Annotated in this window: 199 protein-coding genes, 3 tRNA genes, 1 pseudogene and 1 riboswitch (1 of these 204 running past the window's edge); of the genes and pseudogenes, 109 read left to right on the forward strand and 94 right to left on the reverse strand. The window is 70.6% G+C overall.

Annotated elements, in window-relative coordinates; genetic code table 11:
* Positions 1-294 precede the first annotated feature (294 nt).
* The 4 genes from ACFY1U_RS41025 to ACFY1U_RS41040 all read right to left on the reverse strand — a co-directional run bounded on the left by ACFY1U_RS41025 (position 295) and on the right by ACFY1U_RS41040 (position 4,935).
* Positions 295-1,017 carry a hypothetical protein gene (locus ACFY1U_RS41025; RefSeq protein WP_390699138.1) on the reverse strand — a complete coding sequence of 241 codons (723 nt, stop codon included), beginning with the start codon at positions 1,015-1,017 and terminating at the stop codon, positions 295-297.
* Between the two features lie 12 nt (positions 1,018-1,029).
* A complete protein-coding gene (locus tag ACFY1U_RS41030; protein WP_390699139.1) occupies positions 1,030-1,488 on the reverse strand; it encodes a hypothetical protein in 459 nt (152 codons plus the stop codon).
* Between the two features lie 351 nt (positions 1,489-1,839).
* A complete protein-coding gene (locus ACFY1U_RS41035; RefSeq protein ID WP_390699140.1) occupies positions 1,840-3,579 on the reverse strand; it encodes an IclR family transcriptional regulator C-terminal domain-containing protein in 1,740 nt (579 codons plus the stop codon).
* A gap of 69 nt (positions 3,580-3,648) precedes the next feature.
* Positions 3,649-4,935: a M6 family metalloprotease domain-containing protein gene (locus ACFY1U_RS41040; protein ID WP_390699141.1), complete on the reverse strand. Its 1,287-nt coding sequence runs from the start codon at positions 4,933-4,935 to the stop codon at positions 3,649-3,651.
* 274 nt (positions 4,936-5,209) lie between these two features.
* Between ACFY1U_RS41040 and ACFY1U_RS41045 the strand changes: the two genes are divergently transcribed.
* Entirely contained in the window at positions 5,210-5,869 is a 660-nt protein-coding gene (locus ACFY1U_RS41045; RefSeq protein ID WP_390699142.1) for a TetR/AcrR family transcriptional regulator, read from the forward strand.
* 174 nt (positions 5,870-6,043) lie between these two features.
* The gene (locus ACFY1U_RS41050) at positions 6,044-7,585 is read left to right on the forward strand and encodes an MFS transporter (protein WP_390699143.1); all 1,542 of its coding nucleotides are present in this window, start codon (positions 6,044-6,046) and stop codon (positions 7,583-7,585) included.
* A 113-nt stretch (positions 7,586-7,698) separates the two neighbouring features.
* On the opposite strand, the gene ACFY1U_RS41055 is transcribed toward ACFY1U_RS41050, so the two are convergent.
* Positions 7,699-8,238: a MarR family winged helix-turn-helix transcriptional regulator gene (locus ACFY1U_RS41055; protein WP_390699144.1), complete on the reverse strand. Its 540-nt coding sequence runs from the start codon at positions 8,236-8,238 to the stop codon at positions 7,699-7,701.
* A 97-nt stretch (positions 8,239-8,335) separates the two neighbouring features.
* On the opposite strand from ACFY1U_RS41055, the gene ACFY1U_RS41060 reads away from it, so the two are divergent.
* Positions 8,336-9,127 (forward strand): dioxygenase, encoded by a 792-nt coding sequence (locus ACFY1U_RS41060; protein ID WP_390699145.1) that lies wholly within the window; start codon positions 8,336-8,338, stop codon positions 9,125-9,127.
* Between the two features lie 19 nt (positions 9,128-9,146).
* On the opposite strand, the gene ACFY1U_RS41065 is transcribed toward ACFY1U_RS41060, so the two are convergent.
* A complete protein-coding gene (locus ACFY1U_RS41065) occupies positions 9,147-9,665 on the reverse strand; it encodes a GNAT family N-acetyltransferase (RefSeq protein WP_390699146.1) in 519 nt (172 codons plus the stop codon).
* Between the two features lie 195 nt (positions 9,666-9,860).
* Between ACFY1U_RS41065 and ACFY1U_RS41070 the strand changes: the two genes are divergently transcribed.
* Positions 9,861-10,859 carry an RNA polymerase sigma factor RpoD/SigA gene (locus ACFY1U_RS41070; RefSeq protein WP_390699147.1) on the forward strand — a complete coding sequence of 333 codons (999 nt, stop codon included), beginning with the start codon at positions 9,861-9,863 and terminating at the stop codon, positions 10,857-10,859.
* 497 nt (positions 10,860-11,356) lie between these two features.
* On the opposite strand, the gene ACFY1U_RS41075 is transcribed toward ACFY1U_RS41070, so the two are convergent.
* Positions 11,357-12,322: a helix-turn-helix transcriptional regulator gene (locus ACFY1U_RS41075; protein WP_390699148.1), complete on the reverse strand. Its 966-nt coding sequence runs from the start codon at positions 12,320-12,322 to the stop codon at positions 11,357-11,359.
* A gap of 61 nt (positions 12,323-12,383) precedes the next feature.
* On the opposite strand from ACFY1U_RS41075, the gene ACFY1U_RS41080 reads away from it, so the two are divergent.
* The 5 genes from ACFY1U_RS41080 (at position 12,384) to ACFY1U_RS41100 (ending at position 18,737) form a co-directional block, all read left to right on the forward strand.
* Positions 12,384-13,928 carry an MFS transporter gene (locus ACFY1U_RS41080; RefSeq protein ID WP_390699149.1) on the forward strand — a complete coding sequence of 515 codons (1,545 nt, stop codon included), beginning with the start codon at positions 12,384-12,386 and terminating at the stop codon, positions 13,926-13,928.
* Between the two features lie 317 nt (positions 13,929-14,245).
* On the forward strand, positions 14,246-15,007 hold the full coding sequence (locus tag ACFY1U_RS41085; RefSeq protein ID WP_390699150.1) for a DeoR/GlpR family DNA-binding transcription regulator: 762 nt from the start codon (positions 14,246-14,248) through the stop codon (positions 15,005-15,007).
* A gap of 46 nt (positions 15,008-15,053) precedes the next feature.
* Positions 15,054-16,001 (forward strand): 1-phosphofructokinase, encoded by a 948-nt coding sequence (gene pfkB, locus ACFY1U_RS41090; RefSeq protein ID WP_390699151.1) that lies wholly within the window; start codon positions 15,054-15,056, stop codon positions 15,999-16,001.
* Positions 16,002-16,227: 226 nt separating this feature from the next.
* Positions 16,228-18,315, forward strand: a complete 2,088-nt coding sequence (locus tag ACFY1U_RS41095) for a fructose-specific PTS transporter subunit EIIC (RefSeq protein WP_390699152.1) — start codon at positions 16,228-16,230, stop codon at positions 18,313-18,315.
* A gap of 137 nt (positions 18,316-18,452) precedes the next feature.
* The gene (locus ACFY1U_RS41100; RefSeq protein ID WP_390699153.1) at positions 18,453-18,737 is read left to right on the forward strand and encodes a hypothetical protein; all 285 of its coding nucleotides are present in this window, start codon (positions 18,453-18,455) and stop codon (positions 18,735-18,737) included.
* Between the two features lie 15 nt (positions 18,738-18,752).
* On the opposite strand, the gene ACFY1U_RS41105 is transcribed toward ACFY1U_RS41100, so the two are convergent.
* The 4 genes from ACFY1U_RS41105 to ACFY1U_RS41120 all read right to left on the reverse strand — a co-directional run bounded on the left by ACFY1U_RS41105 (position 18,753) and on the right by ACFY1U_RS41120 (position 23,392).
* Positions 18,753-19,499 carry a DUF6227 family protein gene (locus tag ACFY1U_RS41105; RefSeq protein ID WP_390699154.1) on the reverse strand — a complete coding sequence of 249 codons (747 nt, stop codon included), beginning with the start codon at positions 19,497-19,499 and terminating at the stop codon, positions 18,753-18,755.
* Between the two features lie 168 nt (positions 19,500-19,667).
* Positions 19,668-20,921 carry an Ig-like domain-containing protein gene (locus tag ACFY1U_RS41110; protein ID WP_390699155.1) on the reverse strand — a complete coding sequence of 418 codons (1,254 nt, stop codon included), beginning with the start codon at positions 20,919-20,921 and terminating at the stop codon, positions 19,668-19,670.
* Positions 20,922-21,068: 147 nt separating this feature from the next.
* Positions 21,069-22,097 (reverse strand): P1 family peptidase, encoded by a 1,029-nt coding sequence (locus tag ACFY1U_RS41115; protein WP_390699156.1) that lies wholly within the window; start codon positions 22,095-22,097, stop codon positions 21,069-21,071.
* 38 nt (positions 22,098-22,135) lie between these two features.
* Positions 22,136-23,392: a low temperature requirement protein A gene (locus tag ACFY1U_RS41120; protein ID WP_390699157.1), complete on the reverse strand. Its 1,257-nt coding sequence runs from the start codon at positions 23,390-23,392 to the stop codon at positions 22,136-22,138.
* Between the two features lie 140 nt (positions 23,393-23,532).
* Here ACFY1U_RS41120 and ACFY1U_RS41125 point away from each other — a divergent pair, with 140 nt between their 5' ends.
* The gene (locus ACFY1U_RS41125; protein WP_390699158.1) at positions 23,533-23,715 is read left to right on the forward strand and encodes a hypothetical protein; all 183 of its coding nucleotides are present in this window, start codon (positions 23,533-23,535) and stop codon (positions 23,713-23,715) included.
* A 28-nt stretch (positions 23,716-23,743) separates the two neighbouring features.
* On the opposite strand, the gene mscL is transcribed toward ACFY1U_RS41125, so the two are convergent.
* The 6 genes from mscL to ACFY1U_RS41155 form a co-directional block, all read right to left on the reverse strand.
* Entirely contained in the window at positions 23,744-24,202 is a 459-nt protein-coding gene (gene mscL, locus ACFY1U_RS41130; RefSeq protein ID WP_390699159.1) for a large conductance mechanosensitive channel protein MscL, read from the reverse strand.
* Between the two features lie 141 nt (positions 24,203-24,343).
* The gene (locus ACFY1U_RS41135; RefSeq protein ID WP_390699160.1) at positions 24,344-24,889 is read right to left on the reverse strand and encodes a hypothetical protein; all 546 of its coding nucleotides are present in this window, start codon (positions 24,887-24,889) and stop codon (positions 24,344-24,346) included.
* Between the two features lie 181 nt (positions 24,890-25,070).
* A complete protein-coding gene (locus tag ACFY1U_RS41140) occupies positions 25,071-25,904 on the reverse strand; it encodes an S-methyl-5'-thioadenosine phosphorylase (RefSeq protein WP_099929450.1) in 834 nt (277 codons plus the stop codon).
* Between the two features lie 99 nt (positions 25,905-26,003).
* Positions 26,004-26,312, reverse strand: a complete 309-nt coding sequence (locus ACFY1U_RS41145; RefSeq protein ID WP_390699161.1) for an FmdB family zinc ribbon protein — start codon at positions 26,310-26,312, stop codon at positions 26,004-26,006.
* A gap of 67 nt (positions 26,313-26,379) precedes the next feature.
* Positions 26,380-27,642 (reverse strand): MFS transporter, encoded by a 1,263-nt coding sequence (locus ACFY1U_RS41150; RefSeq protein WP_390699162.1) that lies wholly within the window; start codon positions 27,640-27,642, stop codon positions 26,380-26,382.
* A gap of 277 nt (positions 27,643-27,919) precedes the next feature.
* Positions 27,920-29,461 carry a potassium/proton antiporter gene (locus ACFY1U_RS41155; protein WP_390699353.1) on the reverse strand — a complete coding sequence of 514 codons (1,542 nt, stop codon included), beginning with the start codon at positions 29,459-29,461 and terminating at the stop codon, positions 27,920-27,922.
* Between the two features lie 240 nt (positions 29,462-29,701).
* On the opposite strand from ACFY1U_RS41155, the gene ACFY1U_RS41160 reads away from it, so the two are divergent.
* Positions 29,702-32,488 carry a penicillin acylase family protein gene (locus ACFY1U_RS41160; protein WP_390699163.1) on the forward strand — a complete coding sequence of 929 codons (2,787 nt, stop codon included), beginning with the start codon at positions 29,702-29,704 and terminating at the stop codon, positions 32,486-32,488.
* 75 nt (positions 32,489-32,563) lie between these two features.
* On the opposite strand, the gene ACFY1U_RS41165 is transcribed toward ACFY1U_RS41160, so the two are convergent.
* Positions 32,564-33,178, reverse strand: a complete 615-nt coding sequence (locus ACFY1U_RS41165; protein WP_390699164.1) for a 5-formyltetrahydrofolate cyclo-ligase — start codon at positions 33,176-33,178, stop codon at positions 32,564-32,566.
* A gap of 94 nt (positions 33,179-33,272) precedes the next feature.
* Here ACFY1U_RS41165 and galU point away from each other — a divergent pair, with 94 nt between their 5' ends.
* The 7 genes from galU to ACFY1U_RS41200 all read left to right on the forward strand — a co-directional run bounded on the left by galU (position 33,273) and on the right by ACFY1U_RS41200 (position 38,762).
* On the forward strand, positions 33,273-34,175 hold the full coding sequence (galU, locus tag ACFY1U_RS41170; RefSeq protein ID WP_390699165.1) for a UTP--glucose-1-phosphate uridylyltransferase GalU: 903 nt from the start codon (positions 33,273-33,275) through the stop codon (positions 34,173-34,175).
* Between the two features lie 5 nt (positions 34,176-34,180).
* Positions 34,181-35,503, forward strand: coding sequence for a gephyrin-like molybdotransferase Glp (gene glp, locus ACFY1U_RS41175; protein WP_390699166.1), 1,323 nt, complete (start codon positions 34,181-34,183; stop codon positions 35,501-35,503).
* A gap of 87 nt (positions 35,504-35,590) precedes the next feature.
* On the forward strand, positions 35,591-36,070 hold the full coding sequence (moaC, locus tag ACFY1U_RS41180; RefSeq protein WP_390699167.1) for a cyclic pyranopterin monophosphate synthase MoaC: 480 nt from the start codon (positions 35,591-35,593) through the stop codon (positions 36,068-36,070).
* Positions 36,067-36,573, forward strand: a complete 507-nt coding sequence (locus tag ACFY1U_RS41185) for a molybdenum cofactor biosynthesis protein B (protein WP_390699168.1) — start codon at positions 36,067-36,069, stop codon at positions 36,571-36,573. Before moaC ends, ACFY1U_RS41185 begins: the two co-directional genes overlap by 4 nt.
* Before the next feature lie 20 nt (positions 36,574-36,593).
* Positions 36,594-37,196 (forward strand): GNAT family N-acetyltransferase, encoded by a 603-nt coding sequence (locus tag ACFY1U_RS41190; protein ID WP_390699169.1) that lies wholly within the window; start codon positions 36,594-36,596, stop codon positions 37,194-37,196.
* Positions 37,197-37,405: 209 nt separating this feature from the next.
* Positions 37,406-38,599: a gephyrin-like molybdotransferase receptor GlpR gene (glpR, locus tag ACFY1U_RS41195; protein WP_390699170.1), complete on the forward strand. Its 1,194-nt coding sequence runs from the start codon at positions 37,406-37,408 to the stop codon at positions 38,597-38,599.
* Between the two features lie 89 nt (positions 38,600-38,688).
* Positions 38,689-38,762, forward strand: a tRNA-Ala gene (locus tag ACFY1U_RS41200).
* A 105-nt stretch (positions 38,763-38,867) separates the two neighbouring features.
* Here ACFY1U_RS41200 and ACFY1U_RS41205 read toward each other — a convergent pair.
* Positions 38,868-39,344 carry a GNAT family N-acetyltransferase gene (locus ACFY1U_RS41205; protein WP_390699171.1) on the reverse strand — a complete coding sequence of 159 codons (477 nt, stop codon included), beginning with the start codon at positions 39,342-39,344 and terminating at the stop codon, positions 38,868-38,870.
* 47 nt (positions 39,345-39,391) lie between these two features.
* On the opposite strand from ACFY1U_RS41205, the gene ACFY1U_RS41210 reads away from it, so the two are divergent.
* Positions 39,392-40,216 (forward strand): exodeoxyribonuclease III, encoded by an 825-nt coding sequence (locus tag ACFY1U_RS41210; protein ID WP_390699172.1) that lies wholly within the window; start codon positions 39,392-39,394, stop codon positions 40,214-40,216.
* Between the two features lie 13 nt (positions 40,217-40,229).
* Here ACFY1U_RS41210 and ACFY1U_RS41215 read toward each other — a convergent pair whose 3' ends face one another.
* Positions 40,230-40,865, reverse strand: a complete 636-nt coding sequence (locus ACFY1U_RS41215; protein ID WP_390699173.1) for a DUF6518 family protein — start codon at positions 40,863-40,865, stop codon at positions 40,230-40,232.
* 77 nt (positions 40,866-40,942) lie between these two features.
* Positions 40,943-41,584 (reverse strand): MerR family transcriptional regulator, encoded by a 642-nt coding sequence (locus tag ACFY1U_RS41220; protein ID WP_390699174.1) that lies wholly within the window; start codon positions 41,582-41,584, stop codon positions 40,943-40,945.
* Between the two features lie 128 nt (positions 41,585-41,712).
* On the opposite strand from ACFY1U_RS41220, the gene ACFY1U_RS41225 reads away from it, so the two are divergent.
* The 4 genes from ACFY1U_RS41225 to ACFY1U_RS41240 all read left to right on the forward strand — a co-directional run bounded on the left by ACFY1U_RS41225 (position 41,713) and on the right by ACFY1U_RS41240 (position 45,298).
* The gene (locus tag ACFY1U_RS41225) at positions 41,713-43,212 is read left to right on the forward strand and encodes a flavin-containing monooxygenase (RefSeq protein WP_390699175.1); all 1,500 of its coding nucleotides are present in this window, start codon (positions 41,713-41,715) and stop codon (positions 43,210-43,212) included.
* Positions 43,209-44,126 carry an alpha/beta fold hydrolase gene (locus tag ACFY1U_RS41230; protein WP_390699176.1) on the forward strand — a complete coding sequence of 306 codons (918 nt, stop codon included), beginning with the start codon at positions 43,209-43,211 and terminating at the stop codon, positions 44,124-44,126. Before ACFY1U_RS41225 ends, ACFY1U_RS41230 begins: the two co-directional genes overlap by 4 nt.
* Positions 44,123-45,007 (forward strand): SDR family oxidoreductase, encoded by an 885-nt coding sequence (locus ACFY1U_RS41235; protein ID WP_351473763.1) that lies wholly within the window; start codon positions 44,123-44,125, stop codon positions 45,005-45,007. Before ACFY1U_RS41230 ends, ACFY1U_RS41235 begins: the two co-directional genes overlap by 4 nt.
* An 87-nt stretch (positions 45,008-45,094) precedes the next feature.
* Positions 45,095-45,298, forward strand: a complete 204-nt coding sequence (locus tag ACFY1U_RS41240; protein ID WP_390699177.1) for a hypothetical protein — start codon at positions 45,095-45,097, stop codon at positions 45,296-45,298.
* A 57-nt stretch (positions 45,299-45,355) separates the two neighbouring features.
* Here ACFY1U_RS41240 and ACFY1U_RS41245 read toward each other — a convergent pair whose 3' ends face one another.
* Positions 45,356-48,610: a S41 family peptidase gene (locus tag ACFY1U_RS41245; protein ID WP_390699178.1), complete on the reverse strand. Its 3,255-nt coding sequence runs from the start codon at positions 48,608-48,610 to the stop codon at positions 45,356-45,358.
* Positions 48,611-48,785: 175 nt separating this feature from the next.
* Between ACFY1U_RS41245 and ACFY1U_RS41250 the strand changes: the two genes are divergently transcribed.
* From ACFY1U_RS41250 to ACFY1U_RS41260, 3 genes are all read left to right on the forward strand, one after another.
* Positions 48,786-49,382, forward strand: a complete 597-nt coding sequence (locus tag ACFY1U_RS41250) for a TetR/AcrR family transcriptional regulator (RefSeq protein ID WP_390699179.1) — start codon at positions 48,786-48,788, stop codon at positions 49,380-49,382.
* Positions 49,383-49,509: 127 nt separating this feature from the next.
* Positions 49,510-51,726, forward strand: coding sequence for an MMPL family transporter (locus ACFY1U_RS41255; RefSeq protein ID WP_390699180.1), 2,217 nt, complete (start codon positions 49,510-49,512; stop codon positions 51,724-51,726).
* Positions 51,727-51,790: 64 nt separating this feature from the next.
* Complete coding sequence (locus ACFY1U_RS41260; RefSeq protein ID WP_390699181.1) at positions 51,791-52,345, forward strand: cysteine hydrolase family protein; 555 nt, start codon at positions 51,791-51,793, stop codon at positions 52,343-52,345.
* Positions 52,346-52,396: 51 nt separating this feature from the next.
* Here the strand turns inward: ACFY1U_RS41260 and ACFY1U_RS41265 are convergent, their stop codons facing one another.
* The gene (locus ACFY1U_RS41265) at positions 52,397-53,962 is read right to left on the reverse strand and encodes a N,N-dimethylformamidase beta subunit family domain-containing protein (RefSeq protein ID WP_390699182.1); all 1,566 of its coding nucleotides are present in this window, start codon (positions 53,960-53,962) and stop codon (positions 52,397-52,399) included.
* 227 nt (positions 53,963-54,189) lie between these two features.
* Here ACFY1U_RS41265 and ACFY1U_RS41270 point away from each other — a divergent pair, with 227 nt between their 5' ends.
* The gene (locus tag ACFY1U_RS41270) at positions 54,190-56,385 is read left to right on the forward strand and encodes a CDP-glycerol glycerophosphotransferase family protein (RefSeq protein ID WP_390699183.1); all 2,196 of its coding nucleotides are present in this window, start codon (positions 54,190-54,192) and stop codon (positions 56,383-56,385) included.
* Between the two features lie 185 nt (positions 56,386-56,570).
* On the opposite strand, the gene ACFY1U_RS41275 is transcribed toward ACFY1U_RS41270, so the two are convergent.
* Complete coding sequence (locus ACFY1U_RS41275; protein ID WP_390699184.1) at positions 56,571-58,562, reverse strand: hypothetical protein; 1,992 nt, start codon at positions 58,560-58,562, stop codon at positions 56,571-56,573.
* A 335-nt stretch (positions 58,563-58,897) separates the two neighbouring features.
* Between ACFY1U_RS41275 and ACFY1U_RS41280 the strand changes: the two genes are divergently transcribed.
* The 6 genes from ACFY1U_RS41280 to ACFY1U_RS41305 all read left to right on the forward strand — a co-directional run bounded on the left by ACFY1U_RS41280 (position 58,898) and on the right by ACFY1U_RS41305 (position 66,147).
* Positions 58,898-59,407, forward strand: coding sequence for a YbaK/EbsC family protein (locus ACFY1U_RS41280; RefSeq protein WP_390699185.1), 510 nt, complete (start codon positions 58,898-58,900; stop codon positions 59,405-59,407).
* Entirely contained in the window at positions 59,404-60,249 is an 846-nt protein-coding gene (locus tag ACFY1U_RS41285; protein ID WP_390699186.1) for an EamA family transporter, read from the forward strand. Before ACFY1U_RS41280 ends, ACFY1U_RS41285 begins: the two co-directional genes overlap by 4 nt.
* Before the next feature lie 421 nt (positions 60,250-60,670).
* Complete coding sequence (locus tag ACFY1U_RS41290) at positions 60,671-61,615, forward strand: ABC transporter ATP-binding protein (protein ID WP_390699187.1); 945 nt, start codon at positions 60,671-60,673, stop codon at positions 61,613-61,615.
* Positions 61,612-62,964, forward strand: coding sequence for an ABC transporter permease (locus tag ACFY1U_RS41295; protein WP_390699188.1), 1,353 nt, complete (start codon positions 61,612-61,614; stop codon positions 62,962-62,964). The genes ACFY1U_RS41290 and ACFY1U_RS41295 overlap by 4 nt, the downstream gene beginning before the upstream one ends.
* 37 nt (positions 62,965-63,001) lie before the next feature.
* Positions 63,002-65,758, forward strand: coding sequence for a phosphoesterase (locus ACFY1U_RS41300; protein WP_390699189.1), 2,757 nt, complete (start codon positions 63,002-63,004; stop codon positions 65,756-65,758).
* 113 nt (positions 65,759-65,871) lie between these two features.
* Positions 65,872-66,147 carry a DUF1876 domain-containing protein gene (locus ACFY1U_RS41305; protein WP_099934194.1) on the forward strand — a complete coding sequence of 92 codons (276 nt, stop codon included), beginning with the start codon at positions 65,872-65,874 and terminating at the stop codon, positions 66,145-66,147.
* Positions 66,148-66,162: 15 nt separating this feature from the next.
* Here the strand turns inward: ACFY1U_RS41305 and ACFY1U_RS41310 are convergent, their stop codons facing one another.
* The 6 genes from ACFY1U_RS41310 to ACFY1U_RS41335 form a co-directional block, all read right to left on the reverse strand.
* Positions 66,163-67,323, reverse strand: coding sequence for a serine hydrolase domain-containing protein (locus ACFY1U_RS41310; RefSeq protein ID WP_390699190.1), 1,161 nt, complete (start codon positions 67,321-67,323; stop codon positions 66,163-66,165).
* Positions 67,324-67,357: 34 nt separating this feature from the next.
* Positions 67,358-67,813 (reverse strand): organic hydroperoxide resistance protein, encoded by a 456-nt coding sequence (locus tag ACFY1U_RS41315; protein ID WP_390699191.1) that lies wholly within the window; start codon positions 67,811-67,813, stop codon positions 67,358-67,360.
* A gap of 113 nt (positions 67,814-67,926) precedes the next feature.
* On the reverse strand, positions 67,927-68,403 hold the full coding sequence (locus tag ACFY1U_RS41320; protein WP_390699192.1) for a MarR family winged helix-turn-helix transcriptional regulator: 477 nt from the start codon (positions 68,401-68,403) through the stop codon (positions 67,927-67,929).
* Positions 68,400-69,170, reverse strand: a complete 771-nt coding sequence (locus ACFY1U_RS41325) for an energy-coupling factor ABC transporter ATP-binding protein (RefSeq protein ID WP_390699193.1) — start codon at positions 69,168-69,170, stop codon at positions 68,400-68,402. Before ACFY1U_RS41325 ends, ACFY1U_RS41320 begins: the two co-directional genes overlap by 4 nt.
* Positions 69,158-69,919, reverse strand: coding sequence for a cobalt ECF transporter T component CbiQ (gene cbiQ / locus ACFY1U_RS41330; protein ID WP_390699194.1), 762 nt, complete (start codon positions 69,917-69,919; stop codon positions 69,158-69,160). Before cbiQ ends, ACFY1U_RS41325 begins: the two co-directional genes overlap by 13 nt.
* Before the next feature lies 1 nt (position 69,920).
* Entirely contained in the window at positions 69,921-70,967 is a 1,047-nt protein-coding gene (locus ACFY1U_RS41335) for an energy-coupling factor ABC transporter permease (protein WP_390699195.1), read from the reverse strand.
* A gap of 161 nt (positions 70,968-71,128) precedes the next feature.
* Here ACFY1U_RS41335 and ACFY1U_RS41340 point away from each other — a divergent pair, with 161 nt between their 5' ends.
* Entirely contained in the window at positions 71,129-71,476 is a 348-nt protein-coding gene (locus tag ACFY1U_RS41340) for an SsgA family sporulation/cell division regulator (protein WP_390699196.1), read from the forward strand.
* Between the two features lie 115 nt (positions 71,477-71,591).
* Here the strand turns inward: ACFY1U_RS41340 and ACFY1U_RS41345 are convergent, their stop codons facing one another.
* The 3 genes from ACFY1U_RS41345 to ACFY1U_RS41355 all read right to left on the reverse strand — a co-directional run bounded on the left by ACFY1U_RS41345 (position 71,592) and on the right by ACFY1U_RS41355 (position 76,839).
* The gene (locus tag ACFY1U_RS41345; protein WP_390699197.1) at positions 71,592-73,265 is read right to left on the reverse strand and encodes a penicillin-binding transpeptidase domain-containing protein; all 1,674 of its coding nucleotides are present in this window, start codon (positions 73,263-73,265) and stop codon (positions 71,592-71,594) included.
* 97 nt (positions 73,266-73,362) lie between these two features.
* Entirely contained in the window at positions 73,363-74,991 is a 1,629-nt protein-coding gene (locus ACFY1U_RS41350; protein WP_390699198.1) for a penicillin-binding transpeptidase domain-containing protein, read from the reverse strand.
* A 108-nt stretch (positions 74,992-75,099) separates the two neighbouring features.
* On the reverse strand, positions 75,100-76,839 hold the full coding sequence (locus tag ACFY1U_RS41355) for a dolichyl-phosphate-mannose--protein mannosyltransferase (RefSeq protein WP_390699199.1): 1,740 nt from the start codon (positions 76,837-76,839) through the stop codon (positions 75,100-75,102).
* Positions 76,840-76,934: 95 nt separating this feature from the next.
* Here ACFY1U_RS41355 and rsmI point away from each other — a divergent pair, with 95 nt between their 5' ends.
* The 6 genes from rsmI to ACFY1U_RS41385 all read left to right on the forward strand — a co-directional run bounded on the left by rsmI (position 76,935) and on the right by ACFY1U_RS41385 (position 82,991).
* The gene (gene rsmI, locus ACFY1U_RS41360; RefSeq protein WP_390699200.1) at positions 76,935-77,795 is read left to right on the forward strand and encodes a 16S rRNA (cytidine(1402)-2'-O)-methyltransferase; all 861 of its coding nucleotides are present in this window, start codon (positions 76,935-76,937) and stop codon (positions 77,793-77,795) included.
* 246 nt (positions 77,796-78,041) lie between these two features.
* The gene (locus ACFY1U_RS41365; RefSeq protein WP_390699201.1) at positions 78,042-78,458 is read left to right on the forward strand and encodes a hypothetical protein; all 417 of its coding nucleotides are present in this window, start codon (positions 78,042-78,044) and stop codon (positions 78,456-78,458) included.
* Between the two features lie 46 nt (positions 78,459-78,504).
* On the forward strand, positions 78,505-79,398 hold the full coding sequence (locus ACFY1U_RS41370) for a TatD family hydrolase (RefSeq protein ID WP_390699202.1): 894 nt from the start codon (positions 78,505-78,507) through the stop codon (positions 79,396-79,398).
* A 164-nt stretch (positions 79,399-79,562) separates the two neighbouring features.
* Entirely contained in the window at positions 79,563-80,957 is a 1,395-nt protein-coding gene (locus ACFY1U_RS41375; protein ID WP_390699203.1) for a ubiquitin-like domain-containing protein, read from the forward strand.
* Positions 80,958-81,207: 250 nt separating this feature from the next.
* Positions 81,208-82,101 carry a 16S rRNA (adenine(1518)-N(6)/adenine(1519)-N(6))-dimethyltransferase RsmA gene (rsmA, locus tag ACFY1U_RS41380; RefSeq protein ID WP_390699204.1) on the forward strand — a complete coding sequence of 298 codons (894 nt, stop codon included), beginning with the start codon at positions 81,208-81,210 and terminating at the stop codon, positions 82,099-82,101.
* Positions 82,098-82,991 carry a 4-(cytidine 5'-diphospho)-2-C-methyl-D-erythritol kinase gene (locus tag ACFY1U_RS41385; protein ID WP_390699205.1) on the forward strand — a complete coding sequence of 298 codons (894 nt, stop codon included), beginning with the start codon at positions 82,098-82,100 and terminating at the stop codon, positions 82,989-82,991. The genes rsmA and ACFY1U_RS41385 overlap by 4 nt, the downstream gene beginning before the upstream one ends.
* Positions 82,992-83,004: 13 nt before the next feature.
* Here the strand turns inward: ACFY1U_RS41385 and ACFY1U_RS41390 are convergent, their stop codons facing one another.
* Positions 83,005-83,613 (reverse strand): Uma2 family endonuclease, encoded by a 609-nt coding sequence (locus ACFY1U_RS41390; RefSeq protein WP_390699206.1) that lies wholly within the window; start codon positions 83,611-83,613, stop codon positions 83,005-83,007.
* A gap of 342 nt (positions 83,614-83,955) precedes the next feature.
* Here ACFY1U_RS41390 and ACFY1U_RS41395 point away from each other — a divergent pair, with 342 nt between their 5' ends.
* From ACFY1U_RS41395 to ACFY1U_RS41415, 5 genes are all read left to right on the forward strand, one after another.
* Positions 83,956-85,005: a peptidoglycan recognition family protein gene (locus ACFY1U_RS41395; protein WP_390699207.1), complete on the forward strand. Its 1,050-nt coding sequence runs from the start codon at positions 83,956-83,958 to the stop codon at positions 85,003-85,005.
* 109 nt (positions 85,006-85,114) lie between these two features.
* The gene (locus ACFY1U_RS41400; protein ID WP_390699208.1) at positions 85,115-86,917 is read left to right on the forward strand and encodes an ABC-F family ATP-binding cassette domain-containing protein; all 1,803 of its coding nucleotides are present in this window, start codon (positions 85,115-85,117) and stop codon (positions 86,915-86,917) included.
* 143 nt (positions 86,918-87,060) lie between these two features.
* Entirely contained in the window at positions 87,061-88,713 is a 1,653-nt protein-coding gene (locus tag ACFY1U_RS41405) for a PQQ-binding-like beta-propeller repeat protein (RefSeq protein WP_390699209.1), read from the forward strand.
* Between the two features lie 54 nt (positions 88,714-88,767).
* Positions 88,768-90,489, forward strand: coding sequence for a PQQ-binding-like beta-propeller repeat protein (locus ACFY1U_RS41410; RefSeq protein ID WP_390699210.1), 1,722 nt, complete (start codon positions 88,768-88,770; stop codon positions 90,487-90,489).
* A gap of 269 nt (positions 90,490-90,758) precedes the next feature.
* Positions 90,759-91,454 (forward strand): LuxR C-terminal-related transcriptional regulator, encoded by a 696-nt coding sequence (locus tag ACFY1U_RS41415; protein ID WP_390699211.1) that lies wholly within the window; start codon positions 90,759-90,761, stop codon positions 91,452-91,454.
* Between the two features lie 75 nt (positions 91,455-91,529).
* Here ACFY1U_RS41415 and ACFY1U_RS41420 read toward each other — a convergent pair whose 3' ends face one another.
* Together ACFY1U_RS41420 and ACFY1U_RS41425 are read right to left on the reverse strand one after the other, a co-directional pair.
* A complete protein-coding gene (locus ACFY1U_RS41420) occupies positions 91,530-91,838 on the reverse strand; it encodes a hypothetical protein (RefSeq protein ID WP_390699212.1) in 309 nt (102 codons plus the stop codon).
* Positions 91,839-91,859: 21 nt separating this feature from the next.
* The gene (locus ACFY1U_RS41425; protein ID WP_390699213.1) at positions 91,860-93,551 is read right to left on the reverse strand and encodes a sodium:solute symporter family protein; all 1,692 of its coding nucleotides are present in this window, start codon (positions 93,549-93,551) and stop codon (positions 91,860-91,862) included.
* A 179-nt stretch (positions 93,552-93,730) separates the two neighbouring features.
* Here ACFY1U_RS41425 and galT point away from each other — a divergent pair, with 179 nt between their 5' ends.
* Genes galT through galK form a run of 3 tightly spaced genes read left to right on the forward strand, consistent with a single transcriptional unit; the run spans position 93,731 to position 96,926 of the window.
* Positions 93,731-94,789, forward strand: coding sequence for a galactose-1-phosphate uridylyltransferase (gene galT / locus ACFY1U_RS41430; protein ID WP_390699214.1), 1,059 nt, complete (start codon positions 93,731-93,733; stop codon positions 94,787-94,789).
* The gene (gene galE / locus ACFY1U_RS41435) at positions 94,789-95,763 is read left to right on the forward strand and encodes a UDP-glucose 4-epimerase GalE (RefSeq protein WP_390699215.1); all 975 of its coding nucleotides are present in this window, start codon (positions 94,789-94,791) and stop codon (positions 95,761-95,763) included. Before galT ends, galE begins: the two co-directional genes overlap by 1 nt.
* Positions 95,763-96,926, forward strand: a complete 1,164-nt coding sequence (gene galK / locus ACFY1U_RS41440) for a galactokinase (protein WP_390699216.1) — start codon at positions 95,763-95,765, stop codon at positions 96,924-96,926. The genes galE and galK overlap by 1 nt, the downstream gene beginning before the upstream one ends.
* Here the strand turns inward: galK and ACFY1U_RS41445 are convergent.
* Positions 96,919-97,362: a GNAT family N-acetyltransferase gene (locus ACFY1U_RS41445; protein WP_390699217.1), complete on the reverse strand. Its 444-nt coding sequence runs from the start codon at positions 97,360-97,362 to the stop codon at positions 96,919-96,921. The genes galK and ACFY1U_RS41445 overlap by 8 nt on opposite strands.
* A gap of 300 nt (positions 97,363-97,662) precedes the next feature.
* Here ACFY1U_RS41445 and ACFY1U_RS41450 point away from each other — a divergent pair, with 300 nt between their 5' ends.
* Complete coding sequence (locus tag ACFY1U_RS41450; RefSeq protein WP_344402194.1) at positions 97,663-98,430, forward strand: response regulator transcription factor; 768 nt, start codon at positions 97,663-97,665, stop codon at positions 98,428-98,430.
* A gap of 148 nt (positions 98,431-98,578) precedes the next feature.
* On the opposite strand, the gene tamR is transcribed toward ACFY1U_RS41450, so the two are convergent.
* Positions 98,579-99,076 carry a MarR family transcriptional regulator TamR gene (gene tamR, locus ACFY1U_RS41455; RefSeq protein WP_030941878.1) on the reverse strand — a complete coding sequence of 166 codons (498 nt, stop codon included), beginning with the start codon at positions 99,074-99,076 and terminating at the stop codon, positions 98,579-98,581.
* An 89-nt stretch (positions 99,077-99,165) separates the two neighbouring features.
* Between tamR and ACFY1U_RS41460 the strand changes: the two genes are divergently transcribed.
* The 3 genes from ACFY1U_RS41460 (at position 99,166) to ACFY1U_RS41470 (ending at position 100,612) form a co-directional block, all read left to right on the forward strand.
* On the forward strand, positions 99,166-99,978 hold the full coding sequence (locus ACFY1U_RS41460) for a trans-aconitate 2-methyltransferase (RefSeq protein WP_390699218.1): 813 nt from the start codon (positions 99,166-99,168) through the stop codon (positions 99,976-99,978).
* A gap of 3 nt (positions 99,979-99,981) precedes the next feature.
* Complete coding sequence (locus ACFY1U_RS41465; RefSeq protein ID WP_390699219.1) at positions 99,982-100,374, forward strand: VOC family protein; 393 nt, start codon at positions 99,982-99,984, stop codon at positions 100,372-100,374.
* 64 nt (positions 100,375-100,438) lie between these two features.
* Positions 100,439-100,612 carry a CsbD family protein gene (locus ACFY1U_RS41470; RefSeq protein WP_115913476.1) on the forward strand — a complete coding sequence of 58 codons (174 nt, stop codon included), beginning with the start codon at positions 100,439-100,441 and terminating at the stop codon, positions 100,610-100,612.
* 26 nt (positions 100,613-100,638) lie between these two features.
* Here the strand turns inward: ACFY1U_RS41470 and ACFY1U_RS41475 are convergent, their stop codons facing one another.
* Positions 100,639-101,316, reverse strand: a complete 678-nt coding sequence (locus tag ACFY1U_RS41475) for a TetR/AcrR family transcriptional regulator (RefSeq protein ID WP_365843936.1) — start codon at positions 101,314-101,316, stop codon at positions 100,639-100,641.
* Positions 101,313-102,320, reverse strand: coding sequence for an acyl-CoA desaturase (locus tag ACFY1U_RS41480; protein WP_390699220.1), 1,008 nt, complete (start codon positions 102,318-102,320; stop codon positions 101,313-101,315). The genes ACFY1U_RS41475 and ACFY1U_RS41480 overlap by 4 nt, the downstream gene beginning before the upstream one ends.
* Before the next feature lie 312 nt (positions 102,321-102,632).
* On the opposite strand from ACFY1U_RS41480, the gene ppc reads away from it, so the two are divergent.
* Entirely contained in the window at positions 102,633-105,365 is a 2,733-nt protein-coding gene (gene ppc / locus ACFY1U_RS41485) for a phosphoenolpyruvate carboxylase (protein WP_390699221.1), read from the forward strand.
* A 65-nt stretch (positions 105,366-105,430) separates the two neighbouring features.
* Here ppc and ACFY1U_RS41490 read toward each other — a convergent pair whose 3' ends face one another.
* From ACFY1U_RS41490 to ACFY1U_RS41525, 8 genes are all read right to left on the reverse strand, one after another.
* Positions 105,431-106,117: an LPXTG cell wall anchor domain-containing protein gene (locus tag ACFY1U_RS41490; RefSeq protein ID WP_390699222.1), complete on the reverse strand. Its 687-nt coding sequence runs from the start codon at positions 106,115-106,117 to the stop codon at positions 105,431-105,433.
* Between the two features lie 135 nt (positions 106,118-106,252).
* Positions 106,253-106,768: a hypothetical protein gene (locus tag ACFY1U_RS41495; protein ID WP_390699223.1), complete on the reverse strand. Its 516-nt coding sequence runs from the start codon at positions 106,766-106,768 to the stop codon at positions 106,253-106,255.
* A 42-nt stretch (positions 106,769-106,810) separates the two neighbouring features.
* A complete protein-coding gene (pth, locus tag ACFY1U_RS41500; RefSeq protein WP_390699224.1) occupies positions 106,811-107,413 on the reverse strand; it encodes an aminoacyl-tRNA hydrolase in 603 nt (200 codons plus the stop codon).
* 141 nt (positions 107,414-107,554) lie between these two features.
* Positions 107,555-108,151 (reverse strand): 50S ribosomal protein L25/general stress protein Ctc, encoded by a 597-nt coding sequence (locus tag ACFY1U_RS41505; RefSeq protein ID WP_390699225.1) that lies wholly within the window; start codon positions 108,149-108,151, stop codon positions 107,555-107,557.
* Between the two features lie 211 nt (positions 108,152-108,362).
* Positions 108,363-109,343 (reverse strand): ribose-phosphate diphosphokinase, encoded by a 981-nt coding sequence (locus ACFY1U_RS41510; protein ID WP_351473629.1) that lies wholly within the window; start codon positions 109,341-109,343, stop codon positions 108,363-108,365.
* Between the two features lie 75 nt (positions 109,344-109,418).
* Positions 109,419-110,867, reverse strand: a complete 1,449-nt coding sequence (gene glmU / locus ACFY1U_RS41515) for a bifunctional UDP-N-acetylglucosamine diphosphorylase/glucosamine-1-phosphate N-acetyltransferase GlmU (protein WP_390699226.1) — start codon at positions 110,865-110,867, stop codon at positions 109,419-109,421.
* A gap of 114 nt (positions 110,868-110,981) precedes the next feature.
* A tRNA-Gln gene (locus tag ACFY1U_RS41520) sits at positions 110,982-111,052 on the reverse strand.
* An 11-nt stretch (positions 111,053-111,063) separates the two neighbouring features.
* Entirely contained in the window at positions 111,064-111,936 is an 873-nt protein-coding gene (locus ACFY1U_RS41525) for a hypothetical protein (RefSeq protein ID WP_390699355.1), read from the reverse strand.
* 167 nt (positions 111,937-112,103) lie between these two features.
* Between ACFY1U_RS41525 and ACFY1U_RS41530 the strand changes: the two genes are divergently transcribed.
* Positions 112,104-113,408 carry a sensor histidine kinase gene (locus ACFY1U_RS41530; RefSeq protein WP_390699227.1) on the forward strand — a complete coding sequence of 435 codons (1,305 nt, stop codon included), beginning with the start codon at positions 112,104-112,106 and terminating at the stop codon, positions 113,406-113,408.
* Between the two features lie 67 nt (positions 113,409-113,475).
* On the opposite strand, the gene ACFY1U_RS41535 is transcribed toward ACFY1U_RS41530, so the two are convergent.
* On the reverse strand, positions 113,476-113,970 hold the full coding sequence (locus ACFY1U_RS41535; protein ID WP_390699356.1) for an SUKH-3 domain-containing protein: 495 nt from the start codon (positions 113,968-113,970) through the stop codon (positions 113,476-113,478).
* 76 nt (positions 113,971-114,046) lie between these two features.
* Positions 114,047-114,574 carry a YwqJ-related putative deaminase gene (locus tag ACFY1U_RS41540; protein WP_390699228.1) on the reverse strand — a complete coding sequence of 176 codons (528 nt, stop codon included), beginning with the start codon at positions 114,572-114,574 and terminating at the stop codon, positions 114,047-114,049.
* Positions 114,575-114,878: 304 nt separating this feature from the next.
* Here ACFY1U_RS41540 and ACFY1U_RS41545 point away from each other — a divergent pair, with 304 nt between their 5' ends.
* The 3 genes from ACFY1U_RS41545 (at position 114,879) to ACFY1U_RS41555 (ending at position 120,045) form a co-directional block, all read left to right on the forward strand.
* On the forward strand, positions 114,879-115,877 hold the full coding sequence (locus tag ACFY1U_RS41545; protein ID WP_390699229.1) for an SMI1/KNR4 family protein: 999 nt from the start codon (positions 114,879-114,881) through the stop codon (positions 115,875-115,877).
* Between the two features lie 8 nt (positions 115,878-115,885).
* On the forward strand, positions 115,886-118,951 hold the full coding sequence (locus tag ACFY1U_RS41550; RefSeq protein ID WP_390699357.1) for an SUKH-4 family immunity protein: 3,066 nt from the start codon (positions 115,886-115,888) through the stop codon (positions 118,949-118,951).
* A 206-nt stretch (positions 118,952-119,157) separates the two neighbouring features.
* Complete coding sequence (locus ACFY1U_RS41555) at positions 119,158-120,045, forward strand: cellulose-binding protein (protein WP_390699230.1); 888 nt, start codon at positions 119,158-119,160, stop codon at positions 120,043-120,045.
* A gap of 82 nt (positions 120,046-120,127) precedes the next feature.
* Here ACFY1U_RS41555 and ACFY1U_RS41560 read toward each other — a convergent pair whose 3' ends face one another.
* The 3 genes from ACFY1U_RS41560 to ACFY1U_RS41570 form a co-directional block, all read right to left on the reverse strand.
* Positions 120,128-121,741, reverse strand: a complete 1,614-nt coding sequence (locus tag ACFY1U_RS41560; RefSeq protein ID WP_390699231.1) for a cation acetate symporter — start codon at positions 121,739-121,741, stop codon at positions 120,128-120,130.
* Complete coding sequence (locus tag ACFY1U_RS41565) at positions 121,738-122,184, reverse strand: DUF485 domain-containing protein (protein WP_390699232.1); 447 nt, start codon at positions 122,182-122,184, stop codon at positions 121,738-121,740. The genes ACFY1U_RS41560 and ACFY1U_RS41565 overlap by 4 nt, the downstream gene beginning before the upstream one ends.
* 216 nt (positions 122,185-122,400) lie before the next feature.
* A complete protein-coding gene (locus tag ACFY1U_RS41570) occupies positions 122,401-123,900 on the reverse strand; it encodes an MFS transporter (RefSeq protein ID WP_390699233.1) in 1,500 nt (499 codons plus the stop codon).
* A gap of 436 nt (positions 123,901-124,336) precedes the next feature.
* Between ACFY1U_RS41570 and ACFY1U_RS41575 the strand changes: the two genes are divergently transcribed.
* From ACFY1U_RS41575 to mfd, 3 genes are all read left to right on the forward strand, one after another.
* Entirely contained in the window at positions 124,337-125,125 is a 789-nt protein-coding gene (locus ACFY1U_RS41575; protein ID WP_390666293.1) for an ABC transporter ATP-binding protein, read from the forward strand.
* Positions 125,122-127,701, forward strand: a complete 2,580-nt coding sequence (locus ACFY1U_RS41580) for an ABC transporter permease (protein WP_390699234.1) — start codon at positions 125,122-125,124, stop codon at positions 127,699-127,701. The genes ACFY1U_RS41575 and ACFY1U_RS41580 overlap by 4 nt, the downstream gene beginning before the upstream one ends.
* A 206-nt stretch (positions 127,702-127,907) precedes the next feature.
* Positions 127,908-131,462 carry a transcription-repair coupling factor gene (mfd, locus tag ACFY1U_RS41585; RefSeq protein ID WP_390699235.1) on the forward strand — a complete coding sequence of 1,185 codons (3,555 nt, stop codon included), beginning with the start codon at positions 127,908-127,910 and terminating at the stop codon, positions 131,460-131,462.
* A 69-nt stretch (positions 131,463-131,531) separates the two neighbouring features.
* Here mfd and ACFY1U_RS41590 read toward each other — a convergent pair whose 3' ends face one another.
* Positions 131,532-131,717 carry an antitoxin gene (locus tag ACFY1U_RS41590; RefSeq protein ID WP_390699236.1) on the reverse strand — a complete coding sequence of 62 codons (186 nt, stop codon included), beginning with the start codon at positions 131,715-131,717 and terminating at the stop codon, positions 131,532-131,534.
* A 202-nt stretch (positions 131,718-131,919) separates the two neighbouring features.
* Here ACFY1U_RS41590 and ACFY1U_RS41595 point away from each other — a divergent pair, with 202 nt between their 5' ends.
* Entirely contained in the window at positions 131,920-132,630 is a 711-nt protein-coding gene (locus ACFY1U_RS41595) for an HNH endonuclease family protein (RefSeq protein WP_390699237.1), read from the forward strand.
* A gap of 22 nt (positions 132,631-132,652) precedes the next feature.
* On the opposite strand, the gene ACFY1U_RS41600 is transcribed toward ACFY1U_RS41595, so the two are convergent.
* Complete coding sequence (locus tag ACFY1U_RS41600; RefSeq protein WP_390699238.1) at positions 132,653-133,378, reverse strand: hypothetical protein; 726 nt, start codon at positions 133,376-133,378, stop codon at positions 132,653-132,655.
* 240 nt (positions 133,379-133,618) lie between these two features.
* Positions 133,619-134,293: a hypothetical protein gene (locus ACFY1U_RS41605; RefSeq protein ID WP_390699239.1), complete on the reverse strand. Its 675-nt coding sequence runs from the start codon at positions 134,291-134,293 to the stop codon at positions 133,619-133,621.
* A 209-nt stretch (positions 134,294-134,502) separates the two neighbouring features.
* Between ACFY1U_RS41605 and ACFY1U_RS41610 the strand changes: the two genes are divergently transcribed.
* The 6 genes from ACFY1U_RS41610 to ACFY1U_RS41635 all read left to right on the forward strand — a co-directional run bounded on the left by ACFY1U_RS41610 (position 134,503) and on the right by ACFY1U_RS41635 (position 141,835).
* Positions 134,503-136,653 (forward strand): N-6 DNA methylase, encoded by a 2,151-nt coding sequence (locus ACFY1U_RS41610; RefSeq protein WP_390699240.1) that lies wholly within the window; start codon positions 134,503-134,505, stop codon positions 136,651-136,653.
* 141 nt (positions 136,654-136,794) lie between these two features.
* Positions 136,795-137,418: a hypothetical protein gene (locus ACFY1U_RS41615; protein ID WP_390699241.1), complete on the forward strand. Its 624-nt coding sequence runs from the start codon at positions 136,795-136,797 to the stop codon at positions 137,416-137,418.
* Between the two features lie 38 nt (positions 137,419-137,456).
* Entirely contained in the window at positions 137,457-138,950 is a 1,494-nt protein-coding gene (locus ACFY1U_RS41620) for a protein kinase (protein ID WP_390699359.1), read from the forward strand.
* A gap of 142 nt (positions 138,951-139,092) precedes the next feature.
* The gene (locus ACFY1U_RS41625; RefSeq protein ID WP_390699242.1) at positions 139,093-139,920 is read left to right on the forward strand and encodes a glycoside hydrolase domain-containing protein; all 828 of its coding nucleotides are present in this window, start codon (positions 139,093-139,095) and stop codon (positions 139,918-139,920) included.
* Positions 139,921-140,077: 157 nt separating this feature from the next.
* On the forward strand, positions 140,078-140,722 hold the full coding sequence (locus ACFY1U_RS41630) for a SurA N-terminal domain-containing protein (protein WP_390699243.1): 645 nt from the start codon (positions 140,078-140,080) through the stop codon (positions 140,720-140,722).
* 102 nt (positions 140,723-140,824) lie between these two features.
* Positions 140,825-141,835 (forward strand): nucleoside triphosphate pyrophosphohydrolase, encoded by a 1,011-nt coding sequence (locus ACFY1U_RS41635; RefSeq protein ID WP_390699244.1) that lies wholly within the window; start codon positions 140,825-140,827, stop codon positions 141,833-141,835.
* Here the strand turns inward: ACFY1U_RS41635 and ACFY1U_RS41640 are convergent.
* The gene (locus tag ACFY1U_RS41640) at positions 141,800-143,038 is read right to left on the reverse strand and encodes a cytochrome P450 (protein WP_390699245.1); all 1,239 of its coding nucleotides are present in this window, start codon (positions 143,036-143,038) and stop codon (positions 141,800-141,802) included. The two genes, ACFY1U_RS41635 and ACFY1U_RS41640, sit on opposite strands and share 36 nt — an antisense overlap.
* 218 nt (positions 143,039-143,256) lie before the next feature.
* Here ACFY1U_RS41640 and ACFY1U_RS41645 point away from each other — a divergent pair, with 218 nt between their 5' ends.
* From ACFY1U_RS41645 to ACFY1U_RS41670, 6 genes and pseudogenes are all read left to right on the forward strand, one after another.
* Positions 143,257-144,249, forward strand: a complete 993-nt coding sequence (locus ACFY1U_RS41645) for a transglycosylase family protein (RefSeq protein WP_390699246.1) — start codon at positions 143,257-143,259, stop codon at positions 144,247-144,249.
* A gap of 195 nt (positions 144,250-144,444) precedes the next feature.
* Positions 144,445-144,613: riboswitch (cyclic di-AMP (ydaO/yuaA leader) on the forward strand.
* A gap of 4 nt (positions 144,614-144,617) precedes the next feature.
* Positions 144,618-145,298: a transglycosylase family protein gene (locus ACFY1U_RS41650; RefSeq protein WP_390699247.1), complete on the forward strand. Its 681-nt coding sequence runs from the start codon at positions 144,618-144,620 to the stop codon at positions 145,296-145,298.
* Between the two features lie 213 nt (positions 145,299-145,511).
* Complete coding sequence (gene eno / locus ACFY1U_RS41655) at positions 145,512-146,798, forward strand: phosphopyruvate hydratase (RefSeq protein ID WP_115907739.1); 1,287 nt, start codon at positions 145,512-145,514, stop codon at positions 146,796-146,798.
* A gap of 147 nt (positions 146,799-146,945) precedes the next feature.
* A complete protein-coding gene (locus tag ACFY1U_RS41660; RefSeq protein WP_390699248.1) occupies positions 146,946-147,422 on the forward strand; it encodes a septum formation initiator family protein in 477 nt (158 codons plus the stop codon).
* 25 nt (positions 147,423-147,447) lie between these two features.
* Positions 147,448-147,849 (forward strand): annotated as a pseudogene (locus tag ACFY1U_RS41665) (DUF501 domain-containing protein); the annotation flags it as partial.
* A gap of 258 nt (positions 147,850-148,107) precedes the next feature.
* Positions 148,108-149,019: an exopolyphosphatase gene (locus tag ACFY1U_RS41670; RefSeq protein ID WP_390699360.1), complete on the forward strand. Its 912-nt coding sequence runs from the start codon at positions 148,108-148,110 to the stop codon at positions 149,017-149,019.
* A 15-nt stretch (positions 149,020-149,034) separates the two neighbouring features.
* Here the strand turns inward: ACFY1U_RS41670 and ACFY1U_RS41675 are convergent, their stop codons facing one another.
* Entirely contained in the window at positions 149,035-149,304 is a 270-nt protein-coding gene (locus ACFY1U_RS41675; protein WP_390699249.1) for a DUF3761 domain-containing protein, read from the reverse strand.
* A 566-nt stretch (positions 149,305-149,870) separates the two neighbouring features.
* On the opposite strand from ACFY1U_RS41675, the gene ACFY1U_RS41680 reads away from it, so the two are divergent.
* Positions 149,871-151,253 (forward strand): NAD(P)/FAD-dependent oxidoreductase, encoded by a 1,383-nt coding sequence (locus ACFY1U_RS41680; RefSeq protein WP_390699250.1) that lies wholly within the window; start codon positions 149,871-149,873, stop codon positions 151,251-151,253.
* A gap of 173 nt (positions 151,254-151,426) precedes the next feature.
* Positions 151,427-152,722 (forward strand): class I SAM-dependent methyltransferase, encoded by a 1,296-nt coding sequence (locus ACFY1U_RS41685; protein ID WP_390699251.1) that lies wholly within the window; start codon positions 151,427-151,429, stop codon positions 152,720-152,722.
* Positions 152,723-152,782: 60 nt separating this feature from the next.
* On the opposite strand, the gene ACFY1U_RS41690 is transcribed toward ACFY1U_RS41685, so the two are convergent.
* Positions 152,783-155,311: an ABC transporter permease gene (locus tag ACFY1U_RS41690; RefSeq protein WP_390699252.1), complete on the reverse strand. Its 2,529-nt coding sequence runs from the start codon at positions 155,309-155,311 to the stop codon at positions 152,783-152,785.
* On the reverse strand, positions 155,311-156,114 hold the full coding sequence (locus ACFY1U_RS41695; protein WP_390699253.1) for an ABC transporter ATP-binding protein: 804 nt from the start codon (positions 156,112-156,114) through the stop codon (positions 155,311-155,313). Before ACFY1U_RS41695 ends, ACFY1U_RS41690 begins: the two co-directional genes overlap by 1 nt.
* 413 nt (positions 156,115-156,527) lie before the next feature.
* On the opposite strand from ACFY1U_RS41695, the gene ACFY1U_RS41700 reads away from it, so the two are divergent.
* The 3 genes from ACFY1U_RS41700 to ACFY1U_RS41710 all read left to right on the forward strand — a co-directional run bounded on the left by ACFY1U_RS41700 (position 156,528) and on the right by ACFY1U_RS41710 (position 159,078).
* A tRNA-Leu gene (locus tag ACFY1U_RS41700) sits at positions 156,528-156,614 on the forward strand.
* A 164-nt stretch (positions 156,615-156,778) separates the two neighbouring features.
* Positions 156,779-157,954 (forward strand): 4-hydroxybenzoate 3-monooxygenase, encoded by a 1,176-nt coding sequence (locus ACFY1U_RS41705; protein WP_390699254.1) that lies wholly within the window; start codon positions 156,779-156,781, stop codon positions 157,952-157,954.
* Between the two features lie 230 nt (positions 157,955-158,184).
* Positions 158,185-159,078 carry a Bax inhibitor-1/YccA family protein gene (locus ACFY1U_RS41710; protein WP_390699255.1) on the forward strand — a complete coding sequence of 298 codons (894 nt, stop codon included), beginning with the start codon at positions 158,185-158,187 and terminating at the stop codon, positions 159,076-159,078.
* Between the two features lie 72 nt (positions 159,079-159,150).
* Here ACFY1U_RS41710 and ACFY1U_RS41715 read toward each other — a convergent pair whose 3' ends face one another.
* Entirely contained in the window at positions 159,151-159,381 is a 231-nt protein-coding gene (locus tag ACFY1U_RS41715; protein WP_115907750.1) for a DUF4287 domain-containing protein, read from the reverse strand.
* A gap of 105 nt (positions 159,382-159,486) precedes the next feature.
* Here ACFY1U_RS41715 and ACFY1U_RS41720 point away from each other — a divergent pair, with 105 nt between their 5' ends.
* Positions 159,487-159,798 carry a hypothetical protein gene (locus tag ACFY1U_RS41720; protein WP_390699256.1) on the forward strand — a complete coding sequence of 104 codons (312 nt, stop codon included), beginning with the start codon at positions 159,487-159,489 and terminating at the stop codon, positions 159,796-159,798.
* Between the two features lie 3 nt (positions 159,799-159,801).
* Here ACFY1U_RS41720 and ACFY1U_RS41725 read toward each other — a convergent pair whose 3' ends face one another.
* The 3 genes from ACFY1U_RS41725 to ACFY1U_RS41735 form a co-directional block, all read right to left on the reverse strand.
* Positions 159,802-160,578, reverse strand: a complete 777-nt coding sequence (locus tag ACFY1U_RS41725) for a hypothetical protein (protein WP_390699257.1) — start codon at positions 160,576-160,578, stop codon at positions 159,802-159,804.
* Positions 160,579-160,861: 283 nt separating this feature from the next.
* Positions 160,862-162,079, reverse strand: a complete 1,218-nt coding sequence (locus tag ACFY1U_RS41730) for an acetyl-CoA C-acetyltransferase (protein ID WP_115907752.1) — start codon at positions 162,077-162,079, stop codon at positions 160,862-160,864.
* A gap of 194 nt (positions 162,080-162,273) precedes the next feature.
* The gene (locus tag ACFY1U_RS41735; protein ID WP_390699258.1) at positions 162,274-163,302 is read right to left on the reverse strand and encodes an SGNH/GDSL hydrolase family protein; all 1,029 of its coding nucleotides are present in this window, start codon (positions 163,300-163,302) and stop codon (positions 162,274-162,276) included.
* Positions 163,303-163,451: 149 nt separating this feature from the next.
* On the opposite strand from ACFY1U_RS41735, the gene ACFY1U_RS41740 reads away from it, so the two are divergent.
* The gene (locus ACFY1U_RS41740) at positions 163,452-164,840 is read left to right on the forward strand and encodes a cystathionine beta-synthase (protein WP_390699259.1); all 1,389 of its coding nucleotides are present in this window, start codon (positions 163,452-163,454) and stop codon (positions 164,838-164,840) included.
* A gap of 338 nt (positions 164,841-165,178) precedes the next feature.
* On the opposite strand, the gene ACFY1U_RS41745 is transcribed toward ACFY1U_RS41740, so the two are convergent.
* Positions 165,179-166,006, reverse strand: a complete 828-nt coding sequence (locus ACFY1U_RS41745; protein ID WP_390699260.1) for a helix-turn-helix transcriptional regulator — start codon at positions 166,004-166,006, stop codon at positions 165,179-165,181.
* Positions 166,007-166,153: 147 nt separating this feature from the next.
* On the opposite strand from ACFY1U_RS41745, the gene ACFY1U_RS41750 reads away from it, so the two are divergent.
* The gene (locus ACFY1U_RS41750; protein ID WP_390699261.1) at positions 166,154-166,915 is read left to right on the forward strand and encodes an SDR family oxidoreductase; all 762 of its coding nucleotides are present in this window, start codon (positions 166,154-166,156) and stop codon (positions 166,913-166,915) included.
* A gap of 2 nt (positions 166,916-166,917) precedes the next feature.
* On the opposite strand, the gene ACFY1U_RS41755 is transcribed toward ACFY1U_RS41750, so the two are convergent.
* The 7 genes from ACFY1U_RS41755 to ACFY1U_RS41785 form a co-directional block, all read right to left on the reverse strand.
* Entirely contained in the window at positions 166,918-167,349 is a 432-nt protein-coding gene (locus ACFY1U_RS41755; protein WP_390699361.1) for a hypothetical protein, read from the reverse strand.
* A 32-nt stretch (positions 167,350-167,381) separates the two neighbouring features.
* Positions 167,382-168,983 (reverse strand): SulP family inorganic anion transporter, encoded by a 1,602-nt coding sequence (locus tag ACFY1U_RS41760; protein WP_390699262.1) that lies wholly within the window; start codon positions 168,981-168,983, stop codon positions 167,382-167,384.
* A gap of 35 nt (positions 168,984-169,018) precedes the next feature.
* Positions 169,019-169,693, reverse strand: a complete 675-nt coding sequence (locus ACFY1U_RS41765; RefSeq protein WP_390699263.1) for a carbonic anhydrase — start codon at positions 169,691-169,693, stop codon at positions 169,019-169,021.
* Between the two features lie 147 nt (positions 169,694-169,840).
* Positions 169,841-170,770 (reverse strand): ABC transporter substrate-binding protein, encoded by a 930-nt coding sequence (locus ACFY1U_RS41770; protein ID WP_390699264.1) that lies wholly within the window; start codon positions 170,768-170,770, stop codon positions 169,841-169,843.
* 10 nt (positions 170,771-170,780) lie between these two features.
* Positions 170,781-171,443: an ABC transporter permease gene (locus ACFY1U_RS41775; protein ID WP_030941765.1), complete on the reverse strand. Its 663-nt coding sequence runs from the start codon at positions 171,441-171,443 to the stop codon at positions 170,781-170,783.
* A 1-nt stretch (position 171,444) separates the two neighbouring features.
* Positions 171,445-172,086: an ABC transporter permease gene (locus ACFY1U_RS41780; RefSeq protein ID WP_030941763.1), complete on the reverse strand. Its 642-nt coding sequence runs from the start codon at positions 172,084-172,086 to the stop codon at positions 171,445-171,447.
* Positions 172,083-173,117 carry an ABC transporter ATP-binding protein gene (locus tag ACFY1U_RS41785; protein ID WP_390699265.1) on the reverse strand — a complete coding sequence of 345 codons (1,035 nt, stop codon included), beginning with the start codon at positions 173,115-173,117 and terminating at the stop codon, positions 172,083-172,085. Before ACFY1U_RS41785 ends, ACFY1U_RS41780 begins: the two co-directional genes overlap by 4 nt.
* 142 nt (positions 173,118-173,259) lie before the next feature.
* Between ACFY1U_RS41785 and ACFY1U_RS41790 the strand changes: the two genes are divergently transcribed.
* The 3 genes from ACFY1U_RS41790 to ACFY1U_RS41800 all read left to right on the forward strand — a co-directional run bounded on the left by ACFY1U_RS41790 (position 173,260) and on the right by ACFY1U_RS41800 (position 176,311).
* A complete protein-coding gene (locus tag ACFY1U_RS41790) occupies positions 173,260-174,777 on the forward strand; it encodes an aromatic amino acid ammonia-lyase (RefSeq protein WP_390699267.1) in 1,518 nt (505 codons plus the stop codon).
* Positions 174,774-175,634 carry a MurR/RpiR family transcriptional regulator gene (locus ACFY1U_RS41795; protein WP_390699268.1) on the forward strand — a complete coding sequence of 287 codons (861 nt, stop codon included), beginning with the start codon at positions 174,774-174,776 and terminating at the stop codon, positions 175,632-175,634. The genes ACFY1U_RS41790 and ACFY1U_RS41795 overlap by 4 nt, the downstream gene beginning before the upstream one ends.
* 65 nt (positions 175,635-175,699) lie before the next feature.
* On the forward strand, positions 175,700-176,311 hold the full coding sequence (locus ACFY1U_RS41800; RefSeq protein WP_390699269.1) for a hypothetical protein: 612 nt from the start codon (positions 175,700-175,702) through the stop codon (positions 176,309-176,311).
* A 12-nt stretch (positions 176,312-176,323) separates the two neighbouring features.
* On the opposite strand, the gene ACFY1U_RS41805 is transcribed toward ACFY1U_RS41800, so the two are convergent.
* From ACFY1U_RS41805 to ACFY1U_RS41825, 5 genes are all read right to left on the reverse strand, one after another.
* Positions 176,324-176,698, reverse strand: coding sequence for a hypothetical protein (locus tag ACFY1U_RS41805; RefSeq protein ID WP_390699271.1), 375 nt, complete (start codon positions 176,696-176,698; stop codon positions 176,324-176,326).
* 21 nt (positions 176,699-176,719) lie between these two features.
* The gene (locus tag ACFY1U_RS41810) at positions 176,720-177,235 is read right to left on the reverse strand and encodes a roadblock/LC7 domain-containing protein (RefSeq protein ID WP_390699273.1); all 516 of its coding nucleotides are present in this window, start codon (positions 177,233-177,235) and stop codon (positions 176,720-176,722) included.
* A gap of 22 nt (positions 177,236-177,257) precedes the next feature.
* On the reverse strand, positions 177,258-178,115 hold the full coding sequence (locus tag ACFY1U_RS41815; protein WP_390699275.1) for a transcriptional regulator: 858 nt from the start codon (positions 178,113-178,115) through the stop codon (positions 177,258-177,260).
* The gene (locus ACFY1U_RS41820; RefSeq protein WP_390699276.1) at positions 178,112-178,519 is read right to left on the reverse strand and encodes a hypothetical protein; all 408 of its coding nucleotides are present in this window, start codon (positions 178,517-178,519) and stop codon (positions 178,112-178,114) included. The genes ACFY1U_RS41815 and ACFY1U_RS41820 overlap by 4 nt, the downstream gene beginning before the upstream one ends.
* Positions 178,520-178,688: 169 nt before the next feature.
* Positions 178,689-180,068, reverse strand: coding sequence for a diaminopimelate decarboxylase (locus ACFY1U_RS41825; protein WP_390699277.1), 1,380 nt, complete (start codon positions 180,066-180,068; stop codon positions 178,689-178,691).
* A 147-nt stretch (positions 180,069-180,215) separates the two neighbouring features.
* Between ACFY1U_RS41825 and hutU the strand changes: the two genes are divergently transcribed.
* The 4 genes from hutU (at position 180,216) to hutI (ending at position 185,852) form a co-directional block, all read left to right on the forward strand.
* Positions 180,216-181,880 (forward strand): urocanate hydratase, encoded by a 1,665-nt coding sequence (hutU, locus tag ACFY1U_RS41830; protein ID WP_390699278.1) that lies wholly within the window; start codon positions 180,216-180,218, stop codon positions 181,878-181,880.
* A gap of 200 nt (positions 181,881-182,080) precedes the next feature.
* Positions 182,081-183,283, forward strand: coding sequence for an allantoate amidohydrolase (locus ACFY1U_RS41835; RefSeq protein WP_390699280.1), 1,203 nt, complete (start codon positions 182,081-182,083; stop codon positions 183,281-183,283).
* Positions 183,280-184,641: a formimidoylglutamate deiminase gene (locus ACFY1U_RS41840; RefSeq protein ID WP_390699281.1), complete on the forward strand. Its 1,362-nt coding sequence runs from the start codon at positions 183,280-183,282 to the stop codon at positions 184,639-184,641. Before ACFY1U_RS41835 ends, ACFY1U_RS41840 begins: the two co-directional genes overlap by 4 nt.
* A gap of 38 nt (positions 184,642-184,679) precedes the next feature.
* Complete coding sequence (gene hutI / locus ACFY1U_RS41845) at positions 184,680-185,852, forward strand: imidazolonepropionase (RefSeq protein WP_390699283.1); 1,173 nt, start codon at positions 184,680-184,682, stop codon at positions 185,850-185,852.
* Positions 185,853-185,865: 13 nt separating this feature from the next.
* On the opposite strand, the gene ACFY1U_RS41850 is transcribed toward hutI, so the two are convergent.
* Together ACFY1U_RS41850 and ACFY1U_RS41855 are read right to left on the reverse strand one after the other, a co-directional pair.
* Entirely contained in the window at positions 185,866-187,458 is a 1,593-nt protein-coding gene (locus tag ACFY1U_RS41850; RefSeq protein ID WP_390699284.1) for a ricin-type beta-trefoil lectin domain protein, read from the reverse strand.
* A gap of 186 nt (positions 187,459-187,644) precedes the next feature.
* Positions 187,645-188,574: an RNA polymerase sigma factor SigF gene (locus tag ACFY1U_RS41855; protein ID WP_390699285.1), complete on the reverse strand. Its 930-nt coding sequence runs from the start codon at positions 188,572-188,574 to the stop codon at positions 187,645-187,647.
* 237 nt (positions 188,575-188,811) lie between these two features.
* On the opposite strand from ACFY1U_RS41855, the gene ACFY1U_RS41860 reads away from it, so the two are divergent.
* The 8 genes from ACFY1U_RS41860 (at position 188,812) to ACFY1U_RS41895 (ending at position 196,158) form a co-directional block, all read left to right on the forward strand.
* Complete coding sequence (locus ACFY1U_RS41860; RefSeq protein WP_390699363.1) at positions 188,812-189,189, forward strand: STAS domain-containing protein; 378 nt, start codon at positions 188,812-188,814, stop codon at positions 189,187-189,189.
* Between the two features lie 259 nt (positions 189,190-189,448).
* Positions 189,449-189,976 carry an ATP-binding protein gene (locus tag ACFY1U_RS41865; RefSeq protein WP_390699287.1) on the forward strand — a complete coding sequence of 176 codons (528 nt, stop codon included), beginning with the start codon at positions 189,449-189,451 and terminating at the stop codon, positions 189,974-189,976.
* Between the two features lie 332 nt (positions 189,977-190,308).
* Positions 190,309-191,571: a serine--tRNA ligase gene (gene serS, locus ACFY1U_RS41870; protein ID WP_390699288.1), complete on the forward strand. Its 1,263-nt coding sequence runs from the start codon at positions 190,309-190,311 to the stop codon at positions 191,569-191,571.
* Between the two features lie 184 nt (positions 191,572-191,755).
* On the forward strand, positions 191,756-192,436 hold the full coding sequence (locus ACFY1U_RS41875) for an LPXTG cell wall anchor domain-containing protein (protein WP_390699290.1): 681 nt from the start codon (positions 191,756-191,758) through the stop codon (positions 192,434-192,436).
* A 158-nt stretch (positions 192,437-192,594) separates the two neighbouring features.
* On the forward strand, positions 192,595-193,431 hold the full coding sequence (locus ACFY1U_RS41880) for a hypothetical protein (protein ID WP_390699291.1): 837 nt from the start codon (positions 192,595-192,597) through the stop codon (positions 193,429-193,431).
* Positions 193,428-194,507: a hypothetical protein gene (locus ACFY1U_RS41885; protein ID WP_390699292.1), complete on the forward strand. Its 1,080-nt coding sequence runs from the start codon at positions 193,428-193,430 to the stop codon at positions 194,505-194,507. The genes ACFY1U_RS41880 and ACFY1U_RS41885 overlap by 4 nt, the downstream gene beginning before the upstream one ends.
* Positions 194,504-195,784 carry a hypothetical protein gene (locus tag ACFY1U_RS41890; RefSeq protein WP_390699293.1) on the forward strand — a complete coding sequence of 427 codons (1,281 nt, stop codon included), beginning with the start codon at positions 194,504-194,506 and terminating at the stop codon, positions 195,782-195,784. The genes ACFY1U_RS41885 and ACFY1U_RS41890 overlap by 4 nt, the downstream gene beginning before the upstream one ends.
* A gap of 11 nt (positions 195,785-195,795) precedes the next feature.
* A complete protein-coding gene (locus ACFY1U_RS41895; RefSeq protein ID WP_390699294.1) occupies positions 195,796-196,158 on the forward strand; it encodes a hypothetical protein in 363 nt (120 codons plus the stop codon).
* A gap of 72 nt (positions 196,159-196,230) precedes the next feature.
* Here ACFY1U_RS41895 and ACFY1U_RS41900 read toward each other — a convergent pair whose 3' ends face one another.
* A complete protein-coding gene (locus ACFY1U_RS41900) occupies positions 196,231-197,769 on the reverse strand; it encodes a peptide MFS transporter (protein ID WP_390699296.1) in 1,539 nt (512 codons plus the stop codon).
* A 301-nt stretch (positions 197,770-198,070) separates the two neighbouring features.
* Here ACFY1U_RS41900 and ACFY1U_RS41905 point away from each other — a divergent pair, with 301 nt between their 5' ends.
* Both ACFY1U_RS41905 and ACFY1U_RS41910 read left to right on the forward strand, forming a co-directional pair.
* Positions 198,071-198,748 (forward strand): response regulator transcription factor, encoded by a 678-nt coding sequence (locus ACFY1U_RS41905; RefSeq protein ID WP_030941720.1) that lies wholly within the window; start codon positions 198,071-198,073, stop codon positions 198,746-198,748.
* Between the two features lie 71 nt (positions 198,749-198,819).
* Complete coding sequence (locus ACFY1U_RS41910; RefSeq protein WP_390699298.1) at positions 198,820-200,094, forward strand: ATP-binding protein; 1,275 nt, start codon at positions 198,820-198,822, stop codon at positions 200,092-200,094.
* Between the two features lie 127 nt (positions 200,095-200,221).
* Here ACFY1U_RS41910 and ACFY1U_RS41915 read toward each other — a convergent pair whose 3' ends face one another.
* Positions 200,222-200,737 carry a GtrA family protein gene (locus tag ACFY1U_RS41915; protein WP_390699299.1) on the reverse strand — a complete coding sequence of 172 codons (516 nt, stop codon included), beginning with the start codon at positions 200,735-200,737 and terminating at the stop codon, positions 200,222-200,224.
* 196 nt (positions 200,738-200,933) lie between these two features.
* Between ACFY1U_RS41915 and ACFY1U_RS41920 the strand changes: the two genes are divergently transcribed.
* The 4 genes from ACFY1U_RS41920 to ACFY1U_RS41935 all read left to right on the forward strand — a co-directional run bounded on the left by ACFY1U_RS41920 (position 200,934) and on the right by ACFY1U_RS41935 (position 205,134).
* Positions 200,934-202,073, forward strand: a complete 1,140-nt coding sequence (locus ACFY1U_RS41920) for a 5-(carboxyamino)imidazole ribonucleotide synthase (protein WP_390699300.1) — start codon at positions 200,934-200,936, stop codon at positions 202,071-202,073.
* Positions 202,070-202,597 carry a 5-(carboxyamino)imidazole ribonucleotide mutase gene (gene purE / locus ACFY1U_RS41925; RefSeq protein ID WP_390699302.1) on the forward strand — a complete coding sequence of 176 codons (528 nt, stop codon included), beginning with the start codon at positions 202,070-202,072 and terminating at the stop codon, positions 202,595-202,597. Before ACFY1U_RS41920 ends, purE begins: the two co-directional genes overlap by 4 nt.
* 5 nt (positions 202,598-202,602) lie before the next feature.
* Complete coding sequence (locus ACFY1U_RS41930) at positions 202,603-203,787, forward strand: dipeptidase (protein ID WP_390699304.1); 1,185 nt, start codon at positions 202,603-202,605, stop codon at positions 203,785-203,787.
* Positions 203,788-204,006: 219 nt separating this feature from the next.
* Positions 204,007-205,134, forward strand: a complete 1,128-nt coding sequence (locus tag ACFY1U_RS41935; protein ID WP_390699305.1) for a dipeptidase — start codon at positions 204,007-204,009, stop codon at positions 205,132-205,134.
* On the opposite strand, the gene ACFY1U_RS41940 is transcribed toward ACFY1U_RS41935, so the two are convergent.
* Complete coding sequence (locus tag ACFY1U_RS41940; protein ID WP_390699306.1) at positions 205,121-205,510, reverse strand: VOC family protein; 390 nt, start codon at positions 205,508-205,510, stop codon at positions 205,121-205,123. The genes ACFY1U_RS41935 and ACFY1U_RS41940 overlap by 14 nt on opposite strands.
* Before the next feature lie 14 nt (positions 205,511-205,524).
* Positions 205,525-205,884 carry a VOC family protein gene (locus tag ACFY1U_RS41945; protein ID WP_390699308.1) on the reverse strand — a complete coding sequence of 120 codons (360 nt, stop codon included), beginning with the start codon at positions 205,882-205,884 and terminating at the stop codon, positions 205,525-205,527.
* A gap of 82 nt (positions 205,885-205,966) precedes the next feature.
* Here ACFY1U_RS41945 and ACFY1U_RS41950 point away from each other — a divergent pair, with 82 nt between their 5' ends.
* The gene (locus tag ACFY1U_RS41950) at positions 205,967-206,467 is read left to right on the forward strand and encodes a CGNR zinc finger domain-containing protein (protein ID WP_390699310.1); all 501 of its coding nucleotides are present in this window, start codon (positions 205,967-205,969) and stop codon (positions 206,465-206,467) included.
* Positions 206,468-206,579: 112 nt separating this feature from the next.
* On the opposite strand, the gene ACFY1U_RS41955 is transcribed toward ACFY1U_RS41950, so the two are convergent.
* Positions 206,580-207,923 carry a UDP-glucose dehydrogenase family protein gene (locus ACFY1U_RS41955; RefSeq protein ID WP_390699312.1) on the reverse strand — a complete coding sequence of 448 codons (1,344 nt, stop codon included), beginning with the start codon at positions 207,921-207,923 and terminating at the stop codon, positions 206,580-206,582.
* A 189-nt stretch (positions 207,924-208,112) separates the two neighbouring features.
* Here ACFY1U_RS41955 and ACFY1U_RS41960 point away from each other — a divergent pair, with 189 nt between their 5' ends.
* Positions 208,113-209,270, forward strand: a complete 1,158-nt coding sequence (locus ACFY1U_RS41960; protein WP_390699313.1) for an acyl-CoA dehydrogenase — start codon at positions 208,113-208,115, stop codon at positions 209,268-209,270.
* A 45-nt stretch (positions 209,271-209,315) separates the two neighbouring features.
* Here ACFY1U_RS41960 and ACFY1U_RS41965 read toward each other — a convergent pair whose 3' ends face one another.
* Positions 209,316-209,882, reverse strand: coding sequence for an acyl-CoA thioesterase (locus ACFY1U_RS41965; protein ID WP_351482748.1), 567 nt, complete (start codon positions 209,880-209,882; stop codon positions 209,316-209,318).
* A gap of 119 nt (positions 209,883-210,001) precedes the next feature.
* On the opposite strand from ACFY1U_RS41965, the gene ACFY1U_RS41970 reads away from it, so the two are divergent.
* Together ACFY1U_RS41970 and ACFY1U_RS41975 are read left to right on the forward strand one after the other, a co-directional pair.
* A complete protein-coding gene (locus ACFY1U_RS41970; protein ID WP_390699314.1) occupies positions 210,002-211,297 on the forward strand; it encodes an LCP family protein in 1,296 nt (431 codons plus the stop codon).
* A complete protein-coding gene (locus ACFY1U_RS41975; protein ID WP_390699316.1) occupies positions 211,290-211,922 on the forward strand; it encodes an HAD family hydrolase in 633 nt (210 codons plus the stop codon). The genes ACFY1U_RS41970 and ACFY1U_RS41975 overlap by 8 nt, the downstream gene beginning before the upstream one ends.
* A 216-nt stretch (positions 211,923-212,138) precedes the next feature.
* On the opposite strand, the gene ACFY1U_RS41980 is transcribed toward ACFY1U_RS41975, so the two are convergent.
* Both ACFY1U_RS41980 and ACFY1U_RS41985 read right to left on the reverse strand, forming a co-directional pair.
* Positions 212,139-212,501, reverse strand: a complete 363-nt coding sequence (locus ACFY1U_RS41980; RefSeq protein WP_390699318.1) for a four-helix bundle copper-binding protein — start codon at positions 212,499-212,501, stop codon at positions 212,139-212,141.
* Positions 212,502-212,669: 168 nt separating this feature from the next.
* Positions 212,670-214,031, reverse strand: coding sequence for an LCP family protein (locus ACFY1U_RS41985; RefSeq protein ID WP_390699319.1), 1,362 nt, complete (start codon positions 214,029-214,031; stop codon positions 212,670-212,672).
* 247 nt (positions 214,032-214,278) lie between these two features.
* On the opposite strand from ACFY1U_RS41985, the gene ACFY1U_RS41990 reads away from it, so the two are divergent.
* On the forward strand, positions 214,279-215,307 hold the full coding sequence (locus tag ACFY1U_RS41990; protein ID WP_390699320.1) for a glycosyltransferase family 2 protein: 1,029 nt from the start codon (positions 214,279-214,281) through the stop codon (positions 215,305-215,307).
* Positions 215,308-215,337: 30 nt separating this feature from the next.
* On the opposite strand, the gene ACFY1U_RS41995 is transcribed toward ACFY1U_RS41990, so the two are convergent.
* The 5 genes from ACFY1U_RS41995 to ACFY1U_RS42015 all read right to left on the reverse strand — a co-directional run bounded on the left by ACFY1U_RS41995 (position 215,338) and on the right by ACFY1U_RS42015 (position 223,068).
* Positions 215,338-216,921 carry an LCP family protein gene (locus tag ACFY1U_RS41995; protein ID WP_390699321.1) on the reverse strand — a complete coding sequence of 528 codons (1,584 nt, stop codon included), beginning with the start codon at positions 216,919-216,921 and terminating at the stop codon, positions 215,338-215,340.
* Between the two features lie 208 nt (positions 216,922-217,129).
* Positions 217,130-218,770 carry an LCP family protein gene (locus ACFY1U_RS42000; protein WP_390699323.1) on the reverse strand — a complete coding sequence of 547 codons (1,641 nt, stop codon included), beginning with the start codon at positions 218,768-218,770 and terminating at the stop codon, positions 217,130-217,132.
* 80 nt (positions 218,771-218,850) lie between these two features.
* A complete protein-coding gene (locus ACFY1U_RS42005; protein WP_390699325.1) occupies positions 218,851-220,581 on the reverse strand; it encodes an LCP family protein in 1,731 nt (576 codons plus the stop codon).
* 241 nt (positions 220,582-220,822) lie between these two features.
* Positions 220,823-222,061, reverse strand: coding sequence for an LCP family protein (locus tag ACFY1U_RS42010; RefSeq protein ID WP_390699326.1), 1,239 nt, complete (start codon positions 222,059-222,061; stop codon positions 220,823-220,825).
* Positions 222,062-222,312: 251 nt separating this feature from the next.
* The gene (locus ACFY1U_RS42015) at positions 222,313-223,068 is read right to left on the reverse strand and encodes a TIGR03089 family protein (protein WP_390699328.1); all 756 of its coding nucleotides are present in this window, start codon (positions 223,066-223,068) and stop codon (positions 222,313-222,315) included.
* A gap of 129 nt (positions 223,069-223,197) precedes the next feature.
* Between ACFY1U_RS42015 and ACFY1U_RS42020 the strand changes: the two genes are divergently transcribed.
* Together ACFY1U_RS42020 and ACFY1U_RS42025 are read left to right on the forward strand one after the other, a co-directional pair.
* Positions 223,198-224,670 carry a peptidoglycan recognition protein gene (locus ACFY1U_RS42020; protein ID WP_390699329.1) on the forward strand — a complete coding sequence of 491 codons (1,473 nt, stop codon included), beginning with the start codon at positions 223,198-223,200 and terminating at the stop codon, positions 224,668-224,670.
* Between the two features lie 179 nt (positions 224,671-224,849).
* The gene (locus ACFY1U_RS42025) at positions 224,850-225,932 is read left to right on the forward strand and encodes a sugar phosphate nucleotidyltransferase (protein ID WP_390699331.1); all 1,083 of its coding nucleotides are present in this window, start codon (positions 224,850-224,852) and stop codon (positions 225,930-225,932) included.
* A 516-nt stretch (positions 225,933-226,448) separates the two neighbouring features.
* On the opposite strand, the gene ACFY1U_RS42030 is transcribed toward ACFY1U_RS42025, so the two are convergent.
* A complete protein-coding gene (locus tag ACFY1U_RS42030) occupies positions 226,449-227,453 on the reverse strand; it encodes a DNA-3-methyladenine glycosylase family protein (protein ID WP_390699332.1) in 1,005 nt (334 codons plus the stop codon).
* A gap of 146 nt (positions 227,454-227,599) precedes the next feature.
* Positions 227,600-228,911: the 3' portion of a coenzyme F420-0:L-glutamate ligase gene (locus ACFY1U_RS42035; RefSeq protein WP_390699334.1), read on the reverse strand. The gene runs 35 nt beyond the window's last position; only the last 1,312 of its 1,347 coding nucleotides appear in the window; its start codon lies off the right edge, out of view — the gene reads right to left on this strand; the stop codon is at positions 227,600-227,602.

Raw genomic sequence — 228,911 nt, forward strand, 5'->3', positions numbered from 1 at the left:
CGGATCTTCCGCAAAGCCCGGTGCAGCCCGAACCGACTGTCGTCAATCGCAGCCGCCATCCTCACCCTGGAGAGGCACCGCTGAAAAAGCTCAGTGAAACCGTTCGGATCTCCCTATTCGGTCTCGTTGGCATCGTTGTCAACTGAAACAGTGATCGAGGGCGCCACGTCCGGTGCCGATCGCACGGTGCACCCTGGTCCATACGATGAGCCGTTCACCGTGATGGGGCCGCCAGACGGCCCAACAGCGCGGCGACAGTGCTACTGCCGGTCGCCGCGCACCAGGACGCGGGACTCAGCCAGTTTCATGATGCTCCCCCAACTTCCCAGTCCCGTCGTTGGCTGGCCTCTCCTGGATCGCTTCGTCGTGCGGCATGACGGATGAGGAGTTGGCCTTCCGTTGTTCACATTCCGCAATCGCGAGCGTGTCTTCGAGTTCCCTCAACTCTCGCTCGCTGATCAGTGAGGCGATGGGCCCGGTGATGTCGGTGAAGACAATGAGTGTGCCGGCCCTGGAGGTCCTTCGGACCAGCTCACCGAGTGATGCTGGCAGCCTTGAAACTGGGATGCGGTTCGTGTCGCTCAGTGGTGAATCCAGCCAAGAGCAGGTATGGAGCAGGAAATTCAGTGCACATTCCTGACGAGCCGTCTCCGTGGAACGATCACGGGCCAACGCGTCTTTGATCGCTTGGCTCAAGAACTCCTCCGTGCTCTTCCCTGACGCCTTGGCCCATGCGTGGAGTCGCCTCTTTACCCCTGGCGCGAAGGGAATGCTCATCTGCAGCAACCCGTCCGGCCCGGGGAAGAGAGTGCACAGTACGTCAATGGGAAGCGATTCCTGAAGGCGTCTCCAAACCTTTCTGATGGCAAGCTTCTCGTCGGGTGCCGACACGAGAACGGCGATGCTTTTGCCGTCGTGCGACGATGCCATGGGCATACGGCTGATCCGTCGCGCGGCTTTGAGTTCGACTCCGCTGACGGTCCGAGTCAGGATGATTTCAATGGCGTGCAGAGACATGTAGCCTCCAGGTCAATAGAGCGAGATAGGACCGTCGGGAAGCCAGCCTTCCAGGTATCCGGCGATCAGAAGGACCACGCCTTCAGGTGAGATGTCTCGATGCCGACTTCTGAGTTCGCTGATTTCCCACCGGGCGTGTGACAAAGACATCTCCTGAAACGAGTCCGACTCTTTCACGCTGATCCTCACGATGAAAACATGGGAAACAGTTCGCTGGTCATGTTCCCAGCAGTCGGACCCCAGTGTTTCGTGAACACCGTAAACGGATCCGAAGCGAGGATTCGTGATGTGAAATCGCTCGGCGAGATATTGAGCGGCACCATCTTTGAAATCAGCGCCGGCGCCGAGCAGCGCCTGCGGGACCGTCCAGCCGCCGCAGCAGCCGCCGCACAGCATCAGGCGATCCTGGTCGTCCAGGAGCAGTAGGAGGACGCGGCGGTCGGGGACCGAGGGGGCGTGGGAGGTTGCCATGCGGTCAGGCTGCCGTCTCGCTACTTAAGTAGCAACAGGGTGGGACTTTATGGCTGACAGGTTCACTCGGGCAGCGTCAGATGTGTGCCGTGTGTCGTGGCTGCCTGCCCCCGCCGCTGTGCACAGGTTGCACCGAATACGGGCGCTGCATTGCACACTGCACGCACGCCATGAGCTGCGAAAACGCTGAAACGGCGTTTGGGATTCGGGGCTGCCGCGTTTTGAGGCCTCGCACACCACCAGGCCTGACCTGCGGCGATGGAATTTCCCACACATCCCACGAAGGCGGGGTCGTGACCGTGAAGGCCACAGGCGTCAGCGTACCGGATCTGCTCGGTGGGGGTGTGGGGGTCAGGACGTCGGCACCCGGGTGAAGCGGCCTGCCATGTGGAGGTCCTGCTCGATGCGGGTCGCCGTGGCGCGGAGGTGGGGCAGGATGTCCCGTTCGCACTCCTCGGGCGTGTGGCGGGCCGCGTGCATGGCCACGTTCAGGGCGGCGACCGCTCGGCCCGTGCGGTCGCGGACCGGGACCGCGATCGAGCGGAGGCCCTCCTCGAGTTCCTCGTCCACCAGGGCGTGGCCCTGGGACCGGACCTCGGCGAGGACGCGGGTGAGGGTCTCCGGGTCGGTCAGGGTGCGGGGGGTGAGCGGGCGGAGAGGGGAGGGGAGGGGGCGGTCGGACGGGGGGAGGTCCGACAGCAGTACGCGGCCCATCGAGGTCGCGTAGGCCGGCAGTCGGGTGCCCACCGTGATGTTCACGCTCATGATGCGGCTCGTGGCGACGCGGGCCGTGTACTGGATCTCGTTGCCCGAGAGCACGGCCAGGGACGTCGACTCGTGGACCCTCTGGGCCAGTTCGGCCATGTGGGGGGCCGCGATCTCGGGGAGGGACGTGCGGGAGAGGGGCGGGAAGCCGAGGGAAAGGACTCGGGGGGTGAGGGCGAAGGTGCGGTCCTGTGCCCGGACCAGCCCCAGGTGTTCGTAGGTGATCAGGGCTCGGCGGGCCGTCGCGCGGGCCAGGCCCGTTGCCTTTGCCACCTCCGTCAGGGTCAGGGCGGCGCGGCCCTCGCCGAAGGCCGTCAGGACCGTCAGGCCGCGGGCCAGGGACTCGACGAACTCCCGGCCCAGTTCCTGCTTCGACGCACCGGTCCAGGTCGCGAGGCCGGAGGGCGCGGCGGACGGCTGGGGCGGCGGTACCTCGCGCAGGTCGTCCTCCATCACCCGTACCGCCGCCCGCAGCCGGGGGAGCAGGGTGTCGCGCAGGTCCGCGGCGGTGTGCCGGCTGGTGTGGCTCACCACGTTCGCCGCGCAGGCGATACGGCCGGTGCGCGGGTCCCGTACGGGGACGGACACCGCGACCAGGCCCGGTTCGATCAGCTGGTCGTCCAAGGCCCAGCCGCTCGTGGCGGATTCGGTCACCCGTCGCTCGAAGTCCTCGTCGGGGGAGGGATGTTGGGGGTGGGGTACGGCCGGGAAGAGTGTGCCCTCCGGGTCCGCAGCTCTGCGCTGTCGCCAATCCCGCCAGTCGTTCTGCGTCCACTCCGTTGCGAACAGGGCGCCCGGCGCGGTGCGTTCGGCCGGCAGCAGGTCGCCGATGCGGAAGCTCAGGGACATCGCGCGGCGGCGGGTGGCCTGGTGGATGAAGCGGATGCCGTCGCGGTCGGCGACCGCAAGGGACACGGATTCGTCCAGTTCGTCGGCGAGGGCGTCGGCGCGTGCGTCCAGCAGGGCGGGCAGCCGCAGGGCGGAGAGGTAGGCGTTGCCCAGTTCCATCAGGCGGGGGGTCAGGATCACGTCCCGGCCGTCGAGGCGGACGTATCCCATACGCGCGAGGGTGGCGGTGATCCGGTCGACCGTGGAACGGGCGAGGCCCGTGGCCCGCTCCAGGGCGCTCGGGCTCAGCGTCCCGCCGGCCTCGGTCAGTCGTCGCAGCACGGCGACCCCGCGGATGAGCGGCGCGACCGCCTCGGCCGGTACGTCAAAAGAGCCGTCGGCCGGTACGTCAAAAGAGCCGTCGGCCGGTACGGCGGACGGCGCGGCCCGTACGTCGGGAGAAGCGGCGTCGGCGTCCATCGTGGGCTTCGCGGGCATCGGGTCTCCGGTACGGCGGTCGGGGCATGCCTACCGTAATGCGGAGAACCCCGGTGCATCGCGGGCCGCTCACCGCCGGGTCACCAGCACCCGGTAGCTGCGGGAGCTTCCGGAGCCGTCCGTCCCCGCCACCGTGATGCGGATCCCGTGCTTCGGGTCCTTGAAGACCTCGCCGGGGATGAAGGGGGCGTCCGAGAGTTCCGCCTGGACGTTGGGGCTGCGGGTGCAGCCGCCGCTGTCGCGCCGGGAGTCGTAGACCTTCACCGGTCCCATCCCGGTGTCCACGCCTGCGTCCACCTTGTAGATCAGTACGCCCGGGCGGCACACGGCCTCGTCGTTGCCCGCGTGGGTGCGTACCTCCATGGCGTACCCGGTGTGGCTGCTGAGCGGTACGAAGACCAGCTTCGGGCCGCCCGCGCGCTCCAGCGGCGTCAGCGTGTGCTCCGTGGTGCCGTGCCGCGAGGCACAGCTGACCTGGGACGGGTCCAGCCAGCCGAGCTTCCACTTGTGCCAGCCGAGCAGGTCGTTGTTGGCCCCCCAGTCCTCGCTCATGATGTCCCAGTGGCCGACGGCGCCGCCGCCCGCCTGGGTGTACAGGTCGGGCAGGCCGAAGACATGGCCGTTCTCGTGCGGCAGCACCCGGTAGCCGGTCCTGCCGTAGGAGCCGGAGCCGTCGTCCTGGCGGGAGTAGACGAACGAGGCGTTGGTGACGGGGACGCCGTCGGCGACCGGTGCCTCCGTGTTGCCGGCGAAGGTCACCGACAGGACCGTGTCCAGGGCGGACGGGCCGGCGTTCGGGGTCACCAGCACGTTCAGGAAGTCGTACTCCTGGAAGTTCACCTCGGGGTCGGCGGCGCTCACGATGTCCTGGACGAGCTCGCGGTAGCCGGAGTCGAAGGGGGCGCCGCGTTCTATGCCGTACGCCTTGAACGGCTTCGGCATGCGCAGCCAGTGCGGGACGGGGGTCTCGGGGCGGTAGTCCAGACGGCCGTAGGAGGCGGTGCGGAACCACTGGCGGGTCTTCGGGAAGAACTCGTGGAAGCGGTCGAGGGCGTTGCCGTGGCCGGGTGCGTCGGAGAAGTCGACCATCAGGGTCAGGGCGTGGACGGTGCCCGTGGAGCGGGAGTAGCCGGCGCCGGTCGGGACGCCCTCCGACAGCTGGACGGCGTGACCGCCTTTGATCATGCAGGGGCTCAGTGCGGCGCTGCGAGCCGACGCGATCGGGCCCGCACCGGCCGCCGTGGAGGGCGCCGTCAGATGTCCGGTGCCGGCCGAGGTGCTGACCGCGAACGTCAGGACGGTCACGGACGCGAGGGCGGCCGCGCGGCGTGGACGTATCCCACGGCAGAGCTGCATGCACGCGTCCTTCGTCCATGGCAGCCGGCGGCATCGGACTGCGCCCTTTCGATCACCCTGATCGGGGGGCTGCGCGGGCGCGCGCTGGAGGAGCCCGAACGTGGGGTTCAGGAGCCAGAGTGGTGTGACTCAGGTCACATCGAATCTTTCCGTCAACCTGAAATAAGCGGGGAGCGTCTCCCCGTTTAGTCAGGTGTCCGAATGAAACGGGGAGTGACTCCCCGGATCGCAGCACCACCGACTGCTCGCAGCAACTCTCACCGAGGAGCACACCGTGACCGCCACGACGACCGTGAAGGCCCCGCAGCGCAAGGTGGCCCGGCCGCGCGCCGACGCCCTGCGCAACCGGGAGCGGATCGTCGCCGCCGCCCGGGAGATGTTCACCGAGTTCGGCCCCGAGGTGCCGCTCGACGAGATCGCCCGCCGGGCCGGCGTGGGCAACGCCACGGTGTACCGCAACTTCCCCGACCGCGACGCGCTCGTCCGCGAGGTCGTCTGCTCCGTCATGGACCGGACGTCGGAGGCGGCCGAGCTCGCGCTCGCCGAGGCCGGGGACGCCTTCGAGGCGCTCGAGCGCTTTGTGCACACCGCCGCCGACGAGCGGATCAGCGCGCTGTGCCCGATGGTCCAGAGCACCTTCGACAAGAACCATCCCGATCTCGAAGCGGCCCGTGAGCGGGTCGAGCAGACCGTCAACGAGCTGATGGACCGCGCCAAGGAGGCCGGGCAGCTCCGCCCCGACGTCGCCGTCGGGGACCTCATGATCGTCGTGGCGCAGCTCAGCCGGCCCCCGGCCGGCACCGACTGCCTGGTCAGCGACCGCTTCGTACACCGCCATCTGCAGCTGTTCCTGGACGGACTGCGGGCCCCGGCCCGCTCGGTCCTGCCGGGCACACCCGTGACCGTGGAGGATCTGCGCCGGCCCTGCGATTAGTTCCGCACCCCAAGCCAGTCACTACACCGCATCACCGACTTACCGAATCACCGACTTACCGAATCTCACCGACGCACCACATCACCGACTCACCGGCCGTCGCCGGAAGCCCGTAGACGAGCCGTCCCCGTAAGACGCCTTTTTCCGTCACGAAGTCCCGAAGTGGGTACCCCCATGTCTGCAACAGCCTCAAAGGCTTCAGGCGCCGTCGAGAACACCGGCGACGCCAATCGCTGGAAAGCGCTCGTCTTCATAGCGCTCGCCCAGCTGATGGTCGTGCTCGACGCGACCATCGTGAACATCGCCCTGCCGTCCGCCCAGACCGACCTGGGCATCTCGGACGGCAACCGGCAGTGGGTCGTCACGGCCTACGCCCTCGCCTTCGGCGGCCTGCTCCTGTTCGGCGGCCGGATCGCCGACCTGTGGGGCCGCAAGCGCGCCTTCGTCGTGGGTCTGGTCGGCTTCGCCGCCGCCTCCGCGCTCGGCGGTGCGGCGACCACCGGCGCCATGATGTTCGGCGCCCGTGCCCTCCAGGGTGCCTTCGGCGCGCTGCTCGCGCCCGCCGCGCTGTCCCTGCTCGCCGTGATGTTCACGGACGCCAAGGAGCGCGCCAAGGCGTTCGGCATCTACGGTGCGATCGCCGGTGGCGGTGGCGCCGTCGGCTTCATCCTCGGTGGCGTGCTCACCGAGTACATGGACTGGCGCTGGACGTTCTTCGTCAACATCCCGTTCGCCATCGTGGCCGCGCTGGGCGCGTACTTCGTCATCCGTGAGCCGGAGGGCGGCCGCAACCGCAACCCGCTCGACATCCCGGGCGTCCTGCTCTCCACCCTCGGCCTGGTCTCGCTGGTCTACGGCTTCACCCGCGCCGAGTCGGACGGCTGGGGCGACACCACGACCGTCTCCCTGTTCGTCGCGTCGGCCGTCCTGCTGATCGCCTTCGTCGTCACCGAGGCCAGGGTCAAGGCCCCGCTGCTGCCCCTGCGGGTGGTCACCGACCGCAACCGCGGCGGCATATACCTTTCCCTCGGCATCGCCATCATCGCGATGTTCGGCACGTTCCTCTTCCTGACCTACTACCTGCAGGTCATCAAGGGCTTCTCGCCCATCAAGACCGGTTTCGCCTTCCTGCCGATGATCGCGGGCATGATGGTCGGCTCCACCCAGATCGGCGCCCGGCTGATGACCCGGGTCCCGGCCCGGACGCTGATGGGCCCCGGCTTCCTGGTCGCCGCGGGCGGCATGTTCTTCCTGACCCAGCTTGAGATCGGCTCGTCGTACGCCTCGCTGATCCTGCCGTCGATGCTGCTGCTCGGTCTCGGCATGGGTACGGCGTTCATGCCCGCCATGTCCCTGGCCACCCTGGGCGTCGAGCCCCGTGACGCCGGTGTCGCCTCCGCGATGGTCAACACCTCGCAGCAGGTGGGCGGCGCGATCGGTACGGCCCTGCTGAACACGATCGCCGCCTCCGCGACGACCTCGTACATCAAGGACCACATTGCGACCGCGACCTCCAAGTCGCAGGCGCAGCTGGTCCAGATGCAGGGTGCGGTGCACGGCTACACCAACGCGATCTGGTTCGCCGTCGGCATGCTGGTGCTCGCTGCCGTGATCGTCGGGACCCTCGTCAACGCCGGCAGCCCCGGCTCGACCACGGTGACTGGCTCCGAGGACGGCGTCGAGGACGAGCTGGCCGTCCCGGTGGTCGCCCACTGACGGCGGCCGTCCGGCCGTACCCCTTCGGAATTCGGAACCATCCGTACGCAGGAGGAAGGGGACGCCTCCCGCGTACGGCCCCAGGAACTGCCCTGGCTCCCTGAGTGAGCGGCTCAGCGGAGCCAGGGCAGGTCCGCGCCCGCATCGGCGGGCTGGAGGCCCTCGGCGACGATCTCCATGATCTCGCCGAGGGTCTCCTGTTGCTGTGGGGTGAGCCGCTCGAACACCGCCTGCCGTACGGCCGTCACATGGCCCGGCGCGGTCCGCGCCAGCACCTCGGCGCCCGCGTCCGTCAGCACCGCGAACTGGCCCCGCTTGTCGGAGGGGCAGTCCTCGCGCCGCACCCAGCCGTTCTTCTCCAGCCGCGCGATCGCGTGCGAGAGACGGGACCGGGTGATCTTCGACTTCATCGCCAGCTCGGTCATCCGCAGCCGCCGCTGCGGGGCCTCGGCGAGACCGACCAGCAGCCCGTAGTAGATGTGAGGCATGCCCGCGTCCCGCTGCAACTGGCGGTCGAGATGGTCCTCGAGAAGCATGGTGGCGTGCAGGTAGGAGCGCCAGATGCGCTGCTCGTCGTCGGTGAGCCAGCGGGTCTGCTCGGCGGGTTTCGCCGCTGCGGATGCTTCTTCAGCGGATGTGGGTGCCGTATTCATGTATCCATCGTACGAGAGCTCTCCTTGAAAATTAAACAATTTGGGCGTATGCTCTGAATCAGGGAGTTTGAGAGTTCAAGCATTGGGAGTCGCTGTCATGTCCGCCGTCACTCAGGAGCGCATGCCCGCCCTCTATCTCAGCCACGGTGCGCCGCCGCTCGCGGACGACCCGATCTGGCCCGGGGAACTCGCCGCCTGGTCCGCCGGCCTGCCGCGCCCCAAGGCGATCCTCATGGTCTCCGCCCACTGGGAGGAGGCCCCGCTCGCGCTGGGCGCGGTGGAGACGATCCCGCTCGTCTACGACTTCTGGGGTTTCCCCGAGCACTACTACCAGGTGAAGTACGAGGCCCCGGGCGCCCCCGAACTCGCCGAGTCCGTACGGAAGTTGCTGCGCGCTCCGGGCATACCCGTGCAGGACATCCCCGACCGCGGCCTCGACCACGGCGCCTATGTCCCGCTCGTGGAGATGTTCCCGGCCGCCGACATCCCGGTCCTGCAGATCTCGATGCCGACCCTCGACCCGGTGAAGCTGATGGAGATCGGCCGCAAGCTCGCGCCGCTGCGCGACGAGGGCGTGCTGATCGTCGGCTCCGGCTTCTTCACGCACAACCTGGCCGCGCTGCGGCACACGGGCGGGGGAGTGCCGAGCTGGTCCTCGGAGTTCGACGACTGGGGCCGCAGGGCGCTGGAGGCCCGGGACTGGGACGGCCTGCTGGACTTCCTCCACAAGGCCCCGGCCGGCCGCTACGCCCACCCCCGCACCGAGCACTTCGCCCCGCTGTTCGTGACCATGGGCGCGGCGGACGTCACCGGTGAGCTGGACGCGCAGAAGTCCGTGATCGACGGCTTCTGGATGGGCATGGCGAAGCGGTCGGTGCAGTTCGGCTGAGGCTGCGAGGCCCTGGGGGCTACAGCTCCTTCTCGTACCAGGCGACGTCCCAGTACCTGCCGAACTTCCGGCCCACCTCCCGGTAGGTGCCGACGTGGCGGAACCCGAAGCGTTCATGCAGCCGCGTGGACGCTTCGTTGGGCTGTGCGATGCCCGCGTAGGCGCGGTGCAGGTCCTCCTCCGCCAGGGCCTCGAAGAGCGCCTTGTACAGCAGCGTGCCGATGCCCCGGCGGCCCGCGTGCGGGGCCACGTACACCGTGACCTCGACCGACGTCCCGTAGGCCGGTTTCGCGCGGTAAGGGCTGGATGTGGCGTAGCCCAGAATTTCCTGTGTGTCCGTATCCGTGGCAACCATCAGCCGGTGCGGCCCGTCTACAGGGTGGGAGAGCAGCCAAGGACGACGCTCTTCCGGAGTGAAGACGGCGGTATCGAATGTGATGGGCGTCTCACGTACGTAGTGGTTGTAGATGTCGGTGAGAGCGTCGAGGTCCTCCTCGGCTCCCGGTCTGACCTGCACCTCTGTACGCTCCGACACCATCGGGCCTCCCTCTGTGGCCGGACAGGGTACTGCATGATCAGAAAAATTGGGGGGCGGGTTGGGAATTCTGTCCGGATTCCAGTCGTTGTTTCCATCGGATGCAGGGCACCCGACCAAAGTGCTCAGCGGCACTCGAAGGCGAGTGTCCGGCGTCTGAGAGACCACCCGCCAGCCCACCATCGCAAGGGAGCACGCATGGCAACCCGTGCCGTCGCCCGTCGTAAGTCCGCCACCGGCGAGACGGCCGACGCGGCAAGCAGTGTTCGCGCCCACGCCGGCGAGATCGCCGACCGTGACCTGGTCGGCATGTACCTCGACGAGATCGCGCGCACACCGCTGCTCGACGCCGCCAAGGAGGTCGAGCTGTCCCAGATCATCGAGGCGGGTGTGTTCGCGCGACAGGTTCTCGACGGGTACGAGGAGTCCAAGGCCGAGGCCACCCGCGAGGAGCTCGAAGCCCTCGTGGCCGACGCCGAGCGCGCCAAGGACATCTTCATCCGCTCCAACCTCCGCCTGGTCGTGGCCGTGGCGCGCCGTTACCCCCGTAGCGGTCTGCCCCTGCTCGACCTGATCCAGGAGGGCAACGCCGGTCTGGTGCGCGCGGTCGAGAAGTTCGACTACCGCAAGGGCTTCAAGTTCTCTACGTACGCGACCTGGTGGATCCGTCAGGCGATCACCCGCTCGATAGCGGACCAGTCGCGCACCATCCGCCTGCCCGTCCACCTGGTGGAGGAGCTGGGCCGGATCCGCCGTGTGCAGCGGGAGTTCAACCGCGAGCACGGCCGCGACCCGGAGCCCACGGAGATCGCCGCCGAGCTCGGCTCGAACGCGGACCGTGTGATCGACGTCCTGGACTGGGCCCGCGACCCGGTCTCGCTGAACATGGCGGTGGACGACGAGGGCGAGACCCAGTTCGGCGACCTGCTCGAGGACACCTCCGCGGTCTCCCCCGAGCAGTCCGTCCTCACGCTGCTCCGCAGCGAGGAACTCGACCACCTCATCGGTCGCCTCGACCCGCGCACGGCGTCCATCATCAAGATGCGCTACGGCATCGACGACGGCCGCGAGCGCACCCTGACGGAGGTCGGCAAGGAGCACGGCCTGACCCGCGAGCGGATCCGGCAGATCGAGAAGCACGCCCTGCTGGAGCTGAAGAAGCTGGCACGCGACACGGGCTTCGAGGCGGCGGCCTGACGAGCGGTCACGGGGGCGCGTACGGCACACGGTGAGAGCCGGGTGGCGTACGCGCCGCCGGCCGCGCACGCCGGGTGGCGAAAGACCGCGCAAACATGGCGGTTCAACGCCGCTTCAACCGCCAGAACCAGGGAACAAGACTTCAGGGCACACGAGTTCGGCGGCATCATCCCGCCCCCTGAACGACCGGACCACTGCCACCACCGGACCAAGTCCCGACGCACATCCCCCCCCGGCGGCGGGACTTTCCTGAGCCGGGCTTCGGCGCCCCTCCCCCCGGGCGCCGGGGCCCGGTTCTCTTTCGTGGGCGTGCTGGGATCCCGCCGGGACGGACACAGATGACGGCGGGCCACCCCAGACCTGAACACTGGGGTGGCCCGCCGTCATGTGTGTCCCGCGGCGTGACACTCTGCCATACAGTCGTCACGTTTCGCTAACCCGCCCTATGGGAGCCGGTCCCTCCTCCACCGATACGGCCCCGCGCCCCTTCGGAGCGCTCACCCGCCCCCGGCCCGTACGAGCCGTCCCCCCAGCTCTCGTACGCTCTCCACCAGTTGAGGTGGTTCCCGTACCGTGAACTCGTGGCCCAGGAGCGCCAGCCGGACCGCCAGCCAGTCCGCCGCGTCGCTCGTCCGGCCCCGTAGGCGGCAGGTGTGGTCGTCGATCGGTTCCGGGGTGCCCAGCCAGGACGGGATGCGGGTCGCGACGGTTTCCGCGGGGGCGGCGAAGGTGACCTCGAAGTCGTACGACTCCTGGTGTCGTTGCATCGAGCGGCGCAGGAACTCCGCCGCGTTTCCGGTCGGCAGCTCCCGCGGGGCGAACCGGGCGCCGGTTGCGAAGGGGTCGCTCACACGGTCGACGCGGAACGTGCGCCAGTCGGCGCGGTCGAGGTCGTAGGCGACGAGGTACCAGCGGCGGCCGGTCGAGACGAGGCGGTACGGCTCCGTCAGGCGCCGTGACTCGGTGCCGTCGCCGGCGCGGTAGGCGAAGCGCAGACGCTCGTGCCCGGCCACCGTGGACGCCATGACGGTCAGCGTCTCGGGCGCGATGCTCGCCCCGTCCCCGCTGGTCAGCGGTGTGGTCGCGGCCTGGAGCGTGGAGACGCGGTGGCGCAGGCGGGAGGGCAGCACCTGTTCCAGCTTGGCCAGGGCCCGTACGGACGCCTCGTCCACGCCCTCCAGGGCGTGCCCGGCACCCGCCCTGAGCCCGACCGCGATCGCCACGGCCTCCTCGTCGTCCAGTACGAGCGGAGGCATCGCCTTCCCCGCCACCAGCCGGTAGCCGCCCTCGGCGCCCAGGGTCGCCTGCACCGGATACCCGAGCTCGCGCAGCCGGTCGATGTCCCGCCGCACCGTGCGCCGCGACACGCCCAGCCGTTCGGCGAGCTCACCGCCCGGCCATTCGCGGGGAGTCTGGAGGAGGGAGAGGAGTTGGAGGAGTCGGGCCGGGGTGTCCGTCGTCATGGTGAGAGCATGCCGCAGAACTAGGACACGATCTGACCTACTAGAGGTCTAGCTTCGGGGTATGACCTCCACCGAGATCCCATCCGTTCCCGCCTCCGGCGACCGCAGGCGCTGGTTCGCCCTCGCCATCGTGATGACCGCGGCCTTCATGGACCTCGTCGACGTCACGATCGTCAACATCGCGATCCCGTCGATCCAGCGGGACGCCGGCGCTTCCGTCGGCCAGATCCAGTGGATCACCGCCGGCTACGCGCTCGCCTTCGCCGCGGGGCTGATCACCGGCGGACGCCTCGGCGACATCCATGGCCGCAAACGGCTGTTCCTCGTCGGCATCGGCGGGTTCACCCTCGCCTCCGCGCTGTGCGGCTTCGCCGCGAACCCGGAGATGCTGGTCGCCTCCCGGATCCTGCAGGGCGGTATGGCCGCGATGATGGTGCCGCAGGTTCTGTCGATCGTGCACGCCACCTTCCCGGCGCACGAGCGGGGCAAGGTGTTCGGCCTGTTCGGCGCGATCGTGGGGCTCGGGGCGGTCTCGGGCCCGCTGCTCGGCGCGCTGCTGACGGAGTGGAACCTGTGGGGTCTGGAATGGCGGCCGATCTTCCTCATCAATCTCCCGGTCGGCATCGCGGGCCTGGTCCTCGGCAGCCGCTTCATCACCGAGTCGAAGGCACCTCGGGCGCTGAAGCTGGACCTGGTCGGGGTAGCCCTGGTCACCCTCGGTCTGACCATGCTGCTCTACCCGCTGACCCGCGGCCGTGAGCTGGGCTGGCCGCTGTGGGGGTACGTCTCGATGGCCGGTGCGCTCGTCGTCTTCGCGGTGCTGGTGGCGTACGAGAGGCGCAAGGCCGTACGGGACGGGTCTCCGCTGGTGGAGCTCTCGCTGTTCCGGGTGAAGAGCTTCGCGGCCGGTATCGCGGTGCAGACGGTCTTCGGGATCGCGCTCGGGGTGTTCTTCCTGGTGTGGACGATGTACATGCAGACCGGGCTGGGCTGGAGCCCGCTGCGGGCGGGGCTGACCGGGGTGCCGTTCTCGATCTCCGTCTCCACGGCGGCAGGGCTGTCCGTGCAGAAGCTGGTGCCGCGCTTCGGCCGCAAGGTGCTCCAGGCGGGTGCGCTGCTCATGGCCGCGGGCGTCCTGCTCTACATCTGGGAGTCCGGCCGCTACGGCCTGGCCATCGCCTCCTGGCAGATGGCGCTGCCCCTGGTCGTGATGGGCGTCGGCATGGGCCTGATCGTGGCCCCGCTGACGGACGCGGTGCTGTCGGACGTGCCGCGCGAGCACGCCGGCTCGGCATCGGGGCTCATCAACACCGTGCAGCAGATGGGCAACGCGCTGGGGCTCGGGCTGGTGTCGGTGGTGTTCTTCGGGGAGATCGGCGACCGGCTGACGCGGTCCGAGGTGGGCCCGGCGTTCGTGAACGCCTTCCAGCACGCGCTGGGGTGGGTCGCCGCGGTGATGGGGATCATCTTCGTCTTGATGTTCGCTCTGCCGAAACGGGCCGGAGAGGTGGGGGAGCAGACAAAGGAGGCCGATGCGGCCGAGCTGCGCGCCGGGGGCACGCAGGACGCCCCCGCACGCCAGGGGGATCTCGCTTCGGTCCGCTAGCGCCCTGACACCCTGCCCCGACTCTGTGCGAGGGCAGGGTGTTGGGTGATCCCCGCCCCCGAGGCCGTTCGCACCGTACTGCTCGATCCGCAGGTCGGCCTGTGGGCGGCCGCCCTGTTCCGCCGGCGTCCGCCCGGGCACGCGGGTTGGTGGCGCGGTCCTCAGCAGATCTCGTGTATCTGCCATAGATCTCGTGCATCTGCCATCGATGCCCGTTTGTGTCCGAGTGGCGCCCGAACCTGTTTACTTTCCGGAAATCCGGGCGTAGCCTCCGAGTGAAACCACAAGTTCGGGCATGAGGTCGGAGGTGAACGGACATGTACGCACCGGAGCGGCAGCAGGAGATCCTCCGGCTCGCCCGTGACGGCGGGCGGGTGGACGTGGTGTCGCTGGCCGAGGAGTTCCAGGTGACGGCGGAGACGATCCGCCGGGACCTGAAGGCCCTCGACCGTGCGGGGCTCGTCCGGCGGGTGCACGGCGGTGCCATACCGGCCGGGCGGCTCGACTTCGAGCCCGACCTCGCCGAGCGCGAGAGCACCTCTACCGACGAGAAGGACCGCATCGCCAAGGCGGCCCTGAGCGAGCTGCCGAGCGAGGGCACGGTGATCCTCGACGCGGGTACGACGGTGGCGAGGCTCGCCGCCGCGCTCCCCCTGGAGGCATCCCTCACCGTCGTCACGCACAGCCTGCCGATCGCGGCCCGCCTCGCGGACCACCCCGGCATCCAGCTCCACCTCGTCGGGGGACGCGTACGGCACCGTACACGCGCCGCCGTGGACGCCTGGGCGCTGCGGGCCTACAGCGAGATCCGGGCGGACGTGCTGTTCGTGGCAGCCAACGGCTTCTCCGCCGACCACGGCCTGACCACCCCCGACCTCGCCGAAGCCGCGGTCAAGCGTGCGGCGGTGGCCGCGGCCCGCCGCGTGGTGCTGCTCGCCGACTCCTCCAAGCACGGCCAGGAGCACTTCGCCCGCTTCGGCGACCTGAGTGACGTGGACCTGCTGATCACCGACAGCGGACTGAGCCCGGAAGACTCCACCGCCATCGAGCGCGGCGGCACAGAAGTGCTGTGTGTGTAGAGCGGCACGGAAGTGCTGTGTGTTGTATCCGTAGAAACGAGTGCGCATGATCCTCACCGTCACCCCGAACCCGTCCCTGGACCGCACCTACGAGGTCCCCGCCTTCCACCGTGGCGAGGTCATCCGCGCCACCGGAGAACGCATGGACCCGGGCGGCAAGGGCGTGAACGTCTCGCGTGCGGTCGCGGCCGCCGGGCGGCGCACGGTCGCGGTGCTGCCCCTGGGCGGCGCGCCCGGCGCGCTCGTCGCCGAGCTGCTCGACGCGCAGGGCATCGAGGTCGCGCCGGTCCCGGTCGCCGGGGCCACCCGCTCGAACATCGCGCTCGCGGAGGCGGACGGGGTGCTCACGAAGATCAACGCGCCCGGTCCCGAGCTGTCGGCCCAGGAGCAGGAGCTGCTGCTGAACACCGTGCACCGGCAGTCGCCCGACGCGGACTGGATCGCCTGCTGCGGGAGCCTGCCCCGGGGTCTCGCGCCGGCCTGGTACGCCGATGTCGTCGCCCGGGTGCACGCCGGGGGCGCGCGGATCGCCCTGGACACCTCCGGGCCCGCCCTGATCGAGGCGCTGCGCGAGCAGCCCGACGTGGTGAAGCCGAACGCCGAGGAACTCGCTGAGGCCGTCGGGCGCCCCCTGTTCACGGTGGGCGACGCCGTGAAGGCGGCCGAGGAACTGCGTGAGATGGGCGCGCGCGCCGTCCTCGCGAGCCTGGGCGCCGACGGGCAGCTGCTCGTGGACGCCTCGGGCGTCTGGTTCGGCAGCGCGCGCGTGGACGTCGTCCGCAGCAATGTGGGTGCCGGTGACTCCTCGCTGGCCGGATTCCTGATCGCCGGCGGCAGCGGCCCCGAGGCCCTCGCCTCGGCGGTCGCACACGGCGCGGCGGCCGTCCAGCTGCCGGGCAGCGTGATGCCGACGCCGCGGGACCTGGATCCCGCGGCGGTGACGGTGACGGCCGACGTGCCGGTGGATCGTGTACTTGAGGAGCCGGTGTCATGACGTACAGGCGAAAGACGGCGCATCGCGACCCCGCGGCGGAGCCGCACATCGGCGCAGGCAGTGGAGCGCGAAGGCGGCGAGGCTCCCCGTTACTCCTCGCGGCCGACCGGAGGCGGGGTTTCCCCGGCCCCGCCTCCACCCCCACTGATCCCACCCCCCGCAGCACCCCCGTCCCCACCCCCGCCCACCTCACCCCCCGGGCGATACGCGTGCGAAGGAGCCCGCGATGAGCGACATGATCACCGCGGACCTGGTCGACCTCGACCTGTCCGCCGATACGAAGGAAGCGGCGGCGCGTGCCCTCGCCGAGCGCATGGTGGCCCTGGGCCGGGTGACCGACCTGGACGGCTTCCTCGCCGACGTGGCCGCCCGCGAGGCACAGATGCCCACCGGCCTCGACGGCGGCATCGGCATCCCGCACTGCCGCAGCGAGCACGTCACCGAGCCGACGCTCGCCTTCGGGCGCAGCGCCGCCGGCATCGACTTCGGCGCGGCGGACGGCCCCGCCGACCTGATCTTCCTGATCGCGGCCCCCGCCGGCGCCGACGACGCCCACCTCACGATCCTGTCGTCGCTGGCCCGGCAGCTGATGAACGCCGAGTTCACCGACGCGTTGCGGTCGGCGGGCGACGCGGCGGCCGCGGCCGCACTGATCCGCGGGGACGAGCCGGCCGCGGCCGGCTCCGAAGACTCCGCTGCGGCGTCGGGGGCGGCCTCCGCCGACGCTGCAGCGGGCAGTACGGCCCCGGCGCCGGGAGCGAGCGTCGAGGACGCGTCCGCCCCGGCGTCGGGCGCCCCCGCCGCGGACGAGCGCCCCTTCCGTATCGTCGCCGTCACATCCTGTCCGACCGGCATCGCGCACACATACATGGCGGCCGAATCACTGGAGAACGCGGGCCGCGAGGCGGGCGTCGAGGTCACCGTCGAGACGCAGGGCTCGGCCGGCTTCACCCGGCTCGACCCGGCCGTCATCGCCGCGGCGGACGCCGTGATCTTCGCGCACGACGTGCCCGTGCGGGAGAAGGAACGCTTCGCCGGCAAGCCGACCGTCGACGTCGGCGTGAAGGCGGGCATCAACCGCCCCGGCGAACTGATCACCGAGGTGCGCGGCAAGGCCGAGCGCGGTGAGGTGACCGCGGGGACCGCGCCCGGCACCCCGGTCGAGCGCGCCGGTGAGTCCGGCGAGGGCTACGGCACCAAGCTGCGCAAGTGGCTGATGTCCGGTGTGAGCTACATGGTCCCGTTCGTCGCGGCCGGCGGTCTGCTGATCGCCCTCGGGTTCGCGATCGGCGGCTACAAGATCAAGTCGGCGCCGTCGGTCATGGACCACTTCGTGTGGACGCAGACGGACAGCTGGGCCGCCCTGATGTTCCAGATCGGCGCCGTGGCCTTCGGCTTCCTGGTCCCGGTCCTGGCGGGCTACATCGCCTACGGCATGGCGGACCGGCCGGGCCTGGTCCCCGGCTTCGTCGGCGGCATGATCGCCTCCACCATCAACGCGGGCTTCCTCGGCGGCCTCGTCGCCGGTCTGCTCGCCGGTGGTGTGGTGATGGCGATCCAGAAGATCAACATCCCGGCGGTGCTGCGCGGCATCATGCCGGTGGTGGTGATCCCGCTGATCTCCTCGGCGATCGTCGGGTTCCTGATGTTCGTCGTGGTCGGCAAGCCCATCGCCTCCGCCCAGAAGGGCATGACCGACTGGCTGAACGGCCTCTCCGGCTCCAACGCCATCCTGCTCGGCCTGCTGCTCGGCCTGATGATGTGCTTCGACCTCGGCGGCCCCGTCAACAAGGTCGCGTACACCTTCGCCACGGCCGGTATCGCGGTCTCCAACCCGAGCGACTCCGCGATGAAGATCATGGCCGCGGTGATGGCCGCCGGCATGGTCCCGCCGCTCGCGATGGCGCTGGCCACCACGGTCCGCGGCAAGCTCTTCACCGAGACCGAGCGTGAGAACGGCAAGGCCGCCTGGGTGCTGGGTGCCTCCTTCATCTCCGAGGGCGCGATCCCCTTCGCCGCGGCCGACCCGCTGCGCGTCATCCCCTCCTCGATGGTGGGCGGCGCGATCACCGGAGCCCTGTCGATGACCTTCGGCGCCACCCTGCGCGCCCCGCACGGCGGCATCTTCGTGGTCCCGCTGATCGGCAACGCCTTCCTCTATCTGATCGCCATCGCGGTCGGCGTGTGCGTCACCGCCACGCTGGTGGTCTTCCTGAAGGGCATGCGCAAGACGGCGCCCGGGGCCGTGAACTCCGGCACGACGGGCGACACCTCGACGGCGACGGCCCAGGCGAAGCAGCCGGTGGCCGCCTGACTCCGAGGCCCGCATGCCCCTTTGGTGCACTGTGAGTGGATCAGTGCAGCTGAGGGGCATGTGCCGTACCTGCGAAGACTGCGAGATACATCACGGTCCGGGGCCAAAGTCCCGGACCGTGGTGTCTACTGGTGGGCATGCCCGATGAGCACGTCTCGATCCTCCAGTCGCTGGGCCTGGCCGTCCTCGCCTTCGCGGCCGTCGTCTGGACGCTCGGCCTGGTCGGCCGGATGCGTCGCGGCCGATCCGGTGCCGGCAGCCTGCGGCTCACCCTCCGCACCCTCTGGTACACCGGCCGCACCCCCCTGCGGGCCCTTCCGCACCAGCGGCAGTTCCCTCCCCATCTGGAGTACGTCGAACTGACGCCGACGGAGCAGGACGCCTTCGCGGGCCTGGTACGACAGCTCAGCGACCGCCGCTGACGGACCGGCCGGCGGTCAGGAGACCTGCGCCGCCCGCCGCTCCATCGCGTCCCGGGCCGCGTCCTCGCTGACGTACACCTCGCACATGTGCCGCCCGTCGGGCGTCGCCGTGTGCTCGACCTCCCACAGGGAGACCTCCACGCCGTCACGCAGCAGGAACGCGTGCTCGTAGAGCGAGAAGCACAGCCCGGCCCGCCCCGCCCGGCACGGGCGCCCGAAAGCCTGCGTGATCTGGTGCGCGAACGCCGTCGCGAGCAGCGCGGCCGTCTCCGCGCCCGGCCGGTCCGGGTTCTCCGCGCGGCGCAGCAGCCGGCGCGCGTGATCCGCGGAGTCGTCCGGCACATACGCGTGCCGCGGCGCCGGGACCGGCGACAGCTGCACCGTCACCGGAAGCTCGAAGTCCGGGGCGTCCGGAGACAGCGGCAGCCGCGAGGTGGCCGCACGCAGCTCCTCCTCGTCGACGTACACCTCGTGCTGCGCGAGGCTGCCCGGCGCGGTGTTGTGCACCAGCTCCCACAGCGTGAGCGCCGAGCCGTCGACCAGCAGCCAGGTGTGCCGGTACGTCTCGCGGTGCAGCCCGGCGCTGTGGTGCGCGGAGTGCAGCGAACTGTCGTACGCCAGCGCGCAGTCCAGCTGCCGTATCGTCTCGTCCGGCAGCTCGAAGGAGTTCAGGGCACGGCCGAGGAGTCGCTCGAGATGCTCCTCCGGAGACTCGGGCGACTCGGCTGGTTCGTACGCTGCCGTCTCGTACGGAACGCTCAAGGTTTCTCCCGGCGTTGCTGCATGTCACCTTGTGGGTGCATACCGTAGCCCCTCGGTCGGACATCATGTCCGGGAACCGAGAAAACGTACGCACGGAAAACGCGCGGGCCGTGTGAGAAGTTCCCACACGGCCCGACGATCTGTCAGAAGTCGCTGCTCAGACGGCGATTACGCGGCGCTTCCCGCCGTCCACTCGCTCCACGGCATGTTCCAGCCGTTCAGCCCGTTGTCGGGGGCGACCGTCTTGTCCGGGGAGTTCTTGACGATCACGACGTCCCCGATGAGTGAGTTGTCGTAGAACCACTTGGCGTTCGTGGCGCCCTGGGCGCCCTGCACGTCCGCGAGCCCGACGCAGCCGTGGCTGGTGCCCTGGCGACCGAAGGGCGGATTGCCCTTGTCGTACCAGTAGTTGCCGTGGATGAACGTGCCGGTGTTCGTCAGGCGCATCGCGTGCGGTACGTCCGGGATGTTGTACTCGCCGCCCAGGTTGACCGTCCGGCTGTCCATCCGGGTCTGCTGGAACTTCTCGGAGATCACCATCTGCCCGTTGTACGTCGTGTGCTCCGGGCTGCCGGAAGAGATCGGCACCGACTTGAGGGTCTGGCCGTCCCGCACGACCGTCATGGTCTGCGTCTTCACATCCACCGTGGAGACCTGCGAGCGCCCGATGGTGAAGGCGACGGTCTTCTTCTGCACCCCGTAGACGCCGTTCGCGCCCTCGACGCCGTCCAGGTCGATCTTCATCGTGACCTTGGAGCCGGCCTTCCAGTACTCCTCGGGCCGGAAGTCGAGCCGCTGCGCCCCGAACCAGTGCCCGACCACCTTCTGCCCGCTGCTGGAGGTGACCGTGATGTGCGACTGCACGGCCTTCTTGTCGCTGATCACCTTGTCGAAGTCGAACGACACCGGCATCCCCACACCGACCGTCGTCCCGTTGTCCGGCGTGTACGTCCCGATGAAGCTGTTGGCCGAAGTGACGGTGGTGAAGATCGAGTTCGCGGCCGCCGTACGGCCGCTGCCGTCCTTCGCGGTTGCGGAGATCTGGTACTTCGTCCCGCGCTCCAGCTGCTCCTCGGGCTTCCACACCCCGCCGTCCGCGGATATCGAACCCGGAACCGCCTGACCCGACCCGGCCACCGTCATCTTCACGTCGGTCAGCCTGCCGTCGCTGACCTTCACGCCGGTCGAGTTGATCGACGCGTTGGTCGAGCGGTCCTTCGCCGAGATGACGATCTTCGCCGTCGACGTCTTGGACGAGCTCTCGCCCTTGCTGTCGCTCGCGGAGCCCGCGGAGCCCGAGGAGCCCGACGAGTTGGCGTTGGCGTTGCCGCCGCAGGCGGTCAGGGTGAGGGCGCCGACCATCAGGGCGGCACAGGCTCCCAGTACGCGTACGCGCCGCGCTGCAATGTCCGGCGTTGTCACGGGCTGCTCCAGGTTCGTGTGATGTGCGTTGTCCGTTCCAGTGCGTGTGAAAGGAGGGATTCGGCGGCCCTTGGGGTTCCCTCCGTCCGCGATGAACGCGATCACGTGACAGAACCGGGACAATCACGTGCGAACGCAGCCCTGTTGTTACCGACTCCCGTACAACTCCTCGTACGAGGGCCACATCCCGCCGGGCCCGTGCACCGGGTCGGCGGCGCGCACGGCCCGTACGATCGCCCGCGTCACCAGGTCCGCGCCCGCCGCGAGGATCTCGTTCAGCGCGAGGGGGTGCCCGGCGTCGAGCGGGCGCGCTCCGGTCGCCAGGGCGAACACCGTGTCGCCGTCGTTGAGCAGGTGCACCGGCCGTACGGCGCGCGCGATGCCGTCGTGTGCCGTTCCGGCGAGCTTCTGCGCCTGCGCCTTGGAGAGGTCCGCGTCGGTGGCGACCACGGCGAGCGTGGTGTTCAGCGGGGGGAGCACGTTCTTCGCGGCGGTCTCGGCGAGACGGCCGCGCGCGGCCTCGTGGACGTGTGGCTCGGGGTAGTTCACCCGCCCCTGGAACAACTCCCCGTACAGAACCCCCGTTTCCGGATCCATCGCCGATCCGGCCGCGTTGGCCACGACCAGGGCGGCCACCGTGACCCCCGAGCCGAGCACCGTGCTCGCGGTGCCGACCCCGCCCTTCATCGGCCCCACGGCGGCCCCGGTGCCGGCGCCCACGCACCCTTCCTGCACCCGTGCCCCGGCCTCGCTCGCCGCGGCCGCCTCGACCGCCGTCCGGCCGGTGGCGGCATCGGGTCTGGCCCGGAAGTCGCCGCCCCGCCCGAGATCGAAGACGCAGGCGGCGGGCACCACCGGGACCACATGCCGCGGATCCACCCCGACGCGCGCCCCGCGCCCCTGCTCCTCCAGCCAGGCCATCACCCCCGAGGCCGCGTCGAGCCCGTACGCGCTGCCGCCGGTCAGTACGATCGCCTCGACCTTCTGCACGAGGTTGCGCGGGTCGAGCGCGTCGGTCTCCTTGGTGCCGGGACCGCCGCCGCGCACGTCCACGGCGGCGACGGCGCCGCCTTCCGGGGCGAGGACGACCGTGGTGCCGGTGAGCCAGCCGCCGCCGGTGCGCGTCGCGTGGCCCACCCGCACTCCGGTGACGTCCGTCAATGCGTCAACTGTCATGGGGTCAGTCTCGCCCGGCCCGGCACGACAGCGCCCCGTCAGCCGACCGGACTCGTCGCGCGCTGCCCGCTCGATCCGCTCGCCCCACGTTCCCCGGCGCCTCTGCGCGCCGCCAGCGCCACCCCGGACGCCACCGCCAGCGCCGACACCAGGCCCGCCGCGAACACCGCCCAGTGGCCCAGGAAGGTGCAGAGGATCACGAGCAACGCCGTGGTCGGCAGTACCAGTTGCTGGGCGATGCCCACCTTGTAGTAGCGGGAGTGCAGCGCCCACACGGTGAGCAGATACAGCGCCGTCGGGAGGGTCACCGCCGCCGACGCCTCCAGGGTGGAGATGTGCGCCTTGCCGACCGCCTCCTCCACCGCCACCTCCAATCCGGCCCCGACGGCGGCCGCCGAGGCGAAGATCAGGTAGTGGCCGTAACCCCACAGGAAGGCCTGCCCATTGGTGCGCAGATGGCCGTGGATCGGCACCGCGAAGTAGATCCACCAGGCGGCGAAGATGATCAGCAGCCCGCCCGCCGCGATGGGCAGCAGATCGCCCAGGGCGTCGTTCTCGTCGATGCCCGACTTCACCGCGACGGTGGCCGCCGCGATGGTCTCGCCGAGCACGATGATCGTGAACAGCCCGTATCGCTCGGAGATGTGGTGCGGATGCCAGGACGTGGGGTGGTCCTTCTCCGCGTACAGCGGCACGCACATCTCCAGGACCGCCATCACCACGAAGACCCACCCCCGGGCGCCCACCGGCAGCACCACCAGCCCGAGCCAGCCGATCATGCACAGTGAGACACCCGCGGCATAGCGCAGCGCCATGGTCCGCTCGGCGCCCTCGGCCGACCGTGCCGCACGCAGCCACTGCGCCGTCATGGCGACCCGCATGATCACATAGCCCAGCCAGACCACCAGGAACTCGTGCTTCTCGAACGCCCGGGAGATCCCGGCCGCCAGCACCAGCACCCCGGCGATCTGGACCAGGGTCACGATCCGGTAGAGCACGTCGTCGTTGTCGTACGCCGAGGCGAACCAGGTGAAGTTCATCCACGCCCACCAGATGGCGAAGAACACCATCCCGTAGTTGAGGATCCCCTCGCCCGCGTGCCCCTCGGCGATGGCGTGCACCAGCTCCACGCCCGCCTGGGCGACGGCCACGACGAAGCACAGGTCGAAGAAGAGCTCGAGCGGCGAGGCGACGCGGTGCGCCTCCTCGCGGCCCCGGGCCGCGAGCCTGCGCAGTGGTCGGCGGCCCGCCGGCGGGCCGGAGGACGCGGGCGGGGGAGTCGAGCTGGTCGTCATGGGACCAAGCACAGCAGATAACCGGCGGGAATTCCTTGGCAGCGGCCACCGGCCCGCCCGCACGCCGCACGGCCCGCAGGCCGGGCGGGCCACCGGCGCGACCCGGTCGCCGCGCACCCCCGGGGCCGTACCCTGGAGGCATGACTTCCGCCCCCGCCCCCGAGCCGCGCGCCGCGAAGCCCGCGCTGATCTTCGACGACCCGCTGGACCAGCAGTCCTCGGACGACACCGACCGCGGCTGGGGCGAGCGACCGGGCTCCGAGGGCGACTCCGCGGCCGACCTGAAGCGCTTCCTCGACGAGAAGCCGCCCCACCACCTCTGAACGGCGCGGGCCGCGACCAGAACAGGCCCTACCGCCCGTTGCGCCCTCCCTCGCGCTGTGCGACCAGCTCGTCGCGGATCTGCTGCAGTACTTCCAGCTCGGTTACCTCGATCACCTCGTGGGTGCCCTCCCGCGCCTTGCGGCGGGCCTCCACGCGGGCGAGGTACTTCGCCATGGGCAGCACCATCAGGAAGTAGACGACGGCCGCGGTGATCACGAAGCTGAGGGTGGCGCCGAGGACCGAGCCCCACAGGAGCTGGACCCCCTGGTTGCCCGGGCACGACGCGCTCAGGCACGACTTGTAGTTGTCGAGGTTCGTGGTGCCGATCGCCCCGACCAGCGGGTTGATGAGCCCCTTCACCACCGAGTTCACGATGTTGGTGAACGCGGCGCCGATCACGACCGCCACCGCCAGATCGACGACGTTCCCGCGCATCAGGAAGGCCTTGAAGCCCTGCCAGATGTTCGGTTCCTTCTTCTTGCTCACCTCGGGTCCTCTTCTTCTCGCACGCACAGGTTGGGGAACAAACAGTTCCGCAACCTACGGCACGGCGCGACCGCCCTGTCCGATCGGGTGACTCGGCAGGCGGACTCGACAGGAATCCGCGCAGGATGCACACATCGTGGATCAGCACACCGTCACCGCCAGCCGCGCCGTCGCGCTCGCGCCGGCGAGGTGTGCCGCGGTGCTACGAGGAACCGAGAGCACGACCAGCGCCCCGCTGTCGGCCCCGCTGTCCAGAGGCTCCGGCACCTTGGTCACCCGTGCCCCGCGCGCGACCACACGGGCGTCGCCGCCCGTCGCCGTGTCCTGGGCGGCGACGACATCCACCCGGTCGCCGGGCCTGAGCAGCCGGACCGTGGCCCCGTCGGCGATCCGCACCGGCGCGGCCACCATCTCGACGGCGCGGTGCTTCCGTACGGGATCCGCCACCGGATGTCCACGCGCCGGTCCTGTGGCCCGTGGCCCCGCGGCCACCAGCGCGGCCGCGGTCACCGCGAGGCCCGCGGCCACGGCCCGCCTGCGGTGCCGTACGAGCCGCTGTAGTTGATACCGCCCGCCGCGCACCCGCACGGGAGCGAAGTGCGGGACCTCGCAGGTGGCGGGGGCGTCGGTGCCGGGTGGGCGCGGGGTGGAAGGGGAGGGGAAGAAGGACGGGGGAGGGAGGGACATGCGGATCACCGCCTGCGTCGAGGAATCGGCTTGCAGGCCCACGATGAGGCCTCGCGGCGATCTCCGCCGACGCCGGTGGACTACCGACGGGTTGTGGACAACTCCCTCACCGGAACGGGGAGTTCCGCAGTCCACGAGTCCTGGAGCCCCAACCCTCTTGAGGCTTCTCCCCGGCACCTCGTCACGGCAGCTCGAAACCCGGATCCATCCCGCCCAGCGCCTTCGTGCACAGGCAGTCCCGGTCCTCGTTCGCCGGCAGGGCGGCCACCGCGTCGAACAGCACGCCCCGCAGCCGGTCCACATTCGCCGCGAACACCCGCAGCACCTCGTCGTGCGAGACGCCCTCGCCGGTCTCGGCGCCCGCGTCGAGGTCGGTGACCAGCGTCATCGTCGAGTAGCACAGCTCCAGTTCACGGGCGAGCGCCGCCTCGGGATGGCCGGTCATGCCGACCACCGACCAGCCCTGCGCCTGATGCCACAACGATTCTGCGCGGGTCGAGAAGCGCGGCCCCTCGACCACGACCAGGGTGCCGCCGTCCACCGGCTCCCAGTCCCGGCCGCGCGCGGCCTTCAGAGCGGCCGTGCGTCCCACGGGGCAGTAGGGGTCGGCCAGGGACACGTGCACCACGTTCGGGATGTCGCCGCCGGGCAGCGGCAGCCCGTCGAAGTACGTCCCCACCCGGGACTTCGTACGGTCGACCAGCTGGTCCGGCACGAGCAGCGTCCCCGGGCCGTACTCGGGGCGCAGCCCGCCCACCGCGCACGGGCCGAGCACCTGACGCACGCCGAGCGACCGCAGTGCCCACAGGTTGGCCCGGTAGTTGATCCGGTGCGGCGGCAGATGGTGGCCGCGGCCGTGGCGGGGCAGGAAGGCGACCCGCCGCCCGGCGATCTCACCGAGGAAGAGGGAGTCGCTGGGCGGCCCGTAGGGGGTGTCCACCTGGACCTCGGTCACGTCGTCGAGGAAGGAGTAGAAGCCCGAGCCGCCGATTACACCGATCTCTGCGTTCGCCATGGCCGCACAGTATCGGGCCCCCGGAGGCGCGCGGAGAGGGGGATCCGGAGACGACCGGAACCCTGCCGTCGAACGACGACAGGGTCCCGTGAGCGGGTCCTAGGCGGCGGAGCTGCTGCTGGAGGCGGTGCCGGTGCTCGACGGCTTCGAGTCCGAGGACGACGAGGACGGGGCCGACGACGAGGTGGACGTCGACGACTTCGAGGACGCCGGCGAGCTGCTCGAAGAGGAGCCGCGGCTGTCGTTCCGGTAGAAGCCGGAGCCCTTGAAGACAATGCCGACCGCGGAGAACACCTTCTTCAGGCGGCCACCGCAGTTGGGGCACTCGGTCAGAGCGTCGTCGGTGAACTTCTGCACCGCCTCGAGGCCCTCGCCGCACTCGGTGCACTGGTACTGGTAGGTGGGCACTGTCTTCCTCCTGGCACTCTCACTCAATGAGTGCTAACGAGCGTCTATAGTGACGCATTCCCGAGGATCAGTCCACCGTCACCGGCACTCGGTGACCGACGCCACGTGCGACGGTCAGACTGCGGGGCCGTGCCACGAGCCGCGACCGAAGGGCCACGAGGGTCGTCAGCGCCAGTACGGTACCGGCCATCGGCACCAGGAATCCGGCCCCGCCCCAGAAGCGGTCCTCCAGCTGTCCGGCGACCGTGACGGCCGCGGCCTGGCCGAGTGCCACCGCGCCGGTCAGCCAGGTGAAGGCCTCGGTGCGGGCGCCGGCCGGGACCAGGCCCTCGACCAGCGTGTAGCCGGTGATCAGCGCGGGCGCGATGCACATGCCCACGAGCAGGCCGAGACCGGCCAGGACGAGCACCGAGTGTGCGGCCCACAGGCCGGAGGCCGCCAGGGCGAGGGCGCCGTACCCGAGGACGAGCCGCCGCTGCGGTGCCACCTTCCAGGCGACGGCGCCGCAGACGATGCCGGAGAGCATGTTGCCCGCCGCGAAGACGCCGTACAGGACGCCGTTCAGGCCGGGCTCGCCGATCGACTCGGTGAACGCGGCCAGCGAGACCTGCATGCCGCCGAAGACGGAGCCGATGCCCAGGAAGGCGACGACCAGAACGCGCACACCAGGGACGCGCAGTGCGGAGGCGTGCTCCACGCGCGCGTGCCCCGTGGGGGTGACCGCGGGCTGTGTGCTCTTCTGCGCCGCGAACAGCAGGCCGCCGACGAGCGTCAGCGCGGCCTCGGTCACCAGGCCCGCGGCCGGGGTGACGGCGGTGCACAGGGCGGTGGCGAGCAGCGGGCCGAAGACGAAGGTCAGCTCGTCCGTGACGGACTCGAAGGCGGCCGCGGTGGTCATCAGGGGCGAGCCCTGGAGCTTCACGCCCCAGCGGGCGCGCACCATGGGGCCGACCTGCGGCACCGAGGCGCCGGTCGGCACGGCCGCCGCGAACAGGGCCCACAGGGGCGCGTGGGCCAGCGCGAGCGCGGTGAGGGTCAGGCCCGACAGCGAGTGCAGCAGCACGCCGGGGATCAGCACGGCGCGCTGCCCGTAGCGGTCGGCGAGGCGGCCGCTGTAGGGCGCGAACAGGGCCATGGAGACGCCGGTGACGGCCGCGGCGGCGCCCGCCGCGCCGTAGGAGCCGGTGGTGTGCTGCACCAGCAGCACGATGGAGATGGTGAGCATCGCGAACGGCTGGCGTGCCGCGAAGCCGGGGAGCAGGAACGTCCAGGCGCCGCGGGTGCGCAGCAGCTGTCCGTAGCCCGGGCGGGAGGTGACCGTGGATGCCACGGCCCGTGCCTTTCTGCCGCCTGGTAGCGCGCCCCTTTGTGCGGGCGGCGCCGAGAGCTGTCCTCTTGCGCGGAACTGCGGTAGATACCGGCGGTCCACTGCGGAGGGACGTTCCGGCCGCCATACGGTCGCGCCAGCACTGCGTCAGGCAGAGTTGGTTCGATCTGGGTGCGCCTTCATCGTACAGGGATCAGCGGGGGATATGCCTGTGAATACGAGCACCCTGCGGGGCGTTCACCTGCGATTACCTAGGGTGTGAACCGTACGAAACACACCATTAACGCCCGGCTCCCGCTCCCGTCCCGTTCGTCCCGAGCCATCCCGCCAGCTTGCCGCCGTGGCCGACCGAGCGCAGTCGCCGCTCGGCCGCGTCCCGCACCGGATCCGTGGCGACGACGAGCAGTTCGTCGCCGCGCCGCAGCACCGTGGTCGGCAGGGGGACAAACGATTTTCCTTCGCGGACGACCAAGGTGACGGCGGCCCCGGCCGGCAGGCGCAGCTCGGCCACCTCGACGCCGTGCATCTTCGAGCCCTCGGGGATCGCGACGGACAGCAGATGCCCGCGCAGCCGCTCCAGCGGGGCCGACTCGATGCCGAGGTCGGCGGCCTCGGCGTCCTCGCCCAGGCGCAGCTTGCGGGCGAGCCAGGGCAGCGTCGGCCCCTGCACCAGGGTGTAGACGACGACCAGCACGAAGACGATGTTGAAGATGCGGTGGCTCGCGTCCACGCCCTGCACCATCGGGATCGTCGCCAGGATGATGGGGACCGCGCCGCGCAGCCCCGCCCAGGACATCAGGGTCTGCTCCTGCCACGGCACCCGGAACGGCGTCAGGCACAGCACCACGCTCAGCGGGCGCGCCACCATGGTCAGCGCCAGGCCGATGACGAGCGCGGGCACCACGTCGTCGCCGAGTTCGTGCGGGGTGACCAGCAGGCCGAGCAGGACGAACATGCCGATCTGTGCGATCCAGCCCAGGCCGTCGGCGAAGCCGCGGGTGGCGGGCCAGTGGGGCAGTTTCGCGTTGCCCATCACCATCGAGGCGAGATAGACGCCCAGGAAGCCGCTGCCGTGCGCGAGCGCGCCGCCCGCGTACGCGGTGACGGCGATCGCCATCACGGCGATCGGATACAGGCCCGAGGCGGGCAGCGCCACGTGCCGAAGGCCCCAGGAGCCGAGCCAGCCCACCGCGAGGCCGATGGCCGCGCCGATGGCGAGCTCCAGGGCTATCTCGCCCAGCAGCACGTACCAGTGGGAGACCGGGCCGGCCGTGGAGAAGGCGACCACCAGGATGACCACGGGGGCGTCGTTGAAGCCGGACTCGGCCTCCAGGGTGCCCGTCACGCGCGCGGGCAGCGGGATCTTCCGCAGCACCGAGAAGACCGCCGCCGCGTCCGTGGAGGAGACCACCGCCCCGACGATCAGCGCCTGCCGCCACTCCAGCCCGACCAGGAAGTGCGCGGCCGATGCCGTGACCCCGACGCTCACCGCGACCCCGCCCAGTGCCAGCGCGGAGGCGGCCGGCAGGGCCGGCTCGATCTCCTTCCACTTCGTGCCCAGACCGCCCTCGGCCAGGATCACGACGAGGGCCGCGTATCCGATGACCTGGGTCAGTTCGGCATTGCTGAAGTGGATGTTGCCGATGCCGTCCTGGCCCATGAGGACCCCGATCCCCAGGTACACGAGCAGGCTGGGGAGCCCGCTGCGCGAGGAGATCCGGACCGCGGCCACGGCGACGAGCAGGACGAGCGAGCAGACGAGCAGAAGCTGGTTGAGGTGGTGGACAGTCAGCGGCCGTTCCCTTCCCTGGCTCACACGCATCCCGCGCGGGAGCTCACGTACATAGGACACGAAGCCGAGAAACTCCGCACCCAAGTACTTCGTTACCTTACCTAACTCTTGACGATTTCTTGACGCTCGGGAAGGCAAGATCGAACACCCGCCCGCTCTTGTTCCCGACTCCGCGTCAAGGCCCCCAGGGCCCTGCGCCTATGGTTGCTCCAGCGCTCATTCAAAGTCACAGCCCCGCCTGCCGCTCGCGTTAGGACAGCAAGGACAGCGATGCCCCCCAACATCACCGCCACAACGGGTGACAAGCCCGGCAAGTCCGGCAGGAAGAAGGGGCGCAAAGCCCGATTGGTCGTGCTGGTACTGGTTCTGGCCATCATCGGAGGCATCGCCTACGGGGCGTACTGGTCCATCAGCACCGTCCGCGCGTCGTTCCCGCAGACCAAGGGATCGATCACGCTCGACGGCCTGTCAGGACCCGTCGACGTGAAGCGCGACGGCAACGGCATCCCGCAGATCTACGCCTCCACCGACGAGGACCTGTTCATGGCGCAGGGCTACGTCCAGGCGCAGGACCGGTTCTACGAGATGGACGTGCGCCGCCACATGACCTCCGGCCGGCTGTCGGAGATGTTCGGCAAGGACCAGGTCAAGGACGACGAATTCCTGCGCACCCTGGGCTGGGACCGGGTGGCGAAGAAGGAGTACGACACCAAGCTGTCGGCCTCCACCAAGAAGTACCTCCAGGCGTACGCCAAGGGAGTCAACGCCTATCTGCAGGGCAAGGACGGCAAGGACATCTCCCTGGAGTACGCGGCGCTGGGCTTCGTCAACGACTACAAGCCGGCGCAGTGGACCCCGGTGGACTCGATCTCCTGGCTGAAGGCGATGGCCTGGGACCTGCGCGGCAACATGCAGGACGAGATCGACCGCGCCCTGATGACCAGCCGTCTCGGCCCCAAGCAGATCGCCGACCTGTACCCGGACTACCCGTACAGCCGCAACAAGGCGATCGTCCAGGAGGGCCAGTACAACACGCTCACCAAGACGTTCGAGCAGAACGGCAGCTCGTCCACGAGCGGCACGTCCGGTACGGCGACGAGCGGTGCGACCGGCGCGTCCTCGTCGGCGGCCGGATCGGCCCTGACGAGCCAGCTGTCGGGTCTCTACAAGGTCCTGGACAACGTGCCCACGGCCGTCGGCGTGAACGGCCAGGGCATCGGCTCCAACTCCTGGGTCGTCGCCGGGGAGCACACCATCACCGGCAAGCCGCTGCTGGCCAACGACCCGCACCTGTCGGCCTCGCTGCCGTCCGTCTGGTACCAGATGGGCCTGCACTGCCGCACCGTCTCCAGCAAGTGCCAGTACGACGTGACCGGTTACACCTTCGCGGGCATGCCCGGCGTGGTCATCGGCCACAACCAGGACATCGCCTGGGGCATGACCAACTCGGGTGTCGACGTCACCGACCTGTACCTGGAGAAGGTCTCCGGCGACGGCTACCTCTACGACGGCACGGTGCGGCCGTTCAAGACCCGCGAGGAGACCATCAAGGTCGCCGGCGGCACGTCCAAGACGATCGTCGTGCGCCAGACCGCCGACGGGATGCCCCTGCTCTCCGACCGCGACGACGAGCTCGTGACGGTCGGCAAGAAGGCCACCGTCAACACCGCAGCGCCCGACCGCGGCGACGGCTACGGCATCGCGCTGCGCTGGACCGCGCTCGACCCGGGCACCTCCATGGACGCCGTCTTCGCCCTGGACAGGGCGTCGAACTGGAGCGACTTCCGCTCCGCGGCCGCCCTGTTCGACGTGCCCTCGCAGAACCTCGTCTACGCCGACAAGAACAACATCGGCTACACGCTGCCCGGAAAGATCCCCACGCGCGCCAAGAAGGACGACGGCTCCATCCCGGCGCCGGGCTGGGACTCCGGCTACAAGTGGACCGGGTACATCCCCAAGGACGCGCTGCCGTACGAGTTCAACCCCAAGCGCGGCTACATCGTCACCGCCAACCAGGCGGTGATCGACAAGAACAAGTACCCCTACACGCTCACCACCGACTGGGGCTACGGCACCCGCAGCCAGCGCATCACCGACCTGATCGAGTCGAAGATCAGGGGCGGCGGCAAGATCTCCACCGACGACATGCGCCAGATGCAGCTGGACAACAGCAGCGAGATCGCCAAGCTGCTCGTGCCCAAGCTGCTGAAGATCGACATCACGGACAAGGACGTCCGCGGGGCGAAGGCCGTCCGTGAGGCCCAGGACCTGCTGGAGGGCTGGGACTACACCCAGGACGCCGACTCGGCGGCCGCCGCCTACTTCAACGCGGTCTGGCGCAACATCCTCAAGCTCGCCTTCGGCAACAAGCTGCCCAAGGAGCTGCGGGTCGAGGGCCAGTGCCTGTGGGTCGACCCGGTCAACAGCACCGGGCCCGCGGACGAGACGAACAAGGTGCGCGAGTGCGGCGAGCGCGCCGCCGACCAGGCGCAGCCGGACGGCGGCGACCGCTGGTTCGAGGTCGTCCGCACCCTCATGGACGACCAGAAGAGCGACTGGTGGTCCACGCCCAAGTCGCTCACCCGGCCCGGGGCGAGCGACAACCGCGACGATCTCTTCAAGCGCGCCATGATCGACGCCCGTTGGGAGCTGACGGCCAAGCTCGGCAAGGACATCGACACCTGGAGCTGGGGCCGGCTGCACCGTCTGTTCCTGAAGAACCAGACCCTCGGCACCGACGGCCCCGCCTTCGTGAAGTACATCCTCAACCGCGGCCCCTGGAAGCTCAGCGGCGGCGAGGCGACGGTCGACGCCACCGGCTGGAACGCCGCCGGCGGCTACGGCGTTGTCTGGGTGCCGTCGATGCGCATGGTGGTCAACCTCGACGACCTCGACAAGTCGAAGTGGATCAACCTCACCGGCGCCTCGGGGCACGCCTACAGCGCCCACTACACCGACCAGACGAGCAAGTGGGTCAAGGGCGAACTGCTCGACTGGAACTTCTCGGACAAGGCCGTCGACAAGAACACGAGCGACACCCTGGTCCTGAAGCCATGAGCCACCGGCTCTAGCTCACGGGTCACGGTCACGGGTCACGGAAAGTGCCCTCCACGCGCGCGTGGAGGGCACTTCTCATGTGAACCGCCGTACTCCCGACGGCGTCACCACCGCATGCACCGGCCGGTCGTGCGCCTCCTCCGGGACATGCCCGACGACCTCCGAGTCGTACAGCAGCACCACCAGCGCGGGGTGGGCGTCCGCGCGCTGCAGACGCGTGAGGACGCGGTCGTACGACCCTCCGCCGCGCCCCAGCCGCATCCCCCGGGCGTCGACGGCGAGACCGGGCAGCAGCACGACGTCGGCGCCGGTCACGGCGTCCGGTCCGAGGCGTTCGCCGGTGGGCTCGAAGAGGGCCATTTTTCCGCCGTGTTGGACGCGCGCGAGGGAGCCCTCCCCGGCGTAGGCGCCCCAGTCGAGATCGTTGTCCGGGAGAAGGGCGGGAAGCAGGACGCGCACGCCCCGCTCGCGCAGCGCGTCCAGCAGCGCGAGCGTGCCCGGCTCGCTCCCCACGGAGACGTACGCCGCCACCGTGCGCGCATGCGCCAGCTCCGGCAGCCCGAGGGCGCGGGCGGCCAGCGCGTCCGCGGATTCCCGCACGTCATCGGCCGTCAATCTGTTTCTCACCGCGAGGAGCTCTCGCCGCAACATTCGCTTGTCAGTCTCGGTCGCACGTCCGATGTGACTCATAGGTGGCACCCGTACCCTTCCATATGCGCTCATATGAGAGCCAATTAACCGGAGCCTCAGATTCCCAGCCAAGGCACCGGATATGGTTGCCGCCATGACCCAGTCGCACCCCAGGATCAGCAAGGCTGTCATCCCTGCAGCGGGCCTCGGCACCCGGTTCCTGCCGGCCACCAAGGCCACTCCCAAGGAGATGCTGCCGGTCGTCGACAAGCCGGCGATCCAATACGTGGTCGAAGAGGCCGTGTCGGCGGGCCTCGACGACGTCCTCATGATCACGGGCCGCAACAAGCGTCCCCTGGAGGACCACTTCGACCGCAACTACGAGCTCGAGTCCGCCCTCCAGAAGAAGGGCGACGCGGGCAGGCTCGCCAAGGTCCAGGAGTCCAGCGACCTCGCGACCATGCACTACGTGCGTCAGGGCGACCCCAGGGGCCTCGGCCACGCGGTGCTGTGCGCCGCCCCGCACGTCGGCCGCGAGCCCTTCGCCGTCCTCCTCGGCGACGACCTGATCGACCCGCGCGACCCGCTCCTCGCGCGCATGGTCGAGGTCCAGGAGCAGCGCGGCGGCAGCGTCATCGCGCTCATGGAGGTCGCACCCGAGCAGATCCACCTCTACGGCTGCGCGGCCGTCGACCCCACCGGGGACGCCGACGTGGTCAAGGTCCACGACCTCGTCGAGAAGCCGGCCGCCGCCGACGCCCCGTCCAACTACGCGATCATCGGCCGCTACGTCCTCGACCCGCACATCTTCGACATACTGCGCAAGACCGAGCCGGGCCGCGGCGGCGAGATCCAGCTCACCGACGCCCTGCAGCAGCTCGCCGCCGACGAGAAGGTGGGCGGTCCCGTACACGGCGTCGTCTTCAAGGGCCGCCGCTATGACACCGGTGACCGCGGCGACTACCTGCGTGCCATTGTCAGACTCGCATGCGAACGTGAAGACCTGGGCCCGGACTTCCGGACCTGGCTTCGCAGTTACGTAGCCGAGGAGATGTAGCAACGTTGAGCAGCGCCGCGCCCCGCACCACCGGCCAGGACCACCTCTGGTCGGTGGACGAACACCTGGAGGACATCCTCACGACCGTCCGCCCCCTGGAACCCATCGAGCTGCAACTCCTCGACGCCCAGGGCTGCGTCCTGGTCGAGGACGTCACGGTGCCGGTCTCCCTGCCGCCGTTCGACAACAGCTCCATGGACGGGTACGCGGTGCGGGTCTCGGATGTCGCGGGCGCGAGCGCGGAGTTCCCCGCCGTCCTGGCCGTCGTCGGGGATGTCGCGGCGGGCCAGGCCGGCCTGCTCCATGTGGGCCCCGGCCAGGCCGCCCGCATCATGACCGGCGCTCCGCTGCCGTCCGGCGCGGAGACCGTCGTCCCCGTCGAGTGGACCGACGGCGGCCTCGGCGAAGGGCCGGCGACCGGTATGCGCGCCCGGTCCCTGGCCCCCGAGGGGGCGGAGGGACACGTGCACGTGTACCGCCCGGCTGAGGCACGCGCGCACGTACGCGCGAAGGGCAGCGACGTGAAGTCCGGCGACCGCGCCCTCGAGGCCGGCACGGTCCTCGGACCGCCGCAGATCGCCCTGCTCGCCGCAATCGGCCGCGGCACGGTACGCGTGCGCCCGCGCCCGCGCGTGGTCGTCATGTCCACCGGCAGCGAACTCGTCCAGCCCGACGAGAAACTGGGCAGCGGCCAGATCTACGACTCCAACAGCTTCGCCCTCACCGCCGCCGCCCGCGACGCCGGCGCCATCGCCTACCGGGTGGGTGCCGTCGCCGACGACGCGGAGACCCTCCGCTCCACCATCGAGGACCAGCTGGTGCGCGCCGACCTCCTGGTCACCACGGGCGGCGTGAGCGTCGGGGCGTACGACGTGGTCAAGGAGGCCCTGTCGTACGTCGGCGACGAGGACGTGCCGGGCAGCGGCATCGACTTCCGCAAGCTCGCCATGCAGCCGGGCAAGCCCCAGGGCTTCGGCTCCATCGGCCCCGACCACACCCCTCTGCTGGCCCTGCCCGGCAACCCGGTGTCGTCGTATGTCTCCTTCGAGCTCTTCGTCCGCCCCGCCATCCGCACCCTCATGGGGCTCGACGACCTGCACCGGCCGCGCACCCGCGCGACCCTCACCGCCCGTAAGGCGCTGACCTCGCCGAAGGGCCGTAGACAGTTCCTGCGCGGGACGTACGCCGACGGCTCCGTGACCCCGGTCGGCGGCGCCGGATCGCACCTGGTCGCGGCCCTCGCGCACGCCGACGCGCTGATCGTCGTCCCCGAGGACGTGGAGTCCGTCGAGCCCGGCTCCGAGGTGGAGGTCGTCCTGCTCGGCTGAGTGCTCCCGGCCCGCGATACCGTGTCGCGCACAACAGGCCCGCACGCCGCACCGCGAGGGGCCCGGACCGGGAGCGCCACACAGCCAATGAGTACGGACGATCGACTGACCCACATCGACGACGCGGGCGCCGCCCGCATGGTCGACGTGTCCGGCAAGGACGTGACCGCGCGCACCGCCCGCGCCAGCGGACGCGTCCTCGTCTCGCCCCGAGTGGTCGAGCTGCTGCGCGGCGAGGGGGTCCCCAAGGGCGACGCCCTCGCCACCGCGCGCATCGCGGGCATCATGGGCGCCAAGCGCACCCCGGACCTGATCCCGCTCTGTCACCCGTTGTCGGTGTCCGGTGTGAAACTGGACCTGTCGGTCGCGGACGACGCCGTCGAGATCCTGGCCACCGTCAGGACCACGGACCGCACGGGCGTCGAGATGGAGGCCCTCACCGCCGTCTCCGTCGCCGCACTCACGGTGATCGACATGGTCAAGGCGGTCGACAAGGGAGCGGTCATCACAGACGTACGGGTGGAGGAGAAGACGGGCGGCAAGTCGGGCGACTGGAGCCGGACATGACGTATCGCGCTCTGGTCGTCACTGCCTCGAACAGGGCGGCCGCCGGTGTCTACGAGGACAAGGGCGGCCCGCTGATCGCCGACGGCCTGAAGGGCTTCGGCTTCGCCGTGGACGGACCGCAGGTCGTGCCCGACGGGGACCCGGTCCAGGCCGCCCTGCGCGCCGCCGTCGACGCCGGCTACGACGTGATCGTGACCACCGGCGGCACCGGCCTTTCGCCCACCGACCGCACGCCCGAGGCGACGCGCGCGGTGATCGACCACGAGGTGCCGGGCATCGCCGAGGCCATCAGGGCGTTCGGACGGGACAAGGTGCCCACCGCCGCGCTCTCCCGGGGTCTGGCCGGAGTGGCGGGAAGCACGCTGATCGTCAATCTGCCGGGCTCCACCGGCGGGGTGAAGGACGGCCTGGCCGTCCTGGAACCCGTCCTGGTCCACGCCGTCGACCAGATCCGCGGCGGCGACCACCCCAGACCCGGCTCCACCACTGGGGGTGCGAGCTGAACAGCCCATCCTGGCCCGTCGTGCTGACGGACGGCGACATCGTCCTGAGGCCGATAAAGCTGCGCGACCAGCGGGCCTGGCGCGAGGTCAACCGCCGCAACCGGGACTGGCTGCGCCCCTGGGAGGCGACCATTCCGCCGCCCACTCCGAGCGGGCCGATCGCGCACCGGCCGACCTACCGTCAGATGGTCCGGCACCTGCGGTCCGAAGCGAACTCCGGCCGGATGCTGCCGTTCGTCATCGAGTACCAGGGGCGTCTGGTCGGGCAGTTGACGGTCGCCGGAATCACCTGGGGCTCCATGTGCTCGGGCCACATCGGCTACTGGGTGGACGAGTCGGTGGCCGGACGCGGAGTGATGCCGACCGCGGTGGCGCTTGTCGTGGACCACTGTTTCCGCACCGTCGGACTGCACCGCATCGAGGTCTGCATTCGCCCCGAGAACGGGCCGAGCCGCCGGGTCGTGGAGAAACTCGGATTCCGCGAGGAGGGCCTCAGACCGCGTTATCTCCACATCGACGGAGCTTGGCGCGACCACCTCGTCTTCGCGCTCACCGCGGAAGAGGTACCCGACGGGTTGCTGAGCCGCTGGCAGCGGGCACGTACTCGGGGGAATCCCGCATAACCCGGGAAGCCGGAAGCACGGGAAGCCCGGGAATTGAATACATGTTCGAAATTGATCGAGCGGCGACCGTCTCAAGGCGCTAAATTCACGCCCCCGGTGGGGTGCTGATCGCATCGGTCACAAAAAAAGTTCGAAATATCAGCCAGATCGTGCGACACACCGGCTCAATTGGCAGATGGCCTCACGCAAACCCCTCTACCGTGTGAGGCGTGAGCAGCAGCGGCCTCATCTACGCAGTCATTGTCGGGGCCTGGGCCGCCTACTTGGTGCCGATGTGGCTCCGTAGGCAGGACGAGCTGAACGAGGCCCGTCCGACGGAACGCTTCAGCACCGCCATCCGGCTGCTGTCCGGACGGGCGGGAATGGAGCGCCGGTACGCCAAGGACCTGCAGGCGCGCTCCACCGAAGAGGGGGAGTCCAGCGCCGGTCGTCCGGACGTCGTCACCGACTCGGTGGACGTCCGGGCCTTCGCCATGCCTCCGAACCGTCCCCAGGCGCGTGCGGACGTACCCGTACAGGCACAGGCGCCAGGGCGCGCGCAACCCGCGCGGGAACAGGCGGAAGCCCCGGCGCCCGCACCGGCCCCCGTCCCGGCGCGGAAGCGGGTGCCCGCGGCCCGGCGTTCCCCCTCGGAGGAAGCCGCCCTGGCGCGCGCCCGGCGAATGAAGGCGCTCGCGCGGCGCCGGCGCACCACCGTGATGCTCTTCATCGCGTTCACGCTCGGCGCGATCGTCGCCGCGGTCGGGGGGCTCGCGTTCCTGTGGGCGCCCGGCGTGCCCGCCGTGCTGCTCAGCGCGTACATCGCGTACCTGCGCTCCCAGGAGCGCCGCCGGTTCGCCTACCAGATGGACCGGCGCCGCGCCGAGGACGCCGCCGAGCGGCTCCGCGAGCGCGCCCGCCAGCCGCGCCGCCGCACGGCCGCCGCCGAAGCGGACGCCGGTGAATCGGACGAGGGACCTGCGCAGGACACCGACCCTGGCCTGTCCGCGCTCGCCGCCGACCGGCGTGCCCTCGTCGAGCAGACCGACCACGCCGAGTGGGTGGACCAGCAGCGCGAGCGGCAGCGGCGGCCCGGGCACGGGGACAGCTGGGACCCGGTGCCTGTGCCGCTGCCGACCTATGTGACCGCGCCGGTCGCTCCGCGGGCCACCGCGGACGTCGATCTCGGGGCGCCGGACACCTGGAGCTCGGCGCGGTCGGGCTCCGTGGCCCGGGGTCAGGAGACGCCGGCCGCCGAGACCGCGGAACCGGGCACGGCCGCCCCCGCGGAGGACAAGGGGGACGACGACGGGCGCAGTGACGCCCGCCGGGCGGCTTCCGCGCGGCGGGCCCGGGAGCGGGGGCGTACACCGCTGTTCGACCAGTACGAGGACGGCGAGCGGCCCCGCGCCGCCAACGAGTAGCCCCCCGACCTGTGCCGCTGCCCCGGCGGCAGGCCAGGAACGGATTTCCGAGCACCCGGATCGGGGTGCTAGAGTTTCACTCGTTGCAAGGGCCTGTGGCGCAGTCCGGTAGCGCACCTCGTTCGCATCGAGGGGGCCAGGGGTTCAAATCCCCTCAGGTCCACCGCAACAACTGGTCAGGGAAACCTGAGGCAGTTGATGAGATCCCGTCCGATCGGAAGATCGGGCGGGATCTTTGTTGTGCCTGACGTTCTGTCAGGCAGGCCCCTCACAGGTCCTTCGCGAAGCACCGGCTGCTGTCGTAGTGCCGGTAGTAGCCGAACTTCGCACAGGGCTCGTAGCCGCTGGATGTGTACAGGGCGATGGCCTCCGGCTGCTTCGTTCCCGTCTCCAGGACCATCCGCAGCCGGCCGGCCGCGCGGGCGTCCTCCTCCAGGGCGGCCAGGATGCGCCGGGCGAGCCCGCGGCCGCGCGCCGACTCCACCACGTACATCCGCTTGACCTCGGCGTCGCCGTCGAGGTTGCCCTCGCCGTTGGTGTCCTGGGCGCGCCAGCCGCCCGTGGCCACGGGGGAGTCGTTCTCGTCGTAGGCGATGAAGTACACGCCGTTCGGCGGCTCGAAGTCCGTCGGGTCCAGGGATGTGGCGTCCCCGCCGTCGCCGTAGCGCACGTGGTACTCCGCCTGGACCTCGTCGTTCAGCTTGACGGCGTCCGGATGGTCGAAGGAGACACGACGTATATTCATGTGATGTATCGTACACCTATGCGTGGAGGGGGTCCGGTCGCGATCCAGTGTGCCGGTATCGTTCCGGCGTGCTCACTGTGACCTCCGTCAATGTCAATGGACTGCGCGCCGCCGCGAAGAAGGGCTTCGTGGAGTGGCTCGCCGGCACCTCCGCCGATGTGCTCTGCCTGCAGGAGGTGCGTGCCGAGCCGCAGCAGCTGCCCGAGCACGTGCGCACGCCCGACGGCTGGCATGTCGTGCATGCGCCGGCCGCCGCCAAGGGCCGCGCCGGTGTCTCCCTCTACACCCGCCGCGAGCCCGACCGCATCCAGGTCGGCTTCGGCGCCGCGGAGTTCGAGACCAGCGGACGCTATGTCGAGGTCGACCTGCCGGGTGTCACGGTCGCCTCCCTCTACCTCCCCTCCGGCGAGGTCGGCACCGAGCGCCAGGACGAGAAGATCCGCTTCATGGGCGAGTTCCTCGTCTATCTGAAGGCCTTGCGGGAGCGCGCCGCCGCCGGTGGACGCGAAGTCGTCGTCTGCGGCGACTGGAACATCGCCCACCAGCCGGCCGATCTCAAGAACTGGCGCGGGAACCAGAAGAACTCCGGGTTCCTGCCGGAGGAGCGGGCGTGGCTCACCCAGGTCTTCGACCCCGAGGACGGAGGCTACGTCGACGTCGTGCGCGCCCTGCATCCTGATGTGGAAGGGCCGTACACCTGGTGGTCGTACCGGGGGCGGGCCTTCGACAACGATTCGGGTTGGAGGATCGACCTCGCCGTCGCGACCCCTGGGCTGGCCGCCCGGACCGTCAAGGCGGTCGTGGAGCGGGCGGCCACGCATGCGGAGCGGTGGTCGGACCACGCCCCGGTGACGGTGACCTTCGAGATGTGAGGCCCCGGCGGCCTCACGCCGGCATGTGCTGCAGTGGCAGCTCGATGACGGCGTAGGCGATCGCGGAGAAGGCCAGCGCGGTGAGCAGCGTCAGAGCCCGTTCCCTGTGCTGACGTGCCATCAGCAGCGGGATCGCGACCAGGAGTGCCGCACAGGTCCAGGCCTGCGGGGCGTAGTGGAGGACCCACGCGTACTGGATGGACTCCATGCCGAACACGCCCGAAAGCGCGGCCAGTGCGACGACACGGCGGCCTGTGGTGCGTCCGTGCCGCCACCACGCCCCCGCGGCACCGAACAGCGGGCCGCTGATCAGCGCCATCGCCAGCCACACCAGCGGCCAGAACGGACTGCCCATGCCGCTGCGGCCGAATTCGGCGTAGCCGTAGTAGCCGACGACCAGACCGATCGTCGTGCACAGGCCGGCGAGCACCGGCTTGCGCAGCGCCGGGTGCCCGCCGGCCACCAGCGCGCCGGCGGCGAACGCCGGGACGCACCACACCGCGCCGGAGTTGGCGATCTGGTTCGAGGCGCCTGGCAACACGCCCTGGGCGAGGTTGGTGAGAATGCCGAGGCCGACTCCTGCCAGTGGCGCGGATATCCACCACCGGTCCGGCCCGAGGATCGGGCGGATGGCTGTGCTGAGCGTCATGGACGCGACTATACACGGCGTCTATACGCAGTGTGTATAGCTGGCCGTCGCGCGTCGGAGGGGGATCCCGAGGGGTGCTATCCCCGCTTGCGCAGCCGCCGGTCCAGCGCCAGTGAAAGTTCCGCCTCCACCACGCTCCGGGCCAGGGGGCGCAGGCGCTGGAGGTCGTTCTCGCCGGCGTAGCGCAGGACCAGCTCCGCGAACATCTCCGCCAGGTCGTCCACGTGCTCGCGGACGCGGGCACCCGCCTTCAGGACCTCCGCGAGCGGGATGCCCTCGCCGACCAGGGCCGAGGAGACGTCCAGGAGGCGGCGGCTGATGTGGACGATCTCGTCGCCGTCGGTGCCGAGGTAGCCGAGGTCCAGGGCGGCGGCGAGGTTCTCGGGGGTGACCTGGCCCTCGAAGCGGGCGGCGAGTTCCTCGGGGGTGAGGCGGACCGGTTCCTCCTCGGTCGGCTCGATGCCCAGGAGGTCGGCGACGTCCCGGCCGTGGTCGAGGGCCTCCGCCAGTTCCGCGATGCCGGTGAGGGTGTGGCCGCGTTCCAGCAGCGCCGCGATCGTGTGCAGCCGGGCCAGGTGATGGTCGTCGTACCAGGCGATACGGCCCTCGCGGCGGGGCGGCGGGATCAGTTTGCGTTCTCGGTAGAAGCGCAGGGTGCGTACGGTGATGCCGGCCAGGCGGGCCAGTTCCTCCATGCGGTATTCGCGCTTCTCGGTCACGAAGGCAGCCTATGTTGTACCGCCAGTAACATTCCTGCGCTCCCACCCCTACCCATCGGTACGGAGCTGCTCTACAGTCCCATTGCGCCAGTGTTCACTGGCGGAGTCGCGGGAGGAAGGGCGTCGGCATGGCTGAGCGGGAGCATGTGCGGGTGGCGGTGATCGGGTCCGGGTTCGGCGGGCTCGGGGCCGCCGTGCGGCTGCGGCGCGAGGGCGTCACCGACTTCGTCGTCCTGGAGCGGGCCGGCAGCGTGGGCGGCACCTGGCGCGACAACAGCTACCCGGGGTGCGCCTGCGACGTGCCCTCCCATCTCTACTCCTTCTCCTTCGCGCCCCATCCCGACTGGCCGCGCACCTTCTCCGGGCAGGAGCACATCCGCGCCTACCTGGAGCATGTGACGGACGTCTTCCACCTGCGGCCCCACATCCGCTTCGACTCCGAAGTGAAGTTGATGACCTGGGACGGCGAGAAGCTGCGGTGGGACATCGAGACCAGCAGCGGGTCGCTGTCCGCCGATGTCATCGTCTCCGCGACCGGCCCCCTCTCCGACCCGAAGATCCCCGAGATCCCCGGGCTCGACACCTTCCCCGGCAAGGTCTTCCACTCCGCGCGCTGGGACCACGAATACGACCTGCGCGGCAAGCGCGTCGCCATGGTGGGGACGGGCGCCTCCGCCATCCAGATCGTGCCCGCCATCCAGCCCGAGGTCGGCCGGCTGACCCTCTTCCAGCGCACCCCGCCCTGGGTCATGCCGCGTGTCGACCGCGCCATCAGCGGCGCCGAGCGGGCCCTGCACCGCGCGCTGCCCTTCACCGCGCAGGCCCGCCGCGGACTGCTGTGGGGGATCCGGGAGCTGCAGGTCCAGGCGTTCACCAAGCATCCCAATGAGCTCGGGTTCGTCGAGCAGTTGGCCAAGCGGAACATGGCGCGGGCCATCAAGGACCCGGCCCTGCGCGCCAAGCTCACCCCCGACTACCGCATCGGCTGCAAGAGGATCCTGCTGAGCAGCACCTACTACCCGGCGCTCGCCCGGCCCAATGTGGACGTCGTGGCCAGTGGGCTGAGTGAGATCCGCGGGTCGACCGTCGTCGCCGCCGACGGGAGCGAGGCCGAGGTCGACGCGATCATCTTCGGTACGGGGTTCCATGTCACCGACATGCCGATCGCCGAGCGGGTGGTCGGTGCGGAGGGCAAGACCCTCGCCGAGGCCTGGAAGGGCGGGATGGAGTCCCTGCGAGGCGCGTCCGCCGCCGGGTTCCCCAACTGGATGACCATCATCGGGCCCAACACCGGCCTCGGGAACTCGTCGATGATCCTGATGATCGAGTCCCAGCTCAACTACATGGCCGACTTCCTGCGGCAGTTGGACGTTCTCGGCGGCCGTGCCGCCCTGGATGCCCGGCCGAGCGCCGTCGCCGCCTGGAACCACCGGGTGCAGGAGCGCATGAAGCGAACGGTGTGGAACACCGGCGGCTGCACCAGCTGGTACCTCGACCCGAGCGGTCGCAACACCACCATCTGGCCGGGTACGACGACCGAGTTCCGGCGGGCCACGCGACAGGTGGATCTCGCCGAGTACGAACTGCTCCGGGCGCCCGCCGAGCAGAAGGCGGAGGTGGACGCGTGAGCCGCCTCATGCACGTCAAGTCCGGGCCGTACGCCCCGCCCACGCCCGTCCGCGAACTCGTCGCCGTCTCCGCCGACGGCGCCCGGCTGCACGTGGAGGTGCACGGACCCGAGAACGCGCCCGCCGTCGTCCTCGCCCACGGCTGGACCTGCTCCACCGCCTTCTGGGCCGCGCAGATACGGGACCTCGCCGCCGACCACCGCGTCATCGCCTACGACCAGCGCGGCCACGGACGCAGTCCGGCGAGCCCGGCGTGCAGCCCGGAAGCCCTCGCCGACGACCTCGAAGCCGTACTGGAGGCGACCCTCGCGCCGGGCGAGAAGGCCGTGATCGCCGGGCACTCCATGGGCGGTATGACGGTGATGGCGGCAGCGACGAGAAAGAGCTTCCGGGAGCATGCGGCGGCCGTACTGCTGTGCAGCACGGGCTCCTCGCGGCTGGTGGCCGAGTCGACCGTCGTACCCCTCGGGCCCGGGCGGCTGCGGACCTGGCTCACCCAGCACATCCTGGGGGCGCGGGCGCCGCTCGGACCGGTCACGCCCCTCGCACGCCGGATCCTCAAGTACGGGACGATGGGGCCGGCTTCGGCGCCGCACATGGTGGAGGCGTGCGCGCGGATCGTGCACGCCTGTCCGCGCAAGGTGCGCCACGCCTGGTCGCAGGTGCTCGCTCTGCTCGATCTCGACCACGGCGTACGGGAGTTGAGGGTGCCGACGGTCGTCGTCGTCGGGACGGCGGACCGGCTCACCCCGCCCGTGCAGGCGCGGGCGCTGGTGGCCGCGCTGCCCAACTGCGTGGGCAGCACCGAGCTGCCGGGCCTCGGCCATATGACCCCGGTGGAGGCGCCGGAGCTGGTCAGCGGCCGTATCCGGGAGCTTGTGACGACGTACGCAACGATCAAGGAGGGCGCATGAGCAAGGTCAGCCTCGAAGGACAGGTCGCCGTCGTCACGGGCGCCGCGCGCGGTGTCGGCGAGCTGCTGGCGCGGAAGCTGTCGGCGCGGGGGGCCAAGGTGGCGCTGGTCGGGCTGGAGCCGGACGCCCTCAAGCAGGTCTCCGAGCGGCTGCACAGCGACAGCGACCACTGGTACGCCGATGTGACGGACCATGAGGCGATGGCGCGGGTGGCGCGGGAGGTCAAGGAGCGGTTCGGGAAGGTCGACATCGTCGTGGCGAACGCCGGTGTCGCGACCGGCGGTCCCTTCGTCGACTCGGACCCCGAGGCCTGGCGGCGGGTGATCGAGGTGAATCTCATCGGGTCCGCGGTGACTGCCCGTGCCTTCCTGCCGGTTCTGATGGAGAGCCGCGGCTATCTCCTGCAGATCGCGTCCCTCGCGGCGATCACTCCCGCGCCGATGATGACCGCGTACTGCGCCTCCAAGTCCGGTGTGGAGGCGTACGCGCACAGTCTGCGCGCCGAGGTCGGCTACAAGGGCGTACGGGTCGGGGTCGGGTATCTGTCGTGGACCGACACCGACATGGTGCGGGGCGCCGACCAGGACGAGGTGATGCGGGAGCTGCGGCAGCGGCTGCCGTGGCCGTCCAACAAGACGTATCCGCTGGGGCCGGCCGTCGACCGGATCGTCGCCGGGATCGAGCGGCGTTCGAGCCATGTGTACGGGCAGTGGTGGCTGCGCGGGATGCAGGGCGTGCGGGGGTATCTGCCGGGGCTCATCGGGACGGTGGGGCAGCGGGAGATGCGGCGGTTCGGGTCACGGTTGGAGGGCATGCGCTCGGGTCTCGTCGGTGCAGGTGGGGCGGCCGACGAGGAAGCCCGCGCTACGCACCGTAGTTGATCGAAATGCGCTCCGTGGTGGGCCGTGTGAATCTGGTCGAGGCCCGGTCAAGGGCCTTCCCCCGACCCACTACGGGAGTGAACCCACATGGGTATGAAGGACAAGTTCCAGGACCAGTCGCAGCAGTGGCAGGAGCAGGCCAAGCAGAAGGCCCAGCAGTCCCGCGAGCACGGTCAGCAGCGCGGCCAGCAGCCGCAGCGCGGCAAGCCGGGCGAGCGCATGCGCGACGAGGAGACGGAGCGGTTGCAGCGCGAGGAGCAGGACCGCTTCGACCAGGACTATGACGTCTGACGTCGACGTCCTGAAGAACTGACGGGAAAGGGTGCCCCTGACGAGGGGCACCCTTTCTCACTTCGTCCTGGGCGGGAGCTTCGGGCGTGAGCGGTCCGGGACGTTGCTGTGGTCCGGAGGGGTTGCCGGAGGGTTGGTCTCCAGCAACTGCACCGCCAGCTGGACCGCGTCGTCCAGTTGGGCGTGGCGGCCCTCCGCCCAGTCCAGGGGGGTGCGGAGGATTTCCAGGTCCGGGGTGACGCCCTTGTTCTCCACGGTCCAGCCGTAGGCGTCGAACCAGGCCGCGTTCATCGGGACGGTGATGACCGTGCCGTCGCCGAGGCGGTGGCGGCCGGTCATGCCGACCACTCCGCCCCAGGTGCGCTGGCCGATGACGGGGCCGAGCTTGAGGAGCTTGATGGCGGCCGTGATCATGTCGCCGTCGGAGGAGGTCGCCTCGTCGGCCAGGGCCACCACCGGGCCGCGGGGCGCGTTGGAGGCGTACGAGACCGGCTGGGCGTCGCGGGTGAGGTCCCAGCCCAGGATCGTGCGGGACAGTTTCTCGACGACGAGTTCGCTGATGTGGCCGCCCGCGTTGCCGCGTACGTCGACGATCAGGGCGGGCCTCGACACCTCCATCCGCAGGTCCCTGTTGAACTGGGCCCAGCCCGAGCCGCCCATGTCCGGGATGTGCAGATAGCCGCAGCGGCCGCCGCTCAACTCCCGTACGACGGCGCGGCGCTTGGCCACCCAGTCCTGGTAGCGCAGGGGGCGTTCGTCGGTCAGGGGGACCACGGCCACGCGGCGCGAGCGGCCCGCCTCGCCCTCGGCGGCGGTGAAGGTCAGCTCGACCGTCGTGCCGCCGGCGCCCGCCAGCAGCGGGTACGGTCCGGTCAGCGGGTCCACCGGGCGGCCGTCGACGTGGGTCAGTACGGCGCCCTCCCTGATGCCCGTGCCCGCCAGCGGTGAGCGGGCCTTGGAGTCCGAGGACTCGCCCGGGAGGATCCGTTTCACCACCCAGCCCTCCTGTCTGCGGACGAAGTTGGCGCCGAGCAGGCCCTGGAGGCGCTGGTAGTGGGGCGGGCCCTCGTTGCGGCGGGCGGCGGTGACGTAGGCGTGCGAGGTGCCCAGTTCGCCGAGCACTTCGCGCAGGAGGTCCGCGAACTCGTCCGGGGACGCGACCCGTTCGACCAGCGGGCGGTACTGGTCCAGCACCGCCTCCCAGTCGATGCCGCACATCCCGGGGTCCCAGAAGTACGCGCGGATGAGACGGCCGGCCTCCTCGTACGACTGGCGCCACTCGGCGGCCGGGTCGACCTCGTGCAGGATGCGGCGCAGGTCGATCCAGACCGTCGTGTCGCCGTCGCCGGACTCGGAGGAGGGGACGGCCCGCAGGTCGCCCTCGTCGACCACGACCAGTCGGGTGCCGTCGCCGCTGAGCGCGAACCAGTCGAGATGCTCCAGGAGTTCGGACTTCTTCGCCTTGCTGATGTTGAAGTGTTCGAGGGTCGGGCGGCCGGTGGTGTCGTCCGGGTTGGCGAACGTCTCGCCGAGCGCCCCCGAGATCGGCCAGCGCAGCCAGACCAGGCCGCCGCCCGCCACGGGGTACAGCGCCGAGTACTTGGAGGCGGTGACCGGGAAGGGGGTGACCCGGTTCTCCAGCCCTTCGATCTCGACGGTGACCGCGGCGCCGTCGCCGCCCTCCTCCTCGTCCTCCACGGGGTCGAGGCCCCCGGCGGCCGGCCGGCCCTCCGGGGTCAGGGCGAAGGGGGAGGGGGTCGCGGAGGACAGGGGGACCAGGTACGGGCGGCAGCCGAGCGGGAAGGACAGGTCCCCGGTATGGACGTCGTACACCGGGTCGAAGCCGCGCCAGGACAGGAAGGCGAGATAGCGGCCGTCCCTGGTGAACACCGGGTTCTCGTCCTCGAAGCGCCCGTTGGTCACGTCGACGATGAAATGGTCCTTTATGCGCGCCATCTTGATCTGCCGCAGGGAGCGGCCGATCCCCGGGTGGGACCAGGTCAGCCAGGCGCCGTCCGGTGAGAAGGCGAGGTCGCGCACCGGCCCGTTGACCGAGTGGATCAGCTCGGTCACCTCGCCGTTCGAGTCCTCCGTGGCATCGAGGAGCAGGAGCCGGCCGTCGTGCGAGGCGAGGGCGAGGCGCTCGCCCTGCGGGTCGGCCACCATCTCGAGGACGCGTCCGAGGGAGCCGGAGGCCAGTCGGCGCGGCTCGCGGTCGCCGGTCGCCCGCGGCAGGTAGGCGATCTCGACGGCGTCCTCGCCCTCCGCGTCCGTCACATAGGCGACCTGGCCGGTCGAGCCGAGCATCTCCGGGAGACGGACCCGTACGCCCGGGGTGTCGGTGATCGTGCGCGCCGGGCCGTCCCGGTGGGTCAGCCAGTACAGGCTGCCGCGTACGACGACGGCGCTCGCGCGGCCCGTCTCGTCGACCGAGATGCCGTCGACGTGCTGGGCGGCCGGGACCTGGTACGTGCGCCGGCCCGCGCGCGGACCGCTCAGCCGTACGTCCAGGCGGCGCGGTCCGGAGTCGGCGGCCAGGTCGTCGACGATCCACAGATCGCCGGCGCACTGGTACACCACCCGGGTGCCGTCGCTCGACGCATGGCGGGCGTAGAAGGCGTCGTGGTCGGTGTGGCGGCGCAGGTCGGAGCCGTCGTAGGCGCAGGAGTAGAGGTTGCCGATGCCTTCGTGGTCGGAGAGGAAGGCGATCCGGCCGCCGACGAACATCGGGGAGTGCAGATGGCCCTCCAGGTCGGCAAGGAGGCGCTCGCCGTGCAGCCAGAGGCGGCCCATGGCGCCCCCGCGGTAGCGCTTCCAGGCGGCGGGTTCGTGGGGCGGGGTGCCGGTCAGGAGGAGGGTCTTGCGCTCACCCTCGATGTCGGCGACCTGGATGTCGGAGACCGGGCCCCAGGGGAGCTTGCGGCCGGGGTCGCCGTCGGGGGAGACCTTGTAGGCCCAGGTGAAGTACGAGAAGGGCTCGCCGTGGGAGGCGACGGCGAGGATGGTGCCCCCGCTGTCCCCTTGGGAGGGTGTCCAGCCGCAGACCTGGGTGTCCGCGGAACCCCAGTAGGTGAGCTGCCGGCCCGGCCCGCCGTCCACCGGGACGGTGTGGATCTCGGGGACCAGGCTGCGCCAGCTCGTGTACGCGATGGTGCTCCCGTCCGGGGAGAAACGGGGGTGGCCGAGCTTCGTACGGTCGACGGTGAGGCGCCAGGCGCGGCCCGGGCCGTCCAGGGGCGAGAGCCAGAGGTCGTCCTCGGCCACGAAGCACAACAGGTCACCGCTGAGATGGGGCAGGCGCAGATAGCTCACCTCCCCATGCTTTTCCGCCGGATGTGGCCGGGCAACTCGTGGGAACTCACGGATCCTTCACCTACGTGAGCCACCGCACGTACGAAACTGTTTCGTTTCGCATGTGTACAGGGTATCTTCATGAACGTACGAAGCAGCGCCAAGGCGGCGCGTCCCGAGCGGGAAGGTGAGTGGCATGACTGAGGTCGCAACGGCGCGTCGCAGTCGGATCACGCCCGAGCGTGAGGCCGAGTTGTACGAGGCCGTGCTCGACCTGCTCCGGGAGGTGGGCTACGACGCCGTCACCATGGACGCCGTCGCGGCCCGCACCAAGTCCAGCAAGGCCACGCTCTACCGCCAGTGGGGCGGCAAGGCCGAGCTGGTCGCGAAGGCGGTGCGGCACCGCAAGCCGGGCGGTCTGGCTCTCGGCGAGCTCGACACCGGGTCCCTCCGGGGCGATCTGCACGCCCTCACGATGCGGTCGGACGACTGCGAGATGGAGCAGAACTCCGCGTTGATGCGGGGTCTGGCCATGGCGATCCACAGCAATCCGGACCTCCTGAAGGCGTTCAAGGAGCATCTGATCGAGCCGGAGATGGCGGAGTTCCGCCGTGTCGTGCAGCGTGCGATCGACCGGGGCGAGGTCCGCGCGGACAACCCCGCGGTCGACTACATGATCCACATGATGATCGGCGGGTTCGCCGCCCGCACGATGATCGACGAGCAGCCGCCGACGCAGGACTACCTCCTTTCGTACATCGACGCAGTCGTCCTCCCCGCCCTCTGCGCCTGACACCTCCCCGCACTTCCTCGCCCGCCTGACGTCACCGCTCAAGTCGTCGGGACGATCACCCCTGCCTCCCCGCCGGGTGGTCACCCCTGCCCTGAAACACCCACGACCTGACCGGGAGTACGCCTCCGTGGCCACGTTCCTCTACAAACTCGGCCGATTCGCCTTCAGGCGACGGCACTTCGTCGCCCTGTTCTGGGTGGCGCTGCTGACCCTCGCGGGAGTCGGCGCCGCCCATGCGCCCGCCGCGGGCTCCACCTCCTTCTCGATACCCGGCACCGAGGCGCAGAAGGCCTTCGACCTGCTGGAACAGCGCTTCCCCGGGATGAGCGCCGACGGCGCGACCGGACGGGTCGTCTTCAAGGCGCCCGCGGGCGAGAAGATGACCGACGCCGCCAACAGGGCGACCGTCGAGAAGACGGTGAAGGAGCTGGCCGACGGCTCCGAGGTGGTCTCCGTCGCCGACCCCTACCAGGCGCACGCCGTCAGCAAGAACGGCACGGTCGCCTATGCGTCCGTGAAGTACAAGGTCTCCGGCATGGAGCTCAAGCAGGCCTCCCGGGACGCCCTGAAGGAGGCCGCGCAGGATGCGCGCCACGCCGGGCTGACCGTCGAGATCGGCGGTGACGCGCTGCAGGCCGGGGCCGAGCCGGGAGCCGCCGGTGAGGTCGTGGGCCTCGCCATCGCCGCGGTCGTCCTCGTCATCACCCTGGGCTCACTGGTCGCGGCCGGACTGCCGCTGCTGACAGCCATCATCGGTGTCGGTATCGGCGTCTCGACCATCACCGTCCTGGCCAAGGCGCTCGACCTGGGCGACACCACGTCCACCCTCGCCCTGATGATCGGTCTCGCGGTCGGCATCGACTACGCGCTGTTCATCGTCTCCCGCTACCGCAGCGAACTGGCCGAGGGCCGTGACCGCGAGGAGGCCGTCGGACGGGCCGCCGGGACCGCGGGCTCGGCGGTGGTCTTCGCGGGCCTCACGGTCGTGATCGCACTCGCGGGGCTCTCGGTCGTCAACGTGCCGATGCTGACGAAGATGGGCCTCGCGGCGGCGGGCACGGTCGTCGTGGCCGTCCTCATCGCGCTGACCATGATCCCGGCGCTGCTCGGATACGCGGGCAGGAAGGTCAAGGCGGCCGGTGAGAAGCGCCGGGGGAGCGCGGCCGGCACCCCCGTCAAGCCCGGTCTGGGCGCCCGCTGGGCGAGCTTCGTCATCCGCCGTCCGGCCGCCGTGCTGCTGCTCGGCGTGGTCGGCCTCGGCACGATCGCGGTCCCGGCCACCCAGCTGGAGCTCGGCCTGCCCGACGACGGCTCGCAGCCGACGTCCACGACGCAGCGCCGCGCCTACGACCTCCTCTCGGAGGGCTTCGGGCCCGGCTTCAACGGCCCCCTGATGATCGTCGTGGACGCCAAGGACAGCGACTCCCCCAAGGCGGCGGCCGACAAGGTGACCGACGGGATCAAGGGCCTGGGGGACGTGGCCACGGTGACCCCGGCGGTGTTCAACAAGGCCGGCGACACGGCGACGATCACCGTCGTCCCCGGCTCGAAGCCGTCCTCCGTGCAGACCGAGGACCTGGTGCACGCCATCCGTGACCAGGGCGGCGAGATCAAGGCCGACACGGGTGCGAAGGTGCTGGTCACCGGCGCCACCGCGATGAACATCGACTTCTCGCAGAAGCTCAACGACGCCCTGATCCCGTATCTGGGCCTGGTGGTGGGCCTCGCCTTCCTGCTGCTGATCGCGGTCTTCCGCTCCGTCCTGGTCCCGCTGAAGGCGGCCCTCGGCTTCCTGCTGAGCGTGCTCGCCGCGCTCGGTGCCGTGGTCGCGGTCTTCCAGTGGGGGTGGCTCGGCGGCCTGCTGGGCGTCGAGCAGACCGGCCCGATCATGTCGATGATGCCGATCTTCATGGTGGGCGTGGTCTTCGGACTCGCCATGGACTACGAGGTGTTCCTCGTGACCCGGATGCGCGAGGCGTACGTCCACGGTGAGACGCCGGGCCAGGCCGTGGTGACGGGCTTCCGGCACAGCGCGCGGGTCGTGGCGGCCGCCGCGGCCATCATGATCGCGGTTTTCGGAGGCTTCATCACCTCCAGCGAATCCATGATCAAGATGATCGGTTTCGGCCTCGCGATCGCCGTCTTCTTCGACGCGTTCGTCGTGCGGATGGCGATCGTCCCGGCGGTCCTCGGCCTGCTCGGCAAGAAGGCCTGGTGGCTGCCGAAGTGGCTGGACCGGGCGGTGCCGAACGTGGACGTCGAGGGCGAGGGCCTCAAGGCCCTCGGCGGCGGCGACGCGAGGGACAGCGACCCCGACGAGGACCGGGAGCTGGTACGGGCCTGACGCTCCGGCCACCGGGCGCCGCAGGCGCCGGGCGATTGTCAGTGGCGCCGCCTAACGTGGCGGCATGACCACTCTTCAGGAACGCCCCCACACCGCCCTGCTGGTGATCGACGTCCAGCGGGGCGTCGTGGAGTCCGCGCACGAGCGGGACGCCGTCGTCGCCACCATCGCCGCCCTGGTCGACAAGGCCCGCGCCGCGGACGTGCCGGTCGTCTGGGTCCAGCACTCCGACGAGGGACTCGAGAAGGGCAGCGAGGACTGGCAGTACGTCCCCGAACTGCCACGCCGCGACGCGGAACCGCTGGTGCACAAGAACTACGGCGACTCCTTCGAGGGCACGGACCTGGAGCAGGTCCTCGCCGCGGCCGGAGTCGGCCATCTCGTCGTGACGGGCGCGGAGACGGACGCCTGCATACGCTCCACGATCCACGGCGCGTTCGTACGGGGCTACGACGTCACGCTGGTCGCCGACGCGCACACCACGAACGACAACAGCAAGTGGGGAGCCCCGCCGCCGGACCAGGTCATCGCCCACACGAACCTGTACTGGCGGTACCACTCGGCACCGGGACGCACGGCGGCGGTGACGGAGGCGAAGCAGGTGACGTTCGGGGGCTGACGGGGGGCTTCCTCCACCGCCCTGCGGCCCGTCGCCTGCCCCCACCGGTTGCTACACCTGCGTCATGTTCGGGCGTGGCGCCGGACGGTGGTGGGCGGCGGGGCCCTCCGCGAAGGCGTGCAGGAGGTTCTCCGTGGTGCGGGTGACGAAGGCGCGGGTGCGGGCGTCCATACCGTGGTCCCGGCCCCCGTCGGGGGTTTCGGCCATCAGCGCCTCCACCCACCGCATGGTGCCGGTCGCGAAGACTCCGGCGCCGCTGTGCGCGGTGTAGTACGCCGAGTCGCTGCTGCTGCGAACGCCGTTGCACACCACAGGGGAATGGGCCGTTATCTCCAGGGGTTCGGGGACGGGCGCACCCGGGGTGACCCGGTCGTACTCCACACCGACCAGATGGTCGAAGCCGTCACCGGGGCGTACGCCCGTCCCCTCGTACAGCCAGTGGTCCGCCGCGTGGACGACATAGGGGGCGTCCACCGGGTAACCCTCGTAGAGCACGCCCGTCAGCGAGGACTCCGGGTCGGCCCCCGGGGCCTGGCGGAAGTCCGTGGTCACCTGGGAGGGATCGGTGGCGTAACGGGGATCGGCCCGGAAGGCGGACTTGTAGCAGACCATCGTGCGCTCGGGACCCGTTCCGTCCCCCTCCAGGCGGATCCGGCGAAAGCAGGTGTTGGCCCCCAGGAAGGCCAGGTTGGTGCCCGCGTCACGGGCCTGGGTGATGTGCCGGCGCTGCTCGGGCGTCCAGTACTCGTCGTGGCCGAGGCAGATGACAGCGGTCGCGCCGTGCAGCACCTGCGGGTCGCGGTGGACGTCCATCCCGGTGGTGTACGCGAGGGGGATTCCGAGCCGTTCGGCGAGGACCACCGCCGCCCGCTCGTACACCATGAACTTCTCCGCGCCGTCGGAGTCGTAGGGCCGGTCGAAGCTCACGGCGAGGGACCGAGTGGCGTACTCCCCGGACAGGCCCTCGTAGAGGCTGTAACCGCCCCATCGGTTGTACGCCTGCCAGGTGGTCGGCGCGTGCATCAGCACCGTCCGGCCCGTGCTCTGCACGGAGCGCACGATCAGCGGGACGTAACGCTGGTGGCCGTCCTCCGTGTCGAGGCGCAGCAGGTACGCGCCCTCCGGCCAGTGCGCCGTCCCGAAACTCAGGCTGCGCTGCCAGTCCGCGCGGACCGTGCGGGTCCCGGACAGCAGATACGGCTCCGGCTGGACGCTGCCCGGTATCCGCCCGGACGACCAGACGAGCCGTGCCTCGGCCCCGCCGTACCAGCCGACGCGGAAGGCCGAGACACGGAAGGACGGGGCGGTCGTGGAGACATACAGACCGCACTCCTCACCCGGTGTCACGCTCACGCGGTCGGCATACCCCACGACGGCCGCCGCCGGACCCAGCGAGCGGATACGCCAGTCGGGTGTCCCCGGGCGGTCCCGTTCCGCCTCCGGCCGGTGCGCGGCCGCCGCCGCCCGGGTGCCGTGGACGGCATGCGAACGGTCGCAGGCACCGGCCGCCGCCGAGACGAGCCCGGCGCACGCACACGCCTCCAGGAAGGTCCTACGGCGCAGCGCCGAGCCGTCCTCCGTCCCGTGCCGCGGTGTTTCCCGTCTCTCGGGGCCCACATCGCCTCCCGTGTGTGCGCGCTCGCGGAGAGTCCGACCTGGAAACAGCCTGCAACGGCGCGGTCATGGGCGCCATGAAAGGGTGAGGCTCGAGAAGGCGACGTTACTCTGTGGAACAACTGTGCCCGTGGGGTGTGAGATGCCAGGCCGGCGCCACACCTCCTACGGGTCGTAGTAGCTTCGTTCCGCAGTAGAGCTAGCCGCCCGTAGTCGGCCGGAGGTCATGCGTGGAGCCGTCCCAGGTGCTGATCAGCCTCGTTCTCCCGGTGTACGGGGTGGAGGAGTATCTGCGTCCCTGTCTGGATTCGATGCTGGGGCAGTCGTTCTCCTCCTTCGAGGTGATCGCCGTGGACGATGCCTCGCCCGACGGGTGCGGGGCGATCCTCGACGAGTACGCGAGCAGGGATCCGCGGGTCCGGGTCGTGCATCTGGAACGCAACGGCGGGCTCGGCGAAGCCCGTAACGCGGGGCTGGAACATGCCCGCGGGGACTATGTCTGGTTCGTCGACAGCGATGACCTGATCGCCGACGAATCGCTGTCCGCGATAGCCGGCAGACTGACCGCGGCCCGACCTGACGTGCTCTTCTTCGACTACGCGCGATTGTTCCCCGAAGGCGGGGTCGGGCCCGCTCCCCGCGCGCACCTGCTGCGTGAGCCGCCGCCGCCCGAGGCGTTCGAGCTGCGGAGCCGGCCCAGTGTGCTCGAGCTGATGATGACCGCGTGGAACAAGGCGATCCGCCGTGACTTCCTGACCGGTCTGGGCGTGCGCTTCGGGCAGGGGCTGTACGAGGACCTGCCGGTCACCTACCCGATCCTGGTGGCCGCCGAGCGAATATCGCTCCTTGACCGGGTCTGCTACCTCTACCGCGAGCGGCGTGCGGGCGCGATCACCACCACCGTCAGCGACCGCCACTTCGATGTGTTCGGCCAGTACGAGAAGGTCTTCGCCTTCCTCGACGAGCGGGGTGCGGCGGCCGAGGAGTTCCGCGCCCAGTTGTTCGACCGGGCGATCTGGCACTACACGACCATCATCGACGAACCCGGCCGGGTCCCGGCGGCCCGGCAGCGCGAGTTCTTCGCCCGGATGGCCGAGCACTTCGCCCGCTTCCGGCCCGCGGGCCACGTCTATCCGCCCGGAGCCCGAGGCGTGAAGTTCCGCCTGGTCGAGCGGGGCGACTACCGGCTGTTCGCCGCGCTGCGCCCGGTCAACCAGCTGCGCCTGAAGGCGCGCCGGGGCGTGCGCGGAGCGGTCGGCGCGGCACGGACGGCGACGCGGCGGGCCCGTGCCCTGCCGGCCCTCCTCTACTACGAGGCGTACAAGCGCCTGCCCGCCGACGACGGGCTCGCCGTCTACGCCGCCTACTGGTACCGCAGCTACTCGTGCAACCCGCGCGCCATCTACGAGGCGGCCCGCGAACTGGCCCCGGACATCCACGGAGTGTGGGTGGTACGGAAGGACGCGGTCGCCTCGCTGCCCGCGGGGGTGGACCATGCCGTGGAAGGTTCCCTGCGCTCCCTGCGCGTCCTGGCGCGGGCGAAATACCTGGTCAACAACGTCAACTTCCCGCACACGGTGTCCAAGCGCCGCGGCTCGGTGCATGTCCAGACGCTGCACGGGACCCCGCTGAAGGCCATGGGCCTGGACCAGCGGCACTACCCGGTCGGCGCCCGGGGGATGAACTTCACGCGGCTGCGCGAGCACTCCGCCCGCTGGGACTTCCTCCTGTCGGCCAACCCGCATTCCTCCGAGGTGTGGCCGCGCGTCTACCCCGGCAGCTACGAGCTGCTGGAGACCGGCTATCCCCGCAACGACCGCTACTTCCGCACCGGCCCGGAGGAGATCGCCGCCATCCGCGCCCGCCTGGGCATCGAGCCCGGCCAGACCGCCGTGCTGTACGCCCCGACGTTCCGGGAGTACGGAGGCGCGGGTCCGCTGCCGGATCCGTCCCGCCTGGCGGCCGCCCTCGGACCGGATCACGTGCTGATGCTGCGCTCCCACTACTACGACGCCGAAGGCGCACAGACGGGCGCCGAGAGGCGGGCCGAGGGCGCCGCGCGGGTCGTCGACCTCTCCTCGTACCCGGTCGTCGAGGACCTGTGCCTGGCGGCCGATGTGCTGGTGACCGACTACTCGTCGATCATGTTCGACTACGCCTGCCTCGACCGGCCGATCGTCATCTACGCCCCGGACTGGGAGACGTACCGGGCCACCCGGGGCGTCACCTTCGACCTGCTGGCCGAGCCGCCGGGCGCTGTCGCGGAGAGCGAGGAGCAGCTGATCGAGGTGTTCCGCTCCGGGGCGGTCGCCTCCGACGCGGCGGGTGAGGCGCGGGCTGCGTTCCGCCGGCGGTTCTGCGCGTTCGACGACGGGCATGCCGCGGAGCGGGTGGTTCGGCGGGTGTTTCTCGGCGAGAAGCCCTGACGGGTGGTCTGTGCCGGGGCAAGTGGTCGTCTGCGGGTCCGTTGTGGCTGGTCGCTCCCCCGCTCTCGGCTTCTCCCCCACTCTCGGCTTCGCTCGAGCGGGGGGACCCCCATGAGCGGGGGGACCCCCATGAGCGGGGGGACCCCCATCGCGGCGGAGCCGCATATCGACACAGCCCCGCGCCCCTATAGGGCGCGTTTGGCGCGAACCAGGAGGTTGTCCAAGGCCCGTTCGAACGGGGCCAGTGGGTCGGGTGTTGCCGGGCCCAACAGGTACGCGCGCAAGCGCTGTCGCTCCTTGGCCAAGGGGTCGGTCTTGCCGTCCAGGAGGTCGTCGAGACCTGCCAGGTCGGGGCCGATGAGGTGGGCGGCCCGGGCGGCCGGGTAGCGGTCGCGGAAGGTGTCGGGGGCGAGGCCCGCGGGGTTGGCTACGGCGTACGGCTTGCCGGTGGCCAGGTAGTCGGTGACGACGCCGGACACGTCGGCGATGAGCAGGTCGGCGTGGTCGAAGCAGTCGTACAGGCCCGGTCGGGAGCCGCCCGTGACGCGGTGGCGCCACCAGCCCTCGGCCGCCCAGTACGCCGCGTTCCACTCCGCCAGTGCCGACTCCCAGGCGGCCGAGGGCGGCTCTTCGGACCCTCCGGCGTCCCGCGCGGCCTGCGCCTCGTCCCCGCGCGCGGGCCGGCGCAGCTCGTCGAGGCGGCGGGCGAGCTCCGGGAGCCGGGCCGCCTGCGCGGCCTGTTCCCGCGTGTCCTCCCGCCGGAACTCCTCGCGGGCGTCCCGGGCGGTGTTCGCCTCGTCGATCATGGCGAGGATCTCGGTGTGCGCCGCACGCGCCCGGGGGTCCAGGGTGCCGGTCAGCGGATGCGGCCGGTAGAGCAGGCGGACCGCCGGCTCCCGCTCCAGCAGGGCCTTCACGATCCGCGGTCCCATGCCGGTCAGTGACGTCGCCGCGCCCGGGTCGCCGTGGAAGCCCTCCCAGGTGGGCGCGTAGAGCACGGTCGGTATCGGCGACGCGGAGGTGCCGCCGGCGGCGTTCAGCCGCCCCAGCGACGGGCGGCCGACCTCGACCACGTCCGCGTCGGCCACGCCGGACCCCGAGCGCGCGTAACGTGCGCGCCCGGCGGGCCCCGCCACCCACACCTCGTCGTACACCTTGGTGAACGGATTGGAGCTGGTCGGCTTGTCGCTGTCCCCGTGGCCCAGGTAGACGCTCCGGAACTCCGGCAGCCGCAGCAGGTGGGTGTTGTTGGCGGCGTTGGCCACGAACAGCGCCACATGCGCCTCGGGCAGCCGGAAGGCGGTCAGATCCTTGCCCAGCGGCAGGCACACCACGGGCCGGGACGTCGGATCGAGCCGGGTGAGCATCTCGCGCTCGCGCAGCACGACGACGACCCGGCGTCGCAGCCGGTCGAGGACCGGCAGCCAGCCGTTGAGCTGGTACGCCGATTCCAGGGCGCCGGAGAAGTACACGACGACCTCGGGACGGTACGCCTCCACCTGCTCGTTCACCGCGTGCAGCAGCTTGCCCTTCGCGGCCAGATGCCGTCCCCGCCAGGCGTGCAGGGCCAGCCACCCGGCCGTGGTCAGCGCGGCGAGCACCGCGGTCCCCGCTCCGATCGCCGCCCACTTCGGCCCGGCCGCCGCCGCGACGGCCACGCCGACGACCAGGGGCAGGTCCACGAGCGCGAGCGGCCCCCGGTGGAGGTCCATCAGCGGCCGCGGCGGCGCGTCGGGGATCCGCAGCGCGGACAGATCCACGTTCCGGGTCACCACCGGCAGGCGCCTGCACCACCAGACGAACAGCAGCAGTCCCGCGTAACCGCCGCGCAGCGCCTGCAGCGCCAGGAAGCCGAGGGCGGTCAGGACGAACGCGCCACACTGGGCGTCCCCCAGCCGTGCCAGCAGCACCAGCGCCGCCGCGCCCCGCAGCAGCGACCCCGCCGTGACGCTCAGACACACCTGGCCGAGGGGCTGCATGGAGCGTGCGATCCGGCGCAGTGCCCTGGGCTCGGCGAGGTAGTCCGCGGCCGCGAACACGGCGAACGCCCAGCCGCTGGGCACCACCGCGGCAACGAACAGCCCGAGCAGCGCCACCGGCAGCCCCGCGACCGCCGCAACCGTCGTCACCGGCACCCGGCCCAGCAGTTTCCTCGGGTTTATCGTGCTCACCGCCATTCGACACTTGTATCAGAGCGGTAGACGCAGCTCCGCCCCGACCTTTTTCCGTGGATATGGCATCGGAGCGACGCCCCACCGGTCCGCGAGGGCGTCCGCCACTCGCATGCGGGGCCCGTCGGCGCGGGGCGCGGCGTTGGCCGCCGGCTCGGCGACGATCTGCGTCGCGTTCTCCAACGGGAGCCCCCATGCGTGGAGTTGTCTTTCGGTGAGGAGGCGGGCGAGGCCACGTGTCCGCACACCGACCCCGCGGAGCTTCTGGCACGTCAGGCCCGGGTGCCGCGGCCGGACAACTCGGTCGCGTGTCGTATGCACGCAGCGCTAGCGTGCCGTGCATGACGACCGCCGATGCCACCGACAGCTCCGGAGCCAGCCCCCGTTTCGCCGCCGCCCTGGGCGAACTGGGGCTCGACGACCTGCACAGCCGTATCCGCCGCTTCCCGGACGCGACCCGCACCGCCGCCGAGGCGGCCGCCGCGATCGGATGCGAGCTGAGCGAGATCTGCAAGTCGCTGATCTTCGCGGCGGACGGGGTTCCGGTGCTGGTGCTGATGGACGGGGCGTCGCGGGTGGACGTCGAGCGGGTGCGTGAGGAACTCGGCGCCGAGAAGGTGACGCGGGCCAAGGCGGACGTCGTACGGGAGACCACCGGGTACGCGATCGGCGGTGTGCCGCCCTTCGGGCACCGTACGAAGACCCGGGTGCTGGCCGACCGTTCGCTGCTGGAGCACGACGTCGTGTGGGCCGCCGCCGGTCATCCGCACGCCGTGTTTCCCATGGAGCCCAAGGAGCTCGTGACCCGCGCCGGAGCCACGCTGGTGGACGTGCGCGAGCGCAGCTCGTGACGCCGCTGGTCGCCACGGCCGTCCTGTGCGCCGCGGTCACCCACGCCGGCTGGAACGCGATCGCCCACCGCATCACGGACAAGCTGGTCGGGTTCACGCTGATCGCGGGCGGCGGGATGCTGATCGGGCTCGCGATGGTGCCCTTCGTCCCGCTCCCGGCGTCCGGGGCGTGGCCTTACCTCGCCGCCTCCGCCTTCATCCACCTCGCCTACTACGTCCTGCTCATGCGGTCCTTCCGGCTCGGGGACTTCGGGCAGGCGTACCCGATCGCCCGCGGCACCGCGCCGCTGGTCGTCACGGTGCTCGCCGCCGTGTTCGCGCACGAGGTGCCGAACGGGTGGGCGGCCGCCGGTATCGCCCTGTCCTGCGCGGGCCTGACCGGTGTCGCCCTGTGGGGGCTGCGCGGCAGCCGGCCCAACTGGGCGGCGATCGGCGCGGCCCTGGCCACCGGGCTGACCATCGCCGCGTACACGGTCGTCGACGGGCTGGGGGTACGGGCGTCCGGCTCCTCCCTCGGGTACATCGCCTGGCTGATGGCGGTGGAGGGGTTCGCGATCCCGGTGTACGCGCTGACCCGCTGGCGGGGTGAGTTCCTGGCCGTTCTCCGCCCGTTCGCGGGCGTGGGCCTCCTCGGCGGCGCCATGTCCGTCGCCGCGTACGGCCTGGTCCTGTGGGCACAGACCAAGGCCGAACTCGCGCCGATCGCGGCCCTGCGCGAGTCGTCGATCATCGTGGGGGCGGCCATCGGCGCGGTGTTCTTCAAGGAACGGTTCGGGGCACCCCGGATCGCGGCGGCGGTGTTGTTGGTGGCGGGGATCGGGCTGATGCTGCGGGCGGGCTGAGCGCCCGGGCTCGGCCGTTGATCGTGCGCGGCGCCGCTGTGGCTTGTCGCGCAGTTCCCCGCGCCCCTTTTGGGTTGGTGTCGCGCCGTACTTGGCTGCGGCTGCGTCGTGGCTTGTCGCGCAGTTCCCCGCGCCCCTATGGGGCGCTGTGCACGTGGCGTGGTTGTCTGCGGCCGCGCGGCGGAGCCGCATATTGACACAGCCCCGCGCCCCTTCAGGGCGCTGCCGCACCGCAGGGTAATTCGCGGACCGCAGGGCGAATCCCACACCCCGCACCGCCCCTGTCCGATTCACGTCGGTGTACGCGCCCGCGATTTGCCTACGCCTTGACGATCCGTTCCGCCGGAGTTCAACTCGGCGTTTGTGCCTGGGTTGTGTGTTGTCCCTATGGTCCCAGCGGACATCGGGAGAAGGGGGATCCATGGGGACACTCCACGCAGTTGTGGCTCGGGGGATCACCAAGTGCTTCGGCGACGTCGTCGCACTCGACGGTGTCGACCTGGATGTGACGCAGGGGCAGATCCACGGCCTGGTCGGTCCGAACGGTGCCGGCAAGACGACGCTGCTCGGTCTGCTGCTGGGGCTGGCCGTCGCCGACAGCGGGCGGCTCGACATCCTCGGCACGCCGGTGGGGCGGGCGTTCGACGCCCCCGAGGGTGTCGCCGGTTTCGTGGACGGGCCCGGCCTGTACCCCTCCCTCACCGCCCGGCAGAACCTCGCCGCACTGGCCCGGCTCCGCGGGCTCGACGCGGGTTCCGCCGGCATCGACGAGGTGCTCGACCAGGTCGGGCTCACCGCCGTCGCCGACGACAAGGCCCGCGGCTTCTCGCTCGGTATGCGGCAGCGGCTCGGGCTCGCCGCCGCCCTGCTCACCAAGCCCCGGCTGCTGGTGCTCGACGAACCCTCCAACGGCCTCGACCCGGCAGGGAAACGGCACGTGCACCGCGTCCTCAACCGGCTCGCCGCGGACGGCACCAGCGTGGTGCTGTCGAGCCACCGTATGGACGACCTGGAGGCGCTGTGCTCCGAGGTCACCATCCTCGCCACCGGACGGGTCGTGTTCTCCGGCCCGCTCGGCAAGCTGGCCGCCGAGAACCGTGAACTCGACTACCGGATACGGACCTCCGACCCGCAGGCCGCGCGACGGCTGGCCGACACCTCGGACGGGATCCGGATCGTCGACGACGCCGGGATACGGCAGGACGACGAACTGCTCGTCGTGCGCGCCCTGGTGCCCGCCCTCGACGAACTGGTGGCGGGCCTCGTGCGCGCGGGCGTCGCGGTGCGCGAGCTCGCGCCCGTCGTGTCGCCGCTGGAGGCCGCCTTCCTCGCCCTCACCGAACAGCAGGAAGAGGCCGGCCGATGACCGCGACCGTCACCGCTGACAAGGTTGTCAGGGCCCCCCGGGTCCCCGTCTCGCGCGGCTACCGCTTCGAACTGGTCAAGCTGGTCACGCAGTGGCGCATCCGGCTGCTGGTGCTTGCCTGCTGGATCGCTCCGGCCCTCTTCGTCGCGGGTGTGAGCCAGCAGAGCACGCTGCCCTCCGACACGCTCTTCGGGCGCTGGATGCACGCCACGGGGTGGGCCGGACCGCTGGTCATGCTCGGGTTCGCGGGCACCTATGCGCTGCCGCTGCTGGCCTCGGTGGTCGCCGGTGACGTGTTCGCCGCCGAGGACCGGCTCGGCACCTGGCGGCATCTGCTGGTCGCCGTACGGTCGCCGCGGCGGATCTTCGTGGCGAAGTCGCTCGCCAGCCTCACCGTCATCCTGCTGCTGGTCGCGGGACTGGCCCTGTCCAGCGCGGCCGGCGGGCTGGTGTCGGTCGGCAACCAGCCGCTGGTCGGCCTCGACGGCCACCTCCTGGCACCGGGGGATGCCGCCCTGCGGGTCCTGCTCGCCTGGACCGCGGCCCTCGCACCGACCCTGGCCCTCGCCGCGATCGGACTGCTCGGGTCGGTCGCGCTGGGGCGGTCCCCCATGGGGCTGCTGCTGCCCCCGCTCCTCGCGCTCGCGATGTCGGTCGCCCAGATGCTGCCGCTGCCCGTCGCCGTACGCCTCGCCCTGCCCGGCTACGCCTTCATCTCCTGGAACGGCCTGTTCACCAGCCCCGCCCAGCTCGGCCCGCTCCTGATCGGCGTCGCGGTCGGCCTGGTGTGGGCCGTGCTCGCGACCGCGCTGGCATATGTCCTGTTCCTGCGGCGCGACTTCACCAATCTCGCCTACGACGGTTCCGGGCGCCGGGCGCTCACCGTCGGCGCGCTGCCACTGGCCGGGCTGACCGCTCTCACCGTGGGCGTGGTCGCCGTGGCGACCCCCTCCCTGGGCTCCGGCATCGAGCAGGACAAGGTGCAGCGGTCGGTGGCCACGGCGTTCGCCCACCTCTACCGCATGCAGACGCAGGAGCTGCACCGTCCCGCCGTCACCGAGGCGCAGCTTCGGGCCTCGGCGGCCTGCACCAAGAGCGACGGCCAGTCGGCCCAGGAGGGCGCGGGCAACGACTGGCGGTGCGTCGTGACCTGGCATCTGCCCGGGGTCCCGGTCCCGGGGACGGCGATCTATCAGCTCGACATCACCTCAGACGGGCGGTTCGTGGCCGACGGCGACGGTCCCAAGGAAGTCAACGGCTACTTCCTGCTGCGGACTTCGACCGGAGACGCCCCGAATCCGCTGTGGCAGTTCGACGGCAACGTCGAGCTGCTCACCACCCCCCACTGAAGGTTCCACTGAAGGGTTCACTGAAGGGAACACCTCCGTGCAGGTAACACGCCAGCGCCGGATCAACGAGAAGAATCAGGTCAACCTCTTCGGCAGACGCGTCGGCCGCCGCGCCCTGCTGGTCACGGCGGGCATCGCGGTCGCCCTCGGCGTCACCGGCACCGCGGTCGCGTCGACGTGGCAGTTCGGCACCCAGCAGGTCGCCGACGAGACCGCGAACGGCCAGGTCATCTCCAGCGACCAGTACATCAAGCCGTACGGCACCCGCTCCGTCATCAACGACGGCAAGATCATGTCGTCCACGGTCAGCCCGGACGGCAGCCGGCTCGCGGCCTCGGTCGCCGACGGTGACGCCTCGCTGGTCGTCCTGGACCTCGCGAGCGGTCAGGTGATCCAGAAGGTCGGCACCAACGCGGCGGACGGCCTGCGCATCAAGAGCGGCTCCGTCGGCCAGGAGGGCCCGACGTACTCGCCGGACGGCACGCAGCTGTGGCTGGGCCAGACCGACGGCTACACCAAGTTCACCGTCGGCGCCGACGGCACCCTCTCCAACCCCGTGACCGTCCCGATCCCGGCCGACGGCACCAAGCACGCCCTCGTGGCTGCCGCGGTCTTCTCGGCCGACGGCTCCACCGTGTACTCCGCGGTCAACGGCCAGAACCGGGTCGTAGCCATCGACGCGGCCACCGGAACCGTCAAGCAGAGCTGGGCCGTCGGCAACGCCCCCCGGGGCATCGCCCTCGTCGACGGCAAGCTCTACGTCAGCAACGAGGGTGGCCGTCCGGCCAAGGACGGCGACACCACGATCAACTCCTACGGCACCCAGGTGCCCGCCGACCCGGACACCGGCGCCGCCACCACCGGCACCGTCAGCGTCATCGACACGGCGGACCCGTCCGCCGCCGTCGGCAGCATCGACGTAGGACTGCACCCGACCGCGGTGTACGCGAACAAGGGCGCGGTGTTCGTCACCAACACCGCCGACAACAGCGTCTCGGTCATCAGCACGGCCAAGGACAAGGTCGTACAGACCATCGCCACCCAGCCCTGGCCGGAGGCGAAGGTCGGCTACGAGCCGAACGCGGTGACCCTCACCGACGACGGCCGTCTGCTGGTGACGCTCGGCCGCGCCAACGCGGTCGCCGTCTACCGCTACAAGTCCCCGCAGGAGCCCGCCCGTTACGTCGGCCTGCTCCCGACCGACTACTTCCCCTCCGGGATCGCCACCGTAGGCAAGAACGTCGTCGTCTCCAACACCCGCGGCATCGACGCCCGCCGCCCCACCGCCGCCTCCGGCCACGGCACCCACGACACGACGTCGAGCCTGACGCAGTTCACGCTGCCGGACGACAAGACCGTCAAGGCCCAGACCGCCAAGGTCTTCAAGCAGAACGGCTGGACGCCCGGCTCGGTCCTGACGGCCGGCGGCAAGACCTCCGGGAGGGCGCTGCCGGTCCCGCTGCGGCTCGGTGACCCCTCGACGATCAAGCACGTCTTCCTGCTGGTCAAGGAGAACCGGACGTACGACCAGGTCTACGGCGACCTGCCGCAGGGCAACGGAGACCCCTCGCTCACCACGTTCGGCGAGAACGTCACGCCCAACCAGCACGCCCTGGCCGAGCAGTTCGGCCTCTACGACAACTTCTACGACGTCGGCACGAACTCCGCCGAGGGCCACAACTGGCTGATGCAGTCGGACAACCCGGAGTACACCGAGTCCTCCGCGGGCGAGTACCAGCGCAGCTACGACACCGAGGACGACGTCCTCGGCCACCAGAAGACCGGCTTCATCTGGAGCGGCGCGCAGGCGGCCGGCAGGTCGGTCAAGGACTTCGGCGAGTTCCAGTCGCTGGAGACCAAGCCGGCCGGGGCGACCTGGCAGAACCTGTACTGCGACAGCAAGAACATGGAAGCGACCGGGGCGCAGACCCAGTACCCGATCCAGACGGGTTCGGCGATCCCCTCGCTCAACAAGGTGTCCGTGCAGGGCTTCCCGCTGTTCGACCTCGGTGTCCCGGACATCTACAAGGAACAGATCTGGAAGCAGGACTTCGAGAAGAACGGCCCGGCGAACCTGAACATGTTCTGGTTCTCCAACGACCACACCGGCGGCCCGGCCAACGCGGCGGCCGAGGTCGCCGACAACGACCTCGCGGTCGGCCGGATGGTCGACGAGATCTCGCACAGCAAGTACTGGAAGGACTCGGCGATCTTCGTCGTCGAGGACGACTCCCAGAACGGCCTCGACCACGTCGACGGCCACCGCGCCCCGGTCCAGATCATCAGCCCCTGGGCCAAGCATGACACCGTCGACAGCCACTACTACTCGCAGATCACGATGGTCCGCACCATCGAGCAGATCCTCGGGATCCACCCGATGAACCAGCTCGACAGCGCGGCCACCCCGATGTACGGGGCGTTCAGCCTGAAGCCGGACGACACCCCGTTCACGGCCGAGCCCAACCGGACCTCGCTGACCCTCGGCGTGAGCCCCCAGCCTTCCTGCGGCTCGGACACCCCGGCCCCGCAGGACCGCAAGGCGGCACTCGCGCCGACCTCCGCAGCGGTGCCGCAGGCCCAGCAGAACCTCGCCGCCGAGTGGAAGACCTGGGCGTCCCACCAGCGGCTGACCGGCCCGCACGCCGTGCCCGACTACGCCAACAACGAGCAGATGAACCGCTACACCTGGTACCAGACCCACAACTGGACCAAGCCGTACCCCGGCGACAAGAAGGTGTACGCGCCCGCCGACGTGCCGGGCGCCTACCTGCCGTCGGCGGAGAACGACGGCTGACACGCGCCCAGCGCGCAGCGGACCCCGGGCCGACGTCACACCGGCCCGGGGTCTGCGTGCATCCGCGGGCGCGTAGGAGCACCCTGGAAGCAGGTCTTCCGGAGGTGATCGTCATGATGCACACCGCAGTGGGATGGCACGTCGAGCTGGAGTTCCAGGAGGACGAGACGCACACGCGGGCGGTCGCGCTGGTACGTCTGTCCGACGGGACGGAGGTCAAGGCCCATGGGCATGCGAGCCGGCACCACACCGACGCGAATCAGCCGCGTGTGGGGGAGGAGATCGCCGGGGCGCGGGCGCTGAATGAGCTCGCCATGCAGCTGCTGACGAAGGCGCATGGGGAGATCGACTCGGCGTCGGGGCGGACCTCGCACTCCATCAACGTATGAGCCGCAGGGGTCCCGTCACGTGAGAGAGACGCGGACCGCCCGTACCAGCGCCTGAGCCCGCGGATCCGCCGTCACGCTCTTGCGGAAGCCGTTGGTGACATAGCCGAAGGCGATGCCCGAGTCCGGGTCGGCGAAGCCCAGGGCGCCGCCGCGGCCCGGGTGGCCGAAGGAGGTGGGGGACAGGAGCGGGGATGCCGCTCCGTGGAGCATGTAGCCGAGGCCGAACCGTGTGCCCACCACCAGCACGCGGTCCGGTCCCGCGCTGCGTTCGGTGCGGGCCAGCTCCACGGTCTCCGGGGTGAACAGCCTTGTGCCGCCGTCTACTTCGCCGATCAGGGAGGCGTAGAAACGCGCGAGGCCCTCCGCCGTGGCGATGCCGTTGGTGGCGGGCAGGGCAGCCGCGCGGTAGGCGGGGTCGTTCTGGTCCGGGAAGGGGCTGATCGCGGCGAAGGCGCGACGGGTGAGGGAGTCCGGGTCCTCGTAGGCCTCGGTGACCGAGCGCTTCGGGCGCGAGCGCAGACCGCCGACGGGCTCGGGCCCCTCCACGCGCCCGGCGCGGCCCACCCGGCCCGCCTCCGACTCCGGCAGGCCCAGCCACAGGTCGAGCCCCAGCGGCCCGGTGACCTCCGCCGCGAGCCACTCCCCGGCCCACCGGCCCGTGACGCGCCGTACCAGTTCGTCGAGCATCCAGCCGTACGTCAGCGCGTGATAGCCGTGATCGGTGCCCGGCTCCCACGCGGGCGCCTGCGCGGCGACCGCCTCGGGGCCGCGGTGCGGGTCCAGCGCGTCGGACGGCGTGAGCGGACGGTCGAGCACGGGCAGCCCGGCCCGGTGGCTCAGCACGTGCTGCACCAGCAGCCGCTCCTTGCCGTGCGCCTTGAACTCCGGCCAGTACTCGCCCACCGGCGCGTCCAGGTCCAGTTCCCCGCGCTGCTGCAGCAGCAGGAGTACGGCGGCGGCGACCCCCTTGGTCGCCGAGCGCACGACCTGGGCAGTGCCCTGCTGCCACGGTTCGGTGCCGTCGACGTCCTTCGTGCCGCCCCACAGGTCGACGACCTTGCGCCCGTCCCGGTACACGGCGACGGCCGCGCCCCGGTCCCCGAGCGCCTCGAAGTTCCGTACGAACGCTTCCCTGACCGGCTCGAAGCCCTCGGCCACCGCACCGTGCACGTCCACGCCCGTGCGCCTCCCGCCTGTGTGTGCTTCCTACTCACCCAAGCAGAATCGTCACGTCGATGTTCCCGCGGGTCGCGTTCGAGTACGGGCAGACCTCGTGCGCCGCGTCCACCAGCTGCGCCGCGACCTCCTGGTCAAGGACCGGCAGTGAGACGCTGAGGGCGACCGCGAGGCCGTAACCGCGCTGCTTGTTGGGGCCGATGCCGACCTTCGCGGCGACCGTGGAACCAGTGAGGTCGAAGCCGGAACGCCGGCCGACCAGCACCAGCGCGTTGTGGAAGCACGAGCTGTAGCCGGCCGCGAACAGCTGCTCCGGGTTGGTGCCGTTGCCGTCCCCGCCCAGCTCCGGCGGCATCGCGACCTTGACCTCGATCTGCCCGTCCTGGCTGGTCACATAGCCGTCCCGGCCGCCGTGCGCCGTCGCCTCGGCGACGTACATGATTTTCGTCGGTCGGGTGTCGGTGTCGGTGTCGGTGAGATGGTCACTCATGGCGCTCATGGTTGGCCCCCCAAAACGAGTGCGCGCAAGTACATCGTGCACAAGATACTGGCTGGTAGGTCAGCAGCCGGTCCCAGGGGGTGGGAACCGTGAGTAACCCGAGATCAGCGCTCTGCGGCCGCTTCGGCCCTCGCCGCCAGTCGCCGGAGGTCTTCGCGGAGGCGTGCGACCTCGGGCGCTTCGAGCCCCGTCGCCGCGAGCAGCGCGCCCGGTACGCACGCCGCGCGCTCCCTTAGCTCCTCCCCGCGCCCCGTGCACGCGACCAGCACCGAGCGCTCGTCATGCGCCGCGCGCTCCCGCCGCACCAGGCCCGCCGCCTCCAGCCGCTTCAGCAGGGGCGAGACAGTGCCGTAGTCGAGCCGCAGCGCCGTCGCCAGTTCCTTGACCGGGATCTCGCCGCGCTCCCACAGGACGAGCAGGACGAGGTACTGCGGGTAGGTGAGGCCCAGTTCGTCGAGGAGCGGGCGGTAGGAGGACGTCACCGCGCGCTGCGCCGCGTACAGCGCGAAGCAGAGCTGGTCGTCGAGCAGCAGTGAGCCCTCAGAGCCGGTCCCGGCCGCCGTGTCGTCCGCGTTCGTCACGCGCCCATTGTCACGGACCGCGGGTCGAAACCGAAGGGCAGCTCCAGGCGGTGGGCGCGCATCAGGTCCTCGTCGGAGAGGAGCTCGGCCGTCTTGCCGTCCGCCGCGATCACGCCCTCGCTGAGGACCAGGGAGCGCGGGCACAGCTCCAGGGCGTACGGCAGGTCGTGCGTGACCATGAGGACGGTGACGTCCAACGACCGCAGGATGTCGGCCAGTTCGCGTCGGGAGGCCGGGTCGAGGTTGGAGGACGGCTCGTCCAGGACGAGGATCTCCGGTTCCATCGCGAGGACGGTCGCCACGGCCACCCGGCGCCGCTGCCCGAAGGAGAGGTGGTGCGGGGGGCGGTCCTTGAACTCCGCCATGCCGACCCGCGCGAGCGCCCGGTCGACCCGCTCCTGCAGCTCCGGCCCCTTCAGCCCGGCCGCCGCTGGACCGAACGCCACGTCCTCGCGGACCGTCGGCATGAACAGCTGGTCGTCGGGGTCCTGGAAGACGATGCCGACCCGGCGGCGGATCTCCGCCATGTGCTGTTTGCCGACGGGCAGCCCGGCGACCGTGACCGTGCCCGCGCCGCCGGTCAGGATGCCGTTGAGGTGCAGTACGAGGGTCGTCTTGCCGGCACCGTTCGGCCCGAGCAGCGCGACCCGCTCGCCGCGCCCGATCGTGAAGTCGACGCCGAACAGGGCCTGGTGGCCGTCGGGGTAGGCGAAGGCGAGGCCGGAGACCTCGAGAGAGGCAGGGGAAGCAGTACTCACAGGGTCCATCCCAGCAGGCAGACGACGAGGGCGGCGAAGGGGAGCGTGAGGGCGTACGACCACTGCGCCCGGGAGGCGGTCACCTCGTCGATCACGGGCATCGAGCCCGCGTAGCCGCGGCTGACCATGGCCAGGTGGACGCGCTCCCCGCGCTCGTAGGAGCGGATGAAGAGGGCGCCGGCCGACTTGGCGAGCACGCCCCAGTGCCGCACGGCCCGCGCCTCGAAGCCCCGGGACTCGCGCGCGATCCGCATCCGCCGCATCTCGTCCGTGATGACGTCGCCGTAGCGGATCATGAAGGACGCGATCTGCACGAGCAGCGGCGGGAGCTTCAACCGCTGGAGGCCGAGGAGGAGTTCGCGCAGCTCGGTGGTGGAGGCCAGGAGGACGGAGGCGGCGACACCCAGCGTGCCCTTGGCGAGCACGTTCCAGGCGCCCCACAGGCCGTTCACGCTCAGGGACAGCCCCAGGACGTCCACCCGCTCGCCCTCCGCCACGAACGGCATCAGCACCGCGAACGCCACGAACGGCACCTCGATCAGCAGCCGCTTGAGCAGGAACCCGGCGGGCACGCGCGCGAGATGCGCGACGAGAGCGAGCAGCACGGCGTACAGGCCGAACGCCCACACCGCCTCTCGCGGGGTCGACACCACGACCACCACGAACGCGAACGCCGCGGCGAGCTTGGTGTGCGGCGGCAGGGCGTGCACGGGGGAGTGCCCGTGCCGGTAGAGCCGGTGCGCGTGTCCCGCTCCCATGTCACAGCCCCGTGTTCGCAGGGGAGACGTCCGCGCCGCGCCGTCTGCGCACCGCCCAGAACACCGTGCTGCCCGCGACGACCGTGACACCGACGCCGATCAGGCCCGCCACGCCCTTGGAGACGCGGCCGTCGGTGATGTCCTTGACGCCGTAGCCGGCGAGCGGGGAGCCGGCGGAGGCGTGCTTCTGGGTCTTCTTGTCGATGCCCTGGTCCTGGGCGACCTTCATCAGGCCGTCGGGGTTCGCGTTGGCGTAGAAGCTGACGAAGCCCGCGAGGACGAGGGAGGTGACCAGGCCGGTGACCCACAGGGTGCGCCGGGAGGCGCGCGCCGCGACGGGTGCCGGGCGGGACGAGGGAGCGTCCACGAGTTCGCCGTTCACCCGCAGCTTGAGCTTCTGCTCCAGGCCGCGCGCGCCGTACACGAGATCCGGGCGTACGGCGATCACCGCGCCCACGGTCAGTCCCGTGATCGCCGCCTCGCCGATCCCGATCAGCACGTGCACGCCGATCATCGCGGTGGCGACCTTGCCGATGGAGACGTCCGTGGTGCCGCCGACGGCGTAGATCAGCGTGAAGGCGACCGCCGCGGCCGGGACCGAGAGGAGCGCGGCGACGAAGGAGGCCGCGGTCACCGAGCGGCGCCCCCGTGGGAGGAGTTTCACCAGGCCGCGGAAGACGGCGTATCCGACGACCGTCGTGACGATCGCCATGTCCGTGATGTTCACGCCGAGCGCGGTCAGGCCGCCGTCCGCGAAGAGGATGCCCTGCATCAGCAGGACGACGGACACGCACAGGACGCCGGTGAAGGGGCCGACGAGGATCGCGGCGAGCGCACCGCCGAGCAGATGGCCGCTGGTTCCCGCCGCGACGGGGAAGTTCAGCATCTGCACCGCGAAGATGAAGGCCGCGACCAGCCCGGCCAGCGGCGCCGTCCGCTCGTCCAGCTCACGGCGGGCGCCGCGCAGGCTCACCGCGACGGCGCCCGCGGCGAGGACTCCGGTCGCGGCGGAAACGGGGGCGTTGATGAATCCGTCAGGCACATGCACCGTTCGATGATAGTGCCTTGTTGCGAACTACTTGCAAGAGCGAGGGGCTTGTGGCGGGAGTTGTCCCACGCCAAGGGGCGCGCTCGGGAAAATATGGGACATTAGGAGGGGGTGGACGCACAGCTTCCACACAGGACACGCAGCGTGAGAGGGCCGTCACGATGTCTGTAGTCGAGCAGTACGCACGAGCCCACCTGGTCACGGATGCGGCGGTACCGGAGGACGAGACGGTACCCGTGGTCCTGCGGTACGACCCCGAGGTCGACCCGCGTGAGGTGCGGGTCGGCTTGCCCGGGGCGGACGAATGGAGCTTTTCCCGTTCCCTGCTGGAACAGGGGCTGCGGGCGCCTGCCGGCAACGATGAGGTGCGGGTGTGGCCCTGCGGGCGGGTTCAGGCCGTCGTCGAGTTCCACTCGGCGGAGGGTGTCTCGGTTGTGCAGTTCGAGTCGAAGACTCTGCTGCGGTTTCTGCGCCGCACCTATATGGCTGCGGCGCCTGTTGGTCGGTGATCGTCTGCGGCGCCGTTGTGGCTGGTCGCGCCCACGCGGCGGAGCCGCAAATAGACACAGCCCCGCGCCCCCCGGGGCGCCCCCCGGGGCGCCGCCCCCGGGACGCCCCGTCAACTCAGCCGCCCAGCTTCAGCAGCGCCGCCACGATCGGCCCCGCCGTGTCGCCTCCGTGGCCGCCTGCCTGGACCACGCCTGAGGCGGCGAGGTCGCCGCAGTAGGCGGTGAACCAGCCGTTCGGCTTCTTCTGGCCGTCGACCTCGGCCGAGCCCGTCTTGGCGCCGCAGCCGGACATGCCTGCCATCGCCTTGGCCGCCGTGCCGTAGGAGGCCGTGTAGGACATGACCTCCTTCAGTTCGGCCTGGGTTTTCGAGGACATCGTGCGGGAGGCCTTGGCCAGGGTGCGGTGGTCCACCGACGGGGCGACCAGGTACGGCTGGTGGAAGGTGCCGGTCGCCACCGTCGACGACACCGACGCCATGTTCAGCGGGTTCATCCGCACCCCGCCCTGCCCGATCAGCGAGGCGCCCATCTGCGCGCCGCTCATCACCGGGACCGAGCCGTCGAAGGTCGGGACGCCGATGGACCAGTTGTTCAGGCCAAGGCCGTAGACCTGCTGGGCCTCCTGCGTCAGATCGCTGTTGGACAGCTTCGGCGCGAAGTTGATGAAGGCGTTGTTGCAGGAGGCCCCGAAGGCCAGCTTGAACGTCCCCTTCTTGATCTCGGAGTCGCCGTCGTTGTGGAACGTCCAGCCCGCGAGCTTGTACGTCTTGGGGCAGGGGTGCGACTGGTCGGGGTGGACGAGGTCCTTCTCGAACAGCATCGTCGACGTCACGATCTTCATCGTGGAGCCGGGGGCCAGGGAGCCCTGGAACGCCACGTTGAAGCTGGGGCTGTGGTTCGCCACGGCCAGGATCTCGCCGGTGGACGGACGCATGACGACGACCGAGGACCTGTCCTTCGCGGCGACCTGCTTCTCGGCGGCGGCCTGGAAGACCGGGCTCAGCGTCGTGTTCACCCTGCCCGGCGTGCCCTTGGTCAGCGTCAGCAGCGTCTTGTCGGACAGCTTGGCCTTCTGCGACGCCTTGCCGCGCACCACGTCCAGCTCGACGCCCGCCTTGCCGCCCGCGGTCTTGCCGTACTTCTCCCGCAGACCGTCCAGGACCGGGCCGAGCGAGGGGTACTTCGCGGTCGTCAGCTCGCCGCCGTGGCGGTCGTACGCCTTGACCGGCGGCGTCCCGGCCTCGCCGGTGACCAGGGTGTCGCCGTCCCTCAGGTCGGGGTGGACGACGGAGGAGTGCCAGTCGACGTACGGCTTGCCGTCCTCCTTCTTGCGCACGACCGTCAGCGCGCTCTGGTACGAGAGCGGCAGCTTGGTGCCCTTGTAGGAGACCGTGCCCTTGACGGAGAAGGGGACCTTGTCGCCGGTGCGGGTGCCCTCGGTGACGGTGGCGCCCGTGATGTGGGCGTCCTTGGTGAAGCCGGTGAGCAGGGCGGTGGCCGCCGCAGGGTCGTTCGTGGCGGCGGCGGCCTGGGTCACCTTGCCCTGCTGCCAGCCCGTGAGGAACCGCTCGGCGGTCGTCTGGACCTCGGTCGCGGACAGCGGACCGGTCTTGACGGCCTTGTGGTCGGAGGCCGCGGACGTCGAGGCCGACCGGTCGTCGGCCGATGCCCCGCCGCCGTACAGCGCGTAGGCGCCGAAGCCGGCGCCGCCGATCACCACGGCGATCATCCCGCCGACCACGGCGGGTTTGGTCTTCGGTCGCTCGGCGACGCGCCTTCTGTTGCCCACTGTTCCGTTCCTCCGAGAGATCCCCTGGGTCCCCGTTGCCACATCCATTCCAACCAACGACGGCAACAGCCTAGAGTCCCTTCCTCAACGGGTGACTTCAGGAGCCCGTCCGTAGCACAGCTGCGACAATCGGCCCGGCCGCCGTGCCGCCGTGGCCGCCCTCCTCGGTCATGGCCGCCGCCGCGAGGTCACCCCTGAAACCCGTGAACCAGCTGTTGGACACGGCCTGTCCGTCGACCTCCGCGGAACCGGTCTTCGCGCCGAAGTCCCCGCTCAGCCCGGCCATCGCCTGCGCCGCGGTGCCCTGGGTCGCGGTGAGCCGCATCATCTGCTTCAGCTGCGCGGCGGTGCTCGCGGGCAGGCCCTTCGCGGCGGCCAGCTGACGGTCGTCGAGCTTCGGCGAGATCAGATACGGCTGCCGGAAGGTGCCGGTGATGGCGGTCGCCGTGACCGACGCCATGTTCAGCGGGCTCATCTGGACCTGGCCCTGGCCGATGGCGTTCGCCGCCCGGTCCGGGCCGCTGACCGTGGGGACCTTGCCGTCGAAGGAGACGATGCCGGTCTTCCAGTTGTCCTGGCCGAGCCCGAACCGGTCCTGGGCCTCCGTGGTCAGCGATGAGTCCGAGAGCGGCTTCTCGTCGATGAGCTTGATGAAGGCCGTGTTGCAGGAGCGCAGGAAGCTGTTGGCGAGCGTGGCCTTCTCGTTGGGCTGCATGCCCTTGAGGTTCTTGAAGGTCTGGCCCTGCCACACGGCGTCCTCAGGACAGGGCGCCGGGCCGTTCATCGAGGTCACGCCGTTGTCGATGAGCATCGCGGCGGTGATGATCTTCATGGTGGAGCCGGGTGCCACCTCGCCCTGGAAGGCCGCGTTGAACTGGTCCCTGCGGTTGTTCGCGACCGCGAGGACCTCACCGGTGCTGGGCTTGACGGCCACCACCGACGACTGCGCGAACTTCTTCACCGCTGTCTCGGCCGCCGCCTGCGCGCTCGCGCTGATCGTGGTCCGCAGCCTGCCCGCCCTGCCCTTGGTGAGGGTGAGCAGCGAGGTGTCGCCCGCGTCCGGGGACTCGTGCTTGATCGCCAGCTCGATGCCGGGAGTGCCGCCCGCCTTGTCGCCGTACCGCTCGCGCAGGGTGTCCAGGATCGGGCCGAGCGAGGGGTACTTCTCCTTCGTCAGTACGGCCCCGTTCCGGTCCACGGCCTCGATCGGCGGGTTCGCCGCCTCGCCGGTGAACAGGGTGTCGCCCTTCTGCAGCTGCGGATGGACCACGGACGGCCGCCAGTCGACCAGCGCCCGCCCGGTGCTCTTCCCGCGCACGACGGTCAGCTCGCTCCGGTAGGTCAGGGGCTTGGACCTGCCGCCGTAGGACACCGTCGCCCTGACCGTGTAAGGAACGCTCGCGCCGTTCGCCGTGCCCGGTGTGATCCTCACTCCGGTGATGTGCGCGGCATCGCTGTAGGAGGTCAGCAGCGGTTCGGCCGCGGCGTCGTTGTTCGTGTACGTCGCCGCCCGGGCCGCCTGGCCCTTCTCCCAGGCCGCAAAGAACTTCGCCGAGGTCTCCTTGATCTCGTCGCTGCTCGGCGGACCGGTCTTCACGGACGTCGATCCGCCCGGACCCCCGTCGCCGTTCAGCGCGGACACGATGTTGTACGCGCCGTAGCCGGCGCCGCCCACCATCACAGCGAAGACGCTGCTGATGACGGTGACCTTGACCCCCTTGCCCATGAAGGGCTCCCTCCCCGTTCCCCGTTGGTGCTCGCACTGTATGGGGCGTGAGGGGGAGCTGTGAGGGGTGTTTCCGTATGTTGTCCGATCGGAGAGGCCGAAGGTCCGCTATACCCAGGTATCGAGCCACATACGTGAACGCCATTCGTCGATCGGGATGGCGGTGCCGGTGTACAGCGGCCAGAAGTAGATGAAGTTCCAGGCGATCAGCAGGACCAGTACGCCCGCCCCCGTCGCGCCCGCCACCCGGCGGGTGTCGCTCGACCCCGGCGGCCCGACGATCGCACCCAGCAGCATCGCCACCGCCAGACAGAGGAACGGCACGAAGACGACGGCGTAGAAGAAGAAGATCGTCCGCTCCTGGTACAGGAACCAGGGCAGATAGCCGGCCGCGACGCCGCAGGCGATGGCACCCGCCCGCCAGTCGCGGCGCAGCAGCCAGCGCCACAGGATGTACAGGACCGCGAAGCAGGCCACCCACCACAGCAGCGGGGTGCCGATCGCCAGGACCTCGCGGGCGCACTTCTGGCCCGCGTCCACGGGGCAGCCGTCCTTGCCGGGCGAGGGGGACTCGTAGAAGTACGAGACCGGGCGGCCGTCGACGATCCAGCTCCAGGGGTTGGACATGTAGGTGTGCGGCGAGTGGAGGTTGCGGTGGAACTCGTAGACCTCGTGCTCGTAGTGCCACAGGCTGCGCCACCAGTCGGGGAACAGCCAGGTCCAGTTGCCGCCCCTGCCGTCGGTGGCGGCCCAGTTGCGGAAGTAGCCGCCCTTGCCGTTGGTGGGGGAGAGGATCCAGCCGGTCCAGGAGACCAGGTAGGTGACGAGCGCGACCGGGACCGTGGCCACGAACGTGACGGCCGCGTCCGGCAGCACCGCCCTGTACGGGTTGCCGGCGCCGGCCACCTTGCGGGCGCCGATGTCCCACAGGACCGCCATCAGGAGGAACGCGACCATGATGTACAGGCCGTTCCACTTGGTGCCGATGGCCAGGCCCAGCATCAGGCCCGCCAGCCAGCGCCACGGGCGCCAGCCGAGACGGGTTGTTTCGGCGATGTGCGCGTCCGGGCGGACACGGCCGTCGGCATCCGGCTGGAGAGCGGCCGCGAGTTTCTCGCGCGCCTTGTCACGGTCGATGACCAGGCAGCCGAACGCGGCCAGCACGAAGAACATCAGCACGCCGTCCAGCAGCGAGGTGCGGGCCATCACGAAGGCCAGCCCGTCGACCGACATCAGCGCGCCCGCGAGGCAGCCGAGGAAGGTCGAGCGGAAGAGCCGGCGGCCGATGCGGCACAGCATCAGGACCGACAGCGTGCCCAGCAGCGCGGTCATGAAGCGCCAGCCGAACGGGTTGAACCCGAAGATCAGCTCTCCGAGCCCGATGACGTACTTGCCCACCGGCGGATGCACCACGTACGCCGCGTCCACCGGGATCCTGACGTGCCCGTTGAGGGCCAGGATCTGGTCGTTGGCGTTCTTGTCCCAGTTGACCTCGAAGCCGCGGTGGACGAGCGCCCAGGCGTCCTTGGCGTAGTACGTCTCGTCGAATATCACCGCCTTCGGGCTGCCCAGATGCCAGAACCGCATCACGCCCGCCATCAGCGTGACCAGCAGCGGGCCGCCCCAGGCCGACCAGCGCGTGATCCGCTCGATGAGCGCCGGCGGCACCCCGAGGACCTGCCACACCCGCGGGCTGGGCTGCACGTACGGCGGCACCAGACGCTCGCGGACGTCGCTTCTCGGCCCGGCCGTATAGCCGAAACGGCGCAGCCGCTGCTGCCACGACGGCCGCTGGTCCTGCGGGCTCTGGCCTTGCCGGGTGTCCGGGGAGGACGCGGTACTGGTCACCGCGCCATCGTAGGGAACCGTTCTGTGTGAGTCCCGTGCATGGGCGCCAAGGGCTCGGATGCGTCCCCTCGCAGTCGCCCTGGGAGGATGGGGGCGTGACCGGAATCCTCGTACTCGCAGGCACCCCCATCGGCGACATCGCGGACGCGCCGCCCCGGCTGGCCGAGGAGCTGGCGGGGGCCGATGTCGTGGCCGCCGAGGACACCCGGCGGCTCAGGCGGCTGACGCAGGCCCTGGGCGCCACGCCCAAGGGACGGATCGTGTCGTACTTCGAGGGCAACGAGAGCGCCCGTACGCCCGAACTCGTCCAGGAACTCGTCGGCGGCGCGCGTGTGCTGCTCGTCACGGATGCCGGGATGCCCTCGGTGTCCGACCCCGGGTACCGGCTGGTCGCGGCCGCCGTGGAGAAGGACATCCGGGTCACCGCCGTGCCCGGCCCCTCCGCCGTGCTCACCGCGCTCGCGCTGTCCGGGCTGCCCGTCGACCGGTTCTGCTTCGAGGGGTTCCTGCCGCGCAAGGCGGGCGAGCGGCTGACCCGCCTGAAGGAGGTCGCCGAGGAGCGCCGGACCCTCGTCTACTTCGAGGCCCCGCACCGCCTCGACGACACCCTCGCCGCCATGGCCGAGGCCTTCGGCACCGAGCGGCGCGCCGCCGTCTGCCGGGAGCTGACCAAGACGTACGAGGAGGTCAGGCGCGGCGGGCTCGGCGAGCTGGCCGCCTGGGCCGCCGAGGGGGTGCGCGGTGAGATCACCGTGGTCGTCGAGGGCGCGCCGGAGAAGGGGCCCGAGGAACTCGACGCCGCCGAACTGGTGCGCAGGGTGCGGGTGCGGGAGGAGGCGGGGGAGCGGCGAAAAGAAGCCATTGCGGCGGTTGCGGCAGAGGCCGGGCTTCCCAAAAGGGAAGTGTTCGACGCCGTTGTGGCCGCGAAGAATGCCCCTTCGGCCAGTGGTTCGTGAGACTTTCGTGAAGTGGGCCACACCCCCTCTGAGCAGGGCGCATCTCGCCTGAGCAAGCGCCCCACAAACAGGCAAAGCAAGGTCGTGAAAAGCAAAGCCCAGACCCCCTGAGCGGGGTCGCTGTGGCAAGGAAAATCCAAATCGGCTCCAACAGTCGACAGGGCTGATGCATTCGCTCCGCCAGAAGCGTCCACTGATTGAAGGGACGCACCCGTCCCTTGGTCCAGCAGATCAAGAGGAGCTGGCATGAGCGAGATCGCAGGGCAGTCCGGCCTCCGTGGCGCGGCCACCGCAGTCGTCCACGAGTCGTACTCCTTCGCCTGCATGCGCTGCGGGCACGGCTGGGAGCAGTCGTACGAGATAGAGCACCACAATGACGCCGAGGGCCACGAGTTCGTGATGTACGTGGCCGAGGGGCAGGTCGTGCCGTCTCCGCTGTCCAAGCCCACCTGCCAGAACTGCGACAGTCACGTCGTACGGATCATGCGACCCGGGCAGGTCTCGTCGGTGCGCGACGCGGTGCACAAGCAGCAGCGCCGGTCGCCGCAGACCGAGGCCCAGGAGCCCGCAGCCGAAGGGGCCGAGGGCGCCGAGGCCGGCGAGCGTGACCACCACTGGCATCTCTCCGATCTCCTGCACCCCTTCCACCGCAAGGCGAGCTGACAGCTCCGGCGGCGGGGCGGGCATGCCCCTTTCGTAGGATCGGAGCATGCCCTCCTCCAGCTCAAGCGAGAAGACCGTCGACAAGAGCGCACCGCCGCTCCCGGAACCCCTCCGGGTCGCCGTCGCCGACTCCCACACCCACCTCGACATGCAGAACGGCACGGTCGAGGAGGGCCTCGCGAAGGCCGCTTCGGTGGGCGTGACGACGGTCGTGCAGGTCGGCTGCGACGTTCGGGGCTCGCAGTGGGCCGCCGAGACGGCGGGACGGCACGAGGCTGTCCACGCGACGGTGGCCCTGCACCCCAACGAGGCGCCGCGCATCGTCCACGGAGACCCGGACGGCTGGTCGAGGCAGGGTGCGCGGGAGGCGGGGGGCGCCGCGGCGCTCGACGAGGCGCTCGGGCAGATCGATGCGCTGGCCGGACTCACCCAGGTCAAGGGCGTCGGCGAGACGGGCCTCGACTACTTCCGCACCGGCCCCGAGGGCAAGGAGGCGCAGGAGGCCTCCTTCCGCGCCCACATCGAGATCGCCAAGCGGCACGGCAAGGCCCTCGTCATCCACGACCGCGACGCCCACGCCGATGTGCTGCGCATCCTCAAGGAGGAGGGCGCACCCGAGCGCACGGTGTTCCACTGCTACTCCGGGGACGCGGAGATGGCTCAGGTGTGCGCCCGCGCCGGGTACTTCATGTCCTTCGCCGGCAACATCACCTTCAAGAACGCCCAGCAGCTGCGGGACGCGCTCGCCGTGGCGCCCCTGGAGCTGGTCCTGGTGGAGACCGACGCGCCCTTCCTCACACCGGCGCCGTACCGCGGACGGCCCAATGCGCCGTATCTCATTCCGGTCACGGTGCGCGCCATGGCCGCCGTGCGCGGCATCGACGAGGACGCGCTGGCGACGGCCCTCGCGGCGAACACGGCCCGAGCATTCGACTACTGAGCGTAGTCGTTCATAACCCTACGATCACGCTCGTGCGGACTCGCGTTCGTCGCGTTCGTAACTCTTCGTCATCACGCCGCTTTGGAGAGTGATACGGGCTCCGCTAGGTTCTGGTGCCCGATCCGGACCCCTCTGGACCCCTACGGCCCCTGGAGCGTGTCGGCGTGAGCAACTCGCAGTACTCGCAGTACTGGCAGTACGGGACGTATGAGGCGTACGACCCGGCGTATCCGCCGGCGTACGCCTACGACGTGCACAGCGCGCAGACCCTGGCCTACGGCGTGCCCGGGGCGTACGAGGACACCTACCGGCCCGCTTACGAGGCGGCCCAGGTACCCGAGCCGCCGCTTCCGCGGCAGGTGGGGAGCGCGGCGGGCGAGGAAGTGCCCGCGCCCGCCGCGCGCGCCGGAACGGGACGCAGGCGCCGGGCCGCACGACGGCGCAGGGCGCGGCCCATCGAGCTCCCGGACGGCTCGATGCGCCGGCTGCTGCCGCAGGCGCTGGTCGTCGCCTTCCTGGCCGGCGGCACCACCGCGTTCGTCGCCAAGGACAAGGCCATCGAGCTGAACGTCGACGGCAAGCCGCGCACCCTGCACACCTTCGCCGACGACGTGACCGAACTGCTCGACCAGGAGAGCGTCGACGTGGGGGCGCACGACGTGGTCGCGCCCGCCCCCGGCACGGCGATCCGCAGCGGTGACGAGATCGTGGTGCAGTACGGGCGTCCGGTGCGGCTCACCATCGACGGGCACCGGCGCGAGGTGTGGACGACGGCGGACACCGTGCAGGAGGCGCTCGAGGAGATGGGGGTGCGGGCGCAGGGCGCGTATCTGTCCGCTGCGCGCTCCCGGCACATCGGACGCGCCGGGCTCTCGCTCGACGTGCGCACCGAGCGCTCCGTCACGGTCATGGCCGACGGCCACGCACGGACGGTCCGCACGAACGCGGCGACCGTGCAGGAGGTCGTCGAGGAGGCCGGGGTCCTGCTGCACGGCGAGGACACCACCTCCGTCCCGGCGGACAGCTTCCCGCGCGACGGGCAGACGGTCACCGTGCTGCGGGTCACCGGCACCAAGGAGATCCGCGAGGAGGAGATCCCGTTCAAGGTGCAGCGGGAGGAGGACCCCGGGCTGTTCAAGGGGACGGAGGTCGTCGACCGGGCGGGACAGCCGGGGCTGCGGCGGATCACGTACTCCCTGCGCATCGTCAACGGAGTCCGGCAGAAGCCGCGCCTCGCCGGCACCGAGGTGGTGCGCGAGCCGCGGCCGCAGATCGTGAAGGTGGGCACGAAGCCGCTCCCGACGTCCGTGCGCGGCGCCGACGACCTGAACTGGAAGGGCCTCGCGGCCTGCGAGTCGGGCGGCCGCCCGCACGCCGTCGACCCCTCGGGCACCTACGGCGGCCTCTACCAGCTGGAGTCCCGCACCTGGCAGAGCCTCGGTGGCACCGGCCGCCCCGAGGACGCGTCCCCGGCGGAGCAGACGGCCCGTGCGAAGAAGTTGTATGTACGGCGGGGGGCGAGCCCCTGGCCCCATTGCGGGGCGCGGCTGCACGGCTGAGCTGCTGCCCGGCTGCTGTTCGACCGCGGGCCGGTGGGGGCTGATCGCGCCCACGCGGCGGAGCCGCATATCGATATAGCCCCGCGCCCCTAAAAGCCGCGGAGCTGCGGGCAGTCGTGCCGCTAGGGGCGGCTCCCGACCCAAAGAGAGCGGCACCCCGCACGCGCGGGCAAGCAAACCTACCCCCCGGCCACCTGCAGTGCAGGGCACCTGGCACCCCCCGGCTCCACACCCCCGTACCCTTGTCGCCGTGAGCAGCAGCCCCACCCCCGACGCCCTCCTGGGCCCCGCCGACATCCGCGAACTGGCGGCAGCCCTCGGCGTCCGCCCCACCAAGCAGCGCGGTCAGAACTTCGTGATCGACGCGAACACGGTCCGCCGCATCGTCCGCACCGCCGACGTCCGCCCGGACGACGTGGTCGTCGAGGTCGGCCCGGGGCTCGGCTCCCTCACCCTGGCGCTGCTGGAGGTCGCCGACCGCGTCACCGCCGTCGAGATCGACGACGTACTGGCCGCGGCGCTGCCCGCCACCATCGCGGCCCGCATGCCCGACCGCGCCGGCCGTTTCGCGCTCGTCCACTCGGACGCGATGCACGTGACCGAGCTGCCGGGCCCCGCTCCCACCGCGCTGGTCGCGAACCTCCCGTACAACGTCGCCGTGCCCGTGCTCCTGCACATGCTCGAGACCTTCCCGAGCATCGAGCGCACCCTGGTCATGGTGCAGTCCGAGGTCGCCGACCGCCTCGCCGCCGCACCCGGCTCGAAGGTGTACGGCGTCCCGTCCGTGAAGGCCAACTGGTACGCCGAGGTCAAGCGGGCCGGCGCCATCGGGCGCAACGTCTTCTGGCCCGCCCCGAACGTGGACAGCGGCCTCGTCTCGCTGGTCCGCCGCACCGAACCGCTCAAGACCACCGCCTCACGGCGCGAGGTGTTCGCCGTGGTCGACGCGGCCTTCGCCCAGCGGCGCAAGACCCTGCGGGCCGCGCTCGCCGGCTGGGCCGGGTCGCCCGCGGCGGCGGAGGCGGCCCTCGTCGCCGCCGGGGTGTCGCCACAGGCGCGCGGAGAGGCCCTCACGGTCGAGGAGTTCGCGCGCATCGCCGAGCACGCCGAGACCACCGCGAACAAGGAGCCCGGTCAGAAGTGAGCGTCACCGTACGCGTACCCGCCAAGGTCAACGTCCAGCTCGCGGTGGGTGCGGCCCGCCCCGACGGCTTCCACGACCTGGCCAACGTCTTCCTTGCGGTCGGCCTCTACGACGAGGTCACCGTGACGCCCGCCGACGAGCTGCGCATCACCTGTGAGGGGCCGGACGCCGAGCAGGTGCCCCTGGACCGTACGAACCTCGCGGCGCGCGCGGCCCTCGAACTCGCCCGGCGGCGGGGCATCGAACCGGCCGTGCACATCCACATCGCCAAGGACATCCCGGTCGCCGGCGGCATGGCGGGCGGCAGCGCGGACGGCGCGGGCGCGCTGCTGGCCTGCAACACGCTGTGGCAGACGGGCGCCTCCCGGGCCGAACTCCTCTCCATCTGCGCCGAGTTGGGCAGCGATGTGCCGTTCAGCCTGGTGGGCGGGGCGGCGCTGGGCACCGGGCGTGGCGAGCAGCTGCGCACGCTGGAGGTCGGCGGCACCTTCCACTGGGTGTTCGCGATGGCCGACCGCGGTCTTTCCACCCCGGCCGTCTTCCGTGAGTTCGACCGGCTGGCGGAGGGGCTCGACATCCCCGAACCCGTCGCCTCCGAGGAACTCCTGCGCGCCCTCGCCAAGGGCGACCCGGACGCGCTCGCCGCGGCCGTCTCCAACGACCTGCAGCCCGCCGCCCTCTCCCTCTTCCCGGAACTGGCCGACACCCTCGCCGCGGGCCGCACCGCGGGCGCCCTCACCGCGCTGGTCTCCGGCTCGGGCCCGACGACGGCCTTCCTCGCCCGGGACCGGGAGTCGGCGGCCGAGGTGGCCGAGACTCTGCGCAGTTCGGGCGCGTGCCGGATGGTGCGTACGGCGTCGGGGCCCGCGCCGGGGGCGACCGTGATCTGAGTGGGCGTACGGCTCAGAGGTTGTCGATGGCGGTGAGGTCGATGTCGATGGGGTACGGCTTGTCGACCTTGATGCGATCGCGATGCATGCCCATGTGGACGTACGCGTGGGTCAGTGAGTCGATTTCGTAGACGTGGACGACGGGCCTGCCGTCCGCCCCGCTCGCCTCGACGCGCCAGAAGTTCGGGATTCCGGCGGCGGCGTATTTCTGGGGCTTGGTCGTGCGGTCGCGGGACTCGGACTCGGGCGAGACCACTTCGACCGCCAAAACTACGTCGTCGGCCTGGTAGCTCGTCTGGTCCTGGCCGGTGATTGCGTCGGTCCGGATCACACTCACATCGGGTTCGGGGCCGTTGCGCCTGTCGAGGACCACCGTCATCTCCCGGCTGACCTTGAATTCGGCAGGCAGGCCGCTGTTGCGCAGGCCGAAGACGAGCAAGTCGACCACGTTCCCATGGAATCGACGCTGCGGACTCACGAAAACCAGGCTCCCGTCGATCAGCTCTGTGTGCGGCGGGAGATCCGGCAGCGTGAACAGGTCGTCCACGGTGTACCCGTCCAGCGGCGGCACCGGCCACTGGACGCGGCGCTCTACGGACTCGGCGGTCATGGTTCCTCCCATGGACGGGATCCTGCTGCCCGTCCTCCAAGGTAGCGGCCCATTCCCGATCACGTCATCACAAAGAGTGACCACGCGGATCATGCGGAACCAGATGGGCGGCGCCGGACCGTGACGCCGTACGCGATCTTCGCCCGATCTCCACACGAACGGGCCGGATTTCCACTCGGATGTACGGCAATCGCGGTACTGGTGGGGCGGGTGGGGCCAATAGGGTCGGTTGCACTTTCAAGCGCCCGGTGTGGCGCACCTACGCCTCTGCACAGCCGAAGGGTCACGCACGTGTCCGAATCCCCCACACCCTCCCCTGACCATCGCAGGAAGCGCTCTCTGTCCCGTCGCGGCGTGATCGGCGCCGCCGCTGCCGTGGCCGGCGCGGCCGCCGTGACCCCGGCGGTCTTCGCGGCCACCGACTCCGGCTCGGGTGACGGAGACGGCACCGGTTCCGGCTCCTCCGGCACGACACCGGAGAAGTTCCCCGCCACCCGCACCGAGGCCGCCACCGGCACCGGCGAGGCCACCACCGCCTTCGCCGCCTCCTACGTCGGTGTGCGCTGGTCCGGCGCGAAGGACGGCACCGCGATCCGCCTCGCGGACGGTGACTGGCAGACCGTGACCGCGGGCTGCTCGGCCGTCGAGGACGGGGGCAGCGCGCTGGTGGCGGCCCAGAACGCCACCGCCTATGAGGTGAAGGCGTCGGGCGGAGTGTCCGACGTGGCCTCGCTGGCGATCGACGTCACCGACGGTCCCGACCGCACCTTCCAGGTGCCCAGCGAGCCGACACGCGTGCGCGGTGTGCGCTACCTCTCCCGTCCGGCGTGGGGCGCCGACGAGTCCAAGCGGTACAAGGACGGCAAGGTCAACTCGCCCGAGAAGTACTACCCGTTGCAGATCATCACGGTCCACCACACCGCTACTCCGAACAACGATCCCGACCCCGCTGCGACGGTACGCGCGATCTACGAGCTCCACGCGATCACCAACGACTGGGGCGACATCGGCTACCACTTCCTCATCGACGAGTCCGGCACCGTCTACGAGGGCCGGTACTCCGGCGACGACGGCATCCCCGCCTTCAACCCAGACGGCGACCTCGTCACCGGCTTCCACTCCGTGGGCTACAACTCGGGCGCCCTCGGCATCGCCCTCATCGGCACGCTCACCGAGCAGGGCCCCACGGACGCGGCCAAGGCGTCCCTGACCCGGCTGATCAAGGTGATCTGCCGGTTCAAGGGCCTCGACCCCCAGGCGAGGGTCACCTACGTGAACCCCGTCAACGGCACGAAGAAGGACACGAACACCATCGGCGGGCACCGCGACTACTTCGCCACCGAGTGCCCCGGCCAGGTGATGTACGACCTGCTCGGCGAGATCCGCGCGGCCGCAGCCCGCTGACCTGCGGTGCTCCGCCGCGGGCTCGGTCACCGACCGGCGCACATTAGGCTGGGAGGCTGACCCCCGCGGCCCAGCCGCATGTCGACACAGCCCCCTGGGCAGGAGCGTAATGGCCGTCAATCTGGTCAATGTCGAGAACGTCAGCAAGGTGTACGGCACTCGTGCCCTCCTCGACGGCGTGTCCCTCGGCGTCTCCGAAGGCGACCGGATCGGGGTGGTCGGGCGCAACGGCGACGGCAAGACCACCCTGATCCGCATGCTGGCCAAGCTGGAGGACGCCGACACCGGGCGGGTCACCCACTCCGGCGGCCTCCGCCTCGGCGTGCTCACCCAGCACGACTCCCTCGACCCGCAGGCCACCGTCCGGCACGAGGTCATCCGGGACATGGAGGACCACGAGTGGGCGGGCAACGCCAAGATCCGGGACGTGCTGACGGGCTTGTTCGGCGGGCTTGACCTCCCCGGCTTCCCGCAGGGGCTGGACACCGTCATCGCGCCGCTGTCCGGCGGTGAGCGGCGCCGTATCGCGCTCGCCAAGCTGCTCATCGAGGAACAGGACCTGATCGTCCTCGACGAGCCGACGAACCACCTCGACGTCGAGGGCATCGCCTGGCTCGCCCGCCATCTGCGCGAGCGCCGCTCCGCCCTGGTCTGCGTGACCCACGACCGCTGGTTCCTCGACCAGGTCTGCACCCGCATGTGGGACGTGCAGCGGGGTGTCGTCCACGAGTACGAGGGCGGCTACTCCGACTACGTCTTCGCGCGCGCCGAGCGCGAGCGCATCGCGGCCACCGAGGAGGTCAAGCGGCAGAACCTCGTCCGCAAGGAGCTGGCCTGGCTGCGGCGCGGCGCGCCCGCCCGTACGTCGAAGCCGCGCTTCCGCGTGGAGGCCGCCAACGAGCTCATCAAGGACGTACCGCCGCCCCGGGACAGCAGCGAGCTGATGAAGTTCGCCTCCTCGCGGCTCGGGAAGACCGTCTTCGACCTGGAAGACGTCACCGTGCAGGCCGGACCCAAGGTGCTGCTCAAGCACGTGACCTGGCAGCTCGGCCCCGGCGACCGCATCGGCCTGGTCGGCGTCAACGGCGCCGGCAAGACCTCCCTGCTGCGGGCCATGGCGGAGGCGGCACGGACCGAGGGCGAGACGCAGCCCGCCGGCGGGCGGGTCGCCGTCGGCAAGACCGTCAAGCTCGCCTACCTCTCCCAGGAAGTCGCCGAACTCGACCCGAACCTGCGGGTCCTGGAGGCCGTGCAGCAGGTGCGCGAGCGCGTCGACCTCGGCAAGGGGCGGGAGATGACCGCCGGTCAGCTGTGCGAGACGTTCGGCTTCAGCAAGGAGAAGCAGTGGACGCCCGTCGGCGACCTGTCCGGCGGTGAGCGCCGCCGCCTGCAGCTGCTGCGCCTGCTCATGGACGAGCCCAACGTCCTCTTCCTCGACGAGCCCACCAACGACCTCGACATCGAGACCCTGACCCAGCTGGAGGACCTCCTCGACGGCTGGCCCGGCTCGATGATCGTGATCTCCCACGACCGGTTCTTCGTCGAGCGCACCACCGACCGCGTGTTCGCGCTGCTCGGCGACGCCACCCTGCGGATGCTGCCGCGCGGCATCGACGAGTACCTGGAGCGGCGGCAGAAGATGGAGGAGGCGGTCGCGGCCGCCTCGCCCGTCGCGGCCAGGCCCGCCCCCGAGAAGAGCGCCGCCGACCAGCGGGCCGCGAAGAAGGAACTCCAGAAGATCGAGCGGCAGTTGGACAAGATCTCCGAGAAGGAGACCAAGCTGCACGCCCAGATCGCCGAGAACGCCACGGACTTCGCCAAGGTGGCCGAACTCGACGCCCAGCTGCGGGACTTGGCGGGGGAGCGCGAGGAACTGGAGCTGCGCTGGCTGGAACTCGCCGAAGACGCGTGAAGGCTGAGTGAAGGCGCATAACGAGGGCATCACGGGCCGGTTCTCCCTTGGGAACAGGGGCTGAAACGGCCCGGTGTGCTGTCAGTTGCAGGTGATAGAAAGAGGACTTGGCTAGAAATCAGTGACTGAACGGGGGAACGCTGATGACGCAGCCGCCCAACCAGCCGCCGCACGGCGGTTTCGGCGCACCACAGGGCGGTTTCGGAGCACCGCCCCCGCTCCCACCTCAGCAGCCCCCGCAGCAGCAGCCGGGTCCTTATGGCGGGCCGAGCCAGTACCCCCAACAGCCCGGCCCCTACGCCCAACCCGGCCCGTACGGCGCGCAGCCCGGTTACGGCTATCCGCCGCAGCCCCAGTACCCCGGCGCGCCCGGCACCCCACCGCCCGGCTCGGGCAATCCCTTCAAGGGCAGGCCGGGCCTGGTGATCGCGGCGGCCGTGGCCGCGCTGGCCGTCATCGGCACCGCCGTCTACGCCGTGGCGAGCGGGGGCGGCGACGACAAGAAGCCGGTCGCCGGGCAGAGCGACGACCCGAAGCCCACCGCGTCCGGCTCGGGCGGCGGCGGTTTCGACCCCCAGGGCTTCAACGCGAGCCGCAGGACGGGCGAGGCGAAGGTGCTCTGGTACAAGTCGCCCCCGGACGCGCCCGGTGCGGGCGCCGAGGCCCCCGGCATGTGGATCACCGACAAGGCGGCCGTGAAGGCGGCGTACAAGCAGGTCTTCGCCTACGACGTGACCGACGGCAGCCCGGCCTGGGACACCGTCACCTTCCCGCAGAAGATCTGCGCGGTCACCCCGCAGAAGTCGGCCGACGACAAGATCGTGGTGGCCTACGAGAGCGGCACCGGCCAGCGCGCCAAGTGCAACCAGCTGCAGCAACTCGACCTGGGCACCGGCGCCAAGGGCTGGAGCGGCACGCTCCCCGAGGGCGCGCTGTTCGACAGCACCCTGACCGTCTCCCTGTCCCTCAGCGGCCGGACGGTGCTGGTGGGCCGCTCGCAGTCCGGGGTGGGGTACGACATCGACAGCGGGAAGAAGCTGTTCGACAAGAAGAAGTACGGCAGCGCCTGCTTCCCGACCGCCTTCGCCGGCGGCAGCAGGCTGATCTCCGTCGCGACCTGCAACGCCAGCGAGCCGGACGAGCACGACGAGATCCAGGAGCTCGACCCGGCGACCGGCAGGGCCAGATGGACGCGGAAGTTCGACAAGGGCTGGTCGGTCGCGCGGACGTACTCCGTCGACCCGCTCGTCGTCTACAGCACCAACCAGGACAAGAAGGCCTGGAACATCTCCGTCTTCGACTCGAACGGCAAGTTCCGCTCCCAGGTCGGCTTCGACGAGAACTTCGCCCCCCAGTGCGGCTGGGCGCTCCTCGAACGTGACCTCCAGGGCTGCAAGGGCGTGGCGGCTGACGCCAACACCCTCTACCTGCCGACCGACGCGACCACCGGGCCGAACGAGATCGTCGCGATCAACCTCGCGAACGGCAAGGAGAAGTGGCGCGTCAAGTCCCCGGCGGACGAGTCGATGCTGCCGGTGAAGGTCGAGGGCGGCAGGCTCATCGCCTATGTGCAGCCCTCGTACGACGCGGGCGGCCAGGTCGTGTCGATCGCGACGAGCGGCTCCGGCCACACGCCGGTGAAGCTGCTGCAGAACCCGCGGAGCACGGCGGCCCTGGAGAGCGCCGTCTTCACCAAGGCCTTCGACTGGGTCGACGGGCGCTTCTACCTCTCGCCCACCCGGATCAGCGGAAACGACGACTCGAAGGGCAAGTTGATGCTCGCCTACGGCAAGTGACCCTCCCCAGGCTCCGTCGCCCCCGCCGTCCGCTCACGAGGTAGCCGCCACGCCATGACCCAGCCCCCGCCCCCGCCGCCCCACCAGCCCCCGCAGGGCGGCTTCGGGCCGCCTCAGGACCAGCGCCCGCCGCAGCCGCCCCCGCAGCAGCCGGGATACGGCTATCCCCAGGCACCGCAGGCTCCGCAGCAGCCCAACCCCTACGCCCAGCCCGCGCCGCCCTACGGGCAGCCGCCGAACCCCTACGGCCAGCAGGCCGGTTACGGCTACCCGCAGCCGCCCGCGCCGCCGTACGGGCAGCCCGGGCAGCCCGGCGGCGGACGCAAGGGCGGCGGGCAGGCGGCGATCATCGTCGCGGCTGTCGTCGCCGTCGCGCTGCTCGTCGCAGGCGGCGTCTGGTACGCCTCGTCCGGCAAGGACGACGGAAAGAACACTGCATCCGATGGCGCCTCCGGCGCGGGGGCGAGTTCCAGCGGCGGCGGCACCGGAGGCACCGGTGGCAGCACGGCCAGGGGCGACGAGAAGGTGCCCGCCCACACCGCCTCGCAGCTGCTGTTCAAGGTGCCGGTGCCCCAGGTCGACGACACCACCGTCGTCGCCGGTTCGTGGCTCACGGACAAGGCGTATGTGAAGAGCGGCGTCGCCGAGATCAACGCGTACGACCGCGACAAGGGCAGCAAGCTGTGGACGATCAAGCTGCCCGGCCCGGTCTGCACGGTCAGCAGCCATACCACGGACGACGACCGGACGGCTGTCGTCTTCCAGCCCAGGATGCCGCCGAAGGGCAGGTCCGAGGGGTGCAGCCAGGTCGCGGCGATCGACCTGGACGCCGGCAAGAAGCTGTGGACGAAGTCGCTCGGCCCCGGCGGCCGGGTGATGACCTTCGAGAACGTCACCGTCAGCGCGAACACGGTCGCCGCGGGCGGTGACTACGGAGGCGCCGCCTTCGACCTGTCCAGCGGCAGGCAGCTGTGGGGCCCGAAGCCCAAGGACACCTGCATCGACGCCGGGTACGGCGGCGGCGAGAAGCTCGTCGCGGTCCTCAAGTGCGGCTCGTTCAACGATCCGCAGCTGCACATCCAGACCATCGACCCGCAGTCCGGGCAGACGATCTCGGAGTACAAGCTGGCCACCGGCATCGAGTACGCCGCCGTCGTCTCGACGAACCCGCTGGTCGTGGCCGCCGACGTCGGTCACAGCGCGGGCGACGGCAGTGAGATCTCCGACTTCTTCTCCATCGACAACAAGACCGGCAAGCTGATCACCCGGATCTCCGCGCCCGGCAAGGACTACGCGGCCAAGTGCGACGCGATCTCCGAGCTGGAGCACTGCACCGGTGTCGCGGTCGGCAACGGCAGGCTGTACCTGCCGACCGAGGAGCACGACGGCGGCAAGGACTACAGCCGGACCAACGAGATCGTCGCGTTCGACCTGGCCACCGGCAAGCAGAACGGCCAGCGCGCCGACGCCGGCGACGGCTACACGATCACGCCGCTGCGCATGGACGGCGGCAATGTGATCGCGTACAAGCACCCGCCGTACGACAAGGGCGGCCAGGTCGTCAGCATCGACGGCGGCTCCTTCAAGGAGACCAAGCTGCTGGAGAACCCGGCGGCGGGCCCGGTGCGGGACCTGGAGGGCACCCTGTCGCCCGACTACTCCGAGATCCTCTACGCGCAGGGCCACCTGTACCTGGCCGGCCGGTTCGCCGACAAGCTGTCGAGTCCGGCCTCGGGGGAGAAGGTCCTGGCGCTCGCGCTCGGCGCCGGCGGCTGAACCACTGCTCGACGGCTGCGGCCCCGTCCCTGGTCAGGGGCGGGGCCGTGCGCGTACCGCCCATCACCCTCGAATACGCGGAAAGCCAGAAATTCCGTCGATCAGGGGCAGTTCTCACCGGTAGGGGGAGCGCAATGTCGAACAAGCGTGTAGCTTCCGGGGGCATGAAGAGCGGGGGAGCCGGGTGGGGGCTCCTGTCCGCGAGGGCCGGTGGGCATCCATAGTGCGGCAGCCATGGGGATCCATCGGGGGGACTGGGGGGTTGCTCGATGGGAGTGCGGCTCATGGTGGTCGACGACCACCGACTGCTCGCCGAGGCGCTGGCCTCGGCGTTGAAGCTGCGGGGGCACCGGGTGCTCGCCGCGGCGGCGCCTGCCGCGGGCGCGGCCGAGCTGGTGATCACCCGTGCGCCGGAGGTGTGCCTGCTGGGTACGGCGACACCGGCCGAGCCGGGCATCTTCGACCCGGTGGTGAAGATCAAACGGGAGCGTCCGCAGGTGGCGGTCCTGGTCCTCGGCCCGGTACCGAGCCCGCGCGGCATAGCCGCCGCCTTCGCCGCCGGCGCCTCGGGCTACGTACGCCATGACGAGCGCATAGAGGGCGTCGAGCGCGCCATCATGAAGGCGAGGGCGGGCGAGGCGGCGGTGGCCCCGCAACTCCTCCAGGGGGCCTTCAGCGAACTGCTCAACCCCGCCGCCCAACCGGACGACGAGGGGCAGCGCCTCCTCCAGATGCTCACCCCGAGGGAGGTGGAGGTCCTGGTCCGGGTCGCCGACGGCGAGGACACCCGCCTGATAGCGGCCGGCATGGGCATCGCCCCGAGCACCGCGCGCACCCACGTCCAGCGAGTCCTGATGAAGCTGGGCGTGGGCTCCCGCCTGGAGGCGGCGGCCCTGGCGGCACGGACGGGACTGCTGGACCGGGCGGGGCCGATGAGCCCCGCCCCGCAGCAGCCGTCCCCGTGAGGCGCCGCGGGCGCCTCACGGGGCGCGGGGCTGTGTGAACCCGCGCCCGGCAGACGGCCGTCATAACCAACGGCGCTACTCCGCCTCCTTCTCCTCAGGCACCGCCGGAGGCGTAGGCCGCAACCGAAGCCACACCAGGAAGAAGATGCCGAGCAACAGCATCCCGATCCCGGTCCACAGGTTGATATTGACCCCCTGTGCCTTGTCGATCGCGGCCTGACCGTCGGTGATCCCGGCGATCGTCACGATGACCCCGTACAGCACGAACAGCCCACCGATGATGCGCCGCAGGTCAAAAATGCGGGCCGCGGTGGCGGACTGCGCCTGCAGCTCGGTGACCTCGCGCTGGACGTCCTTCTCGGAGTAACCGGAGTACTCGGACATGACTCCTCAATCCTCCCGCGGTCAGAACGAGAACGGGATGTAGCAGGCGGCAGCAAGGACGATCGCACCCCAGCCCAGCAGGGCCGGCCGGCGGTACCAGGCGTCGTCGCCGGCGGCGGGCGGCTCGGACATGCCGGGTGAGGTGGTGCCGTAGACCAGGCCCTGGAGCTCCTCGGCCGGCTTCGGCCTGGTGAACAGGGACACGACCACCATCACCACCGCGCCGGCGACGAAGCCGACGATCGCGGAGACGAAGTTGGCGCCCTGGTCGGAGGGGATGTCGATGATGCCCTGCTTGTAGATCACGAAGTAGTTCACCATCGCGGCCACCGTGCCCGCGAGCAGCCCCCAGAAGCCGGACTTCGTGGACGCCCGCTTCCAGAACATGCCGACGATGAAGACGACGAACATCGGCACGTTGAAGAAGGAGAACAGCGTCTGGAGGTAGCTCATGATGTTCGAGAACGACGAGGCCAGGAAGGCCGTGCCGACCGAGGCGCAGACGCCGACCACCGTGATCAGACGGCCGAAGCGGACGTAGTAGCCGTCCTCGCGGCCCCTGACCACGTACCGGGCCCAGATGTCGTTGGTGAACACCGTGTTGAAGGACGACACGTTGGCCGCCATGCCCGCCATGAACGCGGCGAGCAGTCCGGTGACCGCGATGCCGAGGACGCCGTTGGGCAGCAGCTGCGACATGAGGTAGGGGATGGCGTCGTTGTACTGGTAGCCGGACTTCGTGGTGCCGAAACCGGGGACCAGCGCGGCGGCGACCAGCCCGGGGATCATCACCAGGAAGACGATGAAGATCTTCGGGTACGCGGCGATCAGCGGGGTGCGCTGAGCGGCCGAGAGGTTCTTCGCGGACAGGGCGCGCTGCACCTCGGCGAAGTTCGTCGTCCAGTAGCCGAAGGACAGCACGAAGCCGAGGCCGAGCACGATGGTCAGCCAGTTCGCGCCCAGCGGGTTGCTGCTGCCGATACCGGTGCCGCCCCAGGCGGTGGTGAAGTTCGCGCCGTGGGTCGCGGTGAGCTTGTCGGTCAGGCCGCCCCAGCCGCCGACCTTCTTCAGACCCAGCACCACGATCGGGATCAGGGCCGCGAGGATCACGAAGAACTGCAGCACCTCGTTGTAGATCGCGGAGGAGAGACCGCCGAGGGTGATGTACGCCAGCACGAAGGCGCCGGCGACCACGATCGCCACCCACTGCGGCCAGCCGAGCAGCGCCTCGACGACGATGGCGAGGGCGTAGAGGTTCACACCGGCGATCAGGATGGCGGCAAACGCGAACAGGATCGAACTCAGCAGATGTGCCCACTTGTCGAAACGGAGCAGCAGCATCTCGGGGACCGAGCGCACCTTGCTCCCGTAGTAGAAGGGCATCATCACCAGGCCGAGGAAGACCATGGCGGGGATGGCACCGATCCAGTACCAGTGCACGGTGTAGGCGCCGTACTGCGCGCTGTTCGCCGCCATACCCAGGATCTCGGTGGCGGCCAGGTTGGCCGAGATGAACGCGAGACCGGTGATCCAGGCGGGCAGGGAGCGCCCGGAGAGGAAGAAGTCGAGGCTGGTCTTGACCGATCTGCGGGCGGCGAATCCGATGCCGAGGACGACGGCGAAGTAGATGCCGAGGATCGTGTAGTCGAGCCCGTTCGTGGGGAGTCGTAGCTCGGCGGCCAGTTCCATGGTCCGGTATGTGGGGGTTTGCATAAGTACTCGCTTCGTTGCGTGAACTGATACAGAGCGGAACCTACGCCTCCGTGTTCAATATCCAAACACTTCTACTGATGCTCTTTGTTGGATTGTGATGTTGACGGATGTGAGGGGGCGATGTTCCAATGTGTTTGGTTCTGTTTGATGATTGATGTGGCTCGAATAGGGAGTCCGCAGTGAAGAAGACCTCGACCCGCCTGGCCGACGGTCGCGAGTTGATCTACTACGACCTGCGCGACGACCACGTGCGCGACGCGGTGGACCACCGGCCGCTGGAACGGACCGTCACGACCTCCGAGATCCGCCGTGACCCGCTGCTCGGCGACGCGATCGCGGTCGCCTCGCACCGCCAGGGCCGCACCTACCACCCGCCGGCCGACGAGTGCCCGCTGTGCCCCTCCCGGGACGGCAGACTGAGCGAGATCCCGGACTCGTCGTACGACGTGGTCGTCTTCGAGAACCGCTTCCCCTCCCTGGCCGGAGACTCCGGCCGCTGCGAGGTCGTCTGCTTCACCTCCGACCACAACGCGTCCTTCGCCGACCTCACCGAGGAGCAGGCCGCGCTGGTCCTGGAGGCATGGACGGACCGTACGTCCGAGCTGTCGCATCTCCCCTCCGTGGAGCAGGTGTTCTGCTTCGAGAACCGGGGCGCGGAGATCGGCGTGACGCTCGGACATCCGCACGGCCAGATCTACGCGTACCCGTTCACGACGCCTCGCACCGCCCTGATGCTGCGCCAGGTCGCCCAGCACAAGGAGGCGACGGGCGGGGAGAACCTCTTCGACGCCGTCCTGCGGAGCGAACTCGCCGGTGAGCGGGTCGTCCTGGAGGGTGAACACTGGCTGGCGTTCGTGCCGTACGCCGCGCACTGGCCGTACGAGGTCCACCTGTACCCCAAGCGCCGCGTGCCGGACCTGCTCGGTCTGGACGAGGAGGCGCGCACAGAGTTCCCCAAGGTCTATCTGGAACTCTTGAGGCGCTTCGACCGGATCTTCGGCGAAGGTGAACCGCCCACGCCCTACATCGCGGCCTGGCACCAGGCCCCGTTCGGTGCGCTGGAGGACTTCGAGGGCGTCAACCGTGACGACTTCGCGCTCCACCTCGAGCTTTTCACCATCCGCCGAACCTCCGGCAAGCTGAAGTTCCTCGCGGGTTCCGAGTCCGGCATGAACGTGTTCATCAACGACGTGCCGCCGGAGCGCGCGGCCGAGCGACTGCGAGAGGTAGCGAGTTGATGAGCGGTAAGTACCTGGTCACCGGGGGCGCGGGCTATGTCGGCAGCGTGGTCGCCCAGCATCTGCTGGAGGCGGGCCACGAGGTCGTCGTGCTCGACAACCTCTCCACGGGCTTCCGGGAGGGTGTCCCGGCCGGTGCCGCCTTCATCGAGGGCGACATCCGCGACGCCGCCAAGTGGCTCGACTCCTCCTTCGACGCGGTCCTGCACTTCGCCGCGTTCTCGCAGGTCGGCGAGTCGGTCGTGAAGCCCGAGAGGTACTGGGACAACAACGTCGCCGGCACGATGGCGCTGCTCGGCGCGATGCGCGAGGCCGGCGTCCGCAAGCTCGTCTTCTCCTCCACGGCCGCCACCTACGGCGAGCCGAAGGAGGTCCCGATCGTCGAGTCGGCGCCCACCTCGCCGACCAACCCCTACGGCGCCTCGAAGCTGGCCGTGGACCACATGATCAGCGGTGAGGCGGCCGCCCACGGTCTGGGCGCGGTCTCGCTGCGCTACTTCAACGTGGCGGGCGCCTACGGCAAGCAGGGCGAGCGCCACGACCCCGAGTCGCACCTCATCCCGCTGGTGCTGCAGGTCGCACAGGGCAGGCGGGACGCCATCTCCGTCTTCGGCGACGACTACCCGACGCCGGACGGCACCTGCGTCCGCGACTACATCCACGTCGCGGACCTGGCCGACGCCCACCTGCTCGCACTGAAGGCCGCCACCCCCGGCGAGCACCTCATCTGCAACCTGGGCAACGGCGAGGGCTTCTCGGTCCGCCAGGTCATCGAGACGGTCCGGCAGGTCACCGGCCACCCGATCCCCGAGGTCGTGGCCCCGCGCCGCGGCGGTGACCCGGCGGTCCTGGTGGCCTCGGCCGCCACCGCCCGCGAGAAGCTGGGCTGGAACCCGTCCCGCGCGGACCTCGCGGGAATCGTCGCGGACGCGTGGGAGTTCGCGCGGGCCATCAGCACAGCAAGGGAGCAGTAGTGGGCGCAGTGCAGGTGCGGGACGGTTTCGTGGAGCTGTACGGAACCGCGCCCGAAGGTGTCTGGTCGGCGCCGGGCCGCGTCAACCTCATCGGTGAGCACACCGACTACAACGACGGCTTCGTGATGCCCTTCGCGCTGCCGCACACGGCGATCGCGGCGGTCTCGCGCCGCACGGACGGCGTCCTGCGCCTGCACTCGGCGGACATCGAGGGTGACGCGGGCGGCGTCGTGGAACTCCGGCTCGACGACCTGGCCCCGGAGGCGGACCACAACTGGACCGCCTACCCGGCGGGCGTCGTCTGGGCCCTGCGCGAGGCCGGCCACGCGGTGACCGGCGCGGACGTCCACCTGTCGTCCACGGTCCCGTCCGGCGCGGGCCTGTCCTCCTCGGCGGCGCTCGAGGTGGTCGTGGCCCTCGCCCTGAACGACCTCTTCGAACTGGGCCTGCAGCGCTGGCAGTTGGCCCGGCTGTGCCAGCGTGCCGAGAACGTCTACGTCGGCGCCCCCACCGGCATCATGGACCAGACGGCCTCCGCCTGCTGCGAGGAGGGCCACGCGCTGTTCCTCGACACCCGGGACCTCTCCCAGAAGCAGATCCCCTTCGACCTGGCCGCTGAGGGCATGCGGCTGCTGGTCGTGGACACCCGCGTCAAGCACGCCCACAGCGACGGCGAGTACGGCAAGCGCCGCGCCGGCTGCGAGCGGGGCGCGGCCCTGCTGGGCGTCGACGCGCTGCGGGACGTCCCGTACACGGAGCTCGACGCCGCGCTGGAGCGGCTGGGCGACGACGAGGAGGCGGTTCGCCTGGTCCGTCACATCGTCACGGAGGACGAGCGGGTGGAGAAGGTCGTCGCCCTGCTGGAGGCGGGCGAGACCCGGGCGATCGGCCCGGTTCTGATCGCCGGGCACGCATCCCTGCGCGACGACTTCCGCATCTCCTGCCCGGAGCTGGACCTGGTCGTCGACACGGCTCTCGCCTCCGGCGCTCTCGGCGCCCGTATGACCGGCGGCGGCTTCGGCGGCTCGGCGATCGTCCTCGCGGAGGCGGCCGACGTGGACACCATCACCAAGGCGGTCGAGGAGGCGTTCGCCTCCAGCGGTTACGCGGCTCCGAGGGTGTTCGAGGCGGTGCCTTCGGCGGGAGCACGCAGGCTCAGCTGAGCCGCTTCGTCAGCGTGTATTCGGTGATCCCCGGCGGATAGTCGGGGATCACGCACACCACGTCGTACCCCTGCTTCCGGTAGAACCCCGGCGCCTGGAAGTCCCAGGTCTCCAGCCGGGCCGAGGTGCAGCCCCGCTCGTCGTGGGCGATCCGTTCCGCCTCCGCCAGCAGCCGTGAGCCCAGACCCGCGCCCCGCCATCGCTCGTCGACCCACAGGTAGGCGACGTGCAGCCACGTCGTCCAGGTGTGGCCCACCAGGCCCGCGGCCAGCTCGTCCCGCTCGTCCAACACCCAGACGTGGAGCGGATGTTCACGTTCGGCCGGGGTGCCGCGCAGCGCGCGCAGCACGGGGGAGGCCTTTGTGTTGGTGTCGCGCAGCCGGGAACGGAGAAGATCGCGCCGGGTCCTGTCGACTTCTGTCTCAAGACGAAACATGCGGCTCACGATAAACGCGCCGGCCAGCCAGTTCTGCAAATTACCTTCCGCTCCTGGCCCCCGGCCGTACGCTGATGAACAGCACCGGTGGGGGCCGGTGCCGATCAGGGGGCGAGACAGTCGGGTACGACACCCGAAGTGGGGGTAGCAGTTCCGCACAGCGGCGGCCGTGCGGTGTGCCGTTCCGGTTCCAGGTGGTCACAGACGACCTGGGATGCTTCGGGTGCCGTACCTGCGCCCGTGCCGTCTCCCGACAATGGGGTATCCCCTGCTCTTGGAGAGCTTGGGGAAGGGGGTTTCGTGGTTCGCATCCGAGTCCTGGTCGTCGACGACCATCGCATCTTCGCCGAGTCGCTCGCCGCCGCTCTTGCGGCCGAGCCCGACGTCGACGTCTCCGCGGCCGGCAGCGGTCCCGCCGCGCTGCGCAGCCTGGAGCGTGCGGCGGCCGAGGGCCGCCGGTTCGACGTGCTGCTCGTCGACTCCGACCTGGGCGGCAACGTGCCGGGCGTACGGCCCGCCGTGCCCGTCCAGGAAGGCAATGAGGAGGGGCTGGTCGACGGGATCTCGCTGGTCGCCGGCGTGCGTTCCGGGCAGCCGGGCGTACGGATCGTCGTCCTCGCCGAGAAGGACGATCCGCGGCGCGCCGCGCTCGCCCTGCAGGCCGGGGCCTCCGGCTGGGTCGCCAAGGACTGCTCGCTGTCCCGGCTGCTCAATGTCATCCGGGGCGTCCTGCGCGACGAGACCCATCTGCCGCCCGCGCTGCTCACGGGCGTCCTCAGGGAGCTGACGGCCGCGCGCAAGCACCGCACCGAGAGCGAGCGGCTGGTGGAGTCCCTCACGCCGAGGGAGCGGGAAGTGCTGCGGTGCATGGTCGCAGGACTGGGGCGCAAGGCCGTCGCCGAGCGCCTGTTCCTCTCCCCGCACACCGTCCGCACCCATATGCAGAACGTCCTCGGGAAGCTTGGCGTGCACAGCACGCTGGCCGCCGTCGCGCTCGCGCGGCGCGCGGGGGTCGGACCCGTCGACCTTGGGCCTGCGGGCCGGGTGGAGGAGAGCACCAGCGCCTGACCAACACCGCTGAGCGGCGGCGCCCCTGAAGGGGCGCGGGGCTGTATCGATATGCGGCTCCGCCGCGTGGGCGCGACCAGCCACAACGGCGCGGCAGTCGAACAACGGCCCACCGCGGCACTACCCGAACGGCGCCCCCGCGGAGCGCTCAGCCCGGGATGTTGTCGAACGGAGCGGTCAGCTGCCGCAACAGCCCCGCGAGTTCACCGCGCTGGGCACGCGACAGCTCGGCGAGGATCGCGCGCTCCTGGTCGAGCAGTCCGGCCAGGGCCTGGTCCGCGCGGTCCCGGCCCTCGTCCGTCAGCCGCACCAGCACACCGCGGCGGTCGCTCGGGTCGGGCAGCCGCTCCACCAGGCCCTTCTTTGCCAGGCGGTCGATGCGGTTCGTCATCGTGCCCGAGGTGACCAGGGTCTGCGTCAGCAGCTGCCCCGGCGAGAGCTGGTACGGCGTGCCCGCGCGCCTGAGGGCCGTCAGCACGTCGAACTCCCAGGGCTCCAGGCTGTGCTCGGCGAAGGCCAGCCGACGCGCCCGGTCCAGATGCCGGGCCAGTCTGCTCACCCGGCTGAGCACCTCGAGCGGTTCCACGTCGAGGTCCGGACGCTCCCGGCGCCACGCTGCGACCAGTCGATCGACCTCGTCCTCCATGACGATCAGTGTAGTGGTTGTGTCGATGTGAAGTCTCTTGACATCAAGTCTCTTGACATCGAGAGAATTCGCCGGGGAAGGTAGGAGACATGAGCACCCCCACCTGGGACCCCACCCAGTACCTCCGCCACGCCGGCCACCGCGCCCGCCCCTTCGCCGACCTCCTCGCCCGCGTCCCGGCCCTGCCCACCGACCCGCCCCGCATCGCCGACCTCGGCTGCGGCCCCGGCAACGTCACCGTCCTCCTGGCCGACCGCTGGCCCGCCGCCCACATCACCGGCTACGACAACTCGCCGGAGATGCTCGACAAGGCGCACGTCGACCACGCAGGACCCACCCCCGGCGGCGGCCGCCTCGACTTCGCCCCCGCCGACGCCCGCACCTGGGCGCCCGACGAGCCGTACGACCTGATCGTCAGCAACGCCACCCTCCAGTGGGTCCCCGGCCATGCCCAGCGCTTCGGGGAGTGGATCGCGGGACTGAAGCCAGGCGGCACCTTCGCCTTCCAGGTCCCCGGCAACTACGGCGCCCCCAGCCACCGGCTCATGCGCGAACTCGCCCACTCCCCCCGCTGGAAGGACCGCCTCGCCGACACCCTCCGCCATGACGACGCCGTCCTCGCGCCCGAGACCTACCTGGAGCAGCTGACCGCCCTCGGCTGCGCGGCGGACGTCTGGGAGACGACGTACGTCCATCTCCTGACCGGCGAGGACCCGGTGCTCGACTGGGTGAAGGGCACCGGCCTGCGACCGGTCCTGACCGCCCTCGCCGACGACCCGGAGGCCCGGGACGCCTTCCTGGACGAGTACCGGACGGCCCTGCGGGAGGCCTACCCGGCCGGGGCGCACGGTACGGCGTTCCCGTTCCGCCGGATCTTCGCCGTGGCCCGCAGGGAGGCATGAGCCGTGATCACCGCCATCGACCACGTCCAGCTCGCCGCACCGCCCGGCTCCGAGGACCGGCTGCGCGCGTACTACGTCGGCGTCCTCGGGATGACCGAGATCCCCAAGCCGCCGGTGCTCGCGGCGCGGGGCGGGTGCTGGTTCCAGGCGGGTGCCGTGCAGCTGCACCTGGGGATCGAGGCTGCCCCCGCCGGAGGCGGAAAATGTCACTGCCGGCCCGCGAAGAAGGCCCACCCCGGGCTGCGGGTCACCGGCATCGAGCGGTACGCCGCCCGGCTGCGGACTCACGGCGCGCAGGTGGAGTGGGACGAGAACCTGCCGGGCCACCGGCGCTTCTACTCCGAGGATCCCGTCGGCAACCGGCTGGAGTTCCTCGAACCGGTGACCGCTGTTTGAGCCCGCCCGCGACGGTCACCCGCTGAGGTGACATCGACGCCGAACCCGGCAAGGGGTGAGAAACGTGGCGAAGGAAGAGAAGACCAGGGGCAAGAAGGAACAGCTGAAGGGCAAGGCCAAGGAAGCGACGGGTCGCGCCGTGGGGAACGAGCGGATGACCGCCGAAGGCAAGGCCGACCAGATGAAGGGCGACGCCCGCCAGGCGAAGGAGAAGGGCAAGGACGTCTTCAAGCACTGAGCGGGCCGCACCCCAGGGCGCCGGAGTCAGCTCTTCCGGCGCCCGATCAGGTGCGGCTTGGCCTCCAGCCCGTCCAGGCCGTGCCACGCCAGGTTCACCAGATGCGCCGCCACCTCCGCCTTCTTCGGACGGCGCACGTCCAGCCACCACTGACCGGTCAGGGCGACCATGCCCACCAGGGCCTGCGCATACAGCGGAGCCAGCTTCGGGTCGAAGCCGCGCAACTTGAACTCGCGGCCCAGGATGTCCTCCACCTGGGTGGCGATGTCCGAGATCAACGAGGCGAAGGAACCCGTCGACTGCGGGATGGGCGAGTCACGGACCAGGATGCGGAAACCGTCCGTGTACTCCTCGATGTAGTCCAGCAGCGCGAACGCCGCCTGCTCACACAGCTCCCGCGGATGGCCGGCCGTCAGAGAGCTGGTCACCATGTCCAGCAGGCGCCGCATCTCACGGTCCACCACCACCGCGTACAGCCCCTCCTTGCCGCCGAAGTGCTCGTACACCACAGGCTTGGACACCCCGGCCTTCGCCGCGATCTCCTCCACCGACGTGCCCTCGAAGCCCTTCGCGGCAAAAAGGGTGCGACCGATCTCGAGCAGCTGCTGGCGGCGCTCGGCTCCCGTCATCCGGGTGCGCCGCGCTCGCCGCGGCTTCTCATTCGTCGGGGTGCTGCTGGAGTCGGTCGCCACAGCGTCAATCATGCCGCCTGCGCCGACTCCTTCCGGGGCTCGGAGCCCTCCTGGCCGGTGTTACGGCGTGAATCGATACGCGAGCGTGACGGCCAGCGCACGTCGTACGCCCAGCCGAACGCCTCGAACCAGCGGATGATGCGCGCCGAGGAGTCCAGCTGCCACCGCTCCACACCGTGCCGCGCGGAGGTCGGGTCGGCGTGGTGCAGGTTGTGCCAGGACTCGCCGCAGGACAGCACCGCGAGCCACCACACGTTGCCCGAACGGTCACGCGACTTGAAGGGCCGCTTGCCCACCGCATGGCAGATCGAGTTGATCGACCAGGTCACATGGTGCAGCAGAGCCACCCGAACGAGTGAGCCCCAGAAGAACCCGGTGAACGCGCCCCACCAGGACATCGTCGCCAGACCGCCGATCAGCGGCGGCAGAGCCAGCGACAGCGCCGTCCAGAACACGAACTGGCGGGAGATCGCCCGGATCGCCGGGTCCTTGATCAGATCCGGCGCGTACTTGTCCTGCGGCGTCTGCTCCTCGTCGAACATCCAGGCGATGTGCGCCCACCACAGGCCCTTCATCAGCGCCGGAACCGTCTCCCCGAAACGCCACGGGGAGTGCGGATCGCCCTCCGCGTCCGAGAACTTGTGGTGCTTGCGGTGGTCCGCCACCCAGCGGACCAGGGGCCCCTCCACCGCCAGCGACCCCATGATCGCGAGCGCGATCCGCAGAGGACGCCTGGCCTTGAAGGAGCCGTGCGTGAAGTACCGGTGGAAACCGATCGTGATGCCGTGACAGCCCAGGTAGTAGAAGAAAACCAGCATGCCGAGGTCCAGCCAGCTCACCCCCCATCCCCACGCCAGCGGCACCGCGGCGACCAGCGCGAGGAACGGGACGGTGATGAAGAGCAGCAGCGTGATCTGCTCGATCGAGCGCTTCTGCTCCCCGCCCAGCGTGGCGGAGACGGACGTGTCGCCGGTCGCCTTCGGGGCGTCTTCGATCACATCGGAGCTTGTGGTCATGGGCGTCCCCTGTGGGGTCGAGTGGTTGAGGGTGAGATGCGGGGTGGCCATCGAAACCGTGCCCGGATTCCGTTACGGCCGTCCCTACGGTTCCGTAACCTACGGCGTCGTAAGTATGGCAGCGAGTCACCCGGCGGCAAGAGCCCGAAATCATGCGCGTCCGCATGGACACCTATCCTGGAGTCGGTCGGACAGCGCGGTCCGCTCTGATTCCTTTCCCGGATGTCAGGGCCGTATGCGGCGCCCGCCGCGCGGCCCCGGACGCCGGGTTCCCCTCCCGGACGAGCTTCAACACTGCAAGGAGCCGCACCTGTGAGCAGTGCCGACGACCAGACCACGACGACGAGCAGCGAACTGCGCGCCGACATCCGGCGGCTGGGCGACCTCCTCGGCGAGACCCTCGTGAGGCAGGAGGGCCCCGAGCTGCTGGAACTCGTCGAAAAGGTCCGCCGCCTCACCCGCGAGGACGGAGAGGCAGCCGCCGAACTGCTGCGCGGCACCGACCTGACGACCGCCGCCAAGCTGGTCCGCGCCTTCTCCACCTACTTCCACCTCGCCAACGTCACCGAACAGGTCCACCGCGGCCGCGAACTGCGCGCCAAGCGCGCCGCCGAGGGCGGCCTGCTGGCCCGTACCGCCGACCGGCTCAAGGACGCCGACCCCGAGCACCTGCGCCAGACGGTCCGCCACCTCAATGTGCGCCCCGTGTTCACGGCGCACCCCACCGAGGCCGCGCGCCGGTCGGTCCTCAACAAGCTCCGGCGCATCGCCGCACTCCTGGAGACCCCGGTCATCGAGTCCGACCGCCGCCGCTACGACACCCGACTGGCCGAGAACATCGACCTCGTATGGCAGACCGACGAACTCCGCGTCGTCCGCCCCGAACCCGCCGACGAGGCCCGCAACGCCATCTACTACCTCGACGAACTGCACGCCGGCGCCGTCGGCGACGTCCTGGAGGACCTCACCGCCGAACTGGAGCGCGTCGGCGTCAAGCTCCCCGACGACACCCGCCCCCTCACCTTCGGCACCTGGATCGGCGGCGACCGCGACGGCAACCCCAACGTCACCCCCCAGGTCACCTGGGACGTCCTGATCCTCCAGCACGAACACGGCATCAACGACGCCCTGGAACTCATCGACGAACTCCGCGGCTTCCTGTCGAACTCCATCCGCTACACCGGCGCCACCCAGGAACTCCTCGACTCCCTCCAGGCCGACCTGGAGCTGCTGCCGGAGATCAGCCCCCGCTACAAGCGCCTCAACGCCGAGGAGCCCTACCGCCTCAAGGCCACCTGCATCCGGCAGAAGCTGGAGAACACCAAGCAGCGCCTCGCCAAGGGCACCCCGCACGAGACGGGCCGCGACTACCTCGGCACCAGCGAGCTCCTTCAGGACCTCACCCTCATCCAGACCTCCCTGCGCGAGCACCGCGGCGGCCTCTTCGCCGACGGCCGCATGAACCGCACCATCCGCACCCTCGCCGCCTTCGGCCTCCAGCTCGCCACCATGGACGTACGCGAACACGCCGACGCCCACCACCACGCCCTCGGCCAGCTCTTCGACCGCCTCGGCGAGGAGTCCTGGCGCTACGCCGACATGCCCCGCGACTACCGGGCCAAGCTCCTCGCCAAGGAACTCAGGTCCAGGAGGCCCCTGGCTCCCACCCCGGCGCCCGTGGACGCGTCCGGTGAGAAGACCCTCGGTGTCTTCCAGACCGTCAAGCGGGCCCTGGAGGTCTTCGGACCCGAGGTCGTCGAGTCGTACATCATCTCCATGTGCCAGGGCGCCGACGACGTCTTCGCCGCCGCCGTCCTCGCCCGCGAGGCCGGCCTCATCGACCTGCACGCCGGCTGGGCCAAGATCGGCATCGTGCCCCTCCTGGAGACCACCGACGAACTCAAGGCCGCCGACACCATCCTCGAGGACATGCTCTCCGACCCCTCCTACCGGCGCCTGGTCGCGCTGCGCGGAGACGTCCAGGAGGTCATGCTCGGCTACTCCGACTCCTCCAAGTTCGGCGGCATCACCACCAGCCAGTGGGAGATCCACCGCGCCCAGCGCCGCCTGCGCGACGTCGCCCACCGCTACGGGGTGCGCCTGCGCCTCTTCCACGGCCGCGGCGGCACCGTCGGCCGCGGCGGCGGCCCCTCCCACGACGCGATCCTCGCCCAGCCCTGGGGCACCCTCGAAGGCGAGATCAAGGTCACCGAACAGGGCGAGGTCATCTCCGACAAGTACCTCGTACCGTCCCTGGCCCGCGAAAACCTCGAACTCACCGTCGCCGCCACCCTCCAGGCCTCCGCCCTGCACACCGCCCCCCGCCAGTCCACCGAGGCCCTCGCCCGCTGGGACGCCGCCATGGACGTCGTCTCCGACGCCGCCCACACCGCCTACCGCCGCCTCGTCGAAGACCCCGACCTGCCCGCCTACTTCCTCGCCTCCACCCCCGTCGACCAGCTCGCCGACCTCCACCTGGGCTCCCGGCCCTCCCGCCGCCCCGGCTCCGGAGTCTCCCTCGACGGCCTGCGCGCCATCCCCTGGGTCTTCGGCTGGACCCAGTCCCGCCAGATCGTCCCCGGCTGGTTCGGCGTCGGCTCCGGCCTCAAGGCGCTGCGCGAGGCGGGCCTGGACACCGTGCTCGACGAGATGCACGAACAGTGGCACTTCTTCCGCAACTTCATCTCCAACGTCGAGATGACCCTCGCCAAGACCGACCTGCGGATCGCCTCGCACTACGTCGACACCCTCGTCCCGGACGAGCTCAAGCACGTCTTCGACACCATCAAGGCCGAGCACGAACTCACCGTCCGAGAGGTCCTCAAGGTCACCGGAGAGCAGGAACTCCTGGACGCCGCCCCGGTGCTGAAGCAGACCTTCACCATCCGCGACGCCTACCTGGACCCCATCTCCTACCTCCAGGTCACCCTCCTCAAGCGCCAGCGCGACGCCGCAGCCACCGGCGAACAGCCCGACCCACTGCTCTCCCGCGCCCTCCTGCTCACCGTCAACGGCGTCGCAGCCGGCCTGCGCAACACCGGCTGACACCCCGCACACATGAGAGTGCCCCCCGGCTCGTCAGAAGCCGGGGGGCACCCTCATGCCATACGTCAGGCCTTGCGCCGACGCACCACCAGATAACCGCCACCGGCCACCAGAACGGCCGCGACACCCGAGAGCAGGCCCACCGGAGCACCGTTGCCCGTCTCGGCCAGGTCACCGCCGGAACCACCCCGCGGGGACGCGGAAGCGGACGCAGACCCCGGCGAAGGCGCGGAAGAAGACGAAGACCCGGCGGACTCGGACGCCGACGAAGACGGAGACGCGGAAGAAGACGCCGAGGAAGACGCCGACGGAGAAGGCGTGGAACCGCCGCCACCCTGCTCGTCCTTGCAGTCCGTCCAGAACACCTTGTGCTTGGCGGAGCCCTTCTCACCGTCGAAGTTCCAGAACAGCTTGTAGTGCCCGTCGGGCAGCGACAGGTCCGCCGTACGGCCATGACCCTCGGTGTCGAGCGTGATGGCGCCGGTCTTCACCGTCTTGCCCTTCACACCGGCCGTCGGAGCCCAGGCCTCGATGTGCCAGTCGACCTGCTGGACCGCGTCAAAACCGAACGCGTCCAGATAGAACGTGCAGACGTGCGGCTCGTTCTGCTTCAGCTCCTCGCCGGTGGTGGCGTCATGGATCTTCACAGTCCCGTTGTCACCGGGAACAGTGGCGTGAGCGGCAACAGGCGCCGAGAACAGCGCCGCCGCGGCGACGGCGGTCAGAGCGCCGGCGCGGGTGAGGGTACGCATGGGGCAAGTCCATCTTCGAGTTACGGACGGGAAGATGTGGAGGGGGCGGCTCAGCATCCAGCCACGACTGACCCAAGGTCAATCACGAACAGACAACACTCACGCTCTCCACAAGACGGAGAACGGGAAAACCCGTCAGACAGTCACGAAAGCAGCCGTCAGCAACACGACCCCCGACCCCGCCATGACCCACCCGGCCCGCGTCCGCCCCAGCCCCCCGGCCACCACCACCGAAGCCAGCAGCAACGCCCCACCGAACGGGACCCACGCATACAGGATCCCCGCCGGCCCCGACCGCACGACCTCATCGCTGCCCGGCTTCACCACCACCGAGTACGTCTGCCCCTTGCGCACCGCGACCGTCTTCTCGATGACCACCCGGTCACGACCCGAAGAACCCTGCGAAATCGGCGTATAGCGGCCCGAACACGAATCGTCCCCGCACCGCGCCACCTCGATCGTGCCGCGCTCCCGCCCCTTCGTGAGCATCACATACGGAGCCGTCCGCCACGACGCCCACACCCCGGCGATCAGAATCACCACCGCAACCACACCCATCGCCGCAAACCGCCCGAACCGCAAAGCGGCGACCGAGACCCGGTACGAAACCTGACGGGACGAGGCGGCAGAGGCAGGCATGGCCGGGATCATTGGCCATGCCCCCACACCAGGTCAACTCCGGTGGGGGACAAGTCAGGAGTTGTACGTGCTTTGCGCCCGCTCCAACCCCTCGATCACCAGACACTCCACCGCATCCGCCGCCCGGTCCACGAAGTAGTCCAGCTCCTTGCGCTCCGCAGAGGAGAAATCCTTCAGCACAAAATCGGCGACCTGCATACGACCAGGAGGCCGCCCGATCCCGAACCGCACCCGGTGATACTCCGCCCCGAACGCCTTCGTCATCGACTTCAACCCGTTGTGCCCGTTGTCCCCACCACCGAGCTTCAGACGAAGAACGCCGTAATCGATGTCCAACTCGTCATGCACGGCCACCACGTTCGCCACCGGCACCTTGTAGAAATCCCGCAGCGCGTTCACCGGACCGCCGGAGAGATTCATGTACGACATCGGCTTCGCCAGAACCACCCGCCGGTTCGCCGGACCCACAGGCCCGATCCGCCCCTCCACGACCTGCGCCTGCGCCTTCCCCGCACGCTTGAACCTCCCCCCGATCCGCTCGGCCAGCAAATCCGCCACCATGAACCCGACGTTGTGCCGGTTCATCGCATACTCGGGCCCGGGATTCCCGAGGCCGACGATCAGCCAGGGGGCATTGGCAGGGGTGGTCACGTCCATGTCTCCTTATGCGGCAGCCGCTGCCTCCCCCAAGGGAAGGCAGCGGCTGGACAGCTACCGCTGTGGGCAGTCGTTCCGCAAGGCGGAACGGGTGGGCACAGCCTGCAGCGCCGGGCGCTTCGAGGCGGGGCCCAGGAAAACTCAGGCCTCGGCGACCTCTTCGCCCGCGGCCTCCTCGCCCTCCGCAGCCTCCTCGGCCTGCGAGGCCAGGACCTGAAGGACGACAGCGTCCTCCTCGACGGCCAGCGTGGTGCCCTTCGGCAGCGTGATGTCCTTGGCGAGGATGGAGGCACCGGCCTCCAGGCCCTCGACGGAGACGGTGACGGCCTCGGGGATGTGCGTGGCCTCGGTCTCGACCGGCAGCGCGTTCAGGACGTGCTCCAGCAGGTTGCCACCCGGGGCCAGCTCGCCCTCGGTGTGCACCGGGATCTCGACCGTGACCTTCTCGCCACGCTTGACCAGCAGCAGGTCCACGTGCTCAAGGAAACCCTTGATCGGGTCACGCTGAACCGACTTCGGGATCGCCAGCTCGTTCGTCTTGCCGTCGATGTCCAGAGAGATCAGGACGTTCGGCGTACGCAGCGCAAGCAGCAGGTCGTGACCCGGAAGGGTCAGGTGCAGCGGGTCGGAACCGTGACCGTACAGAACACCGGGAACCTTGCTGTCACGACGGATACGACGGGCAGCACCCTTACCGAACTCGGTACGGGTCTCGGCGGTGAGCTTCACCTCGGACATGATCACTCCTCGTACAAAACAGGAACGGACGTGGTCACCCGGCCACGAACGGCCTGCTACGAAGAGCGCGTCGATAACGGACCGCCATACCCCGCCAAAAACGGGTACGGCCTCCCTCGCCGAGCAACTGCAGCAGTCTACTCGGCCAAGGAGGCCACACCCAAAACGATCTCCGACAGAGCCAGAGCCGGCGCCCGCCGGCGCAGAACCCTTACTGCTCGTCGAACAGGCTCGTCACCGAACCATCCTCGAACACCTCACGCACCGCACTCGCAATCGTCGGCGCAATCGACAGCACCGTGATCTTGTCCAGATCCCGGCCCAGCTCAGCCGGCGTCGGCAGCGTGTTCGTGAACACGAACTCACTCACCCGCGAGTTCTTCAGCCGGTCCGCAGCAGGCCCGGACAGCACACCGTGAGTCGCGGTCACGATGACATCCTCGGCGCCATGCGCGAACAGCGCGTCCGCGGCCGCACAGATGGTGCCACCCGTGTCGATCATGTCGTCGACCAGCACACACACCCGGCCCTTCACCTCACCCACGACCTCGTGGACGGTGACCTGATTCGCGACGTCCTTGTCACGCCGCTTGTGCACGATCGCCAGCGGAGCACCCAGCCGGTCACACCAGCGGTCAGCCACCCGCACACGCCCGGCGTCAGGCGAGACCACGGTCAGCTTCGCCCGGTCGACCTTCTCACCCACGTAGTCCGCCAGCAGCGGAAGAGCGAAGAGGTGATCCACAGGCCCGTCGAAGAACCCCTGAATCTGGTCCGTGTGCAGATCCACGGTCAGAATGCGGTCCGCACCCGCCGTCTTCATCAGATCAGCCACCAGCCGCGCCGAGATCGGCTCACGACCACGGTGCTTCTTGTCCTGCCGCGCATAACCGTAGAACGGCACGATGACCGTGATGGACCGCGCCGAAGCCCGCTTCAGCGCATCGATCATGATCAACTGCTCCATGATCCACTGGTTGATCGGAGCCGTGTGGCTCTGGATCACAAAGCAGTCCGCCCCACGCGCCGACTCCTGATAGCGGACGTAGATCTCACCGTTCGCGAAGTCGAACGCCTTCGTCGGGACGACGCCGACCCCCAGCTGCTGGGCGACCTCCTCGGCAAGCTCGGGGTGGGCGCGGCCGGAGAAGAACATCATCTTCTTCTCGCCGGTCGTCTTGATCCCGGTCACAGCTGTCTCCTCAGAGGTGTCTCAACTGGGTGTGCACTTATCACGGTACGCCGTGTCCGGCGCACCCGTTTCCGGTCAGTCCTCGCTCTCGACCTGCCGAGACGCCGCCTCGGCCGCCTGCGCCGCCGCACTACCCGGACGCTTGCGAACCACCCAACCCTCGATATTCCGCTGCTGACCACGGGCCACAGCCAGCGAACCGGGCGGTACATCCTTCGTGATCACGGACCCCGCAGCGGTGTACGAGCCGTCCCCGACAGTGACAGGAGCCACAAACATATTGTCCGCACCCGTCCGGCAATGCGACCCCACCGTCGAGTGATGCTTCTCCTGACCGTCGTAGTTCACGAACACGCTGGCAGCACCGATGTTGGTGTAATCACCGATCGTCGCGTCACCGACGTAGGAAAGGTGGGGGATCTTCGTCCCCTCGCCGATCGAGGCGTTCTTCGTCTCGACGTACGTACCGATCTTGCCCTTCGCACCCAAGCGCGTTCCCGGACGGAGATAGGCAAACGGGCCGACCTTGGCCTGCGGGCCGATGTGGGCACTGTCGGCCACCGTGTTGTCGACACGGGCCCCGGCGTCGACCTGAGTGTCGGTGAGACGGGTGTTGGGGCCGACCTCCGCACCCTCGCCGAGGTGCGTGGAGCCGTGCAGCTGCGTACCCGGGTGCACGACCGCGTCCTGCTCGAACGTGACGGTCACATCGACCCAGGTCGTCGCAGGGTCGATCACGGTGACGCCGGCGAGCATGGCGCTGGTCAGCAGCCGGTCGTTGAGGATCCGCCGCGCCTCGCTCAGCTGGACGCGGTTGTTGATCCCGGCGATCTCGTGATGATCACCCGCGACGGACGCCCCGACACGGTGACCGGCCTCACGGAGGATCCCGAGGACGTCGGTCAGGTACTCCTCGCCCTGGCTGTTGTCCGTACGCACCTTCTTCAGCGCATCCGCCAGCAGCAGACCGTCGAACGCGAACACACCGGAGTTGATCTCACGGATCTCGCGCTGCGTCTCGGTGGCGTCCTTGTGCTCGACGATCTCGGTGACGGCACCGGTCGCCTCGTCGCGGATGATCCGCCCGTAGCCGGTGGCGTCCGGCACCTCGGCGGTCAGCACCGTGACGGCGTTCGAGTCGGCGGAATGCGTCGCGGCGAGCTGCCGGAGCGTTTCACCGGTGAGCAGGGGAGTGTCGCCGCACACCACGACGACCGTGCCGTCGACACTGCCGCCGAGCTCCTCCAGGGCGATGCGGACCGCGTGCCCCGTGCCGTTCTGCTCGGCCTGCACCGTGGTGCGTACGGCGGGGTCGGTCTCCGCGAGGTGCGCGGTGACCTTCTCACGGGCGTGCCCGACCACGACGACGAGGTTCTCGGGGTCCAACTCACGGGCGGCGGCGAGCACATGCCCCACGAGGCTGCGGCCACAGATCTCGTGCAGGACCTTGGGTGTGGCCGACTTCATACGGGTGCCCTCACCCGCTGCGAGAACGACGACGGCTGCCGGGCGAATGGCGCTCACGGGGTTGCCCTTCGGCTGTGGAGTGAGTGGGGACATCCGCAGGATACCGGGGCGTTTCTTGGGGGACATGGGAGCGGGCCCTGACCGTGCGGTCAGGGCCCACTACTTGTCATGCTCCCGGGGAAGGAATCGAACCCTCATTCAATGGACCAAAACCATTTGTCCTGCCTTTAGACGACCCGGGATGGTTCGTCCGCTATGTCCGATTCTCTAGATCGGTGCGGCGTGCAGCCCCTACTATGCCGTACCACCAGCCTTCGATGCGACGGTACAAGTCGGCTCCCTTCAGGACTCTGATGGCTAGGCAGCCGCGGTACGAGTCGCCGGTGTTCTTCCGTACCGTCTTCGGGTTGTGTTTCTTCAGCGTGGTCTTGTAGAAGGCGGAGCGGTCGGCCCCGACGAGTTCGACCCAGTACTGTTCGGCGGCGGCCACGTCGGCGGTCTCGTGGATCATCACGGAGTACCGCAAGCGTTCACGCTCGACGCCGAGTAGGTTCAGCCAGGCGAGGAAGACCTCGATCATCCCGGGGTCGCTGTTGACGAAGATCACGTTTTCTCGTCGGGCGTACGGCTTGTCCTTGCCGCCCTCGGCCCAATAGAGGGCGACGCCGGCAATGAACAGATCGCGGTCGGACAGGTGGCCGATCTCTGCGGTTGCCGATGCTTTGGTCTGTTGGCGCTGCTCGTCCCGCACCGCGAGCTCGTGCTCCCATCTCTTCCGGCCTGCCAGCCTGGCCTGCTCCGCAGGGTCACGTCGCTCCGGCCTCGGCAGATCCCGTACCCACAGCGAGATCGAACTCTTCGAGCACCCCACCTCCACCTGGATCTGGTCGTACGTCCAGCCCTGGAGTCGTAGCTCCCTCGCCCGGTCCCGGAGGTCGTCCTTGGCGTTCGGGCGCTTCGTCCATTCCGGAGGGGGCTCGCCCTCCAGGAGGCGGTTGAGGATGTCGTTGTTGTCGACGTGCAGGCGGTCGCGGATCTGGCGGCGGCTGAGCCCTGCGCGCCGCAGCGCGACCGCCCGTTCCCGCAGTCCCTCGAAGTTGGCGTATTTGCCATCTGAATGTGCCATGGGCATACCGTCAGGGCGGAATCCGGCGTTCCGGGGGCGAACAATGTGCGATTCAGCAGTTCGAGGGATATCGGTCTGTTTCGCTTACGTTCGGTTACGGAGTGTGGTGTAGACCCATCGCGAAAACTCGCCGGAAAACGGGGCGCGGACGCCCGTAGGCTGGAGGCATGACCACGACGGGGGAAGTGCACGCGGCGGCCCGGGGAGGGCCGTGGTGGTGGGCCAGGTGGCGCAGTGCCGTGCTGGACGTGAGCTTGGCTTTTGTGTCCGCGGTGGAGTGTGCGTTCGAGGGTGTTCGGTTCGCTCGGGACGCGGGGATTCCGGTGGCCGCGGGGGTTGTGTTCGGGGTGTTGGCGGGTTCGGCGCTGCTTGTGAGGCGGCAGTGGCCGATTGTCGTCGTGCTGGTGTCGATCGCGATTACGCCGGCTCAGATGGGCTATCTGATGGGGGTCGTCGGGCTGTACACGCTCGCCGCTTCCGAGTTGCCGCGGCGGATCATCGGTTCGCTGGCGGGGATGTCGCTCGTCGGCATGTTGATCGTGATGTTCGTGCGGGTGCGGCAGGACATGGCGCGGGGGTCGTGGGATCTGGGGGACTGGTTCGTTCCGTTCGCTGCGATCACCACCGCGATCGGGATGACTGCGCCGCCTCTGCTTCTGGGTCTTTACGTCGGGGCTCGGCGCCGGCTGATGGAGAGCTTGCGGGAGCGGGCGGACAGTCTTGAGCGTGAGTTGCAGCTGCTGGCCGAGCGGGCCGAGGAGCGGGCCGAGTGGGCGCGGAACGAGGAGCGGACTCGGATTGCGCGGGAGATGCATGACGTGGTCGCCCACCGGGTGAGCCTCATGGTGGTGCATGCCGCTGCGTTGCAGGCCGTTGCCCGTAAGGATCCCGAGAAGGCCGTCAGGAATGCGGCGCTGGTGGGGGACATGGGGCGGCAGGCGTTGACCGAGTTGCGGGAGATGCTCGGGGTGCTGCGGAGTGGGGACGGGGCTCGGCGGTCTGAGCAGTCCGTTCCGTTGGCGGCGGTGGGGGCTGCTGCTGCGGTGGCGGCTTCGAGGGCCGTGGATGAGGGGGAGGGGCCGTGCCTGGAGGAGTTGGAGGAACTCGTCGGGCAGTCGGCGGCTGCGGGGATGGTGGTGGCTCTGTCCGTGGAGGGGGATGTGCGGTCGTATGCCGCTGAGGTCGAGCAGACCGCGTATCGCGTGGTGCAGGAGGCGTTGACGAACGTCCACAAGCATGCGGCGGGTGCGAAGACGTATGTGCGGCTTGCGCATCGGGTGTCGGAGATCGCGATGCAGGTGGAGAACGAGCCGCCGCCGGAGGTGGCTTCGGCATCGTCGGCGCGGTTGCCGTCCGGGGGGAACGGTCTTGTGGGGATGAGGGAGCGGGTGACGGCGCTGGGTGGGGTGTTTGTGTCGGGGCCGACGGATGCGGGGGGTTTCCGGGTGTCGGCGGTGATTCCGGCGGCGTAGCGTCCCTGCCCTTCGCGCTCCTGCCCTTCGCGCTCCTGCCCTTCGCGCTCCTGTCCGTTTCGAGGGTTCAGCCTGCTGTCAGTCGTACGGGTTCGATGCCTGAGATGAGGCTGCCGAGGGCTTGGTCGATGTCGGGGCCGAGGTACCAGTCGCCTGTGTGATCGAGGGCGTAGATGCGGCCTTCGGTGTCGACGGCGAGGAGGGAGTGGGTCTCTGTCTCGGTGCCGAGGGGGCTGACTTCGGTGTCGAGGGCGCGGCCGAGGTCGTTGAGGGTGCGGGCCAGGTGGAGGCCGTGCAGGGGGTCGAGGTGGAGCGCTGCGGGGGCGATCTGGCGGCCGGGTCCGGTGGGGGTGATGTGGAGGCCGCCGAATTCGGCCCAGGCTTCTACGGCGGCGGGGAAGACGGCGTGGCGGTGGCCTGCGGGTGAGGTGTGGTCGCGGAGGGTGTCGGCCCAGATCTCGGCCTGCTTTATGTCCCAGCGTCCGGGTTGCCAGCCGGCGGCGCGGAGGGCGGCGTCGACGGGTACGGGGAAGCGCGTGGTCGAGGTGCGGTCGGGGTGCATCTGCCCTTCGATCGTCGAGTTCGCTGAGGTCACGGTTCGGCGCGGGGCCGTCGTCTTGCTTGTGGGGGTGGGGGGTTCAGTCGTCTGCTGCCGTGGGGTCGACGATGCGGACGCCGTAGTGGGCGCTGAGGGCGGTGCAGGCGCGGCAGGGGGTGGCGAAGCTGCCGTGGAGGGGGTCGCCGTCCTCGCGGATGCGGCGGGCGGTGAGTTTGGCCTGTTTGAGGGCTTTGCGGGCTTCGCCGTGGGTCATGGGTTTGCGGGTGGCGCGTTTGCTGCGGGCGGCGTCGGCGGCGGCTATGTGGCGGGAGATGAGGATGGTTTCGGCGCAGCGGCCGGTGAAGCGGTCGCGTTGGGCGCTGGGGAGGGTGTCGAGGAAGTCCTGGACGAGTGGGTGCAGGGGTGGGGGCTGGTCGCCGCGGGCGGCGGTGCCGGTGAGGGTGGCGCCGCGGACGGAGAGGGCGGCGGCGATGGTGGGGAGTATGCCGTCGCGGCGGTGGAGGAGGGTGGGTGCGTGCGGGGTTTCGGTGGCGCTCCAGCCGATGCGGGGGTCGCCGGACGGCCCGGTGTGCGGTGCCGTGTGTGGTCCCGTCTGCGTCGCGTTCATGATCGTCTTCCCCTCCCGAGCCTCCCCCGGAGGTCACAGAGTGCCAAATGCCGTGGCTGGTGCGGAAGCTGGGGCGGTGCGACACGCCCGGGTTTGGGCGGGCTGTCACGGCGGGGTGACGGCTGGTCACGGAAGCGGAGGGCGGCTGACCGGTGCCCGGTGACCGGTGCGGTCGTACCGCATAGGCTGTCGGCACCGCGATCCACGCGGCCGACGTGTGGAGAGGGTTGTACAGGAGATACGGGGCGGGTTGGCCGGTGGCGGTCATCGCGGTCCGTAACGAACGCCGCAGGGGGCAACCGCCATGACGACAGGTCGGCTCGGGCAGCAAGCCGCGCCGCCGAACGCGGCCTATGCCGGGCAGGTCGTGCATTTCCCGGATCCGGTCCGGGCGGCACGTCACCCGAGAGGGGTACGTGTGGATGAGCGCGGTTACCCCGACTTCTCGCCCTATGCGCGTGCTGCTGCGGAGATCGCGGAGCCGCCGGAGGGTTTCGGTGTCGACGAGTTGCGGCTGACGGACTACGTCTCGGCGAATGCGGCGCTTGCGGCCTCCGGTCATGAACTGTGGGACACGGTGCCGGCGGTGGCGACGCCGCATGGCTGGACGTGGCATCACGTGGTGGGTTCGCGGCGGCTGGAGTTGGTGCCGGTCGAGGTGAAGGCGTTGCTGCGGCATCACGGTGGGATCGCGACGGCGGCGGTGGATCAGGGCAAGCGGGGGACGCGGCCGTTGCAGGAGACGCGGCCGGCGCATTTCGGGTTGCCGAAGTCGGGTGTGGCGGTGACGGAGTCGCAGGTGCAGGGGGTCGAGGAGGACCTCGGGTATCGGCTGCCGGGTGCGTACCGTTCGTTTCTGAAGGCTGCGGGTGGGTGTGCGCCGGTGGGTGCGGCGCTGGATGCCGAGTTGGGGCTGTTGGTCGACCAGCCGTTCTTCACGGTGCGGGACGAGGCGGCGGTCAATGATCTGGTCTACGTCAACAAGTGTCTGCGTGACCATCTGACCAAGGACTACTTGGGTGTTGGGTTTGTGCAGGGCGGTCTGCTGGCGTTGAAGGTGAAGGGCGAGCGGCCCGGTTCGGTGTGGTTCTGTGCGTATGACGACGCGCGGGACGTGGATCCTTCGTGGGCGCCGGCGGAGCGGGTGGAGCGGTTGTTGCTGCCGTGCGGTGAGGACTTCGACGCGTTCTTGTCGCGGCTTGCGGGCAATCCGCCGGAGTTGGAGACGGTGGCGAATCTGATGGTGGACGGCGGGTTCGCGCATTCCGTTCCGGTCTCTTCCGTCTCTTCGGTGGGGGAGTGAGCGTTGCGATGGTGACCTTCGCGCAGGCGCAGGAGCGCGCCGAGGAGTGGATCAACGGGGATGTGCCGGCGTATCAGCATCGTGAGGTGCGGGTGCGGGAGTTCGGTCTTGGGTTCGTGGTGTGGGCCGAGGACCGGGCGGAGGGGCCGCGTTCGGACGGGGGTCTGCAGCGGCTGGTGATCGCCCGGGACAGCGGTGAGGCGACGCTGTGGCCGTCGCTGCCGGTGGGTGAGGTGATTCGCCGGTACGAGGAGGAGTACGGCCGGCGGGACGAGGCCGTGGAGCCGGCGCCGGCGGCTTCGGCGCGGGTGGATCTGAATCAGACGTCGTTCCTTTTGAGTCCGCCGGAGTGGTTGCAGGAGGCGGCGGACAAGCTGGGGATGGCGGATCGGCGGGGTGGCGCGGCTGCTTCGGCGGGTGAGGGTGCGGGGTGGCCGGAGGCCGGGGCGGGTGGTGACGCGCCGGCGGGGCCGACTCCCTGGGCGGGGACGGACACCAACGGCGGCGGCGAGGACCTTTCCGTGCCGCTGCCCGCGACCGTGTTCGCGCCGCCGCTGAACGATGCGGGCGAGGAGACCCCGCCGGACGCCGAGACGGCGCTGATGGCGGGCGGCAGCCGGCTTCCGCGGACGACGGAGGAGAGGGCACAGGCTGAGCCGGGGGCTCCGGGTGGTACGCCTGCGCCGCCTCCGGGGTACGGATATCCGCAGGGTGCGGGGGCGCCGCCTCCGCCGCCGGCCCCTCCGTCGTACGGCTATCCGCAGGCGCAGGGTGCCGGGGCTCCGCCTGGGCCCTCTTACGGCTACCCGCAGGCGCCGGGTGCCCCAGGGCGGCCGCTCGCGCCGAACGCCGGGGACATCGCCGACGCCGCGACGAGCAAGGCGGCTCCTTCGCCGCGCCGGGGTTCGTCCACGCCGCCTCCGCCGAGCGCTCCGGGAACGCCGGGTGCGCGGCCGGGCAGCGCGCCGCCGCCTCCGCCGGGGCCCGGTGCGGGCGGGTACGTTCCGACGCAGCTGGTGTCGGCGCTCGGTCCCGACGGGCCTGAGGGGGTTGCGCCCACTCCGCCGGGCCCGAACGCGCCGGCTCCTCCGGGTGCTCCCCACCCGCCCGGCGCGCCCAACGCGCCCGGTGGCCCGCCTCCGGCCAACGTCCACCAAGCCGCCACGATGTTCGCCGACCCCGGCCGGATGGGACCGGGTGCGCCGCAGCCTCCGGGGGCGCCTGGTGTTCCGGGAGCGGGTGCGCCGCAGCCACCCGGTCCGCCGCAGCCTCCGGGTGCTCCGGGTACTCCCGGCGCGCAGGCCTTTCCCGGTGCTCCGGGTGCACCGAGCGCGCCCGGCGCTCCCTTTGCCCCGGGTGCTCCCGGCATGAGTGCCCCGCCCCAGCCTCCCGCGGCTCCGGGGGCGCCTGGCGCACCTGGTGTTCCGCAGCCGCCGGGTGCCGCCGGCGCGCCCGGAGGCCCGGGCGGTCCTCAGCCTTCCGGTGCTCCGGGTGGTCCCGGCTTCCCGCCGCCTCCTGGTGCTCCGGGCGGCCCTGGTGGTTCTCAGCCTCCTGGTGCTCCGGGTGCTTCTGGCGCCCCGCAGTCTCCGGGGGGTCCCGGTGTTCCGGGTGGTCCTGGCTTCCCGCCGCCTCCCGGTGCTCCGGCTGGCCCCAGTGGTCCTCAGCCTTTCGATGCTGCTCCGGGTGGCTCTGGCGCGCCGCAGCCTCCGGGGGGTCCCGGTGCTTCGGGCGGTCCTGGTGCCCCGCAGCCTCCGGTTGGCCCCGGCGCTCCCGGCTTCCCGCAGCCGCCCGGCGCTCCGGGGGCCCCTGGCTTCCCGCAGCCGCCAGGAGCTCCGGGGGCACCCGCGGCCCCTGGCACCCCGCCGCCTCCGGGCGCTCCGGGCGCTCCCGGAACCCCCGGTGCTCCCGGCGGTCCCGCCGGTGGTCGAGGTGCCGTACACCATGCGGAGACCGTGCTGGCCGGGCCCCCTGTGGGCGCGCCCGGTGCGCCCCCGCCGCCGGCGCCCGGTGTGCAGCCCGGTGCGCCCGGCGTCCCGCAGCCGTCCGTGCAGCCCGGTGGCCCGCAGCCCCCCGCATACGGTTACCCGCAGCCGCAGGGGCAGCCCACTGTGGGGCCCGGTTACCAGGCGGTGCTTCGGTACCGGGCGCAGGACGGGTCCGAGCAGCAGTTGATTCGGCGGTCGGCGCCGGGTGTGCCGCATCCGGAGTGGCAGATCTTCCATGAGCTGCGCGGTATGAACGTGCCGCCGGACCAGGTGCTGGAGCTGCACACGGAGCTGGAGTCGTGCGAGCTGCCGGGTGCGTACTGTGCGCGGATGATCCGGGAGCAGTGGCCGCAGGCGCGGATCACGTCCATCGCGCCGTACGGGACGGATCACGCGAGCCGGCAGCAGGGCATGCGGCAACTGCTGGCGCACCAGGGCGAGTTGCACCAGGTGGCGGACGGGCCGGCTCGTCCTGCGCCGGTGCGGGCGCCGTTGCCGCCGGTGCAGGCGGCGGCGCCGATTCCGCCGGAGGCGGTGGGGCAGGAGCTGGCGGGTGCGTTCGGGCCGGGTGTGTTCCGGTTCGAGCAGGCCGCCGTGTCCCGGCAGGGTGTGCCGCCGGTCGTGGCGCACTCGCTGGTGGCGGCGGGGCTGCCGACGGACATGGGGCCGTTCTTCTGGGCGCAGGCCCAGCCGGGGCGGCCGGTGCCGACGCTCGCCGAACTCGCGCAGGAGCGCGGTGTGCAGCCGGCCCCGGACGCGGGCTCGTATCTCGTCATGGGCAGCGACTTCGGCCGGGCGGTGTGTGTGCAGTACGGCACCGCGAACATCGTGGCCGTACCGGTGGAGGCCGGGCCCGGTGGTGCGCCCGTGCCGCCGCAGTTCGTGAACACGGGGCTGCCCGAGTTCCAGCGGTGTCTGGCGCTGCTGGGCCGGATGTGGCGGCTCAGGTTCGGGCTGAACCAGGAGCAGGCGGGCCGCTGGACCGTCGACTTCCAGGCCCAGCTGGCCTCCCTCGACCCGGCGGCGCTCGGTTCGCCGGAGAGCTGGTGGTCGGTGCTGCTGGAACAGATGTGGGACGGGTTGCTGTGACGCTCCACCGCTGAGGAACCCGGGGCTGCTCGATGCGGGGCCGGGCCGGTCGTTCTGACCGGCCCGGCCCTTTCGCGTTCGTACGCGATCGCGATACGCCTTCGGAGTGTCGCGTTATGAACACTTCTGCCCGATATATCAAGATGTGCGCGAAATCATCATTGCGCGCCCGTACGGCGGAGAGTTCGGCGGAGAGGGGTTCCAGGATGAGCAGCACACCGATCTCGCCCCATGGCTTCGGGGCCGTTCGGGGGCGCGGCTACTGCCCTGAACAGGTCGAAGTGTTCGCCGAGGCGCTCTCCCTGGACCGGGACGCCGCCTGGGAGCGGGCGGCCCGGCTCACCGTCCTCGCCAAGGACATGGAGGCGGAGGCGGCGCTGCTGCGGGAAACCGTGTCGCAGCTGACCCCCCAGACGTACGAGGCGCTCGGGGAGGGCGCCCGGGACCTCTTCCGGCATGTGCAGGAGGAAGCAGCGGCCGTGGGAGAGCGCGCCCGGCAGGAGGCGCAGCGCCTGGTGGAGGCCGCTCAGGCGCACGCGAGCAGTGTGCTGGACGCCGCTCAGGCGCACGCCGAGGCGGTACTCGCCGAGGCCGAGGAACACGCCGGTCAGCGGCTGCTGGCGGCGCGGGCAGAGGCCGACGAGATCCGCATCGGCGCCCGGCAGGCCCTGAAGGAGGGCCGGGGCGAGGTGCTGGCCCTGCTCAGGGAGGCACGGCAGCGCGCCACCGTGAAACTCGCCGAGCAGGCCCAGGAGTTCGCCGAGCGGTGGGACGAGGTGGAGCGGGCCGAGGCCGAGCGTGCGGCGGTGATCGATGCGCGGGAGGCCGGGCGGATGGCCCGGGCGGAGGCCGAGCTGACCGAGGCGAGGCGGGAGTTCATGGAGGCGGAGGAGTACGCCCACCGCTGCCAGGAGGAGGCGAACGCGCGGGCCGCGGAGATCCTCGCGGCGGCGCGGCGGCAGGAGGAGCAGATCGCCCGGGAGACGGAGCAGGTGCTGCAGCAGCACAGCGAGCGGTCGGACGAGATGCAGGTGCAGATGGACAACGTGCGCAGCAGTCTTACGGCGTTGACGGGTTCGGCGTCGGGGGAGTGACGGGCGGGACGGGGGCGCCCGGCGTCGGCCGCGCCTCCGTCCCGCCGACCACCGTCGGCGCCCCCCCCGCGTGCCGGGGCCGTCACCCGCTTCTGCGTACCGCCCCTGCCAGGATCCACCCCTCGACGGCCTCGTACTGGCGCCGCTGTTCCTCCGACGCCCGCCGGCCGGAGGCCACCGTGCCGAGCCAGCCGAAGGCGAAGCCCAGGGGGATCGTCACCAGGCCGGTGGTCGTGAACGGGAACCAGTTGAAGTCGGCGCCGGGGAAGGCGGATGCGGGGGAGCCGGAGACCAGGTTGGTGCCCGGCATGATCAGCAGGACCGCGAGCGTGCCGCCGATCAGCGTGCACAGCAGGCCCGTGCGGGTGTAGCGGCGCCAGAAGAGGCTGTACACCAGGGCGGGGGCGATCGCGGAGGCGCCCAGACAGAAGGACAGGGTCACCAGGGGCTGCAGGCTGCGGTGCTGGACCAGGGTGGCCAGCAGGATCGCCGGGACGCCCACCGCGAGGGCCGAGACCCGGGCCAGCAGCATCTCGCGGCGCCCCGACATCTCCTGCACCCGGGCGGCGAAGACGTCGTGGGCGAGGGAGTTCGCGCAGGCGAGGATCATCCCTGCGACCGAGGCGAGCAGGGTCAGGAAGATCGCCGTGGTGACCGTGGTGAACAGGAACGTCTCCGACGTCGACACGGTCGCACCGAAGGCCGCCCGAGAGCCGAGCAGATAGGCCGTGTTGCCCCGCGGGTCGGCCTGTGCGATCACCGCCCGGCCGATCAGGGCCGTCGCGCCGAACCCGACGACCGTCATGATGAGCACGAACACCACCACCGAGGACACCGCCCACGACATCGAGCGCCGCACCTGGCGGGCGCTGCGCGCGGTGTACATGCGCATGGTGACGTGCGGCAGACAGGCGCCGCCGAGGACGACGGTGAGCTCCGAAGTGATCATGTCCAGGCGGGGGTTGGAGCTGCCCGCGAACTCGACGCCGGAGTGCAGGAAGGCGGGACCGACCCCGCTCTGCGCGGCCGCGGCGTTGAACAGCGCTCCCGGGTCCCAGTCGAAGCGCTGCAGCACCAGCAGGGCGACCACGGCGCCCGAGCCGAGCAGCATCACGATCTTCAGGATCTGGATGAGGGCGGTGCCCTTCATGCCGCCGATCGCCGCGTAGCTGATCATCAGGGCGCCGAGCCCGATGATGCAGCCGGTCTTCAGCGAGTCGCCGGAGAAGCCCAGGATGAACGCCAGCAGCTGGCCGGTGCCCGCCAGTTGGACCAGCATCAGCGGCAGCAGCGCGGCGATGGTGACCGCGCAGGCGGTCATACGCACTCCGCGGCCCGGCATACGGCGGGCCAGCGCGTCCCCCATGGTGAACTGGCCTGCGTTGCGCAGGGGTTCGGCCAGCAGGAACATCAGCAGCATCAGCGACAGCGCGGTGCTCAGGGCGAGTGCGATCCCGTCGTAGCCGCACAGGGCGATCACGCCGCCCGTGCCGAGCACGCTCGCCGCGGAGATGTAGTCGCCGGCGATGGCGAGGCCGTTGCGCATGGGGGAGAGGGAGCCGTAGCCGGTGTAGAACTCGTCGAGGTCGTCGCCGTCCGGGCCGGTCATCACGCACAGCAGCAGGGTGATCGCGGCGACGGTGGAGAAGGCGACGAGGGACATGGCCTGGGCGTTTCCGCTGAACCCGGTGGTCATCGTGCCGCCTCCCGCTTGGCGTCCAGTTCGGCCTGCTTGCGGATGCGCTCCGCGATCGGGTCGACGTAGCGGCGGGCCGTGTGCTCGTACAGTGCGATCGCCAGCCAGGTGACGGGTATCTGGAGCAGGGCGAGCAGCAGCCCGGTGGGCAGTCCGTCGGTGACGGTGGTCGTCATGAACGACGGGGCGAACGCCGACAGGATCAGGAACAGCGTGAAGTAGCCGAGCGCGGTGAGGGTGGCGGTGCGCCGCTGCCAGCGGTACGCACTGCGCAGGATCCGCAGATCGCTGTGGTGGCCGAGAGGCGCCTCGGGCGGCCGTCGCCGTCTGGCCGGTTCGGGCGGCGGGGTGGGCGGCATCCACGGGTAGGTGGCCTCGTACGGCAGGGACGTGTTCTCGGGTGCATGGCGGTACGGGTACGACGGGGACCGGTCGTAGGACATCCCGGTGCTCCTTGCGTGGCTCGGGTCCTGTGCGGGGACCGCAGGGAGATGGGGGGCGGTGCGGAGCCACGCACGCTACTCGCCGGTTTTCGGTCGCGCGCGGTTTTCACCAAACTGGCCGGTCGGTATGCGCTTACTACGCTGACCTGCGGTGTTACCCGCGTTAACTCGGACTTTTACGGCCGGGGGCGCGGTGGATGCCCTGCTGCGGGACCGTCAGTCCTTGAGTACCGGGAAGCGGCGGGGGGCCAGGAACAGCAGCACCAGGAAGGCCGCGGCGGCCGCGCACCCCGCGCCCAGATACACCGCGTGCACCGCGTCCGCTATCGCCCGCCGGGTCGCCTCCGGGACCGCCCCCGCGTCCAGGCCCCGCGTCATCGAGTCCAGGTCGCTCGCCCCGCCCAGCCGCGCGGCCAGCACCGCGTTGGCCACCGCCCCGAACACCGATGCGCCGACCGTCTGGCCGGTCTGACGGCAGAACAGCACGGACGCCGTCGTCGTGCCCCGCTCCGCCCAGCCCACCGTCGACTGCACGCCCACGATCAGCGGCAACTGGAACAGGCCCAGCGCGGCGCCCAGGCACAGCATCAGCAGCGTCGGCTGCCATGCGGCGCCCGGGTAGGGCAGGAACGGGAACGCCAGGAGGATCAGCGCGCCGATGCCGATGCCCAGCATCGCGGTGTTGCGGAAGCCGATCCGCCGGTACACGTGCTGGCTGAGCGCGGCCGACGACGACCAGGTCAACGTCCACACGGTCAGCACGAATCCGGCGGCCGCGGGGGCCAGGCCCAGGACCGCCTGCGCGTACGTCGGCAGGAACACCGACGGCGCCACCATCACCAGACCCAGCGCGCCCAGCGCCAGATTGACGGCGGCGATCGTACGGCGCCGCCACACCCATCCCGGGATGATCGGCTCGGCCGCCCTGCGTTCGACCAGGACCACCACCGCGGCCAGCGCAAGCCCCGTACCGAACAGGGCCATTGACGGCCCCGACAGCCAGGGCCAGGCCACCCCGCCCTGCACCAGGGCCGTCAGCAGGACGCCCCCGCACGCGAACACCGCCAGCGCGCCCGCCCAGTCGATACGGGGACGCTCGGCCGGCTTCCGCTGGGGCTCGTGCAGATGGCGGACGATCAGCCACAACGCCACCGCGCCGATGGGGAGGTTGACCAGGAAGATCCAGCGCCAGTCGGCGTAGGCGGCCAGGACGCCGCCCACGCCCGGACCGGCCACCGCCGACACCGCCCACACCGTGGACAGCTTGGACTGGATCTTCGGGCGTTCCTCGAGCGGGTAGAGGTCGGCGGCGAGCGTCTGCACCGTGCCCTGGAGGGCTCCGCCGCCCAGGCCCTGGAGGATGCGGAACGCGATCAGCGCCCCCATGCTCCAGGCCGCCGCGCACAGCAGCGAACCGGCCAGGAACACCGAGGCGCCCGCTATCAGGACCGGCTTGCGGCCGAAGGTGTCCGACAGCTTGCCGTACACCGGGAGCGTCACCGTCACCGCGAGCAGATAGCCGGAGAACAGCCAGGAGAAGACCGAGAAACCGCCCAGGTCGCCGACGATCTGCGGGACGGCGGTCGAGACGATCGTGGCGTCGAGAGCGGCGAGCGCCATGGCCAGCATGAGCGCGGCGACGACGGCGCCGCGTCTGCGCGTGTCCTGCGTCCGCTCCGTCGCGGCCGCCCGTATCCCGGCCTCCCCCTGGTCCACAGGATTCCTTCCCGTTGCATTCCCCTTGCATCTATCCGCCGCCGAACAGCTTCCCACTTGACCCTGACGCGACGGGAGGGTGGAACCTGACTGCGCCGGAGGGTGGACCACAACCCCGAGAACGTCTCCACCCGTCGGTGGACTGCCCCTAGGGGTTCCTCCGTACTACGGCCCGGGGAGGGTTCGTACCGCCGGAGGAGGAGAGCGGCCGAGGGCGTCCTTAACCTGGTTTTACGTCGCTGGGGCGCCGGTGAGGGGTGGTTGACCGAACCGGCGGGGGTGGGGTTTTCCCCAGCTGCAAGAGGGTGCCGGGCACCAGCGCGCCGGACCCCTCTGCGAGGCCAGACTCATCGCGTAACCAGCACAGCACATCCGGCAGGACCGGTCCGACGCAGCACTCGTGCGTCAACTTCACAACCGACATAGGAGATTTACCATGACTTCGGCCGTGACCATTCCCAGGCACGGGGGCACTGGAGGGCGTACGGCCGTAGCCGCGCGGGCGCGGCAGGTCGTGAAGGCGTACGGGTCCGGCGAGACCCGTGTCGTCGCCCTCGACCACGTGGACGTCGACATCGCCCGCGGGCAGTTCACCGCGATCATGGGCCCCTCGGGCTCCGGCAAGTCCACGCTCATGCACTGTCTGGCCGGGCTCGACACCGTGTCCTCGGGGCAGATCTACCTCGACGAGACCGAGATCACCGGGCTCAAGGACAAGAAGCTCACGCAGCTGCGCCGGGACCGGATCGGGTTCATCTTCCAGGCGTTCAACCTGCTGCCGACGCTCAATGCCATCGAGAACATCACGCTGCCCATGGACATCGCCGGGCGCAAGCCCGACAAGCAGTGGCTGGCGCGGGTCGTCGACACCGTCGGGCTGAGCGACCGGCTCAAGCACCGGCCCACCCAGCTCTCCGGCGGTCAGCAGCAGCGCGTCGCCGTGGCCCGCGCGCTGGCCGCGCGGCCCGAGATCATCTTCGGTGACGAGCCGACCGGAAACCTCGACTCCCGTGCCGGAGCGGAGGTGTTGGGCTTCCTGCGCAGGTCGGTCGACGAACTCGGGCAGACCATCGTGATGGTCACGCACGACCCGGTGGCGGCCTCGTACGCGGACCGGGTGCTGTATCTCGCCGACGGCCGGATCGTCGACGAGATGTACAAGCCGACCGCGGACGCCGTCCTCGACCGTATGAAGGACTTCGACGCCCGGGGGCGCACGTCATGACCGTGCTGAAGACTTCGATGCGCAACTTCTTCGCGCACAAGGGGCGGATGGCCCTGTCGGCGATCGCCGTGCTGCTGTCGGTGGCCTTCGTCTGCGGGACGCTGGTCTTCACCGACACCATGAACACCACCTTCGACAAGCTGTTCCAGGCGACGTCGTCCGATGTGACGGTGAGCGCCAAGGGCGCCTCGGACAGCGGCGAGACGACCTCCGACAACGGTCGGCCGCCGGTCATGCCGGCCTCCGTGGTCGCCAAGGTCCGCGGGGCGCAGGGCGTGAAGTCGGCGGAAGGCACCGTCTTCTCCACCTCCGTGACCGTCGTCGACGCCAAGAAGGACAGCCTGTCGCCGTCCGGCGGCGGCCCGACCATCGTCGGCAGCTGGAACGGCAACGACGCCCGCACCATGAAGATCACCTCCGGTACGGCGCCCAAGGGCCCCGACCAGGTGATGGTGGACCGCGACACCGCCGACAAGCACCACCTGGGGCTCGGTGACGAACTCGGCGTGATCAGCGCGGTCGGCACGCACGGCGCGAAGATCTCCGGCATCGCCGACTTCCAGGTCACCAACCCCGGTGCGGCGATCTTCTACCTCGACACGAAGACCGCACAGCAGACCCTCGTCGGGAAGACCGGCGTCTTCACCAACGTCAACGTCACGGCCGCGCCCGGGGTGACCGACCCGCAGCTGAAGAAGAACGTCGTCTCCGCGCTCGGCACCACCTACAAGGTGCAGACCGCCAAGGAGACCGCCGACGCCAACCAGAAGAACGTCGAGAGCTTCATGAACGTCATGAAGTACGCGATGCTCGGCTTCGCCGGGATCGCCTTCCTCGTCGGCATCTTCCTGATCATCAACACCTTCTCGATGCTGGTCGCCCAGCGGACCCGCGAGATCGGCCTGATGCGGGCCATCGGGTCCAGCCGCAAGCAGGTCAACCGGTCCGTGCTGGCCGAGGCGCTGCTGCTGGGTGCCTTCGGGTCCGTCCTCGGCGTCGGCGCGGGCGTCGGCCTCGCGGTCGGCCTGATGAAGCTCATGGGCCAGCTGGGCATGCACCTGTCGACCGCCGATCTGACGGTCGCCTGGACGACCCCGGTGGTCGGTCTCCTGCTCGGCGTCGTCGTCACCGTCCTCGCCGCCTACCTGCCCGCCCGCCGGGCCGGCAAGGTCTCCCCGATGGCCGCACTGCGCGACGCCGGCGCCCCCGCCGACGCCAAGGCGGGCCGCATCCGGGCCCTGGTGGGCCTGGTCCTCACCGGCGCCGGCGGCTACGGCCTCTACCTGGCCGCGAACGTCGACAAGGCGAAGGACGGCTCGCTGTGGCTGGGCCTCGGCGTCGTGCTCTCGCTCATCGGGTTCGTCGTCATCGGCCCGCTCCTCGCGGGCGGCGTGGTCCGCGTCCTGGGCGCCGTACTGCTGCGGGCCTTCGGACCGGTCGGACGGATGGCCGAACGCAACGCGTTGCGCAACCCGCGCCGCACCGGCGCCACGGGCGCCGCCCTGATGATCGGCCTCGCCCTGGTCGCCTGCCTCTCGGTGGTCGGCTCCTCCATGGTCGCCTCCGCGACCGACCAGCTCGACAAGACCGTCGGCACGGACTTCATCATCCAGTCCGACAGCGGCCAGCTGGTCACACCGCAGGCGGTCAAGGCCGTGAAGGACACCCCGGGCCTTGCGCGGGTCACCGAATACAGGCGCAACCAGGCGGACTTCACCACCCCCGACGGCAAGACGCTCGACGACACGGCCATCACGGCGGCCGACCCGACGTACGCGACCGACCTGCGCACCAAGACGGTCGCCGGGAACCTCAAGGACGCCTACCTGCCGGACTCGATGTCCGTGCACGAGAAGTTCGCCAAGGCGCACGGGGTCCACCTGGGCTCGAAGATCAAGGTCGCCTTCAAGGACGGCTCCGCGGCCGACCTCACGGTCCGCGCGATCACCAGCAGTGACGTCGTCATCGACCAGGGGGCGATGTACACGTCGATCTCGACGCTGGCGAAGTACGTCCCCGCCGACAAGATGCCCCTGGACCAGCTGGTCTTCGCCACCGCCAAGGACGGGCAGCAGGACACCGCGTACAAGTCGCTGAAGTCCGCGCTGCACGACTACCCGCAGTACAAGGTGCGCGACCAGACCGACTACAAGCAGGCGCTGAAGGACCAGATCGGCCAGCTGCTGAACATGATCTACGGCCTGCTGGCCCTCGCGATCATCGTCGCGATCCTCGGTGTCGTGAACACCCTGGCGCTGTCGGTGGTCGAGCGGACCAGGGAGATCGGCCTGATGCGGGCGATCGGTCTGTCGCGGCGGCAGCTGCGCCGGATGATCCGCATGGAGTCCGTGGTGATCGCCCTGTTCGGCGCCCTGCTGGGCCTCGGCCTGGGCATGGGCTGGGGTGCGACGGCCCAGCAACTGCTCGCCCTGGAGGGCCTGAAGGTCCTCGAGATCCCGTGGTCCACCCTGATCGCGGTCTTCCTCGGCTCGGCCTTCGTGGGCCTGTTCGCCGCCCTGATCCCGGCCTTCCGGGCGGGCCGCATGAACGTCCTGAACGCGATCGCCACCGACTAGCGATCGGTACACAGCCACCGCACACGGGGGTTGCGGGGGAGCGCCCGGCACCGGGAGTCCTGGGGGACTCACCGGTGCCGGGCAGTTTTGCGGACCGGGAAGCCACCGGCACTCGCGCCACCGGCGACGTACCCTGGAAAACCCCCGGCCCGCCGCGCGCGTCGGGCCCTTCGCGTTGCCCGCCCCCCGGACGAAAGCCGCCCCGAATGAGCCTGCACGGTCTGCTCGACGCCGTCGTCAAGGACACCGCCCTCGCAGAAGCCGTCAAGGCGGCCACAGACGGCAACCGCATGCACATCGACCTCGTCGGCCCCCCCGCCGCCCGCCCCTTCGCGATCGCCGCCCTCGCCCGCGAGACCGGCCGCCCCGTCCTCGCGGTGACGGCGACCGGACGTGAGGCGGAGGACCTGGCCGCCGCCCTGCGCTCGCTGCTGCCGGCGGACGGCGTCGTGGACTACCCCTCCTGGGAGACGCTCCCGCACGAGCGGCTGAGCCCCCGCAGCGACACCGTCGGCCGCCGCCTCGCCGTCCTGCGCCGCCTGGCCCACCCCCGCCCCGACGACCCCGAGACCGGCCCGGTCTCCGTCGTCGTGGCGCCGGTACGGTCCGTGCTGCAGCCGCAGGTCAAAGGCCTCGGAGACCTGGAACCGGTCGCACTGCGGACCGGGCAGACCGCCGACCTGAACGAGGTCGTGGAGGCCCTCGCGGCCGCCGCGTACGCGCGCGTGGAGCTCGTCGAGAAGCGCGGCGAGTTCGCCGTACGAGGCGGCATCCTGGACGTCTTCCCGCCCACCGAGGAACACCCCCTGCGCGTGGAGTTCTGGGGCGACGACGTCGAGGAGATCCGCTACTTCAAGGTCGCCGACCAGCGCTCCCTCGAAGTCGCCGAGCACGGCCTGTGGGCGCCGCCCTGCCGTGAACTCCTGCTCACGGACGACGTACGCGCACGTGCGCGCACCCTCGCCGAACAGCATCCGGAGCTGGGCGAACTGCTCGGCAGGATCGCCGAAGGCATCGCGGTCGAGGGCATGGAGTCCCTCGCCCCCGTCCTCGTCGACGACATGGAGCTGCTGCTCGACGTCCTGCCCAAGGGCGCCATGGCCGTCGTATGCGATCCGGAGCGGGTCCGCACGCGTGCCGCCGATCTGGTCGCCACCAGCCAGGAGTTCCTGCAGGCGTCCTGGGCGGCCACGGCGGGCGGCGGCGAGGCCCCCATCGACGTCGGCGCGGCCTCGCTCTGGTCCATCGCGGACGTGCGCGACCGGGCCCGCGAGCTGGACATGATGTGGTGGTCGGTCTCGCCCTTCGCGGCGGACGAGGACCTCACGCTGACATATGCCGCTGACGCGGCGGGCGACACCCTCAAGCTCGGCATGCACGCCCCCGAGACCTACCGCGGCGACACCGCCAAGGCCCTCGCCGACACCAAGGGCTGGCTCGCCGAGGGCTGGCGCACGGTGTTCGTCACCGAAGCCCACGGACCGGCGGCCCGCACGGTCGAGGTGCTCGGCGGCGAGGGCATCGCGGCCCGCCTCGACGTGGAACTCGGGGCGATCTCCCCGTCCGTCGTGCACGTCGCGTGCGGCTCGATCGACTACGGCTTCGTCGACCCGGCGCTCAGGCTCGCCGTCCTCACCGAGACCGACCTGTCCGGCCAGAAGGCGGCCGGCAAGGACGGCGCCCGGATGCCGGCCCGCCGCCGCAAGACCATCGACCCGCTCACCCTGGAGGCGGGCGACTACATCGTCCACGAGCAGCACGGCGTGGGCCGCTACATCGAGATGGTGCAGCGGACCGTGCAGGGCGCGACCCGCGAGTACCTGGTCGTCGAGTACGCCCCCGCCAAGCGCGGCCAGCCCGGCGACCGCCTCTACATCCCCACCGACCAGCTGGAGCAGATCACCAAGTACGTCGGCGGGGAGGCGCCCACCCTGCACCGCCTGGGCGGCGCCGACTGGACGAAGACCAAGGCACGCGCGAAGAAGGCCGTCAAGGAGATCGCGGCCGACCTCATCAGGCTGTACAGCGCGCGCATGGCCGCCCCCGGCCACACCTTCGGCCCGGACACCCCCTGGCAGCGCGAGCTGGAGGACGCCTTCCCGTACGCGGAGACGCCCGACCAGCTCACCACCATCGCCGAGGTCAAGGAGGACATGGAGAAGTCGGTCCCCATGGACCGCCTGATCTGCGGCGACGTCGGCTACGGCAAGACGGAGATCGCGGTCCGGGCCGCCTTCAAGGCCGTACAGGACGGCAAGCAGGTCGCGGTCCTCGTCCCCACGACCCTTCTCGTGCAGCAGCACTTCGGGACGTTCTCCGAGCGCTACTCCCAGTTCCCCGTCAACGTACGGGCGCTCAGCCGCTTCCAGACCGACACCGAGGCGAAGGCCGTCCTGGAGGGCCTGCGGGAGGGCTCGGTGGACGTCGTCATCGGCACCCACCGGCTGTTCTCCTCGGAGACCAAGTTCAAGGACCTCGGCCTGGTCATCGTCGACGAGGAGCAGCGCTTCGGCGTCGAGCACAAGGAACAGCTGAAGAAGCTGCGCGCCAACGTCGACGTCCTGACGATGTCCGCGACCCCCATCCCCAGGACCCTGGAGATGGCCGTGACCGGCATCCGCGAGATGTCGACGATCACGACACCCCCGGAGGAGCGCCACCCGGTCCTGACCTTCGTCGGTCCGTACGAGGAGAAGCAGATCGGCGCCGCGATCCGCCGCGAACTCCTGCGCGAGGGCCAGGTCTTCTACATCCACAACCGGGTGGAGTCCATCGACCGGGCCGCCTCCCGGCTGCGTGAGATCGTCCCCGAGGCGCGGATCGCGACCGCCCACGGCCAGATGTCCGAGTCGACCCTCGAACAGGTCGTCGTGGACTTCTGGGAGAAGAAGTACGACGTCCTCGTCTCGACCACGATCGTCGAGTCCGGCATCGACATCTCCAACGCCAACACCCTGATCGTGGAGCGCGGCGACAACTTCGGCCTCTCCCAGCTGCACCAGCTGCGCGGCCGGGTGGGCCGCGGCCGCGAGCGCGGATACGCGTACTTCCTGTACCCGCCGGAGAAGCCCCTGACGGAGACCGCCCACGAGCGCCTCGCGACGATCGCCCAGCACACCGAGATGGGCGCGGGCATGTACGTCGCCATGAAGGACCTGGAGATCCGAGGAGCCGGCAACCTCCTCGGCGGCGAACAGTCCGGCCACATCGCGGGCGTCGGCTTCGACCTGTACGTCCGCATGGTCGGCGAGGCCGTCGCGGACTACCGGGCCTCCCTGGAGGGCGGGGTGGAGGAGGAGCCGCCGCTGGAGGTCAAGATCGAGCTCCCCGTCGACGCGCACGTCCCGCACGACTACGCCCCCGGCGAGCGCCTGCGCCTGCAGGCCTACCGCGCCATCGCCTCTGCCAACACGGAGGAGGACATCAAGTCCGTACGGGAGGAACTCGTCGACCGCTACGGCAAGTTGCCCGAACCGGTGGAGAACCTGCTGCTGGTGGCGGGCCTGCGGATGCTCGCCCGCGCCTGCTCGGTCGGTGAGATCGTCCTGCAGGGCAACAACATCCGTTTCGCACCGGTGGAGTTGAGGGAGTCCCAGGAGCTCAGGCTGAAGCGCCTGTACCCGGGGACCGTCATCAAGCCGGCCACCCACCAGGTGCTGGTACCGCGCCCGAAGACGGCGAAGGTGGGCGGAAAGCCCCTCGTCGGGCGGGAGTTGCTGGGCTGGGTGGGCGAGTTCCTGGCGTCGGTCCTGGGGTCGTAGAGCCGGACGGCAGACGGACGACGAAGCCGTCCGCGGGAGGCGGACTCCGCGGACGGCTGCTCTGTGGCCCTAAGGCTGTTCGGGCCTGTCGCGATCCATGCCGAGCTGCCCCTCGATGCGCTGCTGGGCGTCGTCGACCTGGGTCTCGTACTTGTTGCCCGTTCTCTCGTTGACCTTCCGCTCCGCGGCGTCGGACATGTCCCTTGCCTTGTCCTGCGCCTGGCGGTTGCTCTTGAACCTGTCGAAGATGCCCATCCAGAGCTCCTTCCCGAGGTGAGTCAGCAACGACAATACGGCCCATATGTGCCCCATGCCCACTTGAGCCGATTTTGGTCTGGACCTCGTGAGTGCCTCCGTGCGCCCTCTCGCTACGGTGTGCGGACAGTCGTACGGGAAATTCGTACGAGAGAAGACCGCCTGTGCGGGGGCGGATGGCGCGGCAAGGGGAGAACGCACGATGAGGCGTCTGAGGGGCGGGGCGGCGGCCATGGTGCTGGTGTTCGCCGTGGCGGGATGCAAGGCGGAGACCAAGACGGGATCCGGCGGACCGCAGGAGACCGGCGGCGGGGGCGCGGCCCTGACGGCCGCCGAGTCGCTGACCGTGAAGGGGCGCGCGCCGAAGACGGGTTACGCCCGGGACAGGTTCGGCGCCGCCTGGGCGGACACCGACTCCAACAGCTGCGACACCCGTGACGACATCCTCAAACGGGACCTGGCCGACGTGAAGTTCAGCGACGGCAAGTGCAAGGTGTCGTACGGCGTCCTGGAGTCGGACCCGTACTCCGGCCAGAAGGTGACCTACCGGCGCGGCCGCAGCCTCGTCGACATCGACCACCTGGTCGCCCTCTCCGACGCCTGGCAGAAGGGCGCCAAGTACTGGGACGCACGCAAGCGAATAGCCCTCGCCAACGACCCGCTCAACCTCCTCGCCGTCGGCGCGAGCGCCAACCGGTCCAAGGGCGACGGCGACACCGCGACCTGGGTGCCGCCGAAGGCCTACCGGTGCACCTATGTCGCCGCCCAGGTCGCGGTGAAGAAGAAGTACGGGCTGTGGGTGACCGCCGCCGAGAAGGCCGCCATGGAGAAGGTCCTCAGGACCTGCCCGGGGCAGAAACTCCCCTCCGGCGGCAACCCGACCGAGGCGCCGGCCCGGTTCAGCGCCGGCTGACGGGAACGGGCCGGGGGCCCGGCTACGCCTGCTTCTTCAGCGCCGCGAGGACCGTCGTCGTCACCTTCTTCGCGGACGCGGCGCCGTTGTCGCCGCCCGCCGTGGACAGCACGGTGACCACCGAGTTGCCGGACCGGGCCGCGATCAGCGTGGTGCCGTTCTCCCAGGTGCCGCTCGTCAGCGTCATCGTGTAGGCCTCGTCCCCGAGCCCGGACGTGGACTTGCCGGTGACCTTCACCTTGGCGTGCGCGTCGGTGTCCGTGAACGTGGCGCACTCGGTGGCGACGGACTGCAGGGCCTTCATCACCGCAGTGGCCGTGGCGCCCTGGAAGGTGTCGACCTCCTGGGCGACCTCCTGCGTCTTGTCCTTGCTCGCGTAGTCGTTCTGCGCGAACGACACGCCCCCCTTGTAGCCGCTCACCTGGATCCAGGACGTGGCCTCCAGCCTGGAGCAGTCCGGCTTCGCGCTCTTTCGGGCCGACGGCGGGAGGAAGGTGCCACCGGTGTCCGAGGAGCCGTCGGCCTCGATGGTGAGCCCGGCGGGGAAGGCCGAGGCGGGCGCCAGCACCTTCTTCAGCTGCGTACCGGTGGGCAGAGAGGCGTTGGGGTCCTTCGCCTTGGCCGCGGCCGCCTTGCCGGAGGAGGTCGCGCCCCCCTGGTCGGAGGAGGAACCGGACGAGCAGGCGGTGAGGGCCAAGGGGAGTGCCGCGACGGCGAGCAGGGTGGCGACACGAGGCGAGAGACGCATGACAGTCCTTCAAAAGGGTGGTGTTGACGGGGGAGCGCACGGCATGCCGTGCAAGGGCCGGAGGCGGCCCGGGGCGTGGGGAGTGGGGCCGCCCCGTGGAAGCCGGTGGAACCGGCTCGGTGAGCGGCGAGCGGTCATGGTAGGCGTGCGGGCGGGGTGGCCGAACCGCAGGTGGGGGCCGGGGAGCCGGCGCCGTGCCGGGTGCCCGGCCGCGCCCCGGCGGTCACGGGAGGGGCGGGGTCAGGCCGCCTTCTTCCAGTCACCGCAGCCGGTGGTCTTGAAGTAGGCGTCGCCCGGGCTGATGGTGACGACGGCGGTACCGGTCACGTTGTTGTTCGCGATGATCGAGTGGAGCGAGTGGTCGGCGTCCTTGGTCCGCTCCCAGTAGCAGGAGTCGTCCTTGTTGCCGGTGGACCTGTAGGTGCCGGGGGCGATGTCCGAGCCGACTCTGAACATCCCGCCGTCACCGGCCATCCTGGCGGCGGGCGAGCCCTTCGCCTTGGTGTCGACGGCCTGCCAGTCCTTGCAGCCGTTCGACTTGAAGAGCTTGTCCGTGGCCTTGACGGTGACGTAACTGGTGCCGCTCACGTTGTCGTTGGCCAGGATCGAGTCCGTCTCGCCCTTGGCGTCCTTGGCGCGCTCCCAGTAACACATGCCGTCGGAGTTGCCGGTGGTGCGGTAGGTGCCGGGCTTGACGTCCGAGCCGACCCGGAAGTCGCCGTCACCCGCGAACGCGGCCTTCTTCTCGGCGGCCTGCGCCTTCCCGCTTCCGGAGCCGTGCCGCGCGGAGGCCGAGGAGTTCTTGCCGGAGTCGGAGGCGGAGCCGGTTCCCTTGTTACCTGCGTTCGCCGATACGACGCCGATGACCACGACCCCCACGACGGCGCCCAGCGCGAGCTTGCCCTTCATGCCCATGACGATGTCCCCCCTCGGACGTTCGGATGTGGCGACTGCCGTTGTCCGGCTGCTGCCGTTCACGGTGTTCGCTGGGTCAATAAGAGCAGACGCTGTGAACCGAGTCAACACGATTCACGGAGTCGGGCGTGTACACGGCCGTGAATGCATGGATCTTGCGTGCGTCGGTATGCTCGGCGTCACACTGCGACAACGAGGGGAGTCGGCGGGTGCAGGACAACGCGACAGAGGTGACCGCCGCCGGGATCGCGCGGCTGGCCGGCGTCGGCCGCGCCGCCGTCAGCAACTGGCGCCGCCGCCACCCCGACTTCCCCAAGCCCGTCGGCGGCACCGAGACGAGCCCGTCCTTCGCGCTCGCCGAGATCGAGGCCTGGCTGCGCAAACAGGGCAAACTCGCCGAGGTGCCGCTGCGTGAACGCGTCTGGCAGCAGCTCGCCGGACATCCCGAGGGCCCCGTCACGGCGTTGACCCACGCCGGCTGCGCCCTGCTGCTCATCCATGACCGGCCGACGGTCTGGCTGGAGGCGAGCTCGGGGTCGGACGAGCGGCTGGCGGCGATGTTGACGGGGGCGCTGGAGGACGTCCTGGTGCCGCGTTTCGGCGCGGCGGTCCGAGGGCGTGGTGTTCACAGCGGACCGGGCGGAGGTACGGCACCGGGTGTGAACGCCCCGCTTCCTGTGAACTCCCCGCTGGCTGTGAACGCCCCCGCCTCCGCCCACACCCCCCCACCGCCCGCCGTGCAAGCCCCCTCCGGCCCCCAACTCCTCCCCTCCGCCCCCCTCCTGCGCGGTGTCGCCGAACTCGCCGCCGCGTCAGGCGCCCGCCAGACCTTCGAGTTCCTGCTCGGACGCCACCTCGACGCCAATCCCCGCCAGTACACCCTCACCCCCGCCGAACTCGCCGAACTCATGGCCGACCTGGCAGGCCCGGCCCGTACCCTCCTCGACCCCGCCTGCGGCACCGGCGCCCTTCTGCGCGCCGTCACCCCCGGACCCGACCAGGAGCTCTACGCCCAGGACAGCGCCCCCGACCTCGCCGCGCTCACCGCCCTGCGCCTCGCCCTGCACACGCCGGCGACCGTGCGCGGCGCCGCGGGCGACACGCTGCGCGCCGACGCCTACCCCGAGTTGCGCGCCGACGCCGTCCTGTGCCACCCGCCGTTCAACGAACGCAACTGGGGCCACGACGAACTCGCCTACGACCCCCGCTGGGAGTACGGCTTCCCGGCCCGCAACGAATCCGAGCTGGCCTGGGCCCAGCACGCCCTCGCCCGCCTGCGCGACGGCGGCACCGCCGTCCTGCTCATGCCGCCCGCCGCCGCCTCCCGCCGCTCCGGCCGCCGTATCCGCGCCGACCTGCTGCGCCGCGGCGCACTGCGCGCCGTCGTCGCCCTGCCCCTCGGCGCGGCACCCCCGTACAACATCCCGCTCCACCTGTGGGTGCTGCGCCGCCCCGACAAGGCGCCCGCGCAGCCCGAGGTGCTGCTCGCCGACACCGGGCAGTACGCCACCGAGGGACGCGGCGGCCCCGACTGGCGGGCCGTGCGCGAGGCCGTGCTCGACGCCTGGGGCGCCTTCGACCGCGCCGGCACGCTCGACGAACGCCCGGGCCTGGCCCGCTCCCTCCCCGTCATCGACCTCCTCGACGACGACGTCGACCTCGCCCCGGCCCGCCATCTGCCGCCCCCCGCCGCGGCCGACGGCGCCGGCGCGCTCACCGCCGTACGCGAACGCCTCGGCGAGACCCTGCGGCTGACCGCCGAGCTCACCCCGCCGCCCGCGGACCACGCGCAGCCCGCGCCCCGCTGGCCGTTCACCACCGTCGGCGAACTCGCCCGCGGGGGCGCCCTGGTGCTGCGCACCGGCGGAAACGGCGGCCACGCGCGCGTGCCCGTCCTCACCGACCACGACGTCTTCGCCCAGACCGCCCCCTCCGGTGCCCTGCCCGAGAGCGACGAGGACGCCGTGCTGACGCAGCCGGGGGACGTCGTCGTGCCGGTGCTCGGCGGCGGCTCGGTGGCGCGCGTGATCGACGACGCGACCGCGGGCGCCGCCCTGGGGCGCAACCTCGTCCTCCTGCGCCCCGATCCCGCCGCGCTCGACCCCTGGTTCCTCGCCGGCTTCCTGCGCGGCACCGCCAACAACCGCCAGGCCAGCAGCTACGCCTCCACGGCCACCCGCCTCGACGTACGCCGCCTCCAACTGCCCCGCCTCCCCCTGGACGAACAGCGGCGCTACGGCGAACGCTTCCGCGCCCTCGACGACTTCGAGCGCGCCCTGCGCCACGCGGGCCGCCTCGGAGAGCAACTCGTGCGCGGGATGTACGACGGGCTGACGGACGGGACGGTCGCACCGGACTGACACGTTCCCGGCCGGGGACGTGACCAGCCTGACAACGGTTCGGTACAACCCGGGACGCGTTGTCCTTGTCGGCCTATACGCTCGGACTCAGTACTGGTGCCGGTACTCACGTTCGTCCCCGTCAGGCCAACAGGAGCAGCCATGCAGGGCCACGGCTACGCCGCGCCTCCGCCCCCTCGTCGACCCTCGACCGGGGTGCTGGTCCTGCTGCGCGTGATCTTCGTGGCGGTGGCGCTCTGCAGCATCGGATTCCTGGCGTGGGTGGCGACGCTCCGCGCGGCGATCGTGACCCGCAAGGCCGCCGACTGGTGGATCTTCGCGGCCTCGGTGGTGGTCCTCGGCATCAGCTTCGCGTTCCTGAGCACCGACCACACCGACGACTTCAGCACCCCGAACGGCAACACAGGCATGATCATCCTGCTGCTGAACGCCGTGGCCTGCGTCGCCTATTACCTCTACGCGGACATACGTCACTTCCACCGGCCCCACCCGGTCTACGCCGGACTGCCGCCCACCGCGCCGGGCTACGGGTATCCCCAGCCCGCGTCGCCGTTCACCGCGACGACCGCGCCGAGCACACCGCAACCCCCGTACACCGCGCCTCCGGTGCCCCACACCCCCGCGCCCCAGCCGCCCCTCCCCGCCCCGCCCCAGCGCCCCGCGCCTGCCCGCATAGACCAGGTGCGCGCCGAACTCGACGAGCTCAGTGACTATCTGCGCCAGCACCCGGGCCATTCCGAGGGCAACCACGAGGGCGGAAGGTGAGCGTGGCGGCAGGACGGGTCGTCGCCGGCCGCTATGCGCTGTCCACGCTCATCGGCCAGGGCGGCATGGGCCAGGTCTGGACGGCGTACGACCAGCGGCTCGACCGGCGTGTGGCGGTGAAGCTGCTGCGCCCCGACAAGGTGGCGGGCCAGGAGGCCGACGAGCTGCGCCGCCGCTTCGTGCGCGAGTGCCGGGTGACCGCGCAGGTCGACCACCCGGGCCTGGTCACGGTGCACGACGCGGGCAGCGAGGGCGAGGAGCTGTTCCTCGTCATGCAGTACGTCGACGGCGCCGACCTCTCCGACCACCTCGCCGAGCACGATCCGTACCCGTGGCAGTGGGCGGTCGCCGTCGCCGCGCAACTGTGCGCCGTGCTGAGCGCCGTGCACGCCGTGCCGATCGTCCACCGCGATCTCAAGCCGCGCAATGTGATGGTGAAGCAGGACGGCACGGTCACCGTCCTCGACCTCGGCGTCGCCTCCGTCATGGACGCCGACACCACTCGCCTCACCCACACGGGCACCCCCATCGGCTCGCCCGCCTACATGGCGCCCGAACAGGCCATGGGCGGCGCGGTCGGTCCGTACACCGACCTGTACGCGCTCGGCGTACTGCTGCACGAACTCCTCAGCGGCGACGTCCCCTTCGCGGGGTCCACGGCACTCGGCGTGCTGCACCGGCATCTGTACGAACCCCCGGTCCCCGTACGCCGTATCCGCCCGGAGGTCCCCGAGGCGCTCGAAGCCCTCGTACTGCGCCTGCTCGCCAAGGACCCGCAGCACCGCCCCGCCTCCGCCCAGGAGGTGTACGAGCACCTGGAGCTGCTGCTGCCCGCGCGCGGGACGCCCACCGGGGCACTCCTCGACCCCACCCGCCCCTTCCTGCGCCCGCACGCCCCCTGGCCGGACCGCGCGCGTACCCCCGCGCCCCAGCCGGCCCCGGTCGCCCCGGCGATGGAGACGGCGGAGAAACCGGACGTCGCACGCGCCGTCGACGAGGTCAAGCGACTCCTCGGCGAGGGCCGCATCACCCAGGCCGTCGACATCCTCGGCGCGATCCTGCCCGCAGCCGCCGAACAGCACGGCGAGCACTCCCCGGTCGTCCGCACCCTGCGCAAGCAGTACGCGGCCACCCTCATGGACGACGGCCAGTACCGGCGCGCACTGCCCGAACTGCGCCGCCTCGCCGACGAACGCGCCGCCGAGGCCGGCCAGGCCGACCCCCAGTCGCTGCGCTTCCGCTACGAGGCGGCCCAGTGCCTGGAGTCCCTCGGCGAACCGGCGGCCGCGCTCGCGGAATACCGCGCCCTGCTGCCGTACTACGAGAACCAGTACGTGGCCGGCGACCCCGAGCTCGCCCACGACGTCCGCCGCCGCATCGGGCACCTCATGCTCGCCCTCGGCGACCGCGCCGCCGCCCACGACACCCTCGCCCGGCTGCTGCTCGACGTGGAGCGGCTGCGCGGCCCCGGCCACCCGCTCGCGGCCGAAATCCGCCGCACCCTGGGGTGGTTGGGGCAGGTGCGCGGTTAGTTTTTGCCGAGCCGTAAGGGATTTTTGTGATCTCTGAGGGCTTACCTTTCCCGAACACTTGACCGCGCCCGGATACGTTTCCGTTCGTTTTACGCCAGGCAACGCACAACGCAGCCGACGCACAACCAGGGGTGGGGTACACATGGCCGGCCATCGGCAGTCAAAGAAGCGCAGATACATCACCTGGGCCGCCGCCGGTGCCGCCGTGGTCGCGGGAGCCGGCCTCGCCGCGCAGAGCTCCATGGCCGCCACCACCTGGCCCGCGCAGAAGACGTACACCGGCCGCGCCTTCGACACCTGCGCCGCGCCCTCCCTCGCCGCGATGAAGGCCTGGCACACCGGTTTCTACGGCGCCGCGGCCGTCTACGTCGGCGGCAGGAACCGCGGCTGCTCCCAGCCCAACCTCACCGCCTCCTGGGTGAAGTCGGTCAGCACGGTCGGCTGGAAACTCATCCCGCTCTACGTCGGCGCCCAGCCGCCCTGCCAGTCCGGCTCCAGCCCCGAGAAGATCACCGCCACCACGGCCGCCTCCCTCGGCAAGACCGACGCGGACGACGCCACGGCCAAGGCATCGGTGCTCGGCATGAAGGCAGGCAGCCCGATCTACCTGGACATGGAGTCGTACGACATCACGAACACGTCGTGCAACAACGCCGTGCTCACCTACGTCCGCGCCTTCGACAAGGAGCTGCGCGCCAAGGTCTACCGCGCCGGCTACTACGGCTTCACCAGCTCCAGCGCGAAGGCCATCGCGGGCGCCACCGACAAGACCGACCTGCCGGGCAACCTCTGGTACGCCCTGTGGGACAAGCAGAACACCACGACCACGGACTGGCCGTTCGGCTCGACCCAGTACACGGACCACAGTCGCGGTCACCAGTACCTGGTCAACAGCAAGGAGACGCGGAACGGCTACACGATCACCGTGGACCGCGACGCGTGGGACGCCCCGGTGGCCATCACCGGCTGAGCCCCCGGCCCCCGCCGAGGCGCGGGGGTGCCCGAAGTCGCGGTGAATCGTTGGTCGAATGGGTCGGTCGAATGGGTTGGCCCCAGCCGTCCCACTGCCTACCATCGATCACCGCAAGACTTTGTGCACCGTCGCACAATCTCCTCGGGAGGCTTCCTTGCACCGCCGTCGCACCGCGCTCGTCCTCACCGCCGCGATCGCCGCCGCGGCCCCCCTCCTGACCGCCTGCGGAAGCGACGCGCACCCCGGTGCGGCAGCCGTCGTCGGCGGTCAGCGGATCACCGTGGCGCAGCTGGAGACCCGGGTGAACGAGGTGCGCGCGGCGCAGCGGGCGGCCGTGAAGGACGACGCGCAGTACAAGCAGGCCGTCTCGCAGACCGCAGGACTCACCCGCGACACCCTGCACGGGATGGTCATCGACCGGGTGCTGCACCGCGCCGCCCAGGACGCGGGCGTGAGCGTCACGCCCAAGGAGGTCCAGCAGATGCGCGCCGGCCTGGAGCGGCAGGTCGGCGGCTCCAAGGCCCTGCAGACGGCCTGGCTCCAGCAGTACGGCGTCGCACCGCAGCGCCTCGACGAGAACCTGCGCCTGCAGCTGGAGGCCCAGAAGCTGGCCCAGGCCCTCGGCGCCGACACCAGCAAGCCGGCCTTCTGGAACGCCCTGTCCAAGGCGTCCAGGGAACTCCACGTCGACCTGAACCCGCGCTACGGCACCTGGGACGTCCAGAAGAGCAGCCGCGTCGACGCGAGGACCCCCTGGGTGCGAGAGGTCACGGCGACCGGGACGCAGCAGACGGCGTAACGGCCCCTCCGGGGCCGCCGCCCCTGTGGACTGCGGCCCTGGGAGACCACAGCCCTGTGGACAACTTCCGGGGCCGTCGGTGGCGTGCGTTACGTTCGGATCGTGAACGCAACCAGCTCCGAACAGGCCCCCGGCCGCATCGTCCTGCTCACCACCAGCCACCGCGTCGCGCCCGGCCTGCTGTCCTGGCCCGCCTGGCAGGCCCTGCACGCCGCCGACCGCGTGCTGTGCTCGGACGGCGCCCACCCGCAGCTGCCGTATCTGCGGGAGGCGGGCATACGGGTCGAGGAGGCCGCGCCCACCGCCGAGGAACTGGTCGACACCTGCGCGGGCGGCCGTACGGTCGTCGTGGTCGCGACCGGCGAGGGCGAGCCGGCCCTCACCGACGGCCTGGCCCGCCTCGCCGGCTCCGGACGCATACAGATGCCGGAGCTGGAGCTGCTGCCCGCCTCCTACGACCTCCCGGGCGCCCGCCTCCTGGACCTCGTCCAGGTCATGGACCGCATCCGCGCCGAATGCCCGTGGTCGTCCCAGCAGACCCACAAGGGCCTGGCGAAGTACGCCATCGAGGAGGCGTACGAACTGGTCGAGGCGATCGAGGAGGGCGACCGCGACGAGCTGCGCGAGGAACTGGGCGACGTCCTGCTCCAGGTGGTCTTCCACGCCCGGATCGCCGAGGAGGACCCGGATGCCCCCTTCTCCGTCGACGACGTGGCCGCCGGCATCGTCACCAAGCTCATCCACCGGCACCCGCATGTCTTCGGTGACGAGACCGCCGCCACGCCCGAGGAGGTCAAGGAGCACTGGCTGCGCACCAAGGCGGTCGAGAAGCAGCGCACCTCGGTGACGGAGGGCATACCCCTGGGCCAGCCGGGCCTGGCCCTCGCGGCGAAGCTGGCGTCGCGGGTGCGGACGGCCGGCCTGGAGGTTCCGCTGCCCCGACGCGAAGGCGTGGGTTACGAGTTGCTCGGACTGGCGGTGCGCGCCGAGGCGGAGGGCGTGGACCCGGAGGCCGCGCTGCGTGCGGCCGCCCGGGCCTACCGGGACGCGATCAAGGAGACGGAGGGCCGCAGCCGGTCAGACGGCGGTGAAGCGCACGGGCAGGTCTCGTAGCCCGCGCATGATGAGCCCGCCCCGCCAGCGCAGCTCGGCGGGGTCGGCGGCGAGTTCGAGATCGGGCAGGCGGCGCAGCAGCGTCTCCAGGGCGGTGCGGCCTTCGAGCCGGGCCAGGGGGGCGCCGAGACAGTAGTGGATGCCGTGGCCGTATCCGAGGTGCTGGTTGTCCCGGCGGGAGAGATCGAGCGTGTCGGGTTGAGAGAAGCGGGCCGGGTCGCGATCGGCCGCCGCCAGGACGACCAGGACGGGGTCGCCCGTGGCGATGCGCTGCCCGCCGATGGTCAGCGGCTCGGTGGCGAAGCGCCAGGTGGCCAGTTCCACCGGGCCGTCGTAGCGGAGCAGCTCCTCTATACCGGTGTCGAGCAGTGCGCTCTCACCGCGCCCGATCGACTCCTGGAGCCGCTGCCGCTGCCCGGGATTGCGCAACAGCGCGTAGGTCCCGTTGCCGATCAGGTTGATGGTGGTCTCGAAGCCGGCGAAGAGCAGCACGAAGCACATCGCGGCGGCCTCGTTCTCCGTGAGGTGCTCGCCGTGGTCGGAGGCGCGGATGAGGCCCGAGATCAGGTCCTCGCCGAGGTCGCCCCGCTTGCGGTGGATGAGTTCGGCGAGATAGCCGCGGATCTTCTTCACGGAACGGGCGACGCCGCCGCGCGGGCCGCCGCCGTGCCGGATCATCATGCCCGCCCAGTCGCGGAAGTCGTCCTGGTCCTCGCGCGGAACGCCGAGCAGATCGCAGATCGCGTAGATGGGGAGGGGGAAGGCGAAGTCGTGGATGAGGTCCGCCTGCCCGTGCGGCGCGAAACGGTCGATGAGGTCGTCCGTCAACTCCTGCACCCGCGGCGCGAATTCGGCCACCCGGCGCGGGGTGAACGCCTTGGAGACGAGGCGGCGCAGCCGGGTGTGGTCCGGCGGGTCGATATTGAGCAGATGCGTCATGAGATTGGCGCTGCGCTCACCCGGAATACCGGTCCGGCTCTTGCCCTGCGCGTCCTCGGCGTGATGCTCGGGGTTCTTCGAGAGCCGCCCGTCCGCGAGCGCCTGACGTGCGTCGGCGTAGCGGGTCACCAGCCAGGCCTCGACCCCGCTGGGAAGTTTCGTCCAGTGCACGGGGGAGTGCTCACGCAGCCAGGCGTAGGCCGGATACGGGTCGCCGGCGAATTCCCAGGTGAAGAGTTCGGGAGCGGTGTTCGGGACGTTCACAGGACGACCGTATCGGGAGCCCGCAGGTGGATGCGCCGCCGCGGTGAACGGGTCAAAGATGATGCGCGTTCAAGTCTGTGATCTTCACGTGATCTACGCGGCATTAACTTGTGACAAGTGATCGGCACCGGCTACGTTCACGGACCAGCGCGGCGGTATCGAACGCCTGTCGGTGTCATGCGCCGCGCGGTCATTGCTGTCTCGCGAAAGGCCTCCGCATGCTCTCCGGGAACGGTCGACACCGTCGCCCCCGTCAGGCTCCGGCTCTCCTTGTCGCGGCCGGAGTGACCGGCTCCGCCATCGCGATCCCGCTCTTCGCCGCGGGCGGCGCCAGCGCCGCCGACGGCACCACGTGGGACAAGGTGGCCCAGTGTGAGACCGGCGGCTCCTGGAGCGAGAACAGCGGCAACGGGTTCTACGGCGGGCTCAAGTTGACCCAGGAGAACTGGGAGAAGTACGGCGGCCTCGACTACGCCCCCAGGGCCGACCTCGCCAGCCGCAACCAGCAGATAGCCGTCGCCGAGAAGCTCCTGGACGACCAGGGCGTCGGCGCCTTCCACATCTGCGGACTGACCTCCGGGCTCACCAAGGACTCGGGTTCGGCCGCCATCGACACCGGTGTGCTGGGCGGCGATTCCGGTTCGTCCGATTCATCCGGCGCGTCCGACTCGACTGGTCTGTCCAACTCCTCGGGCAGCGCATCCGATGGGTCCTCTTCGTCGGATTCGTCCTCCCGCTCGTCCTCCAGCGCCTCGCCTTCGACCTCCGCGAGTGCGACGGACAACTCCGCCGAATCCGGTACATCCGCCTCGCCCTCCACCTCTTCGCCCCAGAAGGGCGCGGGCACCTCGCAGGGCGCCGACAGCTCGTCCACGGACGAGACGAAGGGTGACGACTCGGACAATCTCCAGCCCCCGGCGTCCATTTGGACCCTCGTCGACACCGGCACGGCCGGCACCGGCCGCCACCGTGGCGCCAGCGCCGACGAGACGGCCGGTGCGACCGTCGGCAAGACCGCCGAGAAGGCCAGGACCGACAGCCGTACGGAAGACACGTACACCGTCCACGCCGGGGAGACCCTCGCCTCCATCGCCGACTCCCTTGGCCTGGACGGCGGGTGGCGGGCGCTCTATGCCGAGAACAAGAAGGCCATCGGTGCCGACCCGAATCACATCTTCGCCGGTCAGACCCTGAAACTCGGTGCCGAATAGGGCGAAAAACAACGGGAGTTCACGTCATACTTCGCCACTGAATGTCCGGTTTGGTGAAAGTGTGGGATGAGTCTCAGAAGCCCTGATCGTCTTTGAAATTCGACGGATCGCGTGTCTACCGTCGTCACCGCTCGTCAACACGAGCCCCGGCTGCCGCAACGCCGAATCCTGCCAGCGGCCGTACGGGAACAGTCGTCGCGTCATGCGCCGTAGGCAGGAGCGGGGGACCCAAGGTAGGTGCCTGCCCGGGCAGTTGACGGGCGGCTAGGGGTGTAGCCGTGTCTCGTGAGAGCGAGGACGCGGCCGGGCAACTCAACCGGCCCGAACCCGACAGCTCACCTCGCAGGCGTCGGTGAGGGGATCGAACCATGCTGTTTTCCGGCAAGGGCAAGCACCGTCGTCCGTCCAAGGCCACCCGCGTCGCCGCGCTGGCCGGCGTCACCGGCGTCGCCATCGCCGCTCCGCTGATGGCGGCCGGCAACGCCTCCGCCGCCACCGCCTCCGAGTGGGACAAGGTCGCCCAGTGCGAGTCCGGTGGCAACTGGGCCATCAACACCGGGAACGGCTACTACGGCGGCCTGCAGTTCTCCGCCTCCACCTGGGCCGCGTACGGCGGCACCGCCTACGCCCCGCAGGCCAACCAGGCCTCCAAGGCGCAGCAGATAGCCGTCGCCGAGAAGGTCCTCGCCTCCCAGGGCAAGGGCGCCTGGCCGGTCTGCGGCACGGGCCTGTCCGGTGCCGCCTACAACGGCAGCGCCCCCTCCACGAACACCACCCGCTCCACCGACTCGCAGGCCGCCTCCCGCTCCGCCGAGCGCCCGGCCGCGAAGACCGAGAGCACGAAGACCCAGAAGACCGTCACCACCCCGACCGGCAAGAAGGTCAAGAAGGGCGACGGCGAGTACAAGGTCGTCAAGGGCGACACCCTCAGCTCGATCGCCGAGAAGCACGGCGTCAAGGGCGGCTGGCAGAAGCTGTTCAAGCTGAACAAGGACATCGTCTCCGACGCCAACCTCATCTACCCGGGTCAGCAGCTGCACCTCAAGTGACAGCCTCGCGGGCTCCCCGCTCCGGTGCGTGTTCCCCCGTACGCACCGGAGCGGGGTTCTTTTTGCTCCCCCTCTTTGTTCCGTTCGGAAACAATTTACTCTCGGTTCTGCCCAAGAGGTGGTCGGCAACGTGGCCGATCGGCCTTGGGCGGTTAGGCTCATCCCGCAGAGCCACCGCGCTACTGCCGTAGCCGTGTCACATCCAAGAAGGAGATGCTCGTGCCGTCCATCGACGTCGTCGTAGCCCGGGAAATCCTGGACTCCCGAGGCAACCCCACGGTCGAGGTCGAGGTCGGCCTCGACGACGGCAGCACGGGTCGTGCCGCCGTCCCCTCCGGCGCCTCCACGGGCGCCTTCGAGGCCATCGAGCTCCGCGACGGTGACCCCAACCGCTACCAGGGCAAGGGTGTCGAGAAGGCCGTCCTCGCCGTCATCGAGCAGATCGGCCCTGAGCTGGTCGGCTACGACGCCACCGAGCAGCGCCTGATCGACCAGGCCATGTTCGACCTGGACGCCACCGACAACAAGGGCTCCCTCGGCGCCAACGCCATCCTCGGCGTCTCCCTCGCCGTCGCCCACGCCGCCTCCGAGGCCAGCGACCTGCCGCTCTTCCGCTACCTGGGCGGCCCGAACGCGCACCTGCTGCCGGTGCCGATGATGAACATCCTGAACGGCGGCTCGCACGCCGACTCCAACGTGGACATCCAGGAGTTCATGATCGCCCCGATCGGCGCGGAGTCCTTCTCCGAGGCCCTGCGCTGGGGCGCCGAGGTCTACCACACCCTCAAGAAGGTGCTGAAGACCAAGGGCCTGTCCACCGGCCTCGGCGACGAGGGCGGCTTCGCCCCGAACCTGGAGTCCAACCGCGCCGCGCTCGACCTCATCATCGAGGCCATCAAGCAGGCGGGCTACGTCCCCGGCCAGCAGATCGCGCTCGCGCTCGACGTCGCCGCGTCCGAGTTCTACAAGGACGGCAAGTACGAGTTCGAGGGCAAGTCCCGCTCGGCCGCCGAGATGACCGAGTACTACGAGGAGCTCGTGGCGGCCTACCCGCTCGTCTCCATCGAGGACCCGCTGTTCGAGGACGACTGGGCCGGCTGGAAGGTCATCACCGACAAGCTGGGCGACAAGGTCCAGATCGTCGGCGACGACCTCTTCGTCACCAACCCGGAGCGCCTGGCCCGCGGCATCGAGGAGGGCACCGCCAACGCCCTGCTCGTCAAGGTGAACCAGATCGGCTCGCTGACCGAGACCCTGGACGCCGTCGAGATGGCCCAGCGCAACGGCTTCAAGTGCATGATGTCCCACCGCTCCGGCGAGACCGAGGACGTCACCATCGCCGACCTCGCGGTCGCGGTGAACTGCGGCCAGATCAAGACCGGCGCCCCGGCCCGCTCGGACCGCGTCGCCAAGTACAACCAGCTGCTGCGCATCGAGGAGATCCTCGACGACGCCGCGGAGTACGCGGGCCGCAGCGCCTTCCCGCGCTTCAAGGGCTGAGCCTTCCCGCACGTCCGCTCCGCGGACCATCGGGCCCAGCAAGGGCTGAGCCTTCCTGGGCTAAGCCTTAGCCAGTCGTACGTACGTCCCTGTACCGGTCCCGTACCGTGTGCGGGGACGTACGCACGTGTGACGGGAGGCGGCGACATGGCCGTGAAGGACCGGGACCGGTTCTCCACCGCGACCAGGATCAGACTGCTCGGCGAGCAGACGGCGGCCCGGGTCTACCGCTCCCAGACCAAGCGGCAGGCCCGCCGGTCGCGGCTGACCGGCCGGGCGGCGCTGCTCGCCCTGGTGCTGTGCTCCATGGTGGTGGCGCTGGCGTACCCCATAAGGCAGTACGTCTCCCAGCGCTCCCAGATCGCCGATCTCCAGCGGCAGAAGGAACAGGCCAGGGCGCGGGTCGAGCAGCTGCGCGACCTGAAGGCGCGCTGGCAGGACGACGAGTACGCCGAGCAGCAGATCCGGCTGCGGCTGCACTATGTGCTGCCCGGGGAGACGAGTTACGTCGTGATCGACCCGAAGGTGGCCAAGCAGTCGCGCTTCGAGCAGGGCGCGGGCCACCGCCCCTGGTACACGAACGTCTGGGACGGGGTCGACAAGTCCGACGCCTCCGCCCAGTGAACCGACAGAGGAATTCAGCACAGGCATGGATACGCCCCCGCCGCCCACCCCGCGCACCGAGCCCACCGACGCCGACGTCGAGGCCTTCAAGCAGCAGCTCGGGCGGCCGCCGCGCGGGCTGCGCGCCATCGCGCACCGCTGCCCCTGCGGCCAGCCGGACGTCGTGGAGACGGCCCCGCGCCTGCCGGACGGCACGCCCTTCCCGACGACGTACTACCTGACGTGCCCCCGCGCCGCCTCGGCGATCGGCACGCTGGAGGCGAACGGCGTCATGAAGGAGATGACGGAGCGACTCCAGACGGACCCGGAACTCGCCGCCGCCTACCGCGCCGCGCACGAGGACTACATCGCGCGCCGTGACGCCATCGAGGTCCTGGAGGGCTTCCCGAGCGCGGGCGGCATGCCCGACCGCGTCAAGTGCCTGCACGTACTGGTGGGCCACTCGCTGGCCGCGGGCCCGGGCGTCAACCCGCTCGGCGACGAGGCGATCGCGATGCTGCCGGAGTGGTGGCTGAAGGGCCCGTGCGTGCAGCCGCTGGCGGCCCCCGACCCGGCGGACGAGATCCCCGGCGAGGAGGGTGAGGTCACCGACCCCACCGAGGTCCGCAGCGGCTTCTTCGCATACGCCCCCCTCGTCCCCGCGGGCTTCAGCCGGGTCGCCGCCGTCGACTGCGGCACGAACTCCATCCGGCTCCTGGTCGCGGACGTCAGCCCGGCCACCGGTGAACTGCTGGAGCTCGACCGGCGCATGACGATCGTGCGGCTCGGACAGGACGTGGACCGGACCGGGCGGCTGGCCCCCGAGGCGCTGGAGCGGACGTTCGCGGCCTGCCGGGAGTATGCGGAGGTGATCCGTGAACTGGGCGCCGACAAGGTGCGGTTCGTGGCCACGTCGGCCTCCCGTGACGCCTCCAACCGCGACGCGTTCGTACGGGGCGTCGTGGACATCCTGGGTGTCGAGCCCGAGGTCATCTCCGGTGAGCAGGAGGCCGAGTTCTCCTTCACGGGGGCGACCAAGGAACTGAAGGGGCGCGACGACCTGGACCGTCCCTATCTTGTGGTCGACATCGGCGGCGGCTCCACCGAGTTCGTCGTGGGCGACGACCATGTACAGGCCGCGCGCTCCGTCGACGTCGGGTGCGTGCGGATGACCGAGCGGCATCTCGTCCGGGACGGCGCCGTCACCGACCCGCCCACCGAGGAGCAGATCGCGGCCATGCGGGCCGACATCGAGCGGGCCCTGGACCTCGCCGAGGAGACGGTCCCGCTGCGCGAGGCGCGCACACTGGTCGGCCTCGCGGGGTCGGTGACGACCGTGTCGGCGATCGCTCAGGAACTGCCCGAGTACGACTCGGAGCGCATCCACCACTCCCGGATCGCCCTCGCCAAGGTCCGCGAGATCACCGACTGGCTGCTGCACTCCACCCACGCCGAGCGCGCGGCCGTCCCCTCCATGCATCCGGGGCGCGTCGACGTGATCGCCGCGGGAGCTCTCGTACTGCTGTCGATCATGGAGCGGATCGGCGCCGAGGAGGTCGTGGTCAGCGAGCACGACATCCTCGACGGGATCGCCTTCAAGGTGGCGGAAGGCGTCTGACGATCCGGCTGCGGCCTACTTGAACCAGTACCGGACGCCGTGGTGGTGCGAGCAGGTGCCCTGCGAGTGCCGCGAGTAGGACAGGGTGGCGTCCTTGCACTTCGCCGTCTCGTACTTGTCCCTCGGCCGCTGGTGGTGCGTCCAGCCGCACACGCCGGTGGTGTGACTGACGCAGTGGTGGGCCGTGTTGGTGGCCGGAAGAGTGGCAGCGGAAGCGGTCGGTGCGCTGATGAGGACGCCGGCGAGGGCGACGGTGATCGCCGAGGCAGCAAGACGTGCGCGCATAGGAGTTCCTCCCCCTTGAGGTGCTTGGCAGCGGGAGCTTATAGCGGTGTGAACGACTTGTGGCCTTTGTTGGAGAAGTCGTGGAGACGGCTTTTGGGTCCCGCCCGTCGGACCGTGGCGTAGGTCTCGATTGTTACTGATGGGTAGCTCTCGGACGAGCAGGTCGGATAGCGTATGAGCGTGTCCAGGGGGCCTTTCGGGGCCCCTTGGCGACACGCCGCCAGGAAAGTTCGTGAAGTTCTTCACAAGGAATTCCGCCCGGTGGAAGCACGAAAAGGGGCCGGTTGGGCCTTCCGAGGGTCCGACAGGGCCTTGAACGTGTTCAGAAGGGGTAGGGGAAGCTTCCCTGGAGGACGCTCACGAGGGGGTGTCACGGAGGGCTCACGGCACCTCCGATGACGCGGAGAGGCAGCTCACGCGGCATTGACATCGGGACGTACCGCCCCGCGCAGACCTCGCCGCGACCTGCCTCGCGACAGCGGGTCGCGGAGGATAACACACCTCCTGCAAGAGCTTGTGAAGGGGCGCACGAGCGCCCCCTCCGGGGCAGGTGGATACTCGATGGCATGAGCACCACGGAGCGTCCCAGGATCCTCGTAGTAGGCGGTGGGTACGTAGGCCTGTACGCAGCTCGGCGCATCCTCAAGAAGATGCGCTACGGAGAGGCGACCGTCACGGTCGTCGACCCCCGGTCGTACATGACCTACCAGCCCTTCCTTCCCGAAGCCGCCGCCGGCAACATCTCCCCGCGCCACGTCGTCGTCCCGCTGCGACGCGTGCTGCCGAAGGCGGAGGTCCTCACCGGCCGGGTCACCACCATCGACCAGGACCGCAAGGTCGCCACGATCGCCCCGCTGGTCGGCGAGGCGTACGAGCTGCCCTTCGACTACCTGGTGATCGCGCTCGGCGCGGTCTCCCGCACTTTCCCGATCCCCGGCCTCGCCGAGCAGGGCATCGGCATGAAGGGCATCGAGGAGGCCATCGGCCTGCGCAACCACGTCCTCGAGCAGCTCGACAAGGCCGACTCCACCACCGACGAGGAGATCCGCCGCAAGGCGCTCACCTTCGTCTTCGTCGGCGGCGGCTTCGCCGGCGCCGAGACCATCGGTGAGGTCGAGGACCTGGCCCGCGACGCGGCCAAGTACTACAAGAACGTCTCCCGCGAGGACATGCGCTTCATCCTCGTCGACGCCGCCGACAAGATCCTCCCCGAGGTCGGCCCCAAGCTGGGCGCCTACGGCAAGGAGCACCTGGAGAGCCGCGGCGTGGAGATCTACCTCTCCACCTCGATGGACTCCTGCGTCGACGGCCACGTCGTGCTGAAGAACGGCCTCGAGGTCGACTCCAGCACCATCGTGTGGACCGCCGGCGTCAAGCCGAACCCGGTCCTGGCCCGCTACGGCCTGCCGCTCGGCCCCCGCGGTCACGTCGACTGCGCCCCGACCCTCCAGGTCCAGGGCACCGACTACATCTGGGCCGCGGGCGACAACGCCCAGGTCCCGGACCTCGTCGGCCGCAAGGCGGGCAACGAGAACGCCTGGTGCCCGCCGAACGCCCAGCACGCGCTGCGCCAGGCCAAGGTCCTCGGCGACAACGTGATCTCCGGTATGCGGGGCTTCCCGCAGAAGGACTACAGCCACGGCAACAAGGGCGCCGTCGCGGGTCTCGGCCTGCACAAGGGCGTCGCGATGATCGTCATGGGCAAGATGAAGATCAAGCTCAAGGGCCGTCTCGCCTGGTACATGCACCGCGGCTACCACGGTCTGGCCATGCCGACCTGGAACCGCAAGGTGCGTGTCTTCGCCGACTGGACCCTCGGCATGTTCCTCAAGCGCGAGGTCGTCTCCCTCGGTGCGATGGAGCACCCCCGCGAGGAGTTCTACGAGGCCGCGAAGCCGGCCCCGGTCGCCGCCGCGCCCAAGGAGAAGACCGAGGCCAAGGCCTCCTGACCGCCTCCGGTCGCTGATCCGACCGAAAGACCTCCCGCCGTCCGTGGTGCGGGGGGTCTTTCGGCGTTTCCGGGCACCGAACATGTAACGCGCATGGGGGACTGTGCAGGCACCCCATTTTGTTTATACGTGGTGTTGGACATTCCGGGAGTGCTGTCACGGAGGTGTGCGCCATGGCTGACGCCGCACTGCGGCTGAAGAGCCTCGTCGAACAGTTGCTGGGGGCACCGCTCCCGATGCGCATCCGCGCCTGGGACGGTTCGCAGGCGGGGCCGCCGGGCGCACCGGCGCTGGTCGTGCGGAACCGGCGGGCGGTACGGCGGCTGCTGTTCAAGCCGGGGGAGCTGGGGCTCGCCCGCGCCTGGGTCGCCGGGGACCTGGACATCGAGGGGGACCTGTACGCCGCCCTCGATCTGATGTCGGAGCTCGTATGGGAGCGCGGGGAGGACGCCAGGAGCCTGCTGCAGATGGTGCGCGACCCCGAGGTGCGCGCCGCCGCCCGGGGTCTCGTGAAGGTCGCCGGGCTCCCGCTGCCGCCCGCCCCGCCCCGCGAGGAGGTCCGCAGAGCCCGCACCCATCTGCACACCAAACGCAGCGACAAACGCGCCATCAGCCACCACTACGACGTCGGCAACGACTTCTACGAGATCGTCCTCGGCCCGTCGATGGTCTACTCGTGCGCCTACTGGCCCGCCCCCGACGCCACCCTCGAGCAGGCCCAGCGCGAAAAACTCGAACTCATCTGCCGCAAGCTCGACCTGACGGCCGGTCAGCGGCTGCTCGACGTCGGCTGCGGCTGGGGCTCCCTGGCCGTCCACGCCGCCCGCGAGTACGGAGTGCACGTCGTCGGCATCACCCTGTCGCAGGAGCAGGCCGCGTACGCCCGTAAGCGCGTCGCGGACGAGGGGCTGACCGACCGGGCGGAGATCCGGGTGCAGGACTACCGGGACGTCCCCGACGGGCCCTACGACGCCATCGCCTCCGTCGGCATGGCCGAACACGTGGGCGCCGAAAGGTACTTGGAGTACGCCGAGGACCTGTACCGCCTCCTGAAGCCCGGCGGGCGGCTGCTCAACCACCAGATCGCACGTCGGCCGCAGCGCGACGAATCCTCGTACAGCGTCGACGAGTTCATCGACGCCTATGTCTTCCCCGACGGCGAACTCGCCCCCCTCGGCAGCACCGTCGGGCAGCTGGAGCGTGCCGGGTTCGAGGTGCGGGACGTGGAGGCGATCCGCGAGCACTACGGGCTCACCCTGCGCCGCTGGGTGGCCAACCTGGAGGCCGACTGGGCCCGCGCGATGCGGCTGGCCGGGCCCGGCCGCGCCCGCGTCTGGCGGCTGTACATGGCAGCCTGCGCCCTCGCCTTCGAGCGCAACCGCATCGGCGTCAACCAGGTGCTGGCGGTGCGCACACCGGAGGGCGGGGAGTCCGGGATGCCGCTGCGCGCCCGCACCTGGGGGGCGTGAGTCCGCCACGTACGAAGGGGCCCCGTTCGGTGAGCGAACGGGGCCCCGACTGCCGTACCGCTACTCCGACTTGATGGCTGTCAGCATGTTCAGCCGCGCCGCCCGGCGGGCCGGCCACAGGGCCGCCAGGACGCCGACCGTCGCCGCCAGCAGGAGGAAGACGGCCATCCGCGTCCAGGGCAGGACCAGTTCGTACGTCGCCATCTTCGTGCCGAGGAGTTCACCGGCCGCCCAGCCGAAGAACACGCCCAGGCCGATGCCCAGCACCCCGCCGAAGAGCGAGATGACGAGGGACTCCAGCCGGACCATCCGCTTGATGCCCTTGCGGTCGAGGCCGATCGCGCGCAGCATGCCGATCTCCTGCGAGCGCTCGAAGACCGACATGGCCAGGGTGTTGATGACTCCGAGGACCGCGACGATCACCGCCATGGCCAGCAGGCCGTAGAGCATGTTCAGCATCAGCGTGAACGTCTGCGCGATGTCGTTCGACAGGTCCTGCTTGCTCTGGACCTTGATGGCCGGGTTGGTGCCGAGGGCCTTGACCAGCTTGTCCTTGGTCGCGTCGGAGGCGCCGTCCGCCGTCCTGACCAGGACCCGCATGTCGCCGGGGTCGGTCATGTGCGGGGTGACGACGTTCTTGTCGAGCAGGATGCCCCGGATCAGTTCGTTGCCCTCGTAGATCCCGGAGACCGTCAGACGGGAGGACCTGCCGTCCTCGTAGTGTGCGGTGAAGGACGAACCCGCCTTCCAGCCATGGGACTTGGCGGTGTCCTCGTCGACGACGGCCTGCGTGCCGCCCACCTTGAAGGTGCCGCCCGCGACCTTGAGGTCGGTCAGTTCGGCGATCGCCGGGCCGTTCACGCCCGTCAGGGACTCGCCCGTGCCGTCGATGCGCGCATAGACGTTGCGCAGGGGGCTGGTGGCGGTCACCCCCTCGGTGGTGTTCAGCTTGTTGTCGACGTCCGGGGAGAGCTCGTTGCCGTTCGCCATGGAGACGACGTAGTCGGCCTTGATGGCGGCCGACGCCATCTTGTCGATCGACTTCTGCAGGCTGCCCGCCATCACCGTCATTCCGGTGATGAGGGTGAGCCCGATCATCAGCGCGGAGGCGGTGGCGGCCGTACGGCGCGGGTTGCGCACCGAGTTCTGCCGGGCCAGCTTGCCCGAGACGCCGAAGACGCGCAGGACCGGAGCGGCGGCCGCGATCAGCGGACGGGACAGCAAGGGCGTGAGGATGAAGACGCCGATGATGAGCAGGACCGCGCCGAGCCCCATGGGCGCCTGGCCGTCCGAGCCGTTCATCGTCGTGGCCGCCAGCACGGTCGCGACGCCCGCGGCACTGAACAGCGCGCCCAGCGTGTTGCGCAGCACCAGCGACTTGGTGGTCGCCTTCGCGTGCACGCTGCTCATGGCGGCGACCGGCGGGATCTTCGCGGCCCGGCGGCCGGGCAGCCAGGCGGCCAGCATGGTGATGACGACGCCCACCGCGAGGGCGCTCACGACCGTGCCGGGGGAGATGACCAGCGGCCCGTCCGGGACCGTGGCGCCCAGCGTGTTCATCAGGGAGCGCAGCCCGGCGCCGATGCCGATGCCCGCGACCAGTCCGGTGACGCCTGCGACCACACCGACCACGAAGGCCTCGATCAGCACGGACCGGGTGACCTGGCGGCGCGAGGCGCCGACGGCGCGCAGCAGGGCCAGTTCCTTGGTGCGCTGGGCGACCAGCATGGTGAAGGTGTTGGCGATGATGAACGTGCCGACGAACAGCGCGATACCCGCGAACACCAGCAGGCCCTGCTTCAGCCCGCTCATCGACGAGGAGATCTGCTCGGCCTGGTCGGCGGCGAGCTTCTTGCCCGTGGTGGTCTCGACGAGCTTCGTCCCGAGCGCGTTGTCCAGCCCGGCCTTCAGCGCGGTCTGGGAGGTGCCGGAGGCGGCCTTCACATCGATCTCGTCGTAGGTGCCCGGCTTCCCGAACAGCTTCTGGGCGGTGGCCGTGTCGTAGAGGGCGAGGCTGCCGCCGGCGGCGACGTTGCCGTCGTCCGTGGTGAAGATGCCGGTGATGGTGGGGGTCAGGACCGGCCCGTCGACCGAGAGCCGCACCTTGTCACCGACCTCGTACCCGGCGCGCTTCGCCGTCTCCGAGTCGATGGCGACCTGGTCCTTGCCGTGCGGTGCGCTGCCGGACTTCAGCGGATACCGGGTGTCCTTGTCGCCCCAGTAGTTGCCGCCCTGCGACTGGAAGCCGCCGCCGATGAGCTTGCCGTCCTTGTCGGCGATGGCGGTGAAGCCGCTGACGACGCCGACCGCCGACGCGGCCCCCGGCACCTTCGCGCTCCTGTCGAGCATGGCCTGGGTCAGCTCGGGCGTCTTGCCGATCGTGTTTCCCTTGTCCTCCTGGGACTTGGCCCGCACGGCCACGTCGACCTGGTCGAAGCCCTTGGCCGAACTGTTCTGGTAGGCATCCGAGATGGTGTTGGTGAAGACCAGGGTTCCGGACACGAACGCGACGCCGAGCATCACGGCGAGCACGGTCATCAGCAGCCTGGCCTTGTGCGCGAATACGTTGCGCAGGGCGGTGCGGAACATCAGCTGGTGCGGCCCTTCGCGTCGAACTCGGGGGTCTGGGGGTTCCCCCCAGGAAATTGCCGCATGAAGTCGAGGACGTTCTCCGCCGTCGGCTGCAGCATGTGGTCGACGATCTGGCCGTCCGCCAGGAACACCACCCGGTCCGCGTACGCCGCCGCCACCGGGTCGTGGGTCACCATGACCACCGTCTGCCCCAACTCCCGTACGGAGTTGCGCAGGAAGCCCAGTACCTCGGCGCCGGAGCGGGAGTCGAGGTTTCCGGTCGGTTCGTCGCCGAAGATGATGTCGGGCCGGGAGGCGAGCGCGCGGGCCACGGCGACGCGCTGCTGCTGGCCGCCGGAGAGCTGGGCCGGGCGGTGACCGAGACGGTCCCGCAGCCCCACCATGTCGATGACCCGCTCCAGCCACTGCCGGTCCGGCTTACGGCCCGCGATGTCCATCGGGAGAGTGATGTTCTCCAGGGCCGTCAGCGTCGGCAGCAGGTTGAACGCCTGGAAGATGAAGCCGATCTTGTCCCGGCGCAACTTCGTGAGCTGCTTGTCCTTCAGGGAGCCCAGCTCGGTCTCGCCGATGCGCACCGAGCCGGAGGAGAAGGTGTCGAGACCGGCCACACAGTGCATCAGGGTGGACTTGCCCGACCCGGAGGGGCCCATGATCGCGGTGAACTCGGCCTGCCGGAATTCGACGGAGACCCGGTCGAGGGCGACCACCTGGGTCTCGCCCTGTCCGTAGATCTTCGAGAGATCCGTGGCTCGCGCGGCCACGGTGTGGGTGGACCGGTCGGCGACGGGTGTGGTGGTCACGGGCGGGAACTCCTCATGGGACGACGTCTTGAAGGGACGTGTTCCATCGTGGTGGCCGGAGTCTGCCGTGTAGTCAGCCGCTGTTCCGGTTCCCGGGGGCGACTTCCGAGGGACCCGGGTCCGCCGTGTCATACCTGGGGATGACAGGGACCCCTGACGCCCCGCGCCCCGGCGGCCCCGGCGGACGCCTCGTCGAGAACCGGTGGAGCACCCTCGTTCGGGCGGTGAAATTCCGTCATTCCGCATACACCGCCTACCGCCGCACGCAAGGCTATTGGCAAGTGCGGATGGCTCGTTCCATGGGCTGATGCACCCTCAGACGTCAATAAAATAAGACAACATCGGTCCCTCGTTCCGCTGTTCGGGGGATGTATCCCGATAGGCTCGGAACCTCGATGCGGAGCCCATGGCCTGCCCGGATGGTGGAATGCAGACACGGCGAGCTTAAACCTCGCTGCCCCTACGCGGGCGTGCCGGTTCAAGTCCGGCTCCGGGCACCACCATGTCGTCGATACGTGGCGATCCCTGCATCCTGCATTGAAGACTTCACCGCGCGACCCGTTGACATCGGGCGTGAGCGGACGGAAACTCACGTCAGAAATTCGGTGAACTAAATTTCACTGTGCGAACACACGACCACTCGCGACGACCAAAGGATGCAGGGATGCGCACCACCGTCGGCATCATCGGAGCCGGCCCCGCCGGCCTCCTCCTCGCCCGGCTGCTCCACAACGCCGGCATCGACTCGGTCGTGCTCGAGAGCCGCGACCGCGCCTACGTCGAGCAGCGCCAGCGCGCCGGGATCCTGGAGCAGGGCACGGTGGACGTGCTGCGCGCGGCCGGCGCCGCCGAGCGCATGGACCGCGAGGGACTGCGCCACGACGGAATCGAACTGCGCTACGCGAAGAAGCGCCACCGGGTCGACTTCCCCGCCCTCACCGGCGGCCGGTCCGTGATGGTGTACGCGCAGACCGAGGTGTGCAAGGACCTCATCGCCCTGCAGCTCAAGGAGGGCGGCCCGCTGCTGTTCGAGGCGGAGGCGCTGGCCGTCGAGGGCGCGGACACCGACAGCCCGTCCGTCCGGTTCCGGCACGAGGGTCGCGAGTCCGTCCTGGAGTGCGACTACGTCGTCGGCTGCGACGGCTTCTGGGGTGTGGCCCGGCAGGCGGTCCCCGCCGAGCTCGCCCGCGTCTTCGAGCGGACGTACCCCTTCGGCTGGCTCGGCATCCTCGCCGACGTACCGCCCTCGCACGAGGAGCTCGTCTACGCCCGCCACGACCGCGGCTTCGCCCTGCTCTCCATGCGCTCCCCGTCCGTCTCCCGCCTCTACCTCCAGGTGCCCGAGGGCACGGACGCCGAGGAATGGGGGGACGAGGAGATCTGGGCCGAGCTGGAGCGCCGCTTCGAGACCGAGGACGGGTGGCGGCTGGAGCGCGGGCCGATCACCCAGAAGTCGGTGACCCCCATGCGGTCGTACGTCCACGAGCCCATGCGCCACGGCCGGCTCTTCCTTGCGGGGGACGCGGCGCACATCGTGCCGCCGACCGGAGCAAAGGGGCTGAACCTCGCCGTGGGGGACGTCGTGACGTTCGCGCGGGCGCTGACGCACCAGAAGGAGACCGGTTCGGCGGAGCTGCTCGACTCCTACTCCGAGACCTGTCTGCGCCGCGTCTGGCAGGCCGAGCGGTTCTCGTACGACATGACGACCCTGCTGCACCGCACCCCCGACGCCACGCCCTTCGAGGACCGGCTGCAGCTCGCCCGGCTGGAACGCATCGCCTCCTCCCGGGCGGCCGAGACCGACCTCGCCGAGGGGTACACGGGCTTCCCGCTGCGCTGACGCAGAGGCGGCCGACGTACGGATGGCGTAAGGAGCTGATCTCCGGCGGGTTCCGGCCATGTCGCAGCTTGGTCATGAATGGGGCCCCACGGTGAGGGGAATCACGGATCCGCGTAGCGTGTTGCGCACCACGACGAGGGAAAGATCCTCCCCAAGCACTAGGGTCAATCCTTTGCCTACCCATTACCCTTGATGCTCGAGGCCGCGCACGGCGGCCATGGAGGAGTGCAATGAGGAGCAGAAACCCGGTCTTCTCGCGACGGGGGTTCAGCCGCGACAACGGCTACGCGGGCTTCAACGCCGCGCCGCAGGCCGGGGGACCCGCCGTCACCACGCAGGGCAACCCGTACGCCCAGCCGACCGGCAACCCGTACGCGCAGAACCCCTACGCCCAGCAGGGCCTGCAGCAGGGCGCCCCGCCGCAGGCGCCGGCCACCACCGGCCGGATGACGATGGACGACGTCGTGCTGCGCACGGCGTCCACGCTCGGCACGCTGATCGTGACGGCCGCGCTCGCCTGGGCGCTGCTGCCGGTCGACGACGCCCACATCGGCCGGTCCTACGGCATCGGCATCGGCGCCGCGCTGATCGGCATGGTCCTGGCGTTCGTCCAGTCCTTCAAGCGCACGGCCTCGCCGGCGCTGATCCTGTCGTACGCCGCGTTCGAGGGTGTCTTCCTCGGCGTCGTCTCCAGCATCGTCGACAACCGCATCGCGAGCGGCGCGGCCATGCAGGCCGTGATCGGCACGATGGCGGTCTTCGCCGCGGTGCTGATCGCCTACAAGGCCGGCTGGATCCGCGTCAACCGCCGCTTCTACGGCTTCGTGATGGCGGCCGCGCTCGGCTTCGTGCTGCTGATGATGGTGAACCTGCTGTTCGCCGTCTTCGGCGGCGGTGACGGCCTCGGCTTCCGCAGCGGCGGGCTCGGCATCTTCTTCGGTGTCGTCGGCATCATCCTCGGCGCCTGCTTCCTCGCCCTGGACTTCAAGCAGGTCGAGGACGGCATCGCCTACGGCGCGCCGAAGGGCGAGGCGTGGCTGGCGGCCTTCGGCCTGACGCTGACGCTGGTGTGGATCTACATGGAGTTCCTGCGGATCCTCGCGATCCTCAACAGCAACGACTAGTCGCCGACCATCGTTGCAGCAAAGGGCCCCGGGTTCCGATCCCGGGGCCCTTTGCCGTCGTGCAGTGCGCGCCTAGAGGAATTTGCGCGCGGCCCTCCTCAGGTCGTACTCATGAACGATCGCCTTGGCGTGGCCGTACGCCAGATTGTGCTCGTGGCGTAGCCAGCTGACCTTCTCCTCGAAGTTGAAGAGAGCCGGGCCTTCCTCGACAGCGCGCAGCCAGTCGGAGACTTCACGGCCGGTGCAGTGGGGGATGCGGGCTAGCAGGTTGCGATGGGTCTCCTCGGAGAAGACTTGGGACATCGGCGCCTCCGGACGCAAAGGGGATGTAAGCCGGTCCTTCAGGTCACCGTGCCTGAGCGTTCGCCCGTTGGCAACAGTCCGGATGCGACGCGTACGCTCCACACCGTGGTTGATACGACGCCCTTGACTCGTGCCGTTGATCACTTCGCCGACCGTTTGAGGGCCGCGCCTCAGAGCCGGCTGCAGCGGGGTGCTGCCGCCGAGGCCCTGGAGTTGGCCAGGGAGATGGCCCGGCGCGCCCAGGCGGTGGAGGAACCCGGCGCTGAGCCCCGGGAGATGCCCGATGCCGGGATGTTCGCCGCCGCGGACCAAATCACCGTCGCCGTGCATGACTTGGCCCTCGTGCTGAGTGACGAGGGCCAGGTGGAGGAAGCTCTGCGGTTGGTGGAGGAGGCGCAGAAACGCGCCGGGGTGTGATCCCTACAGGGACGCTATGACCCTGTCCGCCAGGATGTAGACGTTCTCCTCGCCGCACTCGAACGTCAGGGTGTACGCGCCCGAGATGCCCGAGCCGCCCAGCAGGACCGGGGTTTCGCCCGCGCGCAGGGCCGTGGCGAGGCGCTCCGCCGTTTCCCGGTGGCCCGGGGTCATGCAGAGGGTGGTGCCGTCGGCGAAGACGTAGACGTCGAGGGTGCCCAGGGGGCCCGGGCGGACGTCGGCCAGTTCCACGCGGGAGGCGGCGAGTTCCTCGAGGGTGGCCACCGTGCGCTCGTGGTCGTTCACGACCGGTGACTGGACCGGGACGAAGTCCGGGTGGGAGGGGTGGCGGCGGCGGGCCGCGGCCAGCTCGGGGGAGTCCCCCGCGAACTCGTCGGCGTCCGCGGTCGGCTCGCTCACCGGCTCCAGGCCCATGAAATCGGCCTGCCGGGGCAGGAACAGCTCGCTGTCCGCCAGGCCGAGCAGCGAGGGCGCGTCGGAGGCGTCACGGGCCTCCTGGGCGGCCCAGAACGCGCGCGCCTCGGCCAGTTCGCGCTCACGCTCCTCGGCGAGCGCCTCGGCCACCGCGGCGCGTATGTCGTCGGCCTCCGAGGAGGGGCGGGCGGCCGGCACCAGACCGCGTGCGGTGCGGTGCTCGGCGAGCTGGGTGTGCAGTGCCGCGACCTCACGGCGCAACACCATGAGCGTCCGCAGGACGGCGACACCCACGGCGCCCGTGGCGGCCGTGATGACCAGCAAGGTGATCGGCATGGCGCTCACTGACGTACTCCCGGTTCAAAGTCGACCCCCGACTTCCTACATCAGCTTGAAGGGCGGACTAAGCAGCTGTCAGTGCGTAACGTCACGAAACGGGCAGGACTTTGGGTCCGGGGTTTAGTGGCGCGCCCGCCTTGACCTGCGTAAATCCCCCTTCTAAGGGAGATAGGTCACATCCTGGGGGAGATTGGATCACAAAATGGCCCGGAGGGCCGGGGTTTCCCGGACTCCGGGCCATCGACTCACGGTGGGTGCCGAGTTGACTACCGAGAGGTTCGGTCGGGCCTCAGCTGAGGCGCTCGATGACCATCGCCATGCCCTGGCCGCCGCCGACGCACATCGTCTCCAGGCCGAACTGCTTGTCGTGGAACTGGAGGGAGTTGATCAGCGTGCCGGTGATGCGGGCGCCGGTCATGCCGAAGGGGTGGCCGACGGCGATGGCGCCGCCGTTGACGTTCAGCTTGTCGAGGTCGATGCCGAGGTCGCGGTAGGAGGGGATGACCTGGGCGGCGAAGGCCTCGTTGATCTCGACCAGGTCGATGTCGTCGATGGTGAGGCCGGCCAGGCGCAGGGCGCGCTGCGAGGCCTCGACCGGGCCGAGGCCCATGATCTCCGGGGACAGGCCCGAGACGCCGGTCGACACGATGCGGGCGAGCGGGGTGAGACCGAGCTCGCGGGCCTTGGTGTCGGACATGATGACGACCGCGGCGGCGCCGTCGTTGAGCGGGCAGCAGTTGCCGGCGGTGACCAGTCCGTCCGGGCGGAAGACGGGCTTGAGGCCCGCGACGCCCTCCAGGGTGACGCCGGCGCGCGGGCCGTCGTCCTTGCTGACGACCGTGCCGTCGGGGAGGGTCACCGGGGTGATCTCGCGCTCCCAGAAGCCGTTCTTGATGGCTTCCTCGGCGAGGTTCTGCGAGCGGACGCCGAACTCGTCCATGTCCTGGCGGGTGATGCCCTTGAGGCGGGCCAGGTTCTCGGCGGTCTGCCCCATCGCGATGTAGGGGTCGGGGAGCAGGCCGTCCTCGCGCGGGTCGTGCCAGGTGGTGCCCTCCTGCTGGGCGACGGCCTCGGTGCGGGCCTCGGCCTCGGCGAAGAGGGGGTTGCGGCCGCTGGGCATGTCGGAGCTGCCGTTGGCGTAGCGGGAGACCATCTCGACGCCGGCCGAGATGAAGACGTCGCCCTCGCCGGCCTTGATGGCGTGCAGGGCCATGCGGCTCGTCTGGAGCGACGAGGAACAGTAACGGGTGATGGTGCAGCCCGGCAGGTGGTCCATGCCCATCTGTACGGCGACGATCCGGCCGAGGTTGTGACCCTGCTCGCCGCCGGGGAGGCCGCAGCCGAGGTGCAGGTCGTCGATGTCGCGCGGGTCCAGTTCGGGCACCTTGGCGAGGGCGGCCTGGATGATCGTGGCGGTCAGGTCGTCGGGACGCAGGTCCTTCAGAGAGCCCTTGACGGCGCGGCCGATGGGGGAGCGGGCGGTCGAGACGATCACGGCTTCGGGCATCACGGCTCCAGACAAGAAGGGGTGGCGCGTAGCGCCTCGTTGAGGGGTGGCGGTCGGGTGACGGGTGGGCGTACGGGGGTGTTCTTCCGGGCAGGGCTGGTTGGGAAGTTACCCGTACGTATGGCTTGGGTCACGGGTGTCGCCGTGTGACCCTGACCGCAATTTTCTAAGCGCTTGCTTTTTCGGCCCCGAGATCACTGGGACGGCTGCTGCACCGGGGCCCGTTCCGGCTCCGGTACCCGGCGGCGGCGCCTCCGTTTGAGGAGGGCCCACGGCCCCCGCGGTCCCGTCGGCATCGCTGCCGTGACCTCTGTGCCTGCCTCCGAGGCTGCCTCCGCGGCCGCCTTGGCCACCGGCAGGAAGCCTTCGCGGCGGGTGACGTCGGGGCGCTCCTCCTCGGCCGGCCACAGTTCCAGGGCCGCGCAGACCGTCGGCAGGACCGCCATCGCCGCCGTGGCGTAGCCCTCGGCCGAGGGGTGGTAGTTGTCGGGGCCGAAGAGCTCGCGGGGGTTCGCCTCGAACTCCGGGCCGAGCAGGTCGCCCAGCGACACCGTCCGGCCGCCCTGCTCCACCGTGCCGATCGTCTGGGCCGCCGCCAGTTGCCGGGAGGCCCGGCGGGCCAGCCAGCGCAGGGGCTGCTGGACCCGCTCCACCGTGCCCAGGTCGGGGCAGGTGCCGACCACCACCTCCGCACCGGCCGTCCGCAGCCGCCGTACCGTCGACGAGAGGTGGCGGACCGAACGGGTCGGCGGCATCCGGTGGGTGACGTCGTTCGCGCCGATCATGATCACGCAGATGTCCGGGACCAGGGAAGGGTTCGCCAGGACCAGCGCCACCTGGCGGTCCAGGTCGTCGGACGTGGCCCCCGGGAGGGCCACGTTGTGGAGTTCCACCGGGCGTTCCGCCACCGCGGACAGCCCGGAGGCCAGCAACGCGCCGGGCGTCTGGCTCGCCCGGTGCACACCCTGCCCCGCCGCCGTGGAGTCACCGAGCATCGTCAGGCGCAGGGGCGGTTCGTCGGGGGTGGCGTACGTGGTGCCGTAGAGGCCGTCCGCCACGGGGACCCGGCCGCCGGAGCCGTTGCCCACATGGCGCCTGGCCATCCGGACCTCCGCCAGCAGCAGACCGACGGCGGCCGCGCCGGCCAGCCCGATCCCGCCACCGCCGTATGCCGCGCCGGCCGCGATCCGCCGGGCCACCCGCGCCCTCGACATGCTCGTCATACGTCGCCGCCACCTCCTCGAAGCCGTACATCCACTCCTTGCCCCGTACCAGCCGTTCGCCAATCTCAACGGCGAGTGAACGGCCCCTGCGGGCCGTAGGCTGGCGGGACCATCACGACCACTTCTTTTGCAAGCATCCGGAGACAACGGTGCATTTCCACGACTCGATGATCAGTCTCGTCGGCAACACCCCGCTGGTGAGGCTCAACAGCGTGACCAAGGGCATCCGGGCGACCGTCCTGGCCAAGGTCGAGTACTTCAACCCCGGCGGCTCCGTGAAGGACCGCATCGCCCTGCGCATGATCGAGGCGGCGGAGGAGAGCGGCGCGCTCAAGCCCGGCGGGACGATCGTGGAGCCGACCAGCGGGAACACCGGCGTCGGCCTGGCCATCGTGGCGCAGCAGAAGGGGTACAAGTGCATCTTCGTGTGCCCCGACAAGGTGAGCACCGACAAGATCAACGTGCTGCGGGCGTACGGGGCGGAGGTCGTCGTCTGCCCGACGGCCGTCGACCCCGAGCACCCGGACTCGTACTACAACGTCTCCGACCGGCTGGTGCGTGAGACGCCGGGCGCGTGGAAGCCCGACCAGTACTCCAACCCCAACAACCCGCTCTCCCACTACCACTCCACCGGCCCCGAGCTGTGGGAGCAGACCGAGGGGAAGATCACCCACTTCGTGGCGGGTGTGGGCACCGGCGGCACCATCTCCGGCACCGGGCGTTACCTCAAGGACGCCAGCGACGGCGCCGTCCAGGTCGTGGGCGCCGACCCCGAGGGGTCCGTCTACTCGGGCGGCTCCGGGCGGCCGTACCTCGTGGAGGGTGTGGGTGAGGACTTCTGGCCCACCGCCTACGACCGGACCGTCGCCGACGAGATCGTCGCGGTCTCCGACAAGGACTCCTTCCAGATGACCCGCCGGCTGGCCAAGGAGGAGGGGCTGCTCGTCGGCGGCTCCTGCGGCATGGCGGTCGTCGCGGCCCTGCGGGTCGCCGAGCGGCTGGACGAGAACGGCGTCGTGGTGGTGCTCCTGCCGGACAGCGGACGCGGATACCTCAGCAAGATCTTCAACGACGAGTGGATGGCCGACTACGGCTTCCTCGAGGACGAGGGCCCGAGCGCCCGCGTCGCCGACGTCCTGAACGACAAGGTGCACGGCGCCATCCCGTCCCTCGTCCACATGCACCCGGACGAGACGGTCGGGCAGGCCATCGAGGTGCTGCGCGAGTACGGCGTCTCGCAGATGCCGATCGTGAAGCCGGGCGCCGGCCACCCGGACGTCATGGCCGCCGAGGTCGTGGGCTCGGTCGTGGAGCGCGAGCTGCTCGACGCCCTGTTCACCAAGCGGGCCTCCCTGGAGGACCCGCTGGAGAAGCACATGTCCGCCCCGCTGCCCCAGGTCGGCTCCGGCGAACCGGTCGCCGACCTGATGTCCGTGCTCGGCGCCGCGGACGCGGCGATCGTCCTCGTCGAGGGCAAGCCGACCGGTGTGGTCAGCCGGCAGGACCTGCTGGCCTTCCTCGCCAAGGGCGGGAAGTAGCGGCAAACGTCCGGTGAAGGGCGGGTGCCGGAGGCGAACTTCCGTTTGCCTACCGAAGTGGTGGACTTCCTTGAAGTGGTACGAGCGTGTCACGTCCACGCAGCACACGCTTAACACGGGTCCGGCACATTAGTGGGTGTCGGCAGGGCGGGAGCGGCTCCCCGCCCCCGCCGGCACCGAAACGTCCAAGGACCTCCGGAGCGGCTCCCGGACCTCCATGGACGCCCGGACGCGAGACCCGGCCCTGACCCGGTCAGCGTCCCTCGCGGGGACCGCCGTCGTCCCGCCCCCCGGCAACGGGGGTGCGGCGGTCCCCGCGGATATCTTTTTCCGCGGGGCTATGCGTTCGTACTGGCCCAACTCCCCAGCAGCGCCAAGCGCTCCGCCGTCTCCGAGCCCGGCTCCGGGGTGTACGCCACGATCGTCTGGTCCGGCTCTCCCGGCACCGACAGCGATTCGTACGGCAGGGTCAGCAGGCCTGCGACCGGGTGCCGGACGCGCTTGACCCCGTACATGCACGCCTTGACCTGGTGGTCGGCCCACAGGCGGCGGAAGTCCTCGCTCTTGAGGGAGAGTTCGCCGACCAGTTCGCGCAGGCCCGGGTCGTCGGGGCGGGCGCCCGCGTTCAGCCGCAGATGGGCCACGGTCTGGGCGGCGACCGCGGCCCAGTCGGGGTAGACGTCACGGCCGCCGGGGTCCAGGAACAGGTGGCGGACCATGTTGCGCCGGGCGGACGGCATCCGGCTGAAGCCGTTCAGGGCGTCGGCGAGCGCGTTCCAGGCCAGGACGTCCATGGCGGGCCCGAGGACGAACGCCGGGGTGTGGGCCATGCCGTCGAGCAGCGCCTGGATGCCGGGGCGGACCCGGGGCGCGGCCCGGCGCCGCTCGCGCTTCTTCTGCGGACGGGCCACCGCGTAGAGATACGCGTGCTCCTCCTCGTCCAGCCGCAGCACGCGGGAGATGGCGTCCAGTACGGCGTCCGACACGCTCGGCCCACGGTCCTGTTCGAGGCGGATGTAGTAGTCGACGCTGACGCCCGCCAGCTGCGCCACCTCCTCCCGGCGCAGGCCGGGCACGCGGCGTCGTCCGTGCGAGACCAGCCCCACCTCCTCGGGCTGGATGCGGGCGCGGCGCGAGCGCAGGAAATCTCCGAGGTCCCCGTCCATGGGTTCGATCGTAGGGGAGGGGAGGAATCCGAACCTGGTACTGGCAGACCCAGGAAAAGCTCATCCCTGGGTAGGGCCCGAGCGGCGGCGCAGGGTGGTTGGTGTCGCCGGGAGACGCCCGGGCGACTTCCTTGCGGAGGAGCACTCATGTCGTACGAGAACCTGGCCGGCCGTACCGCTGTCGTCACCGGGGCCGCGAGCGGGATCGGTGAGGCCGTCGCCGTACTGCTGGCGGCGCAGGGCGCCAGGGTCGCGCTGCTGGCGCGGCGCCGTGAACGGCTGGACGCGATCGTCGAGAAGATCCGGGCGAACGGCGGGCAGGCGCTCGCCGTGGTCGCCGACGTGACCGACGGCGGGTCGGTGGACGCGGCCGTAGAGCGGATCCATGCCGCCTACGGGACCGTCGACCTGGTCGTGAACTCGGCCGGAGTCATGCTGCCCAACCCCGTCGACGACGGGCGGGTCGACGAGTGGCAGCGGATGCTCGACACCAATGTCAGCGGTGTGCTGCGGGTGATCCGCGCCTTCACCGCCGATCTGGTGGGCGCGGCCGCGGACGGCCGTACCGCGGACCTCGTGAACATCTCGTCCGTCGGCGCGCACATCACGTTCCCCAACTACGCGGTGTACGGGGCGACCAAGGCCGCCGTTACCTATCTCTCGCAGTCCCTGCGCGGTGAGTTCGGACCCCGTGACGTGCGCGTCACCAATATCGAGCCCGGGCTGACGGCGACCGAGCTGGCGCAGCACATCGACAGCGACTCGCTGCAGGAGCAGGTGGAGGGGATGGTCGAGGCGCTGGGTTCGCTGTCGGCCGAGGAGGTCGCCGATGTCGTGGCCTACGTCAGCAGCCGTCCTCGGCACGTCAACCTGCGGCAGATCATGGTGCTGCCCACCCGGCAGGTGTGAGGTCAGTCCTCCCAGCGGTCCTCGTCCTTGGCGGAGCGGCGACGGCGGCCGAAGAGGTCGGCGTTGGCGCGGACGGCCTGGAAGGCGTTCACGCCGACGATGCCGGCCCAGGTGACGAAGAGGCCGGGCAGATGACCGATGCCGCCGCCGATCGCGGACAGCGGGATCGCCAGGACCAGCGAGACGATGCCGAAGCCGAAGCGCTCGCCCCAGGAGTCCGTCGGCGGCTTCGGTGCCCGGGAGCCCCGGGCCACCACCATCTGCTGCTCGGCGAGCTGCCGGCGCACCCGGCGCTCCACCGCGCCGTCGATGCGCTGGTCGACCTTCTCCAGGAACGAGTCGACCAGCGCCGACTCGTACTCCTCGCCGAGTTCCCTGCGCGCCTGGAGGGTGGCGTTGAGTTCCTTCTTGAGCTCGGCGTCCCGCGCGTCCATCCCCGTCTCCATTCCCGTCATGGGAACCCACGTTAGGGAGCCGGGGCGCTCACCGCACTGGGGATAGCCCCCCTGTCGGGGCTGGGGCCGGCCGGGAGGACACCGAACGACTCCAGCACCCGGCGGTGGCCCTGACCGACCCCGCTGATGCTGACCTCGATACCGCGGCCGCGCAGCTCGCCGACCACGTCCTTCAGCGCCATCGCACCGGTCGCGTCCACTGCCGTCAGGCCCGACAGGCGCAGGTCGACGGCCGCGACGCCCTGCACGTCGGCGAGGCTGCGGCGGAAGCGCTGGGCGGCGGCGAACAGCAGCGGGCCGTCGAAGCGGTAGGTCACCGTGCCCGCCCCTCCGGGTACCTCGTCGGCCGCGGCGGGCGTGAGGCGGGTGCCGCGGACGGCCGCGCGCAGGGCCAGCAGGACGGAGACACCGAGCCCGATCAGCACGGCCCGTACCAGGTCCAGGGCGAGCGTCGAGGCCGCGGTGAGGACCAGGACCAGGGCGTCGCCGTGGGTCGCGCGGGCCATGGTCCGTACCGCGTCCGTCTCCACCATCCGTACGGCGGTCGCGAGCAGGACGCCCGCCAGCGCGGCCAGCGGGATACGCCCCACCAGCGGGGCGGCGACCGCGACGATCCCGGCCAGGATCACGGCGTGCGCAAGGGCGGCGAGGCGGGACGCGGCGCCGGTGCGGACGTTGACCGCGGTGCGGGCGATCGCGCCCGTCGCCGGGACGCCGCCGAAGAGCGGGGCCGCGAGGTTGGCGACGCCCTGCCCGAAGAGCTCCTTGCCGGGGTCGTGGCGCTCACCGGGGCGCATCCCGTCGGCCACGGACGCGGACAGGAGGGACTCCAGGGCCGCGAGCGCGGCGACCGCGGCTGCGGGAGCGAGGAGGGAGGGAACGCGGGTGACGTCGAGGAAGGCGAGGGAGGGCGCGGGCAGCGAGGGCGGAAGCGAGCCGATCCGGGTGACGTGCAGGTGCAGGGCCTCGGCCACGACCGTCGCCGCGGCGACGGCGGCGAGGGAGAAGGGCACGGTCGGCTTCCAGCGGGCGCCCGCCAGCATCAGTGCCGCCGAGCCGAGCGCGAGCAGCAGGGCCGGCCAGTGCGGGGCGGCCCCGAACTCCTCGGCCGCCCGCGCCGCGACGACCGCGACCTGCTCGCCGTGCGGGAGCGGCACACCGAGCGCGTTCGGCACCTGCTGTAGGGAGATCACCGCCGCGATGCCGATGGTGAAGCCGGCGATCACGGGAGCGGGCACGTACGCCATGGCGGATCCGGCCCGGGCGAAGGCCAGCCCCAGCAGCATCAGCCCGGCGAGCAGGCCGACGGTGAGGACGCCGTCGGCGCCGTAGTGGTGCACGATCGGCACGAGGACGACGGTCATCGCGCCGGTGGGGCCGCTGACCTGGCGCGCGCTGCCGCCGAAGAGCGCGGCGAGCGCCCCGGCGACGATCGCGGTGACCAGCCCGGAGGCGGCACCGAGCCCGGACGTCACTCCGAAACCGAGGGCGAGGGGAAGGGCTACGACGGCCACGGTGAGGCCGCACAGGAGGTCGCGCCGCGGGGCGCGGGTCATGGAGCGGAGGTCGGCGAGGGAGGGCAGGACGGAGAGGGACGGGCGAGGGGGGTTCATGGGTCTTCTTCGTGAAGGGGGGGGTGACAGGTGGTTCAGGGCAGCAGGGAGACCAGCCCGGTGTCGAGGTCGAAGCGGGCCGCCGTGATGTGCGCCGAGGTGAAGGCCGGGTCGGCGCGGATCGCGTCCCGTACCCAGACCGTGTTGGCCCGCATGGTGTGTTCGGCCCAGTCGCCGGGCAGGTGCCGGGTGCGCAGGGCGGCCGGGGCGATCTCGTCCACCAGCAGCTCCAGATGGCCGGGGACCGGGGCGTCCGTGCGCAGATGGTCCAGCGTGGCCGCGACCGCCCCGCAGCGCTCGTGCCCGAGCACCAGCACCAGCGGGATGCGCAGTTCCTGGACGCCGTACTGGATGGAGGCGAGCACCGCCTCGTCCAGCACCTGGCCGGCCGTCCTTATGCAGATCAGGTCCCCGAGGCCCTGGTCGAAGACGAGTTCCGGCGGCACCCGGGAGTCGATGCAGCCGACGACCACCGCGAACGGGTGCTGTCCGGCCGCCAGCGCGTGCCGCCGCCCGTTGCTCTCGTGCGGGTGGCGGGAAGTGCCGGTGGCGTAGCGCCGGTTGCCGGCGAGCAGGTCGCCGAGGGCGGAGCGGGCGGTGACGGGCGGGCGGGGCCGGGCGTCGGGGTCGGCGGGGGCCGCCGACGCGGGGGCGGCGGCCAGCGCGCCGACGGCGGTGGCGGCGAGAAAGGCCCTGCGGTTCGAGGCCATGACGCATCCTCAGGTGTTGTGCCGATAGCGCACATTCACCGTATGCATGCGATCAGTTACCCTGAGTGCCCGTTTAAAAACACTTGGTTGATTCGTCGTCAGATCATCGCCGCCCGGATACCCCTTCTTGATCTCTTCATCTCTTGATCAGACGAGCCCGTGCTGCTTGGCGTACGCGTTGGCCACGTCCTCCGGGTCCTTCTTGTCGTTGTCGACCTGGCTGTTGAGCTGGGTGAGCTGGGCGGTCGTCAGGACGTTGCCCAGCCTGGCCAGGGCCTTGCGGACCTTGTCGTCGGCCTTGCGGTCGGCGATGAGCGGGACGATGTGCTGGCTGGGGATCAGGTTCTTCGGGTCGCTCAGCACCACCCAGTCGTTGGCCGCGATGTCGGTGTCGGTGGTGAAGAGGTTCGCCACGTCCACGTCGCCCTTCTTCAGGGCGCCCTTGACCAGCGGGCCGTCGGAGTCGAGTGACTTGAACTCCTTGAACTCCACGCCGTAGACGTCCTTCAGCCCGATCGCACCCACCCGGCGCTTCTTCACCTCGGGCGCGGCGCCGATGACCAGCTTGCCGTTCTGCTTCGCCAGGTCGGCGAGGGAGGCCAGACCGTACTTCCGGGCCGTCTGACGGGTGACCACGAAACAGTCGGAGTCGGCGGCCTGTCCGTACGGCAGGACCTGCAGGCCGCTGGGCATCGCCAGCGTGAGGGCGTTCTGCATGGTGCCGGGCTCCGCCGAATCGTCCTTCGGTGCCAGGTAGTTGAGGAGGGCACCCTGGTACTCGGGCAGGAGGTCGATGTCGCCGCTCTTCAGGGCGGGGATCACGATCTCGCGGGTGCCGAGGTTGGGGCGGACCTTCACCTTCACTCCGGCCTGCTGGAGTACGGCCGCGTAGAGGTAGCCGAGTACCTGGTTCTCGGTGAAGTTGGCGGTGCCGATGGTGACTCCGCCCTTGCTGGAGCCGCCGCCACCGGAGGCGGAGCCCTGGCCGTCGAGGGAGGTGATGCCGCTCGCGCAGGCGGAGAGGGCGGGGACGGAGGCCGCGGCGAAGAGGCCGCCGAGGAGAGTGCGTCGGTTCATCGGGAAGTCCCTAGGCGGTGCGGTGGCGGAAGAGGAAGCGCTGGAGGGTGCTCAGCAGCAGGTCGAGGAGTACGGCGACCACGGCGACCAGCACCGCGCCGCCCAGCACCTGCACGAGGTCGCGCTGGGCGAGGCCGTCGAAGACGTAGCGGCCGAGACCGCCGAAGGAGACGTACGCGGCGATCGTGGCCGTCGCGACGACCTGGATCAGCGCCAGGCGCAGGCCCGTCATGATCAGGGGGAGCGCGAGGGGCAGCTCGACCTGGAACAGGACCTGGTGGCCGCGCATGCCCTGGCCGCGGGCGGCATCGCGGACGTCCGGGTCGACGGCCGTCATCCCGGCGTAGGTGTTGGTGACGATCGCCGGGACCGCGAGCGCGACCAGCGCGACGTACACCGGCAGCATCGACAGGCCGCCGGCCAGGAAGACCAGCACGACCAGGCCGACGGTCGGCAGTGCGCGGCCGAAGGACGACAGGTTGATCGCGACGAACGCGCCCTTGCCGGTGTGGCCGATCAACAGGCCGAGGGGGAGGCCGATCGCGGCCGCGATGAGGGTCGCGAGAAGGGAGTACTGGAGGTGCTCGGCGAGGCGGTGGGCGATGCCGTCCGGGCCGGTCCACTGTGATCCGCTGGTCAGCCAGCTGCCGAGGTTCTTGAAGAGTTCGTACATCTCAGGCTCGCCGCCTCTTCCACGGGGTGAGGGCGTACTGGAGGGCCACCAGCAGGGCGTCCGCGACCACGGCGAGGAGGATCGTGAGGACCACGCCCACGATCACCGGGGTGGGGAAGTTGCGCTGGAAGCCGTCGGTGAAGAGCTGGCCGAGGCCGCCGTCGCCGATGTAGGTCGCGACGGAGACCAGGGAGATCGACATGACCGTCGCGATACGGACGCCCGCCATGATCACGGGGAGTGCGAGCGGGAACTCGACGGTGAGGAGCGTGCGCAGGGGGCGCGTGCCCATCGCCTTCGCGGCCTCCTTGGTCTTCGCGGGGACCGAGTCGAGGCCCTCGACCGTGTTCCGCAGCAGCACGACCAGGGTGTAGACGGTCAGGCCGATGACCGTGGTGGTGCGGGTCAGGCCGCTGATCGGCAGCAGGAGCACGAAGATCGCGATCGACGGGATCGTGAACAGGACGTTCGAGAAGCCGAGCAGGAAGCCGCGCAGGGGGCGGATCCGGTGTGCGACCACCGCGAGCGGCAGCGAGATCAGGACGCCGAAGAAGACGGCGGTCAGGGCGGCCTGGAGGTGGGAGACCGTGAGGCTGGTGAGGTCGTCGGTGTGGTCGCCTATCCACGACCAGTCGATGGTCATGCGGCCACCCGGGCTTCCGTGTGCGCCTGGCCTGCGTGCCGGTGGATGTCGTCGCGGGACGAGACGCCGGTGAGGACGCCGTCCGCGTCGACGCGGGCGATCAGGCCGGTGGGCGAGGCGACCGACTCGTTGAGCGCCGACAGGAGGGAGTCGGTGTCCTTGAGCGGGCGCACGGGGAGTTCGGCGTCCCTGCCCGCCCAGCGCAGGGGCTTGCGTGCCTCGTCGAGTACGAGGGTCCAGGCGCCGCCCTCGGGGGCCGGGCCCTGCGGGACGTCCGCGAGGGTCGTCAGCGAGAGCAGCTTCAGGCCGCGCTCGGCGCCGAGGAAGCCGGCCACGAAGTCGTCGGCCGGGCGGGCGAGGAGTTCGGCGGGTGCGGCGCACTGCACCAGGTGGCCGCCGGTGCGGAAGACGGCGATCTGGTCGCCGAGCCGCACGGCCTCGTCGACGTCGTGGGTGACGAAGACGATGGTCTTGCTCAACTCCTTCTGCAGGCGCAGAAGTTCGTCCTGGAGCTGGGTGCGCACCACCGGGTCGACGGCGCCGAAGGGCTCGTCCATCAGCAGGACGGGCGGGTCGGCGGCCAGCGCGCGGGCCACGCCGACGCGCTGCTGCTGGCCTCCGGAGAGCTGGTGGGGGTAGCGCTTGCCGGCGTCGGCGGAGAGGCCGACGGTCTCCAGCAGCTCGGCGGCCCGGGTGCGGGCCTTCCGGCGGCCCCAGCCGAGCAGGAGCGGCACGGTGGCGATGTTGTCCAGCACCGTGCGGTGCGGGAACAGCCCCGACTGCTGGATGACGTACCCGATGGAGCGGCGCAGCTCGGCGGCGTCCTGCCGTGTGACGTCCTTGCCGCCGACCCGGATGGTCCCGGAGGTCGGCTCCACCATGCGGTTGACCATCCGCAAGGTGGTCGTCTTGCCGCAACCGGAGGATCCGACGAGGACCGTCACGCCCCCTTCCGGCATTTCCAGGGAGAGGTCGTGGACTGCTGTCGTGCCGTTGGGGAAGCGCTTGTGGACCGCGTCGAACTGGATCATGAGTTGTCCCTTGCCCGGCTGTATAACGTCATGCAGAGTTCTTGGTAGCTGAATAGGTTGTCAACGGGTTGGTGTTAATCCGAGGTAACGGATGACCGAAGAGCAAGATCGAGTGTCCGGATTGAGGGGAGATTGGGGTCTTATGTCGTCTCGGATCGTGGACACATCGCCCGCGGCGCTCTCCGGGGGCGCCGGTCTCGTCGTCCTCGACGGGGTCGGTCTCGGCGTCGTGGACGTCGTGCGCCTCGCCGACGGGAGTGCGCGGCCGGTCCCCGGGAGCGAGGCGATGCGGCGCGTCGAGGAGTCCTGGGACGCCGCCCGGCAGATCGCCGCGACCGGGCGCGTCTACGGCCGCTCCACCGGTGTGGGCGCCAACCGGAACGAGGACGTGCCCACCGAGGCGGCCGCCGAGCACGGCCTCAGGCTGCTGCGCAGCCATGCCGGCGCGATCGGCGAGGAGCTGCCCGCGCGGGAGGTGCGGGCGATGCTCGCGGTCCGCGCCAACCAGCTCCTCGCGGGCGGCGCAGGCCTCAGGCCCACCGTCGTCACCGCGCTGTGCGAGGCGCTGGAGAGCGGGGCACATCCGGTCGTCAACGAGTTCGGGTCGGTGGGCACGGGGGACATCGCGGCGCTGGCGCAGGCGGGACTGGCACTCGCGGGGGAGCACCCCTGGCGCGGGCCGGGCGCGCCCAAGCCCCAGCAGCTCGACAACAACGACGCGCTGGCCTTCATCAGCAGCAACGCCCTCACCCTGGGCCAGTCCGCCCTCGCCCTGCACGAACTGCGCGGGCTCGTGCAGGCCACCCAGGTCGTCGCCGCCCTCTCCCTGCTGGCCGTCGACGGCTCGCACGAGGCGTACGCCGCCCCCGTGCACGCCGCCCGCCCGCACCGGGGCTCCAGCGAGGTCGCCCGCCGGATGCGCGAACTGATCGGCGCGGCGGACCGGCCCACGCCTCCCCTCGGCCGGATCCAGGACCCGTACGGCTTCCGCTGTCTGCCCCAGATCCACGGCCCGGCCCTGGACGCGGCGGACGACCTGGAGGAGGTCGTCGCGATCGAGATCAACGCGGCCGCAGAGAACCCCCTGATCTCACCCGAGGACATGGCCGCCTACCACCACGGCGGCTTCTACCAGGCCCAACTCGCCCTCGCCCTGGACCACTTCAGGCTGTCCCTCACCCAGGTCGCCCGTCTGTCGACCTCACGTCTCTCCACGCTCAACGAGCCCGCCTTCACCCGGCTGCGGCCCTTCCTCGCCGACGACGTGCCCGCCTCCTCCGGCGTGATGATCCTCGAGTACGCCGCCGGGGCCGCCCTGGGTGATCTGCGGGCCTTCTCCGCTCCCGCCTCGCTCGGGCACGCTGTACTCTCCCGGGGCGTCGAGGAACAGGCCAGCTTCGCCTCGCTCGCCGCACGTCAGACACTGCGCGCCTGCCGCGCGTACCGTCTCGTCGTGGGCTGCGAACTGGTCGCCGCCGTACGGGCCCTGCGCCAGCGCGACATGCGGCCCGAACCGGACCTCCCGGTGGGCCGCGCGCTGGAGCTCGCCGAGTCGGTACTGGGGGCCGACCAGGCCGACCGGCCGCTCACGGAGGACGTGACGGCGGCGGCCGCACTGCTGGACCGGTTCACGGACATCTGGAGGGGGAGCGGGTCATGAGCACGGAGAGGGACGTGAGCGTGGTGGACAGTCCGGCGGGGCGGCTGCAGGCGCTCTTCGAGGGGCACCGGCTGACGCCGACCCAGCGGCGCATCGCACACAGCATGGTGCGGCGCGCCGCCGACGTGCCGTTCCTCTCCAGCGTCGAGCTGGCCGAACTGGCCGGGGTCAGCCAGCCGTCCGTGACCCGCTTCGCGGTCGCCCTCGGCTTCGACGGCTACCCGGCCCTGCGCAAGCACCTGCGCGAGGTCGCCCCCGCCGAACAGGCCGCGGACGCCGGCTCGTACAACGAGTACCAGCAGGCCGTGGAGGCCGAGATCGAGAACCTCCGGCACCTCGCGGAGCTGCTGGCCGACCCCCGGCCCGTGCAGAAGGCGGGCCGGCTGCTGGCGGCCTCCCGGCCGCTGCCCGTCCTCGGGCTGCGCGCCGCCGCCTCCCAGGCCTACGGTTTCGGCTACTTCGCCGCCAAGGTCCACCCGGACGTACGGCTGCTGAACGAGGGCGGCACGATGATCCACGACCGCATCGAGGCCGCCGTACGGGCCGGAGCGACAGCGCTGCTGTGCTTCGCGCTGCCCCGGCATCCGCGCGAGGTCGTGGACACGCTGGCCTTCGCGAAGGAGGCCGGCCTGACGGTGGTGACGGTCGCCGACTCGGCCTTCGCGCCGGTCGCCAAGGTCTCCGACCTGCTCCTGCCCGCCGCCGTCGGCACGGGGCTCGCCTTCGACACCGCCTGCGCGCCGATGCTGCTCGGCCGCGTCCTGCTGGAGGCGATGTGCGACGACCTGCCGGACGCGCAGGCCCGCCTGGAGGAGTTCGACGCACGGGCGGCGGCGCGCGGGCTGTTCGTGGAGTAGTCCCACGTTTTCAGATTCGTCTCACGTTGCCTCGTTAACGTGCGTCTCACGGATGCCGCACAGACATGAGACGGGAGACGGACGTGGCACGCGGAGAAGGCAGAGCCCAGGGTCTGGCTCGGGTGGCCGTCGTCGTACGGGCCGGAGCAGCACCCCTTTGGTGGGCCGGGGTGTTCGCGGCGGGTGTCGGAGTACTGGTGCCGGGGCTGACCGGGCGGCGGATCGGCGTGCTGGCGGGAGCCGTGCTGTTCATCCTCGCCGCGGCGGTCGTCCCGACCGTGCGGCGCAAACGGTACGCCGCGCTCGCCCGGGCGGCCGCCCGCGCCGGCAAGCACGACGTGCTCCAGGACCGCGCGGTGAGCGTGCGCAACTGGCGCCGCGGGCACCGCTGGTGGCTGCTGCTCGCCTTCGCGGCGGCCCTCGGCAGCGCGTTCGCGGTGCCCGCTGCCGGAGGCATGCTGCTCGCCGGGTGCGGCACCGGGCTGCGGCTGAAGGCCGCCTGGCTCGGGCGGCGCGAACGGGCCGACGACATCCTGCTGTGGGTGCGCGTCGACTGGCTCGCCGCGAACGGCGGCCGCCCGGCCGGCAAGGCAGTCAAGGCGTACCGCAGCACGGGCATCGCGGCGGGCGACGCGGCTCCGGGCGGAGCGCGGCGCCGCACCGCGGCGCTCGTATAGCGAGACGGTCGGTCAGACCTCGAGCTCCTCCTCGATCTTCTTCAGCTGGTGGCGGGCCATCGCCAGGTTGGACCTCTTGGCGTCGAGCACCAGGTACAGGAAGAGTCCGTTGCCGCCGCGGCCGCTGATCAGGCGGATCAGGTGGTACTGGTCGCTCAGCGTGATCAGGATGTCCTCGATCTGGCCCTTGAGCCCGAGGTGCTCCATGGTGCGCATCTTGGCGCGGACGACATCGGTGTTGCCGGCGGCGGCGACATTCAGGTCGAAGCTCTTGCTGCCGCCCATCGTGCCCAGCGCCATGCCGCTGGTGTAGTCGACGAGCGCGACGCCGGTGGCGCCCTCGATGGAGGCGAGCGCCTCTTTCAGTGCGGTTTCGGTGTTGGCCATGACTGTGCTCCTCGGTTCCTCTCAACTTTCCGTGGTGGTGCGCGCGTTGGTGTTGGTGGTTGTGGTGCGTGGTGCGCGCGGGGTTCTGGTCCGTGGGGCGGCCGGTTTGCTCTCCGGTTTGGCCGCCTTGGCCTCCCTGGCCGGACTGCTCTGGTGGGCGGGTGCCGTACGGCTGTCGCCGAGCTCGCCGATGCGGGCGGCCGCCCGGCGGCCCTCCAGGAGGAGCCGGCCGAGGTTCACGCGGTCCTGGGCGAGCAGCGTCAGCACGGCTGCGCCGCCCGCCGCGTACGTCGCCACATAGCCGTACACCCCGCGCACGAGCAGTTCGCGGAACTCGCCCTGTCCCGTCGCGTCCGCCAGCTTCACCGCTGCTCCGTGCGCGGTCTCGACGAGCGCGGCCATGCCGTTCGGCTCCACGCCCGGGGTGTCGTGGGCGAGGACGCGCCCGTCGAGGCCGGTCGCGAGGGCGCCGGTGAGCTGGGGGACGCGGGCTCTCAGACGGCGCAGCTCCTCGAGGATGTGCGGGTCGGCAGCCATCCGGTGTCTCCTCTCGAACCAGTCAAAGGGCCTCCAGCGCATCCCTGAGCCTCTTCAGCAAGGTGGTGTGGGGATCGGGCGGCAGCTGCTCGGGGCCGGTCGGCGGGGGTGGCTCGCCACGGGCGGGCGACGGCTGGGCCGGCTTCGGCTGTGCCGGTCCGGGCCGGGGCGATACGACCCCCGCCGCCATCAGCCGCCGCACGTCCACCAGGGTGTGGAAGGCCGGGCGGCCCAGTTCGCGGGCGATGTCCGGTGCCGTGCGCTCGCCGTTCACCCGGTCCAGCACGCTCCGCTGGCGGCGGGTGAGGGCGGGGGCCGCCACGGGGTCCGCGCGGATCAGGGGGGCCTCGTCGGTCCTCGGATCCGGCCAGATGCGGTGCAGGAGGTCACGGCGGCGCAGCGTCTCGTGCTCCAGGGCGGCCACCGGGACCGGGTGGATCGGGCCGATGGGGTGGGCGGTGCCGTAGCGGAAACGGCCGGGCGTGCTGCTGGGGGCGAGGGCGAAGTACGCGGCGTCGTACAGCGCCGTCAGCCGGCACAACTCCAGTGCTCCGGAGGTGAGATGGCCGCTCTCGATCAGGTGGCGGACGGCGCCGTGACCGTCGTCCGCCTCGGTGAGCGCTCGCTGCCAGGCCTCGGGGGAGAGCGTGCCGTGGGCCGTGAGGAGGGTGTCCAGACCGGGTGCGGACGGGCTCTCGGCGTGCACCACCAGGCCCTCGGCGAGGTGGAGCGTGCCGCGCTCGCGGACCAGGACGCCGGTGGCCCGCTCGGCGGCGAGCCGGGTCAGCATCGGGGAGACACCGCCCCACCCCCGCTCGCCGGCCGCGGTCTTGGTGCGCACGGGCAGACGCGGGGGTTCGGCCGTCCGGACGGCGGTCATGCCAGCACCAGCCGTTCGGCCATCTCGCCCAGCCGGATGCGGGCCAGCGCCAGATTGCCCTCCGCGCGGGCCAGCCACAGGTGCAGGAACACACTGCCGTCGAAGGAGGCCCCCACGAACCGCAGCACGTGATAGCTGTCCCGGTTGCTGACGATCAGGTCCTCGACCGGCGGATCCGCGTCGACGGCCGCCCCGCCGTCGGGATCGTCGTCCGGCGCGAACGCATGCTGCTCGGCGGCCAGCCGGGCGATCTCGGCGGCCTCCACCGCGGCCGCCTCCTGGTCGCCGCCGGGGGACTCGCCGACGGTGCCCAGGGCCAGCCCGCTCATCCAGTCGATCAGTGCGGCCCCCCGGGCACCGGGCAGTCGCATCGCTTCCAGCAGACACTCGTCGATTCCGGGCACCGTGGCTCCCCTCCCGCCTGCGGTTCGGCTGAGTGACGCCGAAACTACGCAACGTGTGCGCGAGGGGTGAGCGTTCTGGCATTTTCCAGTGGAACATGCGCCGGGCGACTAAGGTGGGTCAACTTGCCTTGATTCACCTGTAGTTGACCATCAGGCCCACCGGCGTGCGTCAACGGCGGTCAGGCGCCCGGAGGGTGGTGAGCGAGTCCACGTGCGCCCCTCCCGACTCGGCCACGATCTCGTCGAGGCTCTGCGGCTCCCGGACGGTCACGAAGGCGGTGCCCCCGGCCCCGTCCGGTGCGAAGCCGTAAATCCCGGGCCGCGCGAGGGAGTTGTACGCGTAGTGGTGCGCGAAGTAGTACGCCCCCGTGTCCAGCGCCGCCGCGTAGTCCCCCTGCTCCAGCAGCGGCAGCGCCCGCCCCTCCGCCAGCAGGTCGCCCGAGAAGCAGGCCGGCCCCGCCACGTCCTGCACGACCGCGGGGCCCTCCTTGGGGCGCCCCTTGCCGTCGTAGGCGGCGATCCTGAGCGGCCAGGCGCCCGGCACGTACACCGTCCGCGTCGCCACCTGCACACCCGCGTGCGTGACCGCGACCGGCCGCCCGCCCGCGCTCTTGGCGTACTCCACCCGGGCCACCACCGTCCCGTGCTTGGCCAGCAGCGACCGCCCGAACTCGGTGACCAGCCCGTACCGCCCGTCGAACAGTCCCGGCACCGCCTCGCTCAGCAACCGCGCGTACTGCGCGTACGTCGGTGTCGTGTCGTCCGAGCCGAAGTTCACCGGCAGTCCGCCGCCGATGTCGAGCGTGTCGATCTGCGGGCGCCCGCGCCGCCGGTTGATCTCCTCGGCGAGCGCATATGTCTCGGCCACGCCCTGCACCATCAGCGAGAGCGGAATGCCCTGCGACCCGGTGTGGGCGTGCAGCCGCGTCAGCCACGGGCGGTCCGCATACGCCCGTACGACCCACTCCCGCGCCCCCTCGTCGCGCAGCGCCACCCCGAACTTCGAGGTCGCCGTCGCGGTCGAGGTCGCCTCGATGGAACCTCCGCCGACCTGCGGGTTCACCCGGATCCCGAGCGGGGAGCGGCTGGTCGCGGACCGTATCAGGGCGTCGATGCGGTCCAGCTCCTGCGGGTTGTCCGCGTTCACGGCGATGCCCAGCGCGAGTGCCTCCCGCAGTTCGGCCGGGGTCTTCGCGGGCGAGTCCAGGACCGTCAGGTTCGGCGGCACGCCCGCCGCCCGCGCCAGCGCCAGCTCGCCGGGGCTCGCCACCTCCGCGCCGATCCCCTCCGCCTGCAGCAGCCGCAGCACCGGCACCAGCGGGGTCGCCTTCACCGCGAAGGCGTGCAGCACGGGTGTGCCGGGGGCCGTGACCGCGTCGAACGCCGCCCGCAGCTCGGCGGCCGCCTCCCGGATGCCGGTGATGTCGAGCAGCCCCACGATGGGGGTGTCGGGCCCCAGCAGCCCCTGCTCCACGGCGGCCCGCACCGCCTCGTCCCGCCGGGTCGCCCGCTCGGCCCCGTCCCCGCCCCTGTCGTACCTGCCGTCCATGGGATCCCCCGTTCCTCGCCGTCCGTGCCTGTGCATCCAGCCAAACATCTGCGGCGGGCCCACGCTGGCGCGCGGATGTATTGACTAGTTCTATTCAGAGCGTCAGGATGTGAATAACAGCAGCAACAATCCGCTAGGAGGCAGACCATGTCAGGACCCCGCCCCGTCCGAGCGCCGCGCGGTACGGAACTGAGCGCCCTGGGATGGCAGCAGGAAGCCGCCCTGCGGATGCTGCAGAACAACCTCGACCCGGAGGTCGCCGAGCACCCCGACAAGCTCGTCGTCTACGGCGGCACCGGCAAGGCGGCCCGCGACTGGCGCTCCTTCGACGCCATGGTGCGGACGCTGAAGGGGCTGAAGCAGGACGAGACCATGCTGGTCCAGTCCGGCCGCCCCGTCGGCGTCATGCAGACCCACGAGTGGGCCCCGCGCGTCCTCATCGCCAACTCCAACCTCGTCGGCGACTGGGCCAACTGGGAGGAGTTCCGCCGCCTGGAGGCCCTCGGCCTGACCATGTACGGCCAGATGACCGCCGGCTCCTGGATCTACATCGGCACCCAGGGCATCCTCCAGGGCACCTACGAGACCTTCGCCGCCGTCGCCGCGAAGAAGTTCAACGGCACCCTCGCCGGGACCATCACGCTGACGGCCGGCCTCGGCGGCATGGGCGGGGCCCAGCCCCTCGCCGTGACCATGAACGACGGCGTCGCCATCTGTATCGACTGCGACCCGCGTGCCATCGAGCGCCGCATCGAGCACCGGTACCTGGACGTGAAGGCCGACAGCCTGGAGCACGCCCTCCAGCTCGCGGTCGAGGCCCGCGACGCCCGCCGCCCGCTCTCCATCGGCCTGCTGGGCAACGCCGCCGAACTGCTGCCCCGCATGCTCGCCGAGTCCGCCCCCATCGACATCGTCACCGACCAGACCTCCGCCCACGACCCGCTGTCGTACCTGCCGCTGGGCATCGACTTCGACGACATGGCGGACGCGGCGGCGAAGGACCCGGCCGGGTTCACGGTGCGCGCGCGGGAGTCGATGGCCAAGCACGTCGAGGCGATGGTCGGGTTCATGGACGCCGGTGCGGAGGTCTTCGACTACGGCAACTCGATCCGTGGCGAGGCCCAACTCGCCGGGTACGAGCGGGCGTTCGCGTTCCCCGGCTTTGTGCCGGCGTACATCCGGCCGCTGTTCTGCGAGGGCAAGGGGCCCTTCCGGTGGGCCGCGCTGTCGGGTGAGGCGTCCGACATCGCGAAGACCGACAAGGCGATCCTGGACCTCTTCCCGGAGAACGAGTCCCTCGCGCGCTGGATCAAGATGGCGGGGGAGCGGGTCCACTTCCAGGGTCTGCCCGCGCGTATCTGCTGGCTCGGCTACGGCGAGCGGGACAAGGCCGGGGAGCGGTTCAACGACATGGTCGCCTCCGGTGAGCTGGCCGCTCCGCTGGCCATCGGGCGCGACCACCTCGACTGCGGGTCCGTCGCCTCGCCGTACCGCGAGACCGAGGCCATGCTCGACGGCTCGGACGCGATCGCCGACTGGCCGCTGCTGAACGCGATGGTGAACGTGGCGTCGGGCGCGTCCTGGGTGTCCATCCACCACGGTGGCGGTGTGGGCATGGGGCGGTCCATCCACGCGGGGCAGGTTTCTGTCGCCGACGGCACCAAGCTCGCGGGCGAGAAGATCCGGCGCGTGCTGACGAACGACCCCGGGATGGGTGTCATCCGGCATGTCGACGCCGGGTACGACATCGCCGAGTCGGTCGCCGACGAGCGGGGTGTACGGGTTCCCATGCGCGAGGGTGACGACGCGTGACCCTTCCGGGAGATGAGCGGCGCGGCAACCGCCCGGCGGGGGCCGAGGTCTCGTCGCCGACTGCGGCTTCGGCTGTGCCCACCCGCCCCCACTCTCAACTTCGTTCGAGCGGGGGGACCCCCATCGCCCTGCGGAACGACTGCCCACAGCCTGGACGGACTGAGGCCGCACGGCCTGGCGGTGGTGGCTCGTTCCACTCCATGTGGCGCGAGTTGCTTCCCATCGGGCGGCACGCCGAGTCTCGTGGGTACCGGCGGTTCGCCTGGACCGGGGCCGATGTCGAGTGTCGGGCCTGGTTCAAGGAGCAGGCCCGGCTGCGTGGGCTGGCGTACGAGGTCGACCGGAACGGGAATCAGTGGGCCTGGGTCGGGGATCCGAAGGCCGGGGATGCCGTCGTCACGGGGTCGCACCTTGACTCCGTGCCCGACGGGGGTGCCTTCGACGGACCCCTGGGCGTCGTGTCCTCCTTTGCCGCCCTCGACGAACTCCGCGGGAGGGGGGTGGAGTTCCGCAAGCCGCTCGCCATCGTCAACTTCGGTGACGAGGAGGGCGCCCGGTTCGGGCTCGCCTGCGTCGGGTCGCGGCTCACCGCAGGGCAGCTCACCGTCGAGAACGCCCACAAGCTGACCGACGGCGACGGGATCAGCCTGCCCAAGGCCATGGAAGCCGCCGGCTACGACCCCGAGGCCATCGGGGCCGACCCGGAGCGGCTCGAGCGCATCGGCGCCTTCGTCGAACTGCACGTCGAGCAGGGCCGGGCGCTGGACCTGTCCGGCGACCGCGTCGGCATCGCCAGTGCCATCTGGCCGCACGGCCGCTGGCGTTTCGACTTCCGGGGCGAGGCCAACCACGCCGGCACGACCCGTCTCGTCGACCGGCGCGACCCCATGCTGTCGTACGCCGAGACCGTCCTCGCCGCCCGCCGGGAGGCCGAACTCGCCGGTGCCGTCGCCACCTTCGGCAAGATCGCCGTCGAGCCGAACGGCGTCAACGCCATCCCCTCGCTCGTGCGCGGCTGGCTCGACTCCCGCGCCGAGGACCAGCAGCGTCTCGACGCCGTGGTCGGCGGCATCGAGAACGCCGCCCGCGAGTACGCCGCCGCACACGGCATCGACCTCGACGTCGTCCGGGAGTCCTTCACGCCCGTCGTCGAGTTCGACCACGCCCTGCGCGACGAACTGGCCCGCATCCTCGGCAAGGACACCGACATCACGGTGCCCGTCCTGGGTACGGGTGCCGGACACGACGCCGGAATCCTCTCCGGGAGCATCCCGACCGCCATGCTGTTCGTGCGCAACCCCACGGGTGTCTCGCACTCCCCGGCCGAGTTCGCCGCCGAGGACGACTGCGTGGCCGGGGTGCTCGCACTCGCCGACGTACTGGAAGGGCTGGCCTGCAGGTGACGCACTCCCACACGCGGACGTACTGGCTGGAGCACGCCTGGCTCGACACCCATGTCGAGCCGGGAGTCGCCGTCGAGGTGGCGGACGGCCGCATCGCCGCCGTCCGCACCGACGTGCCCACCCCGCCCCCCGGCGCCGAGATCCTGCGCGGACTCACCCTGCCGGGGCTGGCGAACGCCCACTCGCACGCCTTCCACCGCGCCCTGCGCTCCACCGTCCAGGTCGGCTCCGGCACCTTCTGGACCTGGCGCGAGGTCATGTACTCGGTCGCCGACAAGCTGACCCCGGAGAGCTATCACGCGCTCGCCCGCGCCGTGTACGCCGAGATGGCGCTGGCGGGCGTCACCTCCGTCGGCGAGTTCCACTACGTCCACCACGCGCGCGGCGGCACCCCCTACGCCGACCCCAACGCCATGGGCGAGGCCCTCATCGCGGCCGCCGCCGACGCCGGCATCCGTATCACCCTCCTCGACACCCTCTATCTCTCCTCCGGCCTCTCGAACCGGCCCGGTGGCGAGCCGCCCAACACCCACCAGCTGCGCTTCTCGGACGGCAGCGCGGAGGCCTGGGCCGAACGCTGTTCAGTTCTCAAGGAACGGGATCACGCGCGGATCGGCGCCGCCATCCACTCCGTACGGGCCGTGCCCGCCGGCCAGTTGGCGACCGTGGCGCAGTGGGCCGAGGAGCGGCGGGCCCCGCTCCATGTGCACCTGTCGGAGCAGACCGCCGAGAACGAGGCGTGCCTGGAAGTCCACGGCTGCACCCCGACCCAGCTCCTCGCCCTGCACGGGGTGCTCGGCCCGCGCACCACCGGCGTCCACAACACCCACCTCACCGCCGAGGACATCTCCCTCATCGGCGGCTCCGGCACCGGCACCTGTATGTGCCCGACGACCGAGCGGGACCTCGCGGACGGCATCGGACCGGCCGTCGCCCTGCAGAACGAGGGCTCCCCGCTCTCCCTCGGCTCCGACAGCCACGCCGTCATCGACCTGCTCGAAGAGGCCCGCGCGATGGAGCTCAACGAGCGCCTGCGTACCCAGAGCCGCGGCCACTGGACCGCCGCGGCACTGCTGCGCGCGGCCTCCGCCGACGGTCACGCCGCCCTCGGCTGGGACGAGGCGGGCAGGATCGAACGGGGCGCCCTCGCCGACCTCACGACGATCGCTCTCGACTCGGTCAGGACAGCGGGACCGCTGCCCAGGCTCGGCGCCGAGACCGCCGTATTCGCCGCGAGCGCGGCGGACGTACGGCACACGGTCGTGGGCGGCCGGCATGTCGTACGCGACGGCGCCCACGCGCTTGTACCGGATGTGCCGCAGGCCCTGGCACAAGCCGTCGAAGCCCTTCGCGGCTGACCACCATCCCCCGCCCGGCCACCCACGAGGACACGACGATGAGCAGCACCGTCATCACCAACATCGCCACGCTGGTCACCAACGACCCCTCCCTCGGTGACGGCTCCCCCCTCGGACTGATCCAGGACGCGGCGCTCGTCATCGACGGCGACCGGGTCGCGTGGACCGGTGAATCAAGCAAAGCACCCGCCACTGACAACCGGGTCGACGCCGGCGGCCGGGCGGTCCTCCCCGGCTTCGTCGACTCGCACTCCCACCTGGTCTTCGCGGGCGACCGGACCCAGGAGTTCAACGCCCGCATGTCCGGGCGGTCCTACAGCGCGGGCGGCATCCGCACCACCGTCGCCGCCACCCGCGCCGCGAGCGACGGGGAACTGGAGGCCAACCTCACCCGCTATCTCACCGAGGCCCTCCGCCAGGGCACCACGACCTTCGAGACGAAGTCCGGGTACGGCCTGACCACCGAGGACGAATCCCGCGCCCTGCGCATCGCCGCCGCCCACACCGACGAGGTCACCTACCTCGGCGCCCACATCGTGTCCCCCGACTACGCCGACGACCCCGCCGGCTATGTCGCTCTGGTCACCGGCGAGATGCTCGACGCCTGTGCGCCGTACGCCCGTTGGATCGACGTCTTCTGCGAGAAGGGCGCCTTCGACGGCGACCAGGCCCGCGCGATCCTCACCGCGGGCAAGGCCAGGGGCCTGCACCCGCGCATCCACGCCAACCAGCTCTCCTACGGCCCCGGTGTCCAGCTGGCCGTGGAACTGGACGCGGCCAGCGCCGACCACTGCACCCATCTGACGGACGCGGACGTCGACGCGCTCGCGGGCAGCCGTACGGTCGCCACCCTGCTGCCCGGCGCCGAGTTCTCCACCCGCGCCGAGTGGCCGAACGCCCGCCGTCTCCTCGACGCGGGCGTCACCGTCGCCCTCTCCACCGACTGCAACCCGGGCTCGTCCTTCACCTCCTCCGTCCCGTTCTGCATCGCCCTCGCGGTACGGGACATGGGGATGACCCCGGACGAGGCGGTCTGGGCGGCCACCGCGGGCGGCGCCCGGGCCCTGCGCCGGGACGACGTCGGCCGCCTGAGTCCCGGCGCCCGCGCGGACCTCATCACCCTCGACGCCCCGAGCCACGTCCACCTCGCCTACCGGCCGGGTGTGCCGCTGGTCACCGGGGTGTGGCGCCGGGGCGTCCGGGAAGTCTGACCGGGCTTCCGGGTCAGGAGGCCCCCGCCCGCCAGCGCTGCTCGGCACCGCCGTCCAGCGGCCGCAGCGACAGGCCGTCGTCCCCGTACGGCGTCAACGCCGTCTCGATGGCGATCGCGGGCCGGATCACACCGTCGGCGTCCACCATGAACATGAGGTTCTGGCCGTTCCTGCTGTACACCGAGTCGCAGGTCCAGATGCCCACGCCCCGGTCCACATCACCCCGGCTGTCCAGGCAGAAGTCCGGGTCGGCCGAGGACTGCACCACCCCGCGCCCGGAGTCGACGCGCCAGCGCTGGGTGCGGGACGAGGAGCAGGGGGCCGTGACGACGTCCGTGCCGTTCTGGAAGTCGCCGTCGCGGACGTCCAGGCACCGGCCGGTGGCGACGTTCACGATCTGCGCGAACGTGCCGTCCGGGGCGTGGGTGGGGGAGGGGGAAGGCTTCGGAGACTTCGAAGGCGACTTCGAGGGCCGCTTGGAGGGGGCTGAACTCCGCGTCGGTGACGGCGACTTGCTCTTCGCCGAGGGTGACGGTGACGGCGAAGGGGCGGCGGAGACCGTCGCCGTGACCGTGACCTGCGCCGGGATCGTCGGCGTACCCACCGCGCCCGCCGCCTCCTGGGACGGCGAGGACGGTGCGGCGGCCTGGGAGAGCAGGAAGACGATCAGGGGCGCCAGGGCCACCCCGACGGCGATCGAGGTCAGCAGGAGGCGCCGCGAGGGAGGCCACGGCGCGACGTCCGCACGGGCCCTGGGGCGCGGCGCCTCCTCGGGCGTCGTGACATACGCCTTGCCCGCCCACGGCAGCAGGCCCTCGGCCAGCGCGGTGCGTGGCGCGTCGCGCAGGGCCGACAGTTCCTCGTAGGCCGTCGTGCAGTGGACGCAGTGCACCATGTGGGCCCGCAGGTCGGCGCTGGTGCGCGGGCTGTGGGGCCGTACCGACTCCTCGATGAGCCGGCCGAAGTTGCCGCAGCGCGGGTCGGCCGAGGCGGCCAGGCGGGAGCGTAGACACGCCTGGCCCATGGCCTGGAGGGCGGAGGCGGTCTCGTGGCCCACGTCCTCGCGGGTCAGGCCGAGGAAGGCCGCCGTCCTGTCCTCCGCCTCCTGCTCCACGACGCCGTACCAGACGAGGCCCTGGGCACGGGACGGAAGCGACCGGAAGGCGGTGAGCAGGGGCGGTACGGGGACGTCGGAGCCGGCCGCGGTCAAGGCGAGCAGCAGGCCCGGGTCGAGACCGCCGGCTCGACCGGCGGTCGCCCAGGATGCGGCAAGTTGCCCGGTCAGCAGCAGGAGGTGAAGTCGGAGGGGGACCAGGGGTTCCGTGCCGCGTGCCGTCTGCCGGACCGCCAGGGTGAACGCCTGCGCGGCCAGGTCCCGTGCGGCGGTCTCGCTCGCCGTGCACAGCCGGGCGTAGGCGAGGACCGACGGCTGATGGCGGGCGCGGAGTTCCTGCAGGGCCGGATAGAGCGTGGGGGTGCTGGTGCGCAGCAGTTCGGTCAGCCGCGCGTCGGACGCGCCCGCATGCACCTCTTTCTGGGGGATACCCCCAGACCCCCGGCCGCCCCCGGTCTCGACTCCGTCGTCGGTCCCGTCGGCCCGAGCCATCCGCCCGCCTCCTTGCACCCTTGCAGCCCGCCCGGACTCTGACCTACCGGCGGGTATGGGGGCCCATAGTGATGGATGGAAACCTCTGGGGAAAGAGTTTCTGTGGGTAACCCAGGGAACGGCTGAGCGCGGCCCGCCCGGGTAACCGGACGGACCGCGCTCAGAAAGCCGAGGCAGGGCAGACCGTCACTCCTCGAGTGTCAGGCCCCTGCGCAACCGCATCAGCGTCCGCGACAGCAGCCGCGACACATGCATCTGAGAGATGCCGAGTTCGTCGCCTATCTCGGACTGGGTCAGGCCCGCGACGAAGCGAAGGGAGAGGATCTGCCGGTCCCGGGGCGGGAGTTCGGCGATCAGCGGTTTCAACGACTCGACGTACTCGATGCCTTCGAGTCCGTGGTCCTCGTAGCCGATCCGGTCCGCGAGCGCGCCCTCGGCGTCGTCCTCCTCGGGCTGGGCGTCCAGCGAGGAGGCGGTGTACGCGTTCGACGCCGCCATGCCCTCGACGACCTCGTCCTTCGTCAGCTCCAGGCGCTCGGCGAGCTCGGCCACCGTCGGCGCCCGGTCGAGCTTCTGGGCCAGCTCGTCACCGGCCTTGGCCAGGTCGAGCCGGAGCTCCTGCAGCCTGCGCGGTACGCGCACGGACCACGAGGTGTCGCGGAAGAACCGCTTGATCTCGCCGACGATGGTCGGCATGGCGAACGTGGGGAACTCGACACCCCGCGCCAGTTCGAACCGGTCGATCGCCTTGATCAGGCCGATCGTGCCGACCTGGATGATGTCCTCCATCGGCTCGCTCCGTGAGCGGAAGCGGGAGGCGGCGAACTTGACCAGCGCGAGGTTGAGTTCGACGAGGGTGTTACGGACGTACGAGTATTCGTGCGTGCCTTCCTCGAGGGACTCAAGGCGCTCGAAGAGGGTCTTGGAGAGCGCTCGGGCGTCTACCGGTCCCACTTCGTCGTACGGGGGGATCTCCGGAAGGCCTGCCAGTCCGGCAAGCGTGTCTGGGTCGTTGCTCTCGATGCTCTCGATGGGATCCAGATGTTCCGGAGGGGATGTCGACGTCGCCTCCTGGGTATGCGATGCGTCGAGCCGGGGTGACATGATGTCCTCCATCGTTCTCGGCATATGGCTGCCGAAGCCAGTGCGTGCACTGCGGTGTGCGGCGCCTCCAAAGCCGGCCGTGTCGGTTACGTATCCCTACTAGCCCTACCCGCTTTCCCACACCCGCCGCAAGTGCATTATGTGCGGGTATGTCCGTTTGCGTGCGGTTGTTCGGGTGTCGGAGAGTGTGAGGAAGGCGTAGTGTTCGAGGGCGTGAGTCAGCAGCCACGACGTCGGGAGAAAGACGGCATGGACCGCGGGACGGTCGGCAGCGCACAGTCTGGCCGGCTACTGGTGGAGGTCAGGGAAGAGGGCTCCAGCGCCGTCGTGACCGCGGTGGGTGAGTTGGATCACCACACCGCCGATCTGTTGCGTGAGCCACTCGAGGAATGCCTCGCCAAGGGATTCAGCCGGCTGGTGGTGGACTGCACACGGCTGGAGTTCTGCGACTCCACCGGACTCAATGTGCTGCTCGGCGCACGCCTCAAGGCGGAGGCCGCGGGGGGCGGGGTGCATCTCGCGGGGATGCAGCCCGTGGTGGCGCGCGTCTTCGAGATCACCGGGGCGGAAGCGGTCTTCACCGTCCATGACACGCTCGAGGCGGCCCTGGCCGGGGAATCCGGCTGAGCCCGGCCGCCGCGCCCGACGCCGTGTCCTGCCCCTCGGGCCCCTGTGTGACCGGCATTTTCCGGGCGCCACGCCCTCCCGGCCGAATAGGGGGGTGTTCTGCCGGTTCGGTCGGGCAGGAGACATCCTGTCGGCAGGGACAACCTGAACATGTCGGCAGCAACGTGTCGACGGCACAGCGGCGGATCCACCGTCGAGGTACGTACTGACTCTTGAATCATGAACTGGTGAATCGGTGAATCGGTGAGGTGAAGCGCTGATGAGCACCACCCGGCCTTACTCGCCGGGCGACCGCGGCTCGGAGCCGAGCGGCGCTTCCGGGGCGTCCGAGGGCGACGAGGCCCCGTCGTCGGCTGAGCCCGCGTCGTCCGGGGGCGGCGGCCAGGTCCGCAGGCTGAGCTTCGACGGCGAGAGCGCCGTCGTGCCGCTCGCCCGCGACTTCACCCGCCAGGCGCTGTACGCGTGGGGCTGGCTGCCCGCCGCCACGGCCGACCAGCGGGCCGCCGCCGAGGACGTGCTGCTCGTCGTCTCCGAGCTGGTCACCAACGCCTGTCTGCACGCCGAGGGCCCGGACCAGCTGTGGATCGCCTGCGACAACAAGGTCATCCGCATCGAGGTCTCGGACAAGGGCTCCGGCCAGCCGGCACCCCGCACCCCGCACCGCGCGGGCCGACCCGGCGGGCACGGCATGTTCATCGTGCAGCGGCTCTGTCTGGACTGGGGCGTCGTACGGACACCGGGAGTGACCGGCAAGACCGTGTGGGCGGAGCTGGGCGCCCCGGCGTAATTCGTTTCCGCCGGTCGGGCATGCCCTCTACGCTCGTCTGCAACGCGTTGACGGAGACAAGTACCCGAGGTCCACGCGAGCCGAGAGAGCTGCCTCAGGCTGTGAGGGCAGTCTCGCGTCCCGAGGTGAATCCACTCCCGAGTGCGGGGAGGAAATGCCCCGCCGGCCGGCCCCCGTCACCGGGCCAGAACGAGACCGCCGTACGGCCGTCAGGCGTGTACGTACGGCGGTGAAGGCGTGGTGGCACCGCGAGCACCCTCTCGCCCACGCCCCGAGGGACCCTCCCCGGGGCGGTGCGTGCCGCTCCGGCAGAACCGGACGGAGCGCGCACCATGCTCGACGTCACCCTCATCCGACAGCACCCCGACACCGTCCGTGACGCGCTGCGCAAGCGCGCCGTGGACGCCGACATCCCGGCCTTCCTCGCCCTGGACGCCGCCTTCCGCGAGGCCCGGACGGCCGTGGAGCGCCTGCGCGGCGAGCGCCGGCGCATCTCGGCGGACATCGCCGTACGACGGCGGGCAGGTGAGGCCGCCGAGGAGCTCCGGGCCGCCGCCGCGGCCCTGGCCGGCCGGCTGGCGGAGGCCGAGGCCGGGCTCGACCGGCTCGCGCGCCGGCACCAGGACTTCCTCGACGCCCTGCCCAACCTCCCGGACGACGACGTCCTCGCGGGCGGCAAGGAGAACAACCAGGTCGTACGGGCCGTGGGCGCCCCGCCCGCGTTCGGCTTCGCACCCAAGGACCATGTCCGGCTCGCCCAGGACCTCGGCCTCGTCGACTACCGGCGGGGCGCGGCACTCGCGGGCAGCGGCTACTGGATCTACCGGGGCGAGGGCGCCGCCCTGGAGTGGGCGCTGCTCAACCACTTCCTCGACACCCACCGCCGGGCGGGCTACGAGTTCGTGCTGCCGCCGCACCTGCTCACCCACGAAGCGGGCTATACGGCCGGACAGTTCCCGAAGTTCGCCGACGAGGTCTTCCGCGTGGACGAGCACTTCCTCCTCCCCACCGCCGAGACCGCCCTGGCCAACCTGCACCGCGGCGAGACCCTCGACGAGCGGGAGCTGCCGCTCAAGTACGTCGCCTACACGCCCTGTTACCGCAAGGAGAGCGGCGCCCACCGCACCGCGGACCGGGGCACCCTGCGCGGCCACCAGTTCAACAAGGTCGAGCTGTTCCAGTACACGCGCCCCGGGGACTCGGACGCCGCCCAGCTCGAACTGCTCGCCCGCGCCGAGGAGTTGGTCGCCGGACTCGGTCTGCACTACCGCGTCACCAAACTCGCGGCCGGGGACACCAGCCCCGCCCAGGCCAAGACGTACGACGTGGAGGTCTGGCTGCCGAGCCTGGGGGCGTACGCCGAGGTCAGCTCGGTGTCGAACGCCCGCGACTACCAGGCGCGGCGCGGCGCCATGCGCTACCGCCCGGCCGGCGGCGGCAAGCCGGCCTACCTGCACACCCTCAACGCCTCGGGCCTCGCCACCAGCCGCCTGCTGCCCGCGCTCCTGGAACAGCACCAGCGGGCGGACGGCACGGCGGCGGTGCCTGAGGTGCTGCGGCGGTGGGGGGTGCCGGACGTCCTGCGGGCGCTCTAGCCCAGGGTTACCCACGGTCACCCCCTCCACTCGAACCCCTTCTCGTGCGCGCCGGATCCCCACAACTCCGGCGCGCACCTTCTCTTCCCTCCTCAAGGGCCCGGGCGTACCTTGACGGCCGAATCTGATGTGCCGTCAGGAATTGGCGGAGAAGACCCGAGGATCTCGAAGAGGGAGCGGAACCGTGTCGTACCGGAATCGAACCGCCGCGCTCGCGTCCGCCGCGGCCCTGGCCGGCTCGGCGGTGCTGCTCGCCGCCCCCGCAGCCGAGGCCACGGTCGTCGACGTCAACTACCAGTGCAAGACCCCGATCGGCAACAAGAGTGCCGTCTCGCCCATCGACATCAAGAGCGTCAAGAGCGGCAGCGGCTACAAGCTCACCATGTCGTGGCAGAAGGGCGTCTCCTCCAGCCCGGTCGAACTGGGCAAGGGCGCGATGAACCCGAGCGCCACCATCGTGCTGGGCGGCGCCGACAGCGGCACGGTGCCGGTCTCCGGGCCGGCCAACCAGGCGGCGATCCCCGCCAACACCCCCATCAAGATCAACGACTTGACGGGCACGTACACGCCGAAGAAGACCGGGAAGGTCACCTTCACACCGGGCGTGCTCACCATCAAGGCGCTCGGTACGACGACCACGTGCACGCCGTCGAACAATCCGGGGCCTGCGCTGACCCTTGATGTGACGGCTGCGGGGGGCTCCGCCGGGGGCAGTCAGGGGGGTACGGATTCCGGCGGCTCCCTGCCGCAGACCGGGCCTGATGACTCGGCGATCGCCCTTGGCACGCTGGGTGGCACGGTGCTCCTTGCCGGAGCGGCCGGGGCGTTGTGGGTGACTCGGCGGAATCAAGCGGTCCGCCGCTAGGCGCTTCGCCGGTTGTGCCGCGATACGTCGTCGGTCGTCTGCGGCGGCGTCGTGGCTGGTCGCGCAGTTCCCCGCGCCCCTTGAGGGGCGCTGCCGGACCCGCAGCGGACTGCACCCGACCTCCGATACCTCTGCCGCACGACTACTGGAGCCGCCGGATGACATCTGCCGCCCGTGTCCTGCTCGTGTCCCTGCTGCTCGTCATGACCGCCGCTCCGTCGGCCTCGGCCGCCGACGGGTGGGCGCTCGTGCCCTCAGGCGGCGGACGCCCGTCCTTCTACGCCGAAGGCGCCCCCGGGGCCGTCCTGCAGGACACGGTGTCCGTGGTCAACCGGAGTGGGCGGGTGGTCACGGTACGGCTGAGCGGGAGCGGGGTTCCGGTCGCTTTTGCCGCTGCCCGGGTGCGGGTGCCCGCGCGGACCCGGGCCGATGTGCCGTTCGCGGTGAGTGCGCGTGGTGATCGCCGCGGCGAGATCATTGCCCGTGACCAGGACGGCCGGCGGGCCGCGGTTCCGGTTCGGCTGCGGGTGGGTGGGCCGGCGCTGTCCGCGCTGACCGTGGAGCACGTGGCCGTGCGTGCTGGTCGCATCACGTATGACCTGGTCAATCGCGGCACCACGGTGCTCGTGCCGAGCCTCGCCGTGCAGGGCGACGGCGTCTTCGGGCCGGTCCTCGACCGGGCCCCGCGGGCGCTGCCGGTCCGCCTGCGGCCCGGGCAGCGCCTTCATCTCGCCGAACCCTGGTCCGACCGTCCCGCCCTGGACTCGGTCGATGTGCGGCTGACGGTGACGGCGGCGGGCGGCGCGCACGACTCGGCCGGTGCGTCGGCGCTCTTCGTGCCGTGGGGAGCGGTGACGGGGGTCGCGGGCGCGGTGGTGGCGGGGGGCGCGCTGTTTCTCGTACGAGGTCTACGACGTCGTAGGCGCCCTGCGGGCGACGGTGAGGCGCTCGAATCCCCGTGTGCGGACGACGAGTTGACGGGAGCGATGACGTGAACGGCAAGCTGCGGATCACGGCCTTGCTCGCGGTGCTCGCGCTGCTTGTGCTGCCCCTGGCGGGCACGGCTGCGGCGGACGGGCCGACCGTCAGGGTCTCCAAGTCCCAGGCCGGCACCGGAGGTTCGATCACCGTCAGCGGCAGCGGCTGGCGTTCGCACGCCCTGCTGATGATGCTGATCTGCGGACAGGCGACGCCGTCGCGGGGCGTGATCGGCGGCACCAACTCCTGCGCCAACTCGGACGGAAGGGCCGTCACCACCGACGCCGAGGGCTCCTTCAGCAAGAAGCTGCCGGTCGCGGAGCCGCCGGTGCCGTGCCCGTGCGTGGTGCACGTGGCGACGGTCGAGGGCGCGAAGGCGCAGGCGGACGCGGTCTTCCAGGTGGCCGGACACGCCGTCGAACCATTGCCCGCCGAGCCGTCCGGCGGGCAGCTGTCGGTCCTCACGGACACCCGGCTCGACGGGTCGAGCGGCCTGCTCACCTGGTTCGGCGCGCCGCCCTCGCGCACCCTCGACTTCACCGTCGGCAACGCCGGCACCGCCGCGATCAAGAACCCGGTCTTCCAACTCGGCACCTCCCACGGGGTGTTCGCCCCGCAGTGGGAGGACCAGGAGTGGCGCGGCACCATCGCACCCGGCAAGAAGGCGCAGATCGAACTCCCCGTCGAGCTGACGGCGGGAGCGCACGGCGACTACTCCGTCTCCCTCAAGTACGGCGGCAAGGTCCTCGCCGAGCAGCCCTGGGGCGTGGGCCGCCCCTGGGGCGTGACCCTGTTCTGGCTGCTGGTCTGCGTGGTCGTGCCGGCCGCGCTGTTCCGCGCCGGGATGGCGGTCGTGGACCGGGTACGGCCGCGCCGCGCCGGCGGTCTGCGGCACCGAGGGCTCCGCCTGCCCGAACTGGCCCTGCGCATGCCGAAGTTCAGTCCCAAGGCGGCTCAGGAGCCCCCCTCGAACTCGACCCTGCCGTGGTTCACCCCGGACTCCGATCCGGGCACGGCCGGTCGGCTCTCCGCACCGCACCACGACGACAGCCCGACGAGTCCTACGACTCCCACCAGGAAGGGACCCCCGTGAGAAAGCGCAGGAGAGTCACACCGGTCGGCAGCGGGAGAGCGGGTGCGGCGGGCGCCGCCCTGGTACTGGGCTCCGCAGGCATCCTGCTGGGCCTGGCCGCCGGACCCGCGCAGGCCGCGGAGGTGTCGTTCGCGACGCACTGCGTGCCGCCCGCGGGCATCACTCCCGTCGACGGCACCACGAAGGTCGAGATCACCGCGCCGGCCACCGCCAAGGTGGGCGACACGGTGGACGTCGTATGGAAGTTCGTCCAGGCCGCCTCCAAGAACCCGGACATCATCGACCTGCCCGCCAACTCGGTCCAGCCCTCCGGGGTGTTGAAGGCGGCCGGCGCGCAGGCCGCCGACATCGCCATGCAGGGCACGCGCACGAACCCGGCCATCCCCAAGGGCGGCGCCATGGTGCTGTCCGACATGAAGGGCACCCTGAAGCTGACGGCACCGGGCGAGGTGACGCTGACCCCGGACGCCTACACCGTCAACGCCATGTCGACGGACACCAAGTGCACGCCCAAGGAGACCGTGCAGAAGGCGGCGACGATCCAGGTGTCGCCGGGCGGCACAAGCTCGTCGAGCACGACACCGGAGCCGACGGACTCGGCCTCGCAGTCGTCCCCACCGTCCGCGTCGGCCTCCGCCGGCGACGGCACCGGCAGCGACCAGACCGACTTCACCGGCAAAGAGGTCGACATCCCGTACACCTGCCAGTCGCCCATCGGCGAGAAGAAGGCGACCTCGCCCATCCAGATCGACGCAAAGAAGAACGGCGGGAGTTTCGACCTCACCGTGCAGTTCAAGAAGTCCGTGATGGACAGCCCGGCCGACATCCCCAAGGGCTCGGTCAAGCCGTCGATGGAGGTGGTCCTGGGCGGCGCCGACAAGGGAACGGTGCATGTCGAGGGCCCGACGAACTCCAAGGACATCAAGTCCGGCGAACCCATCGAGATCCCCGACCTGACGGGCACCTACAAGCCGGGCGCGGACGGCAAGTCGACGCTCTCCCCTGGCGTCCTCACGATCAACGCCCTGGGCACGACGACCACCTGCAAGCCCGACAGAACCGAGGTCTCCCTGACCCTGGACACGACACAGCAGGCGAGCGGCGCGTCGGGCGGTTCGTCGACTTCCGGCGGCAGCGGCGGCAGCGGTACGGGCGGCCTCGCCGAGACGGGTTCCAGCGACCACGGCGCCCTGAAGGCCCTGGGCCTGGTGGCGGGGACGGCGGTCCTGCTGGGCGGCGCGGTGTTCACGTTCATGCCGCGGCGAAACCCCCACTGACCTGCCGTTCCATGATCTGGGGGAAGAAGGCGGCGGGCGCCACGCTCGCCGCCGTTCTCATGGCGACGGGGACCGGCCTGGCCACTGCGGGCACCGCGGAGGCGGCCGGGGCCAAGTACAAGTGCACCGCTGAGGTGCACCTCGACCTCGGCCGGCCGAAGGCCACGTCGTCGTGCAAGAAGTCCGCTGCGGGCAAGACCGTGCACAAGCAGCGGGTCAAGCACGTCTGCGACGTGATCCGTGGCGTGGGCGCCGGCGCCGAGCACACCATCCCGTGGTACCTGTGGGGTCCCTGGAAGAACCCCGGTGAGAAGTCGACGGTGATGTGCGGGTTCCGTAGCTTCACCCGGTCCTGGTCGGTCGAGACGAAGTGACCGACGGACACAACGGCTGAGGGCCGCCGCACATCATGTGCGGCGGCCCTCAGCCGTTCGTACGGCGGTGCGTCAGTGCACGTCACCCATCAGCGCCTTGACCTTCCGGCGGTACATCCACACCGCAAAGCCGGCGAGGGCCGCGAGGGCCGCCTCCCCGAACACGGCGCCCGTGCCGCCGAGGTCGACTCCGGCGATGGCCGGGTTGGACAGCAGGCCGGTGATGGAATCGCCCGCGGTGACCGCGAGGAACCACACGCCCATCATCTGGCTGGCGTACTTGGCCGGCGCCATCTTCGTCGTCACCGACAGACCCACCGGCGACAGGCACAGCTCACCCACGGTCTGGATGAAGTAGATGCCCACCAGCCACATCGGGCTGACCGCGGTGCCGTTCGCCGCCATGGCGAGCGGGATCAGGAAGAAGAAGAACGACACGCCGATCAGAACCAGGCCCATCGAGAACTTCACGATGGTGCTGGGCTCCTGGCCCTTGCGGTTCAGCCACACCCAGATCCAGGCGAAGACCGGGGCCAGCGCCATGATGAACAGCGGGTTCAGCGACTGGTACCAGGAGGTCGGGAAGTCGAAGCCGAGCATCGAGTGGGCGGCCTTGCCCTCGCCGAACGCCTGGACCGTTGACGCGCCCTGATCGTAGATCATCCAGAACACGGCGGCAGCGACGAAGAACCAGATGTAGCCGGTCATCTTCGACTGCTCGGTGGCGTTGAGCTCCTTGTCCCGCTTGATGCGCAGCAGCACACCGGCCGGGATGACCAGACCGATGACGGTGAGCGGGATCATCGCCCAGTTCAGGGTGAAGTGGCCGGTGAACCCGACGACGCCGTAGAAGGCGGTCGCGGCGATCAGCCAGAGCAGGCCCTTGCGCAGCCAGGCAGCGCGCTCCTCGGCCGCCAGGGGCTTGGGGACGACACTGCTCTTCGGGTTCAGGTTGCGGGTGCCGATCAGGAAGGCGGCCAGGCCGATCGCCATACCGACCGCGGCCATGCCGAAGCCCAGGTGCCAGCTGACCTCCTGGCCGACGGTGCCGATGGCCAACGGGGCGAAGAACGCACCGGCGTTGATACCCATGTAGAAGATCGTGAAGCCGCCGTCACGGCGCGGGTCGTCCGGGCCGTCGTAGAGGTGGCCCACTATCGTGGAGATGTTGGCCTTGAGCAGACCGGAGCCGGCCGCGACCAGCGCCAGACCCGCGAAGAACGGTGCCTGACCGCCGGGCAGCGCCAGCGTGATGTGGCCGGCCATGATCGTGACGGCCGCGATGGTCACCGTCTTGCGGGGGCCCCAGACGCGGTCGCCGAGCCAGCCGCCGGGCATGGCGAGCAGGTACACCATCGCCGAGTAGACGGAGACGATCACCGTGGTGGTGGCCACGTCCATGGCCAGGCCGCCGCCCATGCTCCCCTTGCCGGCGCCGGGGCCGCCGGAGAGCAGGTAGACGGTGAGCAGGGCCTTCATGCCGTAGTAGGAGAACCGCTCCCACATCTCGGTCATGAAGAGGGTGGCCAGTCCGCGGGGGTGGCCGAAGAAGGTCTTCTCGGAGCTGGGGGTGTCCGGGCGGACCGAGTCCTTCGTCAGGCTGGACGCCATGGTCGTTCCTTGCTGTGCTGGTGGGGGTTTACCGCACACAAAAGAGACCTTCGGCGTCAAATGGTTGCCAAAGGTCCCCGCAGTGCTACAGGCGTTGTTTCACCATACGGCAGGACAGTGCCGGATATGGAAGGACTTGAGACAGGGATCACAGGTGAAGGTGGAACCATACACGCCTATTCCAAGGTCTCTTCGATGATCGCACCGCACAGACCCAGGCCCGCCCCGGAGCGGCCGAAGGTAAGAATCACGGGTGCCGATCACACCACAGCACCTGTCAAGAGCGGACTACCATCACCTCATGACCCGTGTACTGCTCGCCGAGGACGACGCGTCCATCTCGGAGCCGCTGGCCCGCGCCCTGCGCCGGGAAGGTTACGAGGTCGAGGTGCGCGAGGACGGACCCACCGCGCTCGACGCCGGAAACGCCGGCGGCATCGACCTGGTCGTGCTGGACCTCGGTCTGCCCGGCATGGACGGCCTCGAGGTCGCCCGCCGGCTGCGCGCCGAAGGCCACACCGTGCCGATCCTCATCCTGACCGCGCGGGCCGACGAGGTGGACACCGTCGTCGGCCTCGACGCGGGCGCCGACGACTACGTCACCAAGCCGTTCCGGCTCGCCGAACTGCTCGCCCGTGTCCGGGCCCTGCTGCGGCGCGGTGCGGCCGAGCCGGCGCAGCCGCCCGCCACGCACGGCGTGCGGATCGACGTCGAGTCGCACCGGGCGTGGATGGGGGACGAGGAACTCCAGCTCACCGCCAAGGAGTTCGACCTGCTGCGGGTGCTGGTGCGGGACGCGGGCCGGGTCGTCACCCGGGACCAGCTGATGCGCGAGGTGTGGGACACCACCTGGTGGTCGTCCACGAAGACCCTCGACATGCACATCTCCTGGCTGCGCAAGAAGCTGGGCGACGACGCGGCGAACCCCCGGTACATCGCCACCGTGCGCGGTGTCGGTTTCCGGTTCGAGAAGAGCTAGCGGGAGCCGGTCGGAGTCGGCAGGGCCCCGAGGCACACTGGTCGTCGTAAAGCCACTGCCCGGAGGGCCTCGTGCGTCGTCGTCTCATTCAGTCCACGCTTGCCGTCGTGCTCGTGGTCATCGCCGTCTTCGGTGTGTCCCTCGTCATCGTGGAGACGCGGACCATCAGCAACAGCGCCCAGGAGCGGGTGAGCTCCGAGGCGCAGCGGCTGGCCAGCATCGTGGACAGCCGGCTCATCGGGGCGGGGCCCGTCAGCGCGGAGGTGCTGAAGGGGCAGGTCACGGGCGAGCGGTACGCCGTGATCCAGATCCCGGGGCAGTCGTCCATCGCGCTCGGCACCAAGCCGGCGGGTGACGTCATCCGCGGCCGGGCCACCGGCGAGGAGGGCGAGCGGGTCGTCGTCGAGGAGCCGCGTTCGACCGTGAGCCGGGAGGTCGGCCGCACGCTGCTGATCATCGGGCTGGTCGCGCTGCTCGCCGTGGTGGCCGCCGTACTGCTGGCGATCCGGCAGGCCAACCGCCTCGCCTCCCCGCTCACCGACCTCGCCGAGACCGCCGAGCGGCTCGGTTCCGGCGATCCGCGGCCGCGCCACAAGCGGTACGGCGTCCCCGAGCTGGACCGCGTGGCGGACGTGCTGGACTCCTCCGCCGAACGCATCGGCCGTATGCTCACCGCCGAGCGGCGCCTGGCCGCCGACGCCTCCCACCAGCTGCGTACACCGCTGACCGCGCTGTCGATGCGGCTGGAGGAGATCACCCTCACCGACGACCCGGACACGGTGAAGGAGGAGGCCAACGTCGCCCTCACCCAGGTCGAGCGCCTGACGGACGTGGTGGAGCGGCTGCTGACCAACTCCCGCGACCCCCGCACCGGCAACGCGGTCTCCTTCGACCTCGACGAGGTCATCCAGCAGCAGCTCGCCGAGTGGCGGCCCGCCTACCGCCAGGCCGGGCGGGCGATCGTCAGCTCCGGCAAGCGGCATCTGCAGGCGGTCGGCACACCGGGCGCGGTCGCGCAGGTGCTGGCGGCGCTGATCGAGAACTCGCTGATGCACGGCGGTGGCACGGTGGCGCTGCGCACGCGCGTGACCGGCAACCAGGCGGTCGTGGAGGTCACCGACGAGGGACCGGGCGTGCCCGCCGACCTCGGTGCGCGGATCTTCGAGCGCACGATCAGCGGACGCAATTCGACGGGCATCGGGCTGGCGGTGGCGCGGGACCTGGCGGAGGCGGACGGCGGGCGCCTGGAGATGCTGCAGACCCAGCCGCCGGTGTTCGGCCTGTTCCTGTCGCGCACCCCGCTGAAGCGGCCGCCGGCGGAGGACGAGGAACCGATGGTCCGGTGAGGGTTCGCTCCGCGGTGAATGCCGCGATGTGCCGTCGGTCGTCTGCGGCTGCGTCGTGGCTGGTCGCGCCCGCGCGGCGGCAGCCGCCCGCACATTCGGTACGGCCCCGCGCCCCTTCGGGGGCGCTTCAGCTGACGCGGGCCTTGGGCTTGGGGCGGCGGGCCTCGGCCGTTTCGGCCTCTTCCAGGATCGATTCGGCGTCGGCGACGGCGTCGTGGGCGGGCAGGGCCTTGAACACCCACGAACGGTACGACCAGAACCGGAACAGCGTGCCGAGTCCGATACCGACGACCTTGAAGATGTTGCGCTCCAGCGAGCTGTCCCAGCCGAAGCCGTAGATGGCCGCGTACAGGATGCCGTTCTCGATCACCAGGCCGACCGCGCTGAAGGCCAGGAAGAGGGAGAGCTCCTTGGTCCGGGCGCTCTTGTCGCGGTCACGGTAGGTGAAGTAGCGGAACCCCAGGTAGTTGACACCGATCGCGACGACGGTGGCGATCACGTTGGCGCGTACGGCCTGCAGGCTCGTGAGATGCCACAGCAGATTGGAGACTCCGAAGTTCACGACGGTGCCCAGGGCACCCACCGCACCGAACTTGGCAACCTCGTGTGCGAGCCTTCGCAGCCCGGCGGAACCATGTCCCATGGCCGTGCAGGCCCCCATTCGGTCGGTTTCGTCAACTCAGCCATGCTAACCACCCGCCCTTTCAATCGCCTGTCGTTGCGTTCACAGACGGGATAGAGGTGGGCAAGAGGACCGGAAAAGCCCGGGAAGGCGGGAGTAAGAGGCGCCGGAAAAGGCCGGAAACCGGTCGCCGTGGCGTGGCCGATACCCTAGGGGCGTGACGTTCCCGGTAGTCGGCATGGTCGGCGGAGGCCAGCTCGCTCGTATGACACACGAGGCAGGCATCCCGCTCGGCATCAGGTTCAAGCTCCTCAGTGACACCCCTCAGGACTCCGCGGCGCAGGTCGTCAGCGATGTCGTCATCGGCGACTATCGCGACCTCGACACGCTGCGTGAGTTCGCGAGGGGCTGCGATGTGATCACTTTCGATCACGAACACGTACCCACCGAGCACCTCAGGGCGCTGGAGGCGGACGGCATCCCGGTGCGCCCGGGCCCCGACGCGCTCGTGCACGCCCAGGACAAGGGCGTGATGCGCGCGCGGCTCGACGCGATCGGGGTGCCGTGCCCGCGGCACCGGATCGTGACCGATCCGGCGGACGTGGCCGCCTTCGCGGCGGAAGGGGACGGCTTCCCGGTCGTCCTCAAGACGGTCCGCGGCGGCTACGACGGCAAGGGCGTGTGGGTCGTCGACGACGTGACCGAGGCCGAGGACCCGTTCCGCGCGGGCGTCCCGGTCCTCGCCGAGGAGAAGGTCGACTACGTACGGGAGCTGGCGGCGAACGTCGTGCGCTCCCCGCACGGCCAGGCGGTCGCCTACCCGGTCGTCGAGTCCCGGCAGGTGAACGGCGTGTGCGACACCGTGATCGCGCCCGCGCCCGACCTGGAGGAGACCCTCGCCCTGCAGGCGGAGGAGATGGCGCTGCGCATCGCCAAGGAACTGGACGTCGTCGGCCACCTCGCCGTCGAACTGTTCCAGACCCGCGACGGCCGCATCCTCGTCAACGAGCTGGCGATGCGTCCGCACAACTCCGGCCACTGGACCCAGGACGGGGCGATCACCTCGCAGTTCGCCAACCACGTCCGCGCCGTCCTCGACCTTCCGCTCGGCGACCCGCGCCCGCGCGCCAAGTGGACCGTGATGGTCAACGTCCTGGGCGGCGACTACCCGGACATGTACTCCGCGTATCTGCACTGCATGGCCCGCGACCCCCAGCTGAAGATCCACATGTACGGCAAGGACGTGAAGCCCGGCCGCAAGGTGGGCCATGTCAACACCTACGGCGAGGACCTGGACGACGTCCTCGAGCGCGCACGTCACGCAGCCGGTTACCTGAGAGGCACGATCACCGAATGAGCCCCGTTGTAGGCATCGTCATGGGTTCGGACTCCGACTGGCCCGTCATGGAGGCCGCCGCCCAGGCCCTCGACGAGTTCGAGATCGACTACGAGGTCGACGTCGTCTCCGCGCACCGCATGCCGCGCGAGATGATCGCGTACGGCGAGCAGGCCGCCGAGCGGGGGCTCAAGGTGATCATCGCGGGCGCCGGAGGCGCCGCCCACCTCCCCGGGATGCTCGCCTCCGTCACCCCGCTGCCGGTCATCGGCGTCCCGGTGCCGCTGAAGTACCTGGACGGCATGGACTCCCTCCTGTCGATCGTGCAGATGCCGGCCGGCGTGCCCGTCGCGACCGTGTCCGTCGCCGGCGCCCGCAACGCGGGTCTGCTCGCGGCCCGCATCCTGGCCACACAGGACGACGAACTCCTCGGCCGCATGCGGGAGTTCCAGCAGGAACTGAACGACCAGGCCACCGAGAAGGGCAAGCGTCTGCGCGCCAAGGTCGAGGGGTCGGGCGGCTTCGGCTTCGGCTCCGGGAAGTGACGCCGATGACCTCCGCCGCGCTGGAGGCGGCCCGGGAACTCCTCGGCGAGTTCCCGGTCGTCGACGGCCACAACGACCTGCCCTGGGCGCTGCGCAAGCAAGTCCGCTACGACTTGGACGCCCGCGACATCGCCGTACACCAGAACGCCCATCTGCACACCGACATCCCGCGCCTGCGCGAGGGAGGCGTCGGTGCGCAGTACTGGTCGGTGTACGTCCGCTCCGATCTGCCGGACGCGGTGCCCGCGACGCTCGAACAGATCGACTGCGTACGGCAGTTGCTGGCGCGCTACCCGGCGGATCTGGCGCCCGCGCTGACGGCCGCCGACATGGAGGCGGCGCGCAGGGACGGCCGTATCGCCTCCCTCATGGGAGCGGAGGGCGGGCACTCCATCGCCTGCTCGCTCGGCACGCTGCGCGGTCTGTACGGGCTGGGCGTGCGCTACATGACGCTCACCCACAACGACAACAACCCGTGGGCGGACTCGGCGACCGACGAGCCGAACGCCGGCGGCCTCACGGCCTTCGGCCGCGAGGTGGTCCGGGAGATGAACCGCCTCGGCATGCTGGTCGACCTCTCGCACGTCGCGGCGACGACGATGCGCGACGCGCTGGACGCCACGTCCGCGCCGGTGATCTTCTCCCACTCCTCCTCCCGGGCCGTCTGCGACCACCCGCGCAACATCCCTGACGACGTGCTGGAGCGGCTGCCCGGGAACGGCGGCGTGGCGATGGTGACGTTCGTGCCGAAGTTCGTCCTCCAGGCGGCCGTGGACTGGACGGCAGCCGCGGACGAGAACCTGCGTTCGCACGGCTTCCACCACCTCGACACGACCCCTGAGGCGATGAAGGTGCACCGCGCCTTCGAGGAGCGCAACCCGCGCCCGGTCGCCACGGTCTCGACGGTCGCCGACCACCTGGACCACATGCGCGAGGTCGCCGGCATCGACCACCTCGGCATCGGCGGCGACTACGACGGCACGGCCTTCACCCCGGACGGCCTCGGCGATGTCTCGGGCTATCCGAACCTGATCGCCGAACTCCTGGACCGAGGCTGGTCGAGGCCCGACCTGGCCAAGCTGACCTGGCAGAACTCGGTACGGGTACTGGGCGCGGCGGAGGACGTGGCCCGCGAGCTCCGGACGACCCGCCCGGCGTCCAACGCGACGATCGAGTCGCTGGACGGCTGACCGGCCAGGGCGGGGTGGCCGGTGCAGCCGTCCGCCCCGCCCACGTCCATCAGACACCGGCGGCAGCTGCCCAGCCCTGGACGAGGTCACCGAGGCGGCTCAGGAGCGCTGAGCCGCGCCCCGTACCCCCGAACGCCCCACTCATCAGGAAGCGCCCCGTGCCCCCGTGCGACGGTGACCGTACCCCTTGGGGACGATTCACGACGTACGGAGCCCGCCATGGCAGACCTCCAGGACGACGAACTGCAGATCGGGGAGCTTGACGGCATCGGCCTGCCGGACCCCTTCCAGGCCGGGCCCTACCAGCCCGTCTCCGATCCGGGCGCCGACCCCGTGGAACGCGCCCATGCCATCCTCGCCGTCCATCCCGTCGCCGACGGCTACAGCGGGCTCCCGTGGGCCCTCAGGCATCTGTCCTGGTACGACCTGGAACTCGGCGAGAGCGATGTCGAGACGGATGTGCCGCGGCTGCAGGAGGGGCACGTCGGCATGCTGTTCGGGTCGCTGCACCTGCCGGAGGGCATCGACGGGGACCGGATCGTCGCGGCGACCCTGGAGCAGCTGGACCTCGTGAACATCGTGGCGCGCGCCCACCCCGAGGGGCTGCGCCTCGTCTGCACCGCGGGGCAGGCCACCGACGCCCACAACTGCGGCCGTATCGCCGTGCTGCTCGGTCCCGCCGAAGCCGCCGCGCTCGGCGACTCCCTGGGCATCCTGCGCGCCCTGCACACCCTCGGCCTGCGCGTCCTCACCCTCTCCGGGGTGTCCTGGGCGAGCGAGGACGGGCTCACCCGGTTCGGCGAGGAAGTCCTGCGGGAGATGAACCGGCTCGGTGTGCTCGCCGACCTCTCCGGCGCCTCCTCCGACACGGTCCGCCGCACCCTGGCGGTCTCCAGGGCGCCGGTCCTGTTCACCCGCTCAGCCGCCGCCACCCTGCGCCCCCACCCGGCCAACCTCTCCGACGACCTGCTCACCCGGCTGGGCGCCGCCAAGGGCCTGTGCATGGTGCCGCTGACACCGGACCAGACGGGGCCGACCGTCCACGACGTCGCCGACCACCTCGACCATGTGCGCGAGGTGGCGGGCCCGGACTGCGTCGGCCTGGCCGGCACCTACGACGCCGGCACCGCCCACCCCCAGGACCTGGACGACGCCTCCTGCTACCCGCACCTCATCGCCGAACTCCTGCACCGCGGCTGGTCCGAGCCCGATGTAGCCCTGCTGACCTGGGGAAACGTGCAGCGCGTCCTGCGTACGGCCGACTTCACGGCCCGCGCGCTCCAGGAGCGCCGGGAGCCCTCGACGGCGACGATCGCGGAAGCCGACCGCCGGTCTACGGTTCGCTGATCCGGCACAGGCAGAACGGATGCCCCGCCGGGTCGGCGTACACCTGGAAGTCCTTCTTCTCCCGGTCCTCCAGGTCCAGCGGCCGCGCCCCCAGCGCCAGCACCTTCTCGTGCGCCGCGTCGATCTCCTCCCAGGTCGACCCCGCGTCGAAGTCGAGGTGGAACTGCTGCGCGTTGCGGTCCGCGCGCGGCCACTCGGGCGGGGTGAGCCCCTCCGCCCGCTGGAAGGCGAGCCGGGGCCCCGCGGGGACGTGCAGTACGACCCAGTCGGGGTCCTCCTCCTCGGGCGTACCGCCCGCGACACCCGCGTAGAAGCGGGCGAGTGCGCGCGGGTCGGGGCAGTCGAGGACGACGGAGCGGAAGCGGGCCACTGGCATGGTGTCCTCCCGGTTCAGCAGGCGCAGAGACAGAACGGGTGCCCGGCCGGATCCGCGTAAACCCGCCAGGTGCGCGAGCGGTCGTCGGCGTCCAGCGGCTTGGCGCCGAGCGCCAGCACACCCGCCTCGGCCGCGTCCAGGTCCTCGACGGTCAGGTCCAGGTGGAACTGCTGCGACTGGGCGGGCGCGGGCCACTCGGGGGCGACGAAGCCGGGGGAGGCCTGGAAGGCCAGTGCCCGGCCGTCGGGGGTGGTGAGGTCCGCCCAGCCGTCCTCCGTCTCGACGGTGCCGCCCAGCACCTCGGCGTAGAACCCGGCCAGCGCGCTCGGGTCGGGACAGTCCAGGACGACGGCGCCCAGTGTGGCGAGAGCCATGACTTCCTCCTGAGTTACCTGTAGATGCGGTCATGCAGTAACGGTTACTGCATGCTGCCTCATTGGAGGTAACGTCGCAAGCATGAGTGAGAGATCGGCCGCGCCAGGGAGCCTGGTGCTCGTCGAGTCCCTGGTGAACACGCTGGACCTCGAGTCCGGCGCCGACGCGCTGGACACGGCGGACGGCCGGGAGCGGTTCGGTCTCTCGGAGGGCGAGGTGGCGGCTGCACGCGAGCTGCGCGAGTCACTGCGCGCCGTGCTGCTCGCCCACGCCGGTCATCCGCCGCACGCCACGGTGACGCCCCTGGGCGAGCTGCTGGCCTCGGCGCCCCTGCGCCTGACCGTCGACACCGCGGACGGCTCGGCGGCGCTGGCGCCCGCCGACGCCGACCCCCTGCTCTCGCGTGTCGCCGCCGCCGTCGCGGACTCCCTCGTCGCCGGTACCTGGCTGCGCCTGAAGGCCTGCGAGTCGGTCACCTGCCACTGGGCGTACTACGACCGCAGCCCGGCCGGCCGCGGCCGCTGGTGCTCCATGCAGGTGTGCGGGGCGCGCGCGAAAATGCGCCGGTACCGGGCGAAGTAGTTCCCCGGCAGCGCCACGGGCCGGTGGTGCAGAATGCAACAAGACGCCGGTTCGGCCGACTGAGCCTCGGCCGAACCGGCGTCGTTCATGTCCATGAGCCGGAGTTCGGTGTCTACGCGGTGGGGCGTCCCATGGCCCGGTACGTCCAGCCCGCCTTGCGCCACAGCTCCGGGTCGAGGGCGTTGCGCCCGTCCAGGATCACCCGGGCCGCCGCGGCCTCGCCCAGCTGCGCCGGGTCCAGCTCCCGGAACTCCCGCCACTCGGTCAGGTGCAGCACCACGTCGGCGCCGCGCACGGCATCCAGCGCCGTGTCGGCGTAGCCGAGCGTCGGGAAGACCTTGCGGGCGTTGTCCATGCCCTTCGGGTCGTACACGGTGACCTGGCCGCCCTGGAGGTGGATCTGACCGGCGACGTTCAGCGCGGGGGAGTCGCGTACGTCGTCCGAGTCGGGCTTGAAGGTGGCGCCGAGCACCGCGACCCGCTTGCCCAGGAAGGGGCCGCCGCCGAGCACCTGCCGCGCCAGCTCCACCATCTGCCCGCGCTGGCGCATGTTGATCGAGTCGATCTCGCGCAGGAAGGTCAGCGCCTGGTCGGCGCCGAGCTCACCGGCGCGCGCCATGAAGGCCCGGATGTCCTTGGGCAGACAGCCGCCGCCGAACCCGATCCCCGCCCGCAGGAACTTCTTGCCGATCCGGTCGTCGTACCCGATGGCCTCGGCCAGCTTGGTGACATCGCCGCCGGAGGCCTCGCACATCTCCGCCATCGCGTTGATGAAGGAGATCTTGGTGGCGAGGAAGGAGTTCGCGGACGTCTTCACCAGCTCGGCGGTCGGGAAGTCCGTGACGACGAACGGCGTCCCCTCGGACACCGGCGTCGCGTACACCTCGCGCAGCAGCTTCTCCGCCCGCTCGCTGCGCACCCCGACCACGATCCGGTCGGGGTGCAGGGTGTCGTCGACGGCGAACCCCTCGCGCAGGAACTCCGGGTTCCAGGCCAGCTCGGCGTCCTCGCCGGCCGGGGAGTTCTCGACGAGGAAGCGGGCCAGCCGGTCGGCGGACCCCACTGGCACGGTCGACTTGCCGACGACCAGGGCGGGCCCGGTCAGATGCGGAGCGAGCGAGGCGAAGGCGGAGTCGACGTACGACATGTCGCAGGCGTACTCGCCGTGCTTCTGCGGGGTGTTGATGCACAGGAAGTGGACGTCGCCGAAGGCCCCCACCTCGGCCCAGTCCATGGTGACGCGCAGCCGCCCGGTGGACCCCTCGATCCCGGCGACGTGCTTGCGCAGCAGCTCGTCGAGGCCCGGCTCGAACATCGGTGCCTCGCCCCGCGCCAGCTTCTCGATCTTCTCCGGTACGACGTCCAGGGCGAGCACCTCGAAGCCCAGCTCGGCCATCGCGGCGGCGTGTGTCGCGCCGAGATAGCCGGTGCCGATCACGGTGATCCTGAGGGCCATGGGTGCTCCAGAAGGGGGACGTGGTTGGTGCCGAGCCGAGCATAGTCGGGCGGTTCTGCGGGCAACTTTCCCGCTGTCGCCAAGCTCACGTATCACTCCGGTGGGCGGCCCCCTAAAATTTGAGTTACTTAACGGTAATTAGCGCCATCACCACAGTGCGTCAGAAGCGTCCTTGGAGCGTGAGAAACCTTGGCCGGATCGGCTGACTTCGACCTGTACCGCCCGTCCGAGGAGCACGACATGCTCCGCGACGCGATCCGTTCACTGGCCGAGGCGAAGATCGCGCCGTACGCCGCCGTCGTGGACGAGGAGGCCCGCTTCCCGCAGGAGGCCCTGGAGGCCCTCGTCGCGAACGACCTGCACGCGGTGCACGTCCCCGAGGAGTACGGCGGCGCGGGCGCCGACGCGCTGGCGACGGTCATCGTGATCGAGGAGGTCGCGCGCGTGTGCGTCTCCTCGTCCCTGATCCCGGCCGTGAACAAGCTGGGCTCCCTGCCGGTGATCCTCTCCGGCTCCGAGGAGCTGAAGAAGAAGTACATGGGCCCGCTCGCCAAGGGCGACGCGATGTTCTCGTACTGCCTCTCCGAGCCGGACGCGGGCTCGGACGCGGCCGGCATGAAGACGAAGGCGGTCCGCGACGGCGACCACTGGGTGCTCAACGGCGTGAAGCGCTGGATCACCAACGCCGGTGTCTCCGAGTACTACACGGTGATGGCCGTGACGGACCCCGCCAAGCGCTCCAAGGGCATATCGGCCTTCGTCGTCGAGAAGTCCGACGAGGGCGTCTCCTTCGGTGCCCCGGAGAAGAAGCTCGGCATCAAGGGCTCCCCGACCCGCGAGGTCTACCTCGACAACGTCCGCATCCCCGCCGACCGCATGATCGGCGAGGAGGGCACCGGTTTCGCCACGGCGATGAAGACCCTCGACCACACCCGCATCACGATCGCCGCGCAGGCCCTCGGTGTCGCGCAGGGCGCCCTCGACTACGCCAAGGGCTATGTCCAGGAGCGCAAGCAGTTCGGCAAGCCGATCGCCGACTTCCAGGGCATCCAGTTCATGCTGGCCGACATGGCGATGAAGGTCTCCGCCGCCCGCGCCCTCACCTACCAGGCCGCGGCCGCCTCGGAGCGCGGCGACAAGGACCTGACCTTCCAGGGCGCCGCCGCCAAGTGCTTCGCCTCCGACGTGGCCATGGAGGTCACCACGGACGCGGTGCAGCTGCTCGGCGGGTACGGCTACACCCGTGACTACCCGGTGGAGCGCATGATGCGCGACGCGAAGATCACCCAGATCTACGAGGGCACCAACCAGGTCCAGCGCATCGTGATGGCGCGGAACCTGCCGTAACGGCCGGTCTGCTGCGCGGTGAAGGGCGTCCCCGGTGGGCGCCCTTCAGTCGTCCAGCCCCTCCGCCGCCCGCTTCTCGCGCAGCTCCATGATCGCCCGCCGCCGCGCCAGTCGGTGGGTGCGGCGGATCTGGGCCTCCTGGTAGCGGCGCCGGTCCTTCTCCGTCTCCGGCAGCACCGGCGGCACCCGGCGGGGCTTGCCGTCGGCGTCCACCGCGGCGAAGACCAGATAGGCGGAGCCGACCTGGGTGGGCGGGGTGGACTCGTTCCAGCGCTCGGCCAGGACCCGGACCCCGACCTCCATCGAGGTCCGGCCGGTCCAGTTGACCTGCGCCTTGACATGGACCAGGTCGCCGACGCGGACCGGCTCCAAGAACGCCATCTCGTCCATCGACGCCGTGACGGCGGGGCCGCCGCTGTGCCGGCCGGCCACCGCGCCCGCCGCGTCGTCCACCAGCTTCATGATCACGCCGCCGTGCACCGTGCCCAGCAGATTCGTGTCGTTGTGCGTCATGATGTGACTGAGCGTGGTGCGGGACGCCGAGGTGGGCTTGCCAGGGACCTCCGGTATATCCGAGGTGTCCGATTCCGTGGCGGGGGCCTGGTCTGTCATGGCCTCCACCTTATGCCGAGGCGACATCTGCGGACTTTGTGTTGGCTTCGCAACAGCAGTGCCCTGATTTTCCTACGACCCTTGTGAAGGGCATGGCTGCTCCCTGCACACTGGGCCCCATGAACGATTGGCCCGAGGCATGGTCCGACGACAACCGCAACCGGTACGGACGCGGCAGCGCGAGCGCGCACCCCGAGGGTGCCCGCGCGATGCGGCAGGTCCGCCGGCCTGCCTCGGGCGGGTACGGGGGCCCCGGCCCGTCCGCCCCGCCGTACGGCGGGGTGCCCCAGCAGCCCTCGTACGTCAACGGCCAGGGGTACGGCGGCGACACCGCGAGCGACGGCTACGACAGCGGCTACAACACCGGCCAGGTCTACGGCTCGCCCGGCGGCGGAGGGCCGGGCGGCCCGGGTGACCGGGGCGAGTACCGGCCGCGGCCGAACTGGCGGCGCCGTATCAAGTGGACCGCGATAACCCTGGTCACGGCGCTGGCCGTGACGTCGGTCGCCACGTACTTCTGGGCCGACGGCAAGCTGCACCGGGACGTCGACCTGTCCAAGGTCATCGACCGGCCGGCCTCGGGCGCCGGTACGAACTACCTGATCGTCGGCTCCGACAGCCGCGCCGGGCTCTCCTCCGAACAGAAGAAGAAGCTGCACACCGGTTCCGCGGAGGGCAAGCGGACCGACTCCATGATGATCCTGCACGTCGGCAGCAACGGGGACACGCTGGTCTCGCTGCCCCGAGACTCGAACGTGACGATCCCCTCGTACGTGGGGTCGACCTCCGGCAAGACCTACCCGGCCACCGGCCGGCAGACCAAGCTGAACGCGGCGTACGCGGAGGACGGGCCGACGCTGCTGGTGCGCACGGTCGAGGCCAACATGGGCCTGCACATCGACCACTACGTGGAGATCGGCTTCGCCGGCTTCGCGAACATCGTGGACGCGGTCGGCGGTGTCACGATCAACATCGACAAGGGCTTCAAGGACAAGTACTCCGGCGCCGACTTCAAGGCCGGCGAGCAGACACTGAACGGCGAGCAGGCCCTGGCCTTCGTCCGCACCCGGCACGCCTTCGCCACCTCCGACCTGCAGCGCACCAAGAACCAGCAGAAGTTCCTCTCCGCGCTGGCGCACCAGGTGGCGACCCCGTCGACCGTCATGAACCCCTTCAAGCTGTACCCGACGATGAGCGCCGGCCTGGACTCGCTCACCGTCGACAAGGACATGAGCCTGTGGGACCTGGCGTCCATGTTCTGGGCGATGAAGGGCGTCAACAGCGGTGACGGCACCTCGCTGAACATGCCGATCTCCGGCTCCACCGGCGGCAACCTCGTCTGGGACAAGGCGAAGGTCAAGACGCTGGTGGACGAGCTGAACAACGACCAGAAGGTCACGGTCTCGGGTGGCTGAGCGGCCTGGCAGAGCACCGTTCGACGCGGTGCTCTGCGACGTGGACAACGTGATCCGGTCCTACGACCCCTCCGCGCTGCACGCCCTGGAGCGGGCCGCCGGGCTCGCCGAGGGCACCACCGCGAAGGTCGCCTTCGTGCCGGAGACCGCTCTGCCGGTGCTGCTGGGCCGGGTCGACCTGCAGGAGTGGGTGCAGGCGATCGCCGAGGGCCTGTCCGGGCTGGTCCCGGAGGAGTCGACGGCGTGGGAGCTGGGCACGGCCCTGCTGGAGTCGCCCTTCTCGGCCGACGAGACGGTGGTCGCGCTGCTGCGCCGGGCGCGCACCAGGGTGCCGCTCGTCCTCGTCAGCAACGCCACCGTGCGCCTCGAGGACGACCTCACCGCGCTCGGGCTCGCCGACCTCGCGGACGAGGTCGTCAACAGCGCCCGCGTAGGCCTCGCCAAGCCGGACCCCCGCATCTACCGCCTGGCAGCAGACCTGGCGGGCGTACGCCCCGAACGCTGCCTGTTCATAGACGACACCGAGGAAAACACCGAGGCGGCAACAGCCCTCGGCATGCAGCCGGTCCACTTCCGCACGGCGGCAGACCTGGAACGAGCGCTGGAGCCACTTTTCGCGCCGTAGCCCTCGCACCCTGCGGGCGCTCGTAGCCCCCGTAGCCTGCGGGCATACGTGCCGCTTAGGGCGGCTCCCGACCCAAAGAAAGGCGGCACCCCGCACCGCCGGGCCGCGCACCGCCCCCGGCCTGCACCGACGCCGGGCGCCCCGCAACGCCAACGCCTCGCACATGATCAAGGGCACCCAGCGCGCAGGTGCCCTTGATCCACGCTCAGACAGGCGTCACATCGTGGCGCCCGACATCGCACGGCACATCTCGGCGCACCGCCGACACGCCTCCGCGCACCGCATCATCTGCTTGTCGTCCGGCATGCTCATACACGCCTCCGCACACATGTCGCACGCCCTGGCGCACATCGCGCACATCTCGGCCGACATCGGCGAGCGGCGCATCATCATGTCCGCGCACATGCGGGTCGTCTCGGAGCAGTCCATGAGCGCACGCATGATCTGCATCTGGGCCTGCCCGCCCATCTGCATGCAGGAGCTCATGGTCTCCTCGCAGATGTTGTGGCAGGACATGCACGCCTGGACGCAGTCCTGCATCTCCTTGCTCATGGCGGTCATGGTTCCGGGCTGGGTCATGGCTCCTCCTGAGAGGCAGAGGGGCCCGGGGGTGGGCCCCGTGCCCTTCTGTTCCTACGCCTGCCGGGCGCCACGCGCCATCGGGCGGACGCCAATAATCCGCACCTATGTCGCACAGTGCACGATCTACGACATTCCGTGACGGGACGTGGCGCGGGGCCGTTCGGGTTACGAGCACATCTCCTGGCCCCCGGTCATCACCCCGAGCTCCCCCCGGTCCGCCGCCTCCGCCCGCACCCGCCGCACCTGCTTGAAGTCCGCCCCCGCGATCACCTTCAACGTCGGCCCGAGCCCCGGCACCTCCCGCAGTTCGCTACCGGGCAGCGCGGTGGCCAGCGCTTTCGCGGAGCGGTCCCACCCGGGGTCGTAGACGATGACCGTCCGCTTCAGGCCGTGGTCGTCCGCGTCCGCCGGCACCCGGGTCGTACGGAAGCCCGTCGCCGCCAGGGCGGCGTCAACCCGCTTGCCGAGTCCCTCCGCGGCCGTGCCGTTCTCGACCTGGACGTGGATCTGCTGCGGGTCCACCTCCACCGGCACCGGCTGGGGGCGGGACGGGCGCGCGGCCAGCGGCTTGTCGTCGCGCAGCGACTGGAAGAGACGGTCGGCCTTGGCGGTGTCCCACTTCAGCGTCTCGCCGATGCCCGGCACGACGTACCCCATCTGCCCGATGGGCACGGTCGTGAACTCGGAGGACGAGGGGGAGAAGTTGCGCATCGCCCGCCCGAGGTCGAGCAGCTCGTCCGTGCCGAAACCTTTGTCCGCGCGCACCGACCCCAGCACGGCCCGCGTCACGTCCCGGAACTTCATCGGGTTCAGCAGGATCCCGGAGGACGTGGCCCGCTCGATGAGCGCCGCGAGGAACCGCTGCTGGCGCTTCATCCGGCCGAGGTCGGAGTCCGCGTCGACATGCCTGGCGCGCACGAACTGCAGGGCCTGCCCGCCGTTGAGGACGTGCGTCCCGGCGGGCAGGTCGAGTCCGGTGTAGGTGTCCTTCAGGGGGAAGGCGGTGCAGACGGAGACTCCGCCGAGCACGTCCACCGTCTTCATGAAGCTGGTGAAGTCGACCTCCAGATAGTGGTCGATCTTCACATGGGTCATGTCCTCGACGGTCTGGACGGTGAGGTTCGGACCGCCCTCCGCGTACGCCGCGTTGATCTTGATGGGGTGGCCGGGGACCCGTTTCCCGGTCTTCTCGTCGGTGTGCGCGGGTGTCATGGCGTAGGAGTCGCGGGGCAGGCTCACCACGGTCGCCCGCTCCCGGTCCGCCGAGATGTGCACGATCATCATGGTGTCGGTGCAGTGGCAGGGCTCGCCGCCCAGGTGGTAGCGGTGCCGTTCCTCGTCGCTGATCCGGTCGCGGCCGTCGGTGCCGACCAGCAGGACGTTCATGCCGTGACCGGCCTTGGGGCGGTTCTTCATGTCCTTGAACGGGTCGACGCGGGCGATGCCCGCGTCCAGGCTGGTGACCACGGCGTGCCCGATCCCGGCGGAGGCGAGCACGACCACGGAGAGGGTCGTCGCCGCCCGCATCACCCAGCGAGGCTTCCTCCGCGGCACGGGCGGCCGCGGCCCGCGCGGCGGTGGGGTGCGCGCGGGCTGGGGCCGGCGCTGAGCAGGAGCGGGCGCGGCGGACCGAGGCTGCGTGGGCAAGGCGGACACCTCCGGGCGACGGCCGTACGTGGGACCGTGAGCACCGTAGGCCGATACGATCTGTAGCCCGGGCCACCGCCCCGGCGGGGCGCAAAGGTGTCCCCCGTTCGCGGTAACGTAACGGGCGATGAACGCCAACCCCGACGCGCCGCTCCCCGCCGTTTCTGTGATCATGCCTGTCCTCGACGAGGAGCGGCATCTGCGCGGAGCCGTCCAAGCGATCCTCGCGCAGGAGTACGCCGGCGAGATGGAGGTCGTCCTCGCCCTCGGTCCGTCCAAGGACCGCACGGACGAGATCGCCGCCGAGCTCGTGGCCGAAGACCCGCGCGTGCACACCGTCCCCAACCCGGCGGGGCGTACGCCCGCCGCCCTCAACGCCGCGATCAAGGCCTCCCGGCACCCGATCGTCGTCCGCGTCGACGGGCACGGCATGCTCTCGCCGAACTACATCGCGACGGCCGTACGGCTCCTGGAGGAGACCGGCGCGCAGAACGTCGGCGGCATCATGCACGCCGAGGGCGAGAACGACTGGGAGCACGCGGTCGCCGCCGCCATGACCTCGAAGATCGGCGTCGGCAACGCCGCCTTCCACACCGGTGGCGAGGCCCAGGCGGCCGAGACCGTCTACCTCGGGGTGTTCCGGCGCGAGGCGCTGGAGCAGCAGGGCGGGTACAACGAGGAGTTCATCCGCGCCCAGGACTGGGAGCTGAACTTCCGCATCCGGGAGGCCGGCGGGCTGATCTGGTTCTCGCCGGAGCTGAAGGTGTCGTACCGGCCGCGGCCGTCGGTCAAGGCCCTCGCCAAGCAGTACAAGGACTACGGCCGCTGGCGGCACGTCGTCGCCCGCTACCACGAGGGCTCCATCAACCTGCGCTACCTCGCGCCGCCGGCGGCGGTCCTGGCGATCGCGGCGGGTCTCGTGGTCGGCGCGGTCCTGACGCCCTGGGGTTTCGTGATTCCCGGCGGCTACCTCGCGGCGATAACCCTGGGCTCCGTCCCGGCGGGGAAGGGACTGCCGCTGAAGGCGCGGCTGCAGATCCCGATCGCTCTCGCCACCATGCACATGTGCTGGGGCTGGGGCTTCCTGACCAGCCCCAAGGCCCTCGCGAAGAAGGTCATCGCCTCCCGGCGCCCCGCGGTGCTCGCCTCCAAGTGAGCACCGGGGGTCGCCCCTCTTGAACCCGGATCACCAGGTGTAGTCCGGGTTCACGTGCATGCACTGCTTCTTGTCCGAGCCGTTGATGACCTGCGCGGACGCCGGCGTCCTGTCGTCGTCCTCCGGCGCCGTGTACGTCGTGCCGGAGGACCAGTCGGCGCCGACGACCAGTGTGACCCCGGAGACGGCGGTCGACTTCTTCACCGAACTCAGCGGAACCCCAAGGGACTTGGCGATGCGCTGGGCGTCGCCCTCCAGGTCCGCGCTCGGGTAGCGGATCACCGTCTTCTCCTCGCTGAGGACCGTCGTGGTGTCCGCGACCGCCTCCGTGATCCCCTTGCCGACGAGCAGCCCGGCGACCGTACGCGCCCGTCCGCCGACCGCGGGCTGCGTGGCGGACTTGGTGCCGTTCTGCACCCGTACGGCGATCTTGTCGTCCGCCGCTGCCGGGTCCGAGGACGCCTTCGTACCGGTGGACTTCTTCTTGCCCTTGCCGTCCAGCGCGATGTCCTCGCGGACGAGCCGGAACAGCTTCGCCGCGTCACCCGGCTTCGGCACGACCCGGCCGCTGTTCGTCGTGGAGTACTGCCAGGGCATCGTCGTCATGGTGATGCGCTTGGTGGGAACCTTCTTGAGCTCCTTGCTCAGGTCGTACAGCTTCGCCACGGTGCCGAGGCCGTTGTCGACGGTCAGCGCCTTGGTGGCCGTCTCGGCGAGCTTGCGCAGCTCGTTCGGATTGCCGAGCGTGGCGTTCTCGCGCAGCTGACGGACCATGGCGTTCATGTACTGGTGCTGGGCCTTGGCCCGGGCGATGTCCGTGTTGTCCTCGAAGCCGTACCGCGTGCGCAGCCACTGCAGGGCCTGGATGCCCTTGACGTACGTGGTGCCCTCCTTCAGCTTCAGGCCGGAGCCGTGGCCGTCCGAGGACTTGGAGTAGACGTTGGCGTCCACACAGACCGGTACGCCGCCGATGGCGTCCGCCATGGACACCACGCCCGAGAAGTCGATCATCATGAAGTGGTCGATGTGGATGTCGGTCAGCTTCTCCCAGGTCGCCACCGTGCAGCCGGGGCCGCCGCGGCCCAGGGAGTCGTTGGTGATCGCCGAGGTGAGTGCACCGTAGACCTTGCCGTTGCCGGGGTCCGTGCACTTGGGGATGTCCACGAGGGTGTCGCGCGGCATGCTGACGACCGACATGTTGGTGCGGTCCGCCGAGACGTGCAGCAGCATCTGCACGTCGGCGCGCGGCGCGGTGTTGAAGGTTTCCTTGGCGCCGCCGAGCTTCTGGTTCTCCTTGGAGTCCCGGGCGTCGGAGCCGATCAGCAGGATGTTCAGCGGCGTCTGACCCGCCGCGTTGGCCTTCGACTCGGCCGCCCTGTCCCTCTCGTCGCCGATGTTGAGGGCGTCCTTTTTGATGTTGGCGTTGAGGTGCTGGTAGTAGAGATAACCGGCCCCCGCCGTGCCGAGTATCACCACCGCCAGGACGATCGCCGCCCAGCGCAGGACGCGCCGTCTGCGGCGCTTCCCGCCGCCCTCCGGGCCCTTGCGGCGTCTGCCTCCGCCGTGCCGGCCGTGCTCGGTCGTCGCCTCCCGGTCCCGCGGTGTCAGGGACATCGTGTCCTCGACTGCGGAAACCTTTCCGCGCACACTGCTCCGCGCCAACTCCCTGCCTCCCACCCCTGGACATGCCGAACCTCTCCGTCGCCCGTCCCCCCGGATCAGGCGCATGAGAGGGCGCGCCGCCCCCCTGAAGTCCCTCGGACGTGAGCGCGCCTCATCATTGTGCAGTCAGTTGGGAGTTCGCTGTGCGGATCGGTGAAGATCAGGTCCAGCGGTACGGTCCGTACACGTCCATGCACTGGCTCTTGTCCGAGCCGTTGATGGCGTCGGCATTGCCGGGCAGGTCGCCTGCCTTGGGCTTCGACTGCTTCGGATACGCCGTGCCGGTGCGCCAGTCGGCGCCGACGACGACCGTGACCCCGGAGACGTCCGTCGACTTCTGCACCGAACTCAGCGGAATCCCCAGCGACTTGGCGACGCGCTGGGCGTCGCCCTCCAGTTCCGCGCTCGGGTAGCGCACGACCGTCCGGTCCGCGGAGAGCCCCGCCGTCGCGTCCTTGGACGCCTTGGTGAACCCCTGCTGCACCAACTCCTGGGCGACCGTGCCCGCGCGTCCGACGACCGGGCCGAGGGCGGAGGTCCCGGTGGCGTTCTGCACCACGACGCCGATCTCGCCGTCCGGCGCCGAAGGGGCCTTCGTGGCCTCTTCCTTGGCAGCCGTCTGCTTGGCGCCCGAGGCCTTGCCCTTGTTGTCGAGGGGGATGTCGTCGCGGAGCATCTCCCAGAGCCTTGCGGCGCCCGCGGCGTCCGGCACGACGTGCTCGGAGTTCTGCGGGTCCGTGACGTTCGGCATCGTCACCGAGGTGATGCGGTCCGTCGGCACCGACTTGAGCTGCATGCCCAGGTCGTACAGCTTCTTGACCGTACCGATCTCCTCGGAGACCTTCAGGGACTTCGTGGCGGCCTCGGCCAGGTCGGTGAGCCGACCGGTGTCGGTGAAGACGTTCTGGTGCTTCAGCGTGCGGATCATCGAGTTCAGATACATGTGCTGGGCCTTGGCGCGGCCCAGATCGCTGTAGAAGGCGTGGCGCGTGCGCAGCCACTGCAGGGCCTGCTTGCCCTCGATCTTGTGGGTGCCGGCCGTCAACTTCAGGCCGGAACCGCCGGGCACGGCGGCCGTCGGGTGGTCCCATACGTTCTGCTTCACACAGACGTCGACGCCGCCGATGGCGTCGGCCATCCGCACCACACCCGAGAAGTCGATCGTCATCCAGTGGTCGATGTAGACCCCGGTGAGCTTCTCCCAGGTGGCCAGCGTGCAGCCCGCACCGCCCCGCGCCAGCGACTCGTTGATGATCTTGTTCGTCTCGGGATACGTCTTGCCGGTCTTCGGGTCCCGGCACTGGGGGATCTCGACCCGGGTGTCACGCGGAATGCTCACCATGGCGGCGCTCTTGCGGTCCGCGGAGAGGTGGATCAGCATCTGCACATCGCCCAGCGGCGGGGTGCCGCGGTCGTACTTGGCGCCGCCGAGCTTCACGTTCTCGTCGGAGTTACGGCTGTCCGAGCCGATCAGCAGGATGTTCAGCGGAGTCTGCCCCGCCGCGTTCGGCGCGGTCTTCTGCGCCTTTGCGTCGCCGCTGCTGCGCTCGCCCTTCTGGATGTTGCCGTTGAGGTGCTGGTAGTACAGGTATCCGGCGCCGGCCGTCCCCAGTATCAGCACCGAGAGCGTGGTCGCCGACCATCTGAGCACCCGGCGCCCCCGCCGCGGCCCGCGACTGTCCGGTATGCCGCGCCGCCCGCCCCCCGGCCCGCCGCCGTCGCGCGGGCCGCCCCGCTTGAGTTCACGAGTGTGCGGAACGCCCCGGAACGTCCCTTCCCCCTGCACGCTGCTCTGCGCCATCTCCCCGTCCTCCCCACCCTGCGCCCATGCATCAGGCCTGTCGTACGCCCTGTTAGACGTACGACAGGCCTGTCAGGTCACTACTTGGCGCACTCAACCTTGTCGGCTGTGGTCTTGGTGTCCACGTCCGGCGCCTTGGTCGCCGCCGTGAACGACTCCCCCGCGCCCGGGAAGTCCTTGCCGAGGGTCAGCGTGATGGCCGGCAGCCCCTGGTCGTTGGTCACGCTCTTGCCGGGCTTCATCGCCGAGCCGGACAGGCCCAGGATGGCGGCCAGCCGGCGCGCCTGGTCGGCCTGGTCCGGACCGTACTCGAGCGTGGTCTTGCTGAGTTGAGCGTCCGCGTTGCCGTCGTTCGAGGACTTCAGCACGCCCGCGTCGTTCTGCAGATACGCGAGCTCCGCCTGCGCACTGCCTTGCTGGGCGCCGCCGTTCAGGATCCGCACCCGCACATCGGAGGCGGCCGACTTGGGGCCCTTGAGCCGGGCGGCCACGGCGGCCGTCTCCTTCTTCTTCTGCTCCTTCACCGCGGTGAAGGAGACGTCGTTCTTGATCGCGTCGAAGACCTGGGGTGCCTTCGACGGGTTGAGGATCACCGTCTTCTTGACCTTGCCGTCCGCCGGGTTGTCGAGCACCGGAATGGTGGTGAACGTCAGGTTCTTCGGGTTGAGCTTACCCAGCTCCAGACCGAGGTCCTTCAGCTTGCCGATGCTGTCGAGGTTGGCGTCGACGGTCAGCGCCTTGGTGCCCGCCTCCGCCACGCTGATCATCTTCGTGGGGTCGGTGAGCGTGGAGTTGGACTTCAGCTTCCGCATCAGCGCGCTGAGGAACTGCTGCTGCAGCCCGATCCGGCTCAGGTCACCGCCGAAGCCCACCGCGTGCCGGGTGCGCACGAAGGCGAGTGCGGTCTCGCCCTCGATGTGCCGCATGCCCTTCTTCAGGTTCAGATGCGAGTCCGGGTCGTTGATGTCCTTGCCCAGGCAGACGTCGACGCCGCCGACCGCGCTGGTCAGCGTCTTGACCGCGTTGAAGTCGGCGACCATGAAGTTGTCCGGCTTGATGCCGGTCAGCTCCGTGACCGTGCGTGCGACACAGCTGGGCGTACGGTCGTCCTGGCCGAGGCTGGTGTTGAAGCGGACGTTGCTGGTGCCCGCGATGACCTTCTGGGAGCCGTCGGCCTGGGTGGTCGGGCAGTCCGGGATGTCGGTGATCAGGTCCCGGGGGATGCTCAGCGCCGTCGCGTTCGAGCGGTCCTTGGAGACGTGCAGCAGGATCGTCGTGTCGGCGTGACCGACGCTGTTCTTGTCGCCGTACTTGTCATTGCCCTTGCCGGTGCGCTTGTCGGTGCCGATCAGCAGGATGTTGATCGCCTTGCCCTTGCTGAAGCCACCGGTGCTCGCGCCGTCGTCGGCGACGGACGTGATGTTGTCGTTGAGGTGCTTGATGTAGAGGTACCCGGCGCCGGCCGCGGCGACCAGCACGAACGCCATGGTGCCGCCGGTCCACAGCAGGACCTTCTTCGCCTTCGACTTCTTCTGCACCGGCCGTCGGCCGCGCCGCCCCGGCAGCGGCTCCTCGGGCGCGCCACGGCGGCGCCTTTGCGGCGGCACCCCGCGCCCCGGGGCCTGCGGAGTCGCCGTACGCCCGCGCGCCGCGCCGTTCGCGCCACGAGGGGCGGATCTGCGCGGCCTGGGAACCGCCGATTGCGGTGCGGAAGGAGTCAGTCGCAGTTCGTATTCGCCGGTGTTCGGATTGAGCACCCACTGGTCTGCGGGGTCGATGTTCTCCGCCCGCCCACGGCTTTGCGCGTCCACGGTTTCCGAATCCTCCGTTTGGGCCACGCGGCGCCTTCCCCCTCAAAGGCGCTCGGGTCTCGGTCACACAGTGCGCGACCCCAGGAAGGACCTGGCGGACCGGTGCACCGGATCGCTCACACTATCCGGCCAGTTCAGCGTGGAGCGACGTCGGTGACAAATTCCACGTCCCTACAACTGGGCAATCCACCCATTTCCTTGGGTTTTCTTGGGACGGCTGTTCGTCGCGTCGGTGCTCGCCCTACCCGCAGCCGACCTCGTCGGCGGTGTTCCCGCGGAACGTCGGCGCGGGCGAACTGGACGCCGAGGCCCCGCCGTAGCGCTTTCCGCCCGACTCCCCGCCACCGTGCCCGTACGCCCCGTAGTCGTGCGATTGCTCATACGAGTCTTTGCCCGAATGTCCGTACGAGTTTTCCTTGCCACCCGTGGCCGAATTACGGTTCTTTGAGTCGGAATCCCGCGGAACTTCCGCCGCGACCGCCAACGGCGCGTCCCTGCGCACCCGTTCGAACAACTTCTCCGCCTCCGGCTCCACGAGCTGGTCGCGATTGGAGTCGTAGACGTACGACTCCCTCGGAACCGTGAGGAATTGCACGGCTTTCGTGGGGATGTCGCGCAGCCCGCGCACGAGTTGATACAGCCCGTGGAGGCTCGCCAGCCCCGGGTCGGTGGTGAGCGACGAGGTGGCGGCGTCCAGCACGGGGTAGAGCTTCACCGGGTTCAGCAGTACGTCGTTGCTCTGGACCTTGTTGACGAGCGCCCCGAGGAACCGCTGCTGACGGTCCATCCGATCGGTGTCGCTGCCGTCGCCGAGCGACTTGCGGGCGCGCACGTATCCGAGGGCCTGTTCGCCGTCGAGCGTGACCCGTCCGGCGGGCAGCTTCAGCTTGGCCGCCTTGTCGTCGATCGGCTTCTTCAGGCACACCTGGACGCCGTCGACCGCGTCGACCATCTCCTTGAAGCCGTGGAAGTCGACGACGATGTGGTGGTCGACGCGGATGTCCGTCAGTTTCTCCACGGTCCGGATGGTGCAGGCCGAACCGCCCGTCTCGAAGGCGGAGTTGAACATCGCGAACATCGGCTCGGAACGGTTCCCGTCGGACCGCAGACAGGAGGGGATGTTCACCATCAGGTCACGGGGCAGCGAGATCGCGGTGGCGGTGTGCCGCCCCGCGGAGAGATGCAGCAGGATCGTCGTGTCGGACCGCTCGGTGCCCGAGTCCCGCCCGTACTGGGCGTTCCCGTCCCCGGCCCGCGTGTCCGACCCGATCAGCAGGATGTTCTGCGCGCCCTTGACGAGCGAGGTCGGCCGCTCCTTCTCGTACCGGGCGAGCTCCCGGGCGGCGGCGTCGTCGGCCCTGATGTTCCCGTCGAGCTTCGCGTACACCACCAGCCCGCCCGCGACGGCCCCCGCCACCACGACACCGACCGCGAGCCCCCCGCACCGCACCCAGTCCCGCCGCCGCGCTCCCAAGGCCATGCTCCACCCCCTCACGGCGTACGAACGTGCGGTGACAACCTGCAGTTCTTACGACCATGGCCCGGAGGAGGCGCGGAGGCGTCCGGTGCTGATCCGAACGGGTGACTGCAGCGCCCCTTGTGGGGGCGCGGGGCTGTGTCGATCTGCGGCTCCGCCGCGATGGGGGTCCCCCCGCTCGAGCGAAGCCGAGAGTGGGGGAGCGACAAGCCAAGACGGAGCCGCACACGCCAAACAACCGCCACCACCCCCGCTCAGCGGCGCACAACACTCACCCGCTCGCTCGCGATCCGCGAGGCGAGCGCCTCTTCCCCCAACTGCTCCAGATGTCGGCACAACACCACGGACCCCCCGCTCGCAAGGGGCCCGTACAACCCGGCGTTCAGCCCCTCCCAGGTGTCGTACGGCAGCCCGGACAGAATCCGCGCCCCCGGCCCGGTGAGGCCCAGTCCCGCCGCCTCCGCCCGAGCCCGCTCGACCACCTCCGCCCCGCTGAACTCCCGCCCGGCCACGATCAGCCCGGCCTCGTCGGGATCCACCGCCGAGAACGGCACGAACCGATCCCCCTGGCCAGGCACCTCCACGGCGTAATCGGCGAAGCCGTCCGGCACCTGCGGGAAGCGGCCACCCAGCGGCCGCAGGGCGAGCGCGATGCGCTCGCCACGGCAGGCCCGCGCGGCGGACAGCGTGTCCGGCCCGCTCACCACCACATCGGCCGCCGCCGGATCCCCGCCGACCTCGGCGACCGCTCCCACCGACGCACACGCCAGCAGCCACACCGCGGTCTGCCAGTGCGCGGGCAGCAGCAGCGCGACCCGGTCGCCGGGGGCCGCGGAGAGATCGCCCTGGAGGAGATTGGCGGTCTTCGCCACCCAATTGGCGAAGGTGGCCACAGAGAGTTCGACACGTTCGCCCGTGGCGTCGTCGTAGAAGGTCACCAGGGGGCGTCCGGGGTCCGCGGCGAGCGCGGAACGCAGCAGGTCGGCAGGGGTGCGGTCGGTGGCGTTCACCCGCGCAAGGGTACGCGGACGACCGCTCGCGCACCCCCTGGTGGGGCCACCGGTTCGGAGGAACGAAATCCGACGGTCCGTCAATTGCGGTATGGACAGATATGTATGACTATGTCCAAGATCAGGAGCATGCGTGGATTCCTTGCCTCCTCGATCGCCTCCTCGATCGGCGTCGCCTGCGCGGCCGCCCTCGTCCTTCCGCTGACTCTGTCCGTCCCCGTGGCGACGGCGAGGGCCGCGCTCGCCGGCGCAGGATCCGCGCCGGCGCCCGCGCGGCCCGACGTTCACGGCAGCACCCAGTCGCTGCCCCTCGCCCCGCTGACTCCCCTCACCCGCGCCCTCGGCTCCACGGCCTCCACGGCCCTCGTGGAGCAGGGTCTGTCCCGCCGCGAGGTACGGCACTTCTCGATGGTCGGCGTCATCTGGGACAACCCGGACACCGAACTGCACGGCCAGGTCCAGGTCCGCACCCGCGCGAGGGGCAACGGCGTCTGGTCCGGCTGGCGCAGCCTCGAGACGCACAACGACGACGCGGCGGACCCCGGCACCGCCGAGGGCGCCTCGGGCCGGGTCCGCGGCTCCACCGCCCCGCTGTGGGTGGGCGACTCGGACGGGGTGGAGGTCCGGGTCCGGGCCGAGGGCGGTCCCCGCAGCGAGGGCCACGCCCGCGGCACCCGCGCCGTCCCGGCGCCGGCCGCCCTCCCGTCGGGCCTGCGTCTGCAACTCGTGGACCCCGGCGGTCCGGACGACGGCGGCGACGAGGTTCCGATGCGGAGTACGGCACCGATCCTGCCGCACGGCAGCCAGGCCGGGCCTCCCGGCACCGGGACCGGCGACTCCGAGTCGGCCGAGGCTCAGGCCTCGTCCGCCGCCAACGCCGGTCTCGTGCCGCTCGGCGCCACCGTGATCCCCGCGCTGAGCAAGGCGGCGACCGTGCGGGAGATGCGGACGCTGCTCGGGCACGAGTTGACGGCAGGTCAGAGCAAGAAGCCGCACATCGGGCCCCGCCCCCGCATCGTGACCCGCCGGGGCTGGGGCGCGGACGAGGATCTGCGCGAGGAGGGGTTCGCCTACACGAAGAAGGTCAAGGCGGCGTTCGTGCACCACACGTCGTCCGGCAACACGTACCGCTGCTCGCAGGCCGCCTCCGTCATCCGTGCCATCTACCGCTACCACGTTGTGAGCATGGGCTGGCGCGACATCGGCTACAACTTCCTCGTCGACAAGTGCGGAACCATCTACGAGGGCCGCGCCGGGGGAGTGGCGAAGGCGGTCAGGGGCGCCCACACCCTCGGTTTCAACAACAACAGCATGGGCATCGCCGTCATCGGCAACTTCAGCAAGAGCAAGCCGCCCGCGGCCGTCCTGAAGGCCATCTCCCGGCTCACGGCCTGGAAACTGGGCCTCTACGGAGCCAATCCGCGCGGAAAGACATATCTGAAGTCGAGCGGTGGCAATCTCTATCGAAAGGGTAAGAACGTCCGAATGAATGTGATCTCCGGCCACCGTGACGGCTACCCCACGGCGTGCCCGGGCTGGCAGCTCTACCGGAAGCTCGGCACGATCCGCTCCACCGCGGCGCACTACCAGGGTCGCCGCTGAGCGACCCGCCGGACCCGCAAGGGCGTTGGCACGGAGGCGTGGCGTTATCTACGTCATAGCGGGGCATCGGGCGGAACGCGGAACGCCGCACGGCCGTCCATATCACCACACGGCGGTCTGCATAAACTGGCCGGCCGAAAGACAGTTCGGCGGGTCCCGGCAGGAAGCAGAGACGACAGGTGACAGAAGCGATCCTCCTGGTCGGCGGCAAGGGCACGCGGTTGCGCCCGCTCACGGTCCACACGCCGAAGCCCATGGTCCGCGCGGCGGGAGTCCCGTTCCTCACACACCAACTGGCGAGAGCGAGAGCGGCGGGCGTGGACCACATCGTCCTCGCCACGTCCTACCTGGCCGAGGTCTTCGAACCGTACTTCGGCGACGGCTCATCGCTGGGCCTGCACATCGAGTACGTGACGGAGGAGGAGCCCCTCGGCACGGGCGGCGCCATCCGCAACGTCGCGTCCCGCCTCCGCTCGGGCCCCGACGACCCGGTCCTCGTCTTCAACGGCGACATCCTCACCGGCCTGAACATCCGCGCCCTGGTGGACACCCACCAGAAGACGGGCGCCGACGTCTCCCTGCACCTCACCAAGGTCACGGACCCGCGCGCCTACGGCCTGGTCCCCACGGACGACACCGGCCGCGTCCTCGCCTTCCTGGAGAAGCCGCAGACCCCGGAGGAGATCGTCACCGACCAGATCAACGCGGGGGCGTACGTCTTCCGCCGCTCGGTCATCGACACCATCCCCGCCGGCCGCCCGGTCTCGGTCGAACGCGAGACCTTCCCCGACCTCCTCGCGGCCGGGGCCCATCTGCAGGGCATGGTCGACTCGACGTACTGGCTGGACCTCGGCACCCCGGCGGCCTTCGTCCGCGGCTCCGCGGACCTGGTCCTGGGCCGCGCCCCGTCCCCCGCGGTCCCCGGCCGCTGCGGCGACCGCCTGATCCTGCCGACGGCCAGGGTCGCCCCCGACGCCAAGCTGACGGGCGGCACGGTGGTGGGCGAGGGAGCGTTCGTGGCGGAGGGCGCGCGGGTCTTCGGCTCGACCATCCTCCCCGGCGCCGTCATCGAACCGGGCGCCGTCATCACCGACTCCCTCATCGGCACCCGCGCCCGCGTCGGCGAACGCTCGGTCCTCACCGGCACCGTCATCGGCGACGGCGCCGTCATCGGCGCCGACAACGAACTACGCGCCGGCGTACGAGTGTGGTGCGACGCCCAAATCCCAGCGGCTTCGCTGCGCTTCTCCTCGGACCAGTAGCCCAGCAACGCCCCCCAACCGAGTGCGGGCACCCTACGCTGCCCGCGTGTCCCCCGCCTGCGAGCTGCGCGGCGGCCCGGCGCCACCCCCGCCTGCGGGCGGCCTGTACGGCGGCTCGCGAGTTCCCTGCTGCCTGCGGGCGGGCTGTGCGGTGGCTTACGAGTCTGTGCTGTGGCCCGCAGCGCCCGGCCTGCGGGGCGTTGTGCTGCGGCCCCATGGCCCCGGTAGCCCACGGGTGCTGCGCAGCCCTGCCGGCGGGCTGTGCTGGGGCCCGCATAGCCCCGTAGCCCCCGTAGCCTGCGGGCATTCGTGCCGCCTAGGGCGGCTCCCGACCCAAAGAAAGGCGGCACCCCGCAAGCGCGGGCTGGCGAACCCACCCCCCGCCCAGCTCCAGCCCCGGGCCCCCACAACGGCCCGGTGCCGGTCCCAGTAGCCGCCGCGCAGGCGTAAGCCCACTCAGTCGGCGGCGCCCTGTCGGCGCGGGCGAGCACGGCCCACCCCGCCCAGCTCCAGCCCCTACAGCCGCCCGATGTCGGTCTTCGGCATCTTCGGCATCCGCCGCGCAGGCGTACGCCCGCTCAGCAGAATGAACCGCGCAGCCCGATGCCGCTGCCCCGCATACGGCTCCAACAACTGCAGCATCGCCGCATCATCCGCGTCCCGGTCCCCGGCAAGCGCCCACCCCACGATGCCCGGCAGATGCAGATCCCCCACGGTCACCGCATCCGGCGCCCCATGACTGCGCTGCACGGTCTCCGCCGACGTCCAAGGCCCGATCCCCGGCACGACCTCCAACCGCGCCTGTGCGGCCGCCGGCTCCATCGCGACCGCCTCCTCCAGCCGCGCAGCGACCTTCACGGCCCGCAGAATCGTCGACGCCCGCTTGTTGTCGACCCCGGCCCGGTGCCACTCCCACGACGGGATCAACGCCCAGGTCCGCGGCCCCGGCATCACCCACAGCCGCCCGCCCGCCGCGGGCCCCGGCGCCGGCTCCCCGTACTTCCGCACAAGCAGCCGCCACGCCCGGTACGCCTCCCCGGTCGTGACCTTCTGCTCCAGAACCGACGGGATCAGCGACTCCAGCACCAGCCCGGTCCGCGTCAGCCGCAGCCCCGGCCGCCGATGCGCGGTGTGCGCCACCAACCGGTGCCGCGGCACGAACGCATCGGGCTCGTCCGCACCCCCCAGCAGCTCCGGCAACTGCTCCAGCAACCACTCGGCCCCGGGCCCCCAGGCCTCCCCGCGGACCTCACCCCCGCACACGGAGACCCGCAGGGTCCCGGGCCCCCCGGGAGTGAGACTGGCCCGCCAAACGGACCCATCGGGCATGGCCCGAAACGTCGGATCCCCGCCACCCCGCCGAAGCGGCCCCAGCACAAGCCCAAGATCAAGCGGTCCGTCCGGTACGACGGTCCGCACCCGCCCGGGCGCAGCGGCCTGCCGTGGCACACCCCCAGGCACCACGACATGCCCACCGCGCACGGTCGTACGCGTGGGCCGAGGAGAGAACCGTCCTGCCACAGCTGAGTTCCTGGGGTCTCGGGGATGCCTACGAGACTAGGCGGTACATAGGACCGCCGGTGCGCACAACGCTGTTCGGGGGCGGTGCTGTACGAATATGCGGCTCCGCCGCGTAACCATAGGCACCCGGCCCACCCAGCGGAGCGTCACCGCACCGCGATGAACGCGGCAGCGTCCCGCTCAGGCCGAGCCCGCGGCTCCTCCGCCGCATGCCCCACAGCCACCGCCCCCATCGGATCCCAGTCCCCCGGCAGCCCCAGAACCTCCCGCACCACATCCCGGCAGAACATCGTCGAGGAAACCCACGCGGACCCCAACCGCTCCCCGGCCAGCGCAACCAAGAAGTTCTGCACCCCCGCCCCCGCGGCGACCACGAACATCTCCCGCTCCGCCCCGTCCCGCCGAGCGTCCCCGTACACATGCGACCCGTCCATCACCAGACACGGCACCACCAGGTACGGCGCATTGCGCAGCACATCGCCCCGCCGCACCCGCTTGGCGATGGACTCCTCGCTCTTCCCGTCCCGCCGCAGATCGGCGATCCAGGCGTCGCGCATGGCGTCCAGCAACCGGGTCCGCGCGTCCTGCGACTCCAGCAGCACGAACCGCCACGGCGTCGTGTGATGCGGCGCCGGCGCGGTCACGGCCGCGGCGACCGCCCGCCGTACGGCACCGGGATCGACGGGCTCGTCGGTGAAGGCCCGCACGGTACGCCGCTGGGTCACCGCCGTCCGGATCGCCTCGGACGTGCCCAGCCGGAACATGTCGTCACGCCCGCCGCGCACCATGGCCCGCGCCCCCTCTCCGTCGCCCTGCGCCACCACGTGCGGCAGCCCGCGCACGACGGCGACGGGCAGCCCGGCGGCCTTGCCCTTGACCAGATCACCGGCCGCGGCCAGCTCGTCCGCCGTCGCCACGACCGTCGCGCTGAGCGGATTGCCGTACGCGTCCGTGCCCCCGCGCAGATCGTCGAGCACGTGCACCCCGGCGGCGCCGATCGCGACGTCCGTGAGCCCCGAGCGCCAGGGCCGCCCGAAGGTGTCGGTGACGACGACCCCGACGTTGACGCCGAGGGTGTCCCGCAGCCCCTCCCGGATCGCCCGGGCGGACGCGTCGGGATCCTCGGGCAGCAACAGCACCGTGCCGGACGGGGTGTTGGAGGCGTCGACCCCCGCCGCGGCCATCACCAGCCCCTGCCGGTTCTCGACGATCCGCAGGGCCCCGCGCCGCGCCACGACCCGCACGGTCTCGGCATCGATCGCGGCCTCCCGATCGGCCGCCTCGACGACCCGTCCCTCCGCCTTGGACACGATCTTCGAGGTGACGAGCAACACGTCCCCGTCGATCAGCTCGGGCTCGGCGGCGGCGATCAACTTGGCGAGGTCGTCCCCCGGCACGACCTCAGGAATCCCGTCCACGGCCCAGACCCGATACCCGCCCGCGCCGTCCCCGCGGCCG

Origin of the sequence: Streptomyces sp. NPDC001351 (genome assembly GCF_042896045.1) — a bacterium.
GTDB lineage: Bacteria > Actinomycetota > Actinomycetes > Streptomycetales > Streptomycetaceae > Streptomyces.

Bases quoted from the DNA above. Each gene is read 5' to 3' on its own strand.
- ACFY1U_RS41410 (WP_390699210.1), top strand. From the start codon at position 88,768: ATGACCCAGCCCCCGCCCCCGCCGCCCCACCAGCCCCCGCAGGGCGGC.
- ACFY1U_RS41030 (WP_390699139.1), bottom strand. From the start codon at position 1,488: ATGGCAACCTCCCACGCCCCCTCGGTCCCCGACCGCCGCGTCCTCCTA.
- pfkB (WP_390699151.1), top strand. From the start codon at position 15,054: ATGATCCTCACCGTCACCCCGAACCCGTCCCTGGACCGCACCTACGAG.
- ACFY1U_RS41955 (WP_390699312.1), bottom strand. From the start codon at position 207,923: ATGGCCCTCAGGATCACCGTGATCGGCACCGGCTATCTCGGCGCGACA.
- ACFY1U_RS41235 (WP_351473763.1), top strand. From the start codon at position 44,123: ATGAGCAAGGTCAGCCTCGAAGGACAGGTCGCCGTCGTCACGGGCGCC.
- ACFY1U_RS41100 (WP_390699153.1), top strand. From the start codon at position 18,453: ATGCCCGATGAGCACGTCTCGATCCTCCAGTCGCTGGGCCTGGCCGTC.
- ACFY1U_RS41800 (WP_390699269.1), top strand. From the start codon at position 175,700: ATGAGACGGGAGACGGACGTGGCACGCGGAGAAGGCAGAGCCCAGGGT.
- ACFY1U_RS41115 (WP_390699156.1), bottom strand. From the start codon at position 22,097: ATGACAGTTGACGCATTGACGGACGTCACCGGAGTGCGGGTGGGCCAC.
- ACFY1U_RS41075 (WP_390699148.1), bottom strand. From the start codon at position 12,322: ATGACGACGGACACCCCGGCCCGACTCCTCCAACTCCTCTCCCTCCTC.
- ACFY1U_RS41805 (WP_390699271.1), bottom strand. From the start codon at position 176,698: ATGGCCAACACCGAAACCGCACTGAAAGAGGCGCTCGCCTCCATCGAG.
- ACFY1U_RS41080 (WP_390699149.1), top strand. From the start codon at position 12,384: ATGACCTCCACCGAGATCCCATCCGTTCCCGCCTCCGGCGACCGCAGG.
- ACFY1U_RS41555 (WP_390699230.1), top strand. From the start codon at position 119,158: ATGAGCAGCACACCGATCTCGCCCCATGGCTTCGGGGCCGTTCGGGGG.
- ACFY1U_RS41215 (WP_390699173.1), bottom strand. From the start codon at position 40,865: ATGACGCTCAGCACAGCCATCCGCCCGATCCTCGGGCCGGACCGGTGG.
- ACFY1U_RS41990 (WP_390699320.1), top strand. From the start codon at position 214,279: ATGAACGCCAACCCCGACGCGCCGCTCCCCGCCGTTTCTGTGATCATG.
- ACFY1U_RS41420 (WP_390699212.1), bottom strand. From the start codon at position 91,838: ATGTCCGAGTACTCCGGTTACTCCGAGAAGGACGTCCAGCGCGAGGTC.
- ACFY1U_RS41550 (WP_390699357.1), top strand. From the start codon at position 115,886: ATGGTGACCTTCGCGCAGGCGCAGGAGCGCGCCGAGGAGTGGATCAAC.
- ACFY1U_RS41680 (WP_390699250.1), top strand. From the start codon at position 149,871: ATGAGCACCACGGAGCGTCCCAGGATCCTCGTAGTAGGCGGTGGGTAC.
- ACFY1U_RS41530 (WP_390699227.1), top strand. From the start codon at position 112,104: ATGACCACGACGGGGGAAGTGCACGCGGCGGCCCGGGGAGGGCCGTGG.
- galE (WP_390699215.1), top strand. From the start codon at position 94,789: ATGAGCGGTAAGTACCTGGTCACCGGGGGCGCGGGCTATGTCGGCAGC.
- ACFY1U_RS41260 (WP_390699181.1), top strand. From the start codon at position 51,791: ATGACCACTCTTCAGGAACGCCCCCACACCGCCCTGCTGGTGATCGAC.
- ACFY1U_RS41895 (WP_390699294.1), top strand. From the start codon at position 195,796: ATGATCTGGGGGAAGAAGGCGGCGGGCGCCACGCTCGCCGCCGTTCTC.
- ACFY1U_RS41125 (WP_390699158.1), top strand. From the start codon at position 23,533: ATGACTTCCGCCCCCGCCCCCGAGCCGCGCGCCGCGAAGCCCGCGCTG.
- ACFY1U_RS41930 (WP_390699304.1), top strand. From the start codon at position 202,603: ATGACCTCCGCCGCGCTGGAGGCGGCCCGGGAACTCCTCGGCGAGTTC.
- galU (WP_390699165.1), top strand. From the start codon at position 33,273: ATGACCCAGTCGCACCCCAGGATCAGCAAGGCTGTCATCCCTGCAGCG.
- ACFY1U_RS41290 (WP_390699187.1), top strand. From the start codon at position 60,671: ATGGGGACACTCCACGCAGTTGTGGCTCGGGGGATCACCAAGTGCTTC.
- mfd (WP_390699235.1), top strand. From the start codon at position 127,908: ATGAGCCTGCACGGTCTGCTCGACGCCGTCGTCAAGGACACCGCCCTC.
- ACFY1U_RS41945 (WP_390699308.1), bottom strand. From the start codon at position 205,884: ATGGCTCTCGCCACACTGGGCGCCGTCGTCCTGGACTGTCCCGACCCG.
- ACFY1U_RS41970 (WP_390699314.1), top strand. From the start codon at position 210,002: ATGAACGATTGGCCCGAGGCATGGTCCGACGACAACCGCAACCGGTAC.
- ACFY1U_RS41250 (WP_390699179.1), top strand. From the start codon at position 48,786: ATGACTGAGGTCGCAACGGCGCGTCGCAGTCGGATCACGCCCGAGCGT.
- ACFY1U_RS41615 (WP_390699241.1), top strand. From the start codon at position 136,795: ATGCAGGGCCACGGCTACGCCGCGCCTCCGCCCCCTCGTCGACCCTCG.
- ACFY1U_RS41900 (WP_390699296.1), bottom strand. From the start codon at position 197,769: ATGGCGTCCAGCCTGACGAAGGACTCGGTCCGCCCGGACACCCCCAGC.
- ACFY1U_RS41205 (WP_390699171.1), bottom strand. From the start codon at position 39,344: ATGAATATACGTCGTGTCTCCTTCGACCATCCGGACGCCGTCAAGCTG.
- ACFY1U_RS41545 (WP_390699229.1), top strand. From the start codon at position 114,879: ATGACGACAGGTCGGCTCGGGCAGCAAGCCGCGCCGCCGAACGCGGCC.
- pth (WP_390699224.1), bottom strand. From the start codon at position 107,413: ATGGACGTGACCACCCCTGCCAATGCCCCCTGGCTGATCGTCGGCCTC.
- ACFY1U_RS41040 (WP_390699141.1), bottom strand. From the start codon at position 4,935: ATGCAGCTCTGCCGTGGGATACGTCCACGCCGCGCGGCCGCCCTCGCG.
- ACFY1U_RS41995 (WP_390699321.1), bottom strand. From the start codon at position 216,921: ATGTCCCTGACACCGCGGGACCGGGAGGCGACGACCGAGCACGGCCGG.
- ACFY1U_RS41135 (WP_390699160.1), bottom strand. From the start codon at position 24,889: ATGTCCCTCCCTCCCCCGTCCTTCTTCCCCTCCCCTTCCACCCCGCGC.
- ACFY1U_RS42010 (WP_390699326.1), bottom strand. From the start codon at position 222,061: ATGGCCTTGGGAGCGCGGCGGCGGGACTGGGTGCGGTGCGGGGGGCTC.
- ACFY1U_RS41765 (WP_390699263.1), bottom strand. From the start codon at position 169,693: ATGGCCTCGAACCGCAGGGCCTTTCTCGCCGCCACCGCCGTCGGCGCG.
- ACFY1U_RS41575 (WP_390666293.1), top strand. From the start codon at position 124,337: ATGACTTCGGCCGTGACCATTCCCAGGCACGGGGGCACTGGAGGGCGT.
- cbiQ (WP_390699194.1), bottom strand. From the start codon at position 69,919: ATGGGAGCGGGACACGCGCACCGGCTCTACCGGCACGGGCACTCCCCC.
- ACFY1U_RS41490 (WP_390699222.1), bottom strand. From the start codon at position 106,117: ATGCGTACCCTCACCCGCGCCGGCGCTCTGACCGCCGTCGCCGCGGCG.
- ACFY1U_RS41425 (WP_390699213.1), bottom strand. From the start codon at position 93,551: ATGCAAACCCCCACATACCGGACCATGGAACTGGCCGCCGAGCTACGA.
- ACFY1U_RS41035 (WP_390699140.1), bottom strand. From the start codon at position 3,579: ATGCCCGCGAAGCCCACGATGGACGCCGACGCCGCTTCTCCCGACGTA.
- ACFY1U_RS41405 (WP_390699209.1), top strand. From the start codon at position 87,061: ATGACGCAGCCGCCCAACCAGCCGCCGCACGGCGGTTTCGGCGCACCA.
- ACFY1U_RS41070 (WP_390699147.1), top strand. From the start codon at position 9,861: ATGGCAACCCGTGCCGTCGCCCGTCGTAAGTCCGCCACCGGCGAGACG.
- ACFY1U_RS41685 (WP_390699251.1), top strand. From the start codon at position 151,427: ATGGCTGACGCCGCACTGCGGCTGAAGAGCCTCGTCGAACAGTTGCTG.
- ACFY1U_RS41785 (WP_390699265.1), bottom strand. From the start codon at position 173,117: ATGATCCAGTTCGACGCGGTCCACAAGCGCTTCCCCAACGGCACGACA.
- ACFY1U_RS41780 (WP_030941763.1), bottom strand. From the start codon at position 172,086: ATGACCATCGACTGGTCGTGGATAGGCGACCACACCGACGACCTCACC.
- ACFY1U_RS41860 (WP_390699363.1), top strand. From the start codon at position 188,812: ATGGACCGCGGGACGGTCGGCAGCGCACAGTCTGGCCGGCTACTGGTG.
- ACFY1U_RS41810 (WP_390699273.1), bottom strand. From the start codon at position 177,235: ATGGCTGCCGACCCGCACATCCTCGAGGAGCTGCGCCGTCTGAGAGCC.
- ACFY1U_RS41825 (WP_390699277.1), bottom strand. From the start codon at position 180,068: ATGGACGGCAGGTACGACAGGGGCGGGGACGGGGCCGAGCGGGCGACC.
- purE (WP_390699302.1), top strand. From the start codon at position 202,070: ATGAGCCCCGTTGTAGGCATCGTCATGGGTTCGGACTCCGACTGGCCC.
- ACFY1U_RS41280 (WP_390699185.1), top strand. From the start codon at position 58,898: ATGACGACCGCCGATGCCACCGACAGCTCCGGAGCCAGCCCCCGTTTC.
- ACFY1U_RS41605 (WP_390699239.1), bottom strand. From the start codon at position 134,293: ATGGGCATGAAGGGCAAGCTCGCGCTGGGCGCCGTCGTGGGGGTCGTG.
- ACFY1U_RS41370 (WP_390699202.1), top strand. From the start codon at position 78,505: ATGCCCTCCTCCAGCTCAAGCGAGAAGACCGTCGACAAGAGCGCACCG.
- ACFY1U_RS41315 (WP_390699191.1), bottom strand. From the start codon at position 67,813: ATGAGTGACCATCTCACCGACACCGACACCGACACCCGACCGACGAAA.
- ACFY1U_RS41060 (WP_390699145.1), top strand. From the start codon at position 8,336: ATGTCCGCCGTCACTCAGGAGCGCATGCCCGCCCTCTATCTCAGCCAC.
- ACFY1U_RS41855 (WP_390699285.1), bottom strand. From the start codon at position 188,574: ATGGAGGACATCATGTCACCCCGGCTCGACGCATCGCATACCCAGGAG.
- ACFY1U_RS41600 (WP_390699238.1), bottom strand. From the start codon at position 133,378: ATGCGTCTCTCGCCTCGTGTCGCCACCCTGCTCGCCGTCGCGGCACTC.
- ACFY1U_RS41055 (WP_390699144.1), bottom strand. From the start codon at position 8,238: ATGAATACGGCACCCACATCCGCTGAAGAAGCATCCGCAGCGGCGAAA.
- ACFY1U_RS41795 (WP_390699268.1), top strand. From the start codon at position 174,774: ATGAGCACGGAGAGGGACGTGAGCGTGGTGGACAGTCCGGCGGGGCGG.
- ACFY1U_RS41915 (WP_390699299.1), bottom strand. From the start codon at position 200,737: ATGGGACATGGTTCCGCCGGGCTGCGAAGGCTCGCACACGAGGTTGCC.
- ACFY1U_RS41325 (WP_390699193.1), bottom strand. From the start codon at position 69,170: ATGGACCCTGTGAGTACTGCTTCCCCTGCCTCTCTCGAGGTCTCCGGC.
- ACFY1U_RS41085 (WP_390699150.1), top strand. From the start codon at position 14,246: ATGTACGCACCGGAGCGGCAGCAGGAGATCCTCCGGCTCGCCCGTGAC.
- tamR (WP_030941878.1), bottom strand. From the start codon at position 99,076: ATGGAGGACGAGGTCGATCGACTGGTCGCAGCGTGGCGCCGGGAGCGT.
- ACFY1U_RS41415 (WP_390699211.1), top strand. From the start codon at position 90,759: ATGGGAGTGCGGCTCATGGTGGTCGACGACCACCGACTGCTCGCCGAG.
- ACFY1U_RS41580 (WP_390699234.1), top strand. From the start codon at position 125,122: ATGACCGTGCTGAAGACTTCGATGCGCAACTTCTTCGCGCACAAGGGG.
- ACFY1U_RS41710 (WP_390699255.1), top strand. From the start codon at position 158,185: ATGAGGAGCAGAAACCCGGTCTTCTCGCGACGGGGGTTCAGCCGCGAC.
- ACFY1U_RS41770 (WP_390699264.1), bottom strand. From the start codon at position 170,770: ATGAACCGACGCACTCTCCTCGGCGGCCTCTTCGCCGCGGCCTCCGTC.
- hutI (WP_390699283.1), top strand. From the start codon at position 184,680: ATGAGCAGCACCGTCATCACCAACATCGCCACGCTGGTCACCAACGAC.
- ACFY1U_RS41690 (WP_390699252.1), bottom strand. From the start codon at position 155,311: ATGTTCCGCACCGCCCTGCGCAACGTATTCGCGCACAAGGCCAGGCTG.
- ACFY1U_RS41560 (WP_390699231.1), bottom strand. From the start codon at position 121,741: ATGACCACCGGGTTCAGCGGAAACGCCCAGGCCATGTCCCTCGTCGCC.
- ACFY1U_RS41460 (WP_390699218.1), top strand. From the start codon at position 99,166: ATGAGCACCCCCACCTGGGACCCCACCCAGTACCTCCGCCACGCCGGC.
- ACFY1U_RS41850 (WP_390699284.1), bottom strand. From the start codon at position 187,458: ATGGCTCGGGCCGACGGGACCGACGACGGAGTCGAGACCGGGGGCGGC.
- ACFY1U_RS41865 (WP_390699287.1), top strand. From the start codon at position 189,449: ATGAGCACCACCCGGCCTTACTCGCCGGGCGACCGCGGCTCGGAGCCG.
- ACFY1U_RS41160 (WP_390699163.1), top strand. From the start codon at position 29,702: ATGCCCCCCAACATCACCGCCACAACGGGTGACAAGCCCGGCAAGTCC.
- ACFY1U_RS41340 (WP_390699196.1), top strand. From the start codon at position 71,129: ATGTCTGTAGTCGAGCAGTACGCACGAGCCCACCTGGTCACGGATGCG.
- ACFY1U_RS41120 (WP_390699157.1), bottom strand. From the start codon at position 23,392: ATGACGACCAGCTCGACTCCCCCGCCCGCGTCCTCCGGCCCGCCGGCG.
- ACFY1U_RS41095 (WP_390699152.1), top strand. From the start codon at position 16,228: ATGAGCGACATGATCACCGCGGACCTGGTCGACCTCGACCTGTCCGCC.
- ACFY1U_RS41625 (WP_390699242.1), top strand. From the start codon at position 139,093: ATGGCCGGCCATCGGCAGTCAAAGAAGCGCAGATACATCACCTGGGCC.
- ACFY1U_RS41790 (WP_390699267.1), top strand. From the start codon at position 173,260: ATGTCGTCTCGGATCGTGGACACATCGCCCGCGGCGCTCTCCGGGGGC.
- ACFY1U_RS41475 (WP_365843936.1), bottom strand. From the start codon at position 101,316: ATGATTGACGCTGTGGCGACCGACTCCAGCAGCACCCCGACGAATGAG.
- ACFY1U_RS41965 (WP_351482748.1), bottom strand. From the start codon at position 209,882: ATGACAGACCAGGCCCCCGCCACGGAATCGGACACCTCGGATATACCG.
- ACFY1U_RS41750 (WP_390699261.1), top strand. From the start codon at position 166,154: ATGTCGTACGAGAACCTGGCCGGCCGTACCGCTGTCGTCACCGGGGCC.
- hutU (WP_390699278.1), top strand. From the start codon at position 180,216: ATGTCAGGACCCCGCCCCGTCCGAGCGCCGCGCGGTACGGAACTGAGC.
- ACFY1U_RS41715 (WP_115907750.1), bottom strand. From the start codon at position 159,381: ATGTCCCAAGTCTTCTCCGAGGAGACCCATCGCAACCTGCTAGCCCGC.
- ACFY1U_RS41295 (WP_390699188.1), top strand. From the start codon at position 61,612: ATGACCGCGACCGTCACCGCTGACAAGGTTGTCAGGGCCCCCCGGGTC.
- ACFY1U_RS41735 (WP_390699258.1), bottom strand. From the start codon at position 163,302: ATGACGAGCATGTCGAGGGCGCGGGTGGCCCGGCGGATCGCGGCCGGC.
- ACFY1U_RS41350 (WP_390699198.1), bottom strand. From the start codon at position 74,991: ATGGGCAAGGGGGTCAAGGTCACCGTCATCAGCAGCGTCTTCGCTGTG.
- ACFY1U_RS41165 (WP_390699164.1), bottom strand. From the start codon at position 33,178: ATGAGTCACATCGGACGTGCGACCGAGACTGACAAGCGAATGTTGCGG.
- ACFY1U_RS41065 (WP_390699146.1), bottom strand. From the start codon at position 9,665: ATGGTGTCGGAGCGTACAGAGGTGCAGGTCAGACCGGGAGCCGAGGAG.
- ACFY1U_RS41985 (WP_390699319.1), bottom strand. From the start codon at position 214,031: ATGCGGGCGGCGACGACCCTCTCCGTGGTCGTGCTCGCCTCCGCCGGG.
- ACFY1U_RS41705 (WP_390699254.1), top strand. From the start codon at position 156,779: ATGCGCACCACCGTCGGCATCATCGGAGCCGGCCCCGCCGGCCTCCTC.
- ACFY1U_RS41950 (WP_390699310.1), top strand. From the start codon at position 205,967: ATGAGTGAGAGATCGGCCGCGCCAGGGAGCCTGGTGCTCGTCGAGTCC.
- ACFY1U_RS41305 (WP_099934194.1), top strand. From the start codon at position 65,872: ATGATGCACACCGCAGTGGGATGGCACGTCGAGCTGGAGTTCCAGGAG.
- ACFY1U_RS42020 (WP_390699329.1), top strand. From the start codon at position 223,198: ATGCGTGGATTCCTTGCCTCCTCGATCGCCTCCTCGATCGGCGTCGCC.
- ACFY1U_RS41525 (WP_390699355.1), bottom strand. From the start codon at position 111,936: ATGGCACATTCAGATGGCAAATACGCCAACTTCGAGGGACTGCGGGAA.
- ACFY1U_RS41240 (WP_390699177.1), top strand. From the start codon at position 45,095: ATGGGTATGAAGGACAAGTTCCAGGACCAGTCGCAGCAGTGGCAGGAG.
- serS (WP_390699288.1), top strand. From the start codon at position 190,309: ATGCTCGACGTCACCCTCATCCGACAGCACCCCGACACCGTCCGTGAC.
- ACFY1U_RS41745 (WP_390699260.1), bottom strand. From the start codon at position 166,006: ATGGACGGGGACCTCGGAGATTTCCTGCGCTCGCGCCGCGCCCGCATC.
- ACFY1U_RS41495 (WP_390699223.1), bottom strand. From the start codon at position 106,768: ATGATCCCGGCCATGCCTGCCTCTGCCGCCTCGTCCCGTCAGGTTTCG.
- ACFY1U_RS41505 (WP_390699225.1), bottom strand. From the start codon at position 108,151: ATGTCCGAGGTGAAGCTCACCGCCGAGACCCGTACCGAGTTCGGTAAG.
- ACFY1U_RS41980 (WP_390699318.1), bottom strand. From the start codon at position 212,501: ATGACCCAGCCCGGAACCATGACCGCCATGAGCAAGGAGATGCAGGAC.
- ACFY1U_RS41595 (WP_390699237.1), top strand. From the start codon at position 131,920: ATGAGGCGTCTGAGGGGCGGGGCGGCGGCCATGGTGCTGGTGTTCGCC.
- ACFY1U_RS41760 (WP_390699262.1), bottom strand. From the start codon at position 168,983: ATGAACCCCCCTCGCCCGTCCCTCTCCGTCCTGCCCTCCCTCGCCGAC.
- ACFY1U_RS42000 (WP_390699323.1), bottom strand. From the start codon at position 218,770: ATGGCGCAGAGCAGCGTGCAGGGGGAAGGGACGTTCCGGGGCGTTCCG.
- ACFY1U_RS41155 (WP_390699353.1), bottom strand. From the start codon at position 29,461: ATGCGTGTGAGCCAGGGAAGGGAACGGCCGCTGACTGTCCACCACCTC.
- ACFY1U_RS41050 (WP_390699143.1), top strand. From the start codon at position 6,044: ATGTCTGCAACAGCCTCAAAGGCTTCAGGCGCCGTCGAGAACACCGGC.
- ACFY1U_RS41400 (WP_390699208.1), top strand. From the start codon at position 85,115: ATGGCCGTCAATCTGGTCAATGTCGAGAACGTCAGCAAGGTGTACGGC.
- ACFY1U_RS41880 (WP_390699291.1), top strand. From the start codon at position 192,595: ATGACATCTGCCGCCCGTGTCCTGCTCGTGTCCCTGCTGCTCGTCATG.
- ACFY1U_RS41775 (WP_030941765.1), bottom strand. From the start codon at position 171,443: ATGTACGAACTCTTCAAGAACCTCGGCAGCTGGCTGACCAGCGGATCA.
- ACFY1U_RS41905 (WP_030941720.1), top strand. From the start codon at position 198,071: ATGACCCGTGTACTGCTCGCCGAGGACGACGCGTCCATCTCGGAGCCG.
- ACFY1U_RS41755 (WP_390699361.1), bottom strand. From the start codon at position 167,349: ATGGACGCGCGGGACGCCGAGCTCAAGAAGGAACTCAACGCCACCCTC.
- ACFY1U_RS41565 (WP_390699232.1), bottom strand. From the start codon at position 122,184: ATGTCCTACGACCGGTCCCCGTCGTACCCGTACCGCCATGCACCCGAG.
- eno (WP_115907739.1), top strand. From the start codon at position 145,512: ATGCTCGTGCCGTCCATCGACGTCGTCGTAGCCCGGGAAATCCTGGAC.
- ACFY1U_RS41025 (WP_390699138.1), bottom strand. From the start codon at position 1,017: ATGTCTCTGCACGCCATTGAAATCATCCTGACTCGGACCGTCAGCGGA.
- ACFY1U_RS41590 (WP_390699236.1), bottom strand. From the start codon at position 131,717: ATGGGCATCTTCGACAGGTTCAAGAGCAACCGCCAGGCGCAGGACAAG.
- ACFY1U_RS41935 (WP_390699305.1), top strand. From the start codon at position 204,007: ATGGCAGACCTCCAGGACGACGAACTGCAGATCGGGGAGCTTGACGGC.
- moaC (WP_390699167.1), top strand. From the start codon at position 35,591: ATGAGTACGGACGATCGACTGACCCACATCGACGACGCGGGCGCCGCC.
- ACFY1U_RS41675 (WP_390699249.1), bottom strand. From the start codon at position 149,304: ATGCGCGCACGTCTTGCTGCCTCGGCGATCACCGTCGCCCTCGCCGGC.
- ACFY1U_RS41835 (WP_390699280.1), top strand. From the start codon at position 182,081: ATGTGGCGCGAGTTGCTTCCCATCGGGCGGCACGCCGAGTCTCGTGGG.
- ACFY1U_RS41275 (WP_390699184.1), bottom strand. From the start codon at position 58,562: ATGGCGGTGAGCACGATAAACCCGAGGAAACTGCTGGGCCGGGTGCCG.
- ACFY1U_RS41650 (WP_390699247.1), top strand. From the start codon at position 144,618: ATGCTGTTTTCCGGCAAGGGCAAGCACCGTCGTCCGTCCAAGGCCACC.
- ACFY1U_RS41540 (WP_390699228.1), bottom strand. From the start codon at position 114,574: ATGAACGCGACGCAGACGGGACCACACACGGCACCGCACACCGGGCCG.
- ACFY1U_RS41730 (WP_115907752.1), bottom strand. From the start codon at position 162,079: ATGCCCGAAGCCGTGATCGTCTCGACCGCCCGCTCCCCCATCGGCCGC.
- ACFY1U_RS41225 (WP_390699175.1), top strand. From the start codon at position 41,713: ATGGCTGAGCGGGAGCATGTGCGGGTGGCGGTGATCGGGTCCGGGTTC.
- ACFY1U_RS41940 (WP_390699306.1), bottom strand. From the start codon at position 205,510: ATGCCAGTGGCCCGCTTCCGCTCCGTCGTCCTCGACTGCCCCGACCCG.
- ACFY1U_RS41185 (WP_390699168.1), top strand. From the start codon at position 36,067: ATGACGTATCGCGCTCTGGTCGTCACTGCCTCGAACAGGGCGGCCGCC.
- ACFY1U_RS41365 (WP_390699201.1), top strand. From the start codon at position 78,042: ATGAGCGAGATCGCAGGGCAGTCCGGCCTCCGTGGCGCGGCCACCGCA.
- ACFY1U_RS41645 (WP_390699246.1), top strand. From the start codon at position 143,257: ATGCTCTCCGGGAACGGTCGACACCGTCGCCCCCGTCAGGCTCCGGCT.
- ACFY1U_RS41390 (WP_390699206.1), bottom strand. From the start codon at position 83,613: ATGGGAGGAACCATGACCGCCGAGTCCGTAGAGCGCCGCGTCCAGTGG.
- ACFY1U_RS41660 (WP_390699248.1), top strand. From the start codon at position 146,946: ATGGCCGTGAAGGACCGGGACCGGTTCTCCACCGCGACCAGGATCAGA.
- ACFY1U_RS41815 (WP_390699275.1), bottom strand. From the start codon at position 178,115: ATGACCGCCGTCCGGACGGCCGAACCCCCGCGTCTGCCCGTGCGCACC.
- ACFY1U_RS41140 (WP_099929450.1), bottom strand. From the start codon at position 25,904: ATGGCGAACGCAGAGATCGGTGTAATCGGCGGCTCGGGCTTCTACTCC.
- ACFY1U_RS41535 (WP_390699356.1), bottom strand. From the start codon at position 113,970: ATGCACCCCGACCGCACCTCGACCACGCGCTTCCCCGTACCCGTCGAC.
- ACFY1U_RS41480 (WP_390699220.1), bottom strand. From the start codon at position 102,320: ATGACCACAAGCTCCGATGTGATCGAAGACGCCCCGAAGGCGACCGGC.
- ACFY1U_RS41445 (WP_390699217.1), bottom strand. From the start codon at position 97,362: ATGTTTCGTCTTGAGACAGAAGTCGACAGGACCCGGCGCGATCTTCTC.